The sequence below is a fragment of the Rhodococcus olei genome (genome assembly GCF_039540555.1).
Classification (GTDB): domain Bacteria; phylum Actinomycetota; class Actinomycetes; order Mycobacteriales; family Mycobacteriaceae; genus Rhodococcus_G; species Rhodococcus_G olei.
The window spans coordinates 57672-288357 of sequence record NZ_BAABFB010000029.1 but is presented as its reverse complement, the minus strand read 5'-3'; the positions used below and the strand labels follow the sequence as shown (position 1 = coordinate 288357).

The following is a 230686-nucleotide window of genomic DNA, read 5'->3' as shown; positions in this document are numbered from 1 at the left end:
TCTGGTCAATTCGGCTGTGTCAGTTCGTCTGGGGGTTCGGCGAGGAGATCGTGCCCCACCGCGACGGCGGCAGCACGATCGCCACGGCCTTGCCGATCACGTTGTCGATCGGCACGGTTCCGTTGTACTCGTCCCCCACGTGGTAGCGCGAGTCCGCGGAGTTGCTGCGGTTGTCGCCCATCACCCACAGATTGCCCTCCGGCACCGTGTACGGGCCGAAGCAGCGTCCGGACTTGATCGGGGTCGTGCAGTCCTGGGTGCCCGGATGGAACGGGAAGTCGTACACGATGTACGGCTCGTCGAGGGGCTTGCCGTCGACGAGGACCCGGCCCTGGGCGTCGCAGCACTCGACCTTCTGCCCGCCGGTCGCGATGACCCGCTTGACGAGGTCGTTCTCGTCGGGCGGGACGAGACCGACGATGGAGCCGAGTTCCTGGAAGCCCCGGACCACGACGTTCGAGGAGCGGGTGGACTTGAATTCGGTGTTCCAGGAGTCGGGTCCCTTGAACACGACCACGTCGCCGGGGCTGGGGTCGCCGAAGTGGTAGCCGATCTTCTCGACGAGGATCCGGTCGCCGGTGCAGCCGGCGCAGCCGTGCAGGGTGGGTTCCATCGACTCGGACGGAATGAGATAGACCCTGGCGATGAACGTCTGCAGCACGAAGCTCATCAGCAGCGCGACGACGATGAGAACGGGCAGTTCCCGCCAGAACGAGCGGGGCTTCTTCCTGGGGCTCTCCGACCGTGTGTCGGGGCCATCGGCGCCGCTGCCGGGCGCCGTCGATTCCTGCGGGGTATCTACCACCGGAACAGGTTAGCGTCTACACACTTCCGATATCCGGCTCCTCGGGCCATGCCGTTCGAAAGCGGAAGGCCCGGCCCGGAAATTCCGGGCCGGGCCAACACGACCGAGAGCGAGAGCTAGCGCACTCGCGAGCGGAAGCTCAGCGCTTTTCCTTGATCTTCGCGGCCTTGCCACGGAGGTCGCGCAGGTAGTACAGCTTCGCGCGACGGACGTCACCGCGGGTCAGGACCTCGACCTGCGCGATGTTGGGGCTGTGCACCGGGAAGGTGCGCTCGACGCCGACACCGAAGGACACCTTGCGGACGGTGAAGGTCTCGCGGATGCCGCCGCCCTGACGCCGGATCACGACGCCCTTGAAGACCTGCACGCGCTCCTTCGAGCCCTCGATGACCTTGACGTGCACGTTCAAGGTGTCGCCGGGACGGAACTCCGGAATGTCGCTGCGGAGGGACTGGGCGTCCAGGAAGTCCAGTGTGTTCATCGGTTGATCCATCCTTGCGTTTCTTCGCATGAGCAGAGGACCCGAGCGGCACCGGTTTCCCGGTGCTCGGCTGGTTCGTACTCCGAGTGAGTGGGTGCGCCTGTGCAGGCAACCCGTCAATTGTGCCAGACGGGCTGGTCGACGGAGAAATCCACCGTCAGTGCCGGACGTGCGCGCCGTGCAGGGACGGCGGCGCGGGCTGCACGGTCCGCTCCAGCTCCGCCTCCGTCGCGAGCCGGGCGTGTTCGACACTCGGCTTGCCGGCGACCAGGTCCTGAACGTAGATCTTCGCGCGGACGATCGGCCGGCGGTACCGTTTCTCCCGCGTGATCGCCCGCGCCATCTTCTTCGGCTTGTCCCGATACCGCCAGCGCGCCCAGGGTGCGCCGGGCCGGCTCAGCCGGATCGCGCCGACAAGCAGCATCGGGGAGAAGAACAGGCCGAACAGCCCGGTCCAGATCTTCCCCTTCGCGATCACCACCGCCGCGATCGCCAGGCTCAGCAGGGACGACAGCACCAACACGGCCCGCACCCACGGCTCCGGGTTGTCCCGGAAGTCCGTCGGGTTGACGATCGCGTCCGGCCGCGCCCCGAGCAGCAGCAGCCCGGTCACCGCGAGCGCGACGAACACCGCGTCCACCGACGCGCGACCCTGCTCGGACCAGTACACGTCCTTGAGATAGAAGATCAGCGCGAACTCGTCCAGGACCAGCGCCGCACCGACCCCGAAGCACGCCGCGAGCACCGCACCCGACACCTGGGTGCCGTCCTCGTAGGTCGCGATCATCGCGCCTCCGGACGCGATCATCGCCACGACACCGAACACGACGTGGTGGACGTGCTGCCCGCCGGGGGTCACGTTCCCCGGCCACCACCGGACGTCGGCGCGGATCATCCGGACACTGAACCGGATGAACAGGAACCCGGCGATGAATCCGAGGAAGAAGAACAGCAGCGGCAGCCGGCCGCGGGCGATGATCTCGTTCTCCAGCCAGTGCCGCATCGGTGTCGCCTAACCCTGCTGCGGGCCGTCGCCCCTGACGATGCAACGGAATCCGACGTGGCAGGTGGACGTCTCCTCGGTCTCCCCCTGCCGCGCGGCGGGGCGGTACCGCAGGCAGTAGTTCGGGGCGCACAGGTGCGATCCCCCCTTGATCACCCGGCGCGGGTACACCTCGCCGTCGCGGGTGATCGCCGCCTCGACCCGCGGGTTCCGGGGGATGCAGCAGGAACTCGCCGGGGCGAGGTTGCGACCGGACGTGCTGTGGTCGCCGGTGTGGAAGTCCGTCGTCCACTCCCACACGTTCCCGGCCATGTCGACGAGGCCGTACCCGTTGGGGCGGAACGACCCGACCGGGGACGTCCCGGCGAACCCGTCCTCGACGAGGTTCTGCCACGGGAACTGGCCCTGCCAGGTGTTGGCCTGCTGACGGCCGCCGGGGGCGAACTCGTCACCCCACACGTAGGTCGCGCGGTCCAGACCGCCGCGGGCCGCGAACTCCCACTCCGCCTCGGTCGGCAACTCCTTGCCGGCCCACTGCGCGTAGGCGAGCGCGTCCGCGTACGCGATGTGGGTGACCGGGTGGCGTTCCCGCCCACCGACGTTGCTGCCCGGACCCTCGGGGTGCCGCCAGTCGGCACCCGGGGTCCAGGACCACCACCGGGTGTAGTCGTCGAGCGACACCGGCCCGGGCGGCGGGGTGAACACCAGCGAGCCGGGGACCAGCGCGGTCGGGTCCGCACCCGGGTAGTCGGCCGGGTCGGGGGCGGTCTCGGCGACGGTGACGTGTCCGGTGTCCTTCACGAACCGACGGAACTCGGCGACGGTGACCGGGTGCGTGTCCATCCAGAAGCCGTCGACGTGCACCTGGTGAACCGGCCGTTCCTCCGGGTAGAAGTCCTCCGACCCCATCCAGAAGGTGCCGCCGGGAACCCATGACATGTTCTTGCGCGACGTGGTCGGGCGTGACGACGACGTCAACGGCTGCGGCTGCATGTGACGAGCATGGCATCTCGGTCGGCCCGGCCGCACCCCGCCATCCTCACCCGTTGCGGGTGGTTCGCCCTGCCGCGACGGCTGACACCATCCGCAGCATGGGAACAGCCATCGGTGACATCCTTCCGCTCGCGCTCGGTGTCGCGATCAGTCCGATTCCGATCATCGCCGCCATCCTGATGTTGCTGACGCCGAACGCCGGCGGCACCGCGACCAGCTTCACCGCGGGCTGGGTGCTGGGCATCGCCGGCGGGTACGCGGTCCTCGTCGTGATCGCGAGCGTCGTCGGGCTCAGCACCGGTTCGGGTGGCAACCCCACCGCCGCGACGATCAAGATCGTGCTCGGCGTCCTGCTGCTCCTGCTCGCGGCGAAGCAGTGGAAGAGCCGTCCGGCGCCGGGTGCGACCCCGGAGATGCCGGCGTGGCTCGCGGCGATCGACAAGGTGACCCCCGGGAAGGCGTTCGGCCTCGGGGTGCTCCTGTCCGTCGTGAACCCGAAGAACCTGCTGATGATCGTCGGTGCGGCCGTCGCGGTCGCCCAGCTCGGCGTCAGCGGCGTGACCCTCACCGTCGCCGGTGTCGTGTTCACGGTCATCGCGGCGAGCACGGTCGCGGTCCCGGTGATCGCCTACTTCGCGGCACGCGACAGTGTCACCGGCTGGCTGAACAACCTGAAGGCGTGGCTGACCGCCAACAACGCGGCGGTGATGGCCACCCTCCTCCTGGTCATCGGTGTCGTGATGATCGGCAAGGGGCTCGCCACCTACTGACGGCCGCGCCGCCCGTGAGTGAATTTCCCGCCGGCCGGGGCGAATTCACTCACGGGCGCGGAGCACCTACTGCCCGAAACCGGCCTTGCGCAGGGCGTCGGCCATCGAGCCGCCGGCGGGCCGCTGCTCGGACCGACCGCCACCGCGGCGGTCGCCCCCACGACCCTGACCACCCTGCTTGCCACCGGCGCCACCCGAACGCTGACCGCCCTGCCGCGGCCCCGACTGCTTGGGCGCGCCGGGTTCGTCGTCGAGCCGCAGGCTCAGGCCGATCCGCTGCCGCGGCACGTCGACCTCCATCACCTTCACCTTCACGACGTCGCCGGACTTGACGACCTCACGCGGATCCTTGACGAAGGTGCGGGACATCGCGGAGACGTGCACGAGCCCGTCCTGGTGCACGCCGATGTCGACGAACGCGCCGAACGCGGCGACGTTGGTGACGACCCCCTCGAGGACCATGCCGGGCTTGAGGTCCGCGACCTTCTCGACCCCGGCCGCGAACGTCGCGGTCTTGAACTCCGGCCGCGGGTCGCGGCCCGGCTTCTCGAGTTCGGCGATGATGTCGGTGACGGTCGGGATGCCGAACCGGTCGTCGGCGAAGTCCTGCGGCCGCAGCGACCGCAGCAGCGCGGTGTTGCCGATGACCTCCTTCACCGTCGTCCCCTGGGTGTCGACGATCCGCCGCACCACCGGGTACGCCTCGGGGTGCACCGCGGACGCGTCGAGCGGGTCCTCACCGTCCGGGATCTTCAGGAAGCCGGCGCACTGCTCGAACGCCTTCGGTCCGAGCCGCGCCACGTCCTTGAGGGCCGCACGGGTGCGGAACGGGCCGTTGGCGTCGCGGTGCGCGACGATCGACTCGGCGAGCGATCCGGCGATGCCCGAGACCCGCGACAGCAGCGGCACGGACGCGGTGTTGACGTCGACGCCGACCGCGTTCACCGCGTCCTCGACGACCGCGTCGAGCGACCGTGCCAGCAGCGACTCGGAGACGTCGTGCTGGTACTGGCCGACGCCGATCGACTTCGGGTCGATCTTCACCAGCTCCGCGAGGGGGTCCTGCAGCCGGCGGGCGATGGAGACCGCGCCGCGGATCGAGACGTCCAGGTCGGGCAGTTCCTGGGAACCGTAGGCCGACGCCGAGTACACCGACGCACCGGCCTCGGACACCATCACCTTCGTCAGGCCCGCCTCGGGGAACTTCGTGATCAGATCGGCGACGAGGGCGTCCGTCTCGCGGGACGCGGTGCCGTTGCCGATCGCGACGAGGTCGACCGCGTACTTGGCGGCGAGACCGGCGAGAGTGGCCAGCGACTGGTCCCACTTGTTCGCGGGCTGGTGCGGGTAGATCGTCTCGTACGCGAGGACCTTGCCGGTCGCGTCCACGACCGCCACCTTCGTGCCGGTCCGGAAGCCGGGGTCGAGACCCATCGTGGCGCGGGTCCCGGCCGGCGCCGCGAGCAGCAGGTCCTTGAGGTTCGCGGCGAACACGTCGACGGCGTCGCGTTCGGCGGACTGCCGCAGCCGCATCCGGGTGTCGATGGCGAGGCTGACCGCCAGCTTGGTCTTCCACGCCCAGCGGACGGTGTCGAGCAGCCAGCGGTCCGCGGGACGACCGCGGTCCGCGACGCCGAACCGGGCGGCGATCCGGCCCTCGTAGACGGTCGGCTCCCCCGGCGTGGGCTCCTCCGAGTCGGCCTCGATGCCGAGCGAGAGCACCTCCTCCTTCTCGCCGCGCAGCAACGCCAGGATCCGGTGCGAGGGCAGCTTCTCGAACGGCTCGGAGAACTCGAAGTAGTCGGCGAACTTCGCGCCCTCGGTTTCCTTGCCCTTGCGCACCGAGGACGTCACCTGGCCGCGCCGCCACATCGTCTCGCGCAGCTCGCCGACCAGGTCCGCGTCCTCCGCGAACTGCTCGACCAGGATCGCGCGGGCGCCCTCGAGCTGCTCGGCGGTGTACTGGGCGGGGTCGACGGACGGATCGGCCAGCAGTGTGTCGGCGACCGGCTGGTGTCCGGCCTCCCGTGCGATCTGCGCCTTGGTGCGCCGCTTCGGCTTGTACGGCAGGTAGATGTCCTCGAGGCGGGCCTTGGTGTCGGCGAGCATCAGCTGGTTCTCGAGGTCATCGGTCAGCTTGTCCTGCGACCGGATCGACTCGAGGATCGCCACCCGCCGCTCGTCGAGTTCACGGAGGTAGCGCAGGCGTTCCTCGAGGTGACGCAACTGGGCGTCGTCGAGGCCACCGGTGACCTCCTTGCGGTACCGGGCGATGAACGGCACCGTCGCCCCGCCGTCGAGGAGGTCGACGGCCGCACGGACCTGCTCCTCCCTGACTTCGAGTTCCTCGGCGATGCGCTGGTTCACGGATTTCAGAGCTGCGGTCACGGCGAACGACCCTACCGTGAGGGCCCGACACCCGAATCCCTCCGCACGCGCGTGGCGGCACCGTCCCTCGTCCGGGGCACCGGCCGGAGGTCGCGACGCCATGCCCTACCCTCTCCGGGACACCGGTACGGACACGGACCACCTGGGGGGTCGATGCGGAGGAGCGTTGCGGCGATCGTCGTCGCCGCCGCGGTGCCGCTCGGCGTGTGCGGGTGCACCGTTCCGACCCAGACCGTCGACGCCGCCCCGGCCGCCCCGGCGACATCGTCGGAGCGGCCGCCGACGACGCGGCACACCCCACCGCCGATCCCGGCGCCCGTGACGTCCGCACCACCGCAGATCCCGCCGGCACCACCGGCTCTCGCGCCCGCGGCCCCGATGGCGCCGACCCCTCCCCCGGCGCCGGCCACGTCGGCTCCGCTGCCGCCCGGCGTCGCGTCCCGGATCGCCGCCGCCCACGACGCCGCGGCCGCACGCGGCGCCGACCTCGCGGTCGCGCTCCTCGACCGCAGCACCGGCGAACGGTTCGGCACGTCCGACGGCGACCGCGTGGAAACCGCTTCCGTGGCAAAGTTGTTCATCGCCGACGCGATGCTGCACCAGGGTGCGATCTCCGCCGCGGACCGGGACCGGCTGGCCCGGATGCTCGAACGGTCCGACGACAACGCGGCCAACGAGCTGTGGATCGGCCACGGCGGCGACGCCGTGATCCGGGACGTCGCCGCCCGGTACGGGCTGGGCGCGACGACACCCCCGTGGGACGGGAACTGGTGGAACACCGAGACGACCGCGGACGATCTGGTCGACTGGTATGCGGGGCTGCTCGACGGGCGCGGCGGGCTCGACCGCGCCGACGCGGACGCGATTCTCGGGCATCTCAGGGCGTCCACTCCGCTGGCCGCAGACGGCTACGACCAGCGGTTCGGTGTCCCGGACGCGCTGCCCGCGCAGCCTCCCGACGAGGTCGCGGTCAAGCAGGGCTGGATGTGCTGCACCGACGGCCGCTGGGTGCACCTGTCGACCGCGGTCGTCGGGCCGGACGCCCGATACGTCCTGGTGGTCGCGGCACGCGAGACCGTCGACTACGGCGACGATTCCGGCCACTGGGCGGTGCGCAGGCACCGCGACACCGACGCCGCGGTGGTCACCGACGACGCCGACCCCGAGAGCACCAGCGAGGAACCGATCCCGCTGCTGCCGGACACGTCGATCGACTCGGCGGCCGACGACGCCAGCGCCGCGCACGCACGGGAGACGATGACCGAGGTGGTGCGAATCCTGTTCCCGGAGGGTCGGATCGGCTGAGCGGCCGTGGTCAGGCGTCGGCGTCGGGCAGCAGGTCGGGGCGACGCTCCGAGGTCCGCTGCAGCGACTGCTCGCGCCGCCACTGCTCGATCCTCGCGTGGTTGCCGGACAGCAGCACGTCCGGGACGTCGAGCCCGCGCCAGCTCACCGGACGCGTGTAGCTCGGACCCTCCAGCAGTCCGTCGGAGAACGAATCCTCCTGGTGGGACTGCTGATTGCCCAGGACGCCGGGCAGGAGCCGGACCACGGCCTCGGCCATCACGAGCACCGCGGCCTCGCCGCCGATCAGGACGTAGTCGCCGATGCTCACCTCCTCGACCCGCACCCGGCGCGCGGCGTCGTCGAAGACGCGCTGGTCGATCCCCTCGTACCGCCCGCAGGCGAAGACGAGGTGCTTCTCCTGCGACCAGCGGTGCGCGGTCTCCTGGGTGAACGGGACCCCGGCGGGGGTCGGCACGACGAGCAGGGCGTCGTCCGGGCACACCGCGTCGAGGGCGTCGCCCCAGATGGTCGGTTTCATGACCATGCCGGGCCCGCCGCCGTACGGGGAGTCGTCGACGGCCTTGTGCACGTCGTGCGTCCAGTCGCGGAGGTTGTGCACCCCGACGGACACGAGGCCCTTGTCGATGGCCTTGCCCAGCAACGCCGTTCGCAGCGGCTCGAGGTACTCGGGGAAGATGGTGATGACGTCGAGGCGCATGGTCACTCCGGGTCCAGCAGTCCCTCGGGCGGGTCGATCTCGACGAATCCGCCGGCCACGGAGACCACCGGGACGATCGCCGTGACGAACGGGATCAGGATCTCGCCTGTCGGCGGTGACTTCGAGTCCGGCCCCGATTCGCGGCCCGCCGGGCGGACCGAAAGCAGCTCGCCTGCCGCGGAGTGCAGCACCTCGATCACGGTGCCGACGACGGTGCCGTCGCCGAGCCGGACCTCGAGACCCTCGAGTTCGTGGTCGTAGAACGAATCCGGATCCTCGGACGGCGGAAGATCCGCGGTGTCGACGACGAACAGGACACCGCGCAGCGCATCGGCGGCGGTGCGGTCGTCGACGCCCTTCAGACGCAGCAGAAGCCGCCCGGAGTGCTCCCGGGCGGCTTCCACCGTGTAATCGGTCAGTTTCCGATCACGAGGCTTGCGGCCGTGGAGGACCGCACCGACGGCGAAGCGCAGCTCCGGCTCGTCGGTGCGGATCTCGACGGCGAGTTCGCCCCTGATGCCGTGTGACTTGGCGACACGGCCGACGACGAGTTCCACCGAACTACTGGTCGGTGTCGATCACGTCGACGCGGATGCCCTTGCCACCGATACCGGTGACGAGAGTCCGCAGGGCGGTGGCGGTGCGGCCGCCACGGCCGATCACCTTGCCGAGGTCGTCGGGGTTGACGTGGACCTCGACGGTGCGCCCGCGACGCCCGGTGATCAGTTCGACCCGGACGTCGTCGGGGTTGGCGACGATGCCGCGAACGAGATGTTCGACGGCGTCGGCGACAATGGCACTCACTTGTCAGCAGCCTCGGAATCCGCGGCGGCCTCGGCCTCGGCGGGAGCCTCGGCGGCCTCGTCCGCGTCCTTCTTGGCGGCCTTCTTCTTCGGGGTGATGGCCTCGGCGACCGGCTCGTTCTCGGCCTGCGCGAGCGCGGCCTGGAACAGCTCGAGCTTGGAGGGCTTGGCCTCCGCCTTCTTCAGGGTGCCCTCGGCGCCCGGGAGGCCCTTGAACTTCTGCCAGTCACCGGTGATCTTCAGCAGGTTCTCGACCGGCTCGGTGGGCTGGGCGCCGACGCCGAGCCAGTACTGCGCGCGCTCCGAGTCGATCTCGATCAGCGACGGCTCTTCCTTCGGGTGGTACTTGCCGATGGTCTCGATCGCACGGCCGTTGCGGCGGGTGCGAGAGTCCGCGACGATGATGCGGTACTGCGGGTTGCGGATCTTGCCGAGCCGCGTGAGCTTGATCTTGACAGCCACGATGGAGCCTTTCGGTTGGTCACGGCGCAATTCAGCGATGCGCAAGGCATGCGCACCCGGTTTTGCGTTGGGGGGTGTTGTGACCGCCGCGCGGTACGTAACCGGAGACGGGCGAACAGCGGTCCATTCTGCCAGACCGGCCCGCCGCTGGGCGAATCGCCCGGCCGCGTGACCCCGTCGGCGGCGAACCCGACACGCGTTCCCGCGACGCGCCACCGCGATGGACAGCGCCCCGGGTCCCGGTCTGCCTACACTCCGGTCAGCCGCGGGCCGCCGGTCCCGTTCGACGTTCCCGAAGGGGGTTCACGTTGCCGTCCACGCCGGAATCGAGCCCGACCCCGAGCACCCCGCCCGCCGCCGCTCCACGCCCCGATCCGAGCCCGGCGCCGTTCCCCAGTTTCACCGACGGCCCGCCCCCGCCCGAGCGCGGACGGGCCACCGCGCTCGCCGGTGTGGTGCTGCTGCTGGGGGTGGCGGCGCTGCTCACCGGCCTCGGCCCGTATCTGCGGGTGCAGACCTCGTCCGGCACGGTCACCCTGAGCGGATTCGTGACACCCCAGGGGCTGATGGTCGTCGCGTGCCTGCTGTTCTCCGGGCTGGTCGCCGGTCTGTCGATGCTGCCGCGACTGACCCACCTCCGCGGTGCGACCCCCGTCCTGCACGCGGTCTCGACCGCGTCGGCGACGGTCGGCGCGCTGCTCGCGCTGTTCCTGCTGATCGTCGTCAGCAACGCGGCGCAGCTGAGCGAGAACCTGCTCACCGGCACCGACTCGACGATGGTCGCAGGCCTCGGCTGGGCCGGCGTCACGATTCTCGCCCTCGCGGTCGTGCAGGCCCTGACCGCGTTCGCCGCGCTGGCCTTCGACGTCGGCCTCGCGCAGGCCCGGCGCACCCCGCTCGCCCCGGCCCCCGCCGGCGAACCGGCGCCCGTCGAGATTTCGCCGTCCCCGGCCCGACATCGCGAAGCGACGGCGACCGGCACCGCCGGCGAGCCGGCACCCGACGGAAAGCTCGCCGGTGCCGGCGCCGCCGCGACGGATCGGCAGCCCGACCGCACGCCGGCCGCATCTCCCGAGGGCGACGGCACACGAGCCGGCCGGCCCGAGACGAAAGCCGAGACCGCATGACCGACAGCGCGCCACCGCCCGCGACCCCGGAACCCGCGACCCCGGAGCCGCCGAACCCGGAACCCGCGACCCCGGAACGGCCGCGGCCGCCGCTCTCGGCGCGGGGCTGGCTCGTGGTCCTCACCGCGGTCGCCGCCGTGCTCTGCCTGCTCGCCGGAGGCGGCTACCTGATCAACCGGGCGCTCGCGGACGCCAACTCGTCCACCGTGACGGGCAGTGCCGCCGCCGAGGCCACCACGACCTCCGGGGCGCCGGACGCGAGCGCGTCCGACACCGGTGAGACGGTGGCCGTCGCCCCGGCCGCGGTCCTTCCCACCTGCGTGACGCTGCCACCGGCCGTCGACTCCACCGGCCGCCCCCACGCGTACGAGGCCACGAACACCATCGACGGCGACGTCACCACCGCGTGGCGCTGCCAGGGCACTCGGGGGCAGACACTCGCGGTCAGCTTCCCGTGCGGCGTGCACCTCGCCACCGTCGGACTCGACCCCGGTCACGACAAGACCGACCCGGACGGCTCCGACCGCTTCGCCCAGAATCGCAAGATCACCCGGGTCAAGTGGACGTTCGACGACGGCAGCTCCGTCGAACAGCAGGTCCCTCCGCAGCGTGGGATCCAGTCGATGCCGGTCGACGTGACCGCCCGCACCGCGACCCTCACCGTCCTCGACACGGTCGACGGTCAGCCGGTCGCCGGCCGCACCGGCCAGCAGTCGGCACCGTTCAACGACGTCACCTCGATCAGCGAGATCCGATTCACCGCCCGCGCCGGCGACGGCGGCGACGGCTGCGTCCGGTAGCCCCGTCCGGGGATCCGCACGCGCCGGTTTCGACCGTGTCGCGGGAATCGCGGGCGTAGGCTGCCGGGGTCGGTGCCGAACGTTCGGGGGTGCGACGTGCAGGCCACAACGATCGACGACGTGCTGTCGATCCTGCCCGGGATCGTCGACGACACGAGATCGCGGCGGGACCCGCTCGGGTACTTCGCCGCGCTGTACCGCCAGGTGACGATCGAGGTGAAGAAGGGGATCGACGGCGGGGTCTTCGACGACGGGCCGCGGATGTCCCGCTTCGACGCGTCGTTCGCCAATGCCTATCTGGCCGCGTACGAGACGTTCAACGCGGGCGGGCGACCGAGCGGCGCATGGGGGTTCGCGTTCGAGCGGGCCCGGTCCGGGACGCCGATCATCCTGCAGAACCTGCTGCTCGGGATCAACGCCCACATCAACCTCGATCTCGGAGTCGTGACCGGCACGGCGTTTCGGGGATCCGAGCTGCCGGGGTTCCGCGCCGACTACGACCGGCTGAACGCGATCCTGGCCGCACTGGTCCCCCGGGTGCGCGCGGTCGTCGAGGGCTTCTCCCCTCGGCTGGGCGAGCTGACGGAACTCGGTGGCCCGACCGCGGAACTCGCGCTGCGGTTCAGTGTCGAGACGGCCCGGGACGACGCCTGGCTCGCCGCCACGGTGATCTCGGTGACGCCGCGGGACTTCCGGGGTGCGGCGATCGACGTGCTCGACGGCAAGGCGAAACTCCTCGGGCGGATCGTCGCCGACCAGCCCGAACCGGCGGCCACCGTCGTGCGGCACATCCGCGATGCGGAGAGCACCGACGTCGGCGCGATCATCACCGCCCTGGACGGCATCGCGCGGCCGTAACCGAACCGCTAGGCGAACCGCCCGCGCCGGGTGACCACCCGGCCGCGCAGCACCACCAGGTCCGGCCGCGCCAGCACCTCGGGTCCGTACCGCGGATCACGGTCGTAGACAACGAGATCCGCGGGCGCCCCGGCCTCGAGCCCGGGGTGACCGAGCCAGGTCCGGGCGTTCCAGCACGCCGCACCGAGCGCGGTTGTCGGACCCAGGCCGGCCGCGGCCAGAGCCGCGACCTCGTCGGCGAGCCGGCCGTGCCGGATCGACCCGCCGGCGTCGGTGCCGGCGTAGATCGGGATCCCGGCGTCGTGCGCCGCGCCGATCGTCGCGCCGACCCGGGCGTGCAGGTCCCGCATGTGGGCGGCGTACACCGGGAAGCGGGTCGCCGAATCCGCGATCTCCGGGAACGTCGCGATGTTGATCAGGGTCGGCACCAGCGCGGTGCCGTGCTCGACCATCATCTCGATCGTCTCGTCGGTCAGGCCGGTGCCGTGTTCGATGCAGTCGATCCCGGCGCCGATCAGGCCGGGCAGGGCGTCCTCACCGAACACGTGCGCGGTCACCCGGGCGCCGACGCGGTGTGCGGCCGCGACCGCCTCCTTCAGGACAGCGTCGCTCCACAGTGGGCGCAGGTCACCGACCTCGCGGTCGATCCAGTCCCCGACGAGCTTGACCCAGCCGTCCCCGCGCAGCGCCTGCTCGGTGACCGCGTCCGGCAACTGCGCCTCGTCCTCGACATCGATCGGCAGGCCCCGGATGTAGCGCTTCGGACGCGCGAGGTGCCGGCCCGCGCGGATGATCCGCGGCAGGTCGGCGCGCTCGTCGAGGTGCCGCGTGTCGACCGGCGACCCGGCGTCGCGCAGCAGCAGGACACCGCAGTCGCGTTCGGTTTCGGCCTGGGCGATCAGGCCGTCCGGGTCCTCGTGCCCCCCGCCGTACCGGATCCCGACGTGGCAGTGTGCGTCGACGAGGCCGGGCAGGATCCAGCCGGTGTCGGTCAGTGTCTGCGCGCCCGGGACCGGCTCGGTCCGGATCACACCGTCGTCGTCGATCCACAGCTCGACGTCCCGCTCGTCCGGCAGTCCGCGGCCGAGCAGTCGCAGCGCCATCGGCTACTTCTTCGGCAGCTTGAGCTGGGACAGGTCGAACCCTTCGAGGCCCGGAGGCAGCTCGTCGAGACCCTTCGGCATCTGCGACAGGTCCATGCCCGCGGGCAGGCCGGGGAAGCCGCCGCCCGGCATCCCCGGGAAGCCGCCCCGGATCTTCGGCGGGGTCGGCCCGCGGCCGCCCTTCTTCCCCTTCTTGCCCTTCTTCGAGCGCTGCGAACGGGCACCCGGCATGCCCATCCGGCCCGCCATCGCCGCCATCATCTTGCGGGCCTCGAAGAACCGGTCGACCAGCTGGTTGACGTCGGACACCCGGACGCCGGAACCGTTCGCGATCCGGAGCCGGCGGGATGCGTTGATGATCTTCGGGTTGGCGCGCTCCTGCGGCGTCATGCCGCGGATGATCGCCTGGATCCGGTCGAGCTGCTTGTCGTCGACCTGCGCGAGCGCGTCCTTCATCTGGCCGGCGCCGGGCAGCATGCCGAGCAGGTTGCCGATCGGGCCCATCTTCCGGACGGCCATCATCTGCTCGAGGAAGTCCTCGAGCGTCAGCTCACCGGAGCCGATCTTCTGCGCCGCGACCTCGGCCTGCTTCGCGTCGAACACCTGCTCGGCCTGCTCGATCAGCGTGAGCACGTCGCCCATGCCGAGGATGCGGCTCGACATCCGGTCCGGGTGGAAGACGTCGAAGTCCTCGAGCTTCTCACCGGTGGACGCGAACATGATCGGCTGGCCGGTGATCTCCCGGACGCTCAGCGCGGCACCGCCGCGGGCGTCGCCGTCCAGCTTGGTGAGCACCACGCCGTTGAAGCCGACACCCGACTGGAACGCCTCCGCGGTGTGCACGGCGTCCTGACCGGTCATCGCGTCGAGCACGAACAGGACCTCGTCCGGCTGGACGGCGTCCCGGATGCCCGCCGCCTGCGACATCAGCTCCTCGTCGATGCCCAGACGTCCGGCGGTGTCGACGATGACCACGTCGTAGTGCTTGGCGCGGGCCTCCTCGACGCCGCGCCGGGCGACGTCGACCGGGTCCGCGGCGGACTGGCCGAGCGCGTTATCGCCGCCGCCGATCGAGGTGCCGGGGTGCGGCGCGAACACCGCCGCACCGGCCCGCTCACCGACGATCTGGAGCTGGCCGACCGCACCGGGACGCTGCAGGTCACAGGCGACGAGCAGCGGGGTGTGGCCCTGACCCTTGAGCCACTTGGCCAGCTTGCCTGCGAGGGTGGTCTTTCCGGAGCCCTGCAGACCGGCCAGCATGATCACCGTCGGCGGGGTCTTCGCGAACTGCAGCCGCCGCGTCTCGCCACCGAGGATCCCGACGAGCTCCTCGTTGACGATCTTGACGACCTGCTGCGCCGGATTCAGCGCGCCCGAGACCTCCGCGCCCTTCGCACGCTCCTTGATCCGCGCGATGAAGGACCGGACGACCGGCAACGCGACATCGGCCTCGAGCAGGGCGAGCCGGATCTCCCTGCACGTGGCGTCGATGTCGGCGCCGGACAGCCGGCCCTTGCCGCGCAGGTCCTTGAGGGCACCTGTCAACCTGTCGGAAAGGGATTCGAACACCGATCGGGCTCCTGGCTGTCTGGGCGGACTGGTCTGGACGCTCGTCCGCCCCCACACGGGCTCCGGTCACGGACGCTGGTCCTGTTCATGGACGCGGCTCGTCCACGGACACTGCGGTCCAGCCTAGCCGCTGCCGGCGGTGCCGCCGTTCTCCCCGTCCTTCTTGGCCGGCGGTGGCGCCGGCGCGACGGCGAGAATCGCGGATTCCAGGTCCTCGCGCGTGACCCGCGAGTCGGCGTCGCCGAGGTTCAGGCAGAACGCGTCGACGACGGACTTGCCGAGCGTTGCGACCTTCGCCCACTGGACGTCGACGCCGTGCTGTTCGAGTGCCGCGGCCAGCCTGCACAACAGCCCGAGCCGGTCCTCGGTGCGCAGTTCCACGATCACCTGGCCGTCGACGGCCGTCTCGAACCAGATCAGACGCGGCGGCGCCTGCGCGTACTGCACCGGAACCCCCGCGACCCCGAGCTCGAGGGCCTGCTCCTCCTTGGCGACGCGCTCCTTCTCCTCGAGCATCGCGAGCAGGTCCAGCTCACCCGCCGTGGCGCGGATCAGTTCCTGGCGCAGCAGCCCCGCCTGCGGCGGAGCCCCGAATCGCGGCGACACCGTGAACTCGTTCACCGCCGCACCCGCGTGCGAGCCGACCGACGCCGACAGCACCCGCAACGAGTGCAGGGCGAGCACGCCGGCAGCATCGGAGAGCAGCCCGGGAACGTCCGGTGCGATCACGGTCACCCGGAACGTGTGGGGCCCCTCGGCCGGGGTCAGCATCACGTGCACTCCGCCGCCCTCGGCCAGCGTCGCGTGCTCGGGGTCGATCGGATCCGGTTTCGGCAACGGCTCACCGGCCATCACCAGCCGGCACCGCCGGACCAGTTCCCCGATCAGCGACGCCTTCCAGTCGCCCCACACCCCGGGTCCGGTCGCCAGCGAATCCGCCTCGGCGAGTGTGTACAGCAACTCGAGCAGCACCGGGTCGTGACCGAGCGCGTCGGCGACCATCTGCACGGTCGCCGGGTCGTCCAGGTCGCGGCGGGTCGCGGTGTGCGGCAGCAGCAGGTGGTGCCGGACAACGGCGCTCAGCAACGCGACGTCCGACGGCCACAGCCCGAGCCGGTTGCCGATCTGGTTGACCAGCTCGGCACCGACGACGCTGTGGTCACCGCCGCGCCCCTTGCCGATGTCGTGCAGCAGGGCGCCCAGCACCAGCAGGTCCGGTCGGGTGACGCGGGTCGTGAACGCGCTCGCCTGCACCGCGGTCTCGACCAGGTGCCGGTCCACGGTCCACGTGTGCACCGCGTCGCGCGGCGGAAGGTCCCGCACCGCACCCCACTCCGGCAGCAGCCTGCCCCACAGCCCGGTCCGGTCGAGGGCCTCGACGACCGCGGCGGTCCGCGGACCCGACCCGAGCAGCACCAGCAGGTCGGCGAGCGCCTCCTTCGGCCACGGTTCCCGCAGTTCGGGGGCACTGTCGGACAGCCGGCCCAGGGTGGACGCGGAGATCGGCATGCCGGTCTGCGCGGCCGCGGCGGCCACCCGCATGATCAGCCCCGGGTCCTTCGTCGGTTTCGCGTCCCGGGCCAGGACCACCTCGCCACCGTGCTCGACGACCCCCTCGTCCAGTGGCCGGCGCACCGGCATCCGGCGCAGTCGGGACAGCCCACGGCGCGGCAGGCCGTTCGCGGCGGTCCGCAGGCCGACGTCGACCGAGTAGCCGATCGTGCGTGCCGAGTCGCTGAGCATCCGGGCCAGATCGAACCGGTCGCCGATACGCAGTGCGGCGCCGATCTCGTCGGCGTCCTGGGCGCGCAGCTGGTCACGTGCGCGGCGGGCGACGCGGTGCAGCTCGGTGCGAACGTCGAGCAGCCGGTCGTGTGCGGAGGCCAGTCCCCCACCCGGGACGTCCGGGCCCAGGCCGACGGAGACGTCGGTCAGCTGCGCGATCGCCAGGGCGTCGAGCAGATGCACGTCCCGCAGGCCGCCGCGACCGTTCTTGACGTCGGGTTCGGCCCGGTGCGCGATCTCGCCGCTGCGCGCCCACCGTGCCGTCGTCAGCTCGACCAATTCGTCGAAACGCGAACGGATTCCGGTGCGCCACTGCCGCCGTATCCCACCGATCAGCAGGTTCGTCAGCTCGATGTCGCCCGCGATGTGCCGGGCCTCGAGCAGGCCCATCATCGCGGTCAGGTCCGACGCGGCGACCTGCAACGCCTGCGGCACGGTCCGCACACTGTGGTCGAGCTTGATGTGGGCGTCCCACAGCGGGTACCAGAGCTGGTCCGCGACCTGCGCGACCACCCCCGGATCCATGTCGTCGTGCAGCAGCACCAGGTCGAGGTCCGAGTAGGGCAGCAGTTCGCGACGGCCCAGTCCCCCGACCGCGACGATCGCGAACCCGCTGTCGGGGGTGATGCCCACCTCGGCGCCCTTGGTGGTCAGCCAGAACTCGTGCAGGTCGACCAGGGCCTGACGCAGCGCCGGTGCGTCGAGCCGGCGGGTGCGGGAACCTCCGTCGAGCAGTTGCTTCCGGGCCCGGGCGAGGTCGTCGGCGGCGACGGTGTGCGCGTGTGTGTCGTGGCCACCAGACGCGGGTGGCCCCGACCCCGCCGGCGTTGCGACGGGATCGGGGCCACCGGAACCGGACCCGGTCGGGTCAGATTGCATCCGCGCCCCGCTCGCCGGTGCGGACCCGGATGACCGACTCGACGGGCGTGACCCAGACCTTGCCGTCGCCGATCTTGCCGGTACGCGCGGCCTCGACGATCACCTCGACGACCTTGTCGACGGCACTGTCGTCGACGACGACCTCGACACGGACCTTCGGAACGAAGTCGACCGAGTACTCGGCACCGCGGTACACCTCGGTGTGACCCTTCTGCCGGCCGTAGCCCTGGACCTCGCTGACGGTCATGCCCAGCACGCCCGCCTGCTCGAGTCCGGTCTTGACGTCCTCGAGAGTGAACGGCTTGACGATTGCGGTGATGAGCTTCATTGTCTTCATGCCTCCATGACGGTCGTGCGCACCGGTGCCGACGAGAATGCCGATCCTGCCGTGCCTCCGCCGAGTGCGACGAAGTCGTAGGCGTTTTCAGCGTGCTCAGTATCGTCCAGACCGCGGCTCTCGGCTTCGCCACTCGCCCGCAGACCGATCGTGTACTTCACGATCAGCGCGACGACGGTCGTGGCGACGAGCGAGTACAGCAGCACCGCACCCGCACCGACCGCCTGACGCCACAGCTGGTCGAAGCCACCACCATAGAACAGGCCCTCGACCGCCGCGGGTGCCTCCTTGGTGGCGACGAGACCGACCATCAGGGTGCCGACGATGCCGCCGACGAGGTGGACACCGACGACGTCGAGCGAGTCGTCGAAGCCGAAGCGGTACTTCAACCCGACCGCGAGGGCGCACAGGACGCCGGCCGCGGCACCGATGGCGAGGGCGCCGACCACGTTGACCGAGGAGCAGGACGGGGTGATGGCGACCAGGCCGGCGACGATGCCCGACGCGGCACCGAGGGTGGTGGCGTGGCCGTCGCGGATCCGCTCGACGAACAGCCAGGCCAGCATCGCGGCGGCGGTCGCGACGAAGGTGGTGACGAAGGTGGCACCGGCGACGCCGTTGGAACCGACCGCGGAGCCCGCGTTGAAGCCGAACCAGCCGAACCACAGCAGCGCCGCGCCGAGCATCACGAACGGCAGGTTGTGCGGGCGGAACGGGGTGCCCGGCCATCCGCGACGCTTGCCGAGGACCAGCGCCAGGACCAGACCCGCGATACCGGCGTTGATGTGCACCGCGGTGCCACCGGCGAAGTCGATCGCCTTGAGCTTGTTCGCGATCCAGCCACCGTGCTCGGCGGTGACCCCGTCGAACGAGAACACCCAGTGCGCGACCGGGAAGTACACGATCGTCGCCCACAGGCCGGCGAACAGCAGCCACGGCCCGAACCGCAGACGATCAGCGACCGCACCGGAGATCAGGGCGACGGTTATGACCGCGAACATCGCCTGGAACGCCACGAACACGGTCGCCGGGATGGTTCCGACGAGCGGGATCGCGGCGGGGGCACCGGTGCCCGCGTTGGCCAGGTAGGAGCCACCGAACAGACCCGAGAGACCGAAGAACTGGAACGGATCGCCGACCAGGCCGCCCTTGTCCTCACCGAAGGCCATCGAGTACCCGTAGAGCACCCACAGGACGCCGACGACGCCCATCGCCCCGATGCTCATCATGATCATGTTCAGGACGTTCTTCGCGCGAACCATGCCGCCGTAGAAGAACGCGAGACCGGGCGTCATCAGCAACACCAGCGCGGCGCTGATCAGCATCCACGCGGTGTCGCCGGCGTCCGGCGCTCCGATAGTCGGGAAATCCACCTTGTGCCTCCTCCTTCTTCTCCTGTCGCTCCGCGTGTGTGCGGATCTTCGACTTGATGAGAAGGGTGGTCACCGGGTGTTTCCGCTGTGACGCTCCGATGTTTCGCCCGAGTGAACGCATCCCGGAACTGTGTTGCTTTCAGGTTTCGTGGTGAAACCCGGCGACAACAGCGGTCCGGGACGGCGTCCGATCAGCCCAGCAACGCGTCGACGAACGCCTCCGGTTCGAACGGCGCGAGGTCGTCGGCGCCTTCGCCGAGCCCGACCAGCTTCACCGGCACTCCCAGCTCGTGCTGAACCTGGAAGACGATGCCGCCCTTGGCGGTTCCGTCGAGCTTGGTCAGCACCACACCGGTGATGTCCACGACCTCCGCGAACACCCGCGCCTGAACGAGGCCGTTCTGGCCGATCGTGGCGTCGAGCACCAGCAGCACCTCGTCGACCTCGGCGCGCTTCTCGACGACCCGCTTGACCTTGCCGAGTTCGTCCATCAGACCCGTCTTGGTGTGCAGGCGTCCGGCGGTGTCGACGATGACGACGTCCACCCCCGTCTCGATGCCCTTGGAGACCGAGTCGAACGCGATCGCGGCGGGGTCGGCGCCCTCCTTGCCGCGCACCACCTCGGCGCCGACGCGTTCCGCCCACGTCTGCAGCTGGTCCGCGGCGGCGGCCCGGAAGGTGTCCGCGGCGCCGAGCAGCACCCGGCGGCCGTCGGCGACGAGCACCCGCGCGAGCTTGCCGGTGCTGGTGGTCTTGCCGGTGCCGTTGACGCCGACCACCAGCAGCACACCGGGCGTCGCGTCGTGCGGCAGCGCCCTGATCGACCGGTCCATCTCCGGGTGCAGGGCCTCGACCAGGACCTTCCGCAGCATCGCCCGGGCCTCGGCCTCGGTCCGAACCGTGCCGGCGGCGATCTCGGTGCGAAGTTTGCCCACGACCTCGTCGGTGACCGCGCTGCCGAGGTCGGCGATGATCAGCGTGTCCTCGATCTCCTCCCACGCGTCGTCGTCGAGGTCACCGCCGCCGATGAGACCGAGCAGCGACTTGCCGACGGCGTTCTGGGACCGGGCCAGCCGACCCCGCAACCGGTCCAGGCGGCCGGCGGTCGGGGCGATCTCCTCGAGGACGGGCGCAGCCGCGGCGGTCGGCGCAGCCACCTCCGGCTCGGCAACCGCCGGCGCGGTGTCCTCGACGACCGGCTTCTCGGTGACCGGCTTCTCGACAACCTCCGGCTCGGCGACCGGCTCCTCGACGACCTCCGGCTCGGCGACCTTCTCCTCGGCGACCGGCTCCTCGACAACCTCCGGCTCGGCAACCTTCTCCTCGGCGACCTTCTCCTCGGCGACCGGCTCCTCGGCGACCGGCTCCTCGACGACCTCCGGCTCGGCGACCTTCTCCTCGACGGGCGGCCTCTCGGCGACCGGCGGCTCGGGGATCTTCTCGACGACCTTGGGCTCCACCGGTTCCGGCGTCGGCTTCGGCGGTGCGGTCGCGGTGGCGCCCTCGCTGAAGCTGAATCCACCGGCGGACTTGTACCCCCCGGACCGGTCCTTGGCCTCGCCGAGCGCCTCGGGCTGCTCCGACTTCGGCGTCAGGCTGACCTGCCGCCGGCGGTACTGCACCGCGCCGACGACGAGCGCGACAATGAGGACGGCCAGTACGGCCGCGATGGCGATCCAAGCTCCGGTAGTCACCGCCTCATACTGTCAGGCCGGGGCGAGGACGGTGAACCGCGGCGCGTCCGCGGTGTCGGTCAGCCCGGCGACCCGGGAGCCGACAACGCCGGGAACCAGATGTCGGTGAGCACCTCGGCGGCCTGCTCGCGGGTGACGTCGATGGTGCCCTGCAGCGCCCAGCGGGTGAAGAACCGTTCGAGCTGGGTGACGAGCAGCTCGACCCGCAGCCGTGCCTCGTCGTGCCGGGCGTCCGGCCAGCTCGCCAGGTATTGCGTCATCGCGTTCGGCAGCGCCAGGATGCCCTCGCGCGAGGTCTCCCGGAAGTCGGGCTCGAGGACCGCCGCCTCGTCCCAGGCCGGCAGCATCTGCTTGTTCTCGTCGAACCAGTCGATGGCTCGATTGACCCAGGCCGTGAACTCGGCCCGGGAACGGGTGTCGAGGACACGGTCGAGGTCCTGGTAGAACGCCAGCGCGCTCGGCACCATCTTCTCGACACTGATCGTCCGCAGGATCTCCAGCTTGCTGGGGAAATGCAGGTAGAAGGTGGCCCGGCTGCAGCCGACCGCGGCCGCCACGTCGTCGACCGTCACCGCCGCGTATCCGCGCGTCTCGAACAGCTCGCGCGCGGAATCCACGAGCTTCGCGCGCGTCGCTCTCTTCTGCTCCTCACGCAGCGTGCTGCGCCTTCCCTTGACATCGCCGCTTGCCGTGCTCACGTTCACCACCCTGGTCCACGTCGTCCGATCGGGCAAATCTGCCCGTCACTGAGAATACCTCTCGTCATTCACTTGACAGTACGTCAGTGAACTTGGAATATGGCGTAGGTCACTCACGCGAGTGTCGATGGCGCCGACCACACCGCCGTCCGCCGCCGACCGATGACCGCACACGCACAGAAAGCGAGCACCATGAGCTCCACGACCCTTCCGACCGTCTGCATCATCGGCGCAGGCCCCTCCGGGATCACCACCGCCAAACGCCTCAAGGACCACGGCATCCCGTTCGACTGCTTCGAGGCTTCCGACGAGGTCGGCGGCAACTGGTACTACAAGAACCCCAACGGGATGTCGGCCTGCTACCAGAGCCTGCACATCGACACCTCCAAGTGGCGGCTGGCCTTCGAGGACTTCCCGGTCCCCGCCGAGTGGCCCGACTTCCCGCACCACTCGCTGCTGTTCCAGTACTTCAAGGACTACGTCGACCACTTCGGCCTGCGGGAGAGGATCACGTTCAACACCTCCGTCGAACACGCCGAGCGCGACGACGACGGGCTGTGGACCGTCACGCTGTCCAACGGCGAGGCGCGCACCTACGACGCGCTGATCGTGTGCAACGGCCACCACTGGGATCCGCGGACCCCGGACTACCCCGGCGAGTTCGACGGCACGCTCATCCACAGCCACGCGTACAACGACCCGTTCGACCCGATCGACATGCGTGGCAAGAACGTCGTGGTGGTCGGGATGGGCAACTCCGGCCTCGACATCGCCTCCGAGCTCTCGCAGCGCTTCCTGGCCAAGACGCTGACCGTCTCCGCCCGCCGCGGGGTCTGGGTGTTGCCGAAGTACCTGAAGGGCACGGCCGGCGACAAGATGACGATGCCGGCCTGGATTCCGCGCCCGCTCTCCCTGGCGCTCAAGCGGCGCTTCCTGAACAAGAACCTCGGCTCCATGGAGGGCTACGGTCTGCCCAAGCCCGACCACCTGCCGTTCGAGGCGCACCCGTCCGCGAGCGGCGAGTTCCTCGGCAAGGCGGGCTCGGGCGACATCGCGTTCAAGCCGGCCATCACCGCGCTGGAGGGCAAGCAGGTGCGCTTCGCCGACGGCAGCACCCTGGACGTCGACGTGATCGTCTGCGCCACCGGCTACCACATCAGCTTCCCGTTCTTCACCGATCCGAACCTGTTGCCCGACAGCGAGAACCGCTTCCCGCTGTTCAAGCGGATGATGAAGCCCGACATCGACAATCTGTTCTTCATGGGCCTCGCGCAGCCGATGCCGACCCTGGTCAACTTCGCCGAGCAGCAGAGCAAGCTCGTCGCCGCCTACCTCGCGGGCAAGTACCTCCCGCCGTCTCCCAGCGAGATGGGCGCCGTCCTCGCCGCCGACGAGGAGTACTACCTCAAGCCGTACTACAAGTCGCCCAGGCACACCATCCAGTGCGAGTTCGATCCCTACGTACGCAACCTGAAGAAGGAAATCGTCGACGGCGGCAAGCGCGCCCAGGCCGCGGGCAACCCGTTGCCGGTGCCCGCCCGCGCCCTGCAGAACGCCTGAGAAGGAGATTCGATGACACTGACACAGGGATCCTGCGCGGAGGGCTTCGAGTCGGTTCGCGAGGCGCTCGAACTGCAGCTCGCCTCCCGGGAGGAGCTCGGGGCGTCCGTCTGCGTGACCGTCGACGGCGAACCCGTCGTCGACATCTGGGGCGGACACACCGACACCGCCCGCACCACCCCCTGGGATCGCGACACCATCGTCAACGTCTTCTCCATCACGAAGACGATGACCGCCCTGTCCGCGCTGCTGCTGGTGGATCGCGGCCTGCTCGACCTCGACGAGAAGGTGGCGCACTACTGGCCGGAGTTCGCCGCCAACGGCAAGGCGGACGTCGAGATCCGGCACCTGCTCGCGCACACCTCCGGGGTGTCGGGTTGGGACCGGCCGATCGAGCTCGCCGACATCTACGACCACGACGCCGCGGTTGCCCGGCTGGCCGGCCAGGCCCCGTGGTGGGAGCCGGGCACTGCGTCCGGGTACCACGCGCTCAACTACGGTCACCTGATCGGCGAGGTGATCCGGCGGGTCGACGGCCGCACCCTTGGCCGGTTCTTCGCCGAGGAGCTGGCCGGGCCGCTGGACGCCGACTTCCACATCGGCACCGGCCCCGAGCACTTCGACCGGATCGCACCGCTGGTGCCGCCGCCGGCCCTCGAGTTCGACCTGTCCACGCTCGATCAGGACAGCATCCTGGTCAAGACGCTGACCAGCCCGCTGCTCGACTACGAGCGCACCGCGGACCCGCAGTGGCGGCAGGCCGAGATCGGGGCGGTCAACGGCCACGGCAACGCCCGCTCGATCGCCCGGCTGCAGTCGATCGTCTCCGGTTGCGGCGTCCTCGACGGCCGGACCTGGCTGTCGACCGAGACCGTCGACGCGATCTTCCGGGAGCAGGCCGACGGTGTGGACCTGGGGATCCTGACCCCGCTGCGGTTCGGGATCGGCTACGGGCTGCCGCACGCTCAGACGGCGCCCGCCGTTCCCGACGGCAAGGTCTGCTGGTGGGCAGGGGTCGGCGGGTCGTTCGTCGTCAACGACCTCGACCGCGGGATCACCTTCGCCTATGCGATGAACAAGATGGCGCCCGGCCTCATCGGTTCCGACCGTGCCGACGCCTACCTGAATGCGACCTTCGAGGCGGTGGCGTGATGCGAGCACTACAACTGACCGATCCCGGCGTTGTCGAGATCCGGGAGGTCCCGGTGCCGGAGATCGGCCCGTCCGACCTGCTGATCCGGGTCGGGGCGGCCGGCATCTGCCACTCCGATCTGCACCTGCTGCACTTCCCGGTGAAGATGCGGGAGGAGCCGCTGACCCTCGGGCACGAGATCGCAGGCACCATCGAAGCGGTGGGCAGCGAGGTCGACGGCCGCCATGCGGGCGAACGCGGGATCATCTACCTGTGCTGGTCCTGCGGGGTGTGCCGCGAGTGTGTCAGCGGCAACGAGAACGTCTGCCTGGCCGCGGGCCGCACCGCGATGCCCCCGTGCCCGGGCCTCGGCCCGGATGGCGGCATGGCCGAATACGTCCGGGTACCGGCCCGTTCCTTCGTGCCGATCGGCGACCTGGACTTCCAGCAGGCCGCACCGATGGCGGATGCCGCGCTGACCAGCTACCACGCGATCCGCGGTGCCCGGGACCACCTGCGACCCGGCTCCACCGCGGTGGTCATCGGGGTCGGCGGACTCGGGCACGTCGCGGTGCAGATCCTGCGGGCGGTCAGCGCCACCCGGGTCGTCGCGGTCGACGTCGGCGAGGCCCAGCTCGACCTCGCGAAGCGGTGCGGGGCCGAGATCGCCCTGGAGTCCGGGCCGGAGACCGCACGCCAGATCCTCGATCTCACCGAGGGTCGCGGCGCGGACGCGGTGTTCGACTTCGTCGGGATCGATGCCACCGCACGGATGTCGGTCGAGTCCGTCGCGCCGAACGGCGCCTACCGGATGATCGGGCTCGGCGGCGGGGTCCCCGGGGTGACGGCCGACCCGGCCGGCGGCCCCGGCTGGCCGTGGGGAGCGTCGGTGCGAAAGTCCTACGGCGGCACCAGGAGCGACCTCGTCGACTCGATCGCGCTCGCGCAGGCCGGCCTGCTCACCGTGGAGGTGGACCGGTTCGACCTCGCCGACGCACGAACCGCGTTCGACCGGCTCGAGGCCGGGCAGATCCGCGGCCGCGCGGTGCTCGTCCCGTGACCACACACCACCATCGAAAGGAACCACAGTGACGAAGTCCGTTGACCCACAGGCGTACATCGCGTCCGTGATGGCCGGGCTGACGGGCCCGGGCGGGCGGTTCGAGCTCGGCGTCGAGGAGGTGCTCGGCGCCGAGATCCCGGTGATGAAGAACCGGGACCGGTCCCTCGGCGACGTGCTCGCGGCGTCGCTCGGGTACGGCGACCGCGACTACCTGGTCACCGAGGATCGCCGGATCAGCTACACGGAACATGGGGCCGCCGCCGCCGCGTTCGCGACCGCGCTGCGCGAGCGGTACGGCGTCGGCAAGGGCGACCGAATCGGCATCCTGGCCGCCAACACCCCCGAATGGCTCGTCGCCTTCTGGGCGGCGCAGTCACTCGGCGCAATCGCGGTCGGCTTCAACGCCTGGTGGGCGCCGCGTGAGGTCGAGTACGGCATCGACCACACCAAGCCCACCGTCGTGGTCGCCGACGCCAAGCGCGCCGCGCTGCTCGGCGAGCTCGGCGCCGACGTCCCCGTGCTGACCATGGAGGAGGACGTCCCGCGCCTGGTCGCCGAGTTCGCCGGCTCCGACCTGCCGCACACCGATGTGGACGAGGACGATCCGGCGCTGATCCTCTACACCAGCGGGACCAGCGGCCGACCCAAGGGCGCCGTGCACTCGCACCGAAACGTGCTCGCGACCATCGACTACCACCGGTTCAGCGATGCGCTCGCCGCCGCGTTCACCGGCGGCGACCCGAACTCGGATGCCCCGAGCGACCGGCGGTACCTGCTCACCTCGCCGCTGTTCCACATCGCCAGCCTGCACAACCTGGCCGTCCCCCGGCTGGCCACGGGCGGCGCGGTGGTGATCCACCAGGGCTCGTTCGACGTGGACCGCATGCTCCGGCTGGTCGAACGCGAGCGCGTGACCAACTGGGCCGCCGTCCCCACCATGGCGAATCGTCTGCTCGAGCACGAGGATCTGTCGCAATACGACCTCTCCTCGGTCACTGCGTTCGCGCTGTCGGCGGCGCCGTCGTCCGCGGCATTCCAGGACCGCCTGCGCGAGAAGGTGCCGTTCGCGCGCAACTCCCTCGTCGACAGCTACGGCCAAACCGAGAGTGCCACCGCGATCTCCGTCGCCACCCCGCTCGATCTCGCGCAGTTCCCCGGAACCCTCGGCCGGCCCATCATCGGGGTCGCCGTTGAGGTCAGGGACCCGTTCGGAGTAAAGGTTCCCGACGGGGTGGAGGGCGAGATCTGCGCGCGCAGCCCCTACGTGATGCTCGGCTACTGGGACAACCCGGAGGCCACCGCCGCAGCGATCACCGAGGACCGTTGGCTGCGCACCGGCGACTTCGGTGTGATCGAGAACGGCATGGTCCGGCTCACCGGGCGACGGTCGGACCTGATCCTGCGCGGCGGCGAGAACGTGTACCCGATGGAGATCGAGCAGTGCCTGGACGAGCACCCCGAGATCCTCGAGTGCGCGGTGATCGGCGTCGACCACCCCGACCTCGGCCAGGAGGTGGCCGCGGTGGTCGTCGCGCGGTCGGAGGGCGCCGTCACGGAAGAGGAGCTGCGGGCCTTCGCCGCCGAGCGCCTCGCCTATTTCAAGGTCCCGGCTCGGTGGCGGATCACCACGTCGCCGTTGCCGCGCAACGCGACCGGCAAGACGATGCGCACCCAGGTGGTCGTCTGATGGCCCCACGGTCGGCAACAGCGGTTCGAGATTGGAGTGATCTGCGATGAGCTACGACGTGATCGTCAAGAACGGCCGGTGGTTCGACGGCACCGGCGCACGGTCCGAGACCAGGAATCTCGGCATCCGCGACGGGCGGGTGGCCTCCGTGTCGGTCGATGCACTCGACGAGACGGACTGCCCGCAGGTGATCGACGCCGCCGGGAAGTGGGTCATCCCGGGCATCGTCGACATCCACACCCACTACGACGTCGAGGTCATCCTGAGTCCTGGGCTCAAGGAGTCGGTGCGGCACGGCGTCACCTCGATCTTCCTGGGGTCGTGCTCGCTGTCGGCGGTCCACGCCGATCCCTCCGACGCGGGCGACCTGTTCGGCCGGGTCGAGGCCATCCCGCGCAAGTTCGTGGTCGACACCCTCACCGCGTCCCAGACGTGGACCTCGGCGCACGAGTACGTCGAGGCCCTCGAGGCACTGCCACTGGGCCCGAACGTGGCCTCCTTCATCGGCCATTCAGACATTCGGGCCGCACAGATGGGCCTCGACCGGGCGACCCGCAAGGACGTCAAACCCACCCCGGCCGAACTCGACGCGATGGCGGCCAAGCTCGAGGAGGCGCTCGACGCGGGCTTCATCGGCATGTCCTCGCAGGAGCTGCTGTTCGACAAGCTCGACGGCGAGGTCTGCCGGTCCCGGACCCTGCCCTCGACGTACTCGACACGGCGGGAACGTCGCAGGCTCAGTGCGATCCTGCGACGCCGGGGCCGGGCATTGCAGGCCGGCCCGGACGTCGGCCGCCCGCAGTCCATGGTCGCGTTGGCGCTGAGCAGCGTGGGGCTCTTCCGCCGCCCGTTGAAGGTGAGCCTGCTCTCGGCTGCCGACGTCAAGGCGATACCGGCTGTGGCGCACGTGTTCCCGGCGATGGCACGGGCCGTCAACGGGATGCGCGGCAACTTCCGGTGGCAGCACCTGCCGGTGCCGTTCGAGGTGTACTCGGACGGCATCGACCTGCCCGTGTTCGAGGAGTTCGGGTCGGGTGCGGCGGCGCTGCACCTGTCCAATCAGATCGAGGAACGGCGCGCGCTGCTGGCCGACGAGTCCTACCGCCGCCGGTTCCGCAAGGACTACGACAAGAAGTACGGTCCGCGGGTCTGGCACCGTGACTTCTTCGACGCCGAGATCGTCGAATGCCCGGACGAGTCGGTGATCGGCAAGACCTTCGGCCAGGTCGGGGTCGACCGGGGTGGGGTACATCCCGTCGACGCCTTCCTCGACCTGGTGGTCGAGTACGGCACCAAGGTCAGGTGGCGCACCACGATCTCGAACCACCGCCCCGAGGTGCTCAACAAGTTCGCCTCCGACCCCGGTGTGCAGCTGGGCTTCTCCGATGCCGGCGCACACCTGCGCAACATGGCCTTCTACAACTTCGGGCTCCGCCTGCTGCGTCGCGTGCGCGACGCCGAGCGAGCGGGGAATCCGTTCATGTCGGTGGAGCAGGCCGTGCACCGGCTCACCGGCGAGCTCGCCGACTGGTACGACCTCGACGCCGGGCACCTGCGCGAGGGTGACCGGGCCGACCTCGTCGTGATCGATCCGGCGCACCTGGACGAGTCCCTCGACGCCTACGCCGAATCCCCGGTCGCCGAGTACGACAACCTGTCCAGGATGGTCAACCGGAACGACGAGGCCGTCACCGCCGTGTTCGTCGGGGGCGAGTTCGTCTTCGGCGAGGGACAACCCGCACCGGCGCTCGGCACCCGGCGCACCGGCCGGTTCCTGCGTGCCGGCGTACGGGACGCGCGCTGACCAACGGCATCACCTCACGACATCACCCCCGAGGACGGAGCAACAGTAGTGAGTGAGAACAGATTCGACGGCATGACCGCGGTGGTCACCGGCGCCGCGTCCGGGATCGGCGAGGCCATCGCTGTCCGGCTGATGGCCGAGGGCGCGAACGTCGCGGGCATCGACGTCGCCAAGGACGCCCTCGAACGGATGGCCGACGAGTTCGGCCGTTCGTTCCTGTCCGCACCCGCCGACGTGACCGTCGAGACCGAGGTCGCCGCGGCGCTCGATGCCGCGGCGACCCGGTTCGGCCGGATCGACCTCGCCTTCAACGTCGCCGGCGCCTCCCGGGTGGGTGCGATCGTCGATCTCGCCGAGTCCGACTGGGATTTCACGGTCGACCTCGTGCAGAAGGGCGTCTTCCTGTGCACCAAGCACGAGGCCCGGCACATCCGCGCGGGCGGCCGCGGCGGCGCCATCGTGAACGTGGCGTCGCTGAACGCCGTCGTGCCGATGCCGGCCGGGAGCCCCTATTCGACCGGCAAGGCCGGCGTGGTGATGTTCAGCAAGACGGCGGCCGTCGAACTGGCCCCGGACGGCATCCGTGTGAACGTGGTGCTCCCGGGGCTGGTGGACACCCCGCTGGTGGCCCCGGTGCTGGCGTACGAGCCGGCCCGCGACATGTTCCTCGACCGCATCCCGGCAGCGCGGCCGGCGACGCCCGAGGAGATCGCGGGGCCGTGCCTGTACCTGGCCAGCGACGACGCCAGCTACGTCACCGGCTCGAGTCTGGTGGTCGACGGCGGCTGGGAGCTGTCGAACTACCCCGACCTCCGACGCCTCGGCGGGTGACGGTCGCGGCTACTCGGCGACGGGCACGGGTGCGGCGAGGTTCTGCCCGCGCATCCGCTGGGAGATCACCTGGGTGATGCCGTCGCCGCGCATGCTCACGCCGTAGAGGGCGTCGGCGATCTCCATCGTCGGCTTCTGGTGGGTGATGACGATCAGCTGCGACTTCTCGCGCAGCTGCTCGAACAGCCCGATCAGCCGTCGCAGGTTGGTGTCGTCGAGGGCGGCCTCGACCTCGTCCATCACGTAGAACGGCGACGGCCGGGCCCGGAAGATCGCGACCAGCATCGCGACCGCGGTCAGTGACTTCTCACCGCCGGAGAGCAGCGACAGGCGCTTGACCTTCTTGCCCGGCGGACGGGCCTCGACCTCGATGCCGGTGGTGAGCATGTCCGACGGATCGGTGAGCACCAGTCGTCCCTCGCCGCCGGGGAACAGCTTCCCGAACACCTGCACGAACTCGCGTTCGACGTCCGCGTAGGCCTCGGTGAACACCTGCAGGATGCGGGCGTCGACGTCGGCGACCACCCCGAGCAGGTCCTTGCGGGCGTTCTTGACGTCCTCGAGTTGCGTGGAGAGGAAGTTGTAGCGTTCCTCGAGCGCCGCGAACTCCTCCAGCGCGAGCGGGTTGACCTTGCCGAGGGTGGCGAGGTCCTTCTCGGCGCGCTTGGCCCGGCGTTCCTGCGTCGACCGGTCGTACGGCATCGGCGCGGGCGCGACGACCTGCTCGCCGCGCTCGCGCGCCTGCTCGTACTCGGCGATCTCGAGTGGCGACGGCGGCAGCAGCACGTCGGGCCCGTACTCGGCGACCAGGTCGTCGAGACCGATGCCGTGCTGTTCCGAGATCGCGGCCTCGAGCTGTTCGATCCGGGTGGCGGCCTGGGCGCGGGCGACCTCGTCGCGGTGTACCGCATCGGTCAGGGCGCCGGCCTGCGCGGTGAGCTGCCGGACCCGTTCCTTGACCCCCTCGACCTGCTGGGCACGCTCGGACCGTTGCCGGGTCAGGTCCTCGCGATGCGCCAGTGCGGCCGCCACGACGGTGTCGAGATGGGCGGCGACCTTGGTGCCCGACTCGGCGACGGCGGCGGCGACCGCGGCGGCGTTCTTCCGGGCCGCCATCGCCCGCTGCGCCCGCTCCCGTGCCTCCCGTTCGGCCCGGGCCGCGCGCCGCAACGAATCCGCTTTGCCCCGAACCGATTCCGCGCGCTCCTCGGCCGTCCGCAGCGTCAGTCGCGCCTCGACCTCCACCGACCGCACCTCGGCCAGCGCCGCGGCCGCGGCCTCCCGCTCACCGCTGTCGGTGGCCGGGGAGTCGGAACCGGTGGACTGCTCCTGCTGCGCGAGCGCGAGACGTTCCTCGAGCTCCTGCAGGGTCGCGATCGCCTCCTCGCGTCCGCTCTCCGCCGCCGTGCGTTGTGCGGCCAGCCGGTCGGATTCCGCGTGCGCCGCCCGCGCCACCTGCCCGAGCCGGCCGAGTTGCTCGTAGATCGCGGACATCGCGGCGTCGGACTCGTGCAGGGCGGCCAGCGCGTGCTCGGCGGTCTCGGCGCGGTCGGCCTGCTCCGCGAGTGCCCCGGACAGCGCGGCCGCGAGGTCCTCGGCGCGGCGCCGGGCGTCGGCGAGTGCCGCGGTGGATGCGTCGATCGCGGACTGCACCTCGATCGTGGACGGCCTGCGCTCGGAGCCGCCGACCATCCAGCCGGCCCCGGCGAGGTCGCCTGCCCGGGTCACGGCACGCCACTGCGGTTGCGCGGCAACGAGATTCGAGGCCGCCTCGAGGTCGTCGACGACGACGACGGACCCGAGCAGCGCGGTGAGTGCGCCCCGGAGCGATTCGGGGTGGTCGACCAGGTCGAGGGCGGGGCGGGCGTCGGGCGGCAGTCCTCCCGACGCCGGTGACGCCGCGACCGGCGCGTCACCGACCACCAGCGCGGCGCGGCCACCGTCCGCCGCACTCAGCGCGCTCAACGCGGCGTGGGCCGACGCGGCGGTGTCCGCGGAGACGGCCTCGGCGGCCGGTCCCAGCGCGGCCGCGAGGGCGACCTCGTAACCGGGTTCGATGCGGAGCAGGCCCGCGACGGACCCGGCCAGCCCGTCCCCTGCCCGGTGCTCGAGCAGCCAGGCGGCACCGTCCTTCTGCTCGAGCCCGATCGCCAGGGCGTCGATGCGGGCGCCGAGCGACGCGACCTCCTGCCCGGCGGCGCGTTCCGCGTTCTGCAGGTCGGAGACGCGGGCGGATGCGACCTCGAGCGCGGCGACGGACCGCTCGTGGTGCGCGTCCAGGCCCAGCTCGCCGGCATCGAGCTCGTCGACCTTCTCCTGGACCGACTCGAACTCCGCCTGGGCGGCGTCCCCGCGGGCGCGGGCGTCGTCGATGGCGAGGGTCAGCCGCGCGACCTCGGCGTCGATGGAGTCGGCGCGGGTGCGCAGCGTGTCGACCTGACCCGACAGCCGGGCCAGGCCCTCCCGCCGGTCGGCGATCGCCCGGACCGCGGCGAGGTGCGCGCGTTCCGCGGCCGCGGACGCCTCCTCGTACTCGGCGAGCTGCTCCTTCGCCGCGTCGAGGGTCGCGCGGGCGATCTCGACCGCCTCGTGCAGCTCCCGCTCCTCGGCGGCGACCCGGTCGGCCTGCTCCTCGAGCTGGTCCGGGTCCTGGCCGCGGTGCGCGACGGGTTCGCTGCCGAAGTGCCGCGCCCGCTCGGTCGCGATCCGGACGGTGGCGCTGACGCGTTCGGCGAGCGCGGACAGCTGGAACCAGGTCTGCCCGGCGGCCTCCGCACCCGGGGTGAGCCGGGCGAGGGCCTGCTCGTGCAGGCCGAGTTCGGCGGTCGCGGCCTCCAGCTCGGCCTGCACGTGCTCCTGCTGGGCCCGCGCGATCGCCTCGCTCTCCGCCTGCGACGCCAGTTCGGTCCGCCGGGTCACCAGATCGTCGGCGGCGAGGCGGAGCCGGGCGTCGCGCAGTTCGGCCTGCACGGTCTGCGCGCGCCGCGCCACCTCGGCCTGCCTGCCGAGCGGTTTGAGCTGACGGCGCAGCTCGGCGGTCAGGTCGGTCAGCCGAGCGAGGTTGGCCTGCATCGAGTCGAGCTTGCGGACCGCCTTTTCCTTGCGTTTGCGGTGCTTGAGGACGCCGGCGGCCTCCTCGACGAAGGCCCGCCGATCCTCGGGCCGGGACTCGAGGATCGCGGAGAGCCGGCCCTGCCCGACGATCACGTGCATCTCGCGGCCGATGCCGGAGTCGGACAGCAGTTCCTGGACGTCCATCAGACGGCACGACGAGCCGTTGATCTCGTATTCGCCGGCACCGTCCCGGAACATGCGCCGGGTGATCGACACCTCGGAGTAGTCGATCGGCAGCGCGCCGTCGCTGTTGTCGATCGTCAGCGTGACCTCGGCGCGGCCGAGCGGCGGACGGCCCGCGGTCCCGGCGAAGATGACGTCCTCCATCTTGCCGCCGCGCAGCGCCTTCGCGCCCTGCTCGCCCATCACCCAGGTCAGGGCGTCGAGAATGTTCGACTTGCCGGATCCGTTCGGACCGACGACGCAGGTGATGCCGGGCTCGAACCGCAGAGTCGTCGCGGAGGCGAAGGACTTGAATCCCTTCAGCGTCAGACTCTTGAGGTGCACAGCCGATGAGATTACGGCACCGCACCGACCGATCCGGCCATTGCACGGTCGGACCGGACCCGGGCGGACGCGGCCCCGGTCACGACGCCGCGGGTGCGCCGACCGTGAACCGCGCCCCGAACGGATCGGTGACATCCGCGGTCCGCCCGTACGGCATGGTCGTCGGGTTGTCCGCGGTGCCGCCGGCGGCGCGGGCCGCCGCGACGGCCGCGTCCGCGTCCTCGACCTGGAAGAGGGTGCCCCACGCCGACTCGGGCGCCGCCGGGTCGCCGACGATGCCACCGATCTCGTGCCCGTCGGGGCGGCGCAGGAACGTGAAGTCCAGCCCCGGCAGATCCTCGTTCCCGTCGAGGGTGAAGTCGAAAACCGTCGTGTAGAAGTCCCGGGCGGGCCCCGGGGTCGCGGTCACCAGGTCGTTGCGCAGCAATGTGCCGGGCTCGTTGACCAGTTCGCAGCCGACGTGCGCCCGACCCTGCCACAACCCGAACTGCGCCCCGGACGGATCCCGCAGTATCGCCATCCGGCCCTCGCCCATCACGTCCATCGGCTCGCCCAGCACGACCGCGCCCGCGTCGCGGGACCGGGCGACGGTGACGTCGACGTCCTCGGTGGCGAGGTAGACGTTCCACCAGAACTCGGTCGCCCCCGGATCCGGATTCGCCATCAGTGCGGCGACCTTCTTCCCGCGCAGCAGGCACATCGTGTATCGGCCGTACTCCTCGGGGCCGATGTCGAACTCCCATCCGAACACCGCGCCGTAGAACGTCATGGCCCGATCGAGGTCGGGAATCCCCAGGTCGATCCAGGTGGGGGTGCCCAACGGTTGGTTCGTGGTGACGACGCTCATCACAGCTCCTGGGGCGGTCGGTGCGGCGTGGCCTGCCGGATGCCGCCGGCAGGCCAGTGGACGGACCCAGCCTCCTCCCACCCCGATCGCGGCGCAATGTGAGCCGACGTCAGGCGGTCTCCGCACCGGAGCCCAGTCGAGGGAAGGGCTCGGTCGAGAACACGACCTCCACCGCCACCTCGAAGTACGCGGCGATCCGCAGCGCGAGGTGCAGGCTGGGGCTGTACTCGCCGCGTTCGAGGTACCCGACGGTCTGGTAGTGGACGCCCAGCGCCTCGGCCAACTCCCGCCGCGAGATGCCCCGCTCGGCACGCAGCATCGCGATGCGGTTGTGGATGACCTCAGAAGGCACGCTGCATCGCCTTCTCTCGCCGTGCCGCCATATTCGACCCGGATTCGTGACGCGCCATGCGCCGCAACACTACCGGTGCGATCAGCAGCCCTGCGACGGCCCAGACGCCGAGCACGGCAGCTGTCTCGATGTGCCGCCAGGACTCGCCGATCTCGATGGCGACGGCGTCCGGAGGCAGCAGCGCCGAGCGCATTCCGAGCCCGCTCCAGTAGATCGGGAACACCTGTGCGACGCCCTGCAGCCAGCCCGGCAACGCGGTGATCGGGTAGAAGATGCCGGAGATCGCAACGAGTCCCATGAGCGGCATCGTCAGCAGGAACGTCGCGCGCGGTCCGTCGAGGACGGCGCCGAGGATCGCCCCGACCGGCAGTGCGGCGAGCAGACTGAGCAGCAGAACCCAGACGAACGTCAGCCACGCCGCGGCCCCGTCGAGCGAGGACCCGCCGATGATCGCCATCCCCACCGCCAGCACGACCGCCACCTGCACGACAACGGATCCCGCGGCGGAGACGATCTTGCCGACGACGTAGCCGGTCATGCCGCCCGGCACCGCCTTGGCCCGCAACAGTGTTCCGTCCTCCCGGTCGAGCACGAGAACGTTGGTGATCGCGAACAGACCGTTGAACACGATGATCGACCCGATCAGCCCGGGCAGTGCGAGTTCGGCGACGGAGAGGTCGCCACCCGGGTACTCGCGATTGCGCAGCAGGTAGAGCACGACCAGTGCGATGGCCGGGGTCAGGAACTGACCGATCAGGTCGGGCGCGGCGGTGAACAGTTGACGAAGCTCGATCCATCCGCGGGTGAAGCCCGCCCGGACCGCATTGGACGTGGGGTTCATCGTGCGACCTCCGAGAGTGTGAGCACCCCGGTCGGGGCGTCGCCGGACTCGTGACGGCGGACCAGGGCCATGTAGGTGTCCTCCAGCGAGGCGCGGCGCACCTCCAGTTCACCGATGGAATCGCCGTGCTGCTTGAACAGTTCGTGGACGAACTTCGTCGACTCGGTGGTGGTGTGCACGAAGCGCTGGTCGTCGACGGTCCAGCGCACCTCCGCCTCACCTGCGATCGCGCGGGTCAGCTCGTCGGGCGAGCCGTCGGCGACGATGCGCCCGCCCGCCAGGATCAGGATCCGGTCCGCGATCTTCTCCGCTTCGTCGAGGTCGTGGGTGGTGAGCAGCACCGTCGTGTCCTCGAGGTCGGCCAGGCGGTGCACGAGGTCGTGGAAGTCACGACGGGCGGCGGGGTCGAAGCCCGCGGTGGGTTCGTCCATGAACAACAACTCCGGACGGCCGACGATGCCGATCGCGACGTCCAGCCGACGCCGCTGACCACCGGACAACGTGCCGATTTTGGCGCCCGCCTGGTCGGTCAGCCCAACAAGCTCGATGAGTTCGGTAGTGTCCCAAGGCTGTTGGATTCGATCACCGACGTAAGGCCGATAGAACACGGCGAGGTGCTCGAGCAGATCGCGCACGCGCCACTTGGCGTGGTCGCGCCAGGACTGCAGGACGACGCCCACCCGGGCGCGCCAGCGTTCGTCACCGTGTTCCGGATCGACACCGAGGACGGCGACACCACCCGCGGACCGAGTGCGGAAGCCCTCCAGGATCTCGATGGTGGTCGTCTTGCCCGCCCCGTTGGGGCCGAGCATGACCAGCACCTCGCCGCGGCGCGCCTGGAAGGTCACCCCGCGCAGAACGTCGGTGTCGCCGTATCGCATTCGCACAGCGTCGACTTCGAGCACAACACCGTCCCTCGAACCCATGACCCCTCCCCATAATCAACCTTCGGTTTTTCGTAGCATATCTACTACATTTCGATGCGGCAATACTCCGGATGCGCATCGGATGCAGTCACCCCACGCCCTCGGTCGGGAACGGGGTCGGCGCAGACCACACAGCGGTGCGATCCGGGGCGAGGGGCGCCGAAACGGCAAGCGGGAGACGTGCCCTAAGCTGCGGCCAGTGATCGATGAGGCGGCACCGGCCGCAAAGCATGGTGAGGCGGGTGTCCCGGACAAGGGACTGCGGTCGGGGTCACTGACCCTGACGTCCAGTGTGGTGATCGGTGTCGCCTCGGCGGGACCTGCCTACAGCATTGCCGCCACTCTCGGGTTGGTGGTCGCGGCGGTCGGCCTGCAGGCGCCGGTGATCGCGCTGCTGGCCTTCGTCCCGATCCTGTTCGCCGCGTTCGGATACCAGCAGCTCAACCGGGTGGACCCCGACTGCGGCACCACCTTCGTGTGGGCGGCACGCGCATTCGGCCCGTCCTGGGGGTGGATGTGCGGCTGGGCGATCGTCGTCGCGGACGTCCTGGTGATGGCGAGCATGGCGCAGGTGGCCGGCCAGTACACCTTCCTGCTGTTCGGCGCAGACGGCATCGGCCACGACCCGACGCACGTCGCGGTCCTCGTGCTCGGTGTCGCGTTCATGCTCACGATGACGTGGCTGTGCTTCCGCGGGATCGAGATCTCGGCGCGGGTGCAGTCGGTGCTGCTGACCGTGGAGTTCGTCGCGCTCGTCGTGTTCGCGGTGGTCGCGCTGGTCCGAGTGTGGCTCGGCCACGCGGGCGCGGCGGCGTCGACGCCGCAGTGGAGCTGGTTCAACCCGTTGGAGATCGGCTCGTTCTCCACGTTCGTCAACGCGATCCTGCTGATGGTGTTCATCTACTGGGGCTGGGACTCGGTGGTCTCGGTCAACGAGGAGACGGTCGACGAGCGGCGCACCCCCGGCCGATCGGCGGTGATCTCGACCATCGTGCTGGTCGCGCTCTACGTGCTGGTCACGGTCGCGGCGCAGTCGTTCGCCGGGGTCGGCACGGAAGGCACCGGGCTGGCGAACCCCGAGCACTTCGACGACTTCTTCGCCGCGCTGGGCACCGCGGTGTTCGGGGAGGGCCCGGTCGGGGTGGTGCTCGTCCACGTGCTGCTGCTGATGATCCTGACCTCGGCGATCGCGTCGACGCAGACCACGATCCTGCCGACGGCGCGCACGACGCTGTCGATGGGCGTGTTCAAGGCGCTGCCCGAGGCGTTCGCGAAGGTGCATCCGCGGTTCATGACCCCGACCGTGTCGACGCTCGCGATGGGCGCGGTCTCCGCGGCGTTGTACATCGCGTTCAACTTCATCGCGGCCGGTGACCTGATCTTCGACTCCGTCTCGGCGATCGGGATCGCGGTCGGCTTCTACTACGGAATGACGGGTGTGGCGTGCGCGTGGCTGTACCGGGGCGCGCTGCGCGCAGGCGGCCGGGCGCTGTGGCTGCGGGTGGTGCTGCCGCTGGCCGGTGGAGCGCTGCTGCTGTTCGCGGCCGGGTGGACCGCGGTCACGTCGTTCGCGGCCGACTACGGCGAGACGTCCTGGACCCTGCCGTTCGCACCGCACTGGCAGGTCGGCGGCGTGTTCCTGCTCGGTGTCGGCTCGATGGCGGCGGGGCTGCCGCTGATGTGGTGGTGGCGGCGCCGGGAGCCCGCGTACTTCGACGGTGACACCGTCTCCCGCGGGCTCCCGGACGCCGACCTCATCGGCTCCTGACCGTCACCAGGCGTTCAGGGTGTCCAGGATCTGCGGCCGGGCCTTCCACAGCTCGGACTCCCAGTACGGCCACGAGTGGGTGCCGTTGGCCGGGAAGCTGTAGGTGGCACCGACGCCGAGGGTGTCCAGGCGGACTTGGAACGCGCGGCTGTTGGCGAGCGCCAGGGCCTCGAGGCCCATCGCGTTCGCGGTGTTGTAGTAGTCGATCGGCGCGCTCGGGTGGTCGAGCGGCCCGGGCAGACCGCTCGAGGCCGACACGTACAGCGAGAGCCCGCGCAGCTGCGGTGCGAACACGAACGGGTCGTTGCGCAGCCACGACTGGCTCCACGGCGGACCCCACATCGAGTCGACGTTGAAGCGGCCGGCGTCGAGCATCGCGACGCGGATCGCCTCCCGCATGCCCGGCGCCGAGATGTTCAGGTACCCCGACAGCGAGCCGGCGAACTTGAACTGGTCGCGGTGGTAGGCCGCCAGCGTCAGCGCCGCCGAGCCACCCATCGAGAGACCGAGCACACCGTTGTTGCTCCGCGAGACGCCGCGGGTCGCCAGGTAGTCCGGGAGCTGCTTCGTCAGGAACGTCTCCCACTTGTAGGCGTTCTGCTGGCCGTTGAAGTTCGACGGCGCCATCCAGTCGCTGTAGAACGAGGATTCGCCGCCGACCGGCATCACGAGCGTGACGTTGTCGTTCGCGTACTGCGCGAGCGCGTTGGTGTCGCGGGTCCAGGCGTTGTAGTCGTTGCGGGCGCGCATGCCGTCGAGGAGGTACAGCGCCGCGCTGCCACCCCGCTTGGCCCACTGGATCTGGACCTTGATCGGGCCCATGTCGGAGGGCACCCACACCTCTTCGTAGCCGCCCCACGGAGCACGGTGCACCACCGGGGCGGCACCCGCGACCGCGCCTCCGGCCGTGCCGGAGATCACTCCCGCGACCACCGCGGACGCGGACAGCATCCGCAGCCCACGTCTGAACCGGCCGGACATTCCAGCTCTGAACATTCGATGAAGACCTTTCCCCCTCATCGAACGGCAGCCGACGGCCGCACCCACCCCGCTGGGACGCGCCCCATACCGCCGCTCGACGAATGTATCGAGATTCTCGTGTGTTTCCCCGACGCACCGGACAGTGTTACAGATGGCGCGCGGCGATGCACCGAGGCGTGCCTCGTTCCGAGATGGGGGGCGTGTCTCGTTGCGAGATGTCCGGGCGGATTCCTAGAGGATCGCGACGGCGACGATCAGGCCGAGCGCCAGGTGCGCGGCCGCGACGACCAGCACCTCGGGCGTGAAACGGTCGCGGGCGAGCACGTCCCCGATGTCGATGGCGGTGACCAGTTCGACGAATCGGACCGAAAAGACCTGTGCGGCAATTCCGACGAGTCCGAACACCGCGCTGTAGATCAGCCCCTCGACGAGCCGCCCCGACGAGGCGTAGATCGCGAGCACGATGATCAGCGCCATGCTGACCATCCCGGACGCGGTGACGATCGCCGCGTTCGGGCGCCCCTCCCGCACCAGTTCGCGCAGCTTCCCGGGCGTCGTCCAGTCGATGGCGAAGAATCCGAGAACCATCAGTGCCAGACCGAGAATCGCGTACAGAACGATCGCGGACACGCCGTGGCCGAGCGTGGACCAGTAGTCGCTGCCGAGGGCTGCCACCGCAGTGGTCATCGAGGTTCTCCGTTCGTCGGTGTCGGTGAGGTGTCGGCGTGCGGTGCCGGCCGGGGCGGTGCGCCGCTACGCCTGGGGAATGCGGTGCGGCACGAACGCGGCCCCGTCGTCGGTGACCAGGCCGGCGGTCTCCCGGATGCCGAGTCCGGCGGCCTCGTCGCCGACGATCCACGCGCCGAGAGCCGGTCGCATGCCGTCGAATTCGGGCAGCGGGTCGAGGAGCTGGTAAACGAACCCCTCCTCGCCGTAGATGCCCCCGGTGCTGGTGTCCATGCCTGCGCCGACGATGGAGACGTTCGCGCCCTCGCGGCCGAGCTTCGGTTTGCGGACGTATTCGGTGAGCTCGTGCGGGTCGTCGAGGTAGGCCGGGAGCAGGTTCGGGTGACCGGGATACATCTCCCACAGCACCGCGAGGATCGCCTTGTTGCTCAGGATCGCCTTCCAGAGCGGCTCGATCCACAATGTTTCCGGGAGAAGTTCGACTGCGCGCCTGCCGAATTCGTCGTCGAGCACCCACTCCCACGGGTAGAGCTTGAACAGCGAGGAGATCGGCGCCTCCTCGAGATCGACGAAGCGGTGCAGATCGCTGTCGAATCCGATCTCCTCGATCGCGAGGGCGACGGTGTCGAGTCCGGCTTCCGCGGCGCACTCCTGCATGTACGCGACGGTGACGTTGTCCTCGCCACTGAGGTCGGCACTCGACCACGACAGGTGCAGCTCCGCGCTCGGCAGCTGAGCACGGATCTCGGACCATCGCGCAACGAGCTTCTCGTGCAGCGAATTCCACTGGTCGTCACCGGGATGGGTGTCGGTGAGCCAGTGCCACTGCAGGATCGACGCCTCCAGCAGCGTCGTCGGCGTGTCGGCGTTGTACTCGAGCAGTTTCGCCGGCCGGCGTGCGTCGTAGCGCAGGTCGAAGCGCCCGTACACGTGGGGGTCGCCACGCTGCCACGACTGTGCGATCGGCTCCCACGTCCACTCCGGCAGACCGAAGTCGCGGTAGCGCTCGGTGAGCACGACGTGCTCGACCGCGTTCAGGCACATCGAGTGCAGCAGTTCGACGTCCGCCTCGAGGGCGAGAATCTCGTCCATGTCGAACGTGTAGTGCACGGACTCGTCCCAGTACGGGCGGTTGCTGCCGTCCGCCATCCGGGCCGGCGTGCCGTACACCATGCCCTGGGCGGCGACGGTCTGCTGCCATCCCGACCGCGGGGTACCACGGAGTCTGCGCATCAGGTCCCACTGCTTCCGGAGATCTTGCTGCCGAATCCACCACGCTGAATCGTGGTGCCGGACTTCGTCTTGATCGTCACGCCCTTCGGGGTGACGACGGTGCCGCCGGACACCTTCGTGCCGACGCCGCCGCTGCTGCCGCCGTAGTAGTACCGGTACGTCGAGCCGGCGTAGATGAACACGCCGCCGGCACCGGGAGTTCCGGAACTGCAGTAGGAGTCGTCGACCACGACCTCGGTGTTCGGGTCGATGCAGGTGGCGTCGACCTCGTCGGAGGACAGGACCGTGTACCCGAGCGCGACCAGTCCGACGACTCCGACGACCGCGACGCCGCCGATCATCGCGCGGCGCCGGGTGCGGCGCTTCGCCTCGTCCTTGGCCGACTGCTCGGCCTCGAGCCGCTGTTGTTCCTCCCGGGCACGGCGTGCCTTGTCCCGGGCCCGCGACTCACCGACCGTCGGGGGACGCGGTGTCGTCGTGCCGGGTTCCTGCCTGCGGATGCGGCCGGGCGCCGGGCCCGTGCCGGGCGCCGGCTCGGACGGTGCGCCCGGCTCGGCGGCCGAGGCGCCCTCGCCCGGTGCGCCCTCGCCCGGTGTGGCCTTCGCCGGTGGCGGCTCGGACGGCGCCGCGTCGGCCGCCGGCTCGCCCGCGTCGCGCGGGCCCTCCCCCTCGGGTCCCATCGACCCTGTCCCCTCATCTGTCGACACGAATCTCCGACCCTAGCGTTCGACGAATCCGACCAGCCCACCGGCTGCGTCGGACCAGCTCTCGACGACGAGATCGACGGTGCCGGGGGTCGCGCCGGAGCGCAGCAGATCGAGCAGCCGCTCGCAGTCGCGTCGGGGTCCCTCCGCGATGACGAGCACCCGCCCGTCGGGCCGGTTCGTGGCGTGCCCGACGAGGCCGAGTTCGAGCGCGCGGGCTCGGGTCCACCAGCGGAACCCGACGCCCTGCACGGTGCCGTGCACCCACGCGGTCAGCCGCGCCCGGTCGCCGCTCTCCGGTGCCGCTCCTGCGCCGCGTTCGTCCACGACAGCTCCGGTCAGCTCGCCGGCGGCGTCAGGCGGTGCACCGACCCGTCGAATCCGGTGGTGTACAACGACGCCGGGTCCCAGCCGGCACCGGCCCCGAACCGGACCGAGGAGGTCAGCGGCAGGCCGGTCGCGATCTCGCAGGTGTTCCCGGTCGCGGGATCGACCCGGACGACCTTGCCTGCCCCGTTCAGTGCCATGTACACGGACCCGTCGCTGCCGACCGTCAGGTCGTCGCCGGCGTTCGCGGGCCCGGGACCGGGCAGCGTGACGGTCGTCACGTCACCGGTCAGGTTCGCCGCGTCCAGCGCCCGGAGCTCGGTGGACTTGTCGAAGGTGTTGCCGACGTACACGGTGGATCCGTCCGGTGACACGAAAAGTCCGTTGGCCGAGCCGATGTCGGTGCGCACCCGCTCGGGCTCGCTCGGATCGGTCGCCGGGATGCGGGTCAGACCGGGCCGGTCGCCGAGTGCCTGGGTGACGAGCAGGTCACCGTCCGGCAGGGCGGCGAGCCCGTTCGGCATCGTCAGCCCACGCGCGACGGTGGTGCGGTCGCCGCCGTCCAGGCCCACCGATTCGACGGTGCCGTTGGTGCCGTTGTACAGCCCGGCCATCACGTTGTCGCCGGTGGTGAACAGCACCCGGCCGCCGCGAACCGTGATGCCGCCGGGCGAGGCGACGTCGGAGACGAGGGTGCCCTTCGTTCCGGCGGGGGTCAGCGTGCGGATCGCGCCGTCACCGAACGCGGGGCTCTCCGAGAGCAGCATCGCGCCGCGGCCGTCGAACGCCAGGTTCTCCAGCACGCCGAATCCGTCGGCGACGGTACTGACCTTCCACGAGGTGCAGGCGGCGGCCGGTGCGACGGTGGTGCTCGCGGCGGACGTCGTGGTCGTCGCGGCCGACGTGGCCGGAGCGACGGCAACCGAGGTGGCCGGAGCGACGGCGACCGCCGGGGTGCTCGGCGTCGCGGTCGTGGTCGGTGCCGCGGTCGTGCTCGGCGCCGCACCCGGAATCGGCGGCAGCACGGGCTGCGGCACGGGCGGAATCTGGACCGGGAGCGGCGGGAGCGCGGGCTCGACCGGAACGGGCTGTGCGGCGGCCAGTGGTGCACCGACGACCACGCCGGCGACCACCGCGCCGACCATCGCAACGCGGGACAGAGTCATGGCGCCTATCAGATCACGAATCGGTTTCAATCGAAAGCTGAACGACGGTGCCGGTTTTGAGGGTGCGGCCGACCGTGCACACCTTGTCGATCGACTTCTCCACGACGGTGATCAGCCGCTGCTGCGCCTCGGGGTCCAGTTCGCTGAGGTCGACCTCGAGCACCTCCTCGAGCAGCGGGTACACCTCGTTCACCCGGTCGGCCGCGCCGGACACCCGCACGGTGGCGTCGTAGTCGTCGCCGAGCCGGCGCGACAGCGGCAGGTCCGAGCTCATCCCGCTGCAGGCCGCGAGCGCGATCTTGAGCAGCTCGCCGGGGGTGAACACACCCTCGACCGACTCCGACCCGATCAGGACCTCGGCGCCGCGGGAGCTGCGGCCGGTGTAGCGGCGGGTACCTGTGCGCTCGACCCACAGCTCGGTGGCGGCGGGCGTGGTCGCGGGGCTCTGGTCGGTCATGACCCAATCCTGCCATTGCCGCCGCGCGGCATCGCGGGCGACCGCATCGGACGCGGCCGCGGGGCTCACTCCTGGAAGCGGTAGCCCATCCCCGCCTCGGTGATCAGGTGCCGGGGCGTGGACGGGTCGTCTTCGAGCTTGCGCCGCAGCTGGGCGAGATAGACACGCAGGTAGTGGGTTTCGGTGGCGTACGCCGGACCCCACACCTCGCGCAGGAGTTCCTTCTGGCCGACGAGCTTGCCCTTGTTGCGCACCAGCATCTCGAGCATGCCCCACTCGGTTGGGGTCAGGTGCACCTCCGCGTCGCCCTTGGTCACCTTCTTCGCGGCCAGGTCGACGGTGAACGAGTCGGTCACCACGACCGGGTCGGCGGTGTCGGGTGCGGCCGCTCCGCGACGGACCGCCGCACGCAGCCGGGCCAGGAACTCGTCCATCCCGAACGGCTTGGTGACGTAGTCGTCGGCGCCGGCGTCGAGCGCGGCAACCTTGTCGGCGGAGTCCGTCCTCGCCGACAACACGATCACCGGTGCGCTCGACCAGCCCCGCAGCCCGGCGAGCACCTCGATGCCGTCCATGTCCGGCAACCCCAGGTCGAGGACGATCACCTCGGGGTGCCGTTCGGCGGCGGCCCGCAGCGCGGCACCACCACTGCTCGCGGTCGTCACCTCGTATCCGCGCACGCTCAGATTGATCCGCAGCGCGCGCAGGATCTGCGGTTCGTCGTCGATCACCAGTACCCGTGTCACTCAGTCAGCCTTTCCGATTCCCTCGAGATCCACCACCATCGTCAGCCCACCACCGGGCGTGTCGGTGGCCGTGACGGTTCCACCCATCGCCTCGACGAACCCGCGTACCACCGACAGCCCCAGCCCGACCCCGGTGCTGGTGTCGCGGTCGCCGAGCCGCTGGAAGGCGTCGAACATCTGTTCCTCCGCGCCGCGGGGAATCCCGGGTCCGGAGTCGGCGACCGTGATCAGCACCCGGTCCTTCACCGCCGCCGCGGCGATCCGCACCACCGTGTCCGGTGCATATCGCAGTGCGTTGTCGACGAGGTTCGCGACGACCCGTTCGAGCAGTCCGCTGTCCGCGAGGACGGCGTGCGCACCGACGTCAACCCGGACGCGGTCCCGCGCCGCGGGGCCGGCACCCCACGCCGTCCCGGCCACGACGCCGACGAGGGCCCGGTGCACGACCTCGTCGAGGTACACCGGGCGCAGCGTCGGCCGCACGACACCGGCCGCGAGCCGCGAGGAGTCCAGCAGGTTCCCGACCAGGTTCGTCAACTGGTCGGTCGACTCCTCCACCGTCGCAAGCAGTTCCGCGGTGTCCTCCGGCGAGAACTCGACGTCGTCGCTGCGCAGGCTGGACACCGCCGCCTTCACGGCGGCCAGCGGCGTGCGCAGGTCGTGGCTGACCGCGGACAACAGAGCGCGCCGCAACCGGTCGGCCTCGGCGAGGGCCCGTGCCTCGCTGGCCTGCGCGGCCAGCTGCTCCTGGCGGATCAACCCGACCGCCTGGTTGGCGACGGCCGTGAGCACCCGGCGATCCCGCGCCGCCACCTCGGGCCCGCACAGCGCCAGCGCGTACTCCCCGTCCCCGGCCTCGCACACCGTGTCCGCCTCGTCGAGGGTGCGCGGCGGCGTCTCCCCGACCGCGCTGATCACCCCGTCGCTCCGGTGGACGACGCTGACGGCCCGCTGGCCGTAGGTTTCGCAGACCTTGGCGAGCAGCGCGGACAGGTCGGCTCCGCGCAGCACCGAGCCGGCGAACAGTGCCAGTAGTTCCGCTTCCTGCGACGCCCGACGCGCCTCGCGGGTGCGTTTGGCCGCCTCGTCGACGAGCACCGCGACCGCGACCGCGATCACCAGCAGCACCACCGTGGTGATGAAGTTGTCGGGCTCGGCGATCGTGAAACTGTGCACCGGCGGCGTGAAGTAGTAGTTCAGCAGCAGCCCGGAGATCAACGCCGACAGCGCCGCCGGTGCCACACCGCCGAGCAGGGCGACGAGCAGCACGACGATGAAGAACAAGGCGTTCTGGCCGCCGACGTCCCACAGGCTGTTGACCGCCGCCATCACCAGCGCCGCCAGTGACGGCACCAGCACCGCGGCGATCCACGACACCGCGCGCCGTGGGCGGGACCCGGTCGGCAGCCAGCGTCGCGGCGGTGCCGTCTCCCCGTGCGTGACCATGTGGACGTCGATGCCGCCCGACTGCTGGACGACGGTGGCGCCGATGCCCTGGTCGAGGATCCGCGCCCACCGGGACCGGCGGGAGGTGCCGAGCACCAGCTGGGTGGCGTTGGCGGAGCGGGCGAAGTCGAGCAGGGTCGCGGGGACGTCGTCGCCGACGACGCTGTGCAGGGTGGCGCCGATACTCGACGCGAGCTTGCGGACCTTCCCCATCTCCGGTGCCGACACCCCCACCAGGCCGTCGCCGCGCACCACGTGCACGACCATCAGCTCCGCACTGGCCTTCGACGCGATCCGGCTGGCGCGCCGGATCAGCGTCTCGGACTCGGGACCGCCGGTGACCGCCACCACGACCCGCTCCCGCGCCTCCCACGTGGCGGTGATCGCGTTCTCGGCCCGGTACTTGGCGAGGGCGGCGTCGACCTGGTCGGCCACCCACAGCAGCGCGAGCTCGCGCAGCGCGGTGAGGTTGCCGCGGCGGAAGTAGTTGCTCAACGCCGCGTCGACCTTCTCCGCGGTGTACACGTTTCCGTGGGAGAGCCTGCGCCGCAACGCTTCCGGCGTGATGTCGACCAGCTCGACCTGGGTGGCGGCACGCACCACCTCGTCCGGCACCGTCTCCTGTTGGACCACCCCGGTGATCTGGTGGACGACGTCGTTCAGCGACTCGAGGTGCTGGACGTTGAGGGTGGACAGGACGTCGATGCCGGCGGCGAGCACCTCCTCGACGTCCTGCCACCGCTTCTCGTTCCGGCTGCCCGGCGTGTTCGTGTGGGCCAGTTCGTCGACGAGCACCAGCGCCGGGCGCCGCCGCAGCACCGCGTCGACGTCCAGCTCCCCCATCGACGTGCCGCGGTACTCGATGATCTTCGGCGGTATCACCTCGAGGTCACCGATCTGGGCGGCGGTGCGGGCGCGACCGTGGGTCTCCACCACGGCCGCGACCACGTCCGTGCCGCGTTCCCGGCGCCGGTGCGCCTCGCCGAGCATCGCGTAGGTCTTGCCGACGCCCGGCGCGGCACCCAGGTAGATGCGCAGTTCACCTCGGCGACGGGCGGTGTCGCTGTCACTCACCCCGGGCCTGCGCGCGGACTCGGTACCACTCACCCCGCCATCATCCACCCGCGGTACCGCAACCCGGCGCCGTGCGACCGACCGCGAGGTTCAGCTCGAGCACGTTCACCCGATCCGCGCCGAGGAACCCGAGCTGGCGTCCCTCGGTGTGGTCGGCGACGAGCGCCCGCACCCGGTCCTCGCTCAGGCCGTTGACCTGCGCGACCCTCCGCACCTGCAGCTGCGCGTAGGCGGGACTGATGTGCGGGTCGATGCCCGACCCGGATCCGGTGAGCGCGTCGACCGGCACCTCGTCGGGCCGCACACCTTCCCGATCGGCGATCACGGCGCGGCGCGCCTCGACGAAACCTGCGAGGATCTCGCTGCTCGGCCCCTGGTTGGTGGGCAGCGCGGCCGCGGGATCGCCGGGGGCGAACGGATCGCCGGCGGAGACCGAGCCGGTCACCCGGGCGTGGAAGAACGGGTCCGGTGCGCCGGGGTCGACCTGAGGATCGACCCCCACCCACCGGCTGCCGACCACACAGCCGTGGGCGTCACGGACCGGAGAACCCTCCGCCGAACCCGGCATGATCCGGCCGATCCCCCACACCGCCGCCGGGTACCCGATCCCGAGCAGCGCGGTCAGCGCCAGCAGGACGACGAGCCCCGCGCGCACCTGGCGCAGGAGTCCGAGTGTGAATCGCATCGTCACTCACCCGATTCCGGGGATCAGTCGGACGACGAGGTCGATCAGCCAGATGCCCACGAAGGGCGTGATCACACCGCCGAGTCCGTACACCAACAGGTTTCGGCCGAGCAGCGTCGACGCGCTCGCGGGCCGGTAGCGGACGCCCTTGAGCGCCAGCGGGATCAGCGCGACGATGACCAGCGCGTTGAACACGACCGCCGACACGATCGCCGACTCCGGGGTGGCCAGGCGCATCACGTTGAGGGCGTCGAGCTGCGGATAGACGACGCTGAACAACGCGGGCAGGATCGCGAAGTACTTCGCCAGGTCGTTGGCGAGCGAGAACGTCGTCAGGGCGCCGCGGGTGATCAGCAACTGCTTGCCGATCTCGACGACCTCGATCAACTTCGTCGGGTCCGAGTCCAGGTCCACCATGTTCCCGGCCTCCTTCGCGGCGGAGGTGCCGGTGTTCATCGCAACGCCGACGTCGGCCTGCGCGAGCGCGGGAGCGTCGTTGGTCCCGTCGCCGGTCATCGCGACCAGGCGACCGCCACTCTGCTCGCGCCGGATCAGCTCGAGCTTGTCCTCGGGCGTCGCTTCGGCCATGAAGTCGTCGACGCCTGCCTCGTCGGCGATCGCCTTCGCGGTCAACGGGTTGTCGCCGGTGACCATCACGGTCCGGATGCCCATCGCCCGCAGCTCCGCGAACCGCTGCGCGATACCGGGTTTCACGACGTCCGAGAGCTGGATGACGCCGAGCACCCGGACCGCATCCGCGGAGGCGACCGCGACGACGAGCGGCGTGCCACCAGCGGAGGCGATGTCGTTGACGGTGTCCGTCACCGCGGCCCCGACACTGCCCCCCTCGGCCGACACCCACGCGAGGACCGCGTCACCGGCGCCCTTGCGAATACGCTCACCCACGCCGACCGAGCCGTCGCTCCCCCCAGCGGCAGGCAGATCGAGGCCGCTCATCCGGGTCTGCGCGGTGAACGGCACGAACTCGGCGGCCTTCTCGGCGTCGGACGGGTCGGCGGCCAGTCCGAACTCGGCCTCGCACAGATCCACGATGCTGCGCCCCTCCGGGGTGCCGTCCGCGAGGCTGGACAGCCGCGCGGCGGCGGCGAGGTCGGCGACGTCCACACCGGGCGCCGGGTGCAGCGCGGTGGCCCGCCGGTTGCCGAACGTGATGGTCCCGGTCTTGTCCATCAGCAGCGTGTCGATGTCGCCGGCGGCCTCGACCGCGCGACCGGACATCGCGAGCACGTTGCGTTGCACGAGTCGGTCCATCCCGGCGATTCCGATCGCGGACAGCAGGGCGCCGATCGTCGTCGGGATCAGGCACACCAGCAGGGCGATCAGCTTGATCGGGTCCTGCGCGTGACCGGCGTACAGACCCATCGGGCCGATCGCGACGACGGCGAGCAGGAAGACGATCGTCAGCGACGCCAGCAGGATGTTCAACGCGATCTCGTTGGGCGTCTTCTGTCGCGCCGCCCCCTCGACCAGCGCGATCATCCGATCCACGAACGAGTGCCCGGGCGCCGCGGTGATCTCGACGACGATCCGGTCCGACAGCACGACGGTGCCACCGGTGACCGCGCACCGGTCGCCCCCGGATTCGCGCACCACCGGCGCCGATTCGCCGGTGATCGCCGACTCGTCGACGGTGGCGATGCCCTCGACGACGTCACCGTCACCCGGGATCACCTCGCCGGCGACCACGACCACCCGATCCCCGACCGTCAGGTCGGTCCCGGGCACCGCCTCGATCGCACCGCTGGTCGTGATCCGGTGGGCGGTGGTGTCCTGCTTGACCTTTCGCAGGCTCGCCGCCTGCGCCTTGCCGCGGCCCTCGGCGACGGATTCGGCGAGATTCGCGAACAACACGGTGAACCACAGCCAGCCGGCGACGAGCCACGAGAACACCGACGGGTCGGCCACCGCCATCACGGTCGTCACCACCGACCCGGCGAACACCACGAACATGACCGGGTTGCGCGCGAGGTGCCGCGGGTCGAGCTTGCGGACCGCGCCGGGCAGCGAGGTCACCATCTGCCGGGGGTCGAAGACTCCGGCCTGCACCTGTTTCGGGTGCGGATCACCACCGGATTCGGCGAACGTCACGGGACGTTCCTGGGTGTGCACGGTCATTGGAGCGCCTCCGCGATCGGGCCCAGCGCGAGGGCCGGGAAGAAGGTCAGTGCCGCGACCAGGACGACGGTCCCGGTGAGCAGGCCGGCGAACATCGGTCCGGTGGTGGGCAGTGTGCCGGGCGTGGGTGCGGTTCGCTGCTGCGAGGCCAGCGATCCGGCGAGGGCCAGCACGAACAGGATCGGCAGGAAACGCCCGAGCAGCATGCACACGGCGAGGGAGGCCTGGAACCAGTCGCTGGTGACGGTGAGCCCGCCGAACGCGCTGCCGTTGTTGTTCGACGCCGACGCGTACGCGTACAGCACCTCGGTGAACCCGTGGATGGCCTGCGGGGTGCCCGGGTCGCCCGAGTTGCCGAGGTAGCCGATCGTCGAGCCGAGTGTCACGGTGATCGACGTCCCGATCAGCACCAGCGCAGGCATCACCAGCACCGACAGCGCGGCCAGAGTGATCTCCCGGCGTCCCAGCTTCTTGCCCAGGTACTCGGGGGTACGGCCGACGAGCAGTCCGCCGACGAACACCGCGACGATCGCGAGCACGAGGATGCCGTAGAGCCCGGTGCCGACGCCACCCGGCGCAATCTCACCGAGCATCATGTTCAGCAGCACCGCGCCGCCACCGAGCGGGGACATGCTGTCGTGCGCGGAATTGACCGCGCCGGTGGATGTTCCGGTGGTGGCGACCGCGAACAGGGCGCTGCCGGGGATGCCGAACCGGACCTCCTTGCCCTCCATCATCGCGCCGGCCGCCGACGCGGCGACACCACGGGTACCGGACTCCGCGGCCAGTGTCACCGCGAGCAGGCCGCCCCACAACACGCCCATCACCGCGAGCAGCGTGAGGCCCTGCTTGCGCTCGCCGACCATCGTCCCGAAGGTCCGGGTCAGGCACACCGGGATCAGCAGGATCGCGAGGATCTCCACGATGTTCGTGATCGGGGTCGGGTTCTCGAACGGGTGGGCGGAGTTCGCGGCCAGGATGCCACCGCCGTTGGTGCCGAGCTCCTTGATCGCCTCCTGCGAGGCGACCGGGGCCAGCGCGTTGGTGACCACGTGGCCGTCGAGGCCCGTCGAGGTGAAGCCGGTCCGGACGGACTGGATCACGCCCTGGCTCAGCAGGATCAGCGCGATCAGGAACGAGAGCGGCAGCAGGATGCGCAGGCAGCTGCGGGTCAGATCGACCCAGAAGTTGCCGATCGCACCGCCGTGTGAGACCCGGACGAATCCCCGGATCAACGCGACCGCGACGGCCAGGCCGACACCCGCGGACACGAAGTTCTGCACCGCCAGCCCGAGCGCCTGCGTCAGGTTGCTCATCGTCGTCTCGGGTGTGTACGACTGCCAGTTGGTGTTCGTCACGAACGAGGCCGCGGTGTTGAACGCGACCGCCGGGCTCACGGCCTCGAGGCCGCCGCTCAGCGGCAGCACTCCCTGGACGCGCTGCAGGAGGTAGAGGAACAGCACGCTCGCGGCGGAGAAACCGAGAAGGGAACCGGCGTAGCCGTACCAGGACTGGTCGGTGCGGGCGTCGATCCGGCAGAGCCGGTAGAGGACCGTCTCGATCCGCAGGTCGCGGGATCGGAGGTCGGGGTCGGGGCCGTACACCTTGGCCATGTGGTCGCCGACGGGGACGTAGACGATCGCGAGCACTCCGAGCACAAACGCGATCTGCGGTCCCGCGGCGAGTGCGGGATTCACAGGGCTAGAACCTCTCCGGGTCGACGAGCGCGACGAGCAGGTAGATCACCAGAGCCGCCGCGAGCGCGATCAGCACGACGCTCACGGTGCCGGCCGCGGTCACCGGGCCCGCTTCGGCTGCAGTCCGCGCAGCACTGCCGCGCACACGGCGAAGGTTCCGATGATCAGCATCACGTAGGCCAGATCAGCCATCACGCATTCCTCTTCACACTGCGAAAGGGCCGCCGTCCGTCGGCGCGCCCGGCCCGTCTCGGGCCACAGTGCAGAGTGCTCCCCGAAAAGCCCCGAACGGGGTTCTCTTACGGCTCGCTAACGCGGCCACCCGGGCCGCTTTACGGGATCTTGACGCCCCCGCGTCAGGGTGTGACGTGCGACCCACTCACAGGCGGCGCAGCCGCGGACGCGGCTGGCAGGTCGGGCAGCTGTAGGACGAGCGGTTCATGAACTTCTCCCGCCGGATCGGCGCACCGCACCGCGCGCACGGTTCGTCCTCGCGGCCGTAGGCCGACAGGGAACGGTCGAAGTAGCCGGACTCGCCGTTGACGTTGACGTACAGGGCGTCGAACGAGGTGCCACCCTGGGCGAGCGCCTCGCCCATGACCGCGCTCACCGACTCGAGCAGCAGCCGCACCTGGGGTCGGGTCAGCCGATCCGCCGGGCGGTTTCCGTGAATCCTGCTGCGCCACAACGCCTCGTCGGCGTAGATGTTCCCCACCCCGGACAGCACCGTCTGGTCGAGAAGGACGCGCTTGATCTCGGAGTGCTTCGACCGGATCGCCGCGACCACGGCGTCCGGGTCGAACAGCGGATCGAGAGGGTCGCGGGCGATGTGCGCCACCGGCTCCGGTACCGCGGTACCGCCGGAGTCGACGAGCGGGGCGAGCGCCCAGCCGCCGAACGTGCGCTGGTCGACGAACCGCAACTGCCGGCCGCTGTCGAGTTCGGCGAGGATGCGCAGGTGCTTCTCGCGGGCCACGTCGGGCGACTGCACGAGCATCTGCCCGCTCATGCCCAGGTGCACGACGACGGCGAGCTCGCCCCCGTCGACCTCGAGCCAGAGATACTTGCCACGCCGCCGCGCGGCGGTGACCTCGGCGCCGGTCAGCCGAGACGCCAGGTCGGCGCCGCCGGGCAGGTGCCGACGCACCGCCCGCGGGTGCAGCACCTCGACCGCGGCCACCCGGGAGCCGACGACGTGGGCGTCGAGCCCCCGACGCACCACCTCGACCTCGGGCAGTTCGGGCACGGTGTGTTACTCGCCGGGCGTCTCGTCGCCGTCGGACGACGAGGAGTCCGACCGTCCGTCGGTCAGGGCCTTCCAGGCGGCGCCGGCGGCCTTCTGCTCGGCTTCCTTCTTCGACCGTCCGACACCCGTGCCCAGGGGCACACCGGCGACGACCACGGTCGCGGTGAACTCCTTGTCGTGATCGGGGCCGGTCGCGCTGATCTCGTACGACGGCACACCGTCGCCACGTTCGGCGGTCAGCTCCTGGAGGCTGGTCTTCCAGTCCAGGCCGGCGCCGAGCTTGGGAGCCCGCTCGAGCAGATCCGCGAACAGCCGCAGCACCACCGCCCGTGCGGTGTCGATGCCGTGCTCGAGGTGCACGGCACCGAGCAGCGACTCCATCCCGTCGGCCAGGATGCTGGCCTTGTCCCGGCCGCCGGTCAGTTCCTCGCCCTTGCCGAGCAGCAGGTGCGCGCCGAGTCCGCCTTCACCGAGTCCGCGCGCGACCTCGGCCAGCGCGTGCATGTTGACGATGCTGGCCCGGATCTTCGCGAGCTCGCCCTCGGACTTGTTCGGGTGCGCGATGTAGAGCCGCTCGGTGACGGACAGACCGAGGACGGAGTCGCCCAGGAACTCGAGCCGCTCGTTGGTCGGCAGACCACCGTTCTCGTACGCGTACGAGCGGTGCGTCAACGCCAGGGTCAACAGCGAATCGTCCAATTCAACGCCAAGAGCGGCGAGGAGGGACGCATGTTTCCCCTCCTCGCCGCCGGCGGGAGCCTTCGGGCTCGTACTGCTTGTCACTGCGACTAGACCGCAGCGGTGACCTGACGACCCTTGTAGGTGCCACAGGACGGGCACGCGATGTGGGGCAGCGTCTTCTCGCCGCAGCCACGGTTCGGGCAGGTGATGAGGGTGGGCGCAGTGGTCTTCCACTGGCTGCGCCGCGACCGGGTGTTGGACCGCGACATTCTGCGCTTGGGGACAGCCACTTCTACTTCTCCTCGGCTTCGGTGTTCACACGACTCGTGCTGGACTCTGCATCGGCATCGACACCAGCGGCGTCAACCAACTTCCCCGCGAGGGCAGCCCAGCGAGGATCCAGTATCTCATGCCCATGCCCGGATTCTGCAATCGCCAGGCGAACCCCGCATTCGGGGCACAGTCCCTGGCAGTCTTCGCTGCACAACGGCTGCAGCGGAAGTTCGAGACCGGCGGCGTCGACGATGACCGGTTCCAGGTCGATCAGGTCGTCGACGATCCGGTAGACCTCGTCCTCCTCGGTGGTCTCCTCGGTGACGCTGTTCGGGTAGGCGAACAGTTCGGTCAGGTGGAGGTCGAGTTCGCCCTCGAACGGCTCGAGGCAGCGCGAGCACTCCCCCGTCGTCGCGGCGCGGACGGTGCCGGTGACGAGGACGCCCTCGGAGACCGCCTCGAGGCGCAGGTCGAGTTCGACGTCGGACCCGGCGGGAACCGCGATCAGGTCGAGCCCGATCCGATTCGGAGTGGGCACCGTGCGGGTGAGTGTGGTCATCGATCCCGGACGGCGACCGAGCTTCCGGGTGTCCAGCACGAAACCGCCGGCGTGCGGACGGGGCGCGGTGGAGCGATGGGAGGACACGCGAACACTCTTTCCTTGTGGACCCTGGACGAGACCCGGATTGGGCAACCACCCCAGGGTACGCGACGGCCGCGTGCACGCGAAACCGGCGTACCCGGGTCGGCGGCGCGGTTTCGACCTGCGCCTCCCCTCGACCGGGTGGATGATGACACCAGTCGATTCATCCGAGCCGCGCGGCGGCGCCGCAGTCGACGGTCCCCGGGACGGGGTACCGGCAGGCGGTTTCTCGTCGCGCCGACGAGGGCGAGGGGTGTTCCGTGGGAAAGAAGCACGGCGGCAAGAAGCACGGCGGCGGCGAGCACGGCGGGAAGTCCGGGCGCACCCCGGTCGGCGCACAGGCGACCTCCTCCGGAGATGAGCTTCTCGCACCCGGCGCACCACCGACCCCGCCCGACCGGATGAAGTACAAGGAGTACCGCCACCTCCTCGTGCCACTGCAGGCCGAACTCGTCGCGATGCAGGAATGGGTCAGATCCTCCGGCGCCAAGATCTGCATCGTGTTCGAGGGCCGCGACACCGCGGGCAAGGGCGGGGTCATCAAGGCCATCACGGAACGCGTCAGCCCGAGGATGTTCCGCGTCATCGCCCTGCCCGCTCCTACCGAGCGCGAGAAGTCGCAGATGTACATCCAGCGGTACGTGCCGCACCTGCCCGCGGCCGGCGAGGTGGTGGTCTTCGATCGCAGCTGGTACAACCGCGCCGGGGTCGAGCGGGTGATGGGCTTCTGCGCCGAGGAGCAGTCGCTGCAGTTCCTCGAGGCCATCCCCGCGGTCGAACGCACCATCGTCGAATCCGGCATCATCCTGCTCAAGTACTGGCTCGAGATCAGCGAGGAAGAGCAGACCCGGCGACTGCAGAGTCGCATCGACGATCCCCGCAAGATCTGGAAGCTCTCGGACCTCGACCTCGAGTCGTACAGCCGCTGGTACGACTACTCCCGGGCCCGCGACGACATGTTCCGGCTCACCGACACCGGGTGGGCGCCCTGGTTCCTGGTCAACACGGACGACAAGAAGAGGGGCCGGCTCAACGTCATCAGCCACCTGCTCGACCAGGTGCCCTACGAACCGCTGGAACATCACGACGTCGAACTGCCGCCGCGGCAGTCCGCGGACGGCTACCAGCCCACGCACCAGCCACTGCACTGGATTCCCACCCCGTACTGAGGAGTCTCCGGTCATGTCCACCACCGAGCACCAGCCCGCCGCCCAGGCCACCGCCGACACTCCCCCGGTTCGGCCATGGCACACCCAGGACCCCGACGCGGTCGTCGCGGCGCTCACCTCCGATCCGCTGGCCGGGTTGACCGGGACGGACGCGGAGGAACGCACCCGCCGCTACGGCACGAACGAGATCGCCGCCGAGCCGTCCCCCTCGATCTGGGCGACCGCGCTGCGACAGCTTCGGGATCCGATGAACCTGATGCTGGTCGCGGTCGCCGTCGTGAGCATCGTCATCGGGGAGATCCCGACGGCGATCGTGGTCGCAGCGTTGGTTCTGCTCAACGTGGTGCTGGGCACCCAGCAGGAACTGAAGGCGCGGGCCAGTGTCGACGCCCTGGCGAAGATGCAGACACCGCAGGCACGGGTGATCCGCGACGGCACGCTGACACAGCTGGACGCGACCGCTCTCGTCCCGGGCGACATCGTCGAACTCGAGGCCGGTGACATCGTGCCTGCGGACGGGCGGCTGCTCCGGTCGGCGACCCTCGAGACGCAGGAGGCGGCGCTGACCGGCGAGAGCGCCCCGATCGGGAAGGACCCGGCCACACTGACCGGGGCCGACGTTCCGCTCGGCGACCGCAGCAACATGGTCTTCCAGAACACCTCGGTCACCCGCGGCACCGCCACGATGGTGGTCACCGACACCGGGATGCACACCGAGATGGGCCGGATCGCGTCGATGCTCTCGGCGGTCGAGCCCGGCAAGTCACCGTTGCAGCGCGAACTGGACTCGCTGACCAAGGTTCTCGGCCTGATCGCGTGGGTCGCGGTGGCGATCATCGTGATCATCGGCGTGATCCGTGGTCAGAGCATGACGACGCTGCTGCTGCTCGGCATCTCGATGGGGGTCTCCGCGATCCCGACCGGTCTGCCGACGTTCGTCCAGGCCATGCTCGCGTACGGGGCCCGGCAGCTCGCCGATGCGAAGGCGGTGGTGAAGAACCTGACCGACGTCGAGACGCTCGGAGCGACCAGCGCGATCAACTCCGACAAGACCGGCACGCTCACGATGAACCAGATGACGGTGCGGTCGTTGTACCACCACACCCGCTGGTACACGGTCGAAGGCGAGGGCTACGCGAAGTCCGGGAGGATCACCCACGCCGCGGGCGAGGCGGTGCCCGCCTTCACGATGCTCGCCTACGGACTCTGCCTGGACAGCGACGCCACGGTGTCCGACTCCGGCGAGATCGTCGGCGACCCGACCGAAGCCGCGCTGGTGGTGCTCGCCGCGAAGATGGGCGTCGACGCACCGCTGACCCGCCGGAAGTACCCGCGGGTCGCGGAGGTGCCGTTCGACTCGGCGTACAAGTTCATGGCCACCTTCCACCACCTCGAGATCGACGGGACCACCCGGCTCCTGGAAGTCGTCAAGGGTGGACCCGACGTCGTGATCGACCGCTGCACCACCGTGTTCCGACCCGACCGGCAGGCGGTGCCGATCGACGAGGTCCGCGAGGAACTGGAGGCGGCGAACCGGGCCATGTCGGAGAAGGGTCTCCGGGTGCTCGCCTTCGCCGCGCGCGACGTCGAGGGACAGGAGGACGCGGTCCGGGCCGATCCGATGCACTTCGTCGAGGACCTCACCTTCGTCGGGATGGTCGGCATCATCGACCCGTTGCGACCCGAGGCCGTCGAGGCCGTGCGCACCGCACACGAGGCCGGCATCGAGGTCCGGATGATCACCGGCGACCATGCGATCACCGCGTCGGCGATCGGCGCCGAACTCGGGCTCGGTCCGGGTGCGATCGGCGGTCCCGAACTGCAGACGCTGACCGACGAGGAGCTGGCGGCCCGCCTGCCGAACCTGCACGTGTTCGGGCGCGTCACACCACAGGACAAGTTGCGCCTGGCCGACGTCATGCAGCGCAGCGGCGCGGTGGTCGCGATGACCGGCGACGCCGTCAACGACGCCGCGGCCCTGAAGAAGGCCGACATCGGGGTGGCGATGGGCTCGGGCAGCGAGGTCACCAAACAGGCCGGCAAGATGGTGCTCACCGACGACAACTTCGGGACGCTGATCACGGCGATCCGGTTGGGCCGCAGCATCTACGAGAAGATCGTCTCGTACATCCGCTACCAGATGTCCAAGCTGTTCTCGCTGGTTCTGCTGTTCCTCGTCGCGAGCGTCTTCGACATCAACGAAGGGGTGGCGCTGACGCCGTTGATGGTGCTGTTCCAGCACTTCTTCATCACTCTGTTCCCGGTCGCCGTCATCATGGTCGACCCGTCGCCGCCGAACCTGATGAACAAGCCGCCGCGCGATCCCGAACAGCCGATCGCCAACCGGGGCGCGTTCGTCCAGTGGCTGGCCTACGGGATCCTGCAGTTCGCCGTCACACTCGCCGCGATGCTGCTCGCACCCGGCGAGATGAGTACGACCGAGGCGAACGTTCCGATGACCATGGCGTTCGTGGTGCTCTCTCTCGGATCGATCATGGCCGGGCTCGTCATGCGTCGGGATCCGGAGTCCGGGCTCACCGCACCCGTGCTCGGCGCACTGAAGATCCTGTCGGTGCCGGTCGTCGTGACCGTGCTGGCGGTCGAACTCGGTTTCCTGCAGGACCTGCTGATGACGACGTCGCTGACCGGGCGGCAGTGGCTCGCCTGCCTCGGCTGGGCCCTGATCGTCCCGGTCGTCGTGGAGGCCGAGAAGGCGATCCGGCGGCGACGCCGGCCACCGGCGACCGCTCCGATCTCGACGGCGGATGCCGTGACGCCCCGACGGGCGCGGACCCACTGACACGACCGGCGGACGGCCGGGTCCGGTCGCGGGCCCGCTCCCGTCAGCGCCGCCAGTCGGAGCGCCGCTCCTCGCCCTCGTCGTAGGTCGGCACCCCGGAACCGGTCCGCAACTGCTGCCGGCCACGGCCCACCGACCGGATCGTGCCGGTGAGGAACTCCTCGAACTCGGCGAGCTTGTTGTCGACGTACAGGTCGCAGTCGCTGCGCAGCCGATCCGACTCGGCGTGCGCGGCGTCGATCACTCGCGCGGACTCCGCGTGCGCGGCCTGCACCACCTCGGTGTCCGACACGAGGCGTTCCTGCTCGGCGCGGCCGTCCGCGATCGAGCGTTCCTGCGCGGCACGCCCGGACTCGACCATCCGCTCCGCTTCGGCGGCGGCCCGGCCGGTCACGTCCTCGTACTCGCGGCGCGCGGCCGCGACGGTGCGCTCGGCCTCGTCCTGGGCGTCGGCCACGAGTTGCTCGGCGTGGGCCTGGGCCTCGGAGACCATCCGGTCCGCCTTGTCCTTGGCGTCGGCGAGGATGCGGTCCGCGCTGTCCCGGGCACCGGTCAGCGTCTCCTCGGCTTCGGCGTTGGCCCCCGACACCGTCTGCTCGGCGTGGGTGCGCGCGTCACCGACGAGTTTGTCCCGATGGTCGAGAACGTCCTGGGCGTCGTCGAGTTCGCCCGGGATCGCGTCGCGGACGTCGTCGAGCAGTTCGAGGACGTCGCCCCTCGGCACCACGCAGCCGGCGGTCATCGGGACACCGCGGGCCTCCTCCACGATCGCGACGAGCTCGTCGAGCGCCTCGAATACCCGGTACACGCCACACCCCTTCCTCGACAGCGGCTTGTCGTCGTCAATCTTGCCGCAGCGGGCGACGGCGACGCGGCGACGCGCCCTACCGGGAAGTCCCTAGTGAGCGGCCTTACGTTCGGCGATCCGCTCGAGCAGGCGGGCGTGCACCTGTTCGGGCAGCATGTCCGCCACCTCCCCGCCGTACGTCGCGACCTCCTTGACCAGCGAACTGGACAGGTAGCTGTAGCGGGGGTTGGTCGCGACGAACAGGGTGTCGACGCCGGTGAGCTTGTGGTTCATCTGCGCCATCTGCAGCTCGTAGTCGAAGTCGTTCGCGCCGCGCAGACCCTTGACGATCGCGGTCGCACCGTGCGCGGTCGCGTAGTCGACGAGCAGACCCTGCCACGAGTCGACACGCACGTTCGGCAGGTCGGCCGTCGCCTCCCGCAGCATCTCCAGCCGCTCGTCGATCGTGAACATGCCCTGCTTGTTGGGGTTCACGACGACGGTGACGACGACCTCGTCGAATTGCACCGCCACGCGGGCGATCACGTCGAGGTGACCGTTGGTGACGGGATCGAAGGAACCGGGGCAGACCGCCTTGCTCATGACTGCAGACGGTAACAGGCGATCTCGACGCGGGTGTCACCGTACTTGCGGACCCGTTCGACCTCGAATCCGTCCGGCCACACCGTCTCCGGCGACCGGGCCGCCCGCTCGACGACCACGAGCGAGCCCTGCCCGATCCAGCGTTTCGCCGCGAGATCGGCGAGCACGCGGCCGAGTTCGCCCTCTCCCAGCGCGTACGGCGGGTCGAGCATCACGATGTCGTACTCGCCGTCGGGTGTCCCGGCGACGACGGCGGCCGCCGGTGCGGTCGTCACGACCGCACCGGGCAGGCCCACCTCGGCGACGTTCGCCCGCACCACCGCGGCGGCCCGGGCGTTCGACTCGACCAGCTGCACGTGCCCCGCACCGCGCGAAAGCGCTTCGAGCCCAAGGGCTCCCGAGCCGGCGTAGAGGTCGAGCACGCGCGCGCCGTCGAGGTCGATGCGCGCGTCGAGCGCGCTGAACAGGGCCTCGCGCACCCGCTCGGACGTCGGCCGGGTGCCCTGTTCGGGCACCCGGAGCCGACGTCCGCCCGCGGCGCCGGCCACGATCCGGGTCACTGCGGGCCGTCCTCCTCGGCGGCGACGACGGAGATGACAGCGAGGAGGTCGCCGCCCTCGACCTGCTGGACGGGTCCGATCGCCAGACGGGAGACGGTGCCGCCGCGGGTCGCGGTGATCGCGGCCTCCATCTTCATCGCCTCGATCGTGGCGACGGTGTCCCCGGCCGCGACCTTCTGGCCCTCGGCGACCGTGAGGGTGACGACACCGGCGAACGGCGCCGCGACGTGACCGGGGTTGGCCCGGTCCGCCTTCTCGGCGACGGGCACCTCGCTGGCGATCGACCGGTCCCGCACAGCGACCGGCCGCAGCTGGCCGTTGAGGATGCACATGACGGTGCGGTAGCCGCGCTCGTCGGGTTCGGAGATCGCCTCGAGACCGATCAGCAGCTCGACACCCTTCGCGAGCTGGACGCGGTGTTCCTCGCCGCGACGCAGGCCGTAGAAGAACTGGTTCGCCGACAGCCGCGAGGTGTCGCCGTACTTGTCGCGGTGCTCGCCGAACTCCCGGGTCGGGCCGGGGAACAGCAGCCGGTTGAGAGTGGCGCGCCGCTCCTGCGGGGTGCCGGCCAGACCGGCCTCGTCGGCGGGCGCGAGCGGCGTCTCCGGCTTCGCCGGACCGCGGCCCGAGAGGGCCTTGGTGCGGAACGGTTCGGGCCACCCACCCGCCGGGGTGCCGAGTTCCCCGCGCAGGAAGCCGACGACCGAGTCCGGAATGTCGAAACCGGCGGGGTTGTCGGCGAACTCCTCGGTGTCGACACCGGACCCGACCAGGTGCAGGGCGAGGTCGCCGACCACCTTCGACGACGGGGTGACCTTGACCAGGCGACCGAGCATCCGGTCCGCGGCCGCGTACTTGGCCTCGACCTCCTCGAACTGGTCACCGAGACCGAGTGCGATCGCCTGCTGCCGCAGGTTCGACAGCTGACCGCCCGGGATCTCGTGGGTGTAGACACGTCCGGTCGGCGCGGGAAGCCCGGACTCGAACGGGGCGTACACCTTTCGCAGCGCCTCCCAGTACGGCTCGAGGTCGCACACCGCCTGCAGGTCGAGGCCGGTGTCGCGCGGGCTGTGCGCCGCGGCGGCCACGATCGCGGACAACGCGGGCTGGCTCGTGGTGCCGGCCATCGCGGCGCTGGCGCCGTCGACGGCGTCCGCGCCGGCCTGCCACGCCGCGAGATACGTCGCGAGCTGGCCCCCGGGGGTGTCGTGGGTGTGCACGTGCACCGGCAGGTCGAAGTTGCTGCGCAGCGCGGACACCAGCGTCGCGGCCGCCGGGGCGCGGAGCAGGCCCGCCATGTCCTTGATCGCGAGCACGTGGGCGCCCGCGTCGACGATCTGCTCGGCGAGCTTGAGGTAGTAGTCGAGGGTGTAGAGGTCCTCGTTCGGGTTCGACAGGTCACCGGTGTAGGAGAGGGCGACCTCGGCGACCGCGGTCCCGGTCTCCCGGACCGCGTCGATCGCGGGCCGCATCTGGTCGACGTTGTTCAGCGCGTCGAAGATGCGGAAGATGTCGACGCCGGTGGCGGTGGCCTCGCGGACGAACGCCCGGGTCACCGTCTCCGGGTACGGGGTGTAGCCGACGGTGTTCCGGCCACGCAACAGCATCTGCAGGCAGATGTTCGGCATCGCCTCCCGCAGGGCGGCCAGGCGCTCCCACGGATCCTCGTGCAGGAACCGCAGCGCGACATCGTACGTCGCGCCGCCCCACGCCTCGACCGAGAGCAACTGCGGGGTCATCCGGGCGACGTGCCCGGCGACGGTGAGCAGGTCGCGGGTGCGCAGCCGCGTCGCCAGCAGCGACTGGTGCGCGTCCCGGAACGTGGTGTCGGTGACCGCGAGCGCGTCCTGCGCGCGCAGCGCCGCGGCGAACCCCTCCGGACCGAGCTCCGTCAGGCGCTGCTTCGATCCGGCCGGCGGCGCGACCCTGAGGTCGATGTCGGGCAGCTTGTCGTGCGGGTACACCGCGGTCGGGCGGGCCCCGTGCGGCTTGTTGACGGTCACGTCCGCGAGGTACGTCAGGATCTTCGTGCCGCGGTCCGCGGACGCCCGCGACGTCAGCAGCTGCGGCCGCTGCTCGATGAACGAGGTGGTCACGTTCCCGGCGATGAAGTCCGGGTCGTCGAGCACCGCCTGCAGGAACGGGATGTTCGTCGCGACACCGCGGATGCGGAACTCGGTGACCGCGCGCCGGGCACGCGCGACCGCCGCGCGCAGGTCCCGGCCCCGACAGGTCAGCTTGACCAGCATCGAGTCGAAGTACGCGCCGACCTCGGCACCGAGGTTCGCGCCGCCGTCGAGCCGGACCCCGGCGCCGCCGGGGGTGCGATAGGCGGTGATCCGGCCGGTGTCCGGGCGGAACCCGTTCGCGGGATCCTCGGTGGTGATCCGCAACTGCAGGGCCGCACCCCGGAGCTTGATCGAATCCTGGCTCAGGCCAAGGTCTTCGAGGGTTTCGCCGGACGCGATGCGCAGCTGCGCCTGCACCAGGTCGACGTCGGTGACCTCTTCGGTCACCGTGTGCTCGACCTGGATTCGCGGGTTCATCTCGATGAAGACGTGGTTGCCGCGGGTGTCGAGGAGGAACTCGACGGTGCCGGCGCAGGTGTAGCCGATCTGCCTGGCGAACGCGACCGCGTCCGCACAGATCTTCCGCCGCAGCTCTTCCGGCAGGTTCGGCGCCGGCGCCAGCTCGATCACCTTCTGATGCCGGCGCTGCACCGAGCAGTCCCGCTCGAACAGGTGGATGACGTTGCCCGCCCCGTCGGCGAGGATCTGCACCTCGATGTGCCGCGGGTCGACGACGGCCTGCTCGAGGAACACCGTCGGGTCACCGAACGCGGACTCGGCCTCGCGGGCCGCCGCCTCGATCGACTCCCGCAGCTGCGCGCGGTCGGCGACCCGCCGCATGCCACGGCCGCCACCACCGGCGACGGCCTTGACGAAGATCGGGAACTCCATCGACTCCGACGCGGCCAGCAGCTCGTCCACGTTCGACGACGGCTCCGACGATGCGAGCACCGGCAGCCCGGCGGCCTTCGCGGCCGCGATGGCCCGGGCCTTGTTGCCGGTGAGCTCGAGCACCTCGGCGGACGGGCCGACGAACGTGATGCCCTCGGCCGCGCACGCCGCCGCGAGGTCCGGGTTCTCCGACAGGAAGCCGTAGCCGGGGTAGATCGCGTCGGCACCGGCCTTCTTGGCCGCCGACACGATCTCGTGGATGGACAGGTAGGCCCGCACCGGGTGTCCCTGCTCGCCGATCTGGTAACTCTCGTCGGCCTTCAACCGGTGGACCGAGTTGCGGTCCTCGTACGGAAAGACGGCGACGGTGCCCGCACCCAGCTCGTAGGAGGCACGGAAGGCCCGGATCGCGATTTCACCGCGATTGGCAACCAACACTTTTGAGAACATCGCTGAAAACTACCCTTGCGTTCACGGCGAACATGGCTCGACGTCCCAACATCTGGGAAGCACCCGTTCATTGGGAAACCTGTAACGATGCAGTACGCTACCGTGCCCCACCTCACACAGCCACAGCGCCCGATGTGAACCGGACCTGGGACTATCGTCCGTTTCGCGGCCGGCCCTGCATCACGTTGGCGCGGCTCCACGTGACCGACGCCCACTGAACCGCGAGCAGGGCCATCGCCGCCCACGCGACCAGCAGTCCGTATCCCGGGTCCGACGGCCGCACCTCTATCGGCAGCGACTGCTGGGACCACCGGGCGAGCAGCCCGAACACGAAGCCCATCGCGGTTCCGATCATCGCCAGCCACGACAGCGCCCACCGTCGGGTGAGCACCGCGAGCGCCGACACCCCGATCCCGAACACCACGACGAAGCCGAGGAACAGTCGCAGCGGCGCCGTCGCGGTGGCGTCGTCGGCCCCGGCGAGCACCGCCAGCGCCGAAGACGTCCCGGCGTGCGGCAGGAACAGGGTGAGCACGAGCACCCCGATCGCGGCGAGCACCGCCGGCCGCCTGCGGCCGAACGAGAACTCCCGCGTGACGCGCCGTTCGATCGCGGACAGTTCGGTCTCGTACGCGGACAGGTCGTCGGACGGAGCCGACAGGTCGTCTGGCATGACACTTCCTCTTCGGTCGGAACGGCGTCGGCGGCGGCGGACCGGTGGGCGCCGCCGCCGAACACGCTAGGACTTGTCGAGGAAGTCGAGTCCCGCGGCGTCGAGTCCGGCGGTCACCATCGAGGCCAGGCCGGGATGCGCGGACAGGTCGGGGTCCTCGGCCACGACCGCGTGCGCGAACGCGCGGGCCGACTCGATGACCTCCTCGTGGTCGAGCAGCGACAGCAACCGCAGCGTGGTCGCGGTGCCGGACTGCGCGGCGCCGAGCACGTCGCCTTCGCGTCGCTGCGCCAGGTCGAGCTGGGCGAGTTCGAAGCCGTCGTTGGTGCCCGCGACAGCGCTCAGGCGCCGGAACGGGGGCGCCTCGGGCCGCGCGGCGGTGAGCAGGATGCACAGTCCCTGGTGGGCACCGCGACCGACGCGGCCGCGCAGCTGGTGCAGCTGGCTGACGCCGAACCGGTCGGCGTCGACGATGACCATGACGGTGGCGTTCGGGACGTCGACCCCGACCTCGACGACGGTCGTGCACACCAGGACGTCGATGTCGCCGGCGGTGAAGTCCCGCATCGCGGTGTCCTTCTCGTCGGACGGCAGCCGGCCGTGCAGCAGCCCGACCCGGACCGACGCGAGCGGGCCGGCCCGGAGCTGGTCGAACACGGCGAGGGCGGCCGCGGTCTGCGGCGCGTCGGAGCCCTTCGGCGGCTTCGCCTTCCGGGTCGACGACTTCGTCACCGGCGCCGGGCTCCCGTCGCCGGTGAAGAAGTCGTCGACCAGCAGTTCGCCGCCGTCGTCGGGCTCCTCGTCGCCGTCGCCGATCCGCGAGCACACCACGTACGCCTGCCTGCCCTGCGCGACCTCCTCGACGATCCGGGCCCACGCCCGGTCCACCCAGGCCGGTTTCTCCGTCGCGGACACCACGTTGCTGACGATCGGCGAACGACCGCGCGGCAGCTCCCGCAGTGTCGACGTCTCGAGGTCGCCGAGCACCGTCATCGCGATCGTCCGCGGGATCGGGGTCGCGGTCATCACCAGCATGTGGGGACTCAGCCCGTCGCGGGCGCGGGCGCGCAGCACGTCGCGCTGCTCGACGCCGAAGCGGTGCTGCTCGTCGACGACGACCATGCCGAGGTTGTTGAACTCCACGCCCTTCTGGATCAGCGCGTGCGTGCCGATCACGATGCCCGCCGCCCCGCTCACCGCGTCGAGCAGCGCGGCCTGCCGCTCCCGCGCCGGCATCGACCCGGTCAGCAGCGTGACGCGGGTGGCGTGGTCGTCCGCACCGAGTTCGCCTGCGAGAGCGAGACCGCCGAGCATCTGACGCACCGATCGGGCGTGCTGCACCGCGAGCACCTCGGTCGGCGCGAGCAGTGCGCACTGGTAGCCGGCGTCGATCACCTGCAGCATCGCGCGCAGCGCGACGACCGTCTTGCCCGACCCGACCTCCCCCTGCAGCAGCCGGTTCATCGGGTGCGCCCGGGTCAGGTCGGCCGAGATCTCCCCGGCGACGGCGAGCTGGCCGTCGGTCAGCGTGAACGGCAGCTGCGCCTCGAACGCGGCGGCGAGGCCGTCCGGTCGTGGCGGGCACGCCGGGGCGACGCGCTCGTCGACGGCGTGGCGGCGCCGGGCCAGGACCAACTGCAGGGCCGCGGCCTCGTCGAACCGCAGCCGCTCGCGGGCGCGGTCGACGTCGTCCTTCGTCTCGGGCCGGTGCACCAGGCGCAGCGCCTCGTCGAGTCCGATCAGGCCGAGCTCCTCCCGGATGCCCGCCGGCAACGGGTCGGGCACCGGGTCGAGCTGGTCGAGGACCTGCCGCACGCACTTGGCGAGCGTCCAGCTCTGCACGTCGCGGGTGGACGGGTACACCGGGATCAGTGCACGGTCGAAGATCTCCATGTCGACCGCGGAGTCCGACCCCTGCGCGATCCGGGCCATGTCGGCGAGTTCACCGGAACCGCGGACGCGGCCGCCGACGACCGGCTCGGCGTCGGCGGCCGGCAGGATCAGGTAGCTCGGGTGGGTCAGCTGCAGCTGCTCGCGGAAGTACTTCGCGGTACCCGAGAACATCGCGCGCACACCGGGTTTGATCGCGTGCGCGACCTTCTGCGGGTTGAAGAAGGTGGCGTCGACCCGCTGGGTGTCCGCGGCCAGGACGGTGCGCAGCATCTTGCCGCTGCGGTTCTTGAACGGCACGACGTCCGCCTTGACGACGGTGGCCACCAGCGTGATGTGCGCCCCCTCGGGGGGTTTGCTCTCGCCGAGCTCCGCGCCCTGTGTCGCGTACCGGTGTGGATAGTGCCGCAGCAGGTCCTCGACGGTGTGGATCTCGAAATCCGCGGCCAGCGGCTCGGCCACCTTCCTGCCGAGCAGGTGGTCGAGGCGGTCGCTCAGGGTTGCCATCGGTGCGTCCTTCGTCTCACACGAGTAGTCCTACTACTCGACACCGACCTGTAACAGATCGACGTCCTGCCCCCCGGGGTAGACGAGGACCTCGACACCCGGATGATTGCGCGCGACGTGGTCGGCGAGCAGGTCCCCGAGCTCGTCCGGGGCGTGCACCCCGAGCAGCAACGTCACCAACTCGCCACCGACGCCGAGCACCTGGTCGAGCAGCCGGCGACCGGCCTCGGCGGCGTCCGCGGCGATCACCACCACCTCGTGGCCGATCATGCCGAGCCCGTCACCGGCCTCGCAGGTCCCCATCAGCGTCAGCGACCGCTCGGCCGCGACGCGCACCGACCCCCACCGGGTCGACGCGGCCGCCTCCGACATCGCGAACCCGTCGTCGACGGCGGCCCGGGTGTCGTCGTGCACGGCCAGGGCGGCGAGCCCCTGCACCATCGACGACGTCGGCAGCAGCAGCACGGAACGGTTGTCGTCGCGGGCCGCGACACCGACCGTGACCAGCTCCTGCGCGGGGAGCGCCCCGTTCGGCAGGACCAGCACCTCCGAACATCCGAGACCACGGATCGCGGTCAGCAGCCGCTCGGGGGTGACCGGTTCGTCGGCGCGCAGGATCTCCGCGCCCTCGGCGGCGAACAGGTCGGCGGCGCCGTCGCCGGACACCACCGCCAGGATGCACCGCCGCCCCGGGACCGGTGTGGCCGCGCCGGCCACCCCGCCCGAGCGGATCGCGTCGAGCGCGAAGCAGGAGATCCTGATGCCGTGCACCCGTCCCGCGGCGAGGCCGGCCTCCACCGCGGCACCCGGGTCGAGGCAGTGCACGTGCACCGACCACGATCCGGAGCCGTCGCCGACGATGATGACCGAATCGCCGAGCGCGTCGAGGCGCAGCCGCAACTCCCCGACCAGGGCCTCGTCGCTGCCGGCCAGCAGGAACATCACCTCGTAGTCCTGGGCGCCGGGATCGTCCGGGCACGGGGCCGGCGGCGGAGACGCCGCCGGCGCCGCCCCCGCCTCCCCGACCTCGTGCGGCCCCGGAGTGAGCGCGAGATCGGTGCGGTCCGGCGTCACCCCGGTGACGACCCCGACGAGCGCGTCGAGGATGACGACCAGTCCGAGACCACCCGCGTCCACGACGCCCGCGCGACCGAGCTCCGCCAACTGTGACGGCGTGTGTTCGAGCGCCTCCACCGCGCCGGACGCGGCGGCGCGCACGACCCCGGCGAGGTCGGTGCCTGCGGGGCAGGCGTCGGCGGTGGCCGCGGCGTGCCGCAGGACGGTGACGATGGTCCCCTCGACCGGGATGCTGATCGCCTCGGTCGCCAGGACCGCCGCCTCGTTCAGCGCGCCCCGGACGGTGTCGGCGTCGAGGCGCCCGTTCCGGGCGACCTCGGCGATGCCGCGCAACACCTGCGACAGGATCACCCCGGAATTTCCCCGCGCGCCGGACACCGCACCGCGGGCGAGCGCGGCCGCGACCTCCCCGACCGGGGCGTCGACGGCGGCCGAGAACGCCCCCTCGGCGGCGGCACGCATCGTGTACAGCAGGTTCGTCCCGGTGTCGGAGTCCGCGACCGGGAACACGTTGACGCGGTTGATGTCGTCGCACCGGTCCGTCAGCCCGTCGACACAGCCGCTCGCCCAGCGGCGTAACGCCACCCCGTCCACGTTCGTCAGGGCCTCGAGCACCGTATTTTCCGTCCCTCCGCCCTGGTATCGTCGACTGCGCAAAGATTAGCGGCAGCACCCGGCGGCTCGCTCACCTCACGCGAGGTGGAGGTGCCGGTTTGGTCAATGACCCACCTTCCCGTTAATCTGGCACGGTTGCCCGGCACGGTTCACTTCGGTGTCACCCGTGCGCAACTGAAACCATCCGCATCACATCAAGGAGTTCGCGACTATGGCTGCCGTCTGCGACGTCTGCTCCAAGGGACCCGGCTTCGGTAAGTCGGTCTCGCACTCGCACCGGCGTACCAACCGTCGCTGGAACCCGAACATTCAGACTGTCCGGGCCCAGGTTGGATCCGGTACCCGTCAGAAGCTCAACGTGTGCACCTCCTGCCTGAAGGCCGGCAAGGTCGTCCGCGGCTGATCTTCTCCAGCATCGACAGTGCCCCGACACCTCCCGGTGTCGGGGCACTGTCGTTTCTGCCGGACGCCTCGACCGCTCGACGGGAGTGCGGGCGTGGGCGCCTGCCGGCCACCGATATGGTTCAGCGGTGACTTCTCTCGACGGCCTCAGCCACGTCCGCCTCGACGGCGGCGTCCTCCGCATCGCCATTGCCACCGCCGACAACGGCACGTCCCTCGACTCCACCGGTGTCAACCAGGGCACCACCGCACTGCGCGCACTCGCGGCCGGTGAGATCGCCGCCGGTGCCGTGCTGCTCGTCGGGGACGGCGGCAACTTCTGCGCCGGCGGCAACGTCCGGGCCTTCGCCGGCGCCGACGACCGCGCCGCCTACGTCCTCGGTGTCGCCAACGAACTGCACGAGTTCGTCCGGGCGCTGGCCGCGGCGACCGTTCCGGTCGTCGCCGCGGTGCACGGCTGGGCGGCCGGTGCCGGTATGAGCCTGGTGTGCGCGGCCGACGTCGCGATCGGCGGCGCCTCCACGAAGATGCGTCCCGCCTACCCGGGCATCGGGTTCACCCCCGACGGCGGCATGTCGTGGACGTTGCCGCGGATCGTCGGTGCCCGCAAGGCCCGCGAGATCATCCTCACCGACGCGATTCTCGACGCCGAGGAAGCCGTCCGGCTCGGCGTGCTGACCCGGATCGTCGGCGACGACGACGTGCAGGCCGAGGCGATGACCCTCGCACAGTCGCTCGCCTCGGGCCCGACCAGCTCCTACGCGGGCATCAAGTCGCTGCTCGCCCGCTCCGAGGAGTCGAGCCTGTCCGATCAGCTCGACGCCGAGGCCGCGTCGATCTCGGCCGCGGCCGGGGGGCCCACCGGCCGCGAGGGTGTCGACGCGTTCGTCGGCAAGCGCAAGCCGGACTTCAGCTCCGCCCGCTGACCCGCCGGCGTGTGAGCGGACCGTCCCGTCGATCGGATCGACGGAACGGTCCGTTCACTCGACCCCCGGGCGGGTCAGGCCAGGCTCCAGTCGACCGGCTTCTCGCCCTGTTCCCCGAGAAGCCGGTTGACGCGGCTGAACGGCCGCGACCCGAAGAATCCCCGCGATGCCGACAGCGGCGACGGGTGCGCCGACTCCACGTACGGGGTGTCACCGAGCATCGGCTTCAGTGTCGCCGCGTCCCGGCCCCACAGGATCGCGACGAGCGGTCGGCGGGCGCCGCTGGGGTCCGTGCGGGCGACGAGCGCGCGGATGGCCTGTTCGGTGACCTCCTCCCAGCCCTTGCGTCGGTGCGACGCGGCCTGGCCGGGCTGCACCGTGAGAACCCTGTTGAGCAGCAGCACGCCCTGCTGCGCCCACGGAGTCAGGTCACCGTTCGACGGAGTCGGCACACCGAGGTCGGTGCCGAGTTCGGTGAAGATGTTCGCCAGACTGCGCGGCACCGGCCGCACGTCGGGCGCGACCGAGAAGCTCAGGCCCACCGCGTGTCCGGGCGTCGGGTAGGGATCCTGCCCGACGATCAGGACCCGCACGTCGTCGAACGGCTGGGTGAACGCGCGCAACACGTTCTCCCCGGCCGGCAGGTAGCCGCGGCCGGCCGCGTTCTCCGCGCGCAGGAACTCCCCCATCTCGGCGATCCGCCCGGCGACCGGGTCCAGGGCCTCGGCCCACCCGGGGTCGAGCAGGTCGGTGAGCGCACGCGGCGACATCAGTCGAGCCTGCGCAGCGCGTCACGGTAGTACGCCGCGTTCGCGGCGTACGTCTTGACGTTCACGTCGAGGTGCCCCTCCGGCACCTCGTGCCCGTCCCGGATCTTCGCCGGCACCCCGAGTGCCATCCGCCGCGGCGGCACCTCGAACCCGAACGGAACGACCGCGCCGGCACCGACGACGGATCCGGCGCCGATCCGCGAACCGTTGAGCACGACGGAACCGGACGCGATCAGGCACTCGTCGCCGATCGTCGAACCCTCGATGTGGGCGGCGTGCCCGACGACGCAGCGGGCGCCGATCACCGTGGGGTCGATCGGCGTGCAGTGGATGACGGTGCCGTCCTGGATGTTGGTCTGCTCGCCGATCGTGATCGTGCCGTAGTCGGCCCGCAGCACCGCCTGCGGCCACACCGACGCGCCTGCGGCCAGGGTCACCGCCCCGATCACCACGGCATCGGGGTGGACGTAGGCGTCGGGATGGATGTCGGGCTCACGATCGCCGATTGCGTAGATGGGCATGGGTGCAACCTATCTAAGAGAAGCTCTGCCAGCCGCCGGACCCCGCCCACGGGCGCCCGCCGACACGCACACCCGAGCCGGAGCCGACGACACCGATGCGGCGCCAGCCGTCGGGCAGCGCCGCGTCGGCGGGGAAGGTCGCGGCGAGGGCGTGGTCCTCTCCCCCGGTCAGCACCCAGTCCAGAGGGTCGCCGCCGAGCGCCGCCGCGGCCGCTCGCAGCGACGGGTCCGGTTCCAGGGCGGCCGGATCGAGGTCGATCGACACGCCCGACGCCGTGCACACATGTCCGAGATCGGCGACGAGGCCGTCGGAGACGTCCGTCATCGCGGTCGCACCCGCCCGCGCGGCCGCGGGCCCGGACTCGTACGGAGGTGCTGGGACCTGGTGCGCGGCAACAAGGTCCGTGTACCCGTCGGCACCCGCGAGCAGAACCGCGAGTCCCGCGGCCGACCACCCGAGCCGGCCGGCCACCGCGACCTGGTCACCCGGCCGGGCACCCGACCGCAACACCGGAGGCCTGCCACGCAGGTCACCGAGAACGGTGATCGAGAGCACGACCTGGCCGGACTGAACCGTGTCGCCGCCGACGACGCCGGCGCCGAGCGCCGCCGCCGCCGACCAGATCCCCTCGCTGAGCGCGTCGGCCACCGCGACCGGAGTGTCGGGCGGGCACCCGAGTGAGACGAGGAACGCGGTCGGCCACGCCCCCATCGACACGATGTCGGCGCCGTTCTGCGCGACCGCCTTGCGGCCGACCTGTTCCGGGGTCGACCAGTCGAAACGAAAGTGCCTGCCCTGAACCAACATGTCCGACGAGACGACGACGCGGCCGTCCGCGGTTCGGACGACCGCGGCATCGTCGCCCGGCCCGAGCAGCGTGGTCTCCGGTTGCGCGCGCCCGGCGACGGCACGGTCGATCACGGCGAACTCGCCGAGGTCGGCCACGGTGCGACCGGAGTCCGGGTCCCGATGCCGGTCCGGGTACGCGCCGGTGTTCCCGCTGTCTGTGGTGTCGGTGTCGATGACGCGCCTTTCGTCGAAATCGGCCGCGGTACGCTTGGGTGGCGGCCGGGAACCGACCCGGCCCTGCAGGACGAGCCAGGCCCCCGCGACTCTACCGAGCGTGTGGTGGCACTGTGCTGGGAAGGGGCCCACCCGTGGCGCAGGCGTTCATTCTGATCCAGACCGAGGTGGGCAAGGCCACGGTGATCGCCGACCAGATCCGGCAGCTGCCCGGCGTGCTGACCGCCGAGGACGTCCTCGGCCCGTACGACGTCGTCGCTCGGATCGAAGCGGGCAACGGCGCCGGTTTCACCCCGATCGTCAAGGGCATCCAGCAGCTCGCGGGGATCACCCGGACCCTCACGTGCGAGGTGGCCTCGACCGCGTGACCACTCCCGACCACCCGTCCCGCACCACACCCACCGACACCGAAACTCCCGTGAGCGACACAACGAATCCCGTGAACGACACCACCGACACGACCGACCCCGACACCACCGACCCCGACACCCGCCGCAGTCCCGCCCTGATCGCCGCAGCGGTCGCGCTGCCGGTCGCCCTGATCGCCGGGATCGTGGTCGCGGCCGTCGTCGCGGGCCGCAATCCCGCGCTCGAGCCGGTGGCCCTGGGGTCCGTGCCCGCACCGGCCTCCGGGTCACCACAGTGCGCGGCCCTGATCGACGCCCTGCCCGACAAGCTCGGCGACTTCACCCGCGCCGAACTGGTGAACCCCGCGCCCGAAGGCGCGGCGGCCTGGCAGTCGGCGGACGCGCAGGAGATCGTCCTGCGGTGCGGACTGGACCGACCCGCGGAATTCGACGCCGCCAGCGCACTGCAGGTCGTCGACGGCGTGCAGTGGCTCGAGATCCCCGGCGGCGAGGGCGTCGACGCCAGCACGTGGTTCGCGGTGGACCGCGGTGTCTACGTGGCCGTCACGATCCCGCACGGCCTGGGGCCCACCCCGCTCCAGGATGCGTCGGTTGCCGTGTCGACGCTGCCTGCCGCGCCGATCGACCCGGCACCGGTCCCGGTGCCCGGCTCCTGAGCCCACCGCACCCGACAGCTCTGCTGTCGGGTGCGGATCAGCGCAAGCCGGTGCCGCGGGCCAGGGCGGTGTCGACGAGCGTCGAGACCAGGGTGCGGTAGTCGATTCCGGTGGCATCCCACATCCGGGGGTACATCGAGATCGAGGTGAACCCGGGCATCGTGTTGATCTCGTTGATGACGGGACCGTCCTCGGTGACGAAGAAGTCCACTCGCGCCAGCCCCTGGCAGTCCAGCGCTTCGAAGGCACGCACCGCGATCGCGCGGATCTCGTCGCTGACCGCGTCGTCGAGCTTGGCCGGTACGTCGAATTCGCAGACGTCGTCGAGGTACTTGGTGTCGAAGTCGTAGAACGCGCCCTCGTCGTCACTGATCTCGGGCATGCGGATTTCGGCGACGACACTGGAACGCACTGTGCCGTCCGGGAATTCGAGCACCCCGCACTCCACCTCACGGCCGACGATCCCGGCCTCGACGATGACCTTCGGATCGTGCAGGCGGGCGTGCGCGATCGCCGCGTCGAGACCGTCCCAGCTCGACACCCGGGTGATCCCGATCGACGAGCCGCCGCGGGCGGGCTTGACGAACACCGGCAGGCCGAGCGCGTCGCGATCGGCCTGCGACACCGTCGCGACGCCCGGACGCAGCACCACCTGGAGGCCGATCGGCAGGCCCTCCGCGGCGAGGAGCTTCTTGGTGAACTCCTTGTCCATGCCGGCGGCGCTGGCGAGAACCCCGGGACCCACGTACGGCACTCCGGCGAGTTCGAGCAGGCCCTGAATGGTGCCGTCCTCGCCGTAGGCACCGTGCAGAACCGGGAACACGACGTCGACCGAGGCCAGGATCTCCCCGGCCCGGTCGGTGTCGAGGGCGACGACCGCGCCGGACCTGGTCGGGTCCGCGGTGATGGTCAGCGCGGCGCCGGACGCGTCGACGGTCGGCAGCGCGCGTCCGTCGATCGCCAGCGACGACGGATCCTCCGGACCGAGCACCCACGCTCCGTCCGGGGTGATGCCGATCGACACCACCTCGTAGACCTGCGGGTCGAGGTTGCGCAGCACGCTGCCGGCCGAGACGCAGGACACCGAGTGCTCGCTGCTGCGGCCGCCGTACACCACGGCCACCCTGGTACGAGGATTGTTCACCGGGAAACCGTACCGTTCTACGGCCTCCCGCGGCTCACTCGGGTTTGATGCGCCGTCCGAGCAGCAGCCCGACCGCCTCCGGCACCGACAGTCCCTCGTGGCAGACCCGGTGCACCGCATCGGTCAACGGCATCTCGACGCCGTGCCGCTGGGCGAGCGCCCGCACCGAGGTGCACGACTTGACCCCCTCCGCGACCTGCCCGTTGGTCGCCGCCTGCGCGCTGGCGAGCGTGCCGCCCTGCCCGAGACGCGCGCCGAACGTGCGATTGCGGGACAGCGGGGACGAGCACGTCGCGACGAGGTCCCCGACGCCGGCCAGGCCCGCGAGGGTCGCGGGGTTGGCGCCGAGCGCGACCCCGAGCCGGATCATCTCGGCGAGACCGCGAGTGATGATCGACGCGTTGGTGTTCTCACCGAATCCGAGACCGGACGCCATGCCGCAGGCCAACGCGATGACGTTCTTGCAGGCGCCGCCGATCTCGCAGCCGATCACGTCGACATTCGTGTATGGACGGAAATATCCTGTGGCACAGGACTTCTGAACTTCGACGGCGCGTTCGTGGTCGGCGCAGGCGATCACCGTCGCGGACGGCTGACCGATCGCGATCTCGCGTGCGAGGTTCGGGCCCGACAGCACCGCCACCCGATCCTCGGAGACCCCGGCGACCTCACGGACCACCTCGCTCATCCGCATCAACGTGCCCGACTCGATGCCCTTGGCCAGGGACAGCAACGTCGCGTCCGGTTCGATCGACTCGGCCCACCCGACGAGGTTGGCGCGCAGCGACTGTGACGGGACCGCGAGCACGACGAGCCCGGCACCCGCGAGCGCCTCGACGGGATCGCTCGTCGCGGTCAGCGTGGCGGGCAACTCGATGCCGTCGAGGTAGAAGGGATTGGCGTGCTCGCCGCTGATGGCGGCTGCGACCTCCGGGCGTCGGGCCCACATCGTGACCTCGGTTCCGGCATCGGCCAGCACTTTCGCGAATGCCGTGCCCCACGAACCCGCACCCAGTACCGCCGCCCTGACCATCCTCGTCCTCCGACCGCTCGCGCCCCAACAGTTCGCAGTGACGACACTAGTCCGCCCGGCCGGTCCGGGCGGGGCGGGACGTCTCCCCGGATCGTCCGCGGCGGCACCGTCGGTCCACCGGCGCCCGGGCTGGCAGGATGGCTCGCATGACCGCCGCGCCCCCACCCCCGACCGCGGTGCGCGCGCACGTCCTGATCGCCGTCAAGGATCTCGACCGAGCGAAGACCCGCCTGGCCTCGCGGCTCGACGCCGAACGGCGCACCGCGCTGGTACTGGCGATGCTCCGGGACACGCTCGCGGCGGCCGGCGCGTCGGAGGCGGTCGGGGAGATCACCGTCATCACACCCGACCGGGCGGTCGCGGCGGCCGCCGAGTCGGCCGGGGCGCACTGGTTCCCGGACCGCGGCGGACCCGGCCCGGATCGGCTCAACGCCGTGCTGCGCTCCGCCGCCGGGGCCGGCGGCCGCGGTCCCGTCGTCGCACTGCAGGGGGACCTGCCCTGCCTGACGGGCCGCGAACTGACCGAGGCACTCGTCGCGGCGCGTCCGTACCGGCGGGCCGTCGTGATCGACCACCACGGGACCGGGACCTCGGCGCTGATCGTGGCCGATCCCGCGGAGGGCCTCGCGCCGCAGTTCGGTCCCGACTCGGCGCGACGCCACATCGACTCCGGGGCAACAGCTTTGGCCGGACACTGGCCCGGGCTCCGACTCGACGTCGACACCCCGGACGACCTCGACGCCGCGGCGGAACTGGGACCGGGGCCCGCGACCGCCGAGGTGTTGCGGACCATCGGATGGCGGGACCCGTCGCGGCAGTGCTGACGATGCGGCGTCGCGCGGAGTTCATGTGGAATGCCCCTCGTCGGATTGTCGCGTGCTCGCGATCTGAGGGATGATCGACCGGTGAGCAACGGCAACGACGTGGGACGCGAGACGGTGGAAGTGGCAGCGCTCGACGGGGAGCGGGACGGGGGGCCCTCGACCGTCGGACACCTTCCGGTGATCCCGACTGCACCCCCGGCACCGACCCCGCTGGTCGTCGACGGTTCCCTCGCGCCGCTGCCCGAGAACAGGTATCTCAACCGCGAACTGAGCTGGCTGGACTTCAACTCCCGGGTTCTCGCGCTCGCCGAGGATCGGTCGCTGCCGCTGCTCGAACGCGCGAAGTTCCTGGCGATCTTCGCCTCGAATCTGGACGAGTTCTACATGGTGCGGGTCGCCGGTCTCAAGCGCCGCGACGAAACCGGTCTGTCCGTTCGTTCGGCGGACGGACTGACGCCGCGGGAGCAGCTGGCGCTGATCAACGAGCGCACCCAGGAGATCGCCGAACTGCACGCCCGCACGTTCCTCGACCAGATCCTGCCGCAGCTGGCGGCCGAGGGCATCTCCATCATCCGCTGGTCCGACCTCACCGACGACGAGGCCGCCCGGCTGTCGGCCTACTTCCAGGATCAGGTGTTCCCGGTGCTGACGCCGCTGGCGGTCGATCCCGCGCACCCGTTCCCGTACATCAGCGGGCTGAGCCTCAACCTCGCGGTGACGGTGAAGGATTCCGCGACCGGCGGCGAGCACTTCGCGCGAGTGAAGGTGCCCGACAACGTGGATCGGTTCGTCCGGGTCACCCGCGACGGGTCGCCGACGACGATCCCGGCCTTCCTGCCGATGGAGGCCCTGATCGCCGCGCACCTGCACGTGCTGTTCCCGGGTATGGAGATCGTCGAGCACCACGCCTTCCGGATCACCCGCAACGCCGACTTCGAGGTCGAGGAGGACCGCGACGAGGACCTGCTGCAGGCCCTCGAGCGGGAACTGGCCCGCCGCCGCTTCGGATCTCCGGTCCGGCTCGAGGTCGCCGACGACATGACCGAGCACATGCTCGAACTGCTGCTGCGCGAACTCGACGTCGACCCGGGCGACGTGATCCAGGTGCCGGGCCTGCTGGACCTGTCGAGCCTGTGGCAGGTCTACGGCGTCGACCGGCCCGCACTCAAGGACGCACCCTTCGTGCCTGCGACCCATCCGGCGTTCGGCGAACGCGAGACACCGAAGAGCGTCTTCTCCACGCTCCGCGAGGGCGACGTGCTGGTCCACCACCCGTACGACTCGTTCTCCACGAGTGTGCAGCGGTTCATCGAGCAGGCGGCCGCGGACCCGCATGTGCTCGCGATCAAACAGACGCTGTACCGGACCTCCGGCGACTCCCCGATCGTCAACGCACTCATCGACGCCGCCGAGGCAGGCAAGCAGGTCGTCGCGCTGGTGGAGATCAAGGCGCGCTTCGACGAGCAGGCGAACATCAAGTGGGCGCGCAAGCTCGAGCAGGCCGGCGTGCACGTGGTCTACGGCCTGGTCGGTCTGAAGACCCACTGCAAGACGTGCCTGGTGGTGCGCCGCGAGGGCTCCACGATCCGACGCTACTGCCACATCGGCACCGGCAACTACAACCCCAAGACCGCGCGCCTCTACGAGGACGTGGGTCTGCTGACCGCGGCACCGGAGATCGGTGCCGACCTGACGGACCTGTTCAACTCGCTGACCGGGTACTCCCGAAAGGCCCAGTACCGCAACCTGCTCGTCGCGCCGTACGGCGTCCGCGCCGGCATCGTCGAACGCATCGAGGCCGAGATCGAGCACAAGCGCACCGGTCGATCCGCCGGGATCCGGCTGAAGGCCAACGCCCTGGTCGACGAACAGGTGATCGACGCGCTCTACCGGGCCTCTCAGGCGGGCGTGCCCGTCCAGGTGGTCGTGCGCGGCATCTGCGCGCTGCGTCCGGGGGTGCCGGGGCTGAGCGAGAACATCGAGGTCCGTTCGATTCTCGGGCGCTTCCTCGAACACTCGCGCATCCTGCACTTCCAGGGAGGCGAGGAGTTCTGGATCGGCAGTGCCGACATGATGCACCGCAATCTGGATCGTCGGGTCGAGGTGATGGCCCAGGTCAAGGATCCCCGGCTGACCCGCCAACTCGGCGACATCTTCGACTCCGCGCTCGACCCGACCACCCGGTGCTGGGTGCTGCAGCCCGACGGCCACTGGGCCGCGTTCCCGGCCCGCGGCGAGCAGGTGCGGGAGCACCAGGGCGAACTGATGCGCAGCCGGCGATCCGGCGGCGCATAGGGATCCGGCGACTCGACAGGAGGAATCGTGTGACCGCGACACCGGACCGCCCGCGCGGGTCGACCACGATCAAGGCCAACATCTTCGCGGCCGGCGTCGTGTTGTGGCGTAAATCTCCGCGGAACCCGTACGAGATCGAGATCGCACTGATCCACCGCCCCAAGTACGACGACTGGTCCTTCCCCAAGGGCAAGCTCGACCCCGGCGAAACCCCGGCGGTCGCGGCGCTGCGGGAGGTCGAGGAGGAGACGGGCTTTCGCGTCCAGCTCGGCCGGCACGTCACCCGGGTCTCCTACGAGGTGCCCGGGCACCGTCGGCGCAAACGCGTCGACTACTGGGCGGCAGAGGCGCGTGGCGGTGTGTTCGTCCCGAACTCCGAGGTCGACGAACTGAGGTGGCTGCCTCCGGAGGAGGTGCCCGGTGCGCTGTCGTATCCGGTGGACCACAAGGTCACCCGGCGTTTCCTGAAGGTGCCCGCGGACACGACAACGGTTCTCGTGGTCCGGCACGGGAAGGCCGGACGGCGCGGCCGGTACAAGGGCGACGACACGCTCCGTCCGCTCGACAAGCACGGCCGTGCCCAGGCCGACGCGCTGTCGCCGCTGCTGCAGGCATTCGGCGCGACCGAGGTCCATGCCGCAGACCGGACCCGATGTGTCCAGACCGTCGAACCGCTCGCGCGGGTCCTCGGAGTGCCGGTCGAGCTGGAACCCGCGCTGACCGAGGAGGCGTACCGCGACGACCCGGCGGCGGCCCGAGCACGAACCCGCAAGATCTCGACCCGCGGTGGTGTCCAGGTGATCTGCAGTCAGGGCCGGGTCATTCCCGACCTGCTGCAGTGGTGGGCCGATCGAGACGGCGTGACGCTGCCGCCGGCGCGCAACCGGAAGGGCAGCATCTGGGTGCTGTCGCTGTCGGGCGGCAAGTTGGTGGACGCCAACCACATCGACAGCGCACTGCCCGAGACGTGAGACGCCGTTCCCGGGCGCGTCACCCGGGAACGGCGTGCCGAGCGAGTGGCCCGACCACTCACAGCACACGGAAAAGGGTGGCGGCGGATCGAATCCGTCGCCACCCTCTTCCGTCGGTGGGTCAGCGCTTGCGCGCGGTGGTCTTCTTGGCCGGCGCCTTCTTCGCGGGAGCCGCCTTCTTGGCCGGCGCCTTCTTCGCGGGAGCCGCCTTCTTGGCAGCGGTCGCCTTGGTGGCGGCGGCCTTCTTGGCCGGTGCCGCCTTCTTGGCAGCGGTCGCCTTGGTGGCGGCGGCCTTCTTGGCCGGTGCCGCCTTCTTCGCAACCGTCCGCTTCGCGGGGGCCTTGGCGGCGGCAGCGGTGGTCTTCTTCGCGACCGTCGCCTTCTTGGCCGGTGCCGCCTTCTTCGCGACCGTCTTCTTCGCGGGCGCAGCCTTCTTGGCCGGTGCCGCCTTCTTCGCGGCGGCGGCCTTCTTGGCGGCGGCCTTCTTGGCGGGAGCCGCAGCAGCGGAACCACGCTTGACGGCCGGGCCGGTGGCCGGGAGCTTCTGCTTGCCCGCGATGACGGCCTTGAACTGCGCGCCGGGACGGAACGCCGGAACCGACGTCGGCTTGACCTTCACGGTCTCGCCGGTGCGCGGGTTGCGGGCGACGCGAGCCGCACGCTGACGCTGCTCGAAGACACCGAAACCGGTGATGGTGACGTTCTCACCGGCGTGCACGGCACGCACGATGATGTCGACGATGTGCTCGACCGCCTCGGTCGCGCTGCGCCGATCGGACTCCAACCTTTCGGTCAGCTGATCAATGAGCTCTGCTTTGTTCATTGGATGATTCCTCCGCAAACCAATGGCCCATTGACGGACCGACTAGCAAACACGGTAAACCGGAAATGGGCAAGAGTCCATGTGCCACGCCAATTCTCATGCCTCTCTCAGCGGCGTGGCGCCCCATTTCCGGCCTCCGGTGTGCTTAGCGCTCCTATGCTTCCCCGTCCGAGACGTGTGCGGGCAACGTCGCCGGTTTCCATGACGGCCTTGCCTTTTCGTACTCGTAAATCGCCTCTACCTGGCGCAACGTGAGTCCGATGTCGTCGAGACCCTCCAGCAGACGCCACCGCGTGTAGTCGTCAATGGCGAAGGGCACCACCAAAGTTCCGGCGCTCACGGTCTTCGACGTGAGATCCACGACAATTTCCAGACCGGGGTGTTCCTCGAGCGCCTTCCACAGCAATTCGACGTCCGACTGCTCCACCTGAGCGGCGAGCAACCCGGCCTTGCCGGCGTTGCCGCGGAAGATGTCCGCGAACCGGGACGAGATCACGACCCGGAATCCGTAGTCCGACAGTGCCCACACCGCGTGCTCGCGGGACGAGCCGGTGCCGAAGTCCGGACCCGCCACCAACACGCTGCCCTTGTCGAACGGCGCGGTGTTGAGGATGAACCCGGGGTCGGTGCGCCACGCGGCGAAGAGCCCGTCCTCGAATCCGGTGCGGGTCACCCGCTTCAGGTAGACCGCAGGAATGATCTGGTCGGTGTCGACATTGGAACGCCGCAGCGGGACGCCGATGCCTTTGTGAGTCGTGAAGGCTTCCATCGAGATATCTCCTACTCGTTCCGATGCCTAGTCGAGATCTGCCGGGGCCGACAGCGTGCCGCGCACCGCGGTCGCCGCCGCCACCTGGGGCGAAACCAGGTGGGTTCGACCACCCTTGCCCTGCCGACCCTCGAAGTTCCGGTTGGACGTCGACGCCGAACGCTCACCCGAGGCGAGCTGGTCGGGATTCATGCCCAGGCACATCGAGCACCCGGCCTGCCGCCACTCCGCTCCTGCCGCCGTGAAGATCTCGCCGAGGCCCTCTTCCTCGGCCTGGGCCCGCACTCGCATCGAGCCGGGGACGACCAGCATCCGAACCCCGTCGGCGACCTTGCGGCCCTTGAGGACTCCGGCGACCGCGCGCAGGTCCTCGATCCGGCCGTTGGTGCACGACCCGACGAACACGGTGTCGACGGCGATGTCGCGCAGGGGGGTTCCGGCTTCGAGTCCCATGTACGCGAGCGCCTTCTCGGCCGCGGCCCGATCGCTCTCGTCGGCGATTGCGGCCGGATCCGGCACCGTCTCCCCCAGCGGCGCACCCTGACCCGGGTTGGTTCCCCAGGTCACGAACGGGGTCAGGGTCGACGCGTCGATGTGCACCTCGGCGTCGAAAACCGCGTCCTCGTCGGTCTTCAGCTCGTCCCAGGCGGCGACGGCAGCGTCCCAGTCGGCACCCTTCGGGGCGTGCGGACGCCCCTTGACGAACTCGTAGGTGATCTCGTCGGGCGCGATCATGCCGGCCCGCGCCCCGGCCTCGATCGACATGTTGCAGATCGTCATTCGGGCTTCCATGGACATCGCCCGGATCGCCTCGCCCCGATACTCGAGGACATAGCCCTGACCACCGCCGGTGCCGATCTTCGCGATCACGGCGAGGATCAGATCCTTGCTCGAGACCCCGGCGGGCAGTTCGCCGTCGACGGTGATCGCCATCGTCTTGAACGGACGCAGCGACAGCGTCTGCGTGGCCATCACGTGCTCGACCTCGCTGGTGCCGATTCCCATTGCGAGAGCGCCGAACGCGCCGTGGGTAGAGGTGTGACTGTCACCGCACACCACGGTCATGCCCGGCTGGGTCAGACCCAGCTGCGGACCGACCACGTGCACGATGCCCTGGTCCAGATCACCCATCGGGTGCAACCGCACCCCGAACTCCTCACAGTTGCGGCGCAGGGTCTCCACCTGCGTGCGCGAGACCGGGTCCGCGATCGGCTTGTCGATGTCGACGGTCGGGACGTTGTGGTCCTCGGTCGCGATCGTCAGGTCGGGGCGCCGAAGCGCACGACCCGCCAAGCGAAGTCCGTCGAACGCCTGCGGGCTCGTCACCTCGTGGACGAGGTGCAGGTCGATGTAGATCAGGTCGGGCTGCCGGGCACTGCCCTCACCCTCACCCCGGACGACGACATGCTGGTCCCACACCTTCTCCGCCAGTGTGCGCCCTCTGCTGGCCATGTGCTCCACCTCTTCGTGATCGGTCGGCTCACGGGCTACGGGCTGGCCCGCTCGGTCCGACCTCCATCATCTCTCGGTTCACGTCGGTGCCGTCGTCCCGGGATGCGCATCCGTACCGGACGTGCATCTCAGAATGCGGGACGATAGTATCGACCTATGAGACAGCATAGCGCCTCCGGCCCCACCAGCGGGATCGGGGTTCTCGACAAGGCGATGACGGTGTTGCGCGCCGTCGCCGACACTCCGTGCAATCTCGGAGAGCTGTGCGCCCGCACCGGACTTCCCCGCGCGACCGCACACCGGCTGGCCGTCGGGCTCGAGGTGCACCGGCTGCTGACCCGCGACACCGACGGGTTGTGGCGCCCCGGCCCCGGCCTGGCGGAACTCGCACCCACCGCCAACGACAACCTGCTCGAGGCCGCGGCACTGGTGCTGCCCCGGCTGCGCGAGATCACCGGCGAGAGCGTCCAGCTCTACCGTCGCGAGGGCCTGCATCGGGTCTGCGTCGCCGCGATGGAGCCCCCGACCGGACTGCGCGACACCGTCCTCGTCGGCGCACGCCTGCCGATGACCGCCGGTTCGGGCGCCAAGGTGCTGGTGGCGTGGGCGGATCCGCAGGTGCAGCGGGCGGTCCTGCCCGACGCCCTGTTCAGCGAGCGCGTGCTGGTCGAGGTCCGGAAGCGGGGCTGGGCACAGAGCGCGGCCGAACGCGAACCGGGTGTCGCCAGCGTCGCCGCACCCGTCCGCGACCGCAGCGGCACCGTCGTCGCCGCGATCTCGGTGTCGGGCCCGATCGACCGGATGGGCCGCCGACCCGGCGCCCGCTGGGCTGCGGACCTTCTCGCCGCCGCCGAAGCACTGCAGAAGCGTCTCTGAGTCGAGATCCCCGTTCCCGGCGCGACCCCCACGTGGCACAGTGCTCGTGAGAACACGTTCCAACTCACCGAACGGGAGGACGACGCAGTGGGCACCAAACAGCGCGCTCAGGTCACGATGACCGAGGCCGAGATCACCGAATTCGTCGAACACAGTCGAGTCGCGACGATGGCCACCATCGGGCCGAGTGGTGCCCCGCACCTGATCGCGATGTGGTACGCGATCGTCGACGGCGAACTCTGGTTCGAGACGAAGGCCAAGTCACAGAAGGCCGTCAACCTACGCCGCGACGACCGCATCACCGTGATGATCGAGGACGGCGAGACGTACGACACCCTGCGCGGCGTCTCCTTCGAGGGCACCGCCGAGATCGTCGACGACGCGGCCGCGCTCTGGGCCGTCGGCGTCAGCATCTGGGAGCGCTACACCGGCCCCTACACGAAGGACGTCGACCCGGCGATCGAGATGATGCTCAACAAGCGCGTGGCGGTACGGGTGAAGCCTGAGCGGGTTCGCTCGTGGGACCACCGCAAGCTCGGCCTGCCGGCGATGCCCGTCGGCGGCAGCACCGCCGAGTACCTCTGACCCCCACCGGCTGAAAATCGAGCGGCGGCACCGCCGCCGTCGCGGTACGGTCACGATGCGACCACCCATCGGACGGATCATCCAGGAGGAACGCATCGTGACCGAATCCGAGAGCGAACAGATCAAGGAACAGTTCCGCGCGGCACTCGAGCGCAAGAACCACCAGCACTCGATACACGGCAACGCACCGGCCGGCGACTCGAAGGTCCATCACGCCCACGGCCCCGCCGACCACAAGCGTGAATTTCGCCGCAAGAGCGGCTGACCCGACCCGAGAAACACGAAGACCCTCCGGCGAACCGGAGGGTCTTCGTTCGTAGCCCCGACGGGATTTGAACCCGCGCTACCGCCTTGAGAGGGCGGCGTCCTAGGCCGCTAGACGACGGGGCCAGGACTTCGATCGATGATTCGATCGAGCAGAATCGGCACGCTCTCCGTGGTAGCCCCGACGGGATTTGAACCCGCGCTACCGCCTTGAGAGGGCGGCGTCCTAGGCCGCTAGACGACGGGGCCAGGGGGACGTGCCGTGTACTGCATGGACACCCGATGATCACTCACCGGATTTCCGCTGGGGTACCAGGACTCGAACCTAGAATGGCTGAACCAGAATCAGCTGTGTTGCCAATTACACCATACCCCAATGGCTTGTCCCGACGTCCTTCGCTGCGAGGCGGAGGCCGTCGTTCGAACCGAGGAGAACTTTAGCAAAGCCCACCCGTCATCCTCCAAATCGGCTGGTCAGGGGCATGAAACCGGGCCACCCGACCAGCCGACGAGGTCACTGGGTGATGGTTTCGCGGGCGGCACGCAGCCGTGCCATCGTGGTCTCGCGACCGAGCAGCTCCATCGACTCGTACAGCGGCGGGCTGACGTGCGAACCGGTCACCGCGACCCGAACCGGGGCAAACGCCTTGCGCGGCTTGAGCTCGAGACCCTCGATCAGGGCGGCCTTCAGCGACTCCTCGATGTCGGCCGTCGCCCAGCTGCTCAGGCCGTCGAGCGCGGCGATCGTGGCATCGAGAACCGGCGCCGCGTCCGCACCCAGGTTCTTCGCCGCCGCGGCGGGATCGACGACGAACTCGGCTTCGTCGACGAACAGGAACTCGAGCAGGTCCCACGCGTCACCCAGCACCACGATCCGGGTCTGCACGAGTTCCGCGGCGACCGCGAACTGGTCCGCGGTCAGCGCGTCGACGGGACGCCCGTGCGCCTCCAGGAAGACACGCAGGCGGGCCGCGAAGTCCGCCGGCTCGAGCATCCGGATGTGCTCGGCGTTGATCGCATCCGCCTTCTTCTGGTCGAACCGGGCGGGGTTCGAGTTCACCTTCGTGATGTCGAACGCCGCGACCATCTCGTCGAGGGTGAACACGTCGCGGTCGTCGGCGAGGCTCCAGCCGAGCAGCGCCAGGTAGTTCAGCAGACCCTCGGGGATGAAGCCGCGATCCCGGTGGATGAAGAGGTTCGACTCGGGGTCACGCTTGGACAGCTTCTTGTTGCCCTGCCCCATCACGAACGGGAGGTGACCGAACTCGGGTGTGAGATCGGCCACCCCGATGCGCTGCAGCGCCGCGTACAGCGCGAGCTGCCGGGGCGTCGACGACAGCAGGTCCTCGCCGCGCAGGACGTGGGTGATCTTCATCAGCGCGTCGTCGACGGGGTTGACGAGCGTGTACAGGGGGATGCCGTTGCCGCGGGTGAGCGCGAAGTCCGGGACGGTTCCGGCCTTGAACGTGGTCTCGCCGCGCACCAGGTCCACCCACGTCAGGTCGTGGTCCGGCATCCGCAGCCGGATCACCGCCTTGCGGCCCTCCGCGCGGTAGATCTCCTTCTGCTCCTCGGTGAGGGTGCGGTCGAAGTTGTCGTAGCCGAGCTTCGGGTCCCGCCCGGCGGCGTGGTGCCGCGCCTCGACCTCCTCGGGCGTGGAGAACGACTCGTACGCCTCGCCGGCCTCGACCAGCCGCCGCACGATGTCCAGGTGCAGGTCGCGCCGCTGGGACTGCCGGTACGGCTCGTAGGGGCCACCCACCTCGGGCCCCTCGTCCCAGTTCAGCCCCAGCCAGCGCAGCGCGTCGAGGATCGCCTGGTACGACTCCTCCGAGTCGCGGGCGGCGTCGGTGTCCTCGATGCGGAAGACGAACTTGCCGCCGTGGTGTCGCGCGTAGGCCCAGTTGAACAGGGCGGTGCGGACGAGCCCGACATGCGGGGTTCCGGTGGGAGACGGACAGAAACGAACGCGCACTTCGCTGGTGGTCATGGCTCACTTGGGTCGCAGGGGAAAGCGGTCCCCTACAGGTTAGTCCCCGGATCGCGACCAGCAGGCGGGACGCACGCTCGCTCCCGGAAAGCGCGCGGCCCGCGAGCGCGGCCGGATCACCCCTTGGCGGCGACCGGATTCGTCAGGGTGCCGATGCCCTCGACGGTGATGCTGACGCTGTCACCGGCGACGATCGGGCCGACCCCCTCCGGGGTCCCGGTGAGGATCACGTCACCCGGCAACAGCGTCATCACCGCGGAGATCCACTCGATGATCTTCGGGATGTCGTGCAGCAGAAGAGAAGTGCGGCTGCGCTGCTTGACCTCACCGTTGACCTCGGTGCGGATCTCGACGTCGGACGCGTCGAGCTTCGTCTCGATCCACGGCCCGAGCGGGCAGAAGGTGTCGTGCCCCTTCGCGCGCGTCCACTGACCGTCGTGGCGCTGCTGGTCGCGGGCGGAGACGTCGTTGGCGACGGTGTAGCCGAGCACCACGTCGAGCGCCTTCGAGGCAGGCACGTCCTTGCACGGCCGGCCGATCACGATCGCGAGCTCACCCTCGTAGTGGACCTCGTTCGAGCTGGGCGGCAACACGATCGGCGCACCGGGGCCGACGATCGCGGTGTTCGGCTTGATGAAGATCACCGGGTCCGCGGGCGCCTCGGATCCCATCTCGGCGGCGTGCGCAGCGTAGTTCTTGCCGACGCAGATCACCTTGCTCGCCAGGATCGGGGCGAGCAGCCGGACGTCGGCCAGCGGCCAGCTGCGACCGGTGAAGGTCGGCGTCCCGAAGGGATGCTCGGCGATCTCCTTCGCGACGCGCGCATCCCCCTCCCCCTCGATCGACACGAAGGCGACCCCATCCGGGCTGGCAATTCGTCCTAGACGCATGGGCGCAGTCTATCGACCCGATTCCGGCACACGGGTTTCCGCCCGCCTCGGGCGGGTATACACTCGGGCCATTGTTTCACTTTTTAAGATCAATGTTTCACATATTGGGACGGTGAGCATGAGCATTCAGGTCCGCACCGACCGGATCGGCACGACCCGACGATGGACGATGCTCGCGCTCGGCGTCTTCGCCCAGGCGGCGGGCGCGATCTTCTCGAACGGACCGGCGTTCCTGATCCCGACCCTGCACGACGAGTACGGAATGAGCCTGGCGCGCACCGGGTTGATCGCGGCCGCGCCGACCGTCGGCTTCCTGGTGAGCCTGATCGCCTGGGGTGCGGTGGTCGACCGGATCGGCGAACGCCGCGTGCTGGCGATCGGTCTGGGAGCCGCCGCGGTGGCGGGTGCCGCGGCCGCGCTGAGCTCCTCGTTCGTCGCACTGGGAGCGTTCCTGCTGCTCGGCGGCATGGCGGCGTCGAGCGCCAACGCCGCGAGCGGTCGCGTGGTGGTGGGCTGGTTCCCGCCCGAGCGGCGTGGATTCGCGATGGGCATCCGGCAGATGGCGCTACCGCTCGGCGTCGCCGTGGCCGCGCTGACCGTCCCGCGCCTGGCCGCGGGCCCGGGGATCGGCTGGGCGCTGGCGGTGCCCGCCGTCGTGTGCGCCGTCGCCGCCCTGGCGTGCCTGCTGCTGGTCGTCGACCCGCCGCGGCCGACTCGGGCCGCGGCCTCGGAACAAGGGCTGCTGGACAACCCGTATCGCGGTCGGGACGTGTTGTGGCGGATCCACGCCGTCTCCACCGCGTTGGTCGTCCCGCAGTATCTGGTGTGGACGTTCGCGCTGGTGTGGCTGATGACCGACCGGAACTGGTCGGCCACCGCCGCCGGGGTGCTGATCACGGTGACCCAGCTGTTCGGTGCGCTGGGGCGGATCGGCGCAGGCGCCTGGTCGGATCGGGTGGGCAGCCGGATGGGTCCGTTGCGGACGGTCGCGCTCGCCGCCGCGGCTTGTATGGCCGCGCTGGCCCTGACGGACTGGCTGGATTCGCCCGTGTCGGTGCTGCTGCTGGTGGTGGCCTCCGTCGTCACCGTCGCGGACAACGGCCTGGCCTTCACCGCGGTGGCCGAGATCGCCGGGCCGTACTGGAGCGGCCGGGCGCTCGGCGCCCAGAACACCAGCCAGTACCTGGCGGCGTCGGTCGTCCCGCCGTTGTTCGGGGCGCTGATCGCCGCGGCCGGGTTCCCGGTCGCGTTCGCGGTCGCCGCCGTGTTTCCCCTCGCGGCCGCCCCCCTGGTGCCGGACGACCCCGCCGGAACCGTGCCGTGAGTGGAGGTTCGGTCCCGTCGGACGCCCCGTGCCCGGCGCGACCCCGGGGTGAACACGGCGCCGCCCGCGCACCGAACGGTGCGCGGGCGGCGCCGTGCGACCGTACTAGAGCGCGGCGGCGATCCGGTCTCCGACCTCGGTGGTCACGATCGGGCCGTCGCCACGGGACGCGAGATCGGCCTCGACGGCCCGCTCGACCCGGGCGGCGTCCTCCTCGCGGCCGAGGTGCCGCAGCAGCAACGCCGCGGACAGGATCGCGGCCGTCGGGTCGGCGACCCCCGTGCCCGCGATGTCCGGAGCGGACCCGTGTACCGGCTCGAACATCGACGGGTTGGCGCCGGAGGCGTCGATGTTGCCGGACGCGGCGAGACCGATGCCTCCGGTGACCGCGCCGGCCAGGTCGGTGATGATGTCGCCGAACAGGTTGTCGGTGACGATCACGTCGAACCGGCCCGGGTCGGTGACCATGTAGATGGTCGCGGCGTCGATGTGGCAGTACGCCGTCTCGACATCCGGGTACTCGGCGCCGACCGTCTCGATCGCGCGGGTCCAGATCGCACCGGCGTTCGAGAGCACGTTGGTCTTGTGGATCAGCGTCAGGTGCTTGCGGCGGGTCTGGGCCAGCGCGAACGCGTAGCGCACCACCCGCTCGGCGCCGAACCAGGTGTTGATCGAGACCTCGGTCGCGATCTCGTGGTCGGTGCCGACGCGGATCGCTCCGCCGTTGCCGGTGTACGGGCCCTCGGTGCCCTCGCGGACGACGACGAAGTCGATGTCCGGGTTCGCGGCGAGCGGCGACGTCGAGCCCGGGTAGGTGCGGGCCGGGCGCAGGTTCACGTGGTGATCGAGCTGGAACCGCATGTTCAGCAGGAGGCCACGCTCGAGGATGCCCGGACCGACGAGGCGCGGGTCGCCGATCGCGCCGAGCAGGATCGCGTCGTGCTGACGGATCGCGGCGAGCTCGGCTTCCGGCAGCAGTTCACCGGTCTCGTTGTAGCGCTTGGCGCCGAGGTCGTACTCGGTGGTCTCCAGGTCCGGGACGAGCTTCCGCAGCACCTTCAGCGCTTCCGCGGTGACCTCGACACCGATGCCGTCACCGGGGATGACTGCAAGCTTCATGAACACACTCTCTTTTCCTCGTGGCGCCAGGCGGAGGCTGGGCCGTGAATCCGACTGTGGCCGTGACCGTTTCGTCCAACGGTCACGGCCACAGTCGATGTCGGGAACCGATCAGGACAGGTCGACCTGGGCGACGCGGGCGTCGAGCTTCTCGACGATCTGCGCGACCTCGGCGTCACCGACGACACGGTCGACGCGCAGGATCACGGTCGCACCCTGGCCCTCGGCGTCCTGGCTCAGCGCCGCGGCCTGGATGTCGACGCCGGCGTTGCCGAGCACCGTGCCGAGGGTGCCGAGCACGCCCGGGCGATCCGTGTAGTGCACGACGATGTTGTGGCCCTCGGCACGCAGGTCGAAGCTGCGGCCGTTGATGTTGACGATCTTCTCGACCTGCTGCAGCCCGGTCAGCGCGCCGGACACCGCGGTGACGGTCCCGTCGGCGGCAACCGCGCGGACCTCGACGGCGCTGCGGTGGGTCAGGGCCTCGCTGTGCTTGTCGACCTCGACGCCGACACCACGCTGCTCGGCGAGCTGCGGGGCGTTGACGAACGTGACCGCCTCGTCGCTGCTGGCCGAGAACAGCCCGCGCAGGGCGGCCAGACCGAGGATGTCGACGTTCTCGGCGGACAGCTCACCGCTGGCGATGACCTGGACGTTCTGCACGGCCTCCGGGGACAGCGTGCCCGCGATCAGACCGAGCTTGCGGACCAGCTCGAGCCACGGCGCGACCTCCTCGCCGACCGGACCGCCGGAGACGTTGACGGCGTCCGGGACGAACTCGCCGGCCAGGGCCAGCAGGACGCTCTTGGCGACGTCGGTACCGGCACGGTCCTGCGCCTCGCCGGTCGAGGCACCCAGGTGCGGGGTCACGACGACGTTGTCGAGGTCGAAGAGCCTCGAGTCGGTGCACGGCTCGGTGTTGAACACGTCGAGGCCGGCGGCGCGCACCTTGCCGGACACGAGCGCGTCGTACAGGGCGTCCTCGTCGATCAGACCGCCGCGGGCCGCGTTGACGATGATGACGCCGTCCTTGGCCCTCGCGAGCCGCTCGGCGTTGATCAGGCCGGCCGTCTCCTTGGTCTTCGGCAGGTGCACCGAGATGAAGTCCGCACGCTCGACCAGTTCGTCGATCTCGACCAGCTCGATGCCGAGCTGCGCGGCCCGCGCGGCGGGCAGGTACGGGTCGTACGCGATGACGTTGGTCTCGAAGGCGGCCAGGCGCTGCGCGAACAGCTGACCGATGCGGCCGAGGCCGACGACGCCGACCGTCTTGCCGAGGATCTCGGTGCCGTTGAAGCTGGACCGCTTCCAGGTCCGCTCACGCAGCGTGCGGTCGGCGGCGGGGATCTGACGCGCGGTCGACAGCAGCAGCGACACCGCGTGCTCGGCCGCCGAGTGGATGTTGGAGGTCGGCGCGTTGACGACCATGACGCCACGCTCGGTGGCGGCCGGAATGTCGACGTTGTCGAGGCCGACGCCGGCACGGCCGACGATCTTCAGCTTGGTCGCGGCGGCCAGCACCTCGGCGTCCACCGTGGTCGCGGAGCGGACCAGGAGGGCGTCGGCCTCGGGCACCGCGGCGAGCAGGGCGGGGCGGTCCGGCCCGTCCACCCAGCGCACCTCGACACCGTCTCCGAGCGCATCGACGGTCGATTGTGCGAGCTTGTCGGCGATCAGGACAACGGGACGGCCATTCTGGCTCACGAGTGAACTCCCTGTGCTAGATGTCTGGGCGGATCGTCCTCGAACCCGGGGGTCGACTCGGGCCTCACCCCCGGAGTTCGTGACCTGGACAGCTTAGTGGCCCCGCTGCTCACGTATCACCCCGCGGGTCGGGCGTACCACATGGTGGACGCGCCGGTCGTCGATTCCGCTAGCGATTCCTCTCGGCCTCGAACGCCTCGACGGCCGTGTCGATCGTCGGGTGGAAGCGGTCGGGCCCGAACCGCTCCCCCAGGCCGAGCCTGCGCAACTTGTCCTTCACCGGGTCCTTCATCTCCGCGAACACGAGGTGAATTCCGTTGCCGGACAAGAACTGGTCGAGTTCGACCAGCTCGTCCATCGCGGTGGTGTCGATGTCGGTGATCGGCTCCGCCGCGATGACCACCCACCGGACCGTCTCCGGCGCGGCGGCGACGATCCCCCGGGTGTAGTCGTCGAAGATCGCACCGTTCGCGAAGAACAGTTGTGCGTCGAACCTCACGATCACCAGACCCGGAATTCGACGCCCGGTCGGGTTCCGCATGATGTCGTGGTAGCCGTCCACGCCCGGCACCGCCACGAGCTCGGTGCGGTACGGACGCCAGGCGTGCACGACGACCGCCACGAACGACAGCCCGATCGCGATGAGGATGCCCTCGAGCACGCCGACCAGGGCGACCCCGAGGAACGCGGCGATCGCCAGACCGGTCTCGATCCGGCTCATCGACCACATCGAGGTGAGGCTGCGGACGTCGACGAGCGAGGTCGCCGCCACGATCACGACCGCGGCGAGGGCGGCGGACGGCAGGTAGGCGGTCACCCGCGGCGCGACCAGGATGAACACCACGATCAGGACCGCACCGACCACGCCGGCCAACTGGGTTCGCGCACCGTTCTGTTCGGCGACCGGGGTGCGGGACGAACTCGCCGACATCGGGAAACCGCCGAGGAGACCGCTCGCGACGTTGGCGGTGCCGATCGCCCGCATCTCGTGGCTGCCGTCGACGGATTCCCCACGCCGGGCGGCGAAGGTGCGGGAGAGCACGCCGGTGTCGGCGAACGCGACCAGCGCGATACCCGCGGCCGGACCGATCAGCTCGGCCACGTCCGACCACCGCAGCCCGCCGAGCGCGGGCGCGGGCAGGCCGTGCGGCAGTGCGCCGGCCATCGGGATCGCGTCGGCGAGGCCGAGCGCGTAGCAGACGACGATCGATCCGATCACGGCCACCAGCACACCGGGGATTCGGCTGTGCAGCAGCTTGAACCCCACGATCACCGCGATGCCGCCGAACCCGATGGCCGCGGCCGTGCCGTCGACCTCGCCACCGGCGATCGCGGACACCGTCAGCCGGATCTCGTCGATCAGGTTGACCCCGTCTATGGAGAATCCGAGCAGTTTCGGGATCTGACTGACGACCACCACCAGGGCGATGCCGTTGAGGTAGCCGATCCGGATCGGTTTGGACAGCAGGTCGGTGACGAAGCCGAGCTTGAGCAGGCCGCCGACGATCAGGATCGAGCCCATCAGGATCGCCAGCAGGCCGGCGAGCGCGACCGCGCGGGCCGAGTCACCGGCCGCCAGGGGGAGGACGGCGGCGCCGATGATCGGAGCGAGCGAGGAGTCGGGGCCGAGGACGAGGATCTTCGACGGTCCGACGAGGGCGTATACGAGCAGGGGGACGATGGTCGCGTACAGGCCCGTCTCGGGTGGCAGCCCCGCCGCCTGCGCGTACCCCATGCCGGCCGGGATCAGGAGCGCGGTCAGCGCGATACCGGCGGTGACGTCCTTGCGAAACCAGGGCCGCTCGTAGTGTCGCGCGACCTCGACGCCGGGAAGCCACTGCTGCATCACCGATTCACGTGTCATCGACCACCTGCCTGAAGCACAAAAGCCCGATGTCCTTCCGGACAGTGTGCACCGTTCGGAAGGACATCGGGCGTTGACATGCGCTTCGCGCCCGTGAGTCGTTCCGGCCCGCAACGGGACCGGAGGACTCACGGGCGGCGCAGCCGCCTAAGCGGTTTCGGTGATCGGGCGATCGACCCAGCTCATCAGGTCGCGCAGCTTCTTGCCGACGACCTCGATGCCGTGCTCGGAGTTCTGCTTCCGCAGGCCCTCGAGCTCGGTGTTGCCGTTCTCGACGTTCGCGACGAGACGCTTGACGAAGGTGCCGTCCTGGATGTCCTTCAGGATGTCCTTCATGCGCTCCTTGGTGCCGGCGTCGATGACCCGCGGGCCGGACAGGTAGCCGCCGAACTCGGCGGTGTCGGAGACCGAGTAGTTCATCCGGGCGATGCCGCCCTCGTACATCAGGTCGACGATCAGCTTGAGCTCGTGCAGGCACTCGAAGTACGCCATCTCCGGCGCGTAGCCCGCCTCGACGAGCACGTCGAAGCCGGTCTTGACGAGCTCCTCGGTGCCACCGCAGAGGACGGCCTGCTCACCGAACAGGTCGGTCTCGGTCTCCTCCTTGAAGTCCGTCTTGATGACGCCGGCGCGGGTGCCGCCGATGCCCTTCGCGTAGGACAGCGCCAGGGCCTGGCCCTCGCCCTTCGGATCCTGGTGCACGGCGATCAGGGCCGGAACACCCTTGCCGTCGACGAACTGGCGGCGCACGAGGTGGCCGGGGCCCTTCGGGGCGACCATGCCGATGGTGACGTTCGCCGGGGGCTTGATCAGGCCGAAGTGGATGTTGAGGCCGTGGCCGAAGAACAGCGCGTCGCCGTCCTTGAGGTTCGGCTCGATCTCGTTGGTGTAGATCGACGCCTGCGCGGTGTCGGGCGCGAGGACCATGATCACGTCCGCCCACTCGGCGACCTCGGCCGGGGTGCCGACGGTCAGGCCCTGCTCCTCGGCCTTCGCGCGGGACTTCGAGCCCTCCTTCAGGCCGATGCGGACGTCGACACCGGAATCGCGCAGGCTCAGCGAGTGCGCGTGGCCCTGGCTGCCGTAGCCGATGACCGCGACCTTCCGGCCCTGGATGATCGACAGGTCGGCGTCATCGTCGTAGAACATCTCGACTGCCACTGGTATTACCTCTCCTCTGGATTAAAGCCGTGCGTGAATGAGTAGAACTTAGCTAGCGGGTGGCCGTGATCGACTTCGGGCCACGTCCGACCGCGACGACACCGGACTGCACGATCTCCCGGATGCCGTACGGGTCGAGCATGCGCAGCAGCGCGTCGAGCTTCGACCGGGTGCCGGTCGCCGCGACGGTGAGCGACTCGGGCGAGACGTCGATCACCTTGGCGCGGAACAGGTTCACCGTCTCGATGACCTGTGTGCGGACGCTGGCGTCGGCCCGCACCTTGATCAGGACGAGCTCGCGCGCCACCGACGCCTCGTCCTCCTGCTCGACGATCTTGATGACGTTGACCAGCTTGTTGAGCTGCTTGGTCACCTGCTCGAGCGGGAACTCGTCCACCGTGACGACGATCGTCATGCGCGAGATGTCGGGCACCTCGGTGCCGCCGACCGCGAGCGACTCGATGTTGAACCCGCGCCGGGAGAACAGTGCCGCGACTCGCGCCAGCACGCCCGGCTTGTCCTCGACGAGAACGCTCAGGGTGTGGCTCGTGCTCACTTGGTGTCCTCCGTCTTCTTCGCAGCGGACTCGCCGGTCCGCTGCTCGCGTTCCATCGCCTCGTGGATGACGGCCGGCTCGGACGCCGTCTCGTCGTCGTCGAACAGCGGCCGGATGCCCCGGGCCGCCTGGATCTCGTCGTTGCTGGTACCGGCCGCGACCATCGGCCACACCTGCGCGTCCGCACCGACGATGAAGTCGATGACCACGGGCCGGTCGTTGATCGACTGGGCCTCGCGGATCGCCGCCTCGACGTCCTCCTCGCGTTCGACGCGGATGGCGTGGCAGCCCAGCGCCTCGCCGAGCTTGACGAAGTCCGGGATCCGGACGGCGCCGTGGGTGCCGAGGTTGGTGTTCGAGTAGCGCTCCTCGTAGAAGAGGGTCTGCCACTGCCGGACCATGCCGAGGTTGCCGTTGTTGATCAGCGCGACCTTGATCGGCACACCCTCGACCGCGCAGGTCGCGAGTTCCTGGTTGGTCATCTGGAAGCAGCCGTCGCCGTCGATGGCCCAGACTTCCTTGTCGGGCATGCCCATCTTGGCGCCCATCGCGGCGGGCACGGCGTAGCCCATCGTGCCGAGGCCGCCGGAGTTCAGCCAGGTGCGCGGCTTCTCGTACTTGACGAACTGCGCGGCCCACATCTGGTGCTGGCCGACGCCCGCGCAGTAGATCGCGTCGGGACCGGCGAGCCGGCCGACCGCCTCGATCACGTACTCCGGCGACAGGGCACCGTCGGACGGCTTGCCGTACGCCAGCGGGTACGTCTCGCGCAGGTCGTTCAGGTACGCCCACCACTTGGTCAGGTCCATCGTGGTGCCGGTGGCCTTGTCGGCCCGGATCGCCTCGATCAGCTCGACGATCACCTCACGGCAGTCCCCGACGATCGGCACGTCCGCGTACCGGTTCTTGCCGATCTCGGCGGGGTCGATGTCCGCGTGGATGACCTTGGCGTCGGGCGCGAACGAGTCGAGCTGGCCGGTGACGCGGTCGTCGAAGCGGGCGCCGAGGGTGATCAGCAGGTCCGCCTTCTGCAGCGCGGCGACGGCCGCGACGGCGCCGTGCATGCCGGGCATGCCGCAGTGCAGCGGGTGGCTGTCCGGGAACGCACCGCGCGCCATCAGCGTGGTGACCACCGGGATGCCGGTCAGCTCCGCCAGCTCGAGCAGCTCCGCGGACGCCTCGGCCTTGATGACGCCGCCACCGACGTAGAACACCGGCGACGTGGACTCCGCGATCAGGCGCGCCGCCTCGCGGACCTGCTTGCCGTGCGGCTTGGACACCGGGCGGTAGCCGGGCAGCCGCATCTCCGGCGGCCACGAGAAGGTGGTCTGCGCCTGCAGCACGTCCTTCGGAATGTCCACCAGAACCGCGCCCGGACGACCCGAGGACGCCAGGTAGAACGCCTCGGCCATGATGCGCGGGATGTCGATGCCGTCGGTGATGAGGAAGTTGTGCTTGGTGATCGGCATCGTGATGCCGGAGATGTCCGCCTCCTGGAAGGCGTCGGTGCCGATCAGGCTGCGCCCGACCTGGCCGGTGACCGCGACGACCGGCACCGAGTCCATCTGGGCGTCGGCGAGCGGGGTCACCAGGTTCGTGGCACCGGGGCCGGAGGTCGCCATGCAGACACCGACCTTGCCGGTGGCCTGCGCGTACCCGGTCGCGGCGTGTCCGGCACCCTGCTCGTGCCGGACCAGGACGTGCCGAACCTTCTTCGAGTCGAACAGCGGGTCGTAGACGGGGAGAACCGCACCGCCCGGGATGCCGAACACGGTGTCCACCTCGAGCTCCTCGAGGGCGCGGACCACGGACTGGGCGCCGGTGACCCGCTCGGGGGCGACCTGGCGTCGAGTTCCGGGCTGGGGTGCCGCCGTGGGGCCGGGCTGAGCCGGGGCCCCCGACTTGCGCGGCGTGGGCTGCGGCCGTGCGGTTGGTGCGCTCACTGGTGATTCCTCTGGTGTTGACGGTTCGAACAGAGTCCGGGCAACAAAAAACCCCCGTCAGCATTGTCTGCTGTACGAGGGTGGCGCGTCGTGCTTTTCGAGTTGACGAGAATCGACTCAGGCGACGACGCGCCGGCCGATTACGAGCAACTCATTCTGCTTCACGCGCTCGAAGGTAGGCGCGTCAAGGGTAAACAGTCAACTTTGGTGAGTCTGCTGTCCCAGAATGTGAGAGCGCCGGCCGCAATGCGAGGATGGTGCTGTGTCGTCCCCATCGCAGCCCGTGCCACCGTCTCCATCCTCCCACACCGCCGAACCGGCTCCGCAGTCCATCCACATCTCCAAGCTCGGCCTCCTCGGAGTGTTCCTGCTCGCGTTCGGCCTGAGCTTCGTGATCTTCCCCAGCCCCCCGTGGGTGTCGGTGCTGTGGCTGGTCCCGGTCGCCGTCGCGTACTGGATGCTGCGCGTGCGCACCGTCGTCGACGCCGAGGGCCTGCACGTCCGCCGGACGTTCTCCAGCGAGACGATCGGCTGGGACCGGGTCACGGGCTTCCGGTTCCCGAAGAACGGCTGGGCGCACGCCGAGCTGACCGACGGCACCGAGAGGACGCTGCCGGTGGTCACCTTCGGCCGACTGCCGCAGATCGCCGAGGCCAGCGGCGGCCGGATCACCGACCCGTACGCCGTCGCCGACCGCGTCGAGCGGGAGCGTCGCGAGCAGGAGCGGACCGAGAAGGACGCGGCCGTGACCGAACGGACCGCGGCGACCGACCCGGACCGCGCGACCGAGTCGGATCCGGACGCCGACTAACACGCGCGTACCGTTGACGGCAAGCACCCGACGCCGGTCGGGCGGTTCGTCGTTCCCGACTACCGTCCCGCAGACCGCCCCGCGCGCCGGGTTCCCCCGATCACGGCACGCCCGTTCGACCCCAGCCCATCCGGGCCGGCGGACGTGCCCCGATGAGTGAAGGACGCCCATGCCCCCGCTGAGGTCACGCACCACCACCGCCGGACGCAATGCCGCCGGAGCCCGCGCGCTCTGGCGCGCCACCGGCATGACGGACTCCGACTTCGGCAAGCCGATCGTCGCGATCGCGAACTCGTACACCCAGTTCGTCCCGGGTCACGTGCACCTCAAGGACGTCGGCGAGATCGTCGCGGAGGCCGTCCGCGCCGCCGGCGGTGTGCCGCGCGAGTTCCACACCATCGCGGTCGACGACGGCATCGCGATGGGCCACGGCGGCATGCTGTACTCGCTGCCGAGCCGCGAGATCATCGCCGACTCCGTCGAGTACATGGTCAACGCCCACACCGCCGACGCGCTGGTGTGCATCTCGAACTGCGACAAGATCACCCCCGGCATGCTCAATGCCGCGATGCGCCTGAACATCCCGACGGTGTTCGTCTCCGGTGGCCCGATGGAGGCAGGCAAGGCGGTCGTCGTCGGCGGCGTCGCCCAGGCTCCGACCGACCTGATCACCGCGATCTCCGCGTCCGCCAACGACGCCGTCACCGACGACGGGCTGGACGAGGTCGAACGCAGCGCGTGCCCGACCTGCGGATCCTGCTCGGGCATGTTCACCGCGAACTCGATGAACTGCCTGACCGAGGCCCTGGGCCTCGCGCTGCCGGGCAACGGATCGACGCTCGCCACCCACGAGGCCCGCCGCGCGCTGTTCAGCAAGGCCGGCACCACCGTCGTCGAGGCCGCGCTGCGGTGGTACCGCGACGAGGACGAGTCGGTTCTGCCCCGGAACATCGCGTCCCCCAAGGCGTTCCGCAACGCGATGGCACTGGACGTGGCCATGGGCGGCTCGACCAACACCGTGCTGCACACGCTCGCCGCCGCCCAGGAAGGCGAGGTCGACTTCGACCTCGCCACGATCGACGAGATCAGCCGTGGGGTGCCGTGCCTGTCGAAGGTCTCCCCCAACTCGGACTACCACATGGAGGACGTGCACCGGGCCGGCGGCATCCCGGCCCTGCTCGGTGAACTCCGCCGTGCCGGACTGCTCGAGACCGACGTCTCCACCGTCCACACCGCGAGCTTCGACGAGTGGCTCGACACCTGGGACATCCGTTCCGGCAAGGCGTCCGACGAAGCACTCGAACTCTTCCACGCCGCACCCGGCGGCGTGCGCACCACCGAGCCGTTCTCGACGAACAACCGGTGGTCCGCGCTCGACACGGACGCCGAGGGCGGATGCATCCGCGACAAGGAGCACGCGTACACCGTCGAGGGTGGCCTGTGCGTCCTGCGCGGCAACGTCGCCGTCGACGGCGCGATCCTCAAGACCGCGGGCATCGACGAGGAGCTGTTCTCCTTCCAGGGCCCGGCCGTGGTGGTCGAGTCGCAGGAGGAGGCCGTCTCGGTGATCCTGCAGAAGCAGATCAAGCCGGGCGACGTCATCGTGGTCCGCTACGAGGGCCCGAAGGGCGGACCGGGCATGCAGGAGATGCTGCACCCGACGGCGTTCCTCAAGGGCGCGGGCCTCGGCAAGGAGTGCGCACTGATCACCGACGGCCGCTTCTCCGGCGGCACGTCCGGCCTGTCGATCGGCCACATCTCCCCCGAGGCCGCGGCCGGCGGCGTGATCGGCCTGGTGGAGAACGGCGACCAGATCCGCATCGACGTCGCCACGCGCACCCTCGAGGTGCTCGTCGACGACGCGGTGCTGGCCGAGCGGCGCGCGAAGATGGAGGCGTCCGAGCGCCCCTGGCAGCCGGTCGACCGCCAGCGCACCGTCACCACCGCGCTGCGCGCCTACGCCGCGCTGGCGACCTCCGCCGACAAGGGTGCGGTCCGGCAGGTCCCGTGACCGTCACCCGGTGACCGGAACACCCGGGCTCGGCCCCGGCGCGAATTCACCGCGCCGGGGCCGAGCCGTCGGTGGGCCGGTTCAGGCGGCGACGCGCGCCGCGTCGATTCGCTTGCGCGCCAACGCGACCGCGGCGGTGTCGGGGTCGCTTCCGGTCACCGCGGCCTGGTGCAGGATCTCGTCCACCACCGCGCCGATCCGGTCGACGCGGCCGACGAACTCGTCCTCGCCGCCGACCTCGGCCGCGCAGGAGATCAGCCCGCCCGCGTTGGAGACGAAGTCCGGGACGTGCACGATGCCGCGGGCGGCGAGGGTCGCGCCGACCCCCGGCCCGGCGAGCATGTTGTTCGCGGCCCCGACGACCGCCCGCGCCCGCAGGCTGCCGGCGACCGCCTCGGTCACGGTCAGGCCGGGACCCGCCGGGCACACCACGTCGACGTCGGCGAGCAGCACCTCGTCGAGCGTAGTCGCGGTGGCACCGTGCGCCTCGACGGCGAGCGCGACCCGTCGCGGGTCGGGGTCGGCGACGGTCACCCGCGCCCCCCGGGCGGTGAGCTGCTCGACGATCCCGAGGCCCACGTTACCGATCCCCTGCACGGCGACCCGCAGCCCGTCTAGCCCGTTGTGCCCGATCCCGTTGCCGGCCAACCGGTTCGAGACGGTCTCGATCGAGGCAACGACACCGCGCGCGGTGTAGGGAGACGGGTCGCGGCGGTCACTCGACACCCGCGGCGCATGGCGGCCGATCACGGCGAGGTCGGCCGGCCCGGTGCCCATGTCGGCGCCCGGGATGTACCGACCGCCGAACGCCGCGACGTGCCTGCCGTGGGCCTCGAGCATCTCGACGGACTTGTCGTCGTGCGGGTCGGCGTTGATCACGGACTTTCCGCCACCGAGCGGCAGCCCCGCCAGCGCGGCCTTGAACGTCATCGCCCGGGCCAGCCGCAACGCGTCGGCGGCGGCGAGATCGTCGGTGGCGTACTTGCGGATCCGCACACCCCCCAGCGCGGGTCCGAGGGTGGTGTCGTGCACGGCGACGATGCTGGCGAATCCGCCCGCGATGCGCTGGATGGACAGCTGCTCGAAGCCCTGTTCGGCGAGGGTGTCGACTGCACTCACTCATGCTCCTGACTGCTCCGCACCCACGACCGCCGTCACCCTCGTGGGGCGCGTGCGCTGTGGGGCAATGGGTTACGGGGATTCCCGCGAGGTGAACTGTAAGCCACGTCACACGATTGTCAACAGACCTGAGCGAGATGACAGCCCACCGGATTCGGGGATGCGCACGATGCGCAGCTGCGCCGCCGGCGCCGGCGCCCGTACTGCGCAGCGTGCGCACCTGCCGTCCCCGATGTTGCGCGATCCCCGTCCCGGTGCTTGTCTCGTCTCGCCGATGAGACCCACATCACATTGTGTGGCCCAGTCCAATCCCGGCCCACGAGGCCGCCGGAGCACACCAAGGAGCACGCCCATGCCCGGATCCGGTATCTGGCGTACCAAGTCCGTCGAGCAGTCGATCGCGGACACCGACGAGCCCGGAACCAAACTCCGAAGAGAGCTCACCGCGCGCGACCTGACCGTCTTCGGCGTCGCGGTCGTGATCGGCGCGGGCATCTTCACCCTCACTGCCCGGACCGCGGGAAACGTTGCCGGACCGTCCATTTCACTCGCCTTTGTCCTGGCCGCCTGCGCCTGCGGGCTCGCCGCGCTGTGCTACGCCGAGTTCGCGTCGACCGTCCCGGTCGCGGGCAGCGCGTACACCTTCTCGTACGCGACCTTCGGTGAGTTCGTGGCGTGGATCATCGGCTGGGACCTGATCCTCGAGTTCGCGCTCGCCTCCGCGGTCGTCGCCAAGGGTTGGTCCCTGTATCTGGGCACCGTGTTCGGAGCGGGCGGGTCGACGACGATCGCGCTCGGACCGATCAACGTCGACTGGGGAGCCCTGCTGATCGTCGGCGTCCTGACCGTGGTTCTCGCGGTCGGCACCAAGGTGTCCTCGCGGGTGTCCGCGATCGTCACCGGCATCAAGATCCTGGTCGTCCTGCTGGTCATCGTCGTCGGCATGTTCTACATCGACACCGACAACTACGGGCCGTTCATCCCGCCCGCCGAGCAGTCCACCGCCACCGCCGCCGGTCTGCACCAGTCGCTGCTGTCCTACTTCACCGGTGCCGGCGGCAGCACGTACGGCTGGTACGGACTGCTCGCCGCGGCCAGCCTCGTGTTCTTCGCGTTCATCGGGATCGACGTCGTCGCCACCACCGCGGAGGAGACGAAGAACCCGCAGAAATCCCTTCCCCGAGGAATTCTCGGGTCGCTCGCGATCGTCACGGTGCTGTACGTCGCCGTCACCCTGGTGCTGACCGGCATGGTCAAGTACACCGACCTGCGCACCGGCAGCCCCCTGGTCGGCGACAGCAGCGCGACCCTGGCCACCGCGTTCGCCGCGCACGGCATCACCTGGGCCCAGATGGTGATCGCATTCGGCGGTCTCGCCGGCCTGACGACGGTGGTGATGGTGATGATGCTCGGCCAGACCCGGGTGCTGTTCGCGATGTCCCGCGACGGGCTGATGCCGCGCGGCCTCGCGAAGACCGGACGTCGCGGCACGCCGGTGCGGATCACGGTGATCGTCGGGGTCGTCGTCGCGGTGCTCGCCGCAGTGTTCCCGATGGGCACGCTCGAGGAAATGGTGAACATCGGCACCCTGTTCGCGTTCGTGCTGGTGTGCATCGGGGTGGTCGTTCTCCGTCGCACGCGGCCCGACCTGCCGCGCGGGTTCCGGGTGCCGCTGGTCCCCGCGGTTCCGATCCTCGCGGTGCTCGCCTGCGGATGGCTGATGCTGAACCTGTCGGTGGAGACCTGGATCCGGTTCGTCGTGTGGATGGGCATCGGGGTGGTCGTGTACTTCTCGTACGGCTACCGCCGATCGGTGCTCGGCCGGCGGCTCGCGGCACCGGCCGAACCGGCCCCGGCACCCGCCGCGGAGATGACCCCGGCGACGCTGCCGGTCTGACCACGTCCGTCCGGACGCCCGCCGTGCCGCACCCCCGACCGGGGTGCGGCACGGCGGCATCGCCTCCCCGCGAGACACGGACGGCCGCACTCACGCGTCGCGCCGCTTCCCCGAGGGAGAGCGGCGCGACGGCGAGCGGGCGGCGGTGGTGTCACCCGACGGGGTTCGCACCGTTCAGGAAGACCCACAGGCACACCCCGCCGGCCACGCCCAGGATCAGGGCCAGGAACGAACCGACGTGCGGACGGGTCGCCCACTTGCGCCGGCCCTCGATCGAGATCCGGCCCGGACCGGACAGGATGATCGCGACCAGCGTCGCGGCCAGCAGCAACTCGAGCTCGGGGCCGGTCGGCGCGAACCACTGCAGGCCCGGCTCGGCGGCCTGCCGGACACACCACGCGTTGATCAGCACCGCGAGCAGGCCCGCCGCGGCGAGCGGCGTCAGCAGCCCGACGATCAACGCAACACCGGCGACCACCTCGCCGACCGCCCCGGCGACGGCGAGCAGATGCGCCTGGCGGAAGCCGGCCTCGACGAGGACCGTTTCGAACCCGCTCAGCCCCGGACCACCCCACCACCCGAACAGCTTCTGCAGGCCGTGCGCCAGGGCCACGGCCCCGACGGCCACGCGCAGCACCAGCAACCCGAGGTCGAGGGTGCCGCGCGGGGTGACCGGCGCCGGAGTCGGTGGGACGACGGCCGGCTCCGCGGTCGGGGCGGCCAACGCGGCCGCCAGTTCCCGGTCGTACGGGATCTCCGCCCCCGACCGCGTGCCGACGGACGTCTCCACGGGCAGCTCCTCGGGCCGGGCCCCGCCGGGACGCAGTTCCTCGGTCCGCAACTCCCCCGTCGGATACCGGTCCGGGGTGCCGAACTCCGCGGGGTCGGGAGCGGGCGGTATCGGCGCCCCGGTGTAGGTCGGGATCTGCTCGGTCGGCATCAGACCGAGCTCGTCGTCGGTCGTCGGGATCCGCTCGGTCGGCCGGTCGAACGGACTCGACGCACCGCTGGGAGCGCGGTCGTGGTCCGGGTGCTGTCGCGGGGTGTCGGTCACGCAGCCCAGCCTAGGGCGCGAACCCGCCCACCCCACCGGCTCGCCACGCGCGCCGCCGGTTGTCGTACGGTTCGTGGCATGGCGATCTCACGTGCGGCGCACCGCACCGCGGTGCTGTCCACCTCCGCCTTCCTCCTCGCGGCCGCCGTGACCGGCTGCGCACGCTTTGACGACAGCGCGTCGAGCCCGTTCACCCCGGTTCCCACGTTCTCCGCCGGCGAGCTCCAGCCGCGCCCGCCGAGCGGTCCGCCCAGCAGCACCCCCGATCCGAGTCAGCCGACCCGCGAAGCCGCGCCGTGCGTGGACCCCGACCCGGCCGTCGTCGCCACCTGCCTGGGCACCACCGGTGGCATCACGATGCTGCCCGGTGGGCAGTCCGCGCTGGTGACCGAGCGCCGGACCGGCCGGATCCTGCGCATCGACCCCGGCACACCGACACAGGAGGTGGCCCGGCTCGACGTCGACGGGTCCGGCGACGGCGGCCTCCTCGACGTCGCGCTCTCCCCCACCTACGCCGAGGACACCCTGCTGTACGCCTACGTCACCACTCCCGTCGACAACCGGGTCGTGCGCATCGCGCCCGGCGACACCCCCAAGGACGTGCTGACCGGGATCCCGCGCGGTGCCGTCGGCAATCGCGGGGCGCTGGTGTTCACCGCTCCCGGTGAGCTCACCGTCCTCACCGGTGACGCCGGAAACCCGGTCGCGGCAACGGATCCCGCATCACTCGCCGGGAAGGTGCTGCGGGTGACCGCACTGACGCCGGCCGCCGCACAGCCGATGCCGCAGGTGGCGCTGTCCGGCATCGGCACCGCCGGCGACGTGTGCCTCGACCCGCGTGGCGGAGTCTGGGTGACCGACCGGACCGTCCTCGAGGACCGACTGCAGCGCGTCACGGCCGACGGCGGCACCGGCACCCCCGTGTGGACGTGGCCGGACCGTCCGGGCGTGGCCGGATGCACCGCCGTCGACGGTGGCGTCGCGGTGTCGATGGGCGACGGAAAGGCGCTCGCGGTGATCCCGCTCGACGCGCACACCGGCGCGGCGCAGGCCGCGCCCGCACTGATCGCGAAGGACCGCTACGGCCGCCTGGGCGGCGCCGCGGCCGGCGCCCAGGGCGAGGTGTGGGTCACGACGGTCAACACGTCCGGCGGTGAGCCGACGCCGACCGACGACCGCGTCGTGCGCATCCCCGCACCCCAGGGCGGCGGCGGTTTCGACTGAGGGCGCGACGCACCACGGTTCCGCCGATCACGACAGTGTGAACTCGGGCGGCGCCGACTCGACGAACGCGGACCCGACGTTGCCCAGCAGCCCGGGTGCGGCGAGGTCGAGCCTGCGGCAGGAGGTGAAGTCGGCGTCGGCGAGTCGGGTCCACACGATGTTCGGGCTCAGCGACGACTCGTAGAAGTAGGTCCCGGTCGTCAGGTCCGCGATCGTCCGCCAGATCGTCGCCGAGATGTTCGGCCGGTCCGGGTCCGGCTCGCCGAACGGCTGCGCCGCGTTGCGCATGACGCTGAGCAGTGCCGCGTATGCCCGCTCCGGCGTCCGGGTGGCCGGCAGCCGCTCGAGGTAATAGCCGGCCCGCACGAACCGATCCGCCGCCTCGGTCGTTCCCGGCAACGGCTGCGTTCCGCCGAATCCGGTGTACCGCTTGCGCAGTTCCAGTTGCTCGTCGTACGGCGGGGAGTTCGTCATGACCGTGTTCGCGCGGTCGTGGTGCAGTCGGACCGACCCGTCGATGTGCTCGACGATCAACGAGTCACCGGTCGCGTCCTCGAGCGCGAGATGCACGGTCGCCTGACGGCCCGAGCGCGGCTCGACGAGCGGCCGGACCTGAAAGGGCTGTTCCGCCATCAGTTCGATGCACTCGGCGACCGACGCGCACCGGTCCAGGAAGAGCTGCGGCCACAGCGAGACCGCGAGGGCGGGCACGCCGGGATCGCGCTCACCGAAGTCGGCCTCGGCGAGCCACAGCACGTGGGCCGCGAGGCCCCGCTCGTTGATTCCGTCGCTCGTCGCGGTGTCCCAGACCGTCGCGACGATGCTGCCGTGACGCGCGGTCCACGACAACGGATTCGGGTCGGCGTCGTGGCCCACCCGCTCCGCACCCCGGGGCAGCACCCACAGATTGGTGTCCATCTCCTCACGCCAGTCCATGTTCCGGCCGACCAGAACGCCGTGCCCGCTCTCGGTCCACAGTGCTCGTGTGCACATCGCAACTCCTCGGTTCGCTCGAACGGTCGTCGGATTCCCGGGGGTGTGCCGATCGCCTCAGGTCCCGGTCTCGAGGTCGGCCCGCTGCGCGGGAACCGCCGGGGGCACCGGGGTCCGACCGAGGAGCGAGGCCGCCGTCGGCAGCAGCAGGACGGTGATCGCCCCCGCGGCGACGAGGATCGACGCGTTCGCGGACGTCATCTGGCCGGCGTCGACCGCGACGCCGGTCACCGCCACGATCAGCGGCAGACCGGTCGCCGCGTAGAGCGCGACCTGCCCGCGTCGACGCGGGTTCGGCGGCGCGCCGGTCCCGTCCTGACCGCGGTCGAAGCGCTCCGCGAAGTACACCGGCAGCCCGCGCACGAGCAGGATCAACACGAGGAAGGCCACCAGCACACCGGGTTTCGCGGCGACCGCGGACACGTCGATCGCCATCCCCGAGGTGATGAAGAAGATCGGGATCAGCAGCCCGAACGCCAGCCCGTCGAGCTTGGCCTCGAGGCGCTCGTCGCCGCCGGGGAACGCCCGGCGCAGGATGAAGCCGGCCGCGAACGCGGCGAGGATGCCGTCGACGTCGAATATGCTCGCCAGCGCACCGAGCGCGACGAGCAGCAGGATCGTCAGCCGCACCGTGGTCTGGGCGGTCGTCTCGGACCCGAGGCGGATGATCGAGAGCACCTTCGAGCCCTCGCGGCGCACCGTCGCCGGGACGAACGCGACGCCCACCGCCGCAGCCGCGAACAGCGCCAGCACGATCAGCGAACCGATGGTGCCGCGCGACCCGAGCAGCACCGCCATCGCGACGACCGGGCCGAGCTCGCCGAACGCGCCGTGATTGAGCACCGACCGGCCGAGCGGCGTCTGGATGAGGCCGCTGTCCTTGAGGATCGGCAGCAGTGTCCCGAGCGCGGTCGAGGTGAGCGCGATCGCGACCGCGATCTCCGCGTGGATCGCGCCGGTCAGGCCGAGCAGCCCGATCACCGTGAAGGCCAGACCCAGGCACACCAGCCAGGTGATCAGGGCACGCCGTCCGCCGCGCCCGGTGAGCTCGTCGGTGTCGATCTCGTAGCCGGCGAGCAGGAACAGCATGCCGAGACCCAGGTCGCGGAGCAGCTCGATCTCCGGTCCCTGCACCGCGAGATCGAGGACGTGCGGGCCGATCACGATGCCCGTGATCAGCAGCAACACCACCTCGGGCACCAGCTTGCGCGGCACGAGTCCGGCGATCAACGGCGAGATCACCGCGCACAGGGCTATCCAGAAGAGGGAGGCTCCGACCGAGGGCATTGCCCGATTATGGCGGCCGCGCCGCCCGTTTCGGGTCAGCGCGCGCCGGTACCGCCCGTCGAGTGTGCAGATTCCGGGGTGTCGGCCGAGGGGCCGCGCCCACCACTGCACACCCGACGGTGGCGCGGAAGGGTCAGGCGCAGGCCTCGATGACGAGTTCCTTGACCCGGGCCGGGTCGGCCTGGCCCTTGGTGGCCTTCATGACGGCGCCGACGATGGCGCCGGCCGCCGCGACCTTGCCGCTGCGGATCTTCTCCGCGACATCGGGATTCGCGGCCAGCGCCTCGTCGACCGCGGCCTTGATCAGGGTGTCGTCGCGGACCACGACGAGTTCGGGACGGGCGGCGACGACCTGCTCCGGGTCGCCCTCGCCGGCGAGCACGTGGTCGACGACCTGCCGGGCGACCTTGTTGTTGAGCTTGCCGCTGTCGATCAGCGCGATCACCTGCGCGACCTGGGCCGGGGTGATCGGGAGTTCGGCGAGCTCGACGCCGCGGGTGTTGGCCTGCTGGGCGAGGTACGACACCCACCAGGACCGGGCGGCGTCGGCGGGCGCGCCCGCCTCGGTGGTCGCGATCACGAGGTCCAGGGCCCCGGCGTTCACCAGGTCGCGCATCACCTCGTCGGACACACCCCACTCGGCCTGGATGCGGGCCCGGCGCAGCCACGGCAGCTCCGGCAGGGTGCCGCGCAGCTCCTCGACCCACTCGGCGCTGGGCGCGACCGGCTCGAGGTCGGGCTCGGGGAAGTAGCGGTAGTCCTCGGCGGTCTCCTTGCGACGCCCGGCGGACGTGGTCCCGTCGGCCTCCTGGAAGTGCCGGGTCTCCTGAATGACTTCGCCACCTCGCGTCAACACCGCCGCCTGACGACGCATCTCGTAGCGGACCGCCACCTCGACGGACTTGAGCGAGTTCACGTTCTTGGTCTCGGTTCGGGTGCCGAACTCCTGCGCGCCGATCGGCATCAGCGAGATGTTGGCGTCGCAGCGCATCGAACCCTGGTCCATCCGGACGTCGGAGACGTCGAGGGCCTTGAGCAGGTCCCGGAGCGCGGTGACGTAGGCGCGCGCGACCTCGGGTGCCCGTTCCCCGGCACCGGTGATCGGCTTGGTGACGATCTCCACCAGCGGCACACCGGCCCGGTTGTAGTCGAGCAGCGAGTGGCTCGCACCGTGGATACGACCGGTGGCGCCACCGACGTGCAGCGACTTGCCGGTGTCCTCCTCCATGTGCGCCCGCTCGATGTCGACCCGCCACGTGGTGCCGTCGTCGAGGACGACGTCGAGGTGGCCGTTGGTCGCGATCGGCTCGTCGTACTGGGAGATCTGGTAGTTCTTCGGCTGGTCCGGGTAGAAGTAGTTCTTGCGCGCGAAGCGTCCCCACGGGGTGATCGAACAGTTCAGCGCGAGACCGATCCGGATCGCGGACTCGACCGCGGACTGGTTGACCACCGGGAGCGAGCCCGGCAGGCCCAGGCACACGGGGCACACCTGGGTGTTCGGCTCGGCGCCGAACGTCGTCGGGCAGCCGCAGAACATCTTCGTGGCGGTGTGCAGCTCGACGTGCACCTCCATGCCCATCACGGGCTCGAACTTCGCGAGCACGTCGTCGTAGGCGAGCAGGTCATCGGACATGGCGGCAGTCATGCCCCCGATTTTAGCGACCCCACCCCGCCCGTCCGGCCCGAGCCGTCCGTCCCCGTCAGCCGAAGATGACGCGCATCTCCTGATACCGCTCGAGCGGCACCCGCTTGTGGTCGACGAGGGCCTCGTCGAAGTGCACCGCCGCGATGTCGGTGCCGTGCAGCGCCACCATGTTTCCCCACTGCCTGCGGGCAACGAGGTCGGTGACGGCCATGCCGAGCCGGGTCGCGAGCACTCGGTCGAAGGCCGTCGGGACACCGCCCCGCTGGACGTAGCCGAGCACCGTCGCCCGCGTCTCGATCCCGGTGCGTTCCTCGATCATCGGCGCGAGCACCTCGCCGATGCCGCCGAGCCGGGGCCGGTCGAAGCCGTCGAGGCCCTTCGTCGAGTAGACCTCCGTCATGCCCGGCAGCGTGAATCCCTCCGCGACCACGACCATCGGCGCGCGACCCCGGTCCCGGACGCTGGTCACCCAGGCACAGATCTGCTCCATCGTCTCGGGGTGTTCGGGGATCAGGATGGCGTGCGCACCGCCCGCGGTCCCGGCGTGCAGCGCGATCCACCCGGCCCCGCGGCCCATCACCTCGAGCACCATGCACCGCTTGTGCGAGTTTCCGGTCGTGCGCAGCCGGTCGATCGCCTCGGTCGCGATCTCGACGGCGGTGTCGAAACCGAACGTGTAGTCGGTCCGGTCGAGGTCGTTGTCGATGGTCTTCGGCACCCCGACGATCTTGATGCCCTCGTCGTACAACCGCTGCGAGGCCGCGGCCGTGCCCTCGCCGCCGATCGCGATCACGGCGTCGACACCGAGACGGTCCAGGGTCCGGGCGATGTTCTCGGCCCCGCCGTTCGGTCCCTGATACGGCCCGAACCTGCTGGTGCCGAGGATCGTTCCGCCCTCGTGCGACAGACCCCGCACGGTCGGGCGGTCGAGGTCCATGACGTTGCCCTCGACCAGGCCGCGCCAGCCGTCGAGGAAGCCGACGAACTGCTGCCCGTGGACGGTCGTGCCCTTGAGCACCGCGCCGCGGATGACGGCGTTCAGGCCCGGGCAGTCGCCACCGCTCGTGAGAATCCCGACCTTCGTCATCGACAACCCCTGTCCGCGGATGGTGGGTCCGTGACCAATACTGCACCCACCCGTCTCGCCCGGCATCCCGGCGGATCCGCTGCGCACCTCCCCACGCGCTCCTACCGTGGACCCATGAGCCGGGACACGGAGGCAGAGTCGGCGATTGCGCTGCTGCGCGATCACTTCGAGCGGATCCGCGAGCTGATGGTCGCCGTCACCGACGGACTGACACCGGAGGTGTCCGACCATCGCCCCGGCCCGCGGGCGAATTCGATCGCCTGGCTGCTCTGGCACCTCACCCGGGTGCAGGACGATCACATCAGCGACGCGGCCGGAGTGGAGCAGGCGTGGACGTCGCGGGGCTGGCGGGAACGATTCGACCTGCCGTTCCCGGCCGCCGACACGGGATACGGGCACGGCAGCGCCGAGGTCGCCGCCGTGCACGCCGATGCAGGGCTGCTCGCCGGGTACCACGCCGACGTCCACCGCGCGACGATCGGCTACGTCGACGAGCTCACCCGTGCCGAACTCGACCGCATCGTGGACCGGCGGTGGGACCCTCCGGTCACGGTCGCGGTGCGACTGGTCAGCGTCGTCGGAGACTGCCTGCAGCACCTGGGGCAGGCCGCGTATGTGCGGGGGCTCCTCGCGGAACCCTGATCGATTCGTCCGCGACCCGGAACCGGATTCCCGACGCTCCGCGGCCGTCGCCCTCGCGGGGAGCGGCTCAGCCCGGGACGACGACCCCGGTCTCGTAGGCGAGCACGACGGCCTGGGCGCGATCGCGCAGGTTCAGCTTCCCGAGGACCTTCCCGACGTGCGTCTTGACGGTCTGTTCGGCGACGAACAGGGTTTCGGCGATCTCGGTGTTCGACAGTCCCCTCGCGACCAGTTCGAGCACCTCGCGTTCCCTCGGCGTCAGGGTCGCCAACCGGGCGGGTTCCGGCCTGCGGGCCGCGCGTCGACTGGTGACGTCGGCGATCAGCCTGCGGGTCACCGACGGCGCGAGCAGGGCCTGTCCGTCGGCGACGACCCGGACCGCGCGGATCAGCTCCTCGGCCGGCGCGTCCTTGAGCATGAATCCGCTCGCACCGACCCGCAGCGCCTCGTACACGTAGTCGTCGATGTCGAAGGTGGTGAGCATCAGCACCCGCACCGGGGGCTGCAGCGAGGCGGACAGGATGCGCTGCGCCGCCTCGAGGCCGTTCAGTTCCGGCATCCGCACGTCCATCAGGACGACGTCGGGACGAAGTCGCAGGACCTCGTCGACGGCGACCTTCCCGTTGGGCGCGTCGCCGACGACGCTGATGTCCGGCTGCGCGGCCAGCAGGGCCCCGAATCCCTGTCGCACCATCGCCTGGTCGTCCGCTATGAACACCGTGATCGCCACCCGGCCAGCCTAGAACCGACCGGTGACGGGCCCCGTGACCGACTCCGCGCCCGGGTCCGTCGCGACGACCGGAAGTCGCGCGTGGACCGCGAATCCTCCGCCCGGCGTCGGGTGCGCGGTCAGCGTCCCGCCGACCGACAGCGCACGGTCGCGCATCCCGGCGATGCCGTGCCCGCCGCTCGAGCCCGACGCGGAAATCTCCTGCGCGGCAGCCTCGTTCGTCACGACCAGCTCGACCCCGTCGGCGGTCGCGGACAACCGCACCCGCACCGGTGCGCCCGGCGCGTGCCGGGCCACGTTGGCCAGCGACTCCTGGAGGATGCGGTACAGCGCCAGGCCGCACGTCCCGGACAGCTCGGGCAGGGGCGCGCGGTCGACGGTCACGGTCATCCCGGCGCGGCGGCTCGCGTCGATCAGCTCGTCGACCCGGTCCAGTCCCGGCGCCGGAGCTTTCTCGGGCTCCTGCCCGTCGCTGCGCAGCACACCGAGCATGCCGCGGATTTCGTTGAGCGCCTCGCGGGCCGTGGCGCCGATCGACTCGAACTCCGCCTTCACCTCCGGGGACACGCCGTCGATCCGGTAGGGCGCACTCTGCGCCTGCACCACCACCAGCGACATGTGGTGCGCGACCACGTCGTGCAGGTCTCGCGCGATCCGCGCCTTCTCCTCGAGGATCGCGCGCCGGGCCCGCTCGACCTCGTTGACCTCCTCCTGCTCGGCGAGCTGGCGGCGGGAGAGCACGAGCCAGCGGATCAGCAACCCGAACAGGACCAGAACGGTCAGTCCGACCGCCCAGCCACGCCCGTCCTGCCCCGGGGCGTCGGCGAGAAACAGCAGTGCGGTCGCCATCCACGCCACCGCGACGACGGGAAGTGGCGAGCGCATGCTCACGGCGAGCAGCAGCGCCATGATCACCATGACGTGCACGACCTGCCACGGGAAGTCGAAATCGTCGGTGCGCTCGTACACGATCGGGATCACCAGCGCACCCGCCGCCGAGATCGCCCACCCGAGAGCGGGATTCGCCCGGATCAGCAACAGCGGCAACGCGGCGAGGCCCGCGATCACCGGTTGCACACCGGCGGGCACGTGGTGAGTGACCTGCAGTGTCGGCCAGGCGATCGCGTACAGGACGAGGCTGACGAAGACCACCAGGAGATCCACCCACTGGCCGGTGGTCATGCGTTTCAGTCTCGGCGTGACCGCCGCGGCGGCGTCACGGGCTGCCTTGTCGAGCACCTTGTCCTTGTCACTCACACCGCAAACACTAGGAATCCCGGCCCGAAAAGTCCTCATACCTCAGGGTGAGATGCGCACCGGTACCCAGGTACGAGATGCACCCGACGCCACCTCCGGGGTGGGACCCGATGACCGTGCCGCAGGGTGATGTGCCCGTGTGCAGGCGATTCCTAGCGTCGACGGCATGCGGAAAACCACCTGGACAGCGCTCGCCGTCGGCGGCGCCATCGCCCTCACCGCCGCGCTCGCGCCGCACCCCGCCGGCGCCACGGCCCGCCCCGCGCAGGGCACCGCCGCGCATCAGGCCCGGGCCTCGGCCGCGCATGCGATCGAGACGGTCACCTCCACCGACCCCGCGAGCGCCGCCGCCGCCGCGATGCCCGCCGACTTCGACGCGGTGATGGGTTACCGGCCGGTGCAACTCGACGGGATGCTCGTCGACCCGAACGGCGACTGCTCCTCGCCGGTTCCGCTTCCGGCCGAGTTCGACACCGCCTGCAAGGGCCACGACCTCGGCTACGACCTGCTGAGGTACGCGGACCTCGCCGGCGCGCCGCTCGGACCGTGGGCCCGCCGGAGTCTGGACCGGCAGCTCGACGAACGCATGCACGCCGCGTGCACCTCGCGACCGAACGACGAGTCCCGGAGTTCGTGCTACCTGATGGCCAATGTCGCTGCCGCCGCGGTGAACTCGAATTCGTGGCGACAGCGCTTCGACGCTCCCCGGCCCGAGCCGATCGGCGCGTACGCGGCCGCAGGCGGGGCCGGCCTCCTGCTGATCTCCGGCGCCGCGGTGGTGTCTCGCCGCCGGCGGTCACCAGCAGCCACCGCGGCCGCGACGGCGGTGCCGGCATGACCGCGGCGGAGGTGACCGCACCGTTCGCGGTCCGGGCCGGCCTCGTCGTCCCGCGGATCGCGACCACGGTGTGTGTGACCACCGGGGCTGTGGTCGCGCTGGCGCCGTCGCTGCTTCCCCGCGGGGTCGCGGTGCAGGCGATCCTCACCGGCCTTCTCGCGGCACTGGGCTGGGCGATCTCGAGGGCGTGGTATCGGGTCGGCGAACGGTCAACGGCGACGGGCGGATCCGTGTCCCGGGCCCGCCTCGTGGTCGCCACGGCCGGTGCCGCGACGCTCGGCGCGGCGGTGCTGGCGGCGGACCGGTGGCAGAACGGATTGCGCGCGGCGATGGGCCTGTCGAGTGTCGGGATGTCCCACTGGGTGGCGGTTCTCGCCGGCGGCGGCGTGGTCGCCGGCGTCCTGGTGGGGGCCGCGTCCGGCGTGGCCGCGCTGGTGCGCCGACTCGGCCGGCGGCGGCTGGCGGCGGTGCTCCTGGTCTGCGCGGTGATCGGGACGCTGCGGCTGGGTCCGTCCGCCACCCCGGTCGCCCAGGCCCTCGGTGCGTCGAATGCCGCCTCGGACCTGTCGCTGCCGCGACCGGAGTCGCCGTCGATGTCGGGCAGCGCGGCGTCGCTGACGCCGTGGGAGACCCTCGGCGGTCACGGACGGCGGTTCGTCACCGCACCCGCCGCCGCGTCGACGGTGCGCACGTACGTCGGCCTCGACAGCGCACCCGACCTCGACGCTCGCGTCCGGCTGGCCGTACGCGAACTGGAGCGTGCCGGTGGACTGACACGCTCCCACGTCGTGGTGACCGTGCCGACCGGGTCGGGCTGGATCGACGGCAACGCCGTCGCCGGGTTCGAGCGCCGGTTCGCCGGGAACGTGGCCGAGGTCGCGGTGCAGTACTCGGCCGCGCCGAGCTGGGTGACGTTCGTGTTCGACCGGGACAGCGCACGCCGCTCGGCCCGCGCCCTGTACGCGGCCGTCGCGGACCGGGTGTCGCACATGCCCCCGGACGCGCGCCCGGCCGTCCACCTGTACGGGCAGAGCCTCGGCGCGGTCGGTGCCGCGGCCACCGACGCCGCGTGCGGGGTGTTGCTGGCCGGCCCCCCGGCCGGCCGGACCCCGGGGCCGGGTGTCACGGTCCTCGCCAACGCGTCGGATCCGGTGGTGCACTGGTCTCCGGGCCTGATCCTCTCGCCGCCGCGGCTGGACGGGACGCGCCCCGACGCACCCACGCCGCGGTGGCTCCCGGTGGTCAGCTTCCTGCAGACCTCCGTCGACCTGCTCACGTCCCTCGATGCGGCGCCTGGCCACGGACACCGGTACGGCACCGATCAGGGCACCGCGCTGCCGGACTGTTGACCCTGTACCGGCGGCCCGGATCCGGGGATACTCGAATGATGCACACCGTGCTGATCCTCGGCGCAGGGTTCGGTGGGTTGGAACTGGCTGCGTCTCTGTCGGAGTCGGTGCCGGACGAGGTCCGGGTGACGCTCGTCGATCAGGCCGACGGCTTCGTGTTCGGCTTCTCGAAGATCGACGTGCTGTTCCGCGGCCGGTCGGTCGACGAGGTCCGGATTCCCTATGCCGACCTCGACCGACCGGGAGTCGAGTTCCGGCGCGAAACCGTCACGTCGATCGAGCCGCGGACCCGCCGCGTCGTCACCGACCGGTCCGAGTACCAACCCGACACCCTCGTCGTCGCGCTCGGCGCGGAGTACGACCCGGGGGCCACCCCCGGATTCGTCGAGGACGGTCACGAGTACTACTCGGTGGCGGGCGCGGGCCGGCTCCGCGACCGCCTCCGCTCGTTCACCGGCGGGACGATCCTGATCGGTGTCCTGAGCGTCCCGTTCAAGTGCCCACCCGCCCCGTACGAGGGTGCCCTGATGCTGCACGACGAACTGGTGCGGCGCGGCCTGCGCGACGCCACGGACCTCCGGGTGATCAGCCCGATGCCCTCCCCGATCCCGGTCTCCGAGTCGACGTCGGCGGCACTCGTGCAGGCGCTGACCGACCGTGGGATCGGCTACACGCCGGGCAGTCGGGTCCGCGCGCTCGACCCGGCCACGCACACCGCCCTGAACCGAACCGGCGACCTGCGCTACGACCTGTTCATCGGCATCCCCCGGCACACCGTCCCGCGGGTCGTCGCGGAGTCGGGTCTGACGGAGGGCGGCGCGGACGGCTGGATCCACGTGGACCCGGCCACGCTCGCGACGCCCTACCCCGGGGTGTACGCGGTCGGCGACTGCGCCGACGCCCCGGTCCCGCGGGCCGGTGTGTTCGCCGAGAACGCCGCGCGCACCGTCGCGGCCAACATCGTCGCGGCACTGCACGGCGGACCACCGCCGGACCGGTACCGCGGCCAGGGGTCGTGCTACATCGAATTCGGCGACGGGCTCGTCGGCAAGGTGGACGCCGACTTCCTCTCCGGGCCGGCACCGGTGGCACCGTTGTACGGGCCGTCGGCCGAACTCGCCAGGGAGAAGGAACAATTCGCGATCGACCGGCGCAAGCGCTGGTTCGGGCCGTAGGCCGGTGGAGCGGTCACGGGGCCCGTGACCGCACCACCGGCGCGCGGCGTTACGCGATCGGCCCGCGGGCGGCCTCGTAGGCCGCGGCGACCCGGTAGAGCCGCTCGTCGGCGAGAGCCGGGGCCATCACCTGCAGGCCGACCGGCAGGCCGTCGTCGGCGGACAGGCCGGACGGGACCGAGATCGCGCAGTGCCCGGCCAGGTTGGTCGGCAGGGTGCACAGGTCGGACAGGTACATCGCCAGCGGATCGTCGACCTTCTCGCCCAGCTTCCACGGCGTGAACGGGCTGGTCGGCGAGACCAGGACGTCGGCCTTCCGGTAGGCGGCGTCGAAGTCGCGGGCGATCAGCGTGCGGACCTTGAGCGCGGAACCGTAGTAGGCGTCGTAGTAGCCGGACGACAGCGCGTAGGTGCCGATCATGATGCGCCGCTTGACCTCCTTGCCGAACCCGGCGGCGCGGGTCGCGGCCATCACCTGGTCGGCGCTCATGTCGCCGTTGTCGACGCGCATGCCGTACCGCATCGCGTCGAAGCGGGCCAGGTTCGAGGACACCTCACTCGGCAGCACCAGGTAGTAGGCCGCGAGGGCGTACTCGAAGCTCGGGCACGAGACCTCGACCACCTCGGCGCCGAGGGCGGTCAGCTGCGCGACCGCCGCGTCGAACGAGGCGATCACGCCGGGCTGGTAACTGTCGGAGTGCAGTTCCTTGACCACACCGACCCGCACGCCCTTCAGGTCGCCGGTCGCGCCCTGCCGGGCGGCCTCGACGACCGGCCGCACCGGAGTGTCGATGGACGTCGAGTCGCGGGGGTCGTAGCCGGCGATCACCTCGTGCAGCAGCGCGGTGTCGAGCACGGTGCGCCCGCAGGGCCCGCCCTGGTCCAGCGAGGACGCGCACGCGACCAGACCGAACCGGGAAACGGTGCCGTAGGTGGGCTTGGTGCCGACGGTCGCGGTCACCGCGGCCGGCTGGCGGATCGAGCCGCCGGTGTCGGTGCCGATCGCGAGCGGCGCCTGGTACGACGCGAGCGCCGCCGCGCTGCCGCCGCCGGACCCGCCGGGGATCCGGCTGGTGTCCCACGGGTTGCGGGTCGGACCGTACGCGGAGTTCTCGGTGGACGACCCCATCGCGAACTCGTCCATGTTGGTCTTGCCGAGCACCGGGATCCCGGCCTCGCGCAGCTTGGTGGTCAGCGTCGCGTCGTACGGCGCCATCCACCCCTCGAGGATCTTCGACCCGCAGGTGGTGGGGGCGTCGGTCGTGGTGAAAACGTCCTTGAGCGCCAACGGGACTCCCGCGAGCGGCGAGGCCGGCCCGTCGCCCGCCGCGAGGGCGGCGTCGACCCGCGCGGCGGCGGCGAGCGCCGCCTCGCCCGAGACGTGCAGGAAGGCGTTGTAGTCGCGGTCGACGGCGGCGATGCGGTCCAGGTGCGCCTGGGTGACCTCCACCGAGGACACCTCACGGGCGTGGATCTTCTCGGCGAGGACGGACGCCTCGAGCGCGGTCAGGTCGGTCACTGCTCTTCTCCGAGGATCTGCGGGACGGCGAACCGGTCCTGTTCGACTGCGGGCGCACCGGAGAGCGCCTGCTCCGGCGTCAGGCACGGCAGCACGACGTCGGGCCGGGTGACGTTGGTCATCGCGTAGGGGTTCGCGGTGGGCGGGACATCGTCCGCGGCGACCTCTGCGACGGTCTTGACGTGGCTGAGGATCGAGTCGAGCTGACCGGCGAACTCGTCGAGTTCGGCGTCGGTCAGCGCGAGCCGGGACAGCCGGGCGAGGTGGGCGACCTCGTCGCGGGAGATGGCAGGCACCCGTGGGCCCCTTTCAGGTCGGCGAAGGGCGGTCGCCGTCCAGCCTATCGGGCTCCGGCGATCGCCCCGCATCCACCGCCGCCGATCGGGCACTGTTTCCGTCCGGGGACGCGCGCGTGTCGTGCGGGTGACGTTTCCGGCGGCGAACAGCGCGTTCGCCCCGATCGCTCCAGTTCGCCACCGCACCGGCCGGTTCCGGGTGGAAGGATGGTGGTGGCGGGGGCATCGACGACTCCCGTGCGACCGGGTGTGGCCGGTCGTCCTGTTGTGACCGAAGGATTTCCGTGTCGTACCTCTTGCGCGTCCAGCTACCCGACCGACCCGGCAGCCTGGGCGCCCTGGCAGTCGCGCTCGGTTCGGTGGGCGCGGACATTCTCTCCCTCGACGTCGTCGAGCGGGGCGCCGGATTCGCCGTCGACGACCTGGTGGTGGACATCGCGCACGGCTCGCTGCCCGACGCGCTGATCACGTCCGCCGAGAAACTCAGTGGGGTGCGGGTGGATTCGATCCGCCCCTACACCGGGCTGCTCGACACCCACCGGGAACTGGAACTGATCGACCAGGTCGCCACCGCCCGCGACGACCGCCTGCAGGTGCTCGTCGACGGCGCCGCCCGCGTGCTGCGCGTCAGCTGGGCGACCGTGGTGGGCGTCGGCCCCCGCGGAGCGTTCCGGGTGGTCGGCAGTGTCGGCGCCCCGGAGACGCACGCCGGTGACGTACCGTGGATGCCCCTGCAGAAGCCGACCGTGCTCGACGCGCGGGCCGACTGGGTTCCGGACGTGTGGAAGGACATGGACACCACGCTGGCCGCGGCGCCACTGGGGCACTCGGGCCGGGTGCTGGTGCTGGGCCGCTCGGGCGGACCGGAGTTCCGGCCGTCGGAGGTGGCGCGACTGGGTTACCTCGCGGGCATCGTGGCGACCGTCCTCGGCTGAGGGCGTCCGCGGAACCCGGAGGATCAGACGATCTCGCGGACCAGCACCGTCAGCGGCATGCCGGGAACCGGCTCCCAGTCCCGTTCCGGGTGGTGCACGAAGTCGTTGCGGTCGTAGATCCGGCGAGCGTCGACCATCTCCGGTTCGGTGGAGATCACCACCCCGTGCAGCCCGCGGTCGTAGGCGGTGTCGAGGACGTGCCGGACCAGCGCCGAGCCGGCGCCCTTGCCACGCGCGGCCGACGAGACGGCCAGCATCCGGAATTCGAGCTCGCCCGGCTGCGCCACGTCGGAGAACGGGGTGTTCGGCTCGGCGATCGTCACCGAACCGATGACCTCGCCGTCCCACTCCGCGACGAGAACCTCGGCCTGCTCTGCCCGGCTCGCGGTGTCGCGCAGCCGGGCGACATAGCTGCTCGCCTCCGCCACGAATCCGCCCCCGACGTAGGAGTCGACGGTGAGGTCGGCGACGGCGTCGAAATCGGCGGGGTCGGCGGGGCGAATGGTGATCATGGCGTCACTATCGCAGCAAGGCCGCACACGCCTCAACCTGTCCGATCGGGCGGGTGCGGGGGCGGGGCGCCCGCATGACGGACCTCCGTCCCCCCGCGTCGCATGCCTCTCACCTGGTCGGATCGCGGAGCACGCCGAGTGACGGCCGCACCGCCGACGCGGTGGGCGCACCAGGGTGGCGTGATGTTCACCACCACGACCGGAGGGTGGACCGGCGCGCGTCAGGCGTACACGTCGGCCAGCGTCACGGTGCGCAGACCGCGGCTGACGATCAGGTCCACGAGCTGTGGGTACGACTGCGGGATGACGCGCTGGTTGGCGTGCCCGAGCACGATCGCCTGCGGCGTGAACGCGCCCTGCGCCGCCGCGACGACGTCCCCGGCGGTGACGATGCGGGAGTCCCCGAGCGTGCCGCTCCACAGCGTGATCGTGCGGTAGCCCAGGTCGGCGGCGACCCGGTCGGTGGCGGCGTTGTGCCTGCCGTAGGGCGGCCGGAAGAACGGAGCACCGTCCACCCCGAAGGTGTTGCGGAGGAAGTCGCGGTTCCGGGTGATCTGGTCGGCGACCGCGGACGTCGAGATGGCGGTGACGTCCGGGTGCGACCAGGTGTGGTTGCCGAGCTGGATCTGACCGGAGTCCACCATCGGCCGCAGCAGGGGCGCGTTGTCGGTCCACGACCGGTAGACGCCGTTCGGGAAGAACGTCAGCCGGAACCCGGTGTCCCGGCACAACGTCGCGTACGCCGCGACGACCTCGGGGCTGGTCCCGTCGTCGATGGTCAGCGCCAGCATGTTCGACTCCCCGGGCAGCCGGGTGATCGTGCCCGCAGGCGCGGGGACCTTCGGCACGAGCGGGGGCAGCGAGATCGGTGGCAGCCCCGGCACCGGCACGGCCTGTGGCAATGTCGGGAGCGGGGGCAGCGCGACCTCGGGCAGCGGCGGCAGCGCGACCTCCGGTAGCGGCGGAAGTCCCGGAACAGGCGGCCAGGGTGGCAGCGGGATCTCCGGCATCGGGTTCGCGGCGGCGACGCGGACCCCGCCGATCGCGGCCAGCACCGTGATCGCGGCCGCACGCAGTGCGGTGCGCCGGTCCATCGGTGTCCGCACCGCTCGCGTCAGCGCATCAGCTCGGTTCGACGACCTTGCCATGGTCGGAGGCTACGCCCGCGGGCCGTCGAATACCGCTGCAACAGAGCGACTCTCAGGATCACGATTGCGCATCGCCGAGCTCCGGCCGAGTCCCGCGCGCGGCGGGCGCCGACCTCGTCGACGCCGTTCTCGTCAGTCGACGGCCGCCAGGTACTCGCTGTAGAACAACGCGAGACCCGCCGCCGACGCGACGGCCGCAACCAGCCAGAACCTGATGATCACGACCGTTTCGGGCCAGCCCCCGAGCTCGAAATGGTGGTGCATCGGCGCCATCCTGAAGACGCGGCGACGCGACGCACGGAAGACGGCGACCTGAACCACCACCGACACCGCCTCCGCGACGAACAGCGCGCCGACCGCGATGGCGAGCAACTCGGTCCTGGTCGTGATCGACAGACCCGCCAGGAGTCCGCCCAGCGCGAGCGAGCCCGTGTCGCCCATGAAGATCTTCGCCGGAGCCGCGTTCCACCACAGGAATCCCACGCACGCGGCGGCACCGGCCGCACAGATCACCGCGAGATCGAGCGGGTCGCGCACCTCGTAGCAGCCCGCGCCCGGAGCCGTCTCGCACGCGTTGCGGTACTGCCAGAAGGTGATGATGACGTAGCCGCCGAGCGCCAACCCCATCGACCCTGCCGCGAGGCCGTCGAGCCCGTCGGTCAGATTGACCGCGTTGGACCACGCCACCACGGCGATGCAGGTGAACAGGACGAAGCCGAGGACACCCATCGAGATCGTGGTGTCCCGAACGAAGGACAGGTCCGTGCTGCCCGGGGTCAGCCCGCTCCCACCGCGGAACTTCAGTACGAGCACGGCGAAGATCGCGGCAGCGGAGATCTGTCCCACGTACTTTCCGGTTGCCGTCAGGCCGAGGTTGCGTCGCTTCCGGAGCTTGATGTAGTCGTCCAGGAATCCGACGCCCGCGAGGGCGGTGGTGAGTCCGAGCACCAACAGGCCCGAGGCGGACGGACCGTCCGCGTGGGACCCGACACCGAACAGATGCGACCCCAGGTAACCGGCCCACAGGCCGCACAGAATCGCGACCCCACCCATCGTCGGGGTCCCGCGCTTGGACTGATGGCTCGCCGGCCCCTCCACTCTGATCTCCTGGCCGAATCCCTGGCGCGAGAACGCCGTGATCAGCAGCGGCGTCAACAGAATCGACACCACGAGCGCAATTCCCGCCGCGACAAGGATCTGCCTCAACACTCCCCCAGGTGGTGCGGTCTCCGCAGTCGTCGAACCCGATCGAGCACAGGAGATGTCCGGTGAAACACGTCGGTGGGCGAACCCGCATCCCGAGCCTGTCCAACGGAGTCCGCTCGGGTTGACGGACGATCCCCGGTGACACCGTAGCGGCTGTCCGCAGCCCCCACGCGGAACCGGCGACACGGGCCGGCGACACGGGCCGGCGATCCCGGTCGAGACGAGAACTCCTTGCCGTCAACCGCTTCGGCGCCCATCCTGGAAGTTGAAGTTCACTTGACGTCACCGGGAGGGACAGCGTGCGGACGACGGACCTGCTCACGATCGGCGAGATGACCCGGCGCAGCGGACTGGCCGCCTCCGCGCTGCGGTACTACGAGAGCCAGGGTCTGATCGAGTCGACCCGCACGTCGGGCAACCAGCGCCGGTATCAACGCAGTGTGCTGCGCCGGATCGCGTTCATCCGCGCGGCACGCAGCATCGGCCTCAGCCTCGACGAGGTCGCCGCGGCACTGGCCGACCTGCCGGGCGGTCGCACCCCCACCCGCGCGGACTGGGCCCGCCTGTCCCGGCACTGGCGCGCCCGGCTCGACGAGCAGATCGACGCGCTGGTCGCACTGCGCGACGGCCTCGACTCGTGCATCGGCTGCGGGTGTCTCTCGCTCCAGACGTGTGCGCTGTCGAATCCCGGCGACCGGGCCGCCAGTGTCGGACCGGGCGCGGCCTTCCTGCCGAAGGCGTTGCACCGGGACGCCGCCGGCCCGGGCACACACTGAGTGGTGTCCGGGCCGGCGGTCGCTCGCACCGCGTGTCGCGGTCAGACCTCGCTGCTGAGGTCTCGGGCGCGGGTCTCGGGCATGAACACGACCGTGAGGAGGGTGACTCCCATCAGGGCGATCGCGTACCAGTTGAACGCGTTGGGCAGTCCGCGGTCCGCGAGGAACGTCTGCAGGTAGGGCGCGGTTCCTCCGAACAACGCGACAGCGAACGAGTACGGGACACCGAGCCCGGCGGCGCGGATGCCGGTCGGGAACATCTCGGCGTAGACGGCGGGCGCGATCGAGGAGATGCATCCGATCAGCACCATCGCGATCGTCATCGCGACGAACAACTGCCAGGCCTCGCCGCGGACGATCGAACCGAGCGGGAACAGCAGGACCATCAGCATCACGGCGCCGAACATCAGGACCGGGCGGCGGCCGATCCGGTCGGAGAGCATGCCCCACAGCGGCAGCGCCACGAGGAACACCAGGCTGGCACCGACACCGGCCCACAGCGCCTGGGTTGCGGGCACACCGCGGACGCTGATCGCGTACGCCGGCGCGGACACGGCCCACACGTAGTAGACGACCGTCCCGCCGATCGTGAGCCCGACGACGCGCAGCAGCAGTCCCGGCCGTTCCCAGATCTTGCGCCACATCGACTCGCGAACCGGCTGGGCCTCGGCGGCCTCCGCGGCCTTCGTGAACGTCTCGGTCTCCGGCATCCGCGACCGCATGTAGAGCGAGAACAGCCCGAACACGCCGCCCAGGAGGAACGGGACGCGCCAGCCGAAGTCGTGCATCTGCGCACTGCTCAACGTCGTGGACAGGATCGCGGCGAGCACGGTGCCGACGACCACGCCGAGGGTCCCGGAGAAGTAGATCAGGCTCGACCACAGCCCACGTCGTTCCCGTGGGGCCACCTCGGTGACATAGGTCTGCGCGGACGGCAGCTCACCGCCGTGCGCGAGGCCCTGGAGCAGCCGGCAGACCAGCAGGACCAGCGCGGCCCAGGCCCCGATCGAGCCGTAGGTCGGGGTCAGTCCGATCACGAGGCTGCCCGCGGCGGCGAGCCCGACCGCGAGGGTCATCGACAGCTGACGGCCCTTGCGATCGGCCAGCCAGCCGAAGAGCATCCCGCCGAACGGGCGGGCGACGAAGCCCACCGCGAAGATCGCGAGCGTCTTGAGCATGTCCGACACCGCGTCTCCGCTGTGGAAGAACTGGGGCGCGAAGAACGCCGCGAAGGTCGCGTAGATGTTCCAGTCGAACCACTCCATCGCGTTTCCCGCACCGACTCCGACGAACGTCTGCAGTCGGCTCGCGGTCCGGCCGTTCTCCGGCCGCGGGGTCGCGCCGAGGTTCGTCGCGTCGATTCCGGAGTCCATGGCGCTCACCTTCATCGTCGGGCTCCTGTCACGTGGGCGAGTCGTTCGACGGCCAGCGCGGAGTACACCGCGGCCGCATCGGGAAGCACGCCGTCGAAGAACTCGGCGCGCGGGGAGTGGTTCATCGGGGCCGCCGCCGGGTCGATGCCGGGCATGCAGGCCCCCAGGCCGATGAACGCGCCGGGAACCGCGTCGAGCACCCGCGAGAAGTCCTCCGATCCGCTGCTCGGCCGGTCCAGCTCGCGGTACCACTGCTCCCCGATCACGTCCCGGATCACCCGCTCGCCGAACGCCACCTCGTCGGCGTTGTTGACGGTCACCGGGTACTGGGGCCGGAAGTCGACGTCGACCTCCACGCCGTGCGCCAGGGCGACGCCTTCGAGGACCCGCCGGATCGTGGTGTTCAACAGTTCCTCGCTGGCGGCGGAGTACAGCCGGACCGTCGCCTCGAAGGTGGCCGTGTCGGGGATGATGTTGCGGCGGGTGCCTGCCCGCAGCACACCGATCGTGATGACCACCGGGTCGAAGATGTCGACGCTGCGAGTGACCATGGTCTGCAGCGAGGTGATCATCTCGGCCGCCGCGACGACGGGGTCCTTCGCGGTGTGCGGGGCCGAGCCGTGCCCGCCTGCGCCGCGCACGGTCACGTCGAGGCGGTGAGACGCCGACAGCATCGGGCCCGGACGGCTGGCGAACATCCCGGCCGGCAGCTGGTTCGCGAACACGTGCATCCCGTACGCGTAGTCCGCACGCCGTCCCGCGGCGTCGAGGACGCCCTCGGCGATCATCGTGCCGGCGCCGTCGAATCCCTCCTCACCGGGCTGGAACATCAGCACCACGTCGCCGGCCACGTGGTCCCGATGCCGGCTCAGCAGGTGCGCGGCGCCGACGAGCGCGGTGGTGTGCAGGTCGTGGCCACAGGCGTGCATCGCACCGTTCCGGGAGGCGAAGTCCGTCCCGGTGCGCTCGTCGACCGGGAGCGCGTCCATGTCCGCACGCAGCAGCACGGTCGTCGGCTCGGCGGCGTCACGTTGGCCGCCGCGCAGCACCGCGGTCACCGAGGTGGTCGACGAGCCGGTGCTGATCTCGAGGGGCAGGCCCTGCAGGGCCTCGAGCACCCGCTCCTGGGTGCGCGGCAGGTCGAGCCCGATCTCCGGCTCGCGGTGCAGGGCGCGACGAAGGGCGACCAGCTCGTCACGCATCTGCACGGCGTCGTCTTTGAGGTCCATCGGTATCCGTTCTCGGTGTCCAACGATCTGGATAGAGTGTGTGGTGCCACACAGTCGGGGCCGCAGAATTGACCACAAGTGACCACGTGACGACGCATTCGGGAACGAAACGTGCACGACACCCTGACAGAAGACGACCTCGCGCTCATCCACGCGCTGCAGATCCGGCCCCGCGCCGCCTGGTCCGAGCTGGCACCGATCCTCGACACCAAGCCGGCGACCCTCGCGCGGCGCTGGGACCGGATCTCCACGAGCGGGCTGGCCTGGATCACGGCGTACCCACGGCACATCGTGCGCTCCGACACCGTGACCGCACTCGTCGAGGTCGACTGCTCGTTCGATCGGCTCGACGAGGTGTGCCGGCGTCTGGCCGCCGATGCCCGGATCGCGACACTCGAGCACGCGGCTCGCGGCCGGGACCTGATCCTGACCGTCCTGACCCCGTCGATGGATGACCTGTCGGCGCTGCTCCTCGACGAGCTGCCGCGCATCGGCGGGCTCCGCTCGACCCGCACGCACGTCGCGAGCCAGATCTACTCCGAGGGCAGCCGATGGCGGCTCGACGCGTTGGCGCCCAGCCAGATCTCGGCGCTCGGTGCCATCGACCCGCAGTCCGGTGCACCGGGAGGGCAGGCCGCCGGCACCATTCCCGAATCCGGTCTCCCGATCGCCGAAGCGCTGGCGCGCGACGGCCGCGCCACGGCCGCGGAGATCGGCGAGCGGATCGGCCGGCCGGCCTCGACCGTGCGCCGGCAGCTCGGCACCCTGATGCGGTCCGGGTCACTGGTGTTCCGGTGCGAGGTGGCACAGTTGCGGACCCGGTGGCCGATCGCGGCGACGTGGTGGTGCCGCGTTCCGTCCGCCGAGCGCGACCCACTCGTCACCGCGCTGCGCGCCGAACCGCGGGTCCGCGTGTGCATGGCATTGACCGGCCCGACCAACTTCCTGGTCACGATGTGGACGAGTTCGCTCACCGACCTGATGCGCGCCCAGGAGCGGATCGAGGCCCTGCTCGCGCACGGCGAGATCGTCGACACGTCGGTGATCCTGCGCACGCGCAAGCGGATGGGGTGGATCCTGCACCCCGACGGCCGGGCGACCGGCGAGGTGGTTCCGCTCAGCTCGGCCCGGTAGGGCGGGCGCGGATCGGTTCAGCCGACCGGCTGCGCCCCCTCGGACTCGTCGCCGGCATCCGCGGACTCGTCCCCTGTGTCCGGGGCCGCGGTGACCGCGTCGGGTCCGCCGGCGAGCAGCCGTACGAAGCCCGCCTCGTCGAGGATCGGGACACCGAGCTGTTCGGCCTTGTCCGCCTTCGACCCGGGCGCGTCACCGATGACGACGAACGCGGTCTTCTTCGACACCGACCCCGCGGCCTTGCCGCCGCGCTGCAGGATGGCCTCCTTCGCGCCGTCCCGGGTGAACGCGGTCAGCGACCCGGTGACCACGATGGACAGGCCCTCGAGGTTCCGCTCGATCGACGCGTCCCGCTCGTCCTCCATCGAAACGCCTGCGGCACGCCACTTCTCGACGATCTCCCGGTGCCAGTCGACGGCGAACCACTCGACCACGGCGGCGGCGATGGTGCCACCGACGCCGTCGACCGCGGCGAGTTCGTCCACGGACGCGCGCTCGATCCGCTCCAGGCTGCCGAACTCCGACGCCAGGGCACGGGCCGCGGTCGGTCCGACGTGCCGGATCGACAGCGCGACCAGCACACGCCACAGCGGCTTGTGCTTCGACGAGTCGAGGTTGTCGAGCAGCCGGCGGCCGTTCGCGGACAGCGCGCCGGCCTTGGTGGTGAACAGCGCCGTCTTCATCAGGTCGTCGGCGGTGAGCGAGAACAGGTCGCCCTCGTCGCGGATGACGCCGGCCTCGAGCAGCGCGGCCGCGGCCTCGTATCCGAGCACCTCGATGTCGAACGCGCCGCGACCGGCGACGTGGAACACGCGCTCGCGCAACTGCGCCGGGCACGAGCGGGTGTTCGGGCACCGGATGTCGGCGTCGCCCTCCTTGGCCGGGGCCAGTTCCGTGCCGCACTCGGGACAGTGGGTCGGCATCACGAACTCGCGTTCGGTGCCGTCGCGCAGGTCCACGACCGGGCCGAGCACCTCCGGGATCACCTCACCGGCCTTGCGGATCACCACGGTGTCGCCGATCAGCACCCCCTTGCGCTTGACCTCGGACCCGTTGTGCAGCGTCGCCAGGGACACGGTCGACCCGGCGACGGTGACCGGCTCCATGTACGCGAACGGGGTGACCCGCCCGGTGCGTCCGACGCTGACCCGGATGTCGAGCAGCTTCGTCGTCGCCTCCTCCGGCGGGTACTTGTACGCGATCGCCCAGCGCGGCGCCCGGGACGTCGCCCCGAGCCGGCGGTGCAGCGACATCTCGTCGACCTTGACCACCAGACCGTCGATCTCGTGCTCGACGTCGTGCCGGTGCTCGTCCCAGTAGGCGACCTTCGCGACCACCGCGTCGGCCCCCTGCACCCGCGAGGTGTGGGTGGACACGGGCAGTCCCCACACCGCCAGCGCGAGGTAGGCGTCGTGCTGGCTGACCGGGTCGAAACCCTCGGTCCGGCCGAGTCCGTGGCAGATCATCCCGAGCCGCCGCTTCGCGGTCACCGCGGGGTTCTTCTGGCGGAGCGATCCGGCGGCGGAGTTGCGCGGATTCGCGAACGGCGCCTTGCCGTCCGCGACGAGCGAGGCGTTGAGGGCCTCGAAGTCCTCGAGCCGGAAGAACACCTCACCGCGGACCTCGAGCAGCGCCGGGACCGGGTACTGCTCGCTCGCGGTCAGCGTGTGCGGGATGTCGTCGATCGTGCGGGCGTTGAGGGTGACGTCCTCCCCGGTGCGGCCGTCGCCGCGGGTGGCGGCGCGCACCAGCCTTCCGTTCTCGTACACCAGGTTCAGCGCGACACCGTCGATCTTGACCTCGCACAGGTAGTGCAGATCCGGACCCGTCTCGACCTCGACCCGGGAGATCCAGGTGCGCAGCTCCGCCTCGTCGAACACGTTGTCCAGACTGAGCATTCGCTCGAGGTGGTCGACCGCGGTGAACTCGGTGGCGAATCCGCCGCCGACGAGCTGTGTCGGGGAATCGGGGGTGCGCAGGTCCGGGCGGCGGTCCTCGAGATCGGTCAGTTGCCGCAGCAGCGCGTCAAACTCGCCGTCCGAGACGGTCGGCGCGTCCTTGACGTAGTAGCGGAACTGGTGCTCGCGCACCTCTTCCGCCAGCCGCTGCCACTGCTCGCGTTCCTCGGCGGTCGCTGCCACGTTCTCGGTCACGCCCGCAAGGCTAACGCAGCAGACCGACACCGCCCGACGCGTCAGGACCCGGCGCCGCCCTCCCGCGCACGCAGCCCGTACGTCCCGGCCGTGACCGCGGCATACGAGCGCGCCACCAACTCGCCGAGCACGTCGAGATCGACCGCCGCGAGGTCCTTGAAGTACAGGCACCCGACACCGGAGGTGTGCGGCCCGAGCCGTTCGACGAGGTCGGGATGCGCGCCGACGCCGTCGGCCAGGTACACCGTCGAGGCAGTCCTCCTGGGCGAGAACCCCGCCGCCGGCGCGTCGCCCTCGCGACCGCTCGCGTACCGGTAGTGGTAGGTGCCGAACCCGACGATCGACGGGCCCCACATCGTGGCGTCCGCACCGGTCACGTTCTGCATCAGCGCGAGGAGGGTGTCGGCGTCGCGCCTGCGCACCCGGTGGCTCACCCCGTCCAGGAAGGCCCGCACCGCCGGGTCGACCGATGGTGGCCGAGGGGTCGCCCGAGAATCTGCCATGGCCGCAGCCTACGTCGGCGGCCCGACACCCGAGCCCCTCGAAGCGGGCGCGGCGTCCGAGGGCGTCGTCAGTCGAACTCGGCGCCGTCGGCGAACGCCCGGGCGAGTTCGGAGGCACTGCGCAGGGCACGGCGGGACCACGCGCCGTTCGCGCCGGCCAACCCGCACGACGGCGTCACGAGCACCCGGTCCGCGAGGACGGTGCGGGGGAAGCCCAACCGGTCCGTCAGCGTCACCGCGGGCCGCCCCAGCTCCCGCCAGCCGGGGACCCGTTCGGGCGGGGCGGTCGGCACCAGACCCAGCGCCAACGACAGCCCGTCCTCGAGCAATTCGCCGACCCCGTCGAGGTCCGCCGCCGTCAGGACGCTCACGTCCAGTCCGACCATCGCGGCGCCGCTGCGCCGCAGCAGGTCCAGCGGCGGTGCCGCGGCGCAGCAGTGCACGAGCACCGGCACCTCCACCGCCGCGACGACCGCGTGCAGCACGGCCAGGGCCTCCGGCTCCGGCAGGGCGCGCGGCGTCTGCAGGATCGACACCCCGGTCAGCGACCCGTCGAGCACCGCGCGCAGTCCCGGTTCGTCGAACTGCACCAGCACCGGCGACCCGAGCCGTCGCTCCACGTCGGCGACGTGGGCGCGGACCCCCTCGGCGAGCGACTCCGCCAGATCACGACGGGCGCCGGGGTCGGTCAGGGCGCGGTGCCCGCCGACCAGCTCGACCTGCGACGCGAGCGTGAGCGGTCCGACGGCCTGCACCTTCACCGGCTGGTCGGTGCCGCGGCGGCCGGCGAGCTCCCACGCCTCCTCGAGCGCGTCGAGGTCCCGGGCCAGCAGGTCGCGGGCGAGCCGGGTGACCGGCCCGGGCCGCTGCGCGACCCGGTAGCCGGTGGTCGAGGTGTCGAGCGGCAGGTCGACGAGCAACGCGGCCGCCCGACCGATCATGTCCGCGCCCAGGCCGCGTCCCGGCAGTTCCACCAGGTGCGGCAGCTCGGGCAGCTCCCCGACCACGATCGCAGCGGCCTCACGCGCGTCGACCCCCGGCCAGGAGCCCACTCCCGTCGCGACTCCGACGGGGAACTTCTTCTCGGTCAACGGGATTCGGATCCGGTTCCGGCGATGGTGCCGCTGCCCAGCACGACGTCGCCGCCCGGGTCACGCCGGTATAGCACCACGGCCTGCCCCCGTGCGACGCCGGTCAGCGGCTCCCGCAGCCGCACGTCCAGTCCCCCGTCGACCCCGGTCACGACGGCGTCGGCGAGACCGCCGTGCGCGCGCACCTGAACCGTGCACTCGATCGGGCCGTCGGGTGCCGAACCGGAGGTCCAGATCGCCCGCTCCGCCCGAATCGTCCACACCTGCAGGCGATCCGCGGATCCGACCTTGACGGTCCCGGTCTCCGGTTCGATCGCGGTGACGTACCGGGGCCGGCCGTCCACGGCCGGACCCTCCACACCGAGCCCCTTCCGCTGGCCGATCGTGAAGCCGTGCACGCCGTCGTGGTCGGCGAGTTCGGCGCCGGTGTCCGCGTCGACGACCTTGCCGGGTCGGACGCCGATCTTCGCGCCGAGGAACGCGCGGGTGTCACCGGACGGAATGAAGCAGATGTCGTGGCTGTCGGGCTTGTCCGCGACCGCGAGACCGCGCTCGGCGGCCTCGGCCCGGATCTGCGGCTTCGGGGTGTCGCCGACCGGGAACATCGCCCGGGCGAGCTGCTCGGCGGTGAGCACGCCCAGCACGTACGACTGGTCCTTGTCCTCGTCGACGGCGCGGCGCAGCACCCCGTCCTCGAGCCGCGCGTAGTGCCCGGTCGCGACCGCGTCGAAGCCGAGCGCGATCGCGCGGTCGGCGAGCGCCGCGAACTTGATCTTCTCGTTGCACCGCAGGCACGGGTTCGGCGTCTCGCCTGCGGCGTAGGCCGCGACGAAGTCGTCGATCACGTCCTCCTTGAAGCGGTCCGCGAAATCCCAGACGTAGAAGGGGATTCCGAGCACGTCGGCCGCACGTCGGGCGTCGCCGGCGTCCTCCTTGGAGCAGCAGCCACGCGAGCCGGTGCGGAGGGTGCCCGGAGCCGTCGACAGCGCCAGGTGCACCCCGACGACGTCGTGCCCGGCCTCGACGGCGCGGGCCGCCGCCACCGCGGAGTCCACCCCGCCGCTCATCGCCGCCAGTACCCGCATCAGCGCGTTCCTCCCGTGCTCTCGATTCGGCGCGACCCGGCGCTCGCCAGTCCGGCCGCGCGGGCCCGCTCGACGACCTGGGGCAGCGCGCCCAGCAGCGCGTCGACGTCCGCGTCGGTGGACGAGTGGCCGAGGGAGAACCGCAACGACCCGCGTGCGGTCCGGGGCTCGACGCCCATCGCGATCAGGACGTGGCTGGCGCGGGCCACTCCGGCCGTGCACGCCGACCCGGTCGAGCACTCGACTCCGGCGGCGTCGAGCAGCATCAGCAGGGAGTCCCCCTCGCAGCCGGGGAACGTGAAGTGCGCGTTGCCGGGCAACCGCCCGCCGCCGACGGGGCCGTTGAGGATCGCATCGGGCACCGCCGACCGCACGCCGTCGATCAGCCGGTCCCGCAGGCGGGTCAGCTCGGAGGTACGGAAGTCCCGGTCCGACACCGTCTTCCGCAACGCCGCGGCGGAGGCCACGGCGCCGGAGGTGTCGAGGGTGCCGGCACGCAGGTCACGCTCGTGGCCGCCGCCGTGCAGCAGCGGCACGCACGGCACCTGACGGCCCAGCAGGAGCGCGCCGGCCCCGTGCGGCCCGCCGAACTTGTGCGCGGCGACACTGAGCGCGGCCAGCCCGCTGGCACCGAAGTCGACCGGCAGCTGCGCCGCGGCCTGTACCGCGTCGCTGTGCATCGGGACGTCGAACTCGGCGCAGACGGCGGCCAGTTCCTCGATCGGCATGATCGAACCGACCTCGTTGTTCGCCCACATGACCGTCACGAGCGCGGTCTCGTCGGCGTGGGCGTCCAGCTCGCGGCGCAGGTCCGCCGGGTCGACCCGGCACTGCGCGTCGACCGGCAGCCACGTCACCTCGGCACCCTCGTGGGCCGCGAGCCACTCGACGGCGTCCAGCACGGCGTGGTGCTCGACGGTGCTGGTGACGATCCGGCGGCGGCGCGGATCGGCGTCCCGCCGGGCCCAGTAGATGCCCTTGACCGCGAGGTTGTCGGACTCGGTGCCACCCGAGGTGAAGATGACCTCCGACGGCCGGGCACCCAGGTCCGCCGCGATCGACTCCCGCGCCTCCTCGACCCGGCGCCGCGCGGCCCGGCCGGACCCGTGCAGCGACGACGCGTTCCCGACCGTCGCGAGGACCTCGGTCATCGCGGAGATCGCCTCCGGCAGCATCGGGGTGGTCGCGGCGTGGTCGAGGTAGACCGGCGCGGACCGCGGCGCGTTGGCACGGTCGACCGGTCCGGCGGAATCGAGGCGGGGCGATGTCATGACCCGACCAGGATAGCCCGTCCCCACGGCCGCCCCGGCCGGCGACCGCGCTGGTAGGGCACGCCCGGCGGGATCAGGAGGCGAGGGGCGTCGGCATCGGCAGCATCCGGGCCACGAGGTCGTCGATCTCGCCGCCGCGGAGCAGGCGCTCGCAGCGCGCGGCCAGCTCCCGCCGATCGTCGCCGGGTTCCTGGACCGGGACGAGCCGGACCTCGATCCGCACCTCGCGCAGGCGCACGATCCGGCGCAGCGTCGCGACGAGGGACTGCTCGCCGACGAAGCAGACACCGGTCTCGGTCCTGCCGTCGGGCCGCAGGTAGTGCAAGCCGATCGGCGCCACCACCGCACCGGCGTCGATCGCCGACTGGAACAGGGCCGGCCGCAGCCTGCCGTAGGCGCGCCCGCACCACGTGGTGCCCTCCGGGAACACGACGACGCGCGTGCCGGTGCGCAACCGCTCCGCGGCCTCGTCCACCACACCCGGCAGATCCCGCAGGCGATCCCGGTCGATCGGGAGCACCCGCATGCGGTGCGCGACCCACCCGAGCAACGGCCAGCCGAGCAGGTCGGCACGGGCGACGAAGTCGCCCGGTTCCACCGCGCTCAGCGCCAGCACGTCGAGCCACGACACGTGGCCGGCCACCGCGAGCACCCCCCGCCCGGTCTCGGCGGGGTCGGGACCGCGCTCGTCCCGGACCGACAGGCGCAGGCCGAGCGCCCGCAGCATCGCCCGCGCGTATCCCCGCTGCACTCGGCGCCGCCAGCGCACCGGCAGCACCCCGGCGGCGGGCAGCACCGGCAACACCGACATCGTCGCGGTCAGGCGCGCGTAGCGCAGTCCGACCCGGAACATCCCGGCGCGGTCGCTGTCACGGGACACGCACCCGTCCCCGCACGGGCTCGCCGGCATCCAGGGGTGGCTCATCGCGGAACCACCGGTACGGCCGCGGCGACCGACCGCAGCCGGCTCAGGTACCGCTCGTCGGCGTCGTCGATGCCGAGCAGCGCGACGAAGTCCGCGACCTCGAAGTCGGGGTCGTGGGCGGGCTCGCCGCAGATCCGGGCGCCAAGTCGCAGGTATCCGCGCAACAGCGGCGGCAGAACGGCTTTCGCGGGCGGTGCCACGGCGTCCAGGCCCGGCACCGGGCGGTGCGGGTACACCCGGCGGTCCGGGGCGCTCGCGTGCTGCCCGAGCAGCCGGTCACGGACGGCGCGGACGTTGGCACCGGCGACGTCGCCGTCGGCGAGGCGCATCGGGACCGACACGCACCCGACGGCCCACCGGTGGCCGGCGAGTTCGAGGTAGTTCAGCATGCCCGCCCACATCAGGCCCAGCACGGTCCCGGTCCGGTGGTCCGGGTGCACGCACGCGCGACCGAGCTCCACCAGCGCGGGCCGCAGCGGGTCGAGCGCGGTCACGTCGAATTCCGTTGCCGTGTACAGCCCCCCGGCTGCCCGCGCGGCGTCGGGGGTCAGGATCCGATAGCACCCGACGGTCTCGTCGGTCGCCTCGTCCCGGACCAGCAGGTGCTCGCAGTACTCGTCGAACCGGTCGGCGTCGCGGCCGTCCGGTGCGGAGTGCCGGAAGCCGGGTTCGGCCGCGAACACGGTGTGCCGCAGCCGCTGTGCCGCCTCCCGGTGTTCCCGGTCGGACGACAGCAGGAGCGTGTAGCGGGCGGTCGCCCGGGTCGGCGCCTCGGTGGTGGTCATGCACGAAGCGTCGCGCCTGCGCGGGGCGGTCCGGCATCGTCGGGGTGTCGCGCCCGTGGCAACCCGGTGAACACGTCCGGAGAACGGCGACGGCCCCGCCCCCGGAACCGGGAGCGGGGCCGCACGAGCGGGCGGTGATCTCCACCCCGACCGGGGTGACGATCACCGACGTGGCCTCAGCCCTTGTGAGCCTTGACGGCCTCGGTGAGCTGCGGGGCGACGTTGAACAGGTCGCCGACGACGCCGTAGTCCGCGATCTCGAAGATCGGGGCCTCTTCGTCCTTGTTGACCGCGACGATGGTCTTCGAGGTCTGCATGCCGGCGCGGTGCTGGATGGCACCGGAGATGCCGAGCGCGATGTACAGCTGCGGGGAGACCGTCTTGCCGGTCTGGCCGACCTGGAACTGGCCCGGGTAGTAGCCCGAGTCGACGGCGGCGCGGGACGCACCGACGGCGGCACCGAGCGAGTCGGCGAGCTCCTCGACGACCGAGAACTTCTCGGCGGAACCGACGCCGCGACCACCGGAGACGACGATCGACGCCTCGGTGAGCTCGGGGCGGTCGCCGCCGACGATCGGCTGACGCGAGGTGATCTTGACCGCGTTCTCCTCCTGCGCGGGCACGTCGACCGCGACGCGCTCGGCGGCGGCGGCCTGCGGCTGGGCCTCGACGGCACCCGGGCGGACCGAGATGACCGGGACCTCGCCGTTGGCCTTGGCGTCGACGGTGAACGCGCCACCGAAGATGGAGTGCACGACGCTGCCGTCGGACTTGACGTCGATGACGTCGACGAGCAGACCGGAGCCGATGCGCGCGGCCAGGCGACCGGACACCTCCTTGCCCTCGGTCGAGGCGGCGGTCAGGACCGCGGCCGGGGAGACGGACTCGACCAGCGAGGCGAGGACGTCGACCTTCGGGGTGACCAGGTAGCCGTCGACGTCGTCGGACTCGGCGGCGTAGACCTTGACGGCACCGGCGGCGGCGAGCGCGTCCTGCAGCTTGTCGGCGGTGCCGACCGGGCCGGCGACGACGGCGGCGGGCTCACCCAGGGCGCGGGCGGCGGTGATCAGCTCGGTGCTGACCTTCTTGAGCGCGCCCTCGGCGTGCTCGACGAGCACGAGTACTTCAGCCATTGGTTCTCTTCTCCTACGTGTGTGTCTGCTGGATGCGGGGCGCGAATCAGATGATCTTCTGGCCGACCAGGTAAGCGGCGATCTGCTTGCCGCCCTCACCCTCGTCGGCGACGCGCTCGCCAGCGGTACGCGGGGGCTTCGGGGTGGACGCGGTGACCGTGGTGGCCGCGTTCTCGACGCCGAAGATGGACGGGTCCAGGCCGATCTCGGCGAGGGTCAGGACCTGAACTTCCTTCTTCTTGGCGGCCATGATGCCCTTGAAGGACGGGAAGCGCGGCTCGTTGATCTTCTCGGTGACCGAGATGATCGCGGGCAGCGGAGCCTCGAGAGCGAACACGCCCTCGTCGGTCTCGCGCTCACCGGTGGCCTTGCCGTCGGCGACGGTCAGCTTGCGCAGGTGGGTCAGCTGCGGCAGGCCCAGGTACTCGGCGATGATCGCGGGGACGGCGCCGGCGCGACCGTCGGTGGCCTCGTTACCGGCGATGACCAGGTCGACGCCCTCGATCTGACCGAGCGCGGCGGCGAGCGCGTACGCGGTCTGGATCGCGTCGGAGCCGTGCAGCGCCGGGTCGTTCACGTGGATGGCCTTGTCGGCACCCATGGACAGCGCCTTGCGGATGGCGTCGGTGGCACGGTCCGGACCGGCGGACAGCACGGTCACCTCGCCGCCCTGGGCCTCCTTGATGAGCAGTGCTTCCTCGACGGCGCGCTCGTTGATCTCGTCGAGCACCGCGTCCGCGGCCTCACGGTCCAGCGTGAAGTCACCGTCGGTGAGCTTGCGCTCGGACCAGGTATCGGGAACCTGCTTGATCAAAACGACGATGTTCGTCATGGGTCTTCGTCGACCTCCTGTGTCAGTCTTCTCAGCGAGCGGCTCTGCGACGGCCGAGCTCTCGGGTATTCATCTACTTCGCACGATGACCGTGCGTCACACTACAACACCCGAAGTTACCGGCTGGTAACTTGAGCGGGAATCCCGTTCACGATAAGACGGAAACGCCCCCGAAAGGCCTGTGATGTGGACCACGACGGCCCGTACTGGAACACGTGGCAGTAATCTGGCACCGGTGAGTGACTCATCTGCACCGATGACCGGCACCGCCGGTGCGACGACCGTCGCGGCCGGCGACCACGCGACCCTGCCGCTGACCGGCGAGCGCACGGTTCCGGGCGTGCCCGAGGAGAACTACTGGTTCCGCCGCCACGAGGTGGTCTACCAGCGCCTCCTCGACCGCTGCGCCGGTCGGGTCGTCCTCGAGGCCGGATCGGGAGAAGGCTACGGCGCCAACATGATTGCCGACGTCGCCGAGAAGGTCATCGGCGTCGACTACGACACCTCGGCGGTCGAGCACGTCCGCTCCCGGTACCCGCGTGTCGACATGCGTCAGGGCAACCTCGCGGACCTCCCGCTGGCCGACGCGAGCGTCGGGACGATCGTCAACTTCCAGGTGATCGAGCACCTGTGGGACCAGGCGCAGTTCCTCGCCGAGTGCCATCGCGTCCTGACCCCGGGCGGCGAACTGCTGATCAGCACCCCGAACCGGATCACGTTCTCCCCCGGCCGGGACACCCCGCTCAACCCGTTCCACACCCGCGAACTCAACGCCGCCGAACTGACCGAACTGCTGGAGCAGGCCGGGTTCGAGGTCACCACGATGACCGGCGTGCACCACGGCCCCCGGCTGCGCGAACTCGACGCCGTCCACGGCGGGTCGTTCATCGACGCGCAGATCGACCGCGCACTCGCCGGCGAGCCCTGGCCGGCCGACCTGGTCCGCGACGTCGAGGCGATCACGATCGACGACTTCGCCCTCGCCGAGGCCGACATCGACGCCAGCCTCGACCTGGTGGCGATCGCCCGCAAGCCCGGCGCGGCCTCCGCCGCCCGAGCACCCGAGGCCGACGGATGACCACCCCCCGTCAACCGGGGATGTTCGCCCTGGTGCTGCACTCGCACCTGCCGTGGCTGGCCAACCACGGTCGCTGGCCGGTCGGCGAGGAGTGGCTCTACCAGTCGTGGGCGGCGACCTACCTGCCGGTCACGCGGGTGTTGCGCACCCTCGCCGAGGAAGGCAGGCAGAACCTGCTCACGCTGGGCGTCACGCCGGTGCTCGCGGCGATGCTCGACGACCCGCACTGCCTGTCCGGGATGCACCACTGGCTCGGCAACTGGCAGCTGCGCGCCCACGAGGCCGCCCTGATGCCCGACCGCGCGCGCCGGGACCTCGGTGCCCGCGAGCACCGGCTCGCCGCGCACGCACTCACCGACTTCGAGGAGCGCTGGCGGCACGGCGCGTCACCGGTGCTGCGCCGTCTGATCGACGACTCCACGATCGAACTGCTCGGCGGTCCGCTGGCCCACCCGTTCCAGCCGCTGCTGCACCCGCGACTGCGCCGCTTCGAGCTCGCCGAGGGGCTCGCTGACGCCGAAATGCGCTGGGGCACAAGGCCTTCCGGAATCTGGGCGCCCGAGTGCGGGTACACCCCCGGCATGGAGGTCGAGTACGCGCAGACCGGGATCACCCACTTCATGGTGGACGGTCCCTCCCTGCGCGGCGACACCTCGCTCGGCCGCCCGGTGCGCGAGTCCGACGTGGTCGCCTTCGGCCGTGACCTGCAGGTCTCCTACCGGGTGTGGTCGCCGAAGTCCGGTTACCCGGGCCACGGCGCCTACCGCGACTTCCACACCTACGACCACGACACCGGCCTCAAGCCGTCCCGGGTGACCGGCAAGACCGTCGACTCGAAGGACAAGGCGCCGTACGACCCCGAGCTCGCGGCCGCGGCCGTCGACCGGCACGTCGAGGACTTCGTCGCCACCGTCGTCGAGCGGATCCGGTCCGAGCGCGACCGCACCGGCCGGGACGCGCTCGTCGTCGCCGCGTTCGACACGGAGCTGTTCGGGCACTGGTGGTTCGAGGGACCGCAGTGGCTCGAGAAGGTGCTGCGGGCGCTGCCCGAGGCGGGCGTCGAGGTCGGCACCCTGTCGCAGGCCCGGGCGAAGGGATTCGTCGGCGAACCCGTCGAGCTGAACGACTCGTCCTGGGGCAGCGGCAAGGACTGGCGGGTGTGGGCCGGCGACCAGGTCTCCGACCTGGTCCAGCTGAACTCCGAGGTGGTGCAGACCGCGCTCGACACCGTCGACAAGGCCCGTGACTCGCAGCGCGCGCCGGGCAGGCCCGAGCTGCGGGACCGCGTCAACGACCAGATCCTGCGCGAGGCGATCATGACGGTCCAGAGCGACTGGGCGTTCATGGTCAGCAAGGACAGCGCGGCCGGCTACGCCCGCGACCGCGCACACAAGCACGCGCACGCCACCCGGGAGATCGCCGAGGCGGTGGCGTCCGGCCACCCGGATCGGGCGCGTCGCCTCGCCGACGGCTGGAACCACGCCGACGGACTGTTCCCCGGTCTGGACGCGCGCCGACTACCCGACGATGTCACGGAGGGGTGACATGAAGATCCTGATCGTGTCGTGGGAGTACCCACCGGTGGTCGTCGGCGGACTCGGCCGGCACGTCCACCACCTGGCCACCGAGCTCGTCGAGGCGGGCCACGAGGTCGTCGTGTTGTCGCGGCGGCCGACCGGCACCGACGCGGCCACCCACCCGACGATCACGCACATCGCCGACGGTGTCCTCGTCGTCGCGGTGGCGGAGGATCCGCCGCACTTCGTGTTCGGCGAGGACATGCTCGCCTGGACACTCGCGATGGGACATGCGATGGTCCGCGCCGGCATCGGCCTGGCCCGGCCCGGGATCGGCGAGGGGTGGCGGCCCGACGTCGTGCACGCCCACGACTGGCTGGTCGCGCACCCGGCGATCGCGCTCGCCGAGTACTACGACGTGCCGCTGGTGTCGACGTTGCACGCCACCGAGGCCGGCCGGCACAGCGGATGGCTGTCGGGGACGATCAACCGGCAGGTGCACTCCGTGGAGTGGTGGCTCGCCAACGAGTCCGACTCGATCATCACCTGCTCCGCCTCGATGGAGGAGGAGGTGACCGAGCTCTACGGGTCGAGCCTGGCGCCGATCACGGTGATCCGCAACGGGATCGACGTCGCCACGTGGAGCTACCGGGACCGCGGGCCGCGGTCCGGGCCGCCGCGGCTGCTGTTCGTCGGACGGCTCGAATACGAGAAGGGCGTCCAGGACGCGATCGCCGCGCTCCCCCGGATCCGGCGCAGCCACCCCGGCACCACCCTCGCGGTCGCCGGGGAGGGCACCCAGTACGAGTGGCTGCGAGAGGAGGCCCGCACGCACCGCGTGCTGCGGTCGGTGAACTTCCTCGGCGGCCTCGACCACACCGAGCTGCTCGGCTGGCTGCACGGCGCCGACGCGATCGTGCTGCCGAGCCGGTACGAGCCGTTCGGCATCATCGCGCTCGAGGCCGCCGCCGCAGGCACCCCGCTCGTCGCGTCCACGGCGGGTGGGCTCGGTGAAGCCGTCGTCGACGGGGTGACCGGACTGTCGTTCCAGCCCGGGGACGTCGACGGGCTGACCTCCGCGGTCCGCGAGGTCCTCGACGACCCGGCCGCCGCGCAACGCCGGGCCCGGGCGGCCCGCGAGCGGCTGACCGAGGACTTCGACTGGCACCAGGTCGCGCTCGACACCGCGCAGGTCTACCTGAGCGCGAAGCGCCGGGTCCGGCACCCGCTGGCGCGTCCGGACATCCCGCAGCGGCCCCTCCCGGACCGGTAGGGCACCGCGCCTGTGTGGTTGCGCGAGGCCACCACACAGGCGCGGCGGGCGGCTACTGCGCCGCGGCGGCCGCCTTCTTCCGCTCGATGTCCTCGAGCGCGGCGATGTACTTCGCGCGCTCCTCGGCCCCGGCCTCCCAGGCCTCCTTGCGGTTCTTGACGACCTTCGCCGGCGCTCCGACCGCGATGCTGTAGTCGGGCACCTCGCCCTTGACGACGGCGTGCGCACCGAGCACACAGCCGCGGCCGGTGATCGTGTTCCGCAGCACGGTCACCTTCGCGGCGATCCAGGTGTCGGGGCCGATCCGCACCGGGCCCTTGACGATGCCCTGGTCCTTGATCGGGGTGTTGACGTCGTCCATGCGGTGGTCGAAGTCGCAGATGTAGCACCAGTCGGCGACCAGCGTCGAGGCGCCGATCTCGATGTCGAGGTAGGTGTTGACGACGTTGTCCTTGCCGAACACGACCTTGTCCCCGATGCGGAGCGAGCCCTCGTGACACCGAATCGCGTTGCCGTCACCGATGTGGACCCACCTGCCGATCTCGAGCCGGGACAGGCCCGGCGTCGAGTGGATCTCGACCCGCTTGCCGAGGAAGACCATGCCGCGCAGGATCACGTGCGGGTTCGCCAGTTTGAACTTCGCGAGCCGGTAGTACCGGACCAGGTACCACGGCGTGTACGCCTTGTTCGCGAGCACCCAGCGCAGCGAGTCGCGGGTCAGGAACTTCGCCTGGTCCGGATCGGTCCGCCTGGATCCACGCCACCTCGTGCGCATCGGTGCGCCCCACATGCTGGTCATGACCGAACAGCCTACGTTCAGCGATGGTGAGGCCGGTCACGACCCGGCACCGCCGGTCCCCCGACCAGGTCCATTCCCCCGAGCATCAGCGCGACCGCGACCGCCCCGACCGCGACCACGGCGACGGCGAGCACCGAGTTCGTCATCACACCGATCAGCGCGGTGGCGCCGAGGATCAATCCGATGACGATGGCGACGCCGGCTCCACGGGTTCCGAGCAGGTGGTCGACGTCGCCGTCATCGGCGGCGTTCACGGCTCGTTCCGCCGGGGTTCTGGTGTCCGCCGCGCCTGCCGATCCCATGACCCATTTGAACACAGAAATCGAAAATGAATTGGCTAATTTGAATTACTAACTACCGAAACAATGAAACAACAATGAATTACCGGACAATCGCGATGCCGGAGTCATCCGGTTCGACCATCGTCGCGATCGCCACCGTCACCGGGGCGGGTGCGCAGTCCCACGTCGGCCTCCCGATAGTGTGCAGCGAGCGAATTCCACACGAGGAGAGACGAATGGGGCGGGTCCTACGGTCGGCGACTGTGTCACTGGCGGCGGTGTCGGTGCTGGTCACCGCCGGCTGCGGCAGCGACTCGCAGGTCACGGACATCTATTCCTCCGGAGGATGGCCGGCGGCCCACGGCGACGCCCGCAACAGCGACGGCAGCGCCGTGACGGGGTCCCGCGCGACCTCCCTCGCCTGGTCGCGCCCGCTCGGCGCACCGACTTCCACACACGCCTCCATCGCGTCGACCGGACAGGTGTTCGCCACCACCCACAGCGACAACGGCTGCAACCTCTGGTCGTTCCAGATGGAGAGCGGGCGCAAACGCTGGTGCACCCGGCTCGGGCCCGGAGTCTCGTCGTCGACGCCGATCGTCGACCGCGCCACCAACGTGTACGTCGGCGAGGACGGCGCGATGAATTCGTTCAACGAGCACGGCCAGCTCCGATGGCGGACGGTGGTCAGCGGCACCCCGATCTCCGCCCAGTTCACCGGGGACGGCAATCTGCTGTTCGTCACCCAGTTCGGCATCGTGTCGGTGCTGAGCCCGCAGACGGGCAAGGAGATCGTGCCGTCGTACCAGCTGATCCCGGCGCCGACCGTCGACCAGGCCGAGAACGTGCCGCTCCCGCCCGCAGCCCTGGGCCTCGACCAGTGCGTGACCGGGTCCCCGGCGTGCCCGGTCGGTGGCGTCCCGGCGATCGACCTCGCGTCCGGCCGCTTCTATCTGACCGTGTGGCGGCCGGGCCGTCCCCAGGCCGACCTGGTCGCGATGCGCTACGGCGACGGCGCGCTGACCGAGGACTGGTCCAGCGACGCGATTCCGGGCGGCACCACGGCGACCCCGGTCCTGTCCGCCGACGGCACCACCGTGTACGTCTACGACCGCAGTGGCGCGCTGTGGGCGCTGGATGCCGCGACCGGGCAGCCACGCTGGCACCACGACCTGGGCTTCCCGGCGGTCGGCACGCCGTCGGTGTCCCCGGACGGCGTGATCGCCGCCGCCGGCAGCGGTGACGGGCGCCTGACCGGACTGCGCGATCGGGGCGACCACGCGGAGGTCGTCTGGGAGCGCAAGGATCTGGTCCAGCTCGGCGTCCCCGCGCAGACGGCCGGTGGGACCGGCTACACGGTCGTGCGCGACGGCACCGACCGGCTCGCGGCGCTGACGTTCGACACGGCCACCGGCGCGACGGTCGACCAGGACGTGCTGCCCGGCGCGACCGGCGTCTCCGTCGGCACCTCGATCGGCCCGGACGGCGAGGTGCTCGTGTCGACCCTGATCGGGGAACTGTTCGTCCTGAAGCCGTGACGCGCCCGGGTCGTCTCGCCTGGCGGCGACCGCCGAGGGCTGCTCGGCCGCGAGGGCCGGACGGGTCGCGGCCGTGGGGCACCCCGGAGCACCGGCGCCCCCGGTGGCCGCGTCCTCGGTCGTGAGTGCGCGGGTACGGGTCAGCGCTCCTCCGGCGTCACCTCGCCGGAGGAGCTGGAGCGGACGGCAGCCCGCGGCGTGTCGGTACTACGCCGGGATGCTCGGGATCAGCGTCGCCCGGGCGTAGACGGTCTCGCCCTCCTTCAGCTGCAGCGCCTCGCTGTCGCCGCGCGTCACCTGCGCGGCGAACAGGTCGCCGGTGGCCGCGTTGCGCAGCTCGACCCGCACCTCGAAGCCCAGGTGCACCACCCGCTCGACGGTCGCGCGGGTGACCCCGGTGGACTCGGCGGTGCCGGCCTTCTGCGCGACCGCCATGCTCGGGTCGCGACCGACCCGGATGTCGTGGGGACGCACCAGCTGGCCGTTCAGCCTCGCAACCGGGCCGAGGAACGACATCACGAACTGGTTCGCCGGGCTGTCGTACAGCTCGCGCGGGGTGCCGACCTGTTCGATGCGCCCCTTGTTGAGCACCGCGATCCGGTCGGCGACGTCGAGCGCCTCCTCCTGGTCGTGGGTCACCAGCACCGTCGTGACGTGCACCTCGTCGTGCAGCCGGCGCAGCCAGGTGCGCAGGTCCTCGCGGACCTTCGCGTCCAGCGCGCCGAACGGCTCGTCGAGCAGCAGCACCTGCGGGTCGACGGCCAGCGCCCGGGCCAGGGCCATGCGCTGGCGCTGACCGCCGGACAGCTGCGCGGGGTAGCGGTGCTGGAAACCGTCGAGCCCGACGATCTCCAGCAGCTCGTTCACCTTCTTCTCGATCTCGGCCTTGGGGCGCTTGCGGATCGAGAGCCCGAACGCGACGTTGTCGCGGACGGTCATGTGCTTGAACGCCGCGTAGTGCTGGAAGACGAAACCGATGTCGCGCTTCTGCGGCGGAACCCCGGTGACGTCCTTGCCCGCGATCGTGATCGTGCCGGAGTCGGGATGCTCGAGGCCGGCGATCGAGCGCAGCAGCGTCGACTTGCCGGATCCGGACGGCCCGAGCAGCGCGGTCAGCGACCCGGACGGGATCTCGAGCGTGAGGTCGTCGAGTGCGGCGAAGTCGCCGTAGTTCTTGCGGGCGCCGATCACCGAAATCATGCGTTGCTCCTCTTCCGGTCCAGCAGCGTCATCAGCAGCAGCGTCACCAGGGCGATGCCCATCAGCAGCGTCGCCGCGCAGTACGCGCCGTAGGTGTTGTGGTCGTCGATGTAGCGCGAGTGCACCAGCAGTGTCAGGGTCTGCGAGACGCCGGGGAATCCGGACGACACCATGATCACGGCGCCGAATTCACCGAGCGACCGGGCGACGGTCAGCACGATGCCGTACGTCAGGCCCCAGCGGATCGCGGGAACCGTGATCCGCCAGAACGTCTGCCACTTGGAGGCGCCGAGGGTCGCGGCGGCCTGCTCCTGCTCGTCGCCGATCTCGTGCAGCACCGGTTCGACCTCGCGGACGACGAACGGCAGGGTCACGAAGATCGTCGCCAGCACCATGCCCGGCAGCCCGAAGATGACCCGGAAGCCGAGTGCGTCGAGTCCGCCGAACCAGCCGTTGACGCCCCACAGCAGGATCAGCGACACGCCCACCACGACCGGCGAGACCGCGAACGGCAGGTCCACGACCGCCTGCACCAGTCCGCGGCCGGGGAACCGGCCGCGGACCAGGGCGAGCGCGGTCACCACACCGAAGATCACGTTGATCGGCACCACGATCGCGACGATCAGCAGCGACAGGTTCAGTGCCGAGATCGCCGCCGGCGTCGAGATCGCCTGGAAGAAGCTGACGATGCCGCGTTCGAAGGTGCGCCAGAGGATCACCACGATCGGCACCAGCAGCAGCATCACCAGGTAGCCGAGTGCGATCACCCGGAGGCTGATCCGGGTCGGGGTCGAGACGTTCACGCCGACTGCTCCTCACGTCGCTGGTCGCGGCTCGCCAGGATCCGCAGCACGAACAGCGTGACGAACGCGATCGCCAGCAGCGCGACCGACACCGCGGCGGCGTTGACCGGGCGGTCGATCTCGATCTGCTGCTGGATGTACTGCGACGTCATCTGGGTTTCCCGCGGGATGTTGCCGCCGATCAGCACGACCGAGCCGTACTCGCCGATGGCGCGCGCGAACGCCAGACCCGCACCGCTGATGATCGCCGGCGACAGCGTCGGCAGGACGACCTTGCGGAAGATGGTCCAGTTGCTCGCGCCGAGCGACGCCGCGGCCTGCTCGACCTCGCGGTCCGTCTCGAGCAGCACCGGCTGCACCGACCGCACGACGAACGGCAGCGTGACGAAGGCGAGGGCGACGACGAGTCCCGGCTGGGTCGCGTTGAGCTGCACCCCGATCGGGCTGTTCGGCCCGTACAGCGACAGCAGCACGATGCTCGCGACGATCGTCGGGAGCGCGAACGGCAGGTCGATCAGGGCGTTGACGATCCGCTTGCCGGGGAACTCGTCGCGCACGAGCACCCAGGCGATCAGCGTGCCCATCACGACGTTGATCAGAGCCACGACGACCGACACCCAGACGGTGACGCGCAGCGACGCGAGCGCCGCCGGGCTGGTGATCGCGTCCCAGAAGCCGGCGATGCCGTCCTCGAACGAGGCGACGGTCAGCGCCGCGAGCGGCAGCAGCACGATCACGCTGAGCCACAGCATCGTGATGCCGATGCCGAGCGGACCGACGGTGCCGGTCACGGTGAACCACCGGCGGCGGCGCGGCCGACGCTCGGCCGGCGCGGGGGTGCGGGGCGGGGCGGCGGTGTCCGGTCCGTGGATCTCGGACACCGTGCCCCCTGTCGTCATGGTTCTGGTCACGGTGAGACTACTTGCTCGCGTTGTCGTAGATCACGGCGATCGACCCGGTGTCCTTCTTGAACACGGAGTCGTCGACGGCCTTCCAGCCGCCGAGGTCGGCGATCGTCCACAACTTCGCCGGCGCCGGGAACGTGTCCGTGAACTCCGCGGCGACCGCGGGGTCGACCGGACGGAAACCGGCCTCGGCCCACAGCTTCTGGGCCTGCGGCGTGTACAGGAAGTCGCGGAAGTCGGTCGCCTGCTTCAGGACCTTGCTGTTCTGGAGCACCGCGACCGGGTTCTCGATCTTGAACGTCGTCGGCGGGGTCACGTGCTCGACCGGATCGCCGTTGCGCTCGGTGAACAGCGCCTCGTTCTCGTAGCTGATCAGCACGTCGCCGGTCCCCTGCAGGAACGTCTCGGTGGCCTCCCGGCCGGACTTCGGCTGCACCTTCACGTGATCGGCGACGAGCTTCGAGACGTAGTCGAGACCGGCCTGCGGGTTCTTGCCGCCGTCGCTCTTGGCGGCGTAGGGGGCCAGCAGGTTCCACTTCGCCGACCCGGAGCTGAACGGGTTCGGGGTGACCACCTCGACACCCGGGGCCAGCAGATCGTCCCAGTCCTTGATGCCCTTCGGGTTGCCCTTGCGGACGACCAGCGTGACGACCGATCCGAACGGAATTCCGTTGTAGGCGTCCTTGTTCCAGTCGGCGCTGACCAGGCCGGCGTCGACGAGCCGGGTGACGTCGGGTTCGACCGAGAAATTGACGACGTCGGCCTGGGCACCGTCCTTCACCTTGCGCGACTGGTCGCCGGACGCACCGTAGGACTGCTGGAAGTCGACGTTCGCGCCGGCTTCGGTCTCCCGGAACGCCGGAATGACCTTGTCGAAACCGGGCTTCGGAACCGCGTACGCGTACAGGCTGATCGTGCCGCCGCTGGCGCCGCCGGACGCGCCGTCCGAGCCCCCTCCGGCGACGTCACTGGATCCGCCCGCGCAGGCGGTCAGCGCGACCGCGCCGGCGGTGAGGGCGGCGGCCAGCAGGACGCCGGAGCGGGTGAAACGGGCACGAACACTCATCGGAAATGCCTTTCACGGATTCGCCGGGTGCGGCGAAAGGGTGTCGGTCGTGGCGACCGCCGCGAACCCCGCGGCCGACGGGCTGCGGTGTCGCGGACACAGGAATTGTGAGAAGAGGTGCCCTCTACGTGGGGCGGCCCGGCCGGGGCTCGGGGAGCACTCGGGCTGCGAACAGCAATCCGGCAGACGTTATCGACAACAGTCGATGTCGGCGACTGCGAGCATGCCGACAGCGATCAACGCCAGTTCATGGCGGACCTGGTGCACGGCGGTGGCAGACACGCCGACGAATCTAGCAGAGCGATCGACCGACGCCCAACTGGCGTCACCGGACGATCTAGAGGGTCAACAGCCAGCCGACGAGGACGAGGAGCAGCAGCACGACCAGCACGAGGGTGACACGGGAGCGGGGCATCAGCGCTCACCCGCCGCGGCCTCGACCGACGCCGGCACCCGGTCGCGACCGGCCAGCGCGAGCGCCCGCGCCAACGCGACGTCGAAGATCCGGGCGACTCCGTACGCGCCCGGCAACGCGACCGCCATCACCAGCAGGAGCTGCGGAACGTACGGCAGACCGATGAGCCACAGTTCGAGGCCGTCCCACCAACTGGCGATCGCATTCACGCTCCCACCCTAGCCTGAGCACTGAGGTGGACGACATCGCCCACCAGGCTCATGATGTGCAGATGACGGCCATCGAGCATGACGTCGACGGGCACGACGCGGACGACGACCTGCCCCGGAACCTGCCGGCGACGGTTGACCCCGAGCACCGCAGTTCGTTCCCCCCGATCGACGACTACGCCTTCCTCTCGGACTGCGAGACGACGTGCCTGATCGCCCGCAACGGCTCGGTCGAGTGGATGTGCCTCCCCCGACCCGACTCACCGAGCGTGTTCGGGTCGGTACTCGATCGCAGCGCCGGCCACTTCCGGATCGGCCCGTACGGACAGAACGTCCCGGCCGCCCGGCGCTACCTGCCGGGCGGGCTGATCGTCGAGACCACGTGGCAGACCGAGACCGGGTGGCTGATCGTCCGCGACGCCCTGGTGATGGGGCCGTGGCACAACAACGACCAACGCTCCCGCAGCCACCGGCGCACCCCCACCGACTGGGATGCCGAACACATCCTGCTGCGCACGGTCAAGTGCGTCAGCGGCGTCGTGGAGTTGGAGATGAGCTGCGAGCCGTCGTTCGACTACCACCGGTCTCCGGCGAAGTGGGAGTACACCGGCAAGGTGTACGAGGAGGCGACCGCGAGCTGCGACGGCAGTGCCCTCGGGGAGCATCCGCTGCTGCGTCTGACCACCGACCTCAAGCTGGGCATCGAGGGCCGCGAGGCACGCGCCCGCACCCGGATGAAGGAGGGCGACAACGTCTTCGTGGCCCTGTCGTGGTCGGACCTGCCTGCGCCGCGCACGTTCGACGAGGCCGCCGCGAGGATGTGGCAGACCGCCGAGTGCTGGCGGCAGTGGATCACGATCGGGCGCTTCCCCGACCACCCGTGGCGCGGGTACCTGCAGCGCAGCGCCCTCACCCTCAAGGGACTGACGTACGCGCCGACCGGCGCCCTGCTCGCCGCGTCCACCACCTCGCTCCCGGAAACCCCTGGTGGACAGCGCAACTGGGACTACCGGTACGCCTGGGTTCGGGACTCGACGTTCGCCCTGTGGGGCCTCTACACCCTCGGCCTCGACCGCGAGGCCAACGACTTCTTCGCGTTCATCTCGGACGCGTCCCGGGCCGACGACGGACACCCGAATCCGCTGCAGGTGATGTACGGCATCGGCGGCGAGAAGACCCTCGAGGAGACCGAACTCGGCCACCTCGGCGGGTACGACGGCGCACGACCGGTGCGGATCGGCAACGGCGCCTACAACCAGAAGCAGCACGACATCTGGGGCACGATGCTCGACTCCGTGTACCTGCACGTGCGCTCCCGCGACCAGGTCCCGGACGCGCTGTGGCCGCTGCTCAAGCGTCAGGTCGAGGAGGCGATCAAGCACTGGCGGCAACCCGACCGCGGCATCTGGGAGGTGCGCGGGGAGCCGCAGCACTTCACGTCGTCGAAGGTGATGTGCTGGGTGGCCCTCGACCGGGGGACGAAGCTGGCGAAGCTGCACGGCGAGAAGTCGTACGCGATGCAGTGGGCGGCGATCGCCGAGGAGATCAAGGCCGACGTGCTCGCGCACGGCGTCGACGAGCGCGGGGTGTTCACCCAGCGCTACGGGCATCCGTCCCTGGACGCGTCGCTGCTGTTGGTCCCGCTGCTGCGGTTCCTGCCGCCCGACGACCACCGGGTCCGGGCGACGGTGCTGGCGATCGCCGACGAACTCACCGAGAACGGACTGGTGCTGCGCTACCGCGTCGAGACCACCGACGACGGGCTGTCCGGCGAGGAGGGCACGTTCACGATCTGCTCGTTCTGGCTGGTGTCGGCGCTCGTCGAGATCGGCGAACTGTCCCGCGCGAAGCACCTGTGTCAGCGCCTGCTCGGCTTCGCGAGCCCGCTGAAGCTGTACGCGGAGGAGATCGACACCCGCAGCGGACGTCACCTCGGCAACTTCCCGCAGGCGTTCACGCACCTGGCACTGATCAACGCGGTCGTACACGTCATCCGCGCCGAGGAGTCCGCCGACACCGGCGCCTTCCAGCCCGCCCACTCCCCCACCTGACCGCGGGGTGCAGCGCGTCAGGCGAAGCGGGACAGCAGTCGCTCCGCGTCCTCGGCGATCCTCCGCACGACGTCACCGGCCGGCCGCGCCTCGTGCACCAGGCCGACCGCCTCGCCGGCGTACACGACGCCGCGCCGCGGATCGGCCGGGTCGTAGCCCGACTCGAGCTGCTCGTCGGCGACGTCGGTGCCGTGAAAGTCACGGGTGAAGTCGTTCGCGATCGCCCGCCCGCCCCACCGCTCCGGCCACGGCTGGTGCCGCGCCCGGTCGAAGACGGAGGTGTAGACGGTGTCGGCGCTGCCTGCGTCGACGACGGCGGTGCGCGCGTAGTCCGGGCCGACCGTCTCCGGGCTGGCGAGCAGGGCGGTGCCGATCACCGCACCCTGCGCACCGGCCGCGATGACCGCGGCCAGGCCCCGGCCGGTCCCGATGCCGCCCGCCGCCAGCACCGGCAGGTCGGTGGCGTCGAGGAGTTCCTGCAGCAGCGGCAGCGTCCCGATCCGGCCGGTGTGACCGCCGGCCTCCCCGCCCTGCGCGACGATCACGTCCACGCCGGCGCGGTCGGCGACCCGCAGGTCGTCGAGCGTGTTCACCTGGGAGGCAACGAGAATCCCGGCGTCGTGCACCCGCGGCACGTACGGCGCCGGGTCGCCGAACGACAGCGACACCAGCGTCGGCCGTTCCGCGATCGCCGCCGCCAGCAGCGTGTCGTCGGCGTCGAGCGACCAGGTCATCAGACCGATGCCGACGCGTCCGCCACGCTCACGCGCGACCGCGGCCTCGGCGGCGATCCACTCCGGCGTGGTGTACCGGGCGGCGCCGAGCATCCCCAGGCCACCGGCCTTCGAGACCTCGCCGGCCAGCGCGCCGCCGGCGCGTCCCCCCATCGGGGCGCCGAGGATCGGCACCTCGAGCCCCAACGTCGTCGTCAACCAGGTCTCGAGCACACCGCATCCTTTCCCGGCCCCACCGCCCGTGAGTGATCCACCCCGGTCGGGGTGAGGACCGCTCACGGGCGCGGAGCGTCTACTTCTTGGGCTTGTCCGCCACCGACTCGTTCGACAGCGCCGCGACGAAGGCCTCCTGCGGGACCTCGACCCGACCGATGGTCTTCATCCGCTTCTTGCCCTCCTTCTGCTTCTCGAGCAGCTTGCGCTTACGGCTGATGTCGCCGCCGTAGCACTTGGCGAGCACGTCCTTGCGGATCGCGCGGATGTTCTCTCGGGCGATGATCTTCGAGCCGATCGCGGCCTGGATCGGCACCTCGAACTGCTGGCGCGGGATCAGCTCGCGCAGCTTGGTGGTCATCTTGTTGCCGTATGCGAACGCGCCGTCCTTGTGCACGATGGCGCTGAACGCGTCGACGGCCTCGCCCTGGAGCAGGATGTCGACCTTGACGAGCGCGGCCTGCTGCTCGCCCGCCTCCTCGTAGTCGAGGCTGGCGTAACCCTTCGTCCGCGACTTGAGGGCGTCGAAGAAGTCGAACATGATCTCGCCCATCGGCAGCGTGTAGCGCAGCTCGACGCGGGTCTCCGAGAGGTAGTCCATGCCACCGAGTTCGCCGCGGCGGCTCTGGCACAGCTCCATGATCGCGCCGGTGTACTCGCTCGGGGCGATGACGGTGCACTTGGCCATCGGCTCGTACACCTCGCGCACCTTGCCCTCCGGCCAGTACGACGGGTTGGTCACCTCGTGCTCGGAGCCGTCCTCCATGATCACGCGGTAGACGACGTTCGGCGCGGTGGAGATGAGGTCGAGGCCGAACTCACGCTCGAGCCGGTCGCGGGTGATCTCCATGTGCAGCAGGCCGAGGAAGCCGCAGCGGAAGCCGAAGCCCAGCGCCACCGACGTTTCCGGCTCGTAGGCGAGCGCGGCGTCGTTGAGGCGCAGCTTGTCCAGCGCGTCGCGCAGCACCGGGTAGTCGGAGCCGTCCATCGGGTACAGACCGGAGTAGACCATCGGCTTGGGGTCGCGGTAGCCGGTCAACGGCTCGGTCGCGCCGTTGCGGAAGGTGGTGACGGTGTCGCCGACTCGCGACTGGCGGACGTCCTTGACGCCGGTGATCAGGTAGCCGACCTCGCCGACGCCGAGGCCGACGGTGGCCTTGGGTTCGGGCGAGATGATGCCCACCTCGAGCAGTTCGTGGGTGGTGCCGGTCGACATCATGGTGATCTTCTCGCGCGGACGGATCTTGCCGTCCACCACTCGCACGTAGGTGACGACGCCGCGGTAGGCGTCGTAGACCGAGTCGAAGATCATCGCGCGCGCCGGACCGTCCGCGTCGCCGACCGGGGCAGGCACCTGCTTGACGACCTCGTCGAGCAGTTCCTTGACCCCGACGCCGGTCTTGCCGGAGACCCGCAGCACGTCCTCCGGCTCGCAGCCGACGATGTGCGCGATCTCGGCGGCGTACCTGTCCGGGTCGGCCGCCGGCAGGTCGATCTTGTTGAGCACCGGGATGATGGTGAGGTCCTTCTCCATCGCCAGGTACAGGTTGGCCAGGGTCTGGGCCTCGATGCCCTGCGCGGCGTCGACGAGCAGCACCGCACCCTCGCAGGCCTCGAGCGCGCGGGAGACCTCGTACGTGAAGTCGACGTGGCCCGGCGTGTCGATCAGGTGCAGGACGATCTGCTCGGTGCTGCCGTCCTCGTTCTCGACGGTCCACGGCAACCGGACGTTCTGCGCCTTGATCGTGATGCCGCGCTCGCGCTCGATGTCCATCCGGTCGAGGTACTGCGCGCGCATCGCGCGCTCCTCGACGACACCGGTGAGCTGCAACATCCGGTCCGCCAGCGTCGACTTGCCGTGGTCGATGTGCGCGATGATGCAGAAGTTCCGGATCTTCGACGGATCCGTGAACGTCTGTTCCGCGAAATTGCTGGTCAAACCCTGTTCCCTCATCTCACTCGGCACCGACAACGGCAGGGACCCTTCGCCTGTCCCGCGGCGGCACCGGCTCCCCCGGTCCCGTGCCCCTCTCATCATCCCCTGGACACGGATGTGGGTACACATCGAGGGTCACCCTGCACGGCCGGGCGGTGCATCGGACACCTCGCACCCGCGCGGCGGTTCGGGATCGACCGGGCCCGTCTGCGCGATACCCTCGGGCTCGAACAGTGGTACGCAATCACCAGCGGAGAACTCCCGACTGCAGAGGTGGTGGGCCCGCCATGACCGAAGCGTCTGCGCCCGGCGGTTCCGACTGGACCGGTGGCCGGCAACGGGTGCTCGCGATCCTGCTCGCGATGGCGATGTTCGTCCTGGTCGTGGACACCTCGCTGATGAACGTGTCGATCTCGGCGGTGGTGCGCGACCTGGACACCACGGTCAGTGGGGTGCAGGCGGCGATCGCGCTCGAGGCGCTGGTGTCGGCCGCGTTCATCCTGATCGGCAGCAGGGTCGGCGATCTCATCGGACGCAGGCGCGCCTACGTGCTGGGCCTGCTCGGCTACGCGACGGGCGCCGCGGCGATGGCGCTCGCCCAGAGCCTGACCGCGGTGATCGTCTTCTGGGCCGTGATCGGCGGGATCGGGGCGTCGCTGCTGCTCCCGGCGATGCAGTCCCTCGTGCACGGCAACTTCGAAGGCGCCGTCCAGCGGAAGGTCTACGCCCTGGTCGGCGCCGCGGCCGCGATCGCCGCCGCCGTCGGGCCGCTGCTCGGCGGCTTCGTCACCACGTACCTGTCCTGGCGCATCGCGTTCGTCGTCGAGGTGGTGATCATCGTGGTCGTGCTGTCGGGGATCCGGCTCGTCAGCGACGTGCCGTACACCGGGCCCCGCGGCGTGGACACGGTCGGTGCCGCGCTCTCCGTCGTCGGAATGGGCGGCATCGTGCTCGGAATCCTGGTGTGGCAGGAGGGCGGCGAGGCGGTTGCCGCTTTCCTCGTGACCGGTGCGGTGGCGCTGGCCGGTCTCGCCCGCTGGTTGCTGCGACGCGAACGACGCGGCGAACCCGCCCTGCTGGACCCGGATCTGTTCCGGTCGAAGGTGTTCAGGCTGGGCGTCACCCAGCAGATGCTCCAGCAGATCGCCTTGGGCGGCACGATGATCGCGCTGCCGATCTACCTGCAGATGGTGCTCGAATACAACGCGATGCAAGCGGGTCTGTCCCTCGCTCCCCTGTCGCTGAGCATGTTCGTCGTGGCGTTGCTGGCCGGGAAGAAGGCCGGCGATCGAAGCCCGAGCGGCATCATCCGGTGGGGATTCGTGCTCGCCACCGTCGGGATCGCGATGCTGATCCCGCTCGTGCCCCGGGCCGAGTTCGGGTGGGCGCTGCTGGCACCCCTGGTCGTCGCCGGCTCGGGATTGGGACTGCTGGTCTCGCAGCTGAACAACTACACGCTCGCCCCGATCTCGGAGGAACGCGTCAGCGAGGCCGCAGGCACGAACTCCGCGGCCGGATCGTTCGGGTTGTCGTTCGGTCTGGCCTTCGCCGGCGCGCTCCTGTTGGCGACGCTGTCGATCACGTTCACGGCGATGGCGCAGTCGAGCACGGTGCTCCCGCCGGCCGAACAACAGCAGGTGGCGCAGGTCCTCGAGGACGACGCGGAGGTCATGAGCAACACCGAACTCGACGCGCTGCTCGCCGGCCAACCGCCGGAGATCCGGGACGAGATCGTCCGCATCAACACCGAGGCCCGCCCGGTGGCCCTGCAGGTCGCTCTCCTCGTTCCGGTCCTCGCGGGACTGCTCGGGCTGCTGAACTCGTTCCGCATGCCGCGCGCATCCGCGCCGCCGTCGACCGAGCCGGTCGACGACGCCGATCCGGACCGGCACCCGTCCTGACGCACCGGCGGAATGCGCTGACCACGCGCCCGCCGGACGCCGGTCAGCGCGGCAGGTCGGCGGCGATCATGTCGGCGACGGCCTGCATGCCGCGCTCGTTGAAGTGGATAGGCTGCGCCTCGGACGTCGGGATCAGGCCCTCGAACCACTTGTCCTGCGGCGCCGCGCACGGATCGTGCCCGCCGTCGACGGCCGCCCGGCCGATGTCGACGAACGTCGCGCCGTGGTGTGCCGCGGCGTCGCGGTAGATCTGGTTGAACCGGTCGAAATAGCCGACCAGCCACTTCGCGTCCTCGTCCGAGTACGGCACCGACGGCCAGCAGCCGCGGTTGCCGATCGCGCCGCCGTGCCCGATGATCACGATCCGCGCGTGCGGTGCCTTGGCCCTGATCGCACCGATCACCCGGTCCACCTTCGGGCCCGCCGTGGCGATGCCCTCGACCGCCTTCTGCTCGATGTCCGGGTTGTCCCGGCAGTGCCGATCGGTGTCCGGGGTCCAGGCCATGCAGCCCTCACGAGTGATGACGACATGATTCGAGCCGACGCCGCCGATGCTGATCGTGACCAGGTCGGTGTCCGGGGTGACGGCGTCGATCTGCGGCTGTGACACGGTCGGGCCGAGTTGCTGCGGCCGGTCGACGATGTTCTCGGTGCGGGCCGCGATACACGTGACATCGGTGAACGAGGCGGCGCCGATCATCCGCGCCAGCTTGGAGGGGTAGTTCTGGTCCGAGCGCATGCAGAAGTCGCGGTGCGAGCGGGTGTCGATGAACGGGCCCGCGGCGCGCGAGTCCCCGAGCGCGACGTACTTGATTCCCGCCGGAGCCTCGCCGGCGGCCGCGACCCCGGTTCCCGATGTCAGCAGCGCCAGCACCGCCGACGCCGCCGCAACCACGACCCTTCCGAATGACGAACCCACCGCACTCCCTTTCGTGCCTCCGCCGACGTGTGCGCAGGCATCATGCCCCAGCAACACCCGCCGCGTGCCCCGGTTAGGTTGGATTCATGGCTTCGACGTGGAATCGGATCGGCAGGCAACTCGGCGACATCGTGTTGCGCGAGGCACCGCGCCTGCTCCGTGGATTGCAGCAGTCCGGCGCGGCGCCCCGGAAGAAGTCCCCGGCGCGCGCAGCCGCGCCCCTGCCCGGCCGGCCGGTGGCCGAGGTGGCGGTTCCGACCGCGCACCGCGCCCGCACCGTCGAGTACGCCCCGGACCTCGACGGCCGGGCCGATCCCGGCGAGATCGTGTGGACGTGGGTGACCTACGAGGAGGATCCCGGCCGGGGCAAGGACCGTCCGGTCCTCGTGGTCGGACGCGACCGCGACACCCTGCTCGGGCTCATGCTCTCGTCGAACTCGGATCGGGACGGCCAGCGGAACTGGATGGCGCTCGGCGCCGGGGCCTGGGACGGCGAGCATCGACCGAGCTGGCTACGCCTGGATCGGGTCCTCGACGTGCCGGAAGCCGGGATCCGGCGTGAGGGCGCGGTCCTCGACCGGCGTCGCTTCGACCAGGTGGCCGACCGGCTCCGTCGCGACTACAGCTGGCGCTGAGCCGGCCGACGACGGCTCGTCCGGATGAGGGACTGACGGATTGTCCGGACAGACGAATGGAGCCGCCGCCCGACCGGGCGGCGGCTCCCCTCGTCGTACGGGAGTGTGCAGAGGGACCGTCAGTCGTAGAGGCGGTTGTAGCGACCGAACAGCCCGCGGTAGGCAAGGGCGCCGAGCGCCCCGCCGATCAGCGGGAACACGATGAACGCCCACAGCTGCGCCGGTGCGCCGTTCTGGTACCAGGCGACCGCGAAGCTGCGGGCCGGGTTCACCGACGTGTTGTCGATCGGGATCGACATGACGTGGATGGCGGCGAGGGTGAAACCGATCGCGATTCCCGCGAGCGGGACGTCGGAGATCTGGTCGGTCGCGGCGAGCACGACGAACACCAGCAGAGCGGTCAGGAGCACCTCGACGACGATCATCGCGCCGATCCCGTAGCCGTTCTGCACCACCACCTCACCGAGCGGCCCCTTGATGGCCGACGGGCTGTGCGCACCCCAGCCGTTGGCGCCGAGGCCCGACACCGACCGGTCGTACGACGGCAGGCTCTTGGCGACCGCGTACAGCACGACACCGGCGATGAGACCACCGGCCACCTGCGCCCCGACGTACAACAACGCCTTGGTCGCCTCGATGCGCCCGATCAGGAAGTGCCCGAACGTGACCGCCGGATTGACGTGGCAGCCGGACACCGGGCCGATCGAGTACACCAGGAACAGCAGTGTCAGGCCGAACGCGAGGGCCACCCCCAGGTTCCCGACCTTCGCGCCGGCGACGACGGCGGTTCCGACGGAGACGAACACGAGCACGAACGTGCCGATCCCCTCCGCGATGTATTTCTTGAGGTCCGAGATCTGTTCCTTCTCGACGATTTCCTGCGCTGTAGGGGACATAGGCCACCTTCTGCTCGAGATGTCGGTCGGTTGTGTGAGGAAACTCTCGAACCGGACGGTACGTCAGGAGGGTGGGCACCACAACGACATCGCGCCGTGTCGGCGGCCGCACCCCGGACCGCCCGGAACGGGTCGGCGACGGGTCCCGGACCGGTCGCCGGCGATCGGCCCGGTTTGGGGCATCGGTGCCGACCCTGGTAATCTTGCGAGTCGGTGCCTAGCCGCACCCGAAGCTTTCTCAACCAGAAACCAGCGAATACGACAGGATTTTACGCGTGGCCAACATCAAGTCCCAGGTGAAGCGGATTCGTACCAACGAGCGGCAGCGACTGCGCAACCAGTCGGTGAAGTCCTCGCTGCGTACGGCGATCCGCGCGTTCCGCGAGGCCGCCGCCGCGGGCGAGAAGGACAAGGCCAACGAGCTCCTCGTCTCCGCGAGCCGCAAGCTCGACAAGGCCGCCAGCAAGGGCGTCATCCACGCCAACCAGGCCGCCAACAAGAAGTCGGCTCTCGCCCTGGCTGCGAACAAGCTCTGACCTAGACGTCATCGCTGGAGACCGCCCGGTCCTCGACCGGGCGGTCTTTCGCATGTCCGGGGACCGGATGTGCCGGAGTCCGGACACACCCGATCAGGCGCGCAGTTCGGCGACCCGGCGGACCGCGTACTCCACCGCGTAGTCGGGGTCGGCCGCGGCGCCCTTGACGTCGGCGTTGAGCTGCGCGACCACCTCCAGCGCGGCACCGAGGGTCACCGGACTCCAGCCCCGGGCCTGTGCCTGCGCCTTCTTGACCTTCCACGGGGCCATGCCGAGCCCCGACGCCATCCGGAACGGGTCGCCGCGACCGGCGGAGTCGACGCGGGCGATCGTGTGGACCGCGTCGGCGAGGGCGTCGGCGAGCAGCACGTGCGGCACCCCCCGCAGCATCGCCCAGCGCAGCGCCTCCAGCGCCCCGGACCGATCCCCCGCGACCGCGAGTTCCGCGACGTCGAATCCGGAGACCTCGGCCTTGCCGGAGTAGTAGCGCTGGACCGCCGCGGCGTCGACCTTTCCGCCGGTGTCCGCCGCGAGCTGCGAGCAGGCGGCGGCGAGCTCCCGCAGGTCCGATCCGACCGCGTCGAGTACCACCTGGATCACCTCGGGCGACACCCGCACCCCGGCCGCGCGGAACTCGGCGCGGACGAAGTCCGCGCGCTCGGCCGGTTTGGTGAGCTTCGCGCACTCGTGCACCTGGGCGCCGGCCTTCTGCAGCGCCCCGACCATCGCCTTCGCCCGGCCGCCACCGGAGTGCAGCACGACGAGCGTGAACCCGTCGGGCGGGGCGGCCGCGGTCTCGACGACGAGGGTGACCGCGTCCTTGCCTGCCTCGGCGGCGGCTTCGAGCACGATGACCTTGTCCTCGGCGAACAGCGAGGGGCTGAGCAGTTCCGCGAGTTCGGCGGGACTGGCGTCGCCGGTCCGCAGCCGGCTGACCGGCACGTCCTCTGGATTGTCGGACGCCACCCGCACCTCCGCGACGATCGCGGAGACGGCACGGGCGACGAGGAATTCCTCGTCGCCGAGAACGAGATGCAGCTGTGCGGGAGCGGCGGAGGTCACGACACGATCCTGTCACGCCCGGCCGACACCTCGGTGTCGGCGGTGCGTGACGGCGACACCCCCGCCCCCGGAGCGGCCGACGGCGACGTCGCCGGACCGGTCGGTGCGGGCGACCGTCGCCCCCATCTCCCGCAAGGTGCGCAGGATGCCCGGGTTCGGGTGGCCGAAGGTGTTGTCGGCCCCGACGGACACGATCACCAGCCGGGCACCGACCGCGTGCAGGAACTCCGGGGTCGTGGTGCGCGAGCCGTGGTGCGGCAACTTCAGGATGTCGGCGGCCACCGGCACCCGGTCCCGCAGCAGGTCCCGCTGGCCGTCGGCCTCGACGTCGCCGGTCAGCAGGATCCGGCCCGCCGGGGTGTCGACGGCCATCACCAGCGACTGGTCGTTGGCGGCGTCGTCGCCGTCGGCGGGATCGTGCGGCGCAGGCAGGGTCGGCCCCAGGACCCGCAGCGTCAGCTCCCCGGCCCGCAGCGTCTGACCGGCCCGGGCCTCGTCGAGCGGCACCCCGGCCTCCGAGGCCTGTCGCTGCACTTGACGAAACCCCTTCTCCGGCAACCTCATCGGCCCGATCACCACCCGGTCCGCCGAGTGACGCAACACCCCGGGCAGGCCGTCGACGTGATCGGCGTGCAGGTGGGTCAGCACCACCAGCGGCACGGTCCGGACCCCGAGGCGACCGAGGCAGCCGTCGACGGCCCGCGACTGCGGCCCGGCGTCGACGACCACCGCGGCTCCGCCACCGGCGTTGAGCACCAACGCATCCCCCTGCCCGACGTCGCACGCGACGAGCACCCAGTCGCGGACCGGCCAGCCGGGCCACAGCACCCGCGCCGGGAGCCACACCAGCACCAACCCGCACACCGCCGCGGCCAGCACCAACCGGGTCCGCCGCACCGCGACGAGCGCCACCGTCGCGACCGCGGCCGCGGCGACCAGCCCGAGCCCGGCGACGCCGGACGGCACCGACAGCGACGCGCCCGGTAGACCGGCCGCGTGCCGGGCCACCCACAGCAGCCACCACAGCGGTGGGCCCGTCACGCGCGCGAGGAACGACCCGAGCGGCACCCACCCGGTCGAGGCACCCGCGGCGACCGCCCCGATCACCGTCACCGGCGCGATCACCGGCGCGGCCGCGAGGTTGGCGGCGATCGCGACGGTGCTGACGGTCCCCGACATCGCCGCGACGATCGGGACGGTGGCGGCGTGTGCGGCCGCCGCCACCGCGACCGCGTCGGCGAGCGACCGCGGCCACCCGCGACGGTGCAGCCACTGCGCCCAGTGCGGCGCGACGAGCACCAGGGCGGCGGTCGCGGCGACCGACAGCGCGAACCCGACACTCACGGCCAGGTCCGGTGAGCAGGCCAGCAGCACGATCACCGCCGCCCCCAGCGCGGGCATCGCCTGCCGCCGTCGTCCGACGACCATCGCCAGCAGCACCACCGCGCCCATCACCGCCGCCCGCAGCACGCTCGGCGACGGGCGAGCGAGAATCACGAAGCCCACCAACGCGATTGCCGCGACGCCCGCGGAGGCCCGGGGTCCGAGGGTCAGGGCCCGGGTCAGCAGGAGCACGGCACCCAGCAGAATGGAGACGTTGGCCCCGGACACCGCGGTCAGGTGACTGAGCCCGGCCGCGGTGAAATCGTCGGCGACCGGCTGCGGCAGGGCGGACGTGTCGCCGACGACGAGCCCGGGCAGCAGCCCGGCGGCGTCCGGCGGCAGGGCGCGCCCGGCCGCCTCCGCGAACCGGTGCCGCACCTGCCCGGCGATCCGTTGCGGCCAGGGTGGTTCCCCCAGGCGCTGCGGTGCGCCGGTCGCGCGGACCACGGCGACCGTCAGACCGGCCCGCTGTGACCGACTGGTTGCGCCGCGCAGCCGGACCCGTTGTCCGGGGAGCAGGTCCCGCCACCCGTCGGCCGGACCGAACACCAGCACGGCACCCCCGACGCGCAACGTCCCGTCGGGTAGGTCGATCTCGCGGAGCGCGACCCGGACCATCACGGTGTCGCCGGCCGGAGACCGCACCGGCTTCGGATCGTCGACGGTGTCGGCGACGAGCGTGGCGTGGCCGCCGCGGGCGGCGACAGCGGTGAGTGGGTGACACGCGACCGCCTGCTCGCGGGCCGCGGTCGCGACCGCGAACCCTGTTCCGACCAGCAACGCGGCGAGGACGCTGCCCGCGACCGCGGACCGGGCGGCACCGGCCCGGGCGAGTAGCACCACACCGACGACGACGGCCGCGGCGAACGCCCCGACCGCCAGCCACGCCGCCACCCGCCAGCCCGCCGCCAGTCCCACCGCCGTCGCCGCCCACGCGGCCGCGGCGGACGGCAGCAGCCGGAGGTCGACGGTCCGCCGAACGTCCGGCTGCGGCTGTGGCGCGGTCACCGCACCGCGACGAGGTCGCGCAGCTTCTGCAGCCGGGCGGGCCCGATCCCGTCCACTTCGCCGAGTTGCTCGACGTCGGTGAAGGTGCCGTTCGCCGTGCGCCACGCCAGGATCGCGGCGGCGGTGACGGGGCCGACGCCGGGCAGGGCGTCGAGCTGCTGTTCGGTCGCGGTGTTGAGGTTCACCTTCCCGCCCGCGGGTCCGCCGGCCGGCTCCGCCCCCGACCGGCCGGCTCCGACGGTGGCGCTGCCCGCGACCGGCGCCGCGCCGGGTGGCGGCGCCAGCCCGACCAGCACCTGGTCGCCGTCGCTGAGCCGCTGAGCAAGGTTGAGCCCCAACAGATCCGCGCCGTCTCGCGCGCCAGCGGCCGCGGCGAGCGCGTCGGCGACCCGGGATCCGGGCGGCAGGTGGACCAGACCGGAGGTGTGCACCAGGCCGACGACGCTGACGACAATCTCGTCGACCGGCGGCGGGGGCGGCGGAGCCGGGGAGGGACGCGACGGCGGTGGGACCGGCTCGGTCGTCGGGTCCGGAACCGTCGGGGACGCGGCGGCGGGCAGCGGGGACACCGCCTCCGCGACCGGCCGTTCCCGCCACGTGACGACGATCCCGAGTCCGGCCGCGACGAGAGCGACGGCCGCCAATGCGACGACGCCACGGCGGCCGGGCGCGAACCGGACCCGCGCCGGCGACTGTTCCGGGCCGTCCAGCCAGTCCGGGTGCTCGCCGTCGACGCCCTCGGGAGGGAGGTCGGTCTCGCGCGGCCGGGGGCCGCTGCGCCCGGTGACGGCGTCGAGTCGTCGGCGGACCTGCTCGCGTGCCTCGTCGGTGCTGCCCATGCCGGTGACGCTAGGGCCGCCGCACCGGCCGGCCGCCTCGGAAACGGGCGGAGAGCGGTGGGCTGTGGATGAATTCTTCGGCTGTGGATCAGCCGGATTCGGCGGAATGGTCGCCGGCGACGGATTCGGGTGCGGCCGCCCGCTCCCCCGCTCCGGCACCGCCGGGGATCACCAGGACCCCGACCGCCCCGGGTCCGAGGTGACTGCCGATGACGGGCCCCAGCTCGGACACGACGAACTCGCTCGCCGCGGGCAGGCGGGAGCGCAGGGCGGCCCCGACGTCGTCGGCGCGTTCGGCGGCGCCGACGTGGTGCACGGCGACGGCGACGTCACCGTCGCCGGCGAGGGCGACCGCCCCGTCGACGAGTTTGCCGATCGCCTTCGTCGCGGTGCGGGTCTTCTCCTTGAGCACCAGCTTGCCGTCGACCAGGTGCAGCACCGGCTTCATCGCCAGCGCGGTGCCGAGCAGTGCAGCGGCGGCTCCGATCCGCCCGCCGCGACGCAGATGGTCGAGCCGGTCGACCATGAACAGCACCCGGCCTCGGTCGGCGGTCTCGACGGCCCGCTCGTACACGGCCCGCAGTCCACCCCCGGCCCGCGCCGCCCGGGCCGCGGCGAGAACCGCGAAGCCCAGACCCATTGCGGTGGACTGGGAGTCGACGATGCGGACCTTCTCCCCCAGTTCCTGGGCCGCCTGCCGCCCGGCCTCCCAGGTACCCGAGAGCTGCCGGGAGATGTGGACTGCGACGACCCCGTCACCGTCGCTGTCCGCGAGTGCCCGCGAGTAGGCCTCGGTCAGCTCACCGGGGGACGCCCCGGACGTGGTCACGCTCGGCCCGGCGAGCAGGTCGGCGGGCATCGGGTCGACTCCCTCACGCAGGTCGTCGCCGTCGACGAGCACGTGCAGCGGCACCACCCGGATTCCGAGTTCCTCCGCGGTCTCGGGGTCGAGGCAGGCGGAGGAGTCGGTGACGACGACGACGGGCATCGGGACTACCTGGATCCCTCGACGGCGGGTTCCGTGACGGCGGTGCAGGCGCGGAGCGTCGACAGCATCGCGTCGGCGACCGCTCGGTGACCGTCCCAGCCCCAGTGGATCCCGTCCGGGTTCGCGTCGTCGGAGTCGATGTTCGACCGGACTGCCGCGCCGAGATCGACCAGGGGAACCCCGGTCTCGGCGCCCCACGCCTCGAGCGCGCGCACCGCGGCCGGCCGGCCCGTGTGCACCTTCCCGTAGGCGTCGCTGCGGTGCACCGACGGCAGGCACCCGACGATCGGCAGGTCGGGCCGCATGTAGGCCAGGGAGGTGCGGCACTCCTCGAGGTACTCGACGCTCAGTTTCGGCGGCAGTGCGACCGGCCAGCCGAGCGGCGACAGTCTCGGCTGCAGCCACTGGTAGGCGTTGCGAACCCGGCGCCGCAGCGCGGGCGGGCGCAGGTAACGCAGTTGTTCGCGCAGCGCGGTCGGCAGCGGCGACGGCAGCGAATCCATCCCGCCGACGGCGAACACGACCGCACCGGCCTTCGGGACCGTCGCCCACACCCGCGGGTCCTGGATCAGGGCCCAGTAGGCGTCTCGGCTGGTCCAGCCGATCCGGGCGACCAGTTCGACGTCCCAGCCGAGTTCGGCGGCGACGAGGGTCGGCCAGATCCGGGGGTGGTCGGCGGGCAACCCGCCCTTGGGCCCGAAGTACGAGAGGGAGTCGGCGATCACCAGCAGGGTGGGCCGCGCGGACCCTGCGGCGCGCTCGGCGACGTCAGAGGACATCGCCGGCCACCGCCGCGGAGGCGTTCCACACGTCCAGGCGCCAGGACACGGCGTCCGGTTCCCCGTATCCGCTCAACTGCACCCAGCTGGTGTTGCCGAGCCCCCCGAGCACCGGCCAGCGGTCCACCGGCAGGTCCAGCAGGGCCGCGGTGAGCGCGGCGATCAGCCCGCCGTGCGCAACCAGCACCACCGGCTGCTCACCCCAGCCGGTGCGACTGGCGGCCAGCTCGGCGACGACCGGCACCGCGCGCCGGGCCACGTCGATGCGGTTCTCGCCGCCGGGCGGCGCCCACGTCGCGTCGGCACGCCAGGCCGCCCTCGCCCCGGGGTCGCGCTCGTCGACCTGGGTGTGGGTCAGGCCCTGCCACTGTCCGAGATGCGTCTCCCGCAACCGCTCGTCGGTGGCGACGGCCAGTCCGGCGCGCTCGCCGACCGCCGTCGCGGTGTCCCGTGCTCGGCGCAGGTCCGAGCTGACCACGGCGACCGGTTCCCGCTCGGCGAGCACCCGCGCGACGGTCTTGGCCTGGAGCCGGCCGAGTTCCGACAGGTCGGTGTCGAGCTGGCCCTGCATGCGGTCACCCGCGTTGTACTCCGTCTGGCCGTGTCGCAGCAGGATCAGCCGCCGCGCCGGTGGGTGGGTCACCGGCCGGACTCCGGCTCGTCGTCCACGTCCGTGTCGTCGTCCACGAGGTCGGCCTCGTCGAGGTCGAGGTCGGCGTCGTACTCGCGCTCGAACGGGACGTCGCCGTCGGAGTCGGCGCCCCACTCCGTCGTGCGCGGCCCGATGCCGTCGACCGGCACGACCGGGCAGTCCTTCCACAGCCGTTCGAGCCCGTAGAAGTTGCGCTCGTCGTCGTGCTGGACGTGGACGACCAGGTCCACGTAGTCGAGCAGCGCCCAGCGACCCTCGCGGGTGCCCTCCTTGCGGACCGGCTTGTGCCCGGCCTCGCGCAGCTTGTCCTCGATGTTCTCGACGACGGAGTTGACCTGGCGTTCGTTCGACGCGGACGCGATGACGAAGCAGTCGGTGATCACCAACTGCTCGGACACGTCGAGAACCACCACGTCATTGGCCAACTTCTCGTCCGCGGCCAACGCCGCGATCCGCGACATCTCGAGTGCTTCGGCGGATGCGCTCACTTAGGTGTTCTCCCGGTTCTGGGTTCGACTGCTCTGGGTCTGACTGCTGTTCTGGTGTGGTGCTGGTCCCGACACCGTGACCGCCCCGTCGAGGCGCTCGGCATCCCGTCGATACAGGTTGCGTTTGGAGATGTACTGCACCACCCCGTCCGGCACCAGGTACCAGACGGGCCGGTTCTCACCGGCCCGCTTCCGGCAGTCCGTCGACGAGATCGCCAGTGCGGGAATCTCCACCAGGGTCAGCGCGTCGGGACGGTCGGCGAGGTGCTCGGCGAGGTGCTCGTTGCTCAGCTCGTATCCGGGGCGACTGACGCCCACGAACTTGGCCAGCTCGAACATCTCCTCCCAATTCTGCCAGGACAGGATCGTCTCGAGCGCGTCGGCGCCGGTGATGAAGTACAGGTCGGCGTCGGGATGCTGGCGGCGCAGGTCCCGGAGGGTGTCGACGGTGTAGGTGTCCTTGTGCCGGTCCACGTCGACGCGGGACACCGAGAAGCTGGGATTCGACGCGGTCGCGATGACCGTCATCAGGTACCGGTCCTCGGCGGAGCTGACGTCCTTGCCCAGCTTCTGCCACGGCTGACCGGTGGGGACGAAGATCACCTCGTCGAGGGCGAACCGGTCGGCGACCTCACTGGCCGCGACGAGGTGCCCGTGGTGGATGGGGTCGAACGTGCCACCCATCACACCCAGCCGGCGGCGGCGGCGCACCGCCCCGCCCGCACCCGTCCTGTCGTCGTGTTGCACGAGTGTCGAGCTTACTTCCCGCGCCTGCGCGTCAGATCGGCAGCAGTCCCGAGACGACCGCCGCCAACTGCTGGGCGCTGCGGCACTCGTGCATCGGCACCACGTCGGCGTAGACCGGTGCGGCGGAGTCGCCGTTGCCCCACTGTCCGCGCGGTTCCGGGTTGAGCCAGTGGGTGTGCTTGGCGACGGTCGCGAGGTGCGCGAGGGCGGCGGTGTTCGGGTCCCGGTAGTTGTTGCGGGCGTCGCCGAGGATCAGCAGCGAGGTCTTGCCGGTCAGGGTGTGCGCGAACCGCTCGGCGAACACCCCGATCGCGTTGCCGTAGTCGGAGTGCCCGTCGTAGGAGATCAGGTCCGCCTCCCGGATCATCCGCGACATCGCGGCGCCGAGGTCGGCGCCGCTGTCGAAGAACCGGGTGACCTCGTCGGTGGTGTCGATGAACGCGAACACCCGCACCCGGGAGAACTGTTCGCGCAGCGCGTGCACCAGCAGCAGCGTGAAGTTGGAGAACCCGGCGACCGACCCGGAGACGTCGCACAGCACCACGAGTTCCGGTCGCGTCGGGCGCGGCTTGCGCAGCACCAGGTCGATCGGGACGCCACCCGTCGACATCGACCTGCGCAGGGTCTTGCGCAGGTCGATCGCGCCGGCGCGGGCCCGCTTCCGGCGGGCGGCGAGCCGGCTGGCGAGCTTGCGGGCCAGCGGCGCGACGGTGCGGCGCAGCGACTGCATCTCGGAGTCGGAGGCGCGCAGGAAGTCGACCTCCTCCGCCAGCTTCGGCACGCCGTAGCTGGCGACACGCTCCTTGCCGAGCTGTTCGGCGGAGCGGCGCCGGGTCTCGATCTCGACCATCTTCCGGAAGTCCGCGATCCGCTGTGCGGCCGTGCGGCGGGCGATCTCGGTGGCGTAGTCGCCGGCGTCCCGGTCGGTCTCGGCGGCGTTGCCGAGCAGCCCGTCGAGGATCCGGGACACCAGCGTGTCCGGGGCCACCTCGCGCAGCGCCTGGTACGCGGAGAAGGACGGCCCCTTCGCGGACTGGTACTGGCCGAGCTCCTCGACGAGCTGCGCGGTGAGCTGCTCGATCAGGGCGAGCGCCTCCGGGGATCCGTCGACGAGCAGTCCGGCGATCAGCTCCCGCAGTGCCTCGAAGTCGACCTCGCCGTCCTCGCCGTGCGGGATCCGCACCTCGGGTTCTCCGGTGCCGTCGGTGCGGGTGCCGACCGCCGCCGGGAACCACAGGTCGAACAGCGCGTCGTAGGTGGCGCGGTGGGTGGGCCTGCGCAGCAGCGCGCACGCGAGGCCCTCCCGCAGCGCCTCCCGGTCGAGCAGGTCGAGCACCGACATCACCTGGCCGGCGTCGACCGTCTCCGACGGCCCGACCGCGATGCCCCGGGCGCGCAGCGCCTCGACGAAGTCGACGAGGTGTCCGGGCAGCCCGTACGGCGCGGCGAGACGTCCGGGGGTGACGGCCATCGGGCGCTCCCTAGTTCAGCCGCAGTTCGGCCGCGGCCCGCTGCTGGTCGGACTGGTGTTTGAGCACGACGCCCAGCGTCGCGCGGATCGCATCGTCGTCGAGCGTGTCCATGCCCAGCGCCAGCAGGGTGCGACCCCAGTCGATGGTCTCCGCGACGGACGGCAGCTTCTTGAGCTGCATGCCGCGCAGCACCCGGACGGTGCGGACGAGCTGTTCGGCGATCGCCTCCGGCAGCTCAGGGACCCGGCTGGCCAGGATGCGCCGTTCGAGGTCGGCGTCCGGGAAGTCGAGGTGCAGGAACAGGCAGCGCCGTTTGAGGGCTTCCGACAGTTCGCGGGTACCGTTGGAGGTGAGCACCGTGAACGGCTTGCGGGTGGCGGTGATCGTGCCGAGTTCGGGGACGGTGACCGCGAAGTCGCTGAGCACCTCGAGCAGCAGGCCCTCGATCTCGACGTCGGCCTTGTCGACCTCGTCGATCAGCAGCACGGTCGGGTCCTCGCGGCGGATCGCGGTCAGCAGCGGACGCGCCAGCAGGAACTCCTCGGCGAACACGTCCTGCTTGGTGTCCTCCCACGAGTTCTCGGTGCTCGACTGGATCCGCAGGATCTGCTTGGCGTGGTTCCACTCGTACAGCGCCCGGGACTCGTCGACACCCTCGTAGCACTGCAGCCGGACGAGTTCGGCTCCCGACGTCTGCGCGACCGCACGCGAGAGCTCGGTCTTGCCGACACCGGCCGGGCCCTCGATGAGCAACGGCTTGCCGAGCCGGTCGGCGAGGAACACCGCGGTCGCGGTGGCCTTGTCGGCGAGGTAGCCGGTCTCGGCGAGACGGGTGATGACGTCGTCGACGTTCGCGAAGACGGTCGTCGGGACTGCTCGATCCACGTCGGGATCCTTTCGTGTGGGCCGTCAGGCGGGGCGCGTGTGGCCGTCGCCCCACACGACCCACTTGGTGGAGGTGAGTTCGGGCAGGCCCATCGGTCCGCGGGCGTGCAACTTCTGGGTGGAGATGCCGATCTCGGCACCGAAGCCGAACTGCTCGCCGTCGGTGAACGCGGTGGACGCGTTGACCATGACCGCGGCGGCGTCGACGCGGGCGGTGAACTCGCGGGCCGCGGCCAGGTCGTCGGTGACGATCGCCTCGGTGTGCCCGGTGCCGTAACGGTCGATGTGCTCGACGGCGGCGTTCAGGTCGGCGACGACCTTCATCGCGACGTCGAGGGTCAGGTACTCCTCGGCCCAGTCCGCCTCGGTGGCGGGCACCTGGCCTTCGAGGTCGCCGTGGATGACGACGCCGGCAGTCTGCAGGGCCTGCGACAGGGCGGGCACCGCGGTGTCCGCGATCGCGGCGTCGATCAGGATCGTCTCGGCGGTGTTGCACACACTCGGCCGCCGGGTCTTGGCGTTGATCACGATCTTCTCGGCCTTGGCCAGATCCGCGGCGGAGTGCACGTAGACGTGGCAGTTCCCGACGCCGGTCTCGATGGTCGGCACGGTGGCGTCGCGGACGACCGCACTGATCAGGCCGGCACCACCACGCGGGATGACGACGTCGACGAGGCCGCGCGCCTGGATCAGGTGGGTGACGGACGAGCGGTCCTCGCTGGGCAGCAGCTGGACGGCGTCGGCGGGCAGCCCCCCTGCGGTCAGCGCCCCGCGGAGCACCTCGACGAGCGCGGCGTTGGAGTTGCGTGCCGACGACGAGCCGCGCAGCAGCGCGGCGTTGCCGGACTTGAGGGCCAGGCCGAACGCGTCGACGGTGACGTTGGGGCGGGCCTCGTACACCATGCCGACGACGCCGAGCGGCACCCGGAGCTGGCGGAGTTCGAGACCGTTCGGCAGGGTGCTGCCGCGGACCACCTCGCCGATCGGGTCGGCGAGCCCGGCGACCTGCCGGAGCCCGGACGCGATCCCGTCGATGCGGTCGGCGGTCAGCCGCAGCCGGTCGATCAGCGATTCGTCGGTGCCGGCCGCGCGGGCCGTCTCGACGTCGGCGGCGTTGGCCGCGAGCACGGTGTCGGTGGCGGCGAGGACGGCGTCGGCGGCCGCACGCAGCGCCGCGTCCTTCTGCGCCGTCGTCAGCAGCGCCAACGTGCGCGACGCGACACGCGCCCGGCGAGCCGCCGCGTGCACCGCCTCCCGGACGGTGTCGCCTACCTGTGCACTCTCGTTCACCGCGGTCATGAGGTACAGGGTAACGACCGGCCGCCGCGGCGGCGGTGGCCGGTCAACCGCGGATCAGGTCCAGGAACTCGCGCCGCGCCGCCGGACTGTCCCGCAGGACTCCCCGTACCGCCGAGGTGACGGTCCGGGTCCCGGCGGCCTGCACGCCGCGCATCGACATGCACAGGTGTTCGGCCTCGATCACGACCCCGACACCGCGGGGCCGCAGGTGCTCGCCGAGCCAGTCCGCGACCTGCATGGTCAGCCGTTCCTGCACCTGGAGGTCGCGCGCGAACAGCTCCACCACCCGCGCCAGCTTGGACAGTCCCAGGATGCGTTCTCCGGGCAGGTACCCGACGTGTGCGACGCCGCGGAACGGCAGCATGTGGTGTTCGCACAGCGATGTCATCGGAATGTCCCGGGCGAGGACCAGTTCGTCGTAGCCGGCGTCGTTCGGGAAGGTGGTCAGGTCGAAGTCCCGCGGCGTCAGCAACTCTTCGTACGCAGCCGCCACGCGGCGCGGCGTGTCCGCGAGGTGGGCGCCCTCGGGATCCCGGCCGAGTGCGCCGAGCAGGTCCGCGACCGCACGCTCCGCCGCGTCCAGGTCGACCGCGGGGCGGAGCCCCCGCGGTCGCACCCGGGTCGGCGCCACGTCGTCGAACTCGGCCACGCTCATCGCGTCGCCCCGTGTCCGCCGGCGTACTTGACGGCCAGTCGGCCGAGGGCCGCGGCCGCCACCAGCAGCCCGAAGTCGCGCAGCGCGACGTCGTAGTAGCCGGGCAGGGTGAGCAGGTTGACGATGATCCCGGCCAGCCAGGCCGCGACGAGCCAGGCGCCGAACCGCGGCGCCACCGCGACGACGATGCCGGCGACGATCTCGATCACGCCGACGATGTACATCCCCTGCTGGGCGGTTCCCGGCAGGATCCCGTCGATCCACGGCGCCAGGTACCGCGGCCAGTCGGTCATCACGTTCGTGAACTTGTCCAGCCCGAACAGGATCGGCGCGACGGTGAACACCGTGCGCAACGCCAGGAAGGCCTGGTAGCCGGGGTCGGCGAGGCGTGCACCGCCCACCGCGATCCCGCTCTTCGCATCTGTCGACATGACTCCTCCTCTAAAACTGTTGTTTATTGATTTTAGAACCGATCGGAAGATTACGTCAACGAAGATTGGTTTTACAATGGGCTCATGAATCCGGCTCCCACCTCGGACGACCCGACTCCGGACGACTCCGGCCGCTCCGACATCACGGCCGTCTCCGCCCTCGGCGAACCGGCCCGCAGGCGGCTGTACGACTACGTCCGCGGTCGCCGGGAGCCGGTCGGCCGCGACGAGGCCGCCGAGGCCCTCGGGATGCCCCGGCAGACCGTCGCGTTCCACCTCGACAAGCTGGCGGACGCCGGACTGCTGGCCGTCGAGTTCGCCCGTCGCACCGGCCGCACCGGACCCGGCGCCGGACGTCCCTCCAAGCTCTACCGGCGCTCCGACCGCGAGGTCGCGGTGCAGCTGCCCGAACGCTCCTACGAGCTGGCCGGGCAACTGCTGGCGCAGGCGGTCGTGGACGCCGAGCGCACCGGGGACTCGCCGCGCGCGAGCCTGACGCGGCGCGCCACCGAACTCGGTCACGCCGTCGGTGCGGCGGCCGGTCCCAGCGACGCCGAGATCATGGCCGCGCTGGAGGGTTGCGGATACGAGCCCCGACTCGAGGACGCCGACATCACGCTGACGAACTGCCCGTTCCACGCGCTCGCCCGCCAGCACACCGAACTGGTGTGCGGGATGAACCTCGGGCTGATCGAGGGGCTGCTCGACGGCGCGGCGTGCACGGGACGCCGGGCCCGGCTCGCCCCGGAGGAGCGGTACTGCTGCGTCCGGATCGGACGGACCCAGTGACCGGCGCGCCCCGGGTGACGGTGCTCGGCAGCGTCAACATGGACCTGGTGACGACGACCGCCCACCTGCCGGCGCCGGGGGAAACCGTGCTGGGCACCGGGTTCCGCACCGGATCGGGAGGCAAGGGCGCGAACCAGGCGGTCGCGGCGGCACGCGCCGGCGCACAGGTGGTGTTTCTCGGCGCGGTCGGGGACGACGCGTTCGCGCCCGCACTGCGGCGCGGGCTCGTCGAGGCCGGTGTCGACGTGGCACTGCTGCGCACGGTCCCCGGCCCGAGCGGCGTCGCGGCGATCACGGTCGATCGGGCCGGCGAGAACTCGATCGTCGTCGTCGGCGGCGCGAACCGGACCGTGGACGCGCTGACCGACGCCGAGCGTGCCGCGGTCGTCGACGCGGACGTGTTGCTGTGCCAGCTCGAACTGCCCGTCACCGTGGTCGCGGAGGCGATCGCCGTCGCCCACCGGTCCGGGACGGTGACCGTCCTCAATGCCGCCCCCGCGCAACCGCTTCCGGACACCCTGCTGACCGAGGTGGACGTACTCGTGGTCAACGAGACCGAAGCCGCCCAACTCGGGGAGCACGCACTGACCCGGGCCGGCAACGTGGTCACGACCCTCGGCCGTCGCGGTGCCCGCCGGCGCGGCCCGGACGGCACCGCACTCCACGTGCCCGCACCGGCGGTGACGGTGGTCGACACCACCGGCGCGGGTGACGCGTTCACCGGCACCCTCGCCGCGTGCTGGCACCGGGGCCCCGAGATCGCGGTGCGCCGGGCGGTTGCGGCCGGATCCCTGGCCACCACCCGCCCCGGTGCGGCGACCGCGCCGACGGCATCCGAGGTGGACACCCTCCTCACCCGGCTCGCCGCGCCGCAATCATCTGCACAACCCGTTCACCCGGCATAACATCGCCCCACCGCGGTCATGGTGAGACGGATCACAGACCGCTGTCGCGACGGGAGTGACGAATGAACCGGACAGTTGCTGGCAAGACACTCGCGGACCTCGCGTTCCGCGCCGCCGAGTCGTACGGCGATCAACCGGCCGCACGGTGGCAGAGCGAACCGGACCGGTGGGAGGAGTTCACCTATCGCGACCTCGCGGACCGGGTCGCCGAGTTCGGTGCCGGGCTGATCGATCTAGGTCTCGACGCCGGCGACCGGGTCGCCGTACTCGGCGGCACCCGGCCGGAGTGGTCGATCGCCCACCTGTCGATCGTCGCGGCGGGCGGCGTCCACGTGTCCGTCTACCCCAGCAACTCCGCGGAGGAATGCGCGTGGGTGGTGGGCAACTCGGAGGCCCGCGGCATCGTCTGCGAGAACGCCGACCAGGTCGCGAAGATCGTCGCGGTCCGCGACCGGCTGCCTGCCCTGGAGTGGGTCGTCGTTCTCGACGGCGCGCTGCTCGGCGCCGTGTCGGCCGACGAGGTGCGCCGCCGCGGTCGCGAACGCGGCGCCGAGGAACTGCAGCGCCGTGCGGCGGCCGTCGACCCGTCGGACCCGTACGTGTTCATGTACACCTCCGGGACCACGGGACCCCCGAAGGGATGCGTGCTCTCGCACGGCAATTACCGCGCGATCATGGCGGCCAACGGCGCCCTGGACGAGCTCGACGGCGTCACGTCGGACAAGGACATGGTGCTGTACCTGTTCCTGCCGCTCGCCCACGCGTTCGCGTTGCTGTTCCAGCTGATGGCGTTCGACCGCGGCGGCTCGATCGCGTACTGGGGCGGCGACACGACGAGAATCGTCGCCGAGGTGATGCAGACCCGGCCGACCCATCTCCCGTCGGTGCCGAGGGTGTTCGAGAAGGTGTACACACTCGCGGTCGGGTCGAAACCGGCCGACGAACGCGACCGCATCCTCGCGGCCGCGGCGTTGGGCGTGCGGGTGCGCGACCTGGAGGCCTCGGGCGAGCCGGTGCCCGCCCAGCTGCGGGAGCAGTTCGACGCGGCGGACGCCGCACTGTTCCAGGGCGTCCAGGCCCTGTTCGGCGGCAACCTCGATCTCGCGATCACCGGCGCGGCGCCGATCTCGAAGGAGATCCTGGAGTTCTTCTACGGCTGCGGTGTCCCGCTGATGGAGGGCTTCGGGATGACCGAGACGTCGACGGGCGCGACGGTGAACACCGTCAAGCACCACCGGTTCGGTACCGTCGGCCGGCCGCTGCCCGGCATCGAGGCCCGCGTCGCCGAGGACGGTGAGCTGCTCCTCAAGGGCGACAACATCTTCCAGGGCTACTACAAGATGGAGGACGCCTCGTTCGGCGCGGTCACCGACGGCTGGCTGCACACCGGCGACCTCGCGTCGATCGACGCGGACGGCTACGTCTCGATCATCGGCCGCAAGAAGGACATCATCGTCACCTCGGGGGGCAAGAACCTGACGCCGGCGAACCTCGAGAACGACCTCAAACGGTCGCCGTGGATCAGTCAGGCCGTGATGCACGGCGATCGGCGACCGTACCCGGTGGTGCTGGTCACCCTCGACCCCGAGACGGTGCTGCCGTGGGCTCAGGCCCAGGGCCTGCCGGAGACGATCGCCGAACTGTCCGACCATCCCGCCGTGCTCGACCTGGTGCAGCGGGAGGTGGACGCCGCGAACGCGAAACTGGCTCCGCCGGAACAGGTCAAGAAGTTCACGATCGCCGACCGGGACCTGTCGCAGGAGACCGGCGAGCTGACCCCGACCCTGAAGATCAAGCGGAAGGTGGTCGGCGACAACTTCGCCGCGGTCTTCGACGCGATGTACGCCGACTGACCGGGGCCACGGCGGCGGTCCGGCCCCGGTCGGGCCGCCGTCAGTCCAGCCACTCCAGCGCCGCGGTCACCAGCGCCGCGACCCCGGTGTCGAGAGTCGGCCGGATCACCGGCGCGAACTGCGGGGAGTGGTTGGACGGCAACGGCTTTCCGTCGACGACGTCGAAGCCGCCGAGGAACCAGTACGCGAGCGGGACCCCGAGTTCGGTGGCCAGGTCGCCGACGTCCTCGCTGCCGGCGACCGGGCCGATCTCGAACACCTTGTCGTCGCCGAGCAGCCCGCGCAGCACCCCGAGGGTGCGGCGGGTGGCGTCGGTGTCGTTGACGGTGAGCGGGAAGCTGTTCAGCTCGGTGATCTCCGGCGGCTTCGGCGCCCGCGACGCCTCCGCCTCCGCGTTCGCGATCCGTTCGATGCCCTCGGCGAGCTGTGCGGCGACGTGGGTCTCGAACGCCCGGGTGTTGACCTTGAGCACCGCCTCGTCCGGGATGACGTTCTCCTTGCTGCCTGCCTGGAACGACCCGACGGTGACGACGGCCGGGTTCGTCGGCGACACCTCGCGCGAGACGAGGGTCTGCAGGCGCAACACCGTGGCGGCACCCATCACCACCGGGTCGACGCACTGGTCGGGCATCGAGCCGTGCCCGCCCCGGCCGAACAGCCGGATCTGCACGCTGCGCGCCGCGGCCATCGCGGTGCCCGGGCTGGCGAAGATCGAGCCGACCGGGCCGGGCATGACGTGCTGACCGAGCACCACCGACGGCGCCGGGATCCTCGTGTACAGCCCGTCCTCGATCATCCGTCGGGCACCGTCACCGACCTCCTCGCCGGGCTGGAACAGCGCGATCAGGGTGCCCGACCAGTGCCCGCGTCCGCGGGCCAGGAGATCCGCGGCGCCGAGCAGGCAGGTCACGTGCATGTCGTGACCGCAGGCGTGCATCACCGGCACGGTCTCCCCCGCGCCGTTCACGGCGGTCGCGGCTGAGGCGTAGTCGAGGCCCGTGTCCTCCCGGACCGGCAGTGCGTCCATGTCGGCACGCACCAGCACCACCGGCCCGTCCCCGTTGCGCAGCACGCCCACCACCCCGGTGCCGCCGATCCCGGCGGTCACCTCGTATCCGGCGGCGGTGAGCCGCTCGGCGACGATCCCGGCGGTGCGGTGCTCGGCGTGCGACAGCTCGGGGTGCGTGTGCAGGTCTCGGTACAGGTCGACCAGCTCGGGGGCGAGCGCGTCGAACCCGGACAGAATCGTGTGATCGGTCACGTCCATCGTTCAGACCTACCACGTCGACGCCGCTCCCGGTCGGTACGTCCCACCGGTCGGTGCCGGCGGCACCGCGTGGGACACGGCCCTGCAGCCGTGTTGCGACGGCAGCCAGTTCGTCGCGCTGAGGGCAGCGGTCCGCCGGACCGCGGGCACACGGTCGGGGCCGTGCTGCGGGTCACCACGGCGCCCCCGCTGACGTCCCCCGCCCCGGCGGGCCCGGCGCCCGTGTCGGTGCGGTCCGGCACGATGGACCCATGACCTCCGCCGCGACCGATCTGCGCTCCGACGCCGAGTCCCTGCTGCGCGAGCTCGCGGGGCCACACGCCCGCCTGCGCGACGACCAGTGGGTCGCGATCGAGGCGCTGGTCGTGCACCGGCGCCGCGCGCTGGTCGTCCAGCGCACCGGCTGGGGCAAGTCCGCGGTGTACTTCATCTCCGCGAGGCTGCTCCGCGCGCGGGGGCACGGGCCGACGGTCATCGTCTCGCCGCTGCTGGCGTTGATGCGCAACCAGGTCGAGTCCGCGGCCCGGGCCGGGGTGCGGGCCGCGACGATCAACTCCGGCAACGTCACCGAGTGGGACGAGATCCACCAGCGCATCGCCGACGGCGACGTCGACGTCCTGCTGGTCAGTCCGGAGCGGTTGAACAACCCGGACTTCCGCGACCAGGTGCTGCCCGCGCTCGCCGCGGACGCCGGTCTCGTCGTGGTCGACGAGGCGCACTGCGTCTCGGACTGGGGTCACGACTTCCGCCCCGACTACCGGCGTATCCGGACCCTGGTCGCCGAGCTCGGCGACGGCATCCCGGTGCTGGCGACCACCGCGACCGCGAACGACCGGGTGGTCGCGGACGTGTCCGCGCAGCTCGGCGTCGGGGGCGACGGCAGTGCCGGCGCCGAGACGCTGGTGCTGCGCGGCGGCCTCGAGCGCGAGTCGCTGAGTCTGGCGGTGGTGCGCATCGACGAGGCCACCAAGCGGGCGGCCTGGCTCGGGCAGCGGCTGCATTCCCTGCCGGGGTCCGGGATCATCTACACCCTCACCGTGTCGGCGGCCCGCGACCTGGCCGGCCTGCTCGCCGACCAGGGGCACGTGGTGGCCGCGTACACCGGTCAGACCGACCCCGCCGAGCGGGAGCAGCTCGAGGCGGACCTGCTCGACAACCGGGTCAAGGCGCTGGTCGCGACGTCGGCGCTCGGCATGGGCTTCGACAAGCCGGATCTCGGGTTCGTCGTCCACCTCGGCGCGCCGTCCTCCCCGATCTCGTACTACCAGCAGGTCGGCCGCGCCGGCCGCTCCACCGACCGGGCCGAGGTGGTGTTGCTGCCCGGTCACGAGGACCGGCAGATCTGGAGCTACTTCGCGTCCGTCGCCTTCCCGCGTGAACACGTGGTGCGCCGGGTGCTCGAGGTGCTCGACCTCGAGCGGCCGCAGTCCACGCAGGCCCTCGAACCGCTCGTCGAGCTGAATCGGTCGCGGCTCGAGATGGTGCTCAAGGTGCTCGACGTCGACGGTGCGGTGCGGCGGGTGCGGGGCGGGTGGATCGGCACCGGACAGCCGTGGGTGTACGACGCCGCGCGGTACGAGCGACTCGAGCGGGCCCGCGCGTCCGAACAGCAGGCGATGGTCGACTACCAGTCCACCACGATGTGCCGGATGGAGTTCCTGCGGCGCCAGCTCGACGACCCGCTCCTGGGCGACGCGGCCGCGCCGTGCGGCCGGTGCGACAACTGCACCGGCACGACCCCGGACGCGACGGTCGACGAGGAGGCGATCGCCCGGGCGCGGGCCCGGCTCGATCGGCCCGGCGTGGACCTCGCGCCCCGCAAGCAGTGGCCGACCGGGCTGGCCAAGCTCGGTGTGTCGCTGTCCGGGAAGATCACCGACGGGCCGGAGACCGGCCGGGTGCTCGGCCGGCTCTCCGACCTGGGCTGGGGTCAGCGACTCCGGGCCCTGTTCGACGGCCCGGACGGGCCGGTTCCGGACGCGGTCGTCGACGCCGCGATCACGGTGCTGGCGGCGTGGGACTGGCCGGAGCGCCCGACTGCGGTGCTGGCACTCGAATCCGGGACCCGGCCGCAACTGGTGTCGTCGCTGTCGGCGCGACTGGCGCAGGTGGGCCGGCTCACCGATCTGGGCACCCTGCGGCGCACGCCGGGCCATCCCCCGGTGTCGGCGGCGAACTCCGCCTACCGGGTCGCGGGACTCGCCGGGGCCTGGCTGGTGCCCGATTCGATCGCGGTGGACGGCCCGATCCTGCTGGTCGACGACCTGACGGACACCGGCTGGACCCTGACGATGGCGGCCCGCGAACTGCGGGCGGCCGGCGCGGGTGCGGTGCTGCCGTTCGCGCTGGCGAGCGTCAGCTGACCACGCCCGTGTGACCAGCCTCACATGTAACGCCTCACCAGTGCGGGAGCGCGGTTCGCGTGCACAAATCGACGGTGGCAGCTGAATTCCGTTGCCCCCATTGATACGTTCGGTTCATATATGACGCCCGTTACCAACAGCGCTACCCCGTACAGCCCCACTCCGGTGGCATCGGTCCGGCGACCCGAGGTCGCCGACGCCGCCCGGATGTGGGAGATCGCCCGCGACACGCGGGTCCTCGATCTCAATTCCAGTTACTCCTACCTGTTGTGGTGCAGGGACTTCCGTGACACCTCGGTGGTCGCCGAGGTGGACGGCCGGGTCGGTGGCTTCGTCACCGGATTCGTCCGGCCCAAGGATCCGCGCACCGTGTTCGTCTGGCAGGTCGCGGTCGACGACGCTCTGCGCGGCCGGGGAATCGCCGCCACGATGCTCGGCCGGCTGCTCGATCACCTTGCGCACCAGGGAGTCACCCGCATGGAAACGACGATCACGCCGGACAACACTGCGTCGATCGCCCTGTTCACCGCACTGGCCCGGGACCGCTACACATCCATCACGAAGCGAGAACTGTTCACCGCCAGCAACTTTCCCGATATTCACGAATCCGAAGAGCTCTACGTCGTCGGGGACGAGAGCACCGAAGGAGCTCGATGACCACCGCTGTCGACACCACCGTGTTCACCGACCTCGAATCCGAGGTCCGCAGCTACAGCCGGTCCTGGCCCGCCGTGTTCGCGTCCGCGTCCGGATCCTGGCTGCGGGACGAATCCGGCCGCGACTACCTGGACTTCTTCGCCGGTGCCGGGGCCCTGAACTACGGGCACAACAATCCGGTGCTCAAGCGGGCACTGATCGACTACCTGGCCATGGACGGGATCACCCACGGCCTCGACATGCACACGGTCGCCAAGCGCCGGTTCCTCGAGACGTTCCGGCAGCTGGTGCTCGCGCCGCGGGGCCTGGACTACAAGGTGCAGTTCCCCGGCCCGACCGGCACCAACGCCGTGGAGGCCGCCCTCAAGCTCGCCCGCAAGGTCACCGGGCGCGAATCGATCGTCAACTTCACCGGCGCGTTCCACGGGATGACACTCGGCTCGCTGTCGGTGTCCGGGAACGCGACGAAGCGTGCCGGGGCCGGAGTGCCCCTGGTGCACACGACCCCGATGCCGTTCGACAACTACTTCGACGGCGAGACGCCGGACTTCCACTGGTTCGAACGGGTCCTGGACGACGCGGGCAGCGGGCTCAACCGCCCGGCCGGCGTCATCGTCGAAACCGTGCAGGGCGAGGGCGGCGTGAACGTCGCCCGCGCCGAGTGGCTGCGCGGGCTCGCCGACCTGTGCGCGAGCCGTGACATCCTGCTGATCGTCGACGACGTCCAGATGGGCTGCGGCCGCACCGGACCGTTCTTTTCGTTCGAGGTCGCCGGCATCACCCCGGACATCGTCACGCTGTCGAAGTCGATCGGGGGTTACGGCATGCCGATGGCCGTGACCCTGTTCAAACCGGAACTCGACGTCTGGTCGCCCGGGGAGCACAACGGCACCTTCCGCGGCAACAACCCCGCGTTCGTCACGGCCACCGCCGCACTCGAGCACTACTGGTCCGACGACGCGTTGCAGCGCTCGACCCTGCGCAAGGGCCGGCGGATCGAGGAGATCTTCGCGAACCTGTCCGACTCCTTCGACGGCGTCGGGTGCCGCGGACGCGGCATGGTTCAGGGTCTCGTCTTCGACGATCCCGGGAAGGCGGTGAAGGTGTGCGGGCTCGCCTACGACGACGGGCTGCTCGCGGAAACCTCGGGACCGTCCGACGAGGTGGTGAAGCTGCTGCCGCCGCTGACCGTCACCGACGCCGAACTCGACCACGGCCTCAGCATCCTCGCCGAAGCCACCGCCAAAGTGTGTGCCTGACAAGGAGGTTCAGATGATCGTCCGCACCACCGCCGAGATCACCGACACCGACCGCGACATCACCAGCGCCGACGGAAACTGGCGCTCGAAGCGCATCGTCCTCGCCGGGGACGGTGTCGGGTTCTCGTTCCACGAGACCACCATCGCCCCCGGTTCGGTCAACGAGTTCCACTACGCCCACCACGTGGAGGCCGTCTGGCTGATCGAGGGCGACGGCATCCTCACCGACCTGGACAACGGCGAGGTCCACGAACTGCGTCCGGGCACGATGTACCTGCTCGACGGCCACGAACGGCATCGCGTCGAACCGGTCACCCCGATGCGGATGCTGTGCGTGTTCAACCCCCCGGTCACCGGCCGGGAGGTGCACGACGAGAATGGCGTCTATCCGCTGATCGAGTCACCGGCCTGACGAGGAGTTCCCATGACACCCGTGCCCGTCGCCCTCGGCCCGCGCGCCGACCCGCTGCTGGCGGAGGCGATCACCCGGGGCGGCGGGCGCTGTGCGCCGATCGACGAGGCGCGGGCGCTGGTCTGGGACGCGGGCCCCGACGGATTCCCGGACTCGCTGCCGGAGTCGGTCCGGTGGGTGCAGCTGTACTCGGCGGGGGTCGAGGACTGGTTCGCGGCGGGCGTCTTCTCCCGCCATCCGGAGGTCGAATGGACCTCCGCGGCAGGCGCATTCGCCGCGACGGTGGCCGAGCACGCGCTGACGCTGCTGCTGGCGGGGGTGCGCGCGCTGCCCGACCAGAGCGCCGCGACCACGTGGCGCCAGCAGGAGTTCTTCGGTCGGGTCGGCACGCTGCGCGGCAGCCGGGTCGGCATCCTCGGCGCCGGCGGCATCGGACGGGCGCTGGTGCCGATGCTGACCGCGGTCGGCGCGGAGGTGGTCGCCGTGAACCGTTCCGGCGCACCGGTTCCCGGCGCCGCACTGACACTGCCCGCGTCGCGGACCGACGAGCTCTGGGACCGGGTCGACCACGTCGTGGTCGCCGCGCCCGCCACCGCGGACACCCGGCACCTGGTCGGCGCCGAGCAGCTGCGGCGGCTGGGTCCGCGGTCGTGGGTGGTCAACGTCGCCCGCGGGTCGCTCGTCGACACCGACGCGTTGGTCGCCGCCCTGCGCGAGGGCCGGATCGGCGGCGCCGGACTCGACGTCACCGACCCGGAACCCCTCCCCGACGGGCACCCGTTGTGGACGCTGCCGAACGCGATCGTCACGCCCCACTGCTCGAACCCGCCCGCGGTGCGGCCCCCGGCCTTCGCCGACCACGTCGCCGCGAATGTGCGCCGCTTCGTGGCCGGCGAGGAACTGCTGGCCCGGGTCGATCCGGTCGCCGGTTACTGAGCCGGCGCCGACTCGCCCGGCTCCTCCCGCGGGGCGGCGGCACGCTTCGCCGGCGACACCCGAATCACGCCCGCGTCCAGGTCGAGTTCGACGCGCGGGTGATACGCCTGCCCGCCGCCGTCCTGGCTGTCGTCGTTCTCCAGCTTCTTTCCCGGGAACATCTCACCGATAACACCCATGTGATCGACCGTACTCGCGGCACGCTCGGACGACCCGATCCTCAGGGTCGTTCTGCAGGCTCGGCGTCGGGGAAGAACAACTCGCGGGCCCGCCGCGCCACCTCCGCGGAGGGCACGTCCTCGACCTTCGTGCAGACCGCCCAGCGGTGACCGAACGGGTCGAGGAAGACCCCGTGCCGGTCGCCGGAGAAGGTGTCCTGCACCGCCGTCACCAGGGTCGCACCCTCGCGGACGGCCCGGGCGACGAACGCGTCGCAGTCCTCGACGTACACGACCAGCGAGCCGTGCACCCACCCCGGCTCGGGGGCGCGCAGACCGAAGTCGGGCATCTCGTCGGACAGCTGCAGCATCGAATCGCCGATCCGGATCTCGGCATGCATCACGCCCCCGCCCGGGGCGTCCATCCGGTCGACGATCTCGGCGCCGAGTCCGCGCCGGTAGAAGTCGAGCGCGGCGGACCCGTCGGGCACGGCGAGGTAGGGCGTCAGGGTGCGGTAGCCGGTGGGAATCGGATTAACGGTGGTCATGACGCCGAGCCTGCCCCGCAGCCACCACCCCGGTCTTGAAGATTCGCGACAGGGTTAGCCTGGACGTCATGACCGCCTCGACCGCTCGCCCGTCCGCGGACGTGACGAAGCTGGCGGCGCTGGCGCGGGGCCGGACCGTGGTCGCGTTGACCGGCGCCGGGATGAGCACCGATTCGGGAATCCCCGACTACCGCGGCCCCGGCTCGCCCCGCCGCAATCCGATGACGTACCAGCAGTTCATGGGTGACGCGGCGTTCCGGCGGCACTACTGGGCGCGCAACCATCTCGGGTGGCGGTTCATGGACGCCACGCGACCCAACGCCGGTCACCGCGCACTGGCCGCGTTGGAACGATCGGGGCAGGTGCGCGGGGTGATCACGCAGAACGTGGACCTGCTGCACACGAAGGCGGGCAGCAGGTCGGTGATCGACCTGCACGGCAGCTACGCGCAGGTGCGGTGCATGGGCTGCGAGCATCGGATCTCGCGCATGTCCCTCGCCGAACGGCTCGATGCCGCGAATCCCAGATTTGCCGAATCCGTCTCCGCCGCAACGGGTGTCGAGATCGCGCCGGACGCAGACGCAGTGATCGCGGAGACCGCACACTTCCGCGTCGTCGACTGCGACCGCTGCGGGGGCATCCTCAAACCCGACATCGTCTACTTCGGCGAGTCGGTACCCCGCGAGCGGGTGGACGCCGCGTTCGCGATGGTCGAGTCCGCGGAGCTGCTCCTGGTGCTCGGCTCGTCGCTGACGGTGATGTCGGGTCTGCGCTTCGTCCGCCGCGCCGCCAAGATCGGTGTCCCGGTCGCGATCGTCAACCGCGGCGCCACCCGCGGGGACGAGTTCGCGACCGTCACGCTGCACGCCGGCTGCTCCGAAACCCTCACCGCCATCGGTGGTCAGCTGGTCGCGGGATTCCAGACGTAGACCCTGTTGGTCAACGGCCCCAGCCAGGGCACGTCGAGCTGGTGCCGGTGTCCCCACCGGTCGAGCTGAAAGGCGGCGGTCATCCCGTGCCACGACGTGCAGTACACCTCGGCCGCGCCGAACGGGCTGATCACGACCTTGTCGCCGGCGCCGTCCCGAATCCACGCCTGCGGATCCCACGGCGCACGGAACGACTCGCACCGCACGTACTCCCCGAACCCGGTCGCCGCGGCCGTCGGCGCGAGCAGCGTCCCCGACAGCGCCGCTGCCAGACCCGCCGCGGTCGCCAGTACGAGCTTCATTCCCGTTGCCTCCCCATCGCTTTCACCAGCAGCAGGGTCAGTACGCCACCGGATCCCAGAAGTAGACGTTGCTCCAGCCGTACTGGGTGGACCCCACCGCTTCGAGCGGCGGCACCAGCCGATGTTTCATGCCCGACGGGTCGAGCTGGTAGGCGGCCATGAATCCGTGCCAGTCCATGCAGAGGATCCGATCGGTCCCGAACGGGCTGACCACGGTCGCATTCATCGTTCCCGGCGTGTCCGGCGCGAACGGCACCTTGAAGTGTTCGCTGCACGGACGGAACTCGGGTACTCCGGAGGGCGCGGCCGCCGCCACCGGCGCCAGGCCGACTCCGACCGTCACCGCTCCCACCACCGCCGACATCACGCGCTTCATCCGATCGCCTCCCCAGCCGAATCATCCCGGACAGTCTGTTTGTCCGTGTGCCGGGCTCCGGCGTTACAGCGAGACCTCCGCCCGCTCACATCGGGGAACCACCGCAGGTGGAACGGGGAGGCGGGCGAGCGTCAGAGCCGCACGAGGTCGTCGGCGTGCACCACGGGCCGCTGCATGTCGGACGGCAGCTCCATCGTCGACCGGCCGAGCATCTCGTCGAGTTCGCTCGCGTCGTAGGCGACCACCCCCCGCGCGACGGAGGCACCGTCGGGGCCGATCAGCGACACCACGTCGCCGCCGAGGAACCGGCCGGCGGTCGCGGTGATACCGGTGGGCAGCAGGGACCGGCGCTTGTCGACGACCGCCCGCACCGCACCGTCGTCGAGGTGCAGCTCGCCCCGGGTGTCGGCGGCGTGCCGCACCCAGAACTTGCGTGCCGAGAGCCGCGCCGGCCGGGCCGCGAACGCGGTCCCGACGTCGGCCCGGGACAACGCCCGCGCCGCGTCGGTCGCGGCGGCCAGCAGCACCGGCACCCCGGAGTCGGCGGCGAGCCTGGCGGCGGACAGCTTCGACGCCATCCCCCCGGTCCCCAGCGCTCCCCCGGATCCCGCGACCACCCCGTCGAGGTCCTCGGGGCTGTTGACCTCCGGGATCAGCGTGGCCCCGCCCTTGCGGGGATCGCCGTCGTAGAGCCCGTCGACATCGGACAGCAGGATCAGGGCGTCGGCGCTGACCAGGTGCGCGACCATCGCCGCGAGCCGGTCGTTGTCGCCGAACCGCAGTTCCGCGGTCGCGACGGTGTCGTTCTCGTTCACCACCGCTACGGCGTGCAGGGCACGCAGCCGGTCCAGGGTGCGCTGCGCGTTGCGGTACTGGGTGCGCCGCGCGATGTCGTCGGCGGTGAGCAGCACCTGGCCGACGGTCCGCCCGTAGCGGTCGAACGACGTCCCCCATGCGTGGGCGAGGGCGAGCTGCCCGACGCTGGCCGCGGCCTGCTTGGTCGCCAGGTCCCGCGGACGCTTCGACAGCCCGAGCGGGGCGATGCCCGCGCCGACGGCACCCGACGACACGACGACCACGTCGGAACCCGCGCGCATGCGGGCCTCGATGGCGTCGGCGAGCGCGTCGAGCTTGCCGCGGTCGAGGCCGGACTCGAGGCTGGTCAGGGCCGACGACCCGATCTTGACGACGATGCTGCGTGCGGTGGCGATCTCGGCGCGGGTGCCGGACACCTCGGTCACTGGTCTTCGGGATCGGCGGCCTCGAGGCCACGCCGGACGCGGTGCGCGTGCTTGCGTTCGGCGGCGCCGATCCGGTCGACCTGATCGAGGCGGGCGTCCGTGCCGCGTCCGGTGCGGGTGATGTCGACACCGGCCGGGGTCTGCGGCTCCCACTCGAAGCTGACGTCGCCGATCGTCACCGAACAGCCGGGTTCGGCGCCCATCTTGACGAGTTCGTCCTCGACGCCGAGCCGGGCGAGCCGGTCCGCGAGGTAGCCGACGGCCTCGTCGTTGTCGAACGCGGTCTGCCGGATCCAGCGTTCGGGCCGGGTGCCGCGGACGATGAACCCGCCGGGGTTCTCCGGATCGGCGATGATGCTGAAGCCGGTCTCGTCGACCGCGATCGGCCGGATGACCTGACGCTTCGGCGCGGCGGGCGGATGCGCCTCGCGGTACTCCTGCACCATCTTCGCCAGGGCGAACGTCAACGGCCGCAAGCCTTCCCGGCTCACCGCGGAGATCGTGAAGACCGGCCAGCCCCGCTGCTCGAAGTCGGGGGTGACCATCTCCGCGAGGTCCGCGGCGTCCGGCACGTCGGCCTTGTTCAGGATCACGATGCGGGGCCGGTCGGCGAGGTCGCCGAGACCGGCGTCGCCGGTCAGCGCCGGCTTGTAGGCGGCCAGTTCCGCTTCCAGTGCGTCGACGTCCGACACCGGGTCCCGTCCCGGTTCGAGGGTCGCGCAGTCCACGACGTGCGCGAGCACCGCGCAGCGCTCGAGGTGCCGTAGGAAGTCGAGGCCGAGTCCGCGGCCGTCGCTGGCCCCCGGGATCAGGCCGGGGACGTCCGCGACCGTGAACGTGGTGTCGCCGCTGGAGACGACACCGAGGTTGGGCTGCAGGGTGGTGAACGGGTAGTCGGCGATCTTCGGCTTCGCCGCGGAGAGCACCGACACCAGCGACGACTTGCCCGCGGACGGGAACCCGACCAGTCCGACGTCGGCGACGGACTTCAGTTCCAGGACGAGGTCGCGTTCGACCCCCTCCTCGCCGAGCAGTGCGAAGCCGGGTGCCTTGCGGGCCTTCGACGAGAGTGCGGCGTTGCCGAGGCCGCCGCGGCCGCCCTGCGCGGCGACGTACCGGGTCCCGGTGCCGATCATGTCGGCGAGGATCTCGCCGCCCGTGCCCAGCACGACGGTGCCGTCCGGCACCTTCAGCACCAGGTCGGATCCGTTGCCGCCCTCCCGGTTCCCGCCCTCGCCCTGGCGGCCGTTGGTGGCCTTGGCGCGGGGGTGGAAGTGGAAGTCCAGCAGCGTGTGCACGCTCGAGTCGACCTCGAGCACGACGTCGCCGCCGCGGCCGCCGTTGCCGCCGTCCGGTCCGCCGAGCGGCTTGAACTTCTCGCGGTGCACGGAGGCGCAGCCGTTGCCGCCCTTGCCGGCGCTGACGTGCAGCACCACTCGGTCGATGAACCGGGACATGACTGCCGGATCCTTCCCTTCAGTCGGTGAAAAGCAGGAGGGGCGGGCCGGGTGTGTGACCCTGGCCCGCCCCTCTTGGAAGCGTTGCTCGAAGCAGCAGACTCAGGCCTGTGCTTCGACCGGAACGATGTTCACGGTCTTGCGTCCACGCTTGGTGCCGAACTCCACGGCACCGGCAGCGAGGGCGAACAGGGTGTCGTCGCCACCACGGCCGACGTTGACGCCCGGGTGGAAGTGCGTGCCGCGCTGACGCACCAGGATCTCGCCGGCGCTGACGGACTGGCCGCCGAAACGCTTCACGCCGAGTCGCTGGGCATTCGAATCGCGACCGTTACGGGAGCTGGATGCACCCTTCTTGTGTGCCATGACGGACCCTCCTCAGGGTTCTACGAAGTCTCGAACGCTCGAGTTACTTGATGCCGGTGACCTTGAGGACCGTCAGCTTCTGACGGTGGCCCTGACGCTTGTGGTAGCCGGTCTTGTTCTTGAACTTGTGGATCCGGATCTTCGGGCCCTTGGTCTGCTCGACGACCTCGCCGGTGACCGTGATCTTGGCCAGCTTGTCGGCGTCGGTGGTCAGCTCGGCTCCGTCGACGACGAGAACCGGGGTCAGCGAGACAGCAGCGCCGGGCTCACCCTCGATCTTCTCGACCTTGACGAGGTCACCAACAGCGACCTTGTACTGCTTTCCGCCGGTCTTGACGATCGCGTACGTTGCCATCGACGGCTACCCCTTGCTAATTCGAACGTGCTCGCGCGGCAGCAGCCGCACGACTGGTCTGGTGTACTTGCTTCCCCGGACATCCCGGCACCCTCACGGGCGCAGCGCAGCGATGTCACCGAGTAGCGACCGGTCAAGATTACGGGATGGCGTGTCGCAGGGTCAAACCGCCCTCACACGACCGAACCGCACTCTCGACCGGTCCGCCGATCAGGCCTCGGCTGGCGGACCCGCCGGGCGTGCCGCCGCCCGACGACGCGGCCGTCGCTTGCCCGCGGAGGGTTCCGCAGACGCCCCGGCACCGTCGCCCACGAGCGCATCCGCCGGCGGCTGCGGGACCTCCGGAGTGGTCAGGGCGGCTGCCGGTGTGGTCGCCGGCTGCGGGGCCGGCTCCGGGTGCTCGTCGGCCGGGATCACGACGACGGTGCCGACGTCGGCCGGCTCCCCCGCCGCGGGCGCGGCGGACGCCCGCGACGCCCGCCGGGCCCGACGCCGTCCGCGAGCCGGAGCGGCCGTTGCCACGGGCTCCTGGGCGGCCGGGGGCTCCTCGGCGACCTCGGCTTCCACCTCCACGACGGCAGGCTCGACGCCGGGGGCCTCCGCGATCGGGGTCTCGACGACCTCGGGTGCGGCGCTCTCGGCCATCTCCGCGACCGCGGGTGCCGCGGTCTCCGCGACCCCGGCGACCTCGGTGGCCGTCTCGTCCCGGCTCTCCGCCTCCGGGGCGGGCTGCGCGGTGTCCTCGTGCAGGTGCGCGGCCATCGCGAGAGCGACGGGGTGCGCACGCTTGGCGGTCGCGTCGGCCTCGGCGGTGTGCCCGTTCTTCTCCACGACCGGCTCGGTGGGCGCGGGCGACTTGTCGCGGCCGCGCTTGCGCCGGCCACCCGCCTCGCCCTTGCCCTGCGACCGCGCACCGCCGTCGTCGCCGGAGCGCACCTCGACGGGATCGGCGTGGACGAGGATGCCGCGGCCGTGGCAGTGCTCGCACGTGGTGGAGAACGCCTCGACCAGCCCGGTGCCGAGCTTCTTGCGGGTCATCTGGACCAGGCCGAGCGAGGTCACCTCGGAGACCTGGTGCCGGGTGCGGTCCCGGCCGAGCGACTCGGTGAGCCGGCGCAGCACGAGGTCGCGGTTCGACTCGAGCACCATGTCGATGAAGTCGACGACGATCATGCCGCCGATGTCGCGCAGCCGCATCTGCCGCACGATCTCCTCGGCAGCCTCGAGGTTGTTGCGGGTGACGGTCTCCTCGAGGTTGCCGCCCGAGCCGGTGAACTTGCCGGTGTTGACGTCGACGACGGTCATCGCCTCGGTGCGGTCGATGACGAGGGTGCCGCCGGACGGCAGCCACACCTTGCGGTCGAGAGCCTTGGCGAGCTGCTCGTCGATGCGCTTGGCCTCGAACACGTCGGGGCCGCCGTTGCCCTCGTACCGCTCGACCCGCGGCAGCAGGTCGGGGGCGACGGTCTTGATGTAGCCCTCGACCGTCGACCACGACTTCTCGCCCTCGATGACGATCTTCGAGAAATCCTCGTTGAACAGGTCGCGGACGACCTTGACCAGCAGGTCCGGCTCCTCGTACAGGGCCTTCGGGTTGCCGGACTTGCCCTTGTCGGCGGTCTCGGCCTGCTTCTCGATGTCGGCCCACTGCGACTGCAGCCGCAGCACGTCGCGCGCGAGTTCCTCCTCGCTGACGCCCTCGGCGGCGGTCCGGATGATGACGCCGGCGTCGGCCGGGACGACCTCTCGCAGGATCTCCTTGAGCCGCTTGCGTTCGGTGTCGGGCAGCTTGCGGCTGATGCCGGTGGAGTTGCCGCCGGGCACGTACACGAGGAATCGGCCGGCGAGCGAGATCTGGGTGGTCAGCCGGGCGCCCTTGTGCCCGACCGGGTCCTTGGACACCTGGACGAGCACCTGGTCGCCGGGCTTGAGGGCCTGCTCGATCTTGCGGCTGTTGCCGCCGAGCCCGGCGGCCTCCCAGTTGACCTCACCGGCGTAGAGGACGCCGTTGCGTCCGCGGCCGATGTCGATGAACGCGGCCTCCATCGACGGCAGCACGTTCTGCACGCGACCGAGGTAGACGTTGCCGACCATCGACGCGGACGCCGAGGTGGTGACGAAGTGCTCGACGAGGACGCCGTCCTCGAGCACCGCGACCTGCGTCAGGCCGTCCGGGTGGGCCGCGCCGGTCTTCTCGCGGACCACCATGACACGGTCGACTGCCTCCCGGCGGGCCAGGAACTCCGACTCGGTGAGGATCGGCGGGCGCCTGCGACCGGCGTCGCGGCCGTCGCGGCGGCGCTGCCGCTTCGCCTCCAGCCGGGTGGAGCCGGAGATGCCCTGCACCTCGTCCTTCGCGCGGGCCTTGGTGCGCGGTTCGCGCTCGTGCACGACGGTCGCGACGCCGTCGTCCTCTGCGGTCTCGGTCGTGTCGGCGCTGCCCTTGCGGCGACGCCGGCGCCGACGGCGACGGCTGGTGCCCTCGCCGGCCTCCTCGGCCTCCTCGCCTTCGACGGTCTCGCCTTCCGCGGTCTCCGCGACCTCGGCCTCGGCGGCCGGCTCGGTGAGCTCGGTCTCGCCGGCCTCGGCCTCGGCTTCCTCGGCGGCCTCCTCGACGCCCTGCTCTCCGCGACCGCGACCGCGACCGCGGCGACCACGCCGGCGGCGACGGCCCTGGCCCTCGCCGGTCTCGTCCTCGGTTTCGGGGCGTTCCTCGGCGGCCTCGGCGGCGGCCTCGACGGCGGGCTCCGCAGCGGCGGCCTCCGCGGCCACGGGCTCCGCCTCGACCTCGGCCTCGGTGGTGACCTCGATCGGCGCGGCCTCGTCGGGTGCGGCGGCCGCGCGCCGGGCGCGGCGGCGGCGCGGGGCGGGTTCGACGGCAGCGGCTTCGGGCTGCAGGAACAGCGGGGCCTGGAACAGCGGCGCGGCCTCCTGCGCCGCGGCCGACGCCTGCTGGGTCTCGACGTCGGTGAACAGTCCGGGCTGGATCTCCTCGGGGAGATGGGCCTCGGCGATCTGGTCCGCTGTGGCCTGCACCGCGGCGGGTTCGACCGCCTCGGCGGCCGACTCGGCGGCGGCCTCCGCAGCCGGCTCGACGGCCTCGGCGGGAGCGGTGATCGCCGCGTGCACCCGCTCCGCGAGGGCCTTGTCGACGCTGGACTGGGCGCTGCGCAGTTCGGTGCCGAACTCGGCGACCTTCGCGAGCACCTGCTTGCTGGTCAGTCCCAGCATCTTCGCGAGCGCGTGCACCCGGATCTTCGCCGGGAACGCGGGAACGCTGGACTGTGAATTTTCGGGCGGCGCTTGATCGGCCACGTAAGTCTCCTCGGGCCCCCGGGCGCGTCCACCTTCACGGATGTGCGCGGCCACTCGAGGGCGCTGTCTGTGTCTCACACCGGGGTGTGAGTTCGTCTGGTCTCGCGCCGTGCGGCGCCTGGCAGGCTGAACTCCGCGATCCGTGCGCCGACCATCCAGCATGCCGCCGGGGAGGGATTTCCTTCACGCGGCGGCAGCGATGCGGGCATCGAGCCGTGGTGTCATCCGATCGGACCGCACCTGTGACGGCAGTGACATCACGACAGTGACGAAACAGATGTGGGTCGACCGTCACCAGTATCCCACACGCGCGCCCTCGGCCGCGCCAACGGCGCTCCACGACACCGGCCGCGCGAGGACGCGCGGCCGGGCGGGGTCGTCAGGCTCGGGCGAGATGCGGGAACCAGAGGGCGATCTCGCGCTCGGCGGACTCGACCGAGTCCGATCCGTGCACGAGGTTCTGCTGACCGTCGAGGGCGAGGTCGCCGCGGATGGTGCCGGGGACGGCCTTCTCGACGGGATCGGTGCCGCCGGCGATCTGACGGAACGCCGCGATCGCGCGCGGCCCCTCGACGACGGCCGCGACGAGCGGGCCGGAGGTGATGAAATCGAGCAGACCCGGGTAGAAGGGCCGCTCCGCGTGTTCGGCGTAGTGCGTGCCCGCGACGTCGAGGTCGGGGGTGCGCATCTCGAGCGCCGTGACCGCCAGCCCCTTGCGCTCGATCCGCGCGAGGATGTCCCCGACGAGTCGGCGGGCGACGCCGTCGGGCTTGATCAGTACCAGGGTCCGCTCAGTCACGAAACATCAGCCTAAGGCATGCCTCCCCCACCCCGGTGCGGAGCCCCCGGGGCACGGGGAGGCCACCTCCACGACGTTCAGTCTCGTTGGCCCGGAAGCAGTCCGCGTTCGATCCGCGCCTGGATGTCCTTGCGCAGGTACAGCATGTACACCCACACCGCCGCGAACAGCAGACCCATCGCACCGACCGCCGGGTGGACGAACCAGCCCGCGATCAGCGCGACCTGCAGACCGAGGTTCAGACCCATCGCCCACGGCCGGGACTGGACGCCGCACGCGAGGATCATCACCACACCGAGGACGACGAGGTAGACGACGGCGCCGGCACCGACCCCCTCGCCGAGCTTCGCGATCGCGGGGATCGCGAGGAACACCACGATGGACTCGAGGATCAGCGTGCCGGAGCAGACGCCCCGGAACCCTTTCCACGGGTCGTTGGCCGGCGGCTTGAACGCGGCCGGCTGGTCGGGAGTGCTCACGCGGGGTCCTTTCCGAACAGGGTGCGGGCGGCGCCGGCGGTGACGACGGACCCGGTGACGACGACACCGGCCCCGGAGACCGCCTCGCCGGGTTCGGCGACCTCCTCGGCCAGTCCGATCGCGGTTTCGATCGCGTCGGGCAGGGTCGGCGCGACCACCACCCGCTCGTCGCCGAATCGCGCGACCGCGAGATCGGCGAGCCGCTCGACGTCCATGCCGCGGGGTGAGCCGTTGTGGGTGACGACGAGTTCGTCGAACACCGGCTCGAGCGCGGTGAGGATGCCGTCGACGTCCTTGTCCCCCATGATCGCGACGACGCCGACGAGTTTGCGGAAGTCGAACTCGTCGGACAGCGCCACGGCGAGGGCGCGGGCGCCGTCGGGGTTGTGGGCGGCGTCGAGGAACACGGTGGGCGCGCTGCGCACCCGTTCGAGCCGGCCCGGATTCGTCAGGGACGCAAACCCTTCCCGGATCGCGTCGACGTCGAGTTGCCGGTCCGGCCCGGCCCCGAAGAACGCCTCGACCGCGGCGAGCGCGAGCGACGCGTTCCGCGCCTGGTGCTCGCCGTGCAGCGGCAGGAAGATGTCGGTGTAGACGCCGCCGAGCCCCTGCAGCTCGAGTTGCTGTCCGCCGACGGCGATCTGCCGGGCGAGGACCGCGAACTCGGAGCCCTCCCGGGCGACCGCGGCGTCCGCCTCGACGGCACGCCGCAGCAGCACGTCCATCACCTCCGGCTCCTGCTGCGCGAGGATCGCGACGGTGTCGCGGGGCACCAGCGAGTCCGGGGCCTTCTTGATGATCCCGGCCTTCTCGGCGGCGATCCCGGCCAGATCGTCGCCCAGGAACTCGGCGTGGTCGAGGCTGATCGGGGTGATGACCGCGACCTGGCCGTCGATCACGTTCGTGGCGTCCCACCGGCCGCCGAGCCCGACCTCGATCACCCCGACGTCGACCGGCGCCTCGGCGAACGCGGCGAAGGCCATCGCGGTCAGCACCTCGAACTTGCTCATCGCCGGCCCACCCGCGGCCTGCGACTGCGCGTCGATCATCTCGACGTACGGCGCGAGCTCACGGTAGGTGTCGACATACGTGCGCGGCGAGATCGGCGCGCCGTCGATGCTGATGCGCTCGGTCGCCAGTTGCAGGTGCGGGCTGGTCGTCCGGCCCACCCGGCGATGCAGTCGGGTGAGCAGGGCGTCGATCATCCGCGTCACCGACGTCTTGCCGTTGGTGCCGGCGACGTGGATCGCCGGATACGCCTGCTGCGGCGACCCGAGCAGGTCCATCAGTGCGGCGATCCGGGTCAGCGACGGCTCGATCTTCGTCTCGGGCCACCGCTTGTCGAGTTCGGCCTCGACCAGGGCCAGTTCCGCGAGATCCACCGGGGACGGGACCCCCGCGTCCTCGAACGGCCGCGCCTGCTCGTCGCTCACGCCGGACCCAGCTCCTGCAGTCGCGCGGTGATCCGGGCGATCTCCTCCTGCGCCACCTGCTGACGCCCCCGGATCTTGTCGACGACCGCGTCGGGCGCCTTCGCCAGGAACGCCTCGTTGCCGAGCTTGGCCGTGGTGCCGGCGAGTTCCTTCTCGGCGACCGCGAGATCCTTCTCGAGCCGCTTGCGTTCGGCGGCGATGTCGACGCTGCCGGAGGTGTCGAGTTCGACGACGACGGTCGCGCGGGCCAGTCGCACCTCGATCGACGCGGTGGCGGCGAAATCGGCACCGGGCTCGGTGAGCTTGGCCAGGGACGCGACGGCACCGACCTGTGCGGTCAGGTCGGCGGTGTCGATCTCCGTCAGCCGCGCGGCGACCTTCTGCGAGGGCTTGAGGCCCTGGTCGCTGCGGAAGCGGCGGATCTCGGTGACGAGCTTCTGCAGGTCCGCGACCCGACGGCTGGCGTCGGCGTCCGGCGCGACACCGGTGGCCGCGGGCCACGACGCGACGACGACGGACTCGCCGCCGGTGAGGACCTTCCACAGGGTCTCGGTGACGAACGGGATCACCGGGTGCAGCAGTCGCAGCAGCGCGTCGAGGACGGTGCCGAGCACCGCCTTCGTCCCGTCCGCGTGCACGCTGCCCTCGGCGAGCTGCGGCTTGGCGAGCTCGAGGTACCAGTCGCACACCTCGTCCCACGCGAAGTGGTAGAGCGCCTCGCAGGCCTTGGAGAACTCGTAGCGTTCGAACGCCTCGTCGACCTCGGCGCGCACCTGCTCGAGCCGGTCGAGGATCCAGCGGTCGGCGTCGGTGAGCGCGGCGCGGTCCGGCAGAGCGGCTGCCACGGCACCGTTCATCAGGGCGAACTTCGTCGCGTTGAACAGCTTGTTCGCGAAGTTGCGGGAGGACTGCGCGTGGTCCTCGCCGACCGCGAGGTCGCTGCCCGGGTTGGCGCCGCGAGCCAGCGTGAAACGCAGCGCGTCGGCGCCGAAGCGGTCCGCCCAGTCGAGCGGGTCGATGCCGTTGCCGCGGGACTTCGACATCTTCTTGCCGTACTGGTCGCGGACCAGGCCGTGCAGGAACAGATCCGTGAACGGCACCGTGCCGCCCTGGAGGGCGTCGTCGCCGGAGACGCGGGTGCCGAACATCATCATCCGCGCCACCCAGAAGAACAGGATGTCGTAGCCGGTGACGAGAACACTGGTGGGATAGAACTTCTCGAGTTCGGCGGTCCGCTCGGGCCAGCCCATCGTCGAGAACGGCCACAGGCCGGACGAGAACCAGGTGTCGAGTACGTCCGGGTCCTGCTCCCAGCCGGCGGGCGCGGCCTCGTCCGGTCCGAAGCACTGCACCTCGCCGTTCGGGCCGTACCAGATCGGGATGCGGTGGCCCCACCACAGCTGCCGGGAGATGCACCAGTCGTGCATGTTGTCGACCCACGCGAACCAGCGCGGTTCCTGGCTGGCGGGGTGGATCGTGGTCTCCCCGTTGCGAACGGCGTCGCCGGCGGCCTTCGCCAGCCCGTCGACCTTGACCCACCACTGCATCGACAGCCGCGGCTCGATGGTCTCGCCGGACCGCTCGGAGTGGCCGACGCTGTGCACGTAGGGACGCTTCTCCGCGACGACACGCCCCTGCTCGGCGAGCGCCTCACGCACCTTCACGCGCGCCTCGAACCGGTCCATGCCGTCGAATTGTGTTCCGGTGTCGGCGATCTTGCCGGTCTTGTCCATGATCGTGGGCATCGGCAGGTTGTGCCGCAGACCCATCTCGAAGTCGTTCGGGTCGTGGGCGGGGGTGATCTTCACCGCGCCGGTGCCGAACTCGGGGTCGACGTAGTCGTCGGCGATGATCGGGATCTGCCTGCCGGTGATCGGGTGCTCGAGCGTGGTCCCGACGATGTGCTTGTACCGCTCGTCGTCCGGGTGCACCGCGACGGCGGTGTCGCCGAGCATCGTCTCGACGCGGGTGGTCGCGACGATCACGTGCGGCTCGTCGTCCTTCAGGGAGCCGTAGCGCAGCGAGACCAGCTCACCCTCGACCTCCTCGAACTTGACCTCGATGTCGGAGATCGCGGTCTGCAGCACGGGTGACCAGTTGACGAGCCGCTCGGCGCGGTAGATCAGGCCCCCGTCGTAGAGGCGCTTGAACATCGTCTGCACCGCGCGGGACAGACCCTCGTCCATCGTGAAGCGGTCGCGGGACCAGTCGACGCCGTCACCGATGCGGCGCATCTGCCCCTGGATCGTGCCGCCGGACTCGCGCTTCCACTCCCAGACCTTCTCGACGAACGCGTCGCGGCCGAGGTCTTCCTTCGACGTGCCGTCGGCGGCGAGCTGCTTCTCGACGACGGTCTGGGTGGCGATGCCGGCGTGGTCCATGCCGGGCAGCCACAGCACCTCGTAGCCCTGCATCCGCTTGCGGCGGGTGAGCGCGTCCATCAGGGTGTGGTCGAGCGCGTGACCCATGTGCAGGCTGCCGGTGACGTTCGGCGGGGGCAGCACGATCGAGTAGGCGGGCTTGTCGCTGGTCGCGTCGGCCCGGAAGTAGCCGGCGGCTACCCAGCCCTCGTAGAGCTGTTCCTCGACGGCGCTGGGGTCCCAGCTCTTCGGGAGGGCGTCGGCGGGGTTCGTGGGGTCTTGCGGCGCGGCACTGGTCACCTGCGCAATTCTAGAGAACGGCACCGGCCGTGGTTCCCGCCACATCGCCGTGTGCGCCGCGACCCGGCCGGGTGGCGCGGAATTCGCTGGCGCCCGGCGCCGGGCGACGGTGTGATGGCGTCATGAACGTCGACGAGTACGCCGGCCTGGACGCGGTCGGAGTCGCCGCCCTGATCCGCTCCGGCGAGGTGACGGCCGCCGAGGTCGAGGCGGTGGCGCGCCGCGCGATCGGCGCGGTGAACGGCGACCTGAACGCGCTGACCTCGCCGCTGTTCGACCCGGCTCCGGCGGCGGACCGGTCGGGACCGCTGGCCGGGGTGCCGTTCGTCGTCAAGGACAGCGGCCCGTTCGTCCGGGGGATGCCGTTCACGCTGGGCAGCCGCGCGATCCGCGGCGCCGTCGCCGGTACCGACCACGAGCTGATGACCCGGTTCCGGGCCGCCGGCCTGGTCGCGTTGGGCCAGACGACCGCGCCCGAGTGGGGGCTGAACTTCGCGACCGAGTCGCGCCGGTACGGGGCGACCCGCAATCCGTGGGACCCGCACCGCGGGGTCGGCGGGTCCAGTGGCGGCGCCGCGGCGTTGGTTGCGGCCGGGGCGGTGCCGTTCGCGCACGGCAACGACGGCGCGGGGTCACTGCGGGTGCCCGCCTCGTGCTGCGGACTGGTCGGACTCAAACCGGGCCGGGGCCGCACCCCGAGCGGCCCCCTGGCGGGTGAGGTGGGGTTCGGGCAGGTCTACGAGTTCGGTCTCACGCGCACGGTCCGGGACTGTGCGGCCCTGCTCGACGCCGTGTCCGGCCCGGTCGTCGGCGAGAAGTACGCCGCCACTCCCCCGGCGCGGCCGTTCGCGACGGCGGTCCGCACCGACCCCGGGCGGCTGCGGGTCGCGGTGTCGACGACCGCCCACACGCCGGTGGACCGGCAGGTGGCGGACGCGGCGGTGACGGCCGCCAGGCTGCTCGAGTGGATCGGCCACGACGTCACCGAGGCCGCGCCCGCGGTCGCGCCGGACGACGTCGTCGAGGCCTGCCTGCTCACCGCGCTGTCGACCGGTGCCGCGATGCTGCGGGCGCCGGCGCGGCCGAACCCCGATCTGCTGGAAGCGGTGTCGCGGGTCGTGCTCGGCGAGACCGTGTCGGCGTCGCTGCTCGATGTCGCCGCCGGGATCGACGCCCAGCACCGGGTGACCCGCGCCGTCGGCACATTCTTCACCGCCCACGACCTGCTGGTGACGCCGACGATGGCGCAGCTGCCGCCGTCGCACGGCACCCTCGACTACGACGCCGAGGGTCACACGGTGCGGTCGTGGCTGCGGCGGATCTTCGAGGTCGGTCCGTTCACCGCCGCCTTCAACGTGTCCGGCGGACCGGCGATCAGCGTGCCGCTCGCGCAGAGCCGGGAGGGGTTGCCGATCGGGGTGCAGCTCGTCGCCGCGCCCGGCCGCGAGGACCTGCTGCTCCAGGTGGCCGCGCAACTGGAGCAGGCGGCTCCGTGGCGGGACCGGACGCCGCCGATTCACGCGGACACGCGTCGCTGATCCGGCGACGGTCAGCCGAGGTCGTCGAGTCGCTCGGCCAGGGCGCGGAGCGCGGGCACCGCCGCGTCGATCGCGGCCCGCTCGCTCTCGTCGAGCCCGGCGAGCGCCGCGGAGATGCGGCGCTCGTTCGCGCGGACCCACGCGTCGAGGCGCGCCTCACCGGCCGCGGTCAGACGCACCTGGACGGCACGTCGGTCCTGTGGATCCGGCTCGCGCACCACCAGTCCGGCCTGGACCATCTGATGCACCAGCGTGCTCACGGTGTTGGTGGCCATCCGGTGCTTGCGCGCCAGTTCCACGATCCGCATGCCGGGCTCCCTGGCCAGCCGCTGGAGGAACTCGACCTGCGCCATCGGGAGGGCTTCCCAGGCGAAATCCTCACGGACACTGGACCGCAGCGAGCGACGCAGCTGCGTGATGGCCTCGGTGAGAGCCCACGCGTCACCGTCCGCGGCCTCGATCGGCCCGACCCCGGGCTCGGTCTCGCCCATGTTAATGTACTTCTGCTACAGAACTATCTCGCACCAGAACAATGTACGCCTCGGCGACGACACCACGCACACTCACGCAGGGAAGACGACATGAGCGACGCCCACCCGCAGCGCCGACCACTGGCCGTGTACTCGGTCGGCGAGGAACCGGATGTCCGCTTCTCGCTGGCCAACGAACGCACCGCGCTGGCGTGGGTCCGCACCGCGCTGGCCCTGATCGCCGGCGGGGTCACCCTGACAACGGTCGCGGGCCTGACGGCGTCGCCGTTGATCGTGCACGTCCTGTCGATCGTCGCCTGCGTCGCCGGCGGGGCGCTCGCGGTCGTCGCGCTGCTGTCGTGGCGGCGCAACGAGCGCGCCCTGCGACTGAACCGCCCGCTGCCGGCCCCGCTCCCCCTCCCCTGGCTGGTGGCGGGCATCACCGTCGTGTCGGTGGGCCTGGTGGCGTTCGCGGTCGCATCGACCCTGCAGTCGGCATGACGGTCGATCCGGGACTCCAACCCCAGCGCACCGCCCTGGCCTGGCAGCGCACCGGTCTGTCCGTGTTGCTCACCTGCGTCGCAACCGGTTTCGCCGCCCTCCGGCACGGCTTCCCGGCCCTCGCCGTGGGCGCGATCCTCGCGGGTGCCGTGATCTGTCACCTCGCGGTTCGCCACTTCCCGAAGGGCCCGGACCGCACGGCCGGCACGGACACCGTCTGGCCCACCATGGTCGCCACGGTGACGCTCGTCGTGATCACCTCGTTCGTCGGTTCGGCGCTCGCGGTGACGGAGACGTTCGGGCGCTGACGGTCGCGGGCGAGTGCCGGCCGTCCCGGTGACCGGGGCCCCGACTAGGTTGGCCGCCATGGCAACGGCGTGGGTGTTCCTGGTGGCGGCGATCGGCGCGGAGGTGCTCGGAACCAGCCTGTTGCCCCGCAGCGACGGCTTCCGCCGGGCGGTCCCGACGCTCGCCGTGCTCGGCCTCTACGCGGCCGCGCTGTACTGCCTGTCGCAGGCGCTGCGCACGCTCGACGTCGGGGTCGCGTACGCGGTGTGGGCCGGGGTCGGCACCGCGGTCGTCGCCGCGATCGGGATGCTGGTCCTGCACGAACCGCGGTCGGCGTCCAAGGTTCTCGGGATCGGCCTGGTGATCGCGGGGGTCGTCGCGCTGAACCTCGGCGGTGTCGCGTGAGCGGGCGGCGCGCCGCGGTGCCTCGGGCGTGGGCGTTTCTCGCGGCGGCGATCGCGTTCGAGATCACCGCGACCGTCCTGCTCGACAGCACCGAGCAGTTCACCCGGCCCCTGCCCTCGATCGTGGTCGCCGTCGGGTACGTCACGTCGTTCACCTGCATGGCGCAGGCGCTGCGCACGCTGCCGGTGAGCCTGGCCTACGCGCTGTGGTCGGGTCTCGGGACCGCCGCCGTCGCGGTGATCGGGGTGCTGTTCCTCGGCGAGGGACTGTCCGTCGCGAAGATCGCGGGCCTCGCACTGATCGTCGCCGGTGTGGTGGTCCTCAATCTCGGTGGCGCCGCCGGTCGTTCGGATGGCACCGCCGGGGACGACGGGTCAGCGCAGTCCGTGCCTGCGGGCGACGATCTTCTCGACGAGTCCGCGGGGCCCGAGCCGGCGTAGCGCGAACACGACCGGCGCGTTGCTGCCGACCGCGTACAGCGGCTTCGGACGGTCCGCGTCGATCGCCGCGAGAACGGTCTGCGCGACCTTCTCCGCGGTGACGCCGGACCGTTCGTTGGCGTCGAGATGCTCGATCATCGTGCGGTAGTCCGCGGTGTACGGCGACCCGTCCGCGAGATAGTGCGTGCGGCGCTCGCCGATACCGGTGCTGATCGAGCCGGGCTCGACCGTCGTGATCGCCACCCCGAAGGGCGACACCTCGCGCCGCGCGGCGGTCGCGAAACCCTTGATCGCCGCCTTCGTCGCCACATACGAGGAGCGGTGCGCGAGAGGAAAACTCGCGAGCATCGACCCGACCATCACGACCCGTCCGTAGCGGCGGGCCCGCATCCCGGGCAGCAGCAGCTGGGTGAGCCGGACCGCGCCGAAGACGTTGGTGCGGAACAGGCGCTCGATCGCGTCCATCGGCAGCTCCTCGAACGGCCCGCTCTGACTCTCCCCCGCGTTGTTCACGAGCACGTCGACCTCGCCGGCGGCCGCGGCGCACGCGGCGATGCCGGCCTCGTCGGTGAGGTCCAGCGGCAGGTACTCGACGCCCGGGATCGGATGCGGAATCTTCGACGGGTTCCGGCTGGTGCCGTAGACCGTCCAGCCGCGGCCGGCCAGGGCGCGGGCGACGGCCTCGCCGATCCCCGACGACGCCCCGGTCACCAGTGCCGTCCGAGTTCCGCCCATGCGCCGACCGTCCTTTCGTGCCGTGCCCGCCGCCGGGCACCACGGATGCCGAACCTATCGCACTACTTGGTCAGCAGCGGCGCGATGCGCGGCGGGATCTTGTCCAGCGCGTAGGGCAGCGACAGGACCGTGCTCCAGGTCATCGCCTCGGCGGCCTCGTCCTCGAGGATGATGACGCGACCCTCCTTGACGGCGGGCAGCTCGCCGTAGACCGGCGTCGCGGCCAGCTCGGCACGCAGCTTGTCGCCGAATCCGCCGCCTGCGTACCAGACGAGCAGGTCCGCGTTCGCGAGGGTGAGCTGCTCGGTGCTGATCGGGGCGAAGTTGGTGTCGGTGATCTGCTGGGTGACCGGCGGATTGACGAATCCCAGCTCGGTGAAGAACCGCACCTTCGGGTCCTCGGGGCCGTAGACACCGAACTGGCCGGGGCCCTTGAGCGCGCCGACGATCACGGTCTTGCCCTGGAACTCGGGGTGCGCGGCGGAGACGTCGGTGAACTTCTTCTGCACCGACGCGACGAGTGCGTCGGCCTTGTCCGAGCGACCGAGCGCCTTCCCGACGATCCGGGTCTGGTCCTGCCACGGCACGCCGTAGTCGGCGAACTCCTTCGGCTGGGTGACGGTCGGGGCGAGCGCGGACAGCTTGTCGTGCTCGGTCTGGGTCACGCCGGAATAGGTGCCCAGGATCAGGTCGGGGTTCGTCGAGGCGACCTTCTCGACCGAGATGCCGGTGTTGGCGGTGCCGATGATCGTGGGGTGGGCACCGCCGAGCAGGTCGTGGGCCCACGGCCAGGTGGCGTCGGGCTGATTGCCGTACCAGTCGAACACGCCGACCGGGACGACGCCGAGCGCGAGGATCGCGTCCTGGTCGTTGTACCCCACGCTGGCCACGCGCTGCGGGTTCGCCGGAACGACCGTCTCCCCGTACTTGTCGCTCACCGTGGCCCCGGACGAGCCACCCGACTCCCCGTCGCCGCTGCTGCAGGCCGCCGCGGCGAGTGCGAGCACCACACCGGACGTTCCGAGCAGAAATCCCCGACGCGTCAACCCGCCAGCCATCGACACTCCTCACACCAATCGACAAAAGCTAGGTAAGGCTAGCCGAAACCTCCCGGGCGTGGGTGGATCCGGGTGACGGAACACTCGGGCACGCGCCAGTATGGACACATGACGCGCAGACGGCCGGCCCAGGACATCGACGAATCCCAGCTCGTGGTCGGTCATCCGCAGGACCACGCCGCCGGCGTCACCGCGGTCGCGGTGTCGATACAGCGCGCCGTCGAGCAGATGGGCCCGATCCGCACCGCGCGCACCCTGACCCGGGTCAACCAGCGTCACGGCTTCGACTGCCCCGGCTGCGCGTGGCCTGAGACGCCCGGACACCGCAGGCCCGCGGAGTTCTGCGAGAACGGCGCGAAGGCGGTCGCAGAGGAGGCGACGCTGCGCACCGTCACCCCCGAGTTCTTCGCCGCACACCCGGTCGCCGAACTCGCAGGCAAGACGGACTACTGGCTCGGCCAACAGGGCCGGCTCACCCACCCGATGGTGTTGCGCGAGGGGGCCGGTCACTACACGCCGATCGGGTGGGACGAGGCGTTCCGTCTGATCGCGGACGAGTTGCGGACGCTGCCGGACCCCGACCACGCCGTCTTCTACACCTCCGGCCGCACCAGCAACGAGGCGGCGTTCCTCTACCAGTTGATGATTCGCAGCTACGGCACCAACAACATGCCGGACTGTTCGAACATGTGCCACGAGTCGTCGGGCAGCGCGCTCACCGAGTCGATCGGGATCGGCAAGGGGTCGGTCACCGTGCCCGACCTCGAGTTCGCCGACCTGATCCTGATCGCCGGACAGAACCCCGGCACCAACCATCCGCGCATGCTCTCGACGCTGGAGGCCGCGAAGGGCAACGGCGCCAAGATCATCGCGATCAACCCGCTGCCCGAGGCCGGCCTGCTGCGGTTCCAGGACCCGCAGAAGGTCGGCGGCGTGATCGGCAAGGGCGTGGCGATCGCCGACGAGTTCCTGCAGATCCGGCTCGGCGGCGACATGGCACTGTTCCGGGGGCTGGCGCGGCTGCTGTTCGAGGCCGACGACGCCGCACCCGGCACCGTCGTCGACCGGGCCTTCGTCGCAGAGCACTGCGCCGGATTCGACGAGTACGAGCGGGCCGCCCGGGCCGTCGACCTCGACACCGTCCTCGACGCCACCGGGCTGACGAGGGCCCAGCTCCGGGTGACCGCGGACGCACTGATCCGGTCGCAGCGCACCATCGCCTGCTGGGCGATGGGGCTGACGCAGCAGACCCACGGTGTCGCGACGATCCAGGAGATCACCAACCTGCTGCTGATGCGCGGCATGATCGGCAAGCCGGGCGCCGGCGTGTGCCCGGTCCGCGGCCACTCCAACGTCCAGGGCGACCGCACGATGGGCATCTGGGAGAAGATGCCCGACTCCTTCCTCGACGCCCTCGACCGGGAGTTCGGCATCACGAGTCCGCGCCGGCACGGACTCGACACGGTGAACGCGATCCGGGCGATGCGGGACGGGCAGGTCGGGGTGTTCATGGCGATGGGCGGCAACTTCATTCGCGCCACCCCGGACACCGCCGCCACGGAGGAGGCGCTGCGACGCTGCCGGCTCACGGTCCAGGTGTCCACGAAGCTGAACCGCTCGCACGTCGTGACCGGCCGGGAGGCGCTGATCCTGCCGACCCTCGGCCGCACCGACAAGGACATCCAGGCGAGCGGTAAGCAGGTTGTCTCCGTCGAGGATTCGATGTCGATGGTGCACCTGTCGCGCGGCGGCCTGACCCCGGTCAGCGAACACCTGCGCAGCGAGGTCGGCATCGTGTGCGACCTCGCCCAGGAGCTGCTCGGCGAGGATCACCGCGTACCGTGGGCGGCGATGTCCGCCGACTACGACCGGATCCGCGACGCGATCTCCCGTGTCGTGCCGGGATGCGAGAACTACAACGAGCGGGTCCGCCGGCCCGACGGCTTCCAGCTGCCGCACCCGCCGCGGGACCGTCGCGAATTCCCCACCCGCACCGGCAAGGCCAACTTCGTCACCGGCGACCTGCGGTGGGTTCCGACCCCGCCCGGCCGCCTGATTCTGCAGACCCTGCGCAGCCACGACCAGTACAACACCACGATCTACGGCCTCGACGACCGGTACCGCGGGGTCAAGGGCGGACGCCGGGTGGTCTTCGTGTCCGCCGCCGACCTCGCCGAGCAGGGGCTGGTCGACGGGTCTCGGGTCGACGTCGTGTCCGAGTGGACGACGGCAGACGGGACCGTCGAGGAGCGTCGGGTCCACGACTTCCGGGTCGTCGAATACCCCACCCCGAAGGGCAACGCCGCCGCCTACTACCCCGAGACCAATCCCCTGATCCCGCTCGATCACGTTGCCGCCACGTCCAACACCCCGGTCTCGAAGGCCGTCGTCGTGCGGCTGGAGCCGGTCGGGGGGCGGTGATGGGACGCGTGACCGCGCGACGGTCGGTCCTGCGAATCGGCCCCGGCGGCACGGTCCGCCGCCCGGACAGCCTCGCGGTCGAGGAACCACTGGAGATCCGGATGGCCGGCCGGTCACTGACCGTCACGATGCGCACCCCCGGCCACGACATCGACCTGGTGCACGGGTTCCTGCTCGCCGAGGGCATCATCCGCACCGCGCAGGACGTGGCGGTGATCCGCTACTGCGACGGTGTCGACGAGGAGGGGGCCAACACGTACAACGTGCTCGACGTCGCCCTGGCGCCAGGTGTCCCGGAACCGGTTGCCGCGCAGCGTAATTTCCTGACCACGTCGGCGTGCGGGGTGTGCGGCAAGGCGTCGCTCGAGGCGGTTCGGGTGCACGCACCGTACGACCTGAGCGCGTCGCCGCTGACGGTCCCCGCCGCGGTACTGACGTCCCTGCCGGACACGATGCGGGCGCGGCAGCGGGTCTTCGACTCCACCGGCGGCCTGCACGCGGCCGGGCTGTTCACCGCCGACGGGGCCCTGCTCGCACTGCGCGAGGACGTCGGACGCCACAACGCCGTCGACAAGGTCCTCGGTTGGGCACTGACGCAGGACCGGGTACCGCTGACCGAGGCGATCCTCGCGGTCAGCGGCCGGGCCTCGTTCGAACTGGTGCAGAAGGCCGTCGTGGCGGGGGTCCCGATGCTGACGGCGGTCTCGGCGCCGTCGTCCCTCGCGGTCGACCTCGCCGCGGAGTCGTCCCTGACCTTGGTGGGATTCCTCCGCGGCGACACCATGAACGTCTACACCGGGGACCGGCGGATCACACTGGCGTAGCGATCCGGCCAGGGCACCCGCTCGCAGGCGGATGGACGGTCGGGTCGAACCCGCAGTGCCCGTGCGCGTTCCGCCTTCGACACCCGGCGGTCAGGTCCGACCACCGGCCACCTGGTTCGCCCGTGGAGCAGGACGGGGCTGCTCGAGGCCGGACGACCGGACGAGAACCGCCAACACGACGGCCCCGAGCAGAAGGGCCGGGACGTCTCCCCACAGATGTCCCGTGTGGTCACCGTCGCCGAAGGATTGCACCGCCATGATTGCGGCGTGGACGACGCTCGAGCACACGGCGAACCAGATCAGGCTGATGTTGGCCTCGGGACGTCGCGCCGCGTTGCAGAGGAAGGCGCCGAGCGTCACGTACAGGCCGACGATCATCATGAAGTAGTCGGACCGGTACGGGGCACCCGGATGCCACGCCCATCCCGACGGCCACACCACGGCCAGTGGATAGAGGAGGATCATCGCCGCGCCGACGACGACGAGCGCGATCCGGAGAAGTCTGTAGCTGTACGAGGATGCCATTGCACGCTCCACGGGATACGGGCTCGAGGGCATGTCCTTCGATCTTCGAAGGCGATCGTGACATCACACTACGCGGGGTGGCGCCGAGTCAGGAACGGTTCACGGCTGCCCGGGTCCCGTCCCCGCGGCCACCCATGCCTTCTCGAGTCGGTCGGCTTCGGCCCTCGCCTGCTGTGCGCCCGCGTCGAAGGCCGGCCCCCAGTTCGTGCGGCTGTGCAGATCACCGCCGAACGCCGCGACGGACGGTTCGTCGGGGACGATCAGGATCGATTCTCCGGGTTGTGCCACCCGGAGTTCGGACTCGAGTTCTGTCGCCGGAAAGAGGTGGGCGAGAGGGTGCACGGCCACCAGGAGCCGCGCCCCGGCGGCCAAGTCCGCATTGGTCGACGAGTGCATGCCGCCGTCCATGAAGCGACGCCCGCCGATGGTCATCGGCGGGTGGACGCCCGGCATGGAACGACTCGCGACGACGGCGTCGACCAGGGTCGCCGCACCGTTCCTGTCGAAGACCTCGCGCCGACCCGACCGGGCATCGACGGCCACGACCAGCAGCGGCCTGTCCGGCCATTGCCGTGATCCGATCATCCTCTGCATCCGCTCGACATGCACCGGCTCGTGCTCTGCGCTCATCTCGAGCGCGATCCGCCCCACACGCTCTCGCGCGACGTCGGGCTCGAGCTCCTCATCACCCAGCACCGCGAAGACTCGGGCGACCACGAGGGGGTCGGCCGGCGGCAGCTGCACGTCGGTGGACGTCGGTCGAGGTGGTTCCGCCAAGTCGGCGGGGTCCCGCCCGGTGGCGAGTACAGCGGCCACGATCGCGCCTGCCGATGTTCCGACGAACAGATCGGATTCCGCCAGGTCGACCCCGCGATGCCGCAAGCCGGCGGCCAGGCCGGCCATCCACGCAGTACCGACGACACCGCCGGCGCCGAGAACGACAGAGCGAACCGGAAACTGTTGCATACCAGCAACATTACTCAATACTCGCATGTCGGAGCTGCGTCGTGTTCGAACCGACAGGGCGTAGCGTGCCGTAGTAGCGTCACCGCAGCCCGTATCCTCGCCAGTGCCGACAAGCAACGTCACCGTCTCTCCCGATACGGTGGATCACACGGTGAACTCCGCGATCCACCTCGTTTCTGTCACCCCAGCCAGAACACCAAGCAGCGACGGATACGCCTACCACCAGCGCAAGATGGCCGAAGGGAAAAGCTCGGCCAAATACGACTGATCCACTTCGCCGACCCCCACGCACCACGAGGTCGGCGCGGGGCGGTCGAAGGCACCGGTAGCTTCGGCGCAGGTCCGACCGCGCACCCTACCTGCGTAGGCGAGCAGGTCGTCGAAGTGCTTCGTCCGAAACGGCCCCCACGGTTCGGTGGGCGTAAGGCAGACGAGCTCGATGCGATTCGAGCCGCGCGCGAGGCGCTCAGCACCGAACACACAATCGCTCCCAGAGCGCGAGGGGATCGAGAAGCACTACGGGTAATGCTGGCGACCGCAGCTGCGCAGTCACAGCATGCACCGCTGTGATCAATCGCTTCAAAGCGTTGATCGCCCCAGCACCCGAGTAACAACGTGCCGACCTCCGCGGCACGACCACTGACGCGCAATTTCTCGGCTGCAGCGGGCTGCGCGAAAGACGTTGTCGCGGTACCGAACATCGGTTCACCGCACGCTCACTGCGAAGCACTGCCCGGCGCGTGCTCGCACTACAGGCCGACGCGAATGAGCTCGAATCCGAAATCGGACGAATTGTCCACACTCGCGCCCGAGTTCCGCGACTTGTCGACGTCGGACCGATCACCGCTGCTCAGGCGTTGATCAGCTGGTCCCGCGTGGGCCGATCCCGCTCAGAGGCAGCGTTTGCCGGCAGCGTCACGCAGGAAACCCGCGTCGACCCGCTCGAACGTTCGCGGCGGCGTTTCGAACGGTGGAATCGAAGTCGGGACATTGACAATTCACCGATGCGTGTCGGACCGCCACCATAGAATCGAAAGCATGTTCGATTCTGTGGTGGAGCTCAGGGGCGGCGGGCCGGCTGCGATCACGGCCGACGCTCGCCTGTTGGCCGCGGTCGCGGACGCCTCTCGGGTCGAGAACCGGGCGGCGGCACGCAAGGTACTGGCGGCGGGCGCCCTGTGGGATGCCTGGATCGAACGAGATGTCGAGCTGGGGTCGGGAAGATCACCGACTGCGGAAACGCGGCGATCGCGGAGATCGCGGTGCGCCTGGGATGTTCGAAGACGGTGGCCGAGTCGTTCGCGGCTGTGGGGATCGACCTGCGGTTGCGGCTGCCACGCACGCGCGCCGCGTTCGAGACCGGGGATCTGGATCTTGCTCGGGTGCGGTCGATCTCGCGGGAGACGGCGGGACTGTCGGCGGCGACGGTGACGGCACTCGAACCGCAGATCCTGGCCGCGGCGCGGCACCTGTCGCCGGGACCGTTGGCCGGCGAGATCGAACGACTGGTCGCGGCACACAGTCCGGACGAGGCGGCCGAGCAGCGGGAGGATGTTCAGCGGTTCTCGCGACGGGTCGTCAAGCGGTCCGGCCGTGGGTGCTCGACCGTCGAGGTGACCGTCACCCCGCAGGAAGGGGAGGCGATCATGCAGTTGGTCGCCGAGTTCGCCGGGACGGCGTGCCGTCACGACCGACGTGGCGCCCAGGAGAAGCTGGTCGATTCGGTGCCGGCGCTCGCGCACCGCGAGCCGTATCTCGAATGCAGCTGCGGCCGCGACGACTGCGAAGCCCCGAAGACGGACGCGCTGCCCGGGCGGCGGGCTCCGCTGACCCAGATCACCGTCGACCCGCCGACGCTGATCGGGTTGCTCTCCGAGCCGGCGTACCTGCACGGCCACGGCCTCATCGATCCGGACTTCGCGCGGCAACTCGCCGCGAACGGCACCTGGCGGGCGATGCTCACCGAGGTCCTCGACCTCGCAGAGGAACTCGGCCTCCTCGAGCGCAACACGGGCGACGGCGCCGGAGGCGGGCACTACGAACCTTCGACGGACGAGGATCCTTCCCCCTCCTCGGAAGGACCAACTTCCCCGAGCGGTCAGTCCCTGACGCGCGATACTCCTACGTCCCCGCCACCGCGATTCTGCGTGCGCTCGTTCCTCGCCCGTGGTAGCAGACGCACGGCGGGGCCGATTCCCGAGACCCGCGGGAGGGCGACGTCACCGCCGCCCCAGCGGATCGTGCCGACGAGCGTCGGCACCATGGCCGAGGCGGTCCTCGCTGCCGTGCGCGCAAACCCGGCGCTCGCCCGGGGAGCGCTTCGCGACGGACACGGCGGGCTGATCGTGCCGCCCGCCGGCGCGCTGACCTACCGGCCCGACGCCGCCACCGCCGCGCTCGTCCGCGCCCGCGACCGCCACTGCCGGTTCCCCGGGTGCACCCGCCCCGCCGCCCAGTGCCAACTCGACCACATCGTCGAATACCTCGCCTGGAACCCTGTCGCGGGAGGCTGGACCGTCGTGTCGAACCTGCAGTGCCTGTGCGCCTTCCACCATCAGCTGAAGACACTCGGCCTCTGGCACGTGGTCGCCCTCGGCGACCCCCGCACCACCGGTCACGCGCTGCTGTGGACGTCCACTCGGCACCACGAGCGTCACCCTCCCCGGCGGAGCAACCGGCACCCCCGACCCGACCGGCCCACGCCCCCGCGTCACCGGCCGCCGCGACGGACCGACGTCGCCGGTCACCACTCCCGTCGACGATGCGCCACCGTTCTAGGCCCGGAAACGCTGGATCGCGATCTCCCGGCCCCGTACCGCCGGAACCGGCAGCACGGGGCCCGTCGCCGCGAACTCAGCTACCGCGCCTGATCCACTCCTCGAGATGCGGTGACTCGGTACCGATCGTGGTGCCGTCGCCGTGCCCGGTGTGCACCTTCGTCTCCGGCGGCAGCGCGAACAGCTTGTCGCGGATCGAGCCGATGATCGTCGGGAAGTCCGAGTACGACCGGCCGGTCGCCCCGGGGCCGCCGGAGAACAGCGTGTCGCCGGTGAACAGCTCCCCCGCCTCCGGCAGATACAGGCACGTCGACCCCGGCGAGTGGCCGGGTGTCGCGATCGCCTGGATGTCGGTGCCCGCCACCGTGATCCGCTGCCCGTCCTCGAGCATGCCGTGCGCGACGCCGGGGTGCGTCATCTCCCACAGCACGTCGTCGGCGGGATTGAGCAGGATCGGCGCGTCGAGCCGCTCGGCCAGCTCGGGCGCGACGGTGACGTGGTCGTTGTGCCCGTGCGTGCAGACGATCGCGACGACCTTCCGTCCGCCGACCGCGTCGACGATCGGCTGCGCGGTGTGCGCGGCGTCGACGACGACGACCTCGTCGTCGTCACCGATCAGCCAGATGTTGTTGTCGACGTCCCAGGTGCCGCCGTCGAGGCTGAACGTCCCCGACGTCACCACCCGGTCGACCCGCAACGCGCCACTCACAGGACCACCACCGAACGCAGGACCTCGCCGCGGTGCATCGACTCGAACGCCTCCTCGACCTGGTCGAGCGCGATGCGTTCGGTGACGAACTTCTCCAGCGGGAGCCGGCCCTGCTGGTACAGGTCCACGAGCATCGGGAAGTCCCGCTCGGGCAGGCAGTCGCCGTACCACGACGACTTCAGCGAGCCGCCGCGGGAGAAGAAGTCGATCAGCGGCATCTCGAGGGTCATGTCCGGCGTCGGGACGCCGACGAGGACGACGGTACCGGCCAGGTCGCGGGCGTAGAACGCCTGCTTCCACGTTTCGGGGCGACCGACCGCATCGACGACGACGTCCGCACCGAATCCCCCGGTGAGATCCTGCACGGCCTCGACCACGTCGAACTCGGTGGCATTGATGGTGTGGGTCGCGCCGAGGTCACGCGCCCACTCGAGCTTCTTGGGGTCGCGGTCGATCGCGATGATCCGGTTCGCGCCGGCCAGGCGTGAACCGACGATGGCCGCGTCCCCGACGCCGCCGCAGCCGATGACCGCGACCGAGTCGCCGCGGCCGACGCCTCCGGTGTTCATCGCGGCGCCCATGCCGGCCATCACGCCGCAGCCGAGCAGTCCGACGACGGCCGGGTCGGCGGACGGGTCCACCTTCGTGCACTGCCCGGCGTGGACGAGGGTCTTGTCGGCGAACGCACCGATGCCCAGCGCCGGGGTCAGCTCGGTGCCGTCCTCGAGCGTCATCTTCTGGGTGGCGTTGAAGGTGTCGAAGCAGTACTGCGGACGGCCGCGCTTGCAGGCGCGACACTGCCCGCACACGGCCCGCCAGTTCAGCACGACGAAGTCGCCGACGGCGACGGACTCGACTCCCGCACCGACACTTTCGACGACACCGGCGGCCTCGTGGCCGAGCAGGAAGGGGTACTCGTCGTTGATGCCGCCGTCGCGGTAGGTCAGGTCGGTGTGACAGACGCCGCACGCGGCGACCGCGACGACGACCTCACCCGGCCCCGGGTCCGGGATCGTGATCGGCACGATCTCCACCGGGGCGCCCTTCGATCGCGCGATCACACCTCGAACCTGCTGCGGCATGGCCTGGTCTCCTCCGTTGTCGACGACACGGGTGCACACATTGCGAAACCCGCATGTCGACCGTAGCCCCGCGGACGCGCGGGACGACCTGACCGGACGGACGGTTGCACCTGGCCGAAAGAACGGCCGTCACGGCGCGGGCCGGACACCGGCCTCGGCGGCGACCGCGGCCGCCTCGCCGCGGGTCCCGACCTCGAGCTTCCGCAACACCGCCGCGACGTGGAACTTCACGGTGCTCTCGCTGACCTGCAGCCGTTCGGCGATCACGCGGTTGCGTCGCCCGGCGACGAGATGCCCCAGCACCTCCACCTCACGGGGACCGAGCACCGACAGCGCCGTCTGCTTCTCCCCCGCCTCGGGATGGTCGAGTGGCAGCATCGCCGACAGCCGCGATCCCCAGCCCGCGGTGGATTCGGATTCGTAGGTGCCACCCAGGGTTTCGACTCGGGGCCGCAACTGCCGGTCGAGCTCGACGAGGTCGGCGGTCCCGCCGCCGTCGTCGCGGACGTCGACGAGCAGATTCTCGCCGTCGCAGTCCCAGGCGACTCGCACCCGGCTCAGCGCCGGCTGCGTCACCAGACCCAGCACGCCGCCACGGACCACGGCGCGCGCGGCGTGCGCGACCTCGCCGGGCAGGCCACGCCCGCCGACCGGCGGTTCGACCAGCTCGAGGTCGATCGCCGCCGGCACCAGCCCACGGAGTTCACCCCGCAACCGGGCGAACGCGGTCGCGACGGCCTCCTCGGCCATCTCGCGGTGCCGGTCGACCGCGGTCCGCAGGCCGAGCAGCGCGGACGTCGCGGACTCGCGGGCCGTGGCCCGCGCCCGGGTGTCGTCGAGGTCCGGGGACCGCAGGGTCGCGAGGATCGTCTCGAGATGCGCCGCGTGCGCCTGCGTCAGCTCGGCGACGGTGCGGGCGCGTTCGGCGGATGCGGCACGGGATTCGGCCAGGTAGGCGGGACTGGCGTGGCGCACCTGCAGCTGGATGCCGAGCGCGACCACGGCGAACAGTCCCGCCAGCAGCCCGGTGTCGACGCCGCCCGTGCCGCGCGGAACCGTCACCAGCAGGATGTCGGTGCGGTCCAGGATCGCGTGCACCGGCAGTTCACGACCCCCGAGGACCGCGGTGCCGCGGTGGACGATCGACGAATCCGGTTGCGCCGGACCGAGTTCGGTGCGGATGCGGTCCAGTTCGGCGACGGTGACCCGGTCCACGATCAGTGGATCGCCCGCAACCTTGCGGGGGCGGCCCGTGCACTCCCGGGTGAAGATCACCAGCGCGGTGTGCGGGACCAGTGGCGTGACCAGGGTGGAGAAGCGCCGGCCGATCTCGGGCAGCGGGCCGACCAGCACGCCGCGCAGCCCCTCGAGTCGGGTCTCCTCGGCACCGCGGGTCGAACTGTCCACCGCGGCACCCTAGCCCAGGGCGGCGCCGCTCACCCCGCTCGGTGCACCGACTGCGGGGTCAGGTAGGCGCCCAGCCCCTCCACACCGAACTCGACACCCAGTCCGGAATCGCCGCGCCCACCGAACGGTGCACTGTGGTTCGAGGCGAAGAAGTTGATGCCGATCGAACCGGTGTCCACGCGCCGCGCGACCCGCATCGCGGCATCGGGGTCGCGCCCGAAGACGATCCCGCCCAGCCCGAACTCGGTGTCGTTGGCCAGCGCCACCGCGTCGTCGACGGTGTCGTACGGGAGGACGACGACGACCGGTCCGAAGATCTCCTCGCGGGCGATCCGCATACCGGGCGTCACGTCCGCGAACACCGTCGGCTCGACGAACCAGCCGCGCTCGGCGGCCGCCCTCGCGCCGCCGGTCGTGGCGCGCGCACCCTCGGTGTGTGCGGACTCGAGGAAGTCGAGGACGATGTCGAACTGCGCCCGCGTCGCGACCGGCCCGAAGACGGTGTCCGCGTCGAACGGGTCGCCCTGCTTGCCTGCGGCGACGGTCCGCGTGACCGTGTCGACCACCTCGTCGTAGCGCCGCGCCGGAGCGAGGATGCGGGTGGCGATGTAGCAGGTCTGGCCGGTGTTGCGCATGCAGGAGCGGATCAGCACGTCCGCCATCGCGTCCAGGTCGGCGTCGGGGAGCACGATCGCCGACGACTTTCCGCCGAGCTCGAGCGTCACCGGCCGGAGCAGTTCGCCGCAGGCCGCGGCGATCTTCCGGCCGACCGGTGTCGAGCCGGTGAAGGCCACCTTCCGCACCAGCGGGTGCCGGACGAGGCGGTCACCGACCGCTCCGGAGCCGGTCACCAGGTTGATCACCCCGGCCGGGATGCCTGCGGCCACCGCCGCGTCGACGACGAGGCGGATCGACAGCGGTGTCGACGGCGCCGGCTTGATCACGACGGTGCAGCCCGCGATCAGCGCCGGCGCCAGCTTGGCGACGACCAGGTTGATCGGGAAGTTCCACGGGGCGATCAGCGCGCACACCCCGATCGGGTCACGGAACACGGCCGTCCGACCGGGTCGGTTCGGGTACGGGCGCACGTCCTCGGCCTCGAGGGTCGGTGCGAGCGATGCGAAGTACCGGAGGATTCCGGCCGCGTTCGCGGCCGCCCCGCCGGTCTCCGCGATCGGGCTGCCGTTCTCCCGGGTGTTGGTCCAGGACAACGGCTGCGCCCGCTTTTCCACCTCGTCGGCCATCCGCATCAGATGCTCGGCGCGCGCCGACGGGGTCAGGTCGGACCAGCCGGCGCCGCGGAACGCGCGGTCGGCGGCCGCCACGGCACGGTCGACGTCCTCGGTGGACGCGTCCGGCACCGAACCCCAGGCCTCCTCGGTCGCCGGGTCGACGACCTCGATCCGGGCGGTGCTCGTCGACGGCACCCAGGCGCCGTCGACGAACACGTCGTCCACCCGCGTGTACGGCAGTTCGACGGCCTCCCGTCTCATCGCAGCACCTCGGTCTTGAGCAGGGCACGGGAGCGCGCCAGCTCGACGGTCGCGATCCGGAATCCGGCCTCGGTCTTCAGTTCCGGGACGATCTCGGCCTCGAGCCGGTCGCAGTACCGGGACGGGGTGAGCCCGAACCACGAGGAGGCCAACGCGATTCCGGTCGTCCCGAAGCGCCACAGGCGGTCCGCGTCGCGCACCAGCGCGTCCTCCAGCGAGTGGGCGTCCGCTCTGGTGTCGTGACCGTCGATGATCGCGCACACCCGCTCGACGAACTCGTCGTCGTACCCGAGCGGCGGGAGCACTTCGCGGGCGATCAGGCAGCCCTGCCGCTCGTGCTCGTACCGGATCGAGGCCTTGCGCCAGTCGCCGGTGAATCCCTCGGACAGGATCCGGTCCTCGTCGACCCGGCCCCAGCCGGTGTCGTGCAACAGGATCGCGACCCGGACGACCAGGGCGTCCGCCTCGGGATGTGCCCGGCACAGCCGCTCGGCGTAGGCGAGGGAGATCGGCAGGTGGATGTCGTTGCTGCGCGCCCGGGATTCCGGGACGACGGACTTCCACACCGGATCGAGATCGGCGGACTCGTCCGGCGGGGCCGCGATCTGCGAGGTGTCGACCGGGTGGGTCGTGGGGATGCGCATGACTACCTCTCTGCCGGGACCGCCGGTCGCGCCGCGAGGGGCGCCGCCGGGTCCGCGATGGTGATCGACTTCAACGCGGTGGCGACGTCCGACGCCGCGTCCGCGGGGATGGTCGCGCCCTTCGCGAGCGCGTTCTTGACCGCCATGAAGTCGAGCGGGTGGTTGACACAGTCCGCGGCGATGATCTGTTCGCCGCGGTAGTACAGGACCGAGAACTTCCCCTTCTCGTCGTCGCGGCGGACGACGGTGCGGTCGTATCCGGTCGACAGGCCGGCGATCTGCAGCTTCAGATCACCCTGGTTCGACCAGAACCAGGGAATCCCCGCGTACTCCTCGCGGCGGCCGACGAGCGAGTAGGCGGCGACCTTCGCGTGTTCGATGGCGTTGTTGACGCTCTCGATGCGGATCCGGTCGCCGGGCGGTGCGCCGCGGACCGGGTTCGGCATGTTGGCGCAGTCCCCCACCGCGATGGTGACACCGTCGGACGCGAGCGCGTACTCGTCGACGCGAATCCCGTTGTCGCACTCCAGGCCCATCGCCTCGGCGAGGTCGGTGTTCGGGATCACCCCGATCCCGACGAGCACGATCTGCGCGGGGACGACACGACCGTCGGCCAGCTCCACCCCGGTCACCGCACCGTCGGCACCGACGACCCTGACGATCTCGGCGTTCAGGATCACGTCGACGCCGCGGCCGCGGTGCGCGCCGAGGAAGTGGTCCGAGGTCTCGGATCCGACCGCGCGGCCGATCAACCGTGGCCCGGCCTCGAGCACGGTGGCCCTGCGGCCCATCGTGTCTGCGCTCGCGGCCGCCTCGAGCCCGATGAACCCGCCGCCGATCACGACGACGTCGGTTGCCTCCGGCATCCGCGCCTTCAGCGCCAGTGCGTCGTCGGCGTTGCGCAGGTACAGCACCCCGGCCAGGTCGGCGCCGTCGATGTCGAGCCGCCTGGCCCGCGCCCCCACCGTCAGCGCGAGCCGGTCGAACGCGAACCGCGCTCCCGACTCGGAGCGCGCGACGCCGCCGCCGTCGTCGGCGCGGTCGATCGCCGTGATGCGTTCGCCCTTGACCAGCCGGATCCGGTGCTCGTCCCAGTACTCGGCGGTGCGGAAGATCAACGACTCGGAGGTCACCTTGCCCTGCAGGAAGTCCTTCGACAGGGCGGGGCGCTGGTACGGGCGGTGGTTCTCGTCGCCGAGCAACGTGATCGGCGCCCGGTGGCCGAGGGCCCGCAGCGAGCCGGCCAGCTGCACACCGGCCTGACTCGCGCCGATGATCAGAAGGCCGCCGTCGGGCCCGTCGCCGTCGTGATAGCCGGCCATGATCAGACCTGGGTTTCCGGCGTGGTCACGTGCAGGTCCATGTCGTCGGTGAGCCTGACCTGACAGGACAGCCGGGAGGTGTCCGCGCGGTCGATCGCGGTCGCGTAGAGCATCTCGTCCTCCATGTCGTCCATGTCCGGCAGGCTCGCGAACTCGTCCTCGCGCACGAAGACGTGGCAGGTGGCGCAGGACAGCGATCCGCCGCACTCGGCGAGGATCCCCGGGACGCCGTTGCGCATCGCGACCTCCATCACGGAGTCGCCGACGTTGCCGTCGATCGCGCGCGAAATCCCTTCGCAGTCGGTGAATGTGACCTTGGGCATTGATTGTTCTCCTAGATGAACTGGCGTCCGCCGTCGACGACGAGCGTCTGCCCGCTGATGTAGCTGCTGTCCTCGCCGGCGAGGAACAGGGCCGCGCCCACGATGTCCTCCGGCCGGCTGGCCCGCCGGAGCGCCCCGCGGTCGACGCCGTAGTTCTCGGCGCCCTCGATCAGCCCGTAGCTGGCCTCGGTGAGGGTGAACCCGGGCGCGATGGCGTTGACGGTGATGGACCGCCGCCCGAGCTCCCTGGCCATCACCCGGGTCAAGGCCACCACGCCGCCCTTCGAGGCGACGTAGTGCATCCACTGCTCGGAGCCGCTGAACACGGTGGCCGAGGAGACGTTGACCACCCGGGCGCCGTCCGGCAGGTACGGGCTGCACGCCCGCGCGCACATCCACGGCCCCTTGAGATTCACCGCCATCACCCGATCCCATTCGGCCGGGTCGATCTCCTCGAACGGCGCGCGGGTCACCCCCGCGTACATCGCGGCGTTGTTGACGAGCACGTCGATGCTGCCTGCGCCGAAGGCGGCGACCTCGGCCGCCATCGCGTCGGTGGAGTCGACCGAGGTGACGTCCACGGTGAGCGCGGTGGCGTCGGTCCCGAGGTCGGCGACCTGGCGCGCCGTCTCCTGCGCACCGGCACCGTCGATGTCGGCGACCGCGACCCGGTACCCGCGCCCGGCGAAGCCGAGCGCAAAGGCGCGGCCCAATCCGCCTGCGCCGCCGGTGATCACGACCGTCTTCGCTGCGGCCGACATTCAGGCGTCCAGGAGGGTGACGGTTCCGGCGGTGCCGTCGACCCGGAGTCGCTGGCCGGTCCGGATCTGGGTGGACGCCGATCCGGTGCCGGTGACGGCGGGCAGGCCGTACTCGCGGCAGACGATCGCGGCGTGGCTCATCATGCCGCCGATGTCGGTCACGGTGGCCTTGATCTTGCCGAAGATCGGGCCCCAGGACGGCGCGGTGATCGGGGCCACCAGGATCTCGCCCTCCCGGACCTCGGTGAGCTCGTCGGCGCTCGTGACCACCCGGGCGACGCCCTCGACGGTGCCCGGCGACGCGGCCATGCCACGCAGTCCACCGGAGGTGTCCTCGTCGTCGGCGAGCCACTGCTGCACCTGATCGGTGGTGATGCCGTAGAGCATGCTGGTGAACGGCTCGGTGATGAACTCCGGCGGCGTGTTCAAGGCCGGCTCGGGTCGACGCGACTTCAGCGCGTCGACGATCCCGCGTCGCCGCTCGATCTCCTTGGGCCAGTAGCTCGGTCCGATCGGCGCGGCACCGACACCCCACCCGGTGGCCAGGTCGAACAACGCCTCGCGGACCTCGCCGCGGCTCAGGTACAGCAGGTCGTCGGGCTGCTCCCAGAAGCCCTCCTCGTGGAGCATCCGGGACAGTTCCCGGACCTTGCGCCAGAACACGCCCATCGTCCAGTGCTCGATGTAGAAGTTGTGGTTCTCCACGTACGGGTAGGCGGTGCGCGCCAGTTCGAGCTTGGCGTCGAACGTGTCCCGGTCCTCGCCGCCCAAGAGGTCCCGGTACTCGGCGGCGATCCGCTCGCGTTCGGCGGCGAGTTCCTCGACGGGACGCATGATCTGCTGACCCTCGCGCAGCCGGCGGATGTAGTCGGCGATGTAGGCGAGCGGAATGTCCTGGTGCTCGATCCAGTACTTGTCGTGACCGTAGAAGCCGTTGCCGACCGTGAAGTTGAACCACGGGTCCTGTGCCGCCCGGTACGCGGCGAGCCACTGCTCGCCGTGCTCGCCTGCCCCGACCCTGCCGAGGGTGCCGTCGACGTCGCTCGGGTCGTCGAACGCGCCGTCCACCCCGATCTCGACGGCGAGGACCGCGAGCTTCTTGAGCTCGTCGTCGGGCCGGAACAGCTCCATGTCCACGCCCTGCACCATCGCCGCGATCGACTGGTCCGGGATGTTCGGGAAGACCCCCTTGCAGAACCCGAAGAAGTCGAGGTAGGCGATGTAACCGAGGTTGAGGAACTCGAAGTGGTACTGCCAGTTCTGGTAGCAGAGCTGGATCAGCCGGTCGTAGTTCTCCAGCAGCCTCTCGGTGCCGTCCTTGGCCTTGCCGGAGGTGATGTCCTCGATCGGGACCATCGCCGGCAGCTTCGTGAACTCCAGCGCGGCCATCTCGTCGATCGTGGTGCGCACCTTCTTGTGCCACTCCTCGAGCAGCCGCTCCCAGTTGGCGTAGTAGTAGGCCGCACGCTCCTCGAAGTGCGGCACCCGCGCCTCGAACTCCTCCTCCGGCGCCGGAATCGGCGACATGTACAGGTAGCCGAGGTGAATGCGGAACTCGATGCCGTTCGAGTTGGGGATCAGCAGATGCCGGGTGTTGTACTGGCCCAGGCACTTGACCGCGAACTCGCCGCCGATCGTCTCGAACGGCTTGAAGACGGTCGGCCAGTGCTGGCTGTCGCAGAACCAGAACTTCTTGTCCTCGTCGTCCTTCAGGCTCTCCTGGAAGACCATGTTGTAGGGGTACAGCTCCTGCCACCCCTCGGCGCCTTTCGGTGTCTCGAGCTCGAAGGGGCTGGGGAAGGACTTCATCGACATGGGGCGTTCCTCATCGGGTTGGTCGTCGGTCGTGGACGTGGATGCTGGGTGTGCCGGCGGGTCCCGCGGTCACCCGGCGGCACGGGGTCGGGTCATCGACCGGGTGATGCCGGCCATGCTGAAGCCGCTGCGCGCCGTCGCCGGAGCCTCCGCGGATGCGGAGGGCGCGGCGGGTTTCGACGACCAGACGGTCTCCGGGCGGGACTGCAGCAGCAGGAGGTTCTGCCCGTCGGGGAGGTCCGCGTCGAGGGCCCACTCGATGTCCTGGGGGCATCCGTAGTGCTTCTCGGCGCGCTTGGCCATCGTCGCCACGGCGCGCAGGTCACCGTCGGTCAGGCACCGACGCTCACGGCGCTGCGGGTCGACCTCCTGCTCGACCAGGCCGCGCGACTCGGGATCCGGGATCAGCTCCGCGTGCTTGGCACCGACGGTCTCCGTCACCACGCTGAGCATGACCTTGTCGAGAACGACGTTGTCGGGGGTGACCTGACCGGAGACCACCATCTCCCCGACGCCGTAGGACGCGTCGACGGTGATCTTCGAGCGGTCGCCGTTGGTGGGGTCCAGCGTCATCGCGACGCCGGAGACCCTCGCGTTGACCATCTTCTGCACGGCCACCGCCATCGACAGACCCTCGTCCGGGATGTTGTTCCTCAGCCGGTAGGTGATCGCGCGGCTGGTGTACAGCGACGCCCAGCACCGGCGGATGTGCTCGGTGACCGAATTCAGGTCGGTCAGCCACAGGTACGTGTCCTGCTGGCCCGCGAAGCTGGCATCGGGCAGGTCCTCGGCGGTCGCGGAGGATCGCACGGCCACCGGAACCGGCGCGTCGAAACGGGACTGCAGGCGCTCGTAGGCCTCGACCGTCACCCGTCGCAGGCGCTCCGGCACCGGCCGGGAGGTGATCGCGTCACGGATCCGGGCCGAGACCGCGTCCACCTGGGCGACGTCGTCCGGGTCCAGCCCCGAAAGCAGGCTCCGGATTCCCTCGGCGACACCGGATTCGGCGACGAAATCGTCGTACAGCGCCGTGGTGACCGCGAATCCGGGCGGCACCGGCATGCCGGCCTGCGTCATCGACACGAGCGAGGCGCACTTGCCGCCGAGCAGCTCGTGCCTCGGCTCGGTGTCCTCGTCGAAGAACTGGATGTACGGGCGGGGGTCACCGCTGCCCCACCGCACCGGCACCGCCGTCGGGACCCGGAACGACAGGTTGTCGCCGAATCGGATCGCGTCGGCGTCGAGGAGTTCGAGGTCGGGGGCCAGCGCCAGCACCCGCTCGACCGCGATCCGGGCCTGCAGCTTGGCGAGCATGTTGCCCAGGCAGTAGTGGATGCCGAAGCCGAACGCCAGGTGCTCGCGTGCGTTGGCCCGGGAGACGTCGAAGACGTCGGCGTCCTCGAATCGGCGCTCGTCCCGGTTGGCCGACCCCATCAGCAGCAGCACGTTCGCACCCTCGGGGATCGACGTCCCGCCGATCTCGGTGTCCCGCAGCGCCTTCCGACGCCACCCGACGATGGACGGGCTGAACCGCAGCACCTCGTCGACGGCGGCGGGGATCCGCTTCGGGTCCGCTGCCAGCGCGCCCCACTGATCGCGGTGCGCGAGCAGCAGGCGCAGCGTGTTGGCGATCAGCGTCGTCGTGGTCTCGTGGCCGGCGAACAGCAGGCTGTAGCAGACCGACGCGATCTCGTGATCGCTGATCGGGTCGCCGTCCTGCTGGGCGCGCACCAGGTCCGCGACCAGGCTGTCGCCGCCGTGCGCGTGCGCCTCGGCCACCAGCCGCAGGCACTCCTGCCAGTACTCGACGAGGTTGTGCGCGTGCGGGATCTGGTCCTCGTCGCTCAGGTCACCCCACGTCATCGCCGCCCGCGAATCGGACCAGCGCTTGAAGGTGTCGACCTGGCCGGTGTCCGCGCCGATCAGCGTCAGGATCGTCACCGTCGGCACCTCGTACGCGAGGTCGCGCAGCAGGTCGCCGCGCCGCTCCGGGCGCGCGAGCATCGCCCGCAGTTGGGTGTCGACGTTGTCGCGGATGAACGGTTCGAGCGCCTTGTACCGCCGCGGGGTGAACGCCTTGGACACCACCTTGCGGATCCGGGTGTGTTCCGGGGGGATCCGGGCCGACAGGCCGGAGTACGCGGTGAATCCGCCGTCCTCCATGATCTTTCGCGCCTGCTGCCCGCGCTCCCGAACCGGGGCCTGGGCGTTCTCGCTGCTGAACGCCTCCCAGTCGTCGAAGACCGCCTTCACGTCGTCGTACCGGCTGACGACCCAGCAGTCGATCCGCTCGTCGAACATCACCGGCTCCTCCGCACGCAGTCGGGTGTACGCGGGGAACGGGTCGGTCATCGCGAACGGTTGGTAGCCGTGGTGGGCGACGGGACAGCCGGCGGTGGGTTCGCGATCGGTCGTGGCGGTCATGTGCACTCCTGGATTCGGGTCGGGCGCGGCGCGGCGGGCGTCCGGGACGAGGGTCACCATTCGCCCTGGCGGGCGAGGGCCCGGCGCTGCGGGGACAGGTCGATCGACGCGATCGCGGCGAGAGCGCGGGCCATCGTTCGAGCGGGGGCGGTGTGGAGGTGGTCGTGTGTTCTCCCGGAGACGATCCGCAGGGCCGCATCGGGAGTGAGTCCGAACCAGCGCTGCACGGTCGCGAGCCCGTGCGGGGTCAGCCGCCACAACTTGTCGGCGTCCTTGACGACGGCGTCACTCGGGTTCATCGCCTCGGCGCGAGTGTCGTGGCCGTCCACGATCGCGACGATCGCGTCGATGTCCGCCGGGTCGCGGCCCAGGTCCTCGAGCACGGCGCGGGCGATCGCGGCACCCTCGATCTCGTGCACCCGGACCAGTTCCGGATGCCGCGGCTGCGGGGCGATCGCCTCGAGCACCCGATCCTCGGGCACCCTGGACCACCCGGTGTCGTGCAGAAGGATTGCGGGAAGCACGATCTCGGGACGAGCTCCGTCGACCGCCGCGACGAGGGCCTTCGCGATGCCGAACGCGTAGACGGTGTGGACGTCGTTGTCGCGCACGTGGAGGTGGCCCACCGCCCGGTCCCAGACCGACCGCTCGGCGGGGGACATGTCGATCAGGCCCGGGACGTCGGCCGCCGCGGGAACGAGTGCCGACACGTCCCGGCCGAGCAAGCCGGCGCCCGCGGCCGAACCACCGGCCGGGGTCGTGATGCTGGTCTCCATGACTTCCTCCTTGTGACGGAGACCACCTTTCCGCGCCGCGGGCGACCTACCTAGCTATCGCTTCCGTTCAACGGAAGTGCCGAGCCAGAAACTTCGAATCGCCTGTTCAACGGGCTGCGGCAGGTCGCGGAAGCGCCTCTCGAGCCGGGCGACGGTGCCCCGCAGCGAGGGAAGGAAGCGCGGGATCTCCGCACTTCGCGTGCTGGGCAACACGATCCCGACGGCCGCGACGACGTCGCCCCGGGGTGCGCGCACCGGCACCGCCACCGAACAGAGCCCGAGCGCGATCTCCTCCTGGGTCTGCGCATATCCGTTCTCGCGCACCGTGTCCAGGTCGCGGGCCAGGCGGCGAGAGTCGGTGATCGTGTATCGCGACCGGCGCTCGAGCGCGTGCGACAGGTACGCCTCGCGGAACCAGTCCTCCTCGTACGCGAGCAGGACCTTTCCGACGGCGGTCGGGTGCAACGGCAACCGATCTCCGACCCGTGCGATCCGCGGGACCCGCCTGCTCCCGTAGATCCGGTCGACGTAGATCACCTCCGTCCCCCGGCGTACCGCGAAGTGAACGGTCTCGTGCGTCAGGTCGAACAGGTCCTGGAGCGGCGGGTGCACGATGTCGCGCAGCCGCTGGCCGGCGTTCTGGGCGATCTCCCACAGCCGGATCCCCACCTGGTAGCGCCCGTCCGGACCCCGCTGCAGGGCGCCCCACCGTTCGAGTTCACCGACGAGCCGATGGACCGTGCTCAGCGGCAGATCCGCGGACGCGGCGATCTCGGTGAGCTGCAGGGGCTCACCCCGGGATTCGAATGCCGCGAGGATCGCGAGCACCCGCGACGTCGTGGTCCGCCCCGGTTCGCGGGGTTGTCCGGCCATGCCGCGTCCTTCCTGTCGTCACCGCTCCCCCATCGTCTCCCCGACCACGCGTCGCGGCACCCCACCACGAACGGCGCCCCGGCAATCATGCCGGGGCGCCGTGTGATGGGCCGGTGCGTGCGGCCGCGCGGATCAGCCGACCGCGACCTCGGCGACGATCAGCTCGGCACCGGTGGCGGAGCGGACCTCGTCGACGGTGACACCGGGTGCGGTCTCGACCAGGCGCAGACCCTCGGCGGTGACGTCGAGGACCGCGAGGTCGGTGATGATCCGGTGCACGCACCGCTCGCCGGTCAGCGGCAGCGAGCACTCCGCGACGACCTTCGGCTCGCCCGACTTGCTGCAGTGGTCGGTGAGGACGATGACGCGGCGGGCGCCGTGCACCAGGTCCATCGCACCGCCCATGCCCTTGACCATCGCGCCGGGAATCATCCAGTTCGCCAGGTCACCGGTCTCGCTGACCTGCATCGCGCCGAGCACTGCGACGTCGACCTGACCGCCCCGGATCATCCCGAACGACTGCGCGGAGTCGAAGAACGAGGCGCCGGGCAGCACCGTGATCGTCTCCTTGCCTGCGTTGATCAGGTCGGCGTCGACCTCGTCCTCGTACGGGTACGGCCCGACTCCGAGGACACCGTTCTCGGAGTGCAGCACCACCTCGACACCGGCGGGAATGTGGTTCGGGATCAGGGTGGGCATGCCGATGCCCAGGTTCACGTACTGACCGTCCTCGAGTTCCCGCGCGGCGCGGGCCGCCATCTCGTCCCGGGTCCAGCTCATCGGCGCACCGTCCTCTTCTCGATCTGCTTGTCGCCCACCACGGGCACGTGCACGACACGCTGGACGTGGATACCGGGGGTGTGCACGTCGTCGGGGTCGATCTCACCGGGCTCGACGAGGTGCTCGACCTCGGCGATCGTGATCCGTCCCGCCGCGGCCGCGGGCGGATTGAAGTTGCGGCCGCTCTTGCGGTACACCAGGTTTCCGTGCCGGTCGCCCTTCCAGGCGTGCACGAGCGCGTAGTCGGTCACGATGGCGCGTTCCATCACGTAGGTGACGCCGTCGAATTCGCGGGTCTCCTTCGGCGGGCTCGCGATCGCGACACCGCCGTTGCCGTCGTACCTGCGCGGCAGGCCACCGGTGGCAACCTGGGTTCCGACGCCGGCCGGAGTGAAGAACGCGGGAATGCCCGCACCGCCGGCCCGCAGCCGCTCGGCGAGCGAGCCCTGCGGCGTCAGCTCCACTTCGAGCTCACCCGCCAGGTACTGCCTCGCGAACTCCTTGTTCTGCCCCACGTACGAGCTCGTGGTGCGCCGGATCCGGTGTGCGGCGAGCAGGACCCCGAGACCGAAGCCGTCGGTGCCGAGGTTGTTGGTGACGGTCTCGAGGTCCGTCGCCCCCTGGTCGAGCAGGGCGGCGATCAGCACCTCCGGAACTCCGACCAACCCGAAACCGCCGACCGCGAGGGAGGCGCCGTTCGGGATGTCGGCCACCGCCTCGGCTGCTGTGGGAATGACTTTGTCCATCACACCGACCACGATAGCGCGGTGTGTGCGATGTGTGAACACCCATTCGCATTACGAACACATCCGCGGGGCGGCATTGCCCCGGGACAGGGCCGAGTTCTATGCTTGTTCGTATAGCGGCTGTCTGTGCACTCTACGAACACCCATCCGGGTGAGAGCCACGGCCGCGCCACCGGTTCCCTTCGACGAAAGGCCCGAGCATGCTCCACCTGCCCCCGCGCTATCGCGGCAAGGACGACACCGAGGAGGCGCCCCTCGAGTTCGCCGACTACCGCACCACCTCCCTCCGCAGCCCGAAGCAGCCGCCGACACTGCTGCCCCAGCGCCTGACCGAGCTGACCGGCCCGGTCCTCGGCGAGGGGCGGGTCACCGCCGCCGACGCCGACCTGACCCTCGCCAACGGCGGCGAGGCGAGCGGACAGCGGATCGTCGTCCACGGCCAGGTCCTCGACAGCGACCGCCGCCCGGTGCCGAACACACTGATCGAGGTGTGGCAGGCCAACGCCGCCGGTCGGTACCGGCACCAGGGCGACCAGTGGCCCGCCCCGCTCGACCCGTTCTTCAACGGCGTCGGCCGCGTTCTCACCGATGCGCAGGGCCGGTACTCGTTCACCACGATCAAGCCCGGCGCGTACCCCTGGGGCAACCACCACAACGCCTGGCGACCCGCCCACATCCACTTCTCGCTGTTCGGCCGCGCCTTCACCCAGCGCCTGGTCACCCAGATGTACTTCCCCGACGACCCGATGTTCTTCCAGGACCCGATCTACAACTCGGTGCCCGACGGGGCCCGCCAGCGGATGATCAGCGTCTTCGACTACGCGGCCACCACCGACAACTGGGCGCTCGGCTTCCGATTCGACATCGTGCTGCGCGGCCACGACGCCACCCCCTTCGAGGAGGACGACCACGATGACTGAGTTCGCACCCCGCTACCCGGTCACGCCGGGCGACTTCACGACCGTGAAGTTCGGGCCGACACCCTCGCAGACCGTCGGACCGTACCTGCACATCGGCCTGCCGTGGGCGGACGGCGCCGAGGTCGTCGCCGCAGGCACGCCGGGGGCACTGACCCTGACGGTCACCGTGGTCGACGGCAACCGCGACCCGATCGCCGACGCGCTCGTCGAGACGTGGCAGGCCGACGCCGACGGGCGATTCGACCACCCGGACGACCCCCGCGGCAGCCAGGGCTGCACGTTCCGCGGCTTCGGCCGGGTGCCCGCCGACGCCACCGGCACGGTCGCGATCACCACGATCAAGCCCGGAGCGCTGCCGGCGGAGAACGGCCTGACCGAGGCCCCGCACATCGACGTGTCGGTGTTCGCGCGCGGCATGCTCGACCGCGCGATCACCCGGATCTACTTCCCCGACGAGGAGGCCGCCAACGCCGCCGACCCGGTACTGTCGGCCCTGCCGGAAGCTCAGCGCGCCAAGCTCATTGCGCGTGCGACCGCGGACGGCTACCACTTCGACATCGTGGTGCAGGACGCCGACCCGAATGGCGCCGAAACGCCGTTCTTCCGCTTCTAGGGGGCTCGTGTGACGCGCGGTGAACTGTTCGATCCGGTCTTCGGTGCCGGGCGCCTGAGTTCCCTGCTCTCCGACCGCGCGTGGGTGTCGGCGATGCTCGAGGTCGAAGGTGCCCTCGCGCACGCCGCCGCCGACTCCGGTGTCATCACCGCGGACCAGGCGGTCGCCGTCGCGGCGGCCGCCCGCACCCTGTCCGGCACCCTCGACCCGGCACTGCTCGGCGTCGAGGGTGCGGCCGGCGGCAATCCCGTCATCCCCCTGGTCAGGCACCTGCGTGCCCAGTGCGCCCCGGCCGGTGTCCCCGGCGCGGCCGTGCACACCGGTGCGACCAGCCAGGACGTCCTCGACACCGCCCTGATGCTGATCGCCCACCGCGCCGGCACGGTGGTCGCGGCCGACCTCGCGGCCGCCGCCGACGCCGCGGCGCTCCTGGCGGTCCGGCACCGGGACACGCCGATGGCCGCCCGCACCCTCGGCCAGCAGGCGCTGCCCACGACGTTCGGGGCCCTCACCGCCGGCTGGTGCGCGGCCCTCGACCGGGCGCATTCCACGCTGACCGGAGCGCTCGCCGGCCTGCCCGTCCAATTCGGCGGGGCGGCAGGCACTCTCGCCGCGCTGTACCCGCACGGACTGGCCGTCGCGGACCGGCTCGCCGATGAACTGGGTCTGGCGCGCCAGGCGGTGCCCTGGCACACCGACCGCACCCGGATCGGCGAGCTCGCGTCCGCGCTCGGCGTCGCCGCCGGCGCGATCGCGAAGATCGCGACCGACGTGGTGTTCATGGCCGCGACCGAGGTCGGCGAGGTCGCCGAGGACGCGCCCGGCGGTTCGTCGGCGATGCCGCACAAGCGCAACCCCGTCGCCGCGGTCACCGCCCGTGGCGCGGCCCTGCGGGTACCCGGACTGGTGGGCACCGTCCTCGGATCGATGGCGCACGAGTTCCAGCGCGCCGCCGGCGCGTGGCATGCGGAGTGGGAGACGGTCACCGACCTGCTCCGGCTCACCGGGGGCGCGGCCCATCGGCTGGCGAGCTGCGTGAGCGGGCTGCACGTCGACGCCGCCGCGATGGCCCGCAACCTCGACGCCACCGGCGGGATGCTGCTCGCCGAACGGGTCACCGGGGCACTCGCCGCGTACACCCCGGACGCCCGCGAGCGCGTCACCGCGGCGTGCGCCGCCGGCCGCCGGCTCGACGCGGACCCCGGGGTCACCGAGTTCCTCGACCCGGCCGCGGTGCGCGAACTCCTCGATCCCGCCCGCTATCTCGGCCACGCCGGCGACATCGTCGACCGCGTGCTGGCCGCCCGCACCCCGAAGAAGGAGACACCCCAGTGACGGTCGCCCTCGCGCATCAACTCACCGGCCCCGGGCCCGGCGCCCCGACGGTGGTCCTGCTGGGCTCGCTGGGCTCGGACCGATCCATGTGGGACCCCCAGATCCGCACGCTCTCCGACCAGGTCAACGTCCTCGCCGTCGACCTGCGCGGCCACGGCGAATCACCGGCCCCGGCGGGGCCGTACACGATCGCCGACCTCGGCGGCGACGTCCTGGCACTCCTCGACTCCCTGAAGCTGCCTGCCGTGCACCTGGTGGGACTCTCCCTGGGCGGGGCGGTGTCGCAGTGGATCGCCGTGCACGCGCCGACCCGGGTCCACACCCTGACGCTGCTGTGCACGGCCGCCCGGTTCGGCGAACCGCAGGGCTGGCTCGACCGGGCCGCCGGGGTCCGCGCCGAGGGCACCGGCTCGATCGCCGAGGCCGTCGTCGGGCGGTGGTACACCGAGCGCCTCGCCACCCGCGACCCCGACCTGGTCGCGTCGTCGCGGGCCATGGTGGCGGCGACCTCGGACGAGGGGTACGCCGCGTGCTGCGAGGCCCTGTCGGGCTGGGACGGCCGGGCCGACCTCGACCGGATCGCGGCTCCGACCCTGGTGATCGCCGGACGGCAGGACCCGGCCACCACCCCCGACGACCTGCGGGTCGTCGCCGACGGCATCGCGAACGCCACGATGCGGGTGCTCGACCCCGGCGCACACCTCGCGAGCGTCGAGCAGGCCGGTCGCGTCACCGCGCTGATCGCCTCGCACATCGCCGGGCCCGCCCAGCGCAGCGAGACGTACGAAACCGGGATGTCGGTGCGGCGCACCGTGCTCGGTGACGCACACGTCGACCGCGCGGTCGCGGGTACCACCGCGTTCACGGCCCCGTTCCAGGACTTCATCACGCGGACCGCGTGGGGTGACATCTGGAACCGGCCGGGCCTGGACCACCACACCCGTCGCCTGCTGACGCTCGCGATCCTGACCGCGGTCGGCAACGAGCACGAACTCGACATGCACATCCGCGCGGCCCTGCGCGACGACGTCACACCCGACGAACTCGTCGAGGTGTTCCTGCACACCGCGGTGTACGCGGGCGTGCCGAACAGCAACCGTGCCTTCGCCCTCGGCAAGAATGCACTCGCGGAGGGAGTCGGCAGCGCTCACCACGTCGGCGCCGCCGACACTGCCGACTCCGTCGACGGCGACGTCGGCTCCGCGGACACCGAGGAGCAGTCCGGACCATGACCGAACCGTCACCCGACTACGTGCAGTCCCTGGCCCGGGGACTGTCCGTCATCCGTGCCTTCGACTCCCAGCGTCCGCGGCAGACCCTCAGCGAGGTCGCCAAGGCCACCGACCTGACCCGCGCGACCGCGCGGCGGTTCCTGCTGACGCTCGTCGAACTCGGCTACGTGCGCACCGACGGGTCGGTGTTCTGGCTCACACCGCGGGTGCTCGAACTCGGCTACAGCTACCTGTCGAGCCTGACGCTGCCGGAGGTCGCCGTCCCGCACCTCGAGGCGCTGACGAAGAGGGTGCACGAGTCCGCGTCGGTGTCGATCCTCGACGGCGGCGACGTCGTCTACGTCGCGCGCGTCCCGGTCAGCCGGATCATGACCGTCTCGATCATGATCGGCACCCGGTTCCCCGCGTTCGCGACGTCGATGGGCCGAGTCCTGCTCGCCGGTCTCCCCGAGGCCGAGTTCGAGAAGTACCTCGCGACCGTCACCCTGACCCCGCTGACCGGCCGCACGATCGACTCGCCCGGCGCGCTGCGCGCGGAGATCGCGAAGGTCCGCGCCGACGGGTACTGCATCGTCGACCAGGAACTCGAGGAGGGGCTGCGCTCGCTGGCCGCCCCGATCCGCGACGCGAGCGGCACGGTCGTCGCCGCCGCCAACATCTCCACCCAGGCCGCCCGCTACTCCGCGGCCGCCGTCCGCAAGGACCTGCTGCCCGCGCTGCTGGGCACCGTCGAGGCGATCAGTCTCGATCTGGTGCGCATGCAGTCCCAATGACCGAAACGTGAGGACCCCCATGCCCGACGCCGTCATCTGTGAACCCCTGCGCACCCCGGTCGGCCGGTTCGGTGGCGTGTTCAAGGACATCGCACCGGAAACCCTTGCGGCGACGGTGATCACCGAACTCGTCAGCCGCACCGGCATCGACGGCTCACAGATCGACGACGTCGTCCTCGGCCAGGCCTCCCCCGGTGGCGACGCTCCCGCGATCGGCCGGGTCGCGGCACTCGACGCCGGACTCGGCATCGACGTTCCCGGCCTGCAGGTGGACCGGCGCTGCGGGTCCGGCCTCCAGGCGGTGATCCAGGCGTGCATGCAGGTCGCGACCGGCGCCTCCGACCTGATCCTGGCCGGCGGTGTGGAGTCCATGAGCCAGGCCGAGTTCTACGCCACCGGCATGCGCTGGGGCGTGCGGGGCGACGGCGTCGCCCTGATGGACCGGCTCGCCCGCGCCCGGGTCACCGCCGGCGGCAGGAACTTCCCGGTCCCGGGCGGCATGATCGAGACCGCCGAGAACCTGCGTGCCGAGTTCTCCATCAGCCGCGCCGACCAGGACGCCCTCGCCGTCCAGTCGCACCAGCGTGCGGTCGCCGCGCAACGCAACGGCAGCTTCGCCGACGAGATCGTCGGAGTGCCCGTCCCGCAACGTAAGTCGGACCCGATCGTCGTCGACACCGACGAACACCCCCGCGCCGACACCAGCCTCGAGTCGCTGGCGAGGCTGCGGCCGATCCGCGCCGGCGTCGACCCCGACTCCACGGTGACCGCAGGCAACGCCAGCGGACAGAACGACGGGGCGGCGGTGTGCATCGTGACCACGCCCGAGAATGCGGCCCAGCTCGGGTTGCGGCCCCTGGCACGGCTCGCCGGGTGGGCGGTCGCGGGGGTGCCACCCCGGACGATGGGAATCGGTCCGGTCCCCGCGACCGCCCGGGTTCTCGACCGGCTCGGACTGACCCTGGCCGACCTGGACGTCATCGAACTCAACGAGGCGTTCGCCGCGCAGGCGCTCGCGGTGCTCCGCACCTGGGACCTCGACCCCACCGACGCGCGGCTGAACCCGAACGGGTCCGGCATCTCCCTCGGCCACCCGGTCGGGGCCACCGGCGCCCGCATCCTGGCCACGCTGCTGCGCGAACTCGACCGTCGCGAGGGCCGCTACGGGCTCGAGACGATGTGCATCGGCGGCGGGCAGGGCCTGGCCGCGGTGTTCGAGCGGCTCTGACGACACCTCCCCGGCACGGCCGAATGTCATCGTGTGCAGTGGATCGGCACGATGGCATTCGGCCGCACGGCAGGTCGTGCGTCACTCGGCGGCGAGCACCTGTCGCATGTGTTCGGTCATCCGCGCCGCGTCCGGTTCGAGGCCGGTGAAGATCCGGAACGAGTCGACCGCCTGACCGACGGCCATGCCGATGCCGCTGATCGTCCGCGCCCCGACCGCCCGCGCCCGCCGCAGCAGTTCGGTCTCGGTGGGCCGGTAGACCACCTCGGCGACCCACAGGTCCGGGCGGAGCAACGCGGCGTCCAGCGCGATACCCGGGTGCGCGGCCATGCCGACCGGTGTCGCGTGGACCAGTCCGTTCGCCGCGCGCACCGCCGCAGGCACGTCGGACAGGCCGCAGGAGGCGATACCACCTCCCGGGAACTGCTCCGACAGCTGATCGGCGAGCGCGCGGGACCGGGACGGGTCGGCATCGGCGACCGTGAATGCCTCCGGCCCCCGCGTGAGGGTGGCGTACGCGACCGCGGCACCCGCGCCACCGGCGCCGAGCTGGACGACCCGGCCGACGGGCGTGTCGCCGAGTCCGGCGTCGAGATTGCGCCCGAAGCCCGTCCAGTCGGTGTTGTGTCCGACCAGCCGGTCGCCGTCGATCTCGACGGTGTTGACGGCACCGAGCATGCGGGCATCGGGGGTCAGATCGTCGAGCAGCGGTATCACCGCCTGCTTGCAGGGGTGCGTGACGTTGAGCCCGTCGAATCCGAATTCGACTGCGCTGCTGACGATCCGGGGAAGCGCCGCCACACCCCCGAGGGTGTCGATGTCGAGGATCCGATACACGTACCCGACACCGTGTGCGCGTCCCTCGGCCTCGTGGAGTGTCGGTGTCAGCGATCGTGAGATCCCCGAACCGACGAGGCCGCACAGGAAGGACGGCGCGGACGGGGCCTCGATGCGCGAGGAGGCGCCGGTGACGGAAGGGGCGGTTTCGGCGAGGGTCATGGTGAGGCTCACTTCCAGGGGCTCGAACTATTAACTATCCAGTGAGTTAACTCAACGTAGCATACGATTCGGAACGCGAACACCCTCGAAACCCGTCCCGAGCACCACACGCCCGAGAACCCAGGAGAGAAGATGGCGCCGGCTGAGACCGCCCGGAAGGCACCCACGCGGACAACCCCCAAGCGCACCCGGAACCCGGAGCGCACCCGCGAGGACATCCTTCGGGTCGCGACGACGGAGTTCGCGGACAAGGGCCTCTCGGGTGCCCGCATCGACGAGATCGCCGCGAAGACCGCGACCACGAAGCGGATGCTCTACTACTACTTCGGTGACAAGGAAGGCCTCTACCGCGCGGTCCTGGCCAACGCGTACCAGGAGATCCGACACGAGGAGGCGCAGGTCGACGTCGACCACCTCGACCCGGAGGCGGCGATCCGCGCCGTCGCCGAGATCACCTTCGACCACCACGAGGCGCATCCGGACTTCATCCGGCTCGTGGCCATCGAGAACACGCATCGCGGCGAGAACCTCGCCGCGATCGAGGGCATCGCCGAAACGCAGCGGCCGGCGGTCGAGACACTCGACCGGATCCTCGCGCGCGGGCGCGAGCTCGGACTGTTCCGTGACGATGTCACACCGCTCGACGTCCACATCCTGATCAGCTCGTTCTGCGTCTTCCGGATCGCCAACCGGTACACGTTCGGAACCCTGTTCGACTGGGACCTGACCGCCCCCGAGAACCGCACCCACCTGCGCACGATGCTCGGGGACGTCGTCCTGTCCTACCTGCGGTCCAATACCGGTCACGATGATTAACTAACCAGTTCGACCATTATTGACGCAGGGCTGTGACCCGGGTTACCTTGACACGTGCGCGGTACACGCGACTCGTTCGTATCGCGAACACAAGGCCCCTCAGGAGTTCCCGATGACCCTCGACCACCGCACCGGCCGTCCGTCCCCCGATCCCGGTCCACAGGATCCGAACGCCGATCCGGCGAAAGCGAAGATGTCGGCGAAGGCCGCCTTCTTCGGCAGCATGCTCGAGTACTACGACTTCTACATCTTCGCGTCCGCGGCCGCACTGGTGTTCCCGCACGTCTTCTTCGAGGGC

General features: G+C 70.9%; 214 protein-coding genes, 3 tRNA genes and 1 pseudogene (2 of these 218 only partly in view). 69 read left to right on the top strand and 149 right to left on the bottom strand.

Translation table 11 applies throughout. The features are described from left to right. The 5 genes from ABD951_RS07840 to ABD951_RS07820 form a co-directional block, all read right to left on the bottom strand. A protein-coding gene (locus ABD951_RS07840; protein WP_345343311.1) for a ribonuclease HII crosses the window boundary here: on the bottom strand, window positions 1–9 show its 5' portion. Its footprint begins 690 nt before the window's first position; the window shows 9 of its 699 coding nt (coding positions 1–9); the start codon lies at window positions 7–9; its stop codon lies off the left edge, out of view. A gap of 10 nt (window positions 10–19) precedes the next feature. After that, complete coding sequence (lepB, locus tag ABD951_RS07835; protein ID WP_345343309.1) at window positions 20–805, bottom strand: signal peptidase I; 786 nt, start codon at window positions 803–805, stop codon at window positions 20–22. A gap of 139 nt (window positions 806–944) precedes the next feature. Next, window positions 945–1286, bottom strand: coding sequence for a 50S ribosomal protein L19 (gene rplS, locus ABD951_RS07830; RefSeq protein WP_345343307.1), 342 nt, complete (start codon window positions 1284–1286; stop codon window positions 945–947). Window positions 1287–1443: 157 nt separating this feature from the next. Then, window positions 1444–2289, bottom strand: coding sequence for a hypothetical protein (locus ABD951_RS07825; protein WP_345343305.1), 846 nt, complete (start codon window positions 2287–2289; stop codon window positions 1444–1446). A 9-nt stretch (window positions 2290–2298) separates the two neighbouring features. Further along, entirely contained in the window at window positions 2299–3228 is a 930-nt protein-coding gene (locus ABD951_RS07820) for a formylglycine-generating enzyme family protein (RefSeq protein ID WP_345343928.1), read from the bottom strand. A gap of 152 nt (window positions 3229–3380) precedes the next feature. Here ABD951_RS07820 and ABD951_RS07815 point away from each other — a divergent pair, with 152 nt between their 5' ends. After that, complete coding sequence (locus tag ABD951_RS07815; protein WP_345343303.1) at window positions 3381–4052, top strand: GAP family protein; 672 nt, start codon at window positions 3381–3383, stop codon at window positions 4050–4052. Between the two features lie 66 nt (window positions 4053–4118). On the opposite strand, the gene ABD951_RS07810 is transcribed toward ABD951_RS07815, so the two are convergent. Continuing rightward, window positions 4119–6440, bottom strand: a complete 2322-nt coding sequence (locus ABD951_RS07810) for a Tex family protein (RefSeq protein ID WP_345343301.1) — start codon at window positions 6438–6440, stop codon at window positions 4119–4121. Window positions 6441–6593: 153 nt separating this feature from the next. On the opposite strand from ABD951_RS07810, the gene ABD951_RS07805 reads away from it, so the two are divergent. Beyond that, window positions 6594–7745, top strand: a complete 1152-nt coding sequence (locus ABD951_RS07805; protein ID WP_345343299.1) for a serine hydrolase — start codon at window positions 6594–6596, stop codon at window positions 7743–7745. A 10-nt stretch (window positions 7746–7755) separates the two neighbouring features. On the opposite strand, the gene trmD is transcribed toward ABD951_RS07805, so the two are convergent. The 4 genes from trmD to rpsP are packed head-to-tail and all read right to left on the bottom strand — an operon-like array spanning window position 7756 to window position 9710. Further along, the gene (gene trmD / locus ABD951_RS07800; RefSeq protein WP_345343297.1) at window positions 7756–8445 is read right to left on the bottom strand and encodes a tRNA (guanosine(37)-N1)-methyltransferase TrmD; all 690 of its coding nucleotides are present in this window, start codon (window positions 8443–8445) and stop codon (window positions 7756–7758) included. Between the two features lie 2 nt (window positions 8446–8447). Continuing rightward, complete coding sequence (gene rimM, locus ABD951_RS07795) at window positions 8448–9002, bottom strand: ribosome maturation factor RimM (RefSeq protein WP_345343295.1); 555 nt, start codon at window positions 9000–9002, stop codon at window positions 8448–8450. A gap of 4 nt (window positions 9003–9006) precedes the next feature. Continuing rightward, window positions 9007–9249 (bottom strand): RNA-binding protein, encoded by a 243-nt coding sequence (locus ABD951_RS07790; protein WP_345343293.1) that lies wholly within the window; start codon window positions 9247–9249, stop codon window positions 9007–9009. Beyond that, window positions 9246–9710: a 30S ribosomal protein S16 gene (rpsP, locus tag ABD951_RS07785; protein WP_345343291.1), complete on the bottom strand. Its 465-nt coding sequence runs from the start codon at window positions 9708–9710 to the stop codon at window positions 9246–9248. The genes ABD951_RS07790 and rpsP overlap by 4 nt, the downstream gene beginning before the upstream one ends. 308 nt (window positions 9711–10018) lie before the next feature. On the opposite strand from rpsP, the gene ABD951_RS07780 reads away from it, so the two are divergent. The 3 genes from ABD951_RS07780 to ABD951_RS07770 all read left to right on the top strand — a co-directional run bounded on the left by ABD951_RS07780 (window position 10019) and on the right by ABD951_RS07770 (window position 12495). Next, complete coding sequence (locus tag ABD951_RS07780; RefSeq protein ID WP_345343289.1) at window positions 10019–10837, top strand: DUF5336 domain-containing protein; 819 nt, start codon at window positions 10019–10021, stop codon at window positions 10835–10837. Next, window positions 10834–11637 carry a hypothetical protein gene (locus ABD951_RS07775; RefSeq protein WP_345343287.1) on the top strand — a complete coding sequence of 268 codons (804 nt, stop codon included), beginning with the start codon at window positions 10834–10836 and terminating at the stop codon, window positions 11635–11637. The genes ABD951_RS07780 and ABD951_RS07775 overlap by 4 nt, the downstream gene beginning before the upstream one ends. A 96-nt stretch (window positions 11638–11733) precedes the next feature. Beyond that, window positions 11734–12495 carry a DUF5995 family protein gene (locus ABD951_RS07770; RefSeq protein WP_345343285.1) on the top strand — a complete coding sequence of 254 codons (762 nt, stop codon included), beginning with the start codon at window positions 11734–11736 and terminating at the stop codon, window positions 12493–12495. An 8-nt stretch (window positions 12496–12503) separates the two neighbouring features. Here ABD951_RS07770 and ABD951_RS07765 read toward each other — a convergent pair whose 3' ends face one another. The 7 genes from ABD951_RS07765 to ABD951_RS07735 form a co-directional block, all read right to left on the bottom strand. Then, window positions 12504–13598 carry an amidohydrolase family protein gene (locus ABD951_RS07765; protein WP_345343283.1) on the bottom strand — a complete coding sequence of 365 codons (1095 nt, stop codon included), beginning with the start codon at window positions 13596–13598 and terminating at the stop codon, window positions 12504–12506. A 3-nt stretch (window positions 13599–13601) separates the two neighbouring features. Continuing rightward, entirely contained in the window at window positions 13602–15167 is a 1566-nt protein-coding gene (gene ffh, locus ABD951_RS07760) for a signal recognition particle protein (RefSeq protein ID WP_345343281.1), read from the bottom strand. A gap of 123 nt (window positions 15168–15290) precedes the next feature. Beyond that, entirely contained in the window at window positions 15291–17831 is a 2541-nt protein-coding gene (locus ABD951_RS07755) for a [protein-PII] uridylyltransferase (protein WP_345343279.1), read from the bottom strand. Then, a complete protein-coding gene (locus ABD951_RS07750) occupies window positions 17821–18159 on the bottom strand; it encodes a P-II family nitrogen regulator (protein WP_345343926.1) in 339 nt (112 codons plus the stop codon). The genes ABD951_RS07755 and ABD951_RS07750 overlap by 11 nt, the downstream gene beginning before the upstream one ends. 5 nt (window positions 18160–18164) lie before the next feature. After that, window positions 18165–19541, bottom strand: coding sequence for an ammonium transporter (locus ABD951_RS07745; RefSeq protein WP_345343277.1), 1377 nt, complete (start codon window positions 19539–19541; stop codon window positions 18165–18167). A 191-nt stretch (window positions 19542–19732) separates the two neighbouring features. Next, window positions 19733–21235, bottom strand: a complete 1503-nt coding sequence (gene ftsY / locus ABD951_RS07740) for a signal recognition particle-docking protein FtsY (protein WP_345343275.1) — start codon at window positions 21233–21235, stop codon at window positions 19733–19735. 59 nt (window positions 21236–21294) lie between these two features. Next, on the bottom strand, window positions 21295–21942 hold the full coding sequence (locus ABD951_RS07735; protein WP_345343273.1) for a TetR/AcrR family transcriptional regulator: 648 nt from the start codon (window positions 21940–21942) through the stop codon (window positions 21295–21297). Between the two features lie 183 nt (window positions 21943–22125). Here ABD951_RS07735 and ABD951_RS07730 point away from each other — a divergent pair, with 183 nt between their 5' ends. The 6 genes from ABD951_RS07730 to ABD951_RS07705 all read left to right on the top strand — a co-directional run bounded on the left by ABD951_RS07730 (window position 22126) and on the right by ABD951_RS07705 (window position 30010). Further along, complete coding sequence (locus ABD951_RS07730; RefSeq protein WP_345343271.1) at window positions 22126–23493, top strand: flavin-containing monooxygenase; 1368 nt, start codon at window positions 22126–22128, stop codon at window positions 23491–23493. Window positions 23494–23505: 12 nt separating this feature from the next. Beyond that, entirely contained in the window at window positions 23506–24645 is a 1140-nt protein-coding gene (locus tag ABD951_RS07725) for a serine hydrolase domain-containing protein (RefSeq protein ID WP_345343269.1), read from the top strand. Beyond that, on the top strand, window positions 24645–25685 hold the full coding sequence (locus ABD951_RS07720; protein ID WP_345343267.1) for an NAD(P)-dependent alcohol dehydrogenase: 1041 nt from the start codon (window positions 24645–24647) through the stop codon (window positions 25683–25685). Before ABD951_RS07725 ends, ABD951_RS07720 begins: the two co-directional genes overlap by 1 nt. Before the next feature lie 28 nt (window positions 25686–25713). Further along, window positions 25714–27375 carry a steroid-24-oyl-CoA synthetase gene (gene casG, locus ABD951_RS07715; protein ID WP_345343265.1) on the top strand — a complete coding sequence of 554 codons (1662 nt, stop codon included), beginning with the start codon at window positions 25714–25716 and terminating at the stop codon, window positions 27373–27375. A gap of 46 nt (window positions 27376–27421) precedes the next feature. Further along, window positions 27422–29179, top strand: coding sequence for an N-acyl-D-amino-acid deacylase family protein (locus ABD951_RS07710; RefSeq protein ID WP_345343263.1), 1758 nt, complete (start codon window positions 27422–27424; stop codon window positions 29177–29179). Between the two features lie 72 nt (window positions 29180–29251). Next, window positions 29252–30010 (top strand): SDR family NAD(P)-dependent oxidoreductase, encoded by a 759-nt coding sequence (locus tag ABD951_RS07705; RefSeq protein WP_345343924.1) that lies wholly within the window; start codon window positions 29252–29254, stop codon window positions 30008–30010. A gap of 9 nt (window positions 30011–30019) precedes the next feature. On the opposite strand, the gene smc is transcribed toward ABD951_RS07705, so the two are convergent. The 5 genes from smc to ABD951_RS07680 form a co-directional block, all read right to left on the bottom strand. After that, window positions 30020–33631 carry a chromosome segregation protein SMC gene (gene smc, locus ABD951_RS07700; RefSeq protein ID WP_345343261.1) on the bottom strand — a complete coding sequence of 1204 codons (3612 nt, stop codon included), beginning with the start codon at window positions 33629–33631 and terminating at the stop codon, window positions 30020–30022. A 79-nt stretch (window positions 33632–33710) separates the two neighbouring features. Continuing rightward, window positions 33711–34478 (bottom strand): VOC family protein, encoded by a 768-nt coding sequence (locus ABD951_RS07695; protein WP_345343259.1) that lies wholly within the window; start codon window positions 34476–34478, stop codon window positions 33711–33713. 109 nt (window positions 34479–34587) lie between these two features. Continuing rightward, on the bottom strand, window positions 34588–34830 hold the full coding sequence (locus ABD951_RS07690; protein ID WP_345343257.1) for a helix-turn-helix transcriptional regulator: 243 nt from the start codon (window positions 34828–34830) through the stop codon (window positions 34588–34590). Then, on the bottom strand, window positions 34820–35671 hold the full coding sequence (locus ABD951_RS07685; protein WP_345343254.1) for an ABC transporter permease: 852 nt from the start codon (window positions 35669–35671) through the stop codon (window positions 34820–34822). Before ABD951_RS07685 ends, ABD951_RS07690 begins: the two co-directional genes overlap by 11 nt. Next, entirely contained in the window at window positions 35668–36552 is an 885-nt protein-coding gene (locus ABD951_RS07680) for an ABC transporter ATP-binding protein (RefSeq protein ID WP_425569794.1), read from the bottom strand. Before ABD951_RS07680 ends, ABD951_RS07685 begins: the two co-directional genes overlap by 4 nt. 244 nt (window positions 36553–36796) lie before the next feature. On the opposite strand from ABD951_RS07680, the gene ABD951_RS07675 reads away from it, so the two are divergent. Continuing rightward, on the top strand, window positions 36797–38365 hold the full coding sequence (locus ABD951_RS07675; protein ID WP_345343250.1) for an APC family permease: 1569 nt from the start codon (window positions 36797–36799) through the stop codon (window positions 38363–38365). Between the two features lie 3 nt (window positions 38366–38368). Here the strand turns inward: ABD951_RS07675 and ABD951_RS07670 are convergent, their stop codons facing one another. The 17 genes from ABD951_RS07670 to ABD951_RS07590 all read right to left on the bottom strand — a co-directional run bounded on the left by ABD951_RS07670 (window position 38369) and on the right by ABD951_RS07590 (window position 54550). Further along, complete coding sequence (locus tag ABD951_RS07670) at window positions 38369–39316, bottom strand: alpha/beta hydrolase (RefSeq protein ID WP_425569808.1); 948 nt, start codon at window positions 39314–39316, stop codon at window positions 38369–38371. A 261-nt stretch (window positions 39317–39577) separates the two neighbouring features. Next, a complete protein-coding gene (locus tag ABD951_RS07665) occupies window positions 39578–40033 on the bottom strand; it encodes a DUF350 domain-containing protein (RefSeq protein WP_345343246.1) in 456 nt (151 codons plus the stop codon). Between the two features lie 66 nt (window positions 40034–40099). Beyond that, complete coding sequence (locus ABD951_RS07660) at window positions 40100–41266, bottom strand: glutathionylspermidine synthase family protein (protein WP_345343244.1); 1167 nt, start codon at window positions 41264–41266, stop codon at window positions 40100–40102. Continuing rightward, window positions 41266–41946 carry a hypothetical protein gene (locus ABD951_RS07655; protein ID WP_345343242.1) on the bottom strand — a complete coding sequence of 227 codons (681 nt, stop codon included), beginning with the start codon at window positions 41944–41946 and terminating at the stop codon, window positions 41266–41268. Before ABD951_RS07655 ends, ABD951_RS07660 begins: the two co-directional genes overlap by 1 nt. Before the next feature lie 39 nt (window positions 41947–41985). Beyond that, the gene (locus ABD951_RS07650; protein WP_345343240.1) at window positions 41986–42297 is read right to left on the bottom strand and encodes an acylphosphatase; all 312 of its coding nucleotides are present in this window, start codon (window positions 42295–42297) and stop codon (window positions 41986–41988) included. Window positions 42298–42308: 11 nt separating this feature from the next. Further along, on the bottom strand, window positions 42309–43463 hold the full coding sequence (locus ABD951_RS07645) for an SMP-30/gluconolactonase/LRE family protein (RefSeq protein WP_345343238.1): 1155 nt from the start codon (window positions 43461–43463) through the stop codon (window positions 42309–42311). A gap of 13 nt (window positions 43464–43476) precedes the next feature. Further along, window positions 43477–43920 carry an OsmC family protein gene (locus tag ABD951_RS07640; protein WP_345343236.1) on the bottom strand — a complete coding sequence of 148 codons (444 nt, stop codon included), beginning with the start codon at window positions 43918–43920 and terminating at the stop codon, window positions 43477–43479. 65 nt (window positions 43921–43985) lie between these two features. Beyond that, a complete protein-coding gene (locus ABD951_RS07635; RefSeq protein WP_345343234.1) occupies window positions 43986–44666 on the bottom strand; it encodes a response regulator in 681 nt (226 codons plus the stop codon). Beyond that, entirely contained in the window at window positions 44667–47219 is a 2553-nt protein-coding gene (locus ABD951_RS07630; protein WP_345343232.1) for a DUF4118 domain-containing protein, read from the bottom strand. A gap of 7 nt (window positions 47220–47226) precedes the next feature. Next, the gene (locus ABD951_RS07625; RefSeq protein WP_345343230.1) at window positions 47227–47871 is read right to left on the bottom strand and encodes a potassium-transporting ATPase subunit C; all 645 of its coding nucleotides are present in this window, start codon (window positions 47869–47871) and stop codon (window positions 47227–47229) included. A 6-nt stretch (window positions 47872–47877) separates the two neighbouring features. Then, window positions 47878–50007, bottom strand: a complete 2130-nt coding sequence (gene kdpB / locus ABD951_RS07620) for a potassium-transporting ATPase subunit KdpB (RefSeq protein WP_345343228.1) — start codon at window positions 50005–50007, stop codon at window positions 47878–47880. Next, window positions 50004–51704 carry a potassium-transporting ATPase subunit KdpA gene (gene kdpA / locus ABD951_RS07615; RefSeq protein WP_345343226.1) on the bottom strand — a complete coding sequence of 567 codons (1701 nt, stop codon included), beginning with the start codon at window positions 51702–51704 and terminating at the stop codon, window positions 50004–50006. The genes kdpB and kdpA overlap by 4 nt, the downstream gene beginning before the upstream one ends. A gap of 4 nt (window positions 51705–51708) precedes the next feature. Further along, window positions 51709–51807, bottom strand: coding sequence for a K(+)-transporting ATPase subunit F (gene kdpF / locus ABD951_RS07610; protein WP_345343224.1), 99 nt, complete (start codon window positions 51805–51807; stop codon window positions 51709–51711). A 276-nt stretch (window positions 51808–52083) separates the two neighbouring features. Further along, entirely contained in the window at window positions 52084–52950 is an 867-nt protein-coding gene (gene mutM / locus ABD951_RS07605; RefSeq protein WP_345343222.1) for a bifunctional DNA-formamidopyrimidine glycosylase/DNA-(apurinic or apyrimidinic site) lyase, read from the bottom strand. 6 nt (window positions 52951–52956) lie between these two features. Beyond that, the gene (gene rnc, locus ABD951_RS07600; RefSeq protein ID WP_345343220.1) at window positions 52957–53733 is read right to left on the bottom strand and encodes a ribonuclease III; all 777 of its coding nucleotides are present in this window, start codon (window positions 53731–53733) and stop codon (window positions 52957–52959) included. 5 nt (window positions 53734–53738) lie between these two features. Beyond that, entirely contained in the window at window positions 53739–53921 is a 183-nt protein-coding gene (rpmF, locus tag ABD951_RS07595; RefSeq protein ID WP_137799096.1) for a 50S ribosomal protein L32, read from the bottom strand. A 2-nt stretch (window positions 53922–53923) separates the two neighbouring features. Beyond that, entirely contained in the window at window positions 53924–54550 is a 627-nt protein-coding gene (locus ABD951_RS07590) for a YceD family protein (RefSeq protein ID WP_425569793.1), read from the bottom strand. A 257-nt stretch (window positions 54551–54807) separates the two neighbouring features. Here ABD951_RS07590 and ppk2 point away from each other — a divergent pair, with 257 nt between their 5' ends. Next, on the top strand, window positions 54808–55716 hold the full coding sequence (gene ppk2, locus ABD951_RS07585) for a polyphosphate kinase 2 (RefSeq protein WP_345343213.1): 909 nt from the start codon (window positions 54808–54810) through the stop codon (window positions 55714–55716). A 13-nt stretch (window positions 55717–55729) separates the two neighbouring features. After that, complete coding sequence (locus tag ABD951_RS07580) at window positions 55730–58516, top strand: cation-translocating P-type ATPase (protein ID WP_345343211.1); 2787 nt, start codon at window positions 55730–55732, stop codon at window positions 58514–58516. Window positions 58517–58559: 43 nt separating this feature from the next. Here ABD951_RS07580 and ABD951_RS07575 read toward each other — a convergent pair whose 3' ends face one another. From ABD951_RS07575 to ABD951_RS07545, 7 genes are all read right to left on the bottom strand, one after another. After that, entirely contained in the window at window positions 58560–59324 is a 765-nt protein-coding gene (locus ABD951_RS07575) for a DivIVA domain-containing protein (RefSeq protein WP_345343209.1), read from the bottom strand. Between the two features lie 90 nt (window positions 59325–59414). Continuing rightward, entirely contained in the window at window positions 59415–59906 is a 492-nt protein-coding gene (gene coaD, locus ABD951_RS07570; RefSeq protein ID WP_345343207.1) for a pantetheine-phosphate adenylyltransferase, read from the bottom strand. Next, window positions 59903–60466: a 16S rRNA (guanine(966)-N(2))-methyltransferase RsmD gene (rsmD, locus tag ABD951_RS07565; protein ID WP_345343205.1), complete on the bottom strand. Its 564-nt coding sequence runs from the start codon at window positions 60464–60466 to the stop codon at window positions 59903–59905. The genes coaD and rsmD overlap by 4 nt, the downstream gene beginning before the upstream one ends. Then, entirely contained in the window at window positions 60463–63876 is a 3414-nt protein-coding gene (locus ABD951_RS07560; RefSeq protein WP_345343203.1) for a pyruvate carboxylase, read from the bottom strand. Before ABD951_RS07560 ends, rsmD begins: the two co-directional genes overlap by 4 nt. Before the next feature lie 151 nt (window positions 63877–64027). Next, the gene (locus ABD951_RS07555) at window positions 64028–64549 is read right to left on the bottom strand and encodes an Rv2732c family membrane protein (RefSeq protein WP_345343201.1); all 522 of its coding nucleotides are present in this window, start codon (window positions 64547–64549) and stop codon (window positions 64028–64030) included. A 66-nt stretch (window positions 64550–64615) separates the two neighbouring features. Then, window positions 64616–66946 carry an ATP-dependent DNA helicase RecG gene (recG, locus tag ABD951_RS07550; RefSeq protein ID WP_345343199.1) on the bottom strand — a complete coding sequence of 777 codons (2331 nt, stop codon included), beginning with the start codon at window positions 66944–66946 and terminating at the stop codon, window positions 64616–64618. Between the two features lie 33 nt (window positions 66947–66979). Beyond that, window positions 66980–68638: a DAK2 domain-containing protein gene (locus tag ABD951_RS07545; RefSeq protein ID WP_345343197.1), complete on the bottom strand. Its 1659-nt coding sequence runs from the start codon at window positions 68636–68638 to the stop codon at window positions 66980–66982. Between the two features lie 211 nt (window positions 68639–68849). Here ABD951_RS07545 and rpmB point away from each other — a divergent pair, with 211 nt between their 5' ends. Further along, window positions 68850–69041 carry a 50S ribosomal protein L28 gene (rpmB, locus tag ABD951_RS07540; RefSeq protein ID WP_345343195.1) on the top strand — a complete coding sequence of 64 codons (192 nt, stop codon included), beginning with the start codon at window positions 68850–68852 and terminating at the stop codon, window positions 69039–69041. A gap of 127 nt (window positions 69042–69168) precedes the next feature. After that, window positions 69169–69966 (top strand): enoyl-CoA hydratase/isomerase family protein, encoded by a 798-nt coding sequence (locus tag ABD951_RS07535; RefSeq protein ID WP_345343193.1) that lies wholly within the window; start codon window positions 69169–69171, stop codon window positions 69964–69966. 74 nt (window positions 69967–70040) lie between these two features. Here ABD951_RS07535 and ABD951_RS07530 read toward each other — a convergent pair whose 3' ends face one another. From ABD951_RS07530 to ABD951_RS07520, 3 genes are read right to left on the bottom strand one after another with little or no spacing between them, the layout of a single operon-like run. After that, window positions 70041–70736, bottom strand: coding sequence for a uracil-DNA glycosylase (locus tag ABD951_RS07530; protein ID WP_345343191.1), 696 nt, complete (start codon window positions 70734–70736; stop codon window positions 70041–70043). Then, window positions 70736–71257, bottom strand: coding sequence for a gamma carbonic anhydrase family protein (locus tag ABD951_RS07525; RefSeq protein ID WP_345343189.1), 522 nt, complete (start codon window positions 71255–71257; stop codon window positions 70736–70738). The genes ABD951_RS07530 and ABD951_RS07525 overlap by 1 nt, the downstream gene beginning before the upstream one ends. A 13-nt stretch (window positions 71258–71270) precedes the next feature. Then, window positions 71271–72179 (bottom strand): thiamine-phosphate kinase, encoded by a 909-nt coding sequence (locus tag ABD951_RS07520; protein WP_345343920.1) that lies wholly within the window; start codon window positions 72177–72179, stop codon window positions 71271–71273. 236 nt (window positions 72180–72415) lie between these two features. On the opposite strand from ABD951_RS07520, the gene ABD951_RS07515 reads away from it, so the two are divergent. After that, a complete protein-coding gene (locus ABD951_RS07515; protein ID WP_345343187.1) occupies window positions 72416–72649 on the top strand; it encodes an Lrp/AsnC ligand binding domain-containing protein in 234 nt (77 codons plus the stop codon). 71 nt (window positions 72650–72720) lie between these two features. Then, entirely contained in the window at window positions 72721–73305 is a 585-nt protein-coding gene (locus tag ABD951_RS07510; protein WP_345343185.1) for a DUF3515 domain-containing protein, read from the top strand. A gap of 37 nt (window positions 73306–73342) precedes the next feature. Here the strand turns inward: ABD951_RS07510 and ABD951_RS07505 are convergent, their stop codons facing one another. After that, window positions 73343–74449 (bottom strand): D-alanine--D-alanine ligase family protein, encoded by a 1107-nt coding sequence (locus tag ABD951_RS07505; protein ID WP_345343183.1) that lies wholly within the window; start codon window positions 74447–74449, stop codon window positions 73343–73345. Window positions 74450–74483: 34 nt separating this feature from the next. After that, window positions 74484–75482, bottom strand: coding sequence for an NAD(P)H-dependent glycerol-3-phosphate dehydrogenase (locus ABD951_RS07500; protein ID WP_345343181.1), 999 nt, complete (start codon window positions 75480–75482; stop codon window positions 74484–74486). 146 nt (window positions 75483–75628) lie between these two features. Between ABD951_RS07500 and cofC the strand changes: the two genes are divergently transcribed. The 3 genes from cofC (at window position 75629) to ABD951_RS07485 (ending at window position 79572) form a co-directional block, all read left to right on the top strand. After that, entirely contained in the window at window positions 75629–76306 is a 678-nt protein-coding gene (gene cofC, locus ABD951_RS07495; protein ID WP_345343179.1) for a 2-phospho-L-lactate guanylyltransferase, read from the top strand. An 81-nt stretch (window positions 76307–76387) separates the two neighbouring features. After that, window positions 76388–78601 (top strand): RNA degradosome polyphosphate kinase, encoded by a 2214-nt coding sequence (locus ABD951_RS07490; protein ID WP_345343177.1) that lies wholly within the window; start codon window positions 76388–76390, stop codon window positions 78599–78601. Between the two features lie 29 nt (window positions 78602–78630). Continuing rightward, a complete protein-coding gene (locus tag ABD951_RS07485) occupies window positions 78631–79572 on the top strand; it encodes an NUDIX hydrolase (RefSeq protein WP_345343175.1) in 942 nt (313 codons plus the stop codon). 121 nt (window positions 79573–79693) lie between these two features. Here ABD951_RS07485 and ABD951_RS07480 read toward each other — a convergent pair whose 3' ends face one another. From ABD951_RS07480 to leuC, 3 genes are all read right to left on the bottom strand, one after another. Next, a complete protein-coding gene (locus tag ABD951_RS07480; protein WP_345343173.1) occupies window positions 79694–80395 on the bottom strand; it encodes an HU family DNA-binding protein in 702 nt (233 codons plus the stop codon). 154 nt (window positions 80396–80549) lie between these two features. Further along, on the bottom strand, window positions 80550–81164 hold the full coding sequence (leuD, locus tag ABD951_RS07475; RefSeq protein ID WP_345343171.1) for a 3-isopropylmalate dehydratase small subunit: 615 nt from the start codon (window positions 81162–81164) through the stop codon (window positions 80550–80552). Between the two features lie 27 nt (window positions 81165–81191). After that, window positions 81192–82625 (bottom strand): 3-isopropylmalate dehydratase large subunit, encoded by a 1434-nt coding sequence (leuC, locus tag ABD951_RS07470; protein ID WP_345343170.1) that lies wholly within the window; start codon window positions 82623–82625, stop codon window positions 81192–81194. A gap of 147 nt (window positions 82626–82772) precedes the next feature. On the opposite strand from leuC, the gene ABD951_RS07465 reads away from it, so the two are divergent. The 3 genes from ABD951_RS07465 (at window position 82773) to ABD951_RS07455 (ending at window position 84342) form a co-directional block, all read left to right on the top strand. Next, window positions 82773–83492 carry an IclR family transcriptional regulator gene (locus tag ABD951_RS07465; RefSeq protein WP_345343168.1) on the top strand — a complete coding sequence of 240 codons (720 nt, stop codon included), beginning with the start codon at window positions 82773–82775 and terminating at the stop codon, window positions 83490–83492. Window positions 83493–83579: 87 nt separating this feature from the next. After that, window positions 83580–84077 (top strand): pyridoxamine 5'-phosphate oxidase family protein, encoded by a 498-nt coding sequence (locus ABD951_RS07460; protein ID WP_345343166.1) that lies wholly within the window; start codon window positions 83580–83582, stop codon window positions 84075–84077. A 97-nt stretch (window positions 84078–84174) separates the two neighbouring features. Then, window positions 84175–84342: a DUF5302 domain-containing protein gene (locus ABD951_RS07455; protein WP_345343164.1), complete on the top strand. Its 168-nt coding sequence runs from the start codon at window positions 84175–84177 to the stop codon at window positions 84340–84342. A gap of 52 nt (window positions 84343–84394) precedes the next feature. Here the strand turns inward: ABD951_RS07455 and ABD951_RS07450 are convergent. The 5 genes from ABD951_RS07450 to ABD951_RS07430 form a co-directional block, all read right to left on the bottom strand. After that, a tRNA-Glu gene (locus ABD951_RS07450) sits at window positions 84395–84467 on the bottom strand. Between the two features lie 47 nt (window positions 84468–84514). Beyond that, a tRNA-Glu gene (locus ABD951_RS07445) sits at window positions 84515–84590 on the bottom strand. Between the two features lie 55 nt (window positions 84591–84645). After that, a tRNA-Gln gene (locus ABD951_RS07440) sits at window positions 84646–84717 on the bottom strand. Window positions 84718–84855: 138 nt separating this feature from the next. Further along, window positions 84856–86331: a glutamate--tRNA ligase gene (gene gltX / locus ABD951_RS07435; RefSeq protein ID WP_345343162.1), complete on the bottom strand. Its 1476-nt coding sequence runs from the start codon at window positions 86329–86331 to the stop codon at window positions 84856–84858. Window positions 86332–86447: 116 nt separating this feature from the next. After that, window positions 86448–87221 carry a fumarylacetoacetate hydrolase family protein gene (locus tag ABD951_RS07430; RefSeq protein WP_345343160.1) on the bottom strand — a complete coding sequence of 258 codons (774 nt, stop codon included), beginning with the start codon at window positions 87219–87221 and terminating at the stop codon, window positions 86448–86450. A gap of 118 nt (window positions 87222–87339) precedes the next feature. On the opposite strand from ABD951_RS07430, the gene ABD951_RS07425 reads away from it, so the two are divergent. Continuing rightward, window positions 87340–88545 carry an MFS transporter gene (locus tag ABD951_RS07425; protein ID WP_345343158.1) on the top strand — a complete coding sequence of 402 codons (1206 nt, stop codon included), beginning with the start codon at window positions 87340–87342 and terminating at the stop codon, window positions 88543–88545. 105 nt (window positions 88546–88650) lie between these two features. Here the strand turns inward: ABD951_RS07425 and ABD951_RS07420 are convergent, their stop codons facing one another. From ABD951_RS07420 to ABD951_RS07395, 6 genes are all read right to left on the bottom strand, one after another. Further along, window positions 88651–89664 carry a 3-isopropylmalate dehydrogenase gene (locus tag ABD951_RS07420; RefSeq protein ID WP_345343156.1) on the bottom strand — a complete coding sequence of 338 codons (1014 nt, stop codon included), beginning with the start codon at window positions 89662–89664 and terminating at the stop codon, window positions 88651–88653. A 111-nt stretch (window positions 89665–89775) separates the two neighbouring features. Further along, a complete protein-coding gene (gene serA, locus ABD951_RS07415) occupies window positions 89776–91368 on the bottom strand; it encodes a phosphoglycerate dehydrogenase (protein ID WP_345343154.1) in 1593 nt (530 codons plus the stop codon). A 169-nt stretch (window positions 91369–91537) separates the two neighbouring features. Continuing rightward, window positions 91538–93232 carry a SulP family inorganic anion transporter gene (locus ABD951_RS07410; protein ID WP_345343152.1) on the bottom strand — a complete coding sequence of 565 codons (1695 nt, stop codon included), beginning with the start codon at window positions 93230–93232 and terminating at the stop codon, window positions 91538–91540. Window positions 93233–93379: 147 nt separating this feature from the next. Continuing rightward, complete coding sequence (ilvC, locus tag ABD951_RS07405; protein WP_345343918.1) at window positions 93380–94381, bottom strand: ketol-acid reductoisomerase; 1002 nt, start codon at window positions 94379–94381, stop codon at window positions 93380–93382. Window positions 94382–94445: 64 nt separating this feature from the next. After that, window positions 94446–94949 carry an acetolactate synthase small subunit gene (ilvN, locus tag ABD951_RS07400; protein ID WP_345343150.1) on the bottom strand — a complete coding sequence of 168 codons (504 nt, stop codon included), beginning with the start codon at window positions 94947–94949 and terminating at the stop codon, window positions 94446–94448. Next, window positions 94946–96892 (bottom strand): acetolactate synthase large subunit, encoded by a 1947-nt coding sequence (locus ABD951_RS07395; protein ID WP_345343148.1) that lies wholly within the window; start codon window positions 96890–96892, stop codon window positions 94946–94948. Before ABD951_RS07395 ends, ilvN begins: the two co-directional genes overlap by 4 nt. A gap of 283 nt (window positions 96893–97175) precedes the next feature. Between ABD951_RS07395 and ABD951_RS07390 the strand changes: the two genes are divergently transcribed. Together ABD951_RS07390 and ilvD are read left to right on the top strand one after the other, a co-directional pair. After that, window positions 97176–97703, top strand: a complete 528-nt coding sequence (locus tag ABD951_RS07390) for a PH domain-containing protein (protein WP_345343146.1) — start codon at window positions 97176–97178, stop codon at window positions 97701–97703. A gap of 169 nt (window positions 97704–97872) precedes the next feature. Then, the gene (gene ilvD / locus ABD951_RS07385; protein ID WP_345343144.1) at window positions 97873–99714 is read left to right on the top strand and encodes a dihydroxy-acid dehydratase; all 1842 of its coding nucleotides are present in this window, start codon (window positions 97873–97875) and stop codon (window positions 99712–99714) included. 81 nt (window positions 99715–99795) lie between these two features. Here ilvD and ABD951_RS07380 read toward each other — a convergent pair whose 3' ends face one another. After that, window positions 99796–100833, bottom strand: a complete 1038-nt coding sequence (locus ABD951_RS07380; RefSeq protein ID WP_345343142.1) for a Glu/Leu/Phe/Val dehydrogenase dimerization domain-containing protein — start codon at window positions 100831–100833, stop codon at window positions 99796–99798. A gap of 352 nt (window positions 100834–101185) precedes the next feature. Between ABD951_RS07380 and ABD951_RS07375 the strand changes: the two genes are divergently transcribed. Then, window positions 101186–102730: an amino acid permease gene (locus ABD951_RS07375; RefSeq protein ID WP_345343140.1), complete on the top strand. Its 1545-nt coding sequence runs from the start codon at window positions 101186–101188 to the stop codon at window positions 102728–102730. 151 nt (window positions 102731–102881) lie between these two features. Here the strand turns inward: ABD951_RS07375 and ABD951_RS07370 are convergent, their stop codons facing one another. Continuing rightward, on the bottom strand, window positions 102882–103784 hold the full coding sequence (locus tag ABD951_RS07370; protein WP_345343138.1) for a DoxX family protein: 903 nt from the start codon (window positions 103782–103784) through the stop codon (window positions 102882–102884). Window positions 103785–103862: 78 nt separating this feature from the next. On the opposite strand from ABD951_RS07370, the gene ABD951_RS07365 reads away from it, so the two are divergent. Further along, window positions 103863–105008, top strand: a complete 1146-nt coding sequence (locus ABD951_RS07365) for a PQQ-dependent sugar dehydrogenase (protein WP_345343136.1) — start codon at window positions 103863–103865, stop codon at window positions 105006–105008. Window positions 105009–105035: 27 nt separating this feature from the next. Here ABD951_RS07365 and ABD951_RS07360 read toward each other — a convergent pair whose 3' ends face one another. From ABD951_RS07360 to ABD951_RS07345, 4 genes are all read right to left on the bottom strand, one after another. Further along, window positions 105036–106001, bottom strand: coding sequence for a linear amide C-N hydrolase (locus ABD951_RS07360; protein ID WP_345343134.1), 966 nt, complete (start codon window positions 105999–106001; stop codon window positions 105036–105038). A gap of 57 nt (window positions 106002–106058) precedes the next feature. Continuing rightward, the gene (locus ABD951_RS07355) at window positions 106059–107288 is read right to left on the bottom strand and encodes a cation:proton antiporter (RefSeq protein ID WP_345343132.1); all 1230 of its coding nucleotides are present in this window, start codon (window positions 107286–107288) and stop codon (window positions 106059–106061) included. A gap of 133 nt (window positions 107289–107421) precedes the next feature. Beyond that, entirely contained in the window at window positions 107422–108933 is a 1512-nt protein-coding gene (gene gatB, locus ABD951_RS07350) for an Asp-tRNA(Asn)/Glu-tRNA(Gln) amidotransferase subunit GatB (RefSeq protein ID WP_345343130.1), read from the bottom strand. A gap of 55 nt (window positions 108934–108988) precedes the next feature. Further along, on the bottom strand, window positions 108989–110020 hold the full coding sequence (locus ABD951_RS07345; RefSeq protein ID WP_345343128.1) for an ATP-dependent 6-phosphofructokinase: 1032 nt from the start codon (window positions 110018–110020) through the stop codon (window positions 108989–108991). Window positions 110021–110134: 114 nt separating this feature from the next. On the opposite strand from ABD951_RS07345, the gene ABD951_RS07340 reads away from it, so the two are divergent. Next, window positions 110135–110662, top strand: coding sequence for a mycothiol transferase (locus ABD951_RS07340; RefSeq protein WP_345343126.1), 528 nt, complete (start codon window positions 110135–110137; stop codon window positions 110660–110662). A gap of 67 nt (window positions 110663–110729) precedes the next feature. Here ABD951_RS07340 and ABD951_RS07335 read toward each other — a convergent pair whose 3' ends face one another. Together ABD951_RS07335 and ABD951_RS07330 are read right to left on the bottom strand one after the other, a co-directional pair. After that, window positions 110730–111392 carry a response regulator gene (locus tag ABD951_RS07335; RefSeq protein ID WP_345343124.1) on the bottom strand — a complete coding sequence of 221 codons (663 nt, stop codon included), beginning with the start codon at window positions 111390–111392 and terminating at the stop codon, window positions 110730–110732. Window positions 111393–111401: 9 nt separating this feature from the next. Continuing rightward, window positions 111402–112574, bottom strand: a complete 1173-nt coding sequence (locus tag ABD951_RS07330) for a sensor histidine kinase (RefSeq protein ID WP_345343916.1) — start codon at window positions 112572–112574, stop codon at window positions 111402–111404. Window positions 112575–112815: 241 nt separating this feature from the next. Here ABD951_RS07330 and ABD951_RS07325 point away from each other — a divergent pair, with 241 nt between their 5' ends. The 3 genes from ABD951_RS07325 to ABD951_RS07315 are packed head-to-tail and all read left to right on the top strand — an operon-like array spanning window position 112816 to window position 116011. Then, window positions 112816–113487, top strand: coding sequence for a hypothetical protein (locus tag ABD951_RS07325; RefSeq protein WP_345343122.1), 672 nt, complete (start codon window positions 112816–112818; stop codon window positions 113485–113487). Then, entirely contained in the window at window positions 113484–114836 is a 1353-nt protein-coding gene (locus ABD951_RS07320) for an alpha/beta-hydrolase family protein (protein ID WP_345343120.1), read from the top strand. Before ABD951_RS07325 ends, ABD951_RS07320 begins: the two co-directional genes overlap by 4 nt. A 35-nt stretch (window positions 114837–114871) precedes the next feature. Continuing rightward, a complete protein-coding gene (locus tag ABD951_RS07315; RefSeq protein ID WP_345343118.1) occupies window positions 114872–116011 on the top strand; it encodes an NAD(P)/FAD-dependent oxidoreductase in 1140 nt (379 codons plus the stop codon). A gap of 49 nt (window positions 116012–116060) precedes the next feature. Here the strand turns inward: ABD951_RS07315 and gatA are convergent, their stop codons facing one another. Both gatA and gatC read right to left on the bottom strand, forming a co-directional pair. Continuing rightward, a complete protein-coding gene (gene gatA / locus ABD951_RS07310; protein WP_345343115.1) occupies window positions 116061–117530 on the bottom strand; it encodes an Asp-tRNA(Asn)/Glu-tRNA(Gln) amidotransferase subunit GatA in 1470 nt (489 codons plus the stop codon). After that, on the bottom strand, window positions 117527–117826 hold the full coding sequence (gatC, locus tag ABD951_RS07305) for an Asp-tRNA(Asn)/Glu-tRNA(Gln) amidotransferase subunit GatC (RefSeq protein WP_345343113.1): 300 nt from the start codon (window positions 117824–117826) through the stop codon (window positions 117527–117529). Before gatC ends, gatA begins: the two co-directional genes overlap by 4 nt. Before the next feature lie 284 nt (window positions 117827–118110). On the opposite strand from gatC, the gene ABD951_RS07300 reads away from it, so the two are divergent. After that, entirely contained in the window at window positions 118111–118761 is a 651-nt protein-coding gene (locus ABD951_RS07300; protein WP_345343111.1) for an ACT domain-containing protein, read from the top strand. A gap of 23 nt (window positions 118762–118784) precedes the next feature. Here the strand turns inward: ABD951_RS07300 and ABD951_RS07295 are convergent, their stop codons facing one another. The 3 genes from ABD951_RS07295 to mraY all read right to left on the bottom strand — a co-directional run bounded on the left by ABD951_RS07295 (window position 118785) and on the right by mraY (window position 121627). Then, complete coding sequence (locus ABD951_RS07295; protein ID WP_345343109.1) at window positions 118785–119273, bottom strand: GNAT family N-acetyltransferase; 489 nt, start codon at window positions 119271–119273, stop codon at window positions 118785–118787. Between the two features lie 221 nt (window positions 119274–119494). Next, entirely contained in the window at window positions 119495–120367 is an 873-nt protein-coding gene (locus ABD951_RS07290; protein WP_425569807.1) for a polysaccharide deacetylase family protein, read from the bottom strand. A 186-nt stretch (window positions 120368–120553) separates the two neighbouring features. Then, on the bottom strand, window positions 120554–121627 hold the full coding sequence (gene mraY, locus ABD951_RS07285) for a phospho-N-acetylmuramoyl-pentapeptide-transferase (RefSeq protein ID WP_345343105.1): 1074 nt from the start codon (window positions 121625–121627) through the stop codon (window positions 120554–120556). A gap of 299 nt (window positions 121628–121926) precedes the next feature. Between mraY and soxR the strand changes: the two genes are divergently transcribed. Further along, window positions 121927–122403: a redox-sensitive transcriptional activator SoxR gene (soxR, locus tag ABD951_RS07280; protein ID WP_345343103.1), complete on the top strand. Its 477-nt coding sequence runs from the start codon at window positions 121927–121929 to the stop codon at window positions 122401–122403. 41 nt (window positions 122404–122444) lie between these two features. Here the strand turns inward: soxR and ABD951_RS07275 are convergent, their stop codons facing one another. Together ABD951_RS07275 and ABD951_RS07270 are read right to left on the bottom strand one after the other, a co-directional pair. Then, window positions 122445–123776 (bottom strand): MFS transporter, encoded by a 1332-nt coding sequence (locus ABD951_RS07275; RefSeq protein WP_425569792.1) that lies wholly within the window; start codon window positions 123774–123776, stop codon window positions 122445–122447. A gap of 11 nt (window positions 123777–123787) precedes the next feature. After that, a complete protein-coding gene (locus ABD951_RS07270) occupies window positions 123788–125005 on the bottom strand; it encodes a M20 metallopeptidase family protein (protein WP_345343101.1) in 1218 nt (405 codons plus the stop codon). A 111-nt stretch (window positions 125006–125116) separates the two neighbouring features. On the opposite strand from ABD951_RS07270, the gene ABD951_RS07265 reads away from it, so the two are divergent. After that, window positions 125117–126139, top strand: coding sequence for an Lrp/AsnC family transcriptional regulator (locus ABD951_RS07265; protein ID WP_345343099.1), 1023 nt, complete (start codon window positions 125117–125119; stop codon window positions 126137–126139). Window positions 126140–126156: 17 nt separating this feature from the next. On the opposite strand, the gene ligA is transcribed toward ABD951_RS07265, so the two are convergent. The 9 genes from ligA to ABD951_RS07220 form a co-directional block, all read right to left on the bottom strand. Continuing rightward, window positions 126157–128292 carry an NAD-dependent DNA ligase LigA gene (gene ligA, locus ABD951_RS07260; protein ID WP_345343097.1) on the bottom strand — a complete coding sequence of 712 codons (2136 nt, stop codon included), beginning with the start codon at window positions 128290–128292 and terminating at the stop codon, window positions 126157–126159. A gap of 41 nt (window positions 128293–128333) precedes the next feature. Beyond that, window positions 128334–128795, bottom strand: coding sequence for a DUF1801 domain-containing protein (locus ABD951_RS07255; RefSeq protein ID WP_345343095.1), 462 nt, complete (start codon window positions 128793–128795; stop codon window positions 128334–128336). Window positions 128796–128863: 68 nt separating this feature from the next. Then, window positions 128864–129886, bottom strand: coding sequence for a methionine synthase (locus ABD951_RS07250; protein ID WP_345343094.1), 1023 nt, complete (start codon window positions 129884–129886; stop codon window positions 128864–128866). Then, window positions 129883–130971 carry a tRNA 2-thiouridine(34) synthase MnmA gene (mnmA, locus tag ABD951_RS07245; RefSeq protein ID WP_345343093.1) on the bottom strand — a complete coding sequence of 363 codons (1089 nt, stop codon included), beginning with the start codon at window positions 130969–130971 and terminating at the stop codon, window positions 129883–129885. The genes ABD951_RS07250 and mnmA overlap by 4 nt, the downstream gene beginning before the upstream one ends. Further along, window positions 130971–132242: a cysteine desulfurase family protein gene (locus ABD951_RS07240; RefSeq protein WP_345343092.1), complete on the bottom strand. Its 1272-nt coding sequence runs from the start codon at window positions 132240–132242 to the stop codon at window positions 130971–130973. The genes mnmA and ABD951_RS07240 overlap by 1 nt, the downstream gene beginning before the upstream one ends. A 73-nt stretch (window positions 132243–132315) precedes the next feature. Next, window positions 132316–133122: a lysophospholipid acyltransferase family protein gene (locus ABD951_RS07235; protein ID WP_345343091.1), complete on the bottom strand. Its 807-nt coding sequence runs from the start codon at window positions 133120–133122 to the stop codon at window positions 132316–132318. Window positions 133123–133163: 41 nt separating this feature from the next. After that, window positions 133164–133952 (bottom strand): GNAT family N-acetyltransferase, encoded by a 789-nt coding sequence (locus ABD951_RS07230; RefSeq protein ID WP_345343090.1) that lies wholly within the window; start codon window positions 133950–133952, stop codon window positions 133164–133166. A gap of 176 nt (window positions 133953–134128) precedes the next feature. Then, on the bottom strand, window positions 134129–135085 hold the full coding sequence (locus tag ABD951_RS07225; RefSeq protein WP_345343088.1) for an electron transfer flavoprotein subunit alpha/FixB family protein: 957 nt from the start codon (window positions 135083–135085) through the stop codon (window positions 134129–134131). 46 nt (window positions 135086–135131) lie between these two features. Continuing rightward, window positions 135132–135917 (bottom strand): electron transfer flavoprotein subunit beta/FixA family protein, encoded by a 786-nt coding sequence (locus ABD951_RS07220; RefSeq protein WP_345343087.1) that lies wholly within the window; start codon window positions 135915–135917, stop codon window positions 135132–135134. 256 nt (window positions 135918–136173) lie between these two features. Between ABD951_RS07220 and ABD951_RS07215 the strand changes: the two genes are divergently transcribed. From ABD951_RS07215 to ABD951_RS07205, 3 genes are read left to right on the top strand one after another with little or no spacing between them, the layout of a single operon-like run. Then, complete coding sequence (locus ABD951_RS07215; protein ID WP_345343912.1) at window positions 136174–136995, top strand: class I SAM-dependent methyltransferase; 822 nt, start codon at window positions 136174–136176, stop codon at window positions 136993–136995. After that, on the top strand, window positions 136992–138539 hold the full coding sequence (locus ABD951_RS07210; protein ID WP_345343086.1) for a 1,4-alpha-glucan branching protein domain-containing protein: 1548 nt from the start codon (window positions 136992–136994) through the stop codon (window positions 138537–138539). Before ABD951_RS07215 ends, ABD951_RS07210 begins: the two co-directional genes overlap by 4 nt. 1 nt (window position 138540) lies before the next feature. Beyond that, a complete protein-coding gene (locus ABD951_RS07205) occupies window positions 138541–139785 on the top strand; it encodes a glycosyltransferase family 4 protein (RefSeq protein ID WP_345343085.1) in 1245 nt (414 codons plus the stop codon). Window positions 139786–139837: 52 nt separating this feature from the next. On the opposite strand, the gene ABD951_RS07200 is transcribed toward ABD951_RS07205, so the two are convergent. Beyond that, a complete protein-coding gene (locus tag ABD951_RS07200; RefSeq protein WP_345343084.1) occupies window positions 139838–140584 on the bottom strand; it encodes an acyltransferase in 747 nt (248 codons plus the stop codon). A gap of 17 nt (window positions 140585–140601) precedes the next feature. Continuing rightward, window positions 140602–140838, bottom strand: a complete 237-nt coding sequence (locus tag ABD951_RS07195; protein WP_345343083.1) for a hypothetical protein — start codon at window positions 140836–140838, stop codon at window positions 140602–140604. Window positions 140839–141101: 263 nt separating this feature from the next. Between ABD951_RS07195 and ABD951_RS07190 the strand changes: the two genes are divergently transcribed. After that, window positions 141102–142403 (top strand): outer membrane protein assembly factor BamB family protein, encoded by a 1302-nt coding sequence (locus tag ABD951_RS07190; protein WP_345343082.1) that lies wholly within the window; start codon window positions 141102–141104, stop codon window positions 142401–142403. Between the two features lie 207 nt (window positions 142404–142610). Here the strand turns inward: ABD951_RS07190 and ABD951_RS07185 are convergent, their stop codons facing one another. From ABD951_RS07185 to ABD951_RS07160, 6 genes are all read right to left on the bottom strand, one after another. Beyond that, window positions 142611–143603 (bottom strand): sulfate/molybdate ABC transporter ATP-binding protein, encoded by a 993-nt coding sequence (locus ABD951_RS07185; protein ID WP_345343081.1) that lies wholly within the window; start codon window positions 143601–143603, stop codon window positions 142611–142613. After that, window positions 143600–144406, bottom strand: a complete 807-nt coding sequence (gene cysW, locus ABD951_RS07180) for a sulfate ABC transporter permease subunit CysW (RefSeq protein ID WP_345343080.1) — start codon at window positions 144404–144406, stop codon at window positions 143600–143602. Before cysW ends, ABD951_RS07185 begins: the two co-directional genes overlap by 4 nt. Next, window positions 144403–145305 (bottom strand): sulfate ABC transporter permease subunit CysT, encoded by a 903-nt coding sequence (gene cysT, locus ABD951_RS07175; protein WP_425569806.1) that lies wholly within the window; start codon window positions 145303–145305, stop codon window positions 144403–144405. The genes cysW and cysT overlap by 4 nt, the downstream gene beginning before the upstream one ends. A 19-nt stretch (window positions 145306–145324) precedes the next feature. Then, window positions 145325–146377: a sulfate ABC transporter substrate-binding protein gene (locus ABD951_RS07170; RefSeq protein WP_345343078.1), complete on the bottom strand. Its 1053-nt coding sequence runs from the start codon at window positions 146375–146377 to the stop codon at window positions 145325–145327. Window positions 146378–146566: 189 nt separating this feature from the next. After that, window positions 146567–146659: an Ms4533A family Cys-rich leader peptide gene (locus tag ABD951_RS07165; protein WP_345343077.1), complete on the bottom strand. Its 93-nt coding sequence runs from the start codon at window positions 146657–146659 to the stop codon at window positions 146567–146569. A gap of 132 nt (window positions 146660–146791) precedes the next feature. Continuing rightward, window positions 146792–147001 (bottom strand): hypothetical protein, encoded by a 210-nt coding sequence (locus ABD951_RS07160; RefSeq protein ID WP_345343076.1) that lies wholly within the window; start codon window positions 146999–147001, stop codon window positions 146792–146794. A gap of 62 nt (window positions 147002–147063) precedes the next feature. On the opposite strand from ABD951_RS07160, the gene ABD951_RS07155 reads away from it, so the two are divergent. Next, window positions 147064–149052: a glycoside hydrolase family 15 protein gene (locus ABD951_RS07155; RefSeq protein WP_345343075.1), complete on the top strand. Its 1989-nt coding sequence runs from the start codon at window positions 147064–147066 to the stop codon at window positions 149050–149052. 17 nt (window positions 149053–149069) lie between these two features. Here the strand turns inward: ABD951_RS07155 and ABD951_RS07150 are convergent, their stop codons facing one another. Both ABD951_RS07150 and lepA read right to left on the bottom strand, forming a co-directional pair. Continuing rightward, window positions 149070–149999 (bottom strand): NAD(P)H-dependent flavin oxidoreductase, encoded by a 930-nt coding sequence (locus ABD951_RS07150; RefSeq protein WP_345343074.1) that lies wholly within the window; start codon window positions 149997–149999, stop codon window positions 149070–149072. Window positions 150000–150078: 79 nt separating this feature from the next. Then, window positions 150079–151953, bottom strand: a complete 1875-nt coding sequence (gene lepA / locus ABD951_RS07145) for a translation elongation factor 4 (RefSeq protein WP_345343073.1) — start codon at window positions 151951–151953, stop codon at window positions 150079–150081. A gap of 269 nt (window positions 151954–152222) precedes the next feature. On the opposite strand from lepA, the gene ABD951_RS07140 reads away from it, so the two are divergent. Beyond that, window positions 152223–153836, top strand: coding sequence for an MFS transporter (locus ABD951_RS07140; RefSeq protein WP_345343072.1), 1614 nt, complete (start codon window positions 152223–152225; stop codon window positions 153834–153836). Between the two features lie 43 nt (window positions 153837–153879). On the opposite strand, the gene ABD951_RS07135 is transcribed toward ABD951_RS07140, so the two are convergent. Further along, on the bottom strand, window positions 153880–154755 hold the full coding sequence (locus ABD951_RS07135; protein WP_345343071.1) for an SGNH/GDSL hydrolase family protein: 876 nt from the start codon (window positions 154753–154755) through the stop codon (window positions 153880–153882). Window positions 154756–154841: 86 nt separating this feature from the next. On the opposite strand from ABD951_RS07135, the gene ABD951_RS07130 reads away from it, so the two are divergent. After that, window positions 154842–155390, top strand: coding sequence for a type II toxin-antitoxin system PemK/MazF family toxin (locus ABD951_RS07130; protein ID WP_345343070.1), 549 nt, complete (start codon window positions 154842–154844; stop codon window positions 155388–155390). A gap of 119 nt (window positions 155391–155509) precedes the next feature. Here the strand turns inward: ABD951_RS07130 and ABD951_RS07125 are convergent, their stop codons facing one another. Further along, complete coding sequence (locus ABD951_RS07125; protein WP_345343069.1) at window positions 155510–156286, bottom strand: aquaporin; 777 nt, start codon at window positions 156284–156286, stop codon at window positions 155510–155512. Between the two features lie 275 nt (window positions 156287–156561). On the opposite strand from ABD951_RS07125, the gene rpsT reads away from it, so the two are divergent. Then, a complete protein-coding gene (gene rpsT / locus ABD951_RS07120; RefSeq protein WP_345343068.1) occupies window positions 156562–156822 on the top strand; it encodes a 30S ribosomal protein S20 in 261 nt (86 codons plus the stop codon). 93 nt (window positions 156823–156915) lie between these two features. Here the strand turns inward: rpsT and holA are convergent, their stop codons facing one another. From holA to ABD951_RS07055, 13 genes are all read right to left on the bottom strand, one after another. Further along, a complete protein-coding gene (holA, locus tag ABD951_RS07115; RefSeq protein WP_345343067.1) occupies window positions 156916–157884 on the bottom strand; it encodes a DNA polymerase III subunit delta in 969 nt (322 codons plus the stop codon). Between the two features lie 12 nt (window positions 157885–157896). Beyond that, window positions 157897–160275, bottom strand: coding sequence for a ComEC/Rec2 family competence protein (locus tag ABD951_RS07110; RefSeq protein WP_345343066.1), 2379 nt, complete (start codon window positions 160273–160275; stop codon window positions 157897–157899). Further along, a complete protein-coding gene (locus ABD951_RS07105; RefSeq protein WP_345343065.1) occupies window positions 160272–161114 on the bottom strand; it encodes a ComEA family DNA-binding protein in 843 nt (280 codons plus the stop codon). Before ABD951_RS07105 ends, ABD951_RS07110 begins: the two co-directional genes overlap by 4 nt. 88 nt (window positions 161115–161202) lie before the next feature. Next, the gene (locus ABD951_RS07100) at window positions 161203–162102 is read right to left on the bottom strand and encodes a DegV family protein (RefSeq protein WP_345343064.1); all 900 of its coding nucleotides are present in this window, start codon (window positions 162100–162102) and stop codon (window positions 161203–161205) included. 5 nt (window positions 162103–162107) lie between these two features. Continuing rightward, the gene (octT, locus tag ABD951_RS07095) at window positions 162108–162881 is read right to left on the bottom strand and encodes a diglucosylglycerate octanoyltransferase (RefSeq protein ID WP_345343063.1); all 774 of its coding nucleotides are present in this window, start codon (window positions 162879–162881) and stop codon (window positions 162108–162110) included. Then, on the bottom strand, window positions 162871–163524 hold the full coding sequence (locus tag ABD951_RS07090; protein WP_345343062.1) for a histidine phosphatase family protein: 654 nt from the start codon (window positions 163522–163524) through the stop codon (window positions 162871–162873). The genes octT and ABD951_RS07090 overlap by 11 nt, the downstream gene beginning before the upstream one ends. Then, a complete protein-coding gene (gene rsfS / locus ABD951_RS07085; protein ID WP_345343061.1) occupies window positions 163521–164021 on the bottom strand; it encodes a ribosome silencing factor in 501 nt (166 codons plus the stop codon). The genes ABD951_RS07090 and rsfS overlap by 4 nt, the downstream gene beginning before the upstream one ends. Then, window positions 164022–164705, bottom strand: coding sequence for a nicotinate-nucleotide adenylyltransferase (gene nadD, locus ABD951_RS07080; RefSeq protein WP_345343910.1), 684 nt, complete (start codon window positions 164703–164705; stop codon window positions 164022–164024). Between the two features lie 94 nt (window positions 164706–164799). Beyond that, window positions 164800–166239 (bottom strand): vWA domain-containing protein, encoded by a 1440-nt coding sequence (locus ABD951_RS07075; protein WP_345343060.1) that lies wholly within the window; start codon window positions 166237–166239, stop codon window positions 164800–164802. Between the two features lie 10 nt (window positions 166240–166249). Beyond that, the gene (locus tag ABD951_RS07070) at window positions 166250–167125 is read right to left on the bottom strand and encodes an AAA family ATPase (protein WP_345343059.1); all 876 of its coding nucleotides are present in this window, start codon (window positions 167123–167125) and stop codon (window positions 166250–166252) included. Between the two features lie 24 nt (window positions 167126–167149). Continuing rightward, on the bottom strand, window positions 167150–168424 hold the full coding sequence (locus tag ABD951_RS07065) for a glutamate-5-semialdehyde dehydrogenase (protein ID WP_345343058.1): 1275 nt from the start codon (window positions 168422–168424) through the stop codon (window positions 167150–167152). Window positions 168425–168467: 43 nt separating this feature from the next. Continuing rightward, window positions 168468–169079, bottom strand: coding sequence for a GTP cyclohydrolase I FolE (gene folE, locus ABD951_RS07060; protein ID WP_345343057.1), 612 nt, complete (start codon window positions 169077–169079; stop codon window positions 168468–168470). Further along, the gene (locus tag ABD951_RS07055) at window positions 169076–169510 is read right to left on the bottom strand and encodes a hypothetical protein (protein ID WP_345343056.1); all 435 of its coding nucleotides are present in this window, start codon (window positions 169508–169510) and stop codon (window positions 169076–169078) included. The genes folE and ABD951_RS07055 overlap by 4 nt, the downstream gene beginning before the upstream one ends. A gap of 84 nt (window positions 169511–169594) precedes the next feature. Between ABD951_RS07055 and ABD951_RS07050 the strand changes: the two genes are divergently transcribed. The 3 genes from ABD951_RS07050 (at window position 169595) to ABD951_RS07040 (ending at window position 173057) form a co-directional block, all read left to right on the top strand. Next, window positions 169595–170299, top strand: a complete 705-nt coding sequence (locus tag ABD951_RS07050; protein WP_345343055.1) for a helix-turn-helix transcriptional regulator — start codon at window positions 169595–169597, stop codon at window positions 170297–170299. Next, the gene (locus ABD951_RS07045; RefSeq protein WP_345343054.1) at window positions 170296–171204 is read left to right on the top strand and encodes a ribokinase; all 909 of its coding nucleotides are present in this window, start codon (window positions 170296–170298) and stop codon (window positions 171202–171204) included. The genes ABD951_RS07050 and ABD951_RS07045 overlap by 4 nt, the downstream gene beginning before the upstream one ends. 62 nt (window positions 171205–171266) lie before the next feature. After that, window positions 171267–173057: an AMP-dependent synthetase/ligase gene (locus tag ABD951_RS07040; protein WP_345343053.1), complete on the top strand. Its 1791-nt coding sequence runs from the start codon at window positions 171267–171269 to the stop codon at window positions 173055–173057. Between the two features lie 40 nt (window positions 173058–173097). On the opposite strand, the gene ABD951_RS07035 is transcribed toward ABD951_RS07040, so the two are convergent. After that, window positions 173098–174324, bottom strand: a complete 1227-nt coding sequence (locus ABD951_RS07035; protein WP_345343052.1) for an amidohydrolase — start codon at window positions 174322–174324, stop codon at window positions 173098–173100. A gap of 251 nt (window positions 174325–174575) precedes the next feature. Between ABD951_RS07035 and ABD951_RS07030 the strand changes: the two genes are divergently transcribed. The 5 genes from ABD951_RS07030 to ABD951_RS07010 all read left to right on the top strand — a co-directional run bounded on the left by ABD951_RS07030 (window position 174576) and on the right by ABD951_RS07010 (window position 179951). Continuing rightward, window positions 174576–176687: a RecQ family ATP-dependent DNA helicase gene (locus ABD951_RS07030; protein ID WP_345343051.1), complete on the top strand. Its 2112-nt coding sequence runs from the start codon at window positions 174576–174578 to the stop codon at window positions 176685–176687. 120 nt (window positions 176688–176807) lie between these two features. Continuing rightward, on the top strand, window positions 176808–177344 hold the full coding sequence (gene ectA / locus ABD951_RS07025) for a diaminobutyrate acetyltransferase (protein WP_345343050.1): 537 nt from the start codon (window positions 176808–176810) through the stop codon (window positions 177342–177344). Next, complete coding sequence (gene ectB / locus ABD951_RS07020) at window positions 177341–178603, top strand: diaminobutyrate--2-oxoglutarate transaminase (protein WP_345343049.1); 1263 nt, start codon at window positions 177341–177343, stop codon at window positions 178601–178603. Before ectA ends, ectB begins: the two co-directional genes overlap by 4 nt. A 13-nt stretch (window positions 178604–178616) precedes the next feature. Continuing rightward, the gene (locus tag ABD951_RS07015) at window positions 178617–179015 is read left to right on the top strand and encodes an ectoine synthase (protein ID WP_345343048.1); all 399 of its coding nucleotides are present in this window, start codon (window positions 178617–178619) and stop codon (window positions 179013–179015) included. A gap of 12 nt (window positions 179016–179027) precedes the next feature. Further along, window positions 179028–179951: a D-isomer specific 2-hydroxyacid dehydrogenase family protein gene (locus tag ABD951_RS07010; RefSeq protein ID WP_345343047.1), complete on the top strand. Its 924-nt coding sequence runs from the start codon at window positions 179028–179030 to the stop codon at window positions 179949–179951. Here ABD951_RS07010 and ABD951_RS07005 read toward each other — a convergent pair. Both ABD951_RS07005 and ABD951_RS07000 read right to left on the bottom strand, forming a co-directional pair. Further along, window positions 179945–180130, bottom strand: a complete 186-nt coding sequence (locus ABD951_RS07005) for a hypothetical protein (RefSeq protein WP_345343046.1) — start codon at window positions 180128–180130, stop codon at window positions 179945–179947. The two genes, ABD951_RS07010 and ABD951_RS07005, sit on opposite strands and share 7 nt — an antisense overlap. A 41-nt stretch (window positions 180131–180171) precedes the next feature. After that, window positions 180172–180657: a VOC family protein gene (locus ABD951_RS07000; protein WP_345343045.1), complete on the bottom strand. Its 486-nt coding sequence runs from the start codon at window positions 180655–180657 to the stop codon at window positions 180172–180174. Window positions 180658–180725: 68 nt separating this feature from the next. Between ABD951_RS07000 and ABD951_RS06995 the strand changes: the two genes are divergently transcribed. Continuing rightward, window positions 180726–181586: an NAD-dependent protein deacetylase gene (locus tag ABD951_RS06995; RefSeq protein ID WP_345343043.1), complete on the top strand. Its 861-nt coding sequence runs from the start codon at window positions 180726–180728 to the stop codon at window positions 181584–181586. Here ABD951_RS06995 and ABD951_RS06990 read toward each other — a convergent pair. The 11 genes from ABD951_RS06990 to ABD951_RS06940 all read right to left on the bottom strand — a co-directional run bounded on the left by ABD951_RS06990 (window position 181559) and on the right by ABD951_RS06940 (window position 194369). Then, window positions 181559–181888: a hypothetical protein gene (locus tag ABD951_RS06990; protein ID WP_345343041.1), complete on the bottom strand. Its 330-nt coding sequence runs from the start codon at window positions 181886–181888 to the stop codon at window positions 181559–181561. The two genes, ABD951_RS06995 and ABD951_RS06990, sit on opposite strands and share 28 nt — an antisense overlap. A 37-nt stretch (window positions 181889–181925) precedes the next feature. Continuing rightward, the gene (locus ABD951_RS06985) at window positions 181926–182264 is read right to left on the bottom strand and encodes a hypothetical protein (RefSeq protein WP_345343040.1); all 339 of its coding nucleotides are present in this window, start codon (window positions 182262–182264) and stop codon (window positions 181926–181928) included. Window positions 182265–182395: 131 nt separating this feature from the next. Beyond that, entirely contained in the window at window positions 182396–183496 is a 1101-nt protein-coding gene (proB, locus tag ABD951_RS06980; RefSeq protein WP_345343908.1) for a glutamate 5-kinase, read from the bottom strand. Between the two features lie 5 nt (window positions 183497–183501). After that, window positions 183502–184962 carry a GTPase ObgE gene (gene obgE, locus ABD951_RS06975; RefSeq protein WP_345343039.1) on the bottom strand — a complete coding sequence of 487 codons (1461 nt, stop codon included), beginning with the start codon at window positions 184960–184962 and terminating at the stop codon, window positions 183502–183504. Window positions 184963–185064: 102 nt separating this feature from the next. Further along, window positions 185065–185328 (bottom strand): 50S ribosomal protein L27, encoded by a 264-nt coding sequence (gene rpmA, locus ABD951_RS06970; RefSeq protein WP_345343038.1) that lies wholly within the window; start codon window positions 185326–185328, stop codon window positions 185065–185067. A 43-nt stretch (window positions 185329–185371) separates the two neighbouring features. Beyond that, window positions 185372–185683 carry a 50S ribosomal protein L21 gene (gene rplU / locus ABD951_RS06965; RefSeq protein WP_345343037.1) on the bottom strand — a complete coding sequence of 104 codons (312 nt, stop codon included), beginning with the start codon at window positions 185681–185683 and terminating at the stop codon, window positions 185372–185374. 210 nt (window positions 185684–185893) lie between these two features. Then, the gene (locus tag ABD951_RS06960; RefSeq protein WP_345343036.1) at window positions 185894–188998 is read right to left on the bottom strand and encodes a translation initiation factor IF-2 N-terminal domain-containing protein; all 3105 of its coding nucleotides are present in this window, start codon (window positions 188996–188998) and stop codon (window positions 185894–185896) included. A gap of 379 nt (window positions 188999–189377) precedes the next feature. Continuing rightward, entirely contained in the window at window positions 189378–189797 is a 420-nt protein-coding gene (gene ndk, locus ABD951_RS06955) for a nucleoside-diphosphate kinase (RefSeq protein ID WP_345343035.1), read from the bottom strand. A 77-nt stretch (window positions 189798–189874) separates the two neighbouring features. Beyond that, the gene (locus ABD951_RS06950; protein ID WP_345343034.1) at window positions 189875–190276 is read right to left on the bottom strand and encodes a DUF4233 domain-containing protein; all 402 of its coding nucleotides are present in this window, start codon (window positions 190274–190276) and stop codon (window positions 189875–189877) included. After that, window positions 190273–191709, bottom strand: a complete 1437-nt coding sequence (gene folC / locus ABD951_RS06945; protein WP_345343033.1) for a bifunctional tetrahydrofolate synthase/dihydrofolate synthase — start codon at window positions 191707–191709, stop codon at window positions 190273–190275. Before folC ends, ABD951_RS06950 begins: the two co-directional genes overlap by 4 nt. Beyond that, on the bottom strand, window positions 191706–194369 hold the full coding sequence (locus ABD951_RS06940) for a valine--tRNA ligase (RefSeq protein WP_425569791.1): 2664 nt from the start codon (window positions 194367–194369) through the stop codon (window positions 191706–191708). The genes folC and ABD951_RS06940 overlap by 4 nt, the downstream gene beginning before the upstream one ends. Window positions 194370–194491: 122 nt before the next feature. On the opposite strand from ABD951_RS06940, the gene ABD951_RS06935 reads away from it, so the two are divergent. Next, on the top strand, window positions 194492–195907 hold the full coding sequence (locus ABD951_RS06935; protein ID WP_345343031.1) for an amidase: 1416 nt from the start codon (window positions 194492–194494) through the stop codon (window positions 195905–195907). 11 nt (window positions 195908–195918) lie between these two features. On the opposite strand, the gene ABD951_RS06930 is transcribed toward ABD951_RS06935, so the two are convergent. After that, window positions 195919–196398 (bottom strand): MarR family winged helix-turn-helix transcriptional regulator, encoded by a 480-nt coding sequence (locus ABD951_RS06930; protein ID WP_345343030.1) that lies wholly within the window; start codon window positions 196396–196398, stop codon window positions 195919–195921. A gap of 90 nt (window positions 196399–196488) precedes the next feature. Between ABD951_RS06930 and ABD951_RS06925 the strand changes: the two genes are divergently transcribed. The 4 genes from ABD951_RS06925 to ABD951_RS06910 are packed head-to-tail and all read left to right on the top strand — an operon-like array spanning window position 196489 to window position 198011. Beyond that, window positions 196489–196878, top strand: a complete 390-nt coding sequence (locus ABD951_RS06925) for a YidH family protein (protein ID WP_345343029.1) — start codon at window positions 196489–196491, stop codon at window positions 196876–196878. Beyond that, on the top strand, window positions 196875–197186 hold the full coding sequence (locus tag ABD951_RS06920) for a DUF202 domain-containing protein (protein WP_345343028.1): 312 nt from the start codon (window positions 196875–196877) through the stop codon (window positions 197184–197186). Before ABD951_RS06925 ends, ABD951_RS06920 begins: the two co-directional genes overlap by 4 nt. A 58-nt stretch (window positions 197187–197244) precedes the next feature. Next, the gene (locus ABD951_RS06915; RefSeq protein ID WP_345343027.1) at window positions 197245–197571 is read left to right on the top strand and encodes a DMT family transporter; all 327 of its coding nucleotides are present in this window, start codon (window positions 197245–197247) and stop codon (window positions 197569–197571) included. Beyond that, on the top strand, window positions 197568–198011 hold the full coding sequence (locus tag ABD951_RS06910) for a DMT family transporter (protein WP_345343026.1): 444 nt from the start codon (window positions 197568–197570) through the stop codon (window positions 198009–198011). Before ABD951_RS06915 ends, ABD951_RS06910 begins: the two co-directional genes overlap by 4 nt. Here the strand turns inward: ABD951_RS06910 and ABD951_RS06905 are convergent. Together ABD951_RS06905 and ABD951_RS06900 are read right to left on the bottom strand one after the other, a co-directional pair. Beyond that, the gene (locus ABD951_RS06905; protein ID WP_345343025.1) at window positions 197946–198746 is read right to left on the bottom strand and encodes an SDR family oxidoreductase; all 801 of its coding nucleotides are present in this window, start codon (window positions 198744–198746) and stop codon (window positions 197946–197948) included. The genes ABD951_RS06910 and ABD951_RS06905 overlap by 66 nt on opposite strands. A gap of 62 nt (window positions 198747–198808) precedes the next feature. Further along, the gene (locus tag ABD951_RS06900) at window positions 198809–199804 is read right to left on the bottom strand and encodes an iron-siderophore ABC transporter substrate-binding protein (protein ID WP_345343024.1); all 996 of its coding nucleotides are present in this window, start codon (window positions 199802–199804) and stop codon (window positions 198809–198811) included. Between the two features lie 108 nt (window positions 199805–199912). Here ABD951_RS06900 and ABD951_RS06895 point away from each other — a divergent pair, with 108 nt between their 5' ends. Together ABD951_RS06895 and fdhD are read left to right on the top strand one after the other, a co-directional pair. Continuing rightward, a complete protein-coding gene (locus tag ABD951_RS06895) occupies window positions 199913–202225 on the top strand; it encodes an FdhF/YdeP family oxidoreductase (protein ID WP_345343023.1) in 2313 nt (770 codons plus the stop codon). Next, window positions 202225–203049 carry a formate dehydrogenase accessory sulfurtransferase FdhD gene (gene fdhD / locus ABD951_RS06890; RefSeq protein WP_345343021.1) on the top strand — a complete coding sequence of 275 codons (825 nt, stop codon included), beginning with the start codon at window positions 202225–202227 and terminating at the stop codon, window positions 203047–203049. The genes ABD951_RS06895 and fdhD overlap by 1 nt, the downstream gene beginning before the upstream one ends. A 90-nt stretch (window positions 203050–203139) precedes the next feature. Here fdhD and ABD951_RS06885 read toward each other — a convergent pair whose 3' ends face one another. Continuing rightward, window positions 203140–203574 (bottom strand): DUF6632 domain-containing protein, encoded by a 435-nt coding sequence (locus tag ABD951_RS06885; RefSeq protein WP_345343020.1) that lies wholly within the window; start codon window positions 203572–203574, stop codon window positions 203140–203142. A gap of 99 nt (window positions 203575–203673) precedes the next feature. Further along, window positions 203674–204663, bottom strand: coding sequence for a patatin-like phospholipase family protein (locus ABD951_RS06880; RefSeq protein WP_345343019.1), 990 nt, complete (start codon window positions 204661–204663; stop codon window positions 203674–203676). Window positions 204664–205718: 1055 nt separating this feature from the next. On the opposite strand from ABD951_RS06880, the gene ABD951_RS06875 reads away from it, so the two are divergent. Beyond that, window positions 205719–207410, top strand: coding sequence for an HNH endonuclease signature motif containing protein (locus ABD951_RS06875; RefSeq protein WP_345343018.1), 1692 nt, complete (start codon window positions 205719–205721; stop codon window positions 207408–207410). Here the strand turns inward: ABD951_RS06875 and ABD951_RS06870 are convergent. The 15 genes and pseudogenes from ABD951_RS06870 to ABD951_RS06800 form a co-directional block, all read right to left on the bottom strand. After that, the gene (locus tag ABD951_RS06870; protein WP_345343017.1) at window positions 207394–208026 is read right to left on the bottom strand and encodes an MBL fold metallo-hydrolase; all 633 of its coding nucleotides are present in this window, start codon (window positions 208024–208026) and stop codon (window positions 207394–207396) included. The genes ABD951_RS06875 and ABD951_RS06870 overlap by 17 nt on opposite strands. Then, window positions 208023–209108, bottom strand: coding sequence for an S-(hydroxymethyl)mycothiol dehydrogenase (locus ABD951_RS06865; protein ID WP_345343016.1), 1086 nt, complete (start codon window positions 209106–209108; stop codon window positions 208023–208025). The genes ABD951_RS06870 and ABD951_RS06865 overlap by 4 nt, the downstream gene beginning before the upstream one ends. Window positions 209109–209237: 129 nt before the next feature. Continuing rightward, window positions 209238–210515 (bottom strand): helix-turn-helix transcriptional regulator, encoded by a 1278-nt coding sequence (locus ABD951_RS06860; RefSeq protein ID WP_345343015.1) that lies wholly within the window; start codon window positions 210513–210515, stop codon window positions 209238–209240. 29 nt (window positions 210516–210544) lie between these two features. After that, complete coding sequence (locus ABD951_RS06855; protein ID WP_345343014.1) at window positions 210545–212008, bottom strand: aldehyde dehydrogenase family protein; 1464 nt, start codon at window positions 212006–212008, stop codon at window positions 210545–210547. Next, complete coding sequence (locus tag ABD951_RS06850) at window positions 212005–212652, bottom strand: HD domain-containing protein (RefSeq protein ID WP_345343013.1); 648 nt, start codon at window positions 212650–212652, stop codon at window positions 212005–212007. Before ABD951_RS06850 ends, ABD951_RS06855 begins: the two co-directional genes overlap by 4 nt. Before the next feature lie 2 nt (window positions 212653–212654). Continuing rightward, window positions 212655–213974 carry an NAD(P)/FAD-dependent oxidoreductase gene (locus tag ABD951_RS06845; protein ID WP_345343012.1) on the bottom strand — a complete coding sequence of 440 codons (1320 nt, stop codon included), beginning with the start codon at window positions 213972–213974 and terminating at the stop codon, window positions 212655–212657. A 2-nt stretch (window positions 213975–213976) separates the two neighbouring features. Further along, a complete protein-coding gene (locus ABD951_RS06840; protein ID WP_345343011.1) occupies window positions 213977–214297 on the bottom strand; it encodes a 2Fe-2S iron-sulfur cluster-binding protein in 321 nt (106 codons plus the stop codon). Window positions 214298–214308: 11 nt separating this feature from the next. After that, complete coding sequence (locus tag ABD951_RS06835; protein ID WP_345343009.1) at window positions 214309–215058, bottom strand: SDR family NAD(P)-dependent oxidoreductase; 750 nt, start codon at window positions 215056–215058, stop codon at window positions 214309–214311. Further along, on the bottom strand, window positions 215059–216873 hold the full coding sequence (locus ABD951_RS06830) for a PEP-utilizing enzyme (RefSeq protein WP_345343008.1): 1815 nt from the start codon (window positions 216871–216873) through the stop codon (window positions 215059–215061). 69 nt (window positions 216874–216942) lie between these two features. Further along, window positions 216943–218055 (bottom strand): PEP/pyruvate-binding domain-containing protein, encoded by a 1113-nt coding sequence (locus tag ABD951_RS06825; RefSeq protein ID WP_345343906.1) that lies wholly within the window; start codon window positions 218053–218055, stop codon window positions 216943–216945. Then, window positions 218041–219297: pseudogene (locus tag ABD951_RS06820) on the bottom strand (cytochrome P450); the annotation flags it as partial. The gene ABD951_RS06825 and the pseudogene ABD951_RS06820, both read right to left, overlap by 15 nt. Window positions 219298–219350: 53 nt before the next feature. Next, the gene (locus ABD951_RS06815; RefSeq protein WP_345343007.1) at window positions 219351–220073 is read right to left on the bottom strand and encodes an HD domain-containing protein; all 723 of its coding nucleotides are present in this window, start codon (window positions 220071–220073) and stop codon (window positions 219351–219353) included. Window positions 220074–220127: 54 nt separating this feature from the next. Then, window positions 220128–220946, bottom strand: a complete 819-nt coding sequence (locus ABD951_RS06810) for an IclR family transcriptional regulator (RefSeq protein WP_345343006.1) — start codon at window positions 220944–220946, stop codon at window positions 220128–220130. 132 nt (window positions 220947–221078) lie between these two features. Next, window positions 221079–221726 carry a CoA transferase subunit B gene (locus ABD951_RS06805; RefSeq protein WP_345343005.1) on the bottom strand — a complete coding sequence of 216 codons (648 nt, stop codon included), beginning with the start codon at window positions 221724–221726 and terminating at the stop codon, window positions 221079–221081. Further along, on the bottom strand, window positions 221723–222472 hold the full coding sequence (locus ABD951_RS06800; protein ID WP_345343904.1) for a CoA transferase subunit A: 750 nt from the start codon (window positions 222470–222472) through the stop codon (window positions 221723–221725). Before ABD951_RS06800 ends, ABD951_RS06805 begins: the two co-directional genes overlap by 4 nt. A 200-nt stretch (window positions 222473–222672) precedes the next feature. On the opposite strand from ABD951_RS06800, the gene pcaH reads away from it, so the two are divergent. From pcaH to ABD951_RS06770, 6 genes are read left to right on the top strand one after another with little or no spacing between them, the layout of a single operon-like run. Beyond that, the gene (gene pcaH / locus ABD951_RS06795) at window positions 222673–223392 is read left to right on the top strand and encodes a protocatechuate 3,4-dioxygenase subunit beta (protein WP_345343004.1); all 720 of its coding nucleotides are present in this window, start codon (window positions 222673–222675) and stop codon (window positions 223390–223392) included. Continuing rightward, window positions 223385–224005: a protocatechuate 3,4-dioxygenase subunit alpha gene (pcaG, locus tag ABD951_RS06790; protein WP_345343003.1), complete on the top strand. Its 621-nt coding sequence runs from the start codon at window positions 223385–223387 to the stop codon at window positions 224003–224005. The genes pcaH and pcaG overlap by 8 nt, the downstream gene beginning before the upstream one ends. 9 nt (window positions 224006–224014) lie before the next feature. After that, window positions 224015–225340, top strand: a complete 1326-nt coding sequence (gene pcaB, locus ABD951_RS06785; protein ID WP_345343002.1) for a 3-carboxy-cis,cis-muconate cycloisomerase — start codon at window positions 224015–224017, stop codon at window positions 225338–225340. Then, on the top strand, window positions 225337–226572 hold the full coding sequence (gene pcaDC / locus ABD951_RS06780) for a bifunctional 3-oxoadipate enol-lactonase/4-carboxymuconolactone decarboxylase PcaDC (protein ID WP_345343001.1): 1236 nt from the start codon (window positions 225337–225339) through the stop codon (window positions 226570–226572). Before pcaB ends, pcaDC begins: the two co-directional genes overlap by 4 nt. Beyond that, window positions 226569–227345 (top strand): IclR family transcriptional regulator, encoded by a 777-nt coding sequence (locus ABD951_RS06775; protein ID WP_345343000.1) that lies wholly within the window; start codon window positions 226569–226571, stop codon window positions 227343–227345. The genes pcaDC and ABD951_RS06775 overlap by 4 nt, the downstream gene beginning before the upstream one ends. A gap of 19 nt (window positions 227346–227364) precedes the next feature. Continuing rightward, complete coding sequence (locus ABD951_RS06770) at window positions 227365–228573, top strand: acetyl-CoA C-acetyltransferase (RefSeq protein ID WP_345342999.1); 1209 nt, start codon at window positions 227365–227367, stop codon at window positions 228571–228573. A gap of 81 nt (window positions 228574–228654) precedes the next feature. On the opposite strand, the gene ABD951_RS06765 is transcribed toward ABD951_RS06770, so the two are convergent. Further along, a complete protein-coding gene (locus tag ABD951_RS06765; protein ID WP_345342998.1) occupies window positions 228655–229572 on the bottom strand; it encodes a shikimate dehydrogenase in 918 nt (305 codons plus the stop codon). A gap of 132 nt (window positions 229573–229704) precedes the next feature. On the opposite strand from ABD951_RS06765, the gene ABD951_RS06760 reads away from it, so the two are divergent. Next, entirely contained in the window at window positions 229705–230388 is a 684-nt protein-coding gene (locus ABD951_RS06760; RefSeq protein WP_345342997.1) for a TetR/AcrR family transcriptional regulator, read from the top strand. Window positions 230389–230500: 112 nt separating this feature from the next. Then, window positions 230501–230686, top strand: the 5' end (the start) of a protein-coding gene (locus ABD951_RS06755) for an MFS transporter (RefSeq protein WP_345342996.1). The gene runs 1194 nt beyond the window's last position; 186 of the gene's 1380 nt are visible here — the first part of the coding sequence; its start codon is at window positions 230501–230503; the stop codon falls past the right edge of the window.

Bases quoted from the DNA above. Each gene is read 5' to 3' on its own strand.
- ABD951_RS07225 (WP_345343088.1), bottom strand. From the start codon at position 135,085: ATGGCTGAAGTACTCGTGCTCGTCGAGCACGCCGAGGGCGCGCTCAAG.
- ABD951_RS07005 (WP_345343046.1), bottom strand. From the start codon at position 180,130: ATGGGTGTTATCGGTGAGATGTTCCCGGGAAAGAAGCTGGAGAACGAC.
- ectB (WP_345343049.1), top strand. From the start codon at position 177,341: ATGACCACCGCTGTCGACACCACCGTGTTCACCGACCTCGAATCCGAG.
- ABD951_RS07200 (WP_345343084.1), bottom strand. From the start codon at position 140,584: ATGACCAGCATGTGGGGCGCACCGATGCGCACGAGGTGGCGTGGATCC.
- ABD951_RS07325 (WP_345343122.1), top strand. From the start codon at position 112,816: ATGCGGAAAACCACCTGGACAGCGCTCGCCGTCGGCGGCGCCATCGCC.
- ABD951_RS06865 (WP_345343016.1), bottom strand. From the start codon at position 209,108: ATGCCGCAGCAGGTTCGAGGTGTGATCGCGCGATCGAAGGGCGCCCCG.
- ABD951_RS07185 (WP_345343081.1), bottom strand. From the start codon at position 143,603: ATGATTTCGGTGATCGGCGCCCGCAAGAACTACGGCGACTTCGCCGCA.
- mnmA (WP_345343093.1), bottom strand. From the start codon at position 130,971: ATGCGGGTACTGGCGGCGATGAGCGGCGGGGTGGACTCCGCGGTGGCG.
- ABD951_RS07730 (WP_345343271.1), top strand. From the start codon at position 22,126: ATGAGCTCCACGACCCTTCCGACCGTCTGCATCATCGGCGCAGGCCCC.
- cofC (WP_345343179.1), top strand. From the start codon at position 75,629: ATGACCGCCGCGCCCCCACCCCCGACCGCGGTGCGCGCGCACGTCCTG.
- ABD951_RS07815 (WP_345343303.1), top strand. From the start codon at position 3,381: ATGGGAACAGCCATCGGTGACATCCTTCCGCTCGCGCTCGGTGTCGCG.
- ABD951_RS07425 (WP_345343158.1), top strand. From the start codon at position 87,340: ATGAGCATTCAGGTCCGCACCGACCGGATCGGCACGACCCGACGATGG.
- octT (WP_345343063.1), bottom strand. From the start codon at position 162,881: ATGTCCTCTGACGTCGCCGAGCGCGCCGCAGGGTCCGCGCGGCCCACC.
- ABD951_RS07365 (WP_345343136.1), top strand. From the start codon at position 103,863: ATGGCGATCTCACGTGCGGCGCACCGCACCGCGGTGCTGTCCACCTCC.
- ABD951_RS07660 (WP_345343244.1), bottom strand. From the start codon at position 41,266: ATGCGCAGACTCCGTGGTACCCCGCGGTCGGGATGGCAGCAGACCGTC.
- ABD951_RS07065 (WP_345343058.1), bottom strand. From the start codon at position 168,424: ATGACCGCGGTGAACGAGAGTGCACAGGTAGGCGACACCGTCCGGGAG.
- ABD951_RS07765 (WP_345343283.1), bottom strand. From the start codon at position 13,598: ATGGCGCTGCGACTGCTCGGCCGCGGACTGCCGGACGAGCGGGACGTC.
- ABD951_RS06915 (WP_345343027.1), top strand. From the start codon at position 197,245: ATGGCAACGGCGTGGGTGTTCCTGGTGGCGGCGATCGGCGCGGAGGTG.
- ABD951_RS06920 (WP_345343028.1), top strand. From the start codon at position 196,875: ATGACGGTCGATCCGGGACTCCAACCCCAGCGCACCGCCCTGGCCTGG.
- ABD951_RS07105 (WP_345343065.1), bottom strand. From the start codon at position 161,114: ATGGGCAGCACCGACGAGGCACGCGAGCAGGTCCGCCGACGACTCGAC.
- ABD951_RS07140 (WP_345343072.1), top strand. From the start codon at position 152,223: ATGACCGAAGCGTCTGCGCCCGGCGGTTCCGACTGGACCGGTGGCCGG.
- ABD951_RS07355 (WP_345343132.1), bottom strand. From the start codon at position 107,288: ATGCCCTCGGTCGGAGCCTCCCTCTTCTGGATAGCCCTGTGCGCGGTG.
- ABD951_RS07330 (WP_345343916.1), bottom strand. From the start codon at position 112,574: ATGACCACCGGCCAGTGGGTGGATCTCCTGGTGGTCTTCGTCAGCCTC.
- ABD951_RS07640 (WP_345343236.1), bottom strand. From the start codon at position 43,920: ATGACCGACCAGAGCCCCGCGACCACGCCCGCCGCCACCGAGCTGTGG.
- ABD951_RS06905 (WP_345343025.1), bottom strand. From the start codon at position 198,746: ATGGGCGGAACTCGGACGGCACTGGTGACCGGGGCGTCGTCGGGGATC.
- ABD951_RS06770 (WP_345342999.1), top strand. From the start codon at position 227,365: ATGCCCGACGCCGTCATCTGTGAACCCCTGCGCACCCCGGTCGGCCGG.
- rplU (WP_345343037.1), bottom strand. From the start codon at position 185,683: ATGGCAACGTACGCGATCGTCAAGACCGGCGGAAAGCAGTACAAGGTC.
- ABD951_RS07555 (WP_345343201.1), bottom strand. From the start codon at position 64,549: ATGCCAGACGACCTGTCGGCTCCGTCCGACGACCTGTCCGCGTACGAG.
- ABD951_RS07580 (WP_345343211.1), top strand. From the start codon at position 55,730: ATGTCCACCACCGAGCACCAGCCCGCCGCCCAGGCCACCGCCGACACT.
- ABD951_RS07410 (WP_345343152.1), bottom strand. From the start codon at position 93,232: ATGACACGTGAATCGGTGATGCAGCAGTGGCTTCCCGGCGTCGAGGTC.
- ABD951_RS06835 (WP_345343009.1), bottom strand. From the start codon at position 215,058: ATGTCGGCCGCAGCGAAGACGGTCGTGATCACCGGCGGCGCAGGCGGA.
- ectA (WP_345343050.1), top strand. From the start codon at position 176,808: ATGACGCCCGTTACCAACAGCGCTACCCCGTACAGCCCCACTCCGGTG.
- ABD951_RS07040 (WP_345343053.1), top strand. From the start codon at position 171,267: ATGAACCGGACAGTTGCTGGCAAGACACTCGCGGACCTCGCGTTCCGC.
- ABD951_RS07190 (WP_345343082.1), top strand. From the start codon at position 141,102: ATGGGGCGGGTCCTACGGTCGGCGACTGTGTCACTGGCGGCGGTGTCG.
- ABD951_RS07655 (WP_345343242.1), bottom strand. From the start codon at position 41,946: ATGGGACCCGAGGGGGAGGGCCCGCGCGACGCGGGCGAGCCGGCGGCC.
- ABD951_RS07670 (WP_425569808.1), bottom strand. From the start codon at position 39,316: ATGCTGTCCGCGTCCGCGGTGGTCGCGGGAGTGATCTCCGGCACGGCC.
- trmD (WP_345343297.1), bottom strand. From the start codon at position 8,445: ATGCGCCTCGACGTCATCACCATCTTCCCCGAGTACCTCGAGCCGCTG.
- ABD951_RS06840 (WP_345343011.1), bottom strand. From the start codon at position 214,297: ATGCCCAAGGTCACATTCACCGACTGCGAAGGGATTTCGCGCGCGATC.
- ABD951_RS06810 (WP_345343006.1), bottom strand. From the start codon at position 220,946: ATGGCCGGACAACCCCGCGAACCGGGGCGGACCACGACGTCGCGGGTG.
- ABD951_RS07625 (WP_345343230.1), bottom strand. From the start codon at position 47,871: ATGCGATTCACACTCGGACTCCTGCGCCAGGTGCGCGCGGGGCTCGTC.
- ABD951_RS07710 (WP_345343263.1), top strand. From the start codon at position 27,422: ATGAGCTACGACGTGATCGTCAAGAACGGCCGGTGGTTCGACGGCACC.
- ABD951_RS07270 (WP_345343101.1), bottom strand. From the start codon at position 125,005: ATGGACCTCAAAGACGACGCCGTGCAGATGCGTGACGAGCTGGTCGCC.
- ABD951_RS07755 (WP_345343279.1), bottom strand. From the start codon at position 17,831: ATGCAATCTGACCCGACCGGGTCCGGTTCCGGTGGCCCCGATCCCGTC.
- ABD951_RS07500 (WP_345343181.1), bottom strand. From the start codon at position 75,482: ATGGTCAGGGCGGCGGTACTGGGTGCGGGTTCGTGGGGCACGGCATTC.
- ABD951_RS07685 (WP_345343254.1), bottom strand. From the start codon at position 35,671: ATGAACCCCACGTCCAATGCGGTCCGGGCGGGCTTCACCCGCGGATGG.
- ABD951_RS07130 (WP_345343070.1), top strand. From the start codon at position 154,842: ATGGCTTCGACGTGGAATCGGATCGGCAGGCAACTCGGCGACATCGTG.
- ABD951_RS07420 (WP_345343156.1), bottom strand. From the start codon at position 89,664: ATGAAGCTTGCAGTCATCCCCGGTGACGGCATCGGTGTCGAGGTCACC.
- ABD951_RS07290 (WP_425569807.1), bottom strand. From the start codon at position 120,367: ATGGACCGGCGCACCGCACTGCGTGCGGCCGCGATCACGGTGCTGGCC.
- ABD951_RS07725 (WP_345343269.1), top strand. From the start codon at position 23,506: ATGACACTGACACAGGGATCCTGCGCGGAGGGCTTCGAGTCGGTTCGC.
- ABD951_RS06815 (WP_345343007.1), bottom strand. From the start codon at position 220,073: ATGGAGACCAGCATCACGACCCCGGCCGGTGGTTCGGCCGCGGGCGCC.
- ABD951_RS06935 (WP_345343031.1), top strand. From the start codon at position 194,492: ATGAACGTCGACGAGTACGCCGGCCTGGACGCGGTCGGAGTCGCCGCC.
- ABD951_RS07820 (WP_345343928.1), bottom strand. From the start codon at position 3,228: ATGTCATGGGTTCCCGGCGGCACCTTCTGGATGGGGTCGGAGGACTTC.
- ABD951_RS07315 (WP_345343118.1), top strand. From the start codon at position 114,872: ATGATGCACACCGTGCTGATCCTCGGCGCAGGGTTCGGTGGGTTGGAA.
- kdpB (WP_345343228.1), bottom strand. From the start codon at position 50,007: ATGACCGTGCACACCCAGGAACGTCCCGTGACGTTCGCCGAATCCGGT.
- ABD951_RS06830 (WP_345343008.1), bottom strand. From the start codon at position 216,873: ATGTCGATGAAGTCCTTCCCCAGCCCCTTCGAGCTCGAGACACCGAAA.
- ABD951_RS07275 (WP_425569792.1), bottom strand. From the start codon at position 123,776: ATGGACTCCGGAATCGACGCGACGAACCTCGGCGCGACCCCGCGGCCG.
- ABD951_RS07000 (WP_345343045.1), bottom strand. From the start codon at position 180,657: ATGACCACCGTTAATCCGATTCCCACCGGCTACCGCACCCTGACGCCC.
- ABD951_RS06895 (WP_345343023.1), top strand. From the start codon at position 199,913: ATGACGCGCAGACGGCCGGCCCAGGACATCGACGAATCCCAGCTCGTG.
- ABD951_RS06805 (WP_345343005.1), bottom strand. From the start codon at position 221,726: ATGAGCTGGACCCGGGACGAGATGGCGGCCCGCGCCGCGCGGGAACTC.
- ABD951_RS07320 (WP_345343120.1), top strand. From the start codon at position 113,484: ATGACCGCGGCGGAGGTGACCGCACCGTTCGCGGTCCGGGCCGGCCTC.
- ABD951_RS07525 (WP_345343189.1), bottom strand. From the start codon at position 71,257: ATGCCCATCTACGCAATCGGCGATCGTGAGCCCGACATCCATCCCGAC.
- coaD (WP_345343207.1), bottom strand. From the start codon at position 59,906: ATGAGCAAGGCGGTCTGCCCCGGTTCCTTCGATCCCGTCACCAACGGT.
- ABD951_RS07170 (WP_345343078.1), bottom strand. From the start codon at position 146,377: ATGAGTGTTCGTGCCCGTTTCACCCGCTCCGGCGTCCTGCTGGCCGCC.
- ABD951_RS06985 (WP_345343040.1), bottom strand. From the start codon at position 182,264: ATGAAGCGCGTGATGTCGGCGGTGGTGGGAGCGGTGACGGTCGGAGTC.
- ABD951_RS07205 (WP_345343085.1), top strand. From the start codon at position 138,541: ATGAAGATCCTGATCGTGTCGTGGGAGTACCCACCGGTGGTCGTCGGC.
- ABD951_RS07125 (WP_345343069.1), bottom strand. From the start codon at position 156,286: ATGTCCCCTACAGCGCAGGAAATCGTCGAGAAGGAACAGATCTCGGAC.
- ABD951_RS07360 (WP_345343134.1), bottom strand. From the start codon at position 106,001: ATGTGCACACGAGCACTGTGGACCGAGAGCGGGCACGGCGTTCTGGTC.
- ABD951_RS06800 (WP_345343904.1), bottom strand. From the start codon at position 222,472: ATGGACAAAGTCATTCCCACAGCAGCCGAGGCGGTGGCCGACATCCCG.
- ABD951_RS07340 (WP_345343126.1), top strand. From the start codon at position 110,135: ATGAGCCGGGACACGGAGGCAGAGTCGGCGATTGCGCTGCTGCGCGAT.
- fdhD (WP_345343021.1), top strand. From the start codon at position 202,225: ATGGGACGCGTGACCGCGCGACGGTCGGTCCTGCGAATCGGCCCCGGC.
- ABD951_RS07695 (WP_345343259.1), bottom strand. From the start codon at position 34,478: ATGAGCGTCGTCACCACGAACCAACCGTTGGGCACCCCCACCTGGATC.
- gltX (WP_345343162.1), bottom strand. From the start codon at position 86,331: ATGACCACCAGCGAAGTGCGCGTTCGTTTCTGTCCGTCTCCCACCGGA.
- ABD951_RS07345 (WP_345343128.1), bottom strand. From the start codon at position 110,020: ATGACGAAGGTCGGGATTCTCACGAGCGGTGGCGACTGCCCGGGCCTG.
- ABD951_RS07430 (WP_345343160.1), bottom strand. From the start codon at position 87,221: ATGCGTCTAGGACGAATTGCCAGCCCGGATGGGGTCGCCTTCGTGTCG.
- pcaH (WP_345343004.1), top strand. From the start codon at position 222,673: ATGCTCCACCTGCCCCCGCGCTATCGCGGCAAGGACGACACCGAGGAG.
- ABD951_RS07680 (WP_425569794.1), bottom strand. From the start codon at position 36,552: ATGCGATACGGCGACACCGACGTTCTGCGCGGGGTGACCTTCCAGGCG.
- ABD951_RS07750 (WP_345343926.1), bottom strand. From the start codon at position 18,159: ATGAAGCTCATCACCGCAATCGTCAAGCCGTTCACTCTCGAGGACGTC.
- ABD951_RS07255 (WP_345343095.1), bottom strand. From the start codon at position 128,795: ATGGCAGATTCTCGGGCGACCCCTCGGCCACCATCGGTCGACCCGGCG.
- ABD951_RS07220 (WP_345343087.1), bottom strand. From the start codon at position 135,917: ATGACGAACATCGTCGTTTTGATCAAGCAGGTTCCCGATACCTGGTCC.
- ABD951_RS06760 (WP_345342997.1), top strand. From the start codon at position 229,705: ATGGCGCCGGCTGAGACCGCCCGGAAGGCACCCACGCGGACAACCCCC.
- ABD951_RS07240 (WP_345343092.1), bottom strand. From the start codon at position 132,242: ATGACATCGCCCCGCCTCGATTCCGCCGGACCGGTCGACCGTGCCAAC.
- ABD951_RS07210 (WP_345343086.1), top strand. From the start codon at position 136,992: ATGACCACCCCCCGTCAACCGGGGATGTTCGCCCTGGTGCTGCACTCG.
- ABD951_RS06995 (WP_345343043.1), top strand. From the start codon at position 180,726: ATGACCGCCTCGACCGCTCGCCCGTCCGCGGACGTGACGAAGCTGGCG.
- ABD951_RS07100 (WP_345343064.1), bottom strand. From the start codon at position 162,102: ATGCCCGTCGTCGTCGTCACCGACTCCTCCGCCTGCCTCGACCCCGAG.
- rplS (WP_345343307.1), bottom strand. From the start codon at position 1,286: ATGAACACACTGGACTTCCTGGACGCCCAGTCCCTCCGCAGCGACATT.
- gatB (WP_345343130.1), bottom strand. From the start codon at position 108,933: ATGACTGCCGCCATGTCCGATGACCTGCTCGCCTACGACGACGTGCTC.
- ABD951_RS07155 (WP_345343075.1), top strand. From the start codon at position 147,064: ATGACGGCCATCGAGCATGACGTCGACGGGCACGACGCGGACGACGAC.
- rpmA (WP_345343038.1), bottom strand. From the start codon at position 185,328: ATGGCACACAAGAAGGGTGCATCCAGCTCCCGTAACGGTCGCGATTCG.
- rpmB (WP_345343195.1), top strand. From the start codon at position 68,850: ATGGCTGCCGTCTGCGACGTCTGCTCCAAGGGACCCGGCTTCGGTAAG.
- ABD951_RS07055 (WP_345343056.1), bottom strand. From the start codon at position 169,510: ATGTCGACAGATGCGAAGAGCGGGATCGCGGTGGGCGGTGCACGCCTC.
- cysT (WP_425569806.1), bottom strand. From the start codon at position 145,305: ATGACGACAGGGGGCACGGTGTCCGAGATCCACGGACCGGACACCGCC.
- ABD951_RS07665 (WP_345343246.1), bottom strand. From the start codon at position 40,033: ATGACCACTGCGGTGGCAGCCCTCGGCAGCGACTACTGGTCCACGCTC.
- nadD (WP_345343910.1), bottom strand. From the start codon at position 164,705: ATGGGTGGCACGTTCGACCCCATCCACCACGGGCACCTCGTCGCGGCC.
- ABD951_RS06900 (WP_345343024.1), bottom strand. From the start codon at position 199,804: ATGGCTGGCGGGTTGACGCGTCGGGGATTTCTGCTCGGAACGTCCGGT.
- folE (WP_345343057.1), bottom strand. From the start codon at position 169,079: ATGAGCGTGGCCGAGTTCGACGACGTGGCGCCGACCCGGGTGCGACCG.
- ABD951_RS07050 (WP_345343055.1), top strand. From the start codon at position 169,595: ATGAATCCGGCTCCCACCTCGGACGACCCGACTCCGGACGACTCCGGC.
- ABD951_RS07295 (WP_345343109.1), bottom strand. From the start codon at position 119,273: ATGATCACCATTCGCCCCGCCGACCCCGCCGATTTCGACGCCGTCGCC.
- ABD951_RS07375 (WP_345343140.1), top strand. From the start codon at position 101,186: ATGCCCGGATCCGGTATCTGGCGTACCAAGTCCGTCGAGCAGTCGATC.
- ilvD (WP_345343144.1), top strand. From the start codon at position 97,873: ATGCCCCCGCTGAGGTCACGCACCACCACCGCCGGACGCAATGCCGCC.
- ABD951_RS07215 (WP_345343912.1), top strand. From the start codon at position 136,174: ATGACCGGCACCGCCGGTGCGACGACCGTCGCGGCCGGCGACCACGCG.
- ABD951_RS07825 (WP_345343305.1), bottom strand. From the start codon at position 2,289: ATGCGGCACTGGCTGGAGAACGAGATCATCGCCCGCGGCCGGCTGCCG.
- ABD951_RS07035 (WP_345343052.1), bottom strand. From the start codon at position 174,324: ATGGACGTGACCGATCACACGATTCTGTCCGGGTTCGACGCGCTCGCC.
- ABD951_RS07075 (WP_345343060.1), bottom strand. From the start codon at position 166,239: ATGGCCGTCACCCCCGGACGTCTCGCCGCGCCGTACGGGCTGCCCGGA.
- ABD951_RS07560 (WP_345343203.1), bottom strand. From the start codon at position 63,876: ATGTTCTCAAAAGTGTTGGTTGCCAATCGCGGTGAAATCGCGATCCGG.
- ABD951_RS06990 (WP_345343041.1), bottom strand. From the start codon at position 181,888: ATGAAGCTCGTACTGGCGACCGCGGCGGGTCTGGCAGCGGCGCTGTCG.
- ABD951_RS06765 (WP_345342998.1), bottom strand. From the start codon at position 229,572: ATGACCCTCGCCGAAACCGCCCCTTCCGTCACCGGCGCCTCCTCGCGC.
- ABD951_RS06850 (WP_345343013.1), bottom strand. From the start codon at position 212,652: ATGCGCATCCCCACGACCCACCCGGTCGACACCTCGCAGATCGCGGCC.
- ABD951_RS06845 (WP_345343012.1), bottom strand. From the start codon at position 213,974: ATGGCCGGCTATCACGACGGCGACGGGCCCGACGGCGGCCTTCTGATC.
- ABD951_RS07775 (WP_345343287.1), top strand. From the start codon at position 10,834: ATGACCGACAGCGCGCCACCGCCCGCGACCCCGGAACCCGCGACCCCG.
- lepA (WP_345343073.1), bottom strand. From the start codon at position 151,953: ATGAGGGAACAGGGTTTGACCAGCAATTTCGCGGAACAGACGTTCACG.
- ABD951_RS06855 (WP_345343014.1), bottom strand. From the start codon at position 212,008: ATGAGACGGGAGGCCGTCGAACTGCCGTACACGCGGGTGGACGACGTG.
- pcaG (WP_345343003.1), top strand. From the start codon at position 223,385: ATGACTGAGTTCGCACCCCGCTACCCGGTCACGCCGGGCGACTTCACG.
- ABD951_RS07805 (WP_345343299.1), top strand. From the start codon at position 6,594: ATGCGGAGGAGCGTTGCGGCGATCGTCGTCGCCGCCGCGGTGCCGCTC.
- ABD951_RS07705 (WP_345343924.1), top strand. From the start codon at position 29,252: ATGACCGCGGTGGTCACCGGCGCCGCGTCCGGGATCGGCGAGGCCATC.
- leuD (WP_345343171.1), bottom strand. From the start codon at position 81,164: ATGGAAGCCTTCACGACTCACAAAGGCATCGGCGTCCCGCTGCGGCGT.
- ABD951_RS07720 (WP_345343267.1), top strand. From the start codon at position 24,645: ATGCGAGCACTACAACTGACCGATCCCGGCGTTGTCGAGATCCGGGAG.
- ABD951_RS07010 (WP_345343047.1), top strand. From the start codon at position 179,028: ATGACACCCGTGCCCGTCGCCCTCGGCCCGCGCGCCGACCCGCTGCTG.
- ABD951_RS06775 (WP_345343000.1), top strand. From the start codon at position 226,569: ATGACCGAACCGTCACCCGACTACGTGCAGTCCCTGGCCCGGGGACTG.
- ABD951_RS06925 (WP_345343029.1), top strand. From the start codon at position 196,489: ATGAGCGACGCCCACCCGCAGCGCCGACCACTGGCCGTGTACTCGGTC.
- ABD951_RS07230 (WP_345343090.1), bottom strand. From the start codon at position 133,952: ATGACCACCACCGAGGCGCCGACCCGGGCGACCGCCCGCTACACGCTC.
- ABD951_RS07015 (WP_345343048.1), top strand. From the start codon at position 178,617: ATGATCGTCCGCACCACCGCCGAGATCACCGACACCGACCGCGACATC.
- ilvC (WP_345343918.1), bottom strand. From the start codon at position 94,381: ATGTTCTACGACGATGACGCCGACCTGTCGATCATCCAGGGCCGGAAG.
- ABD951_RS06930 (WP_345343030.1), bottom strand. From the start codon at position 196,398: ATGGGCGAGACCGAGCCCGGGGTCGGGCCGATCGAGGCCGCGGACGGT.
- ABD951_RS07480 (WP_345343173.1), bottom strand. From the start codon at position 80,395: ATGAACAAAGCAGAGCTCATTGATCAGCTGACCGAAAGGTTGGAGTCC.
- recG (WP_345343199.1), bottom strand. From the start codon at position 66,946: ATGGCAACCCTGAGCGACCGCCTCGACCACCTGCTCGGCAGGAAGGTG.
- ABD951_RS06885 (WP_345343020.1), bottom strand. From the start codon at position 203,574: ATGGCATCCTCGTACAGCTACAGACTTCTCCGGATCGCGCTCGTCGTC.
- ABD951_RS07530 (WP_345343191.1), bottom strand. From the start codon at position 70,736: ATGTCGCCGCGTGCGCTCACCGACCTGCTCGACCCCGGGTGGGCCGAG.
- ABD951_RS07465 (WP_345343168.1), top strand. From the start codon at position 82,773: ATGAGACAGCATAGCGCCTCCGGCCCCACCAGCGGGATCGGGGTTCTC.
- ABD951_RS07030 (WP_345343051.1), top strand. From the start codon at position 174,576: ATGACCTCCGCCGCGACCGATCTGCGCTCCGACGCCGAGTCCCTGCTG.
- obgE (WP_345343039.1), bottom strand. From the start codon at position 184,962: ATGTCCCGGTTCATCGACCGAGTGGTGCTGCACGTCAGCGCCGGCAAG.
- ABD951_RS07645 (WP_345343238.1), bottom strand. From the start codon at position 43,463: ATGACTCTGTCCCGCGTTGCGATGGTCGGCGCGGTGGTCGCCGGCGTG.